The following is a 194,300-nucleotide window of genomic DNA, read 5'->3' on the forward strand; positions in this document are numbered from 1 at the left end:
CCTTTACCCCGATTCCCCTTTCTCGCGTGGGGTTCCAACTTTGCGCCTTGCCGGTCACCGGGTTGATCGCCCCGATGCCCTCGCGGCTGACCGAACCCGGCCCGGCGCTGTCGGCCCCCCGCGGGTTGTCGAGCCAGCGCTGGTGGCCGCCGACGTACACGGCGGATCCGCTGATCGCCACGGCGTAGAGGGAGTCGCCTCCGGTGAGGTTCACCCAGGTCGGGCGCACCTGATCACCCTTGGCGTACGTCTCGAACCGGGCGGCGGAGTCGCACAGTTTCGTGGTGCCGGGGAAGGGGCCGCCGGTCGTGACGACCACGAAATACTGCCCGTCGGGTGAGATGTCCAGCCCGCGGACGTAAGAGGGGAAGTTCGGCTTGCACGCCGCGGCGTACACCTCGGTGTGCCAGTCGGCGACGCGACCTGTCGTGAGATCTATCACCCCGAGCTGGGGCCGGCGCAGGCCGTCGAGGGCCGCGAACGACCCGTCGACCACGAGCCGGTCGTGGCCGGCCGCCATGGCGTAGACCCTTGGGCCGGCGCCGGGGCCGCCCGACGGGGTGACGGTGAAGGCCGGGTCGACGGCTCCGGTCTCCACGTCGACGCGGGCCAGCGCCGTCCGCATGCTCAGGCCGATCCTGACGAAGTCGCCGCCGACGTAGAGCTTCGAGCCCTGACGTACGAGGCTGGCGACGTCGCCTCCGTAGGCGGGCGCGTAGAAGGTCGGCACCGGCGAGCCGTCGTCCACCCGCAGCCGGACCAGCGCCCGCTGGGGGCCGTTGAAGGAGCCGCCGACGAAGACGCTGCCGTCGGGGCCGGTGGCCAGCGAGGTCACGGGCCCGTCGAGGTCGGGGGCGAAGGTGCGCGAGACCCGTCCGGAACCGAGGTCGAAGGCGAAGATGTTGGCCCGGGGGATCTCCGCCGTGCCCCTGGCCTCCTGGACGGCGCTGAAGCTGCCGCCGACGACCACGGTGTTCCCGACGAGGGCGAAGGCGTTGACGATGCCGTCGAGCACGTGCGGGGTCGAGTCGACGGGGTTCGCCGACACCACGCGGGGCTGTCTCATGCCGGCCTGGGCGGGGACGGCGGACAGGAGGACGAGGGCCGCCGCCGCGAGCAGTGTGGTTCTGGCGAACATTCCCAAAGTTCTAGCAGACGCAGCGTAATCAATGAACTACGTTCCGCTCATCGCGCAACGGTGGTGAGAGGCCTCCCGACGGGCCGCCTAGGCTTGCGTGCATGACGCGCGCATCGCTGGACAAGCAGCCGCACGAGGTCGCCGCGATGTTCGATCGCACGGCCCGGCGGTACGACCTGGTAAACGACGTTCTCTCGCTGGGCCAGGACCGCCTGTGGCGCAAGGCGACGGCGGACGCGATCGACGCCGGTCCCGGCGAGTTGGTGCTCGACCTCGCGGCGGGCACAGGCACGTCGACGGACGCCTTCACCTTGCTGGGCGCACGGGCGATCGCCTGCGACTTCTCGCTCGGCATGCTGAGGACCGGGGTGGCCAGGAGAGGCGGTTCCGGCCTGTACGGCGGAGGGGTCAGGGGGGTCAGCTTCGTCGCCGGAGACGCCCTGCACCTGCCCTTCGCGGCCGGCGCGTTCGACGCCGCGACCATTTCCTTCGGGCTGCGGAACGTCGCCGACACGACGCAGGCGCTGCGTGAGATGCTCAGGGTCGTCAAGCCGGGCGGGCGCCTCGTCATCTGCGAGTTCTCCCGGCCGCCGATGAAGGCGTTCGATCTCGTCTACTCGCAGTATCTGATGAAGCTGCTGCCGCCGGTGGCGAGGGCCGTCAGCTCGAATCCCGACTCCTACGAGTACCTCGCGGAGTCGATCCGGGCGTGGCCCGATCAGGCGGCGCTGGCGGCCATCATCCAGAAGGCGGGGTGGGAGAGAGTCGCCTGGCGCAACCTTTCCTTCGGCATCGTCGCGCTCCATCGTGCGGTCAAGCCGGGCGCCGTCAATCCTTAGCCTCACCCCCTCTGACATTGTCCGGCGGATAAGGGTTAGACTTCGGCGCGACAAGTTTGTGAAGAGGTTCACAAAGGCACGAAGGTCCAAAACCCTCGGACCTTCCTTCCTCGGACAGGACAGGTCCCCGTGAGCGAGCAGGTCCGCGCACAGCGGAGAGCAGCGGAAGCCGACGTCATCGTCGTCGGTGCCGGCCCCTCGGGGGCGACGGCCGCCTTCTTCCTCGCCAGAGCCGGGTTGAACGTCCTGCTGCTGGAGAAGACCCGGTTCCCCCGCGAGAAGGTGTGCGGGGACGGGCTCACGCCTCGGGCCGTCAAGGAACTCATCGGGATGGGCGTCGACATCGACGGCCCCGGCTGGATCAGGAACAAGGGCCTGCGGGTCGTCGGCGGCGGCCTGCGCCTCGAGCTCGACTGGCCCGACCTGCACAGCTACCCCGACTTCGGGCTCGTGCGCACGCGGATGGACTTCGACCAGATCCTCGCGGAACACGCGGAGCGCAACGGCGTCACGCTCATCCAGGGGATCACCGTCACCGGGCCGGTCCTCGACGAGCGCAGCGGCCACGTCGTCGGCGTGACGGCCCGCAAGGACGGCGAGGACGTCACCTACGGAGCCCGCCTGGTGGTCGCCGCCGACGGCAACTCGTCGCGGCTGTCCCTGGCCATGGGCCTGCACAAGCGCGAGGACCGCCCGATGGGCGTCGCGGTGCGGACCTACTACACGAGCCCCCGGCACGACGACGACTATCTCGAGACGTGGCTGGAACTCTGGGACGGCGACCGTCTCCTGCCGGGCTACGGCTGGATCTTCCCCGTCGGCGACGGCACGTCCAACGTGGGGCTGGGCCTGCTGAACACCAGCGCGGCCTTCAAGAACATCGACTACCGCGACCTGCTCAGGCGCTGGGTCAAGAACATGCCCGCCGAGTGGGGCTACACCGAAGAGAACATGGTCGGGCAGATCAGGGGCGCGGCACTGCCGATGGCCTTCAACCGGCAGCCCCACTACACCCGGGGTCTCATGCTCGTCGGCGACGCCGGCGGCTCGATCAACCCCTTCAACGGCGAGGGCATCGCGTACGCCATGGAGACCGGCAGGACGGCGGCCGACATCATCGTCCAGGCCCTGTCTCGGACGACTCCGGCGCAGCGTGAGCGTGTACTGCGCGAGTACCCGCGTATCCTCAAAGACGTCTATGGCGGATACTTCACTCTTGGGCGGCTGTTCGTCGAGGCGATCGGCAAGCCCGGGGTGATGAAGTTCGCCACGCGGCACGGGCTTCCACACCCGACCCTGATGAGATTCGCTCTGAAACTCCTCGCTAATCTCACAGACCGTCGGGGCGACGCCTCCGACCGCATCATCAACGCCCTTTCCAAGGTGGCTCCGCCCGCATGAACTCCGTCACAGCAGCAATCTCCGGCGATCTCGTGCCGACTCGTGAGACCGCTGCCACATCCGGCGTCCGTACGCCGGACCGGGGATCGCCTGTGCCGGGGCTCGCCGTGACTGTCCCATTCCACCGACCAAGCGAGGACATGTAGCCATGGAGCTGTATGTGCCGATTCTGGTGCTCGCGGTCCTCGCGGCGGGATTCGCCGTGTTCTCCGTGGGTATCGCGCCCTTCACCGGGCCGAAACGCTGGAACCGCGCCAAGCTGGACGCCTATGAGTGCGGCATCGAGCCCACTCCGCAGCCGGTCGGCGGTGGGCGTTTCCCCCTGAAGTACATGATCACGGCGATGCTGTTCATCGTGTTCGACATCGAGATCATCTTCCTCTATCCGTGGGCGGTGGCCTTCGACAGGCTCGGCGTGTTCGGGCTGGTCGAGATGGTGCTGTTCATCGTCACCGTCCTCGTGGCGTACGCCTACGTGTGGCGCCGTCGCGGCCTCGATTGGGATTAGCCATGGGTCTTGAAGAGAAACTTCCGAGCGGGTTCGTCCTGACCACCGTCGAACAGGTGGCGGGCTGGGCCCGGAAGAACTCCGTCTGGCCGGCGACCTTCGGCCTCGCGTGCTGCGCGATCGAGCTGATGGCGACGGGTGGGCCCACGCACGACCTGGCGCGGTTCGGCATGGAGCGCGCCTCGGCGTCGCCCCGCCAGGCCGACCTGATGATCGTGGCCGGCCGCCTGTCGCAGAAGATGGCGCCCGTGCTCCGCCAGATCTACGACCAGATGGCCGAGCCCAAGTGGGTCATCGCGATGGGCGTCTGCGCGTCCAGTGGCGGCATGTTCAACAACTACGCCATCGTGCAGGGCGTGGACCACGTCGTGCCCGTCGACATCTACCTGCCCGGCTGCCCGCCGCGGCCCGAGATGCTGATCGACGCCATCGTGAAGCTGCACGACAAGATCCAGAACATGAAGTTCGGCGCGCACCGGGCCAAGCAGATCGACGAGCTCGAGCTCCAGGCGCTGCGGACGCTGCCGCTGATCGACCAGGGAGCCGACAGATGAGCACCGACAACCTCCCTGAGGTTCCCGGGGCGACGGCGGAGGAGACGCCCATCGCCCGCACGGGCATGTTCGGCGCCGAGGGCAGCGGCGACACCTCCGGATACGGCCGCCTGGTCGTCCGGCGCCCCGCGAAGGCCTTCTCCCAGCGGCCGTACGGGTCGTACTTCGACGAGATGGCCGACGCCCTGGAGCCCGACTTCGGCGACGCGATCGAGCGCGTGGTCGTGGAGCGGGACGAGGTCACCTTCCACGTGGCCCGTGAGCGTCTGGTGGACGTGCTGCGGCACCTCCGCGACGACCCGGCGCTGCGGTTCGAGCTGTCGCTCGGCGTCTCCGGCGTCCACTACCCGGACGAGACCGGCAGCGAGCTTCACGCGGTCTACCACCTCTGCTCCATCACGCACAACCGGCGGATCAGGGTCGAGTCGTCCTGCCCCGACGACGACCGGCACATTCCCTCCACCGTTCCGGTCTACCCGACGCACGACTGGCACGAGCGCGAGACCTACGACTTCTTCGGAATCGTCTTCGACGGCCACCCGGCGCTGACCAGGATCGAGATGCCGGACGACTGGGAGGGCCACCCCCAGCGCAAGGACTACCCGCTGGGCGGCATCCCGGTCGAGTACCGCGGCGCAGAGATCCCCGCGCCGGACCAGAGGAGGTCGTACTCGTGAGGGAGCACATCAGTGCCGCCTGTCAGGAGTCGGCGAGCGCAGCGAGGAGAGCGTCGTGACGAGCACCACTGAGACCGAAGGCCGGGTCTACGACGTCGCCGGTCAGGACTGGGACGAGCTGGTCGAGACCGTCACGGACTCGGCCGAGGAGCGCCTGGTCATCAACATGGGGCCGCAGCACCCCTCGACCCACGGCGTGCTCCGCCTCGTGCTGACGCTCGACGGCGAGACGGTGACCGAGGCCCGCACGGTGATCGGTTACCTGCACACCGGCATCGAGAAGAACATGGAGTTCCGCACGTGGACCCAGGGGGTCACGTTCGTCACTCGCATGGACTACCTGTCGCCGATCTTCAACGAGACGGCGTACTGCATGGGCGTCGAGAAGCTCCTCGGGATCACCGACAGGATCCCGGAGCGGGCGCAGGCCATCCGGGTCATGATGATGGAGCTCAACCGGATCTCCTCGCACCTCGTCGCCATCGCGACGTTCGGCCTGGAGCTGGGCGCGACGACGCCGATGCTCTTCGGCTTCCGCGAGCGTGAGATGGTGCTCGACCTGTTCGAGTACATCACCGGTCTCCGGATGAACATGGCCTACGTACGGCCCGGCGGCGTGAGCGTCGACCTCCCCGCGGGGGCGGTGGACAAGATCGGCGAGTTCCTCAAGGTGATGCCTTCGAGGATCAAGGAGATGCGCAAGCTCCTCGACGCCAACCCGGTCTACACCCGCAGGACCAAGGACGTGGCCTACCTCGACCTGACCGGCTGCATGGCGCTCGGGATCACCGGGCCGATGCTGCGGGCGGCGGGCCTGCCCTGGGACCTGCGCAAGTCCCAGCCGTACCTGGGCTACGAGACCTACGAGTTCGACGTCCCGACGGAGAACACCTGCGACGTGTACGGCCGCTATCTCGTCCGCGTGGCCGAGATGGAGGAGTCCCTCAAGATCATCGAGCAGGCGCTCGACCGGCTCCAGGGCCCGCTGAAGAACGGCCCCGTGATGATCGAGGACAAGAAGATCGGCTGGCCCGCGCAGCTCGCGCTCGGCCCGGACGGCTTCGGCAACTCGCCCGACCACATCGCGCACATCATGGGCAGCTCGATGGAGGCCCTGATCCACCACTTCAAGCTGGTGACCGAAGGTTTCCGGGTCCCGGCCGGCCAGGCGTACGCGGCGGTCGAGTCGCCCCGCGGCGAACTCGGCGCTCACGTGGTGAGCGACGGCGGGACGCGCCCCTACCGGGTGCACTTCCGCGACCCGTCCTTCACGAACCTGCAGGCTGTGCCCGCGACCTGCGAGGGCGGCATGATCGCCGACGTCATCTCGGCTGTCGCCTCGATCGACCCAGTCATGGGAGGTGTGGACCGGTGAGCTACGCACCTGAGGTCCGCGAGCGTCTGGAGACGGACGCCAAGGAGATCATCGGCCGCTACCCCAAGCCGCGGTCGGCGCTGCTGCCGCTGCTGCACCTGGTGCAGAGCGAGGACGGTTACGTCTCCGACGACGGTCAGGAGTTCTGCGCGGAGATGCTCGGCCTGTCCAAGGCCGAGGTCGTCGGCGTGGCGACCTTCTACACGATGTACAAGCGCAAGCCGTCCGGTGAGTACAACGTCGGCGTCTGCATCAACGCGCTGTGCGCCGTCATGGGCGGCGACCAGATCTGGTCGGAGCTCAGCGAGCACGCGGGCGTCGGCCACGACGAGACGACCGAGGACGGCAAGATCACGCTGGAGCGGCTGGAGTGCAACGCCGCCTGCGACTTCGCGCCCGTGATGATGGTCAACTGGGAGTTCTTCGACAACCAGACGCCTGAGTCGGCCAAGCAGCTCGTCGACGACCTGCGCGCGGGCAAGGAGGTCGTCCCCACCCGCGGGCCCGGACGGCTCTGCTCGTTCAAGGAGGCGTCGCGGGTCCTCGCGGGGTTCCCCGACGGCCAGGCCGGCGACGGCCCGGCGGCGTCCGGCCCCTCGCTCGAGGGCCTGAAGATCGCCAAGGCCAACGGCTGGGAGGCGCCCGCCGCCGACGGAGGACCGGTGAACGACCGATGACACAGCTGACGCCGGTTCTGACGCGGAACTGGGACCTGCCCAACGCCTTCACGGTGGACGGCTACGGCGAGTACGCGGCCGCCAAGAAGGCGCTGAGCACCGACCCGGACGCCATCATCCAGATGGTCAAGGACTCGGGTCTGCGCGGCCGAGGGGGAGCGGGCTTCCCGACCGGAATGAAGTGGGGATTCATCCCGCAGAACGACGGCAAGCCGCACTACCTCGTGGTCAACGCGGACGAGTCCGAGCCCGGGACCTGCAAGGACATCCCGCTGATGATGGCCAACCCGCACTCGCTGGTCGAGGGCGTCATCATCACCGCCTACGCCATCAGGGCCAACTACGCGTTCATCTACGTCCGCGGCGAGGTCCTGCACGTGATCCGCCGGGTCCAGGCCGCGGTCCGCGAGGCGTACGAGAAGGGCTATCTCGGCAGCGACATCTTCGGCTCGGGATACGACCTCGAGGTCGTGGTCCACAGCGGCGCAGGGGCGTACATCTGCGGCGAGGAGACGGCACTGCTCGACTCGCTGGAGGGATACCGCGGCCAGCCGAGGCTCAAGCCGCCGTTCCCCGCGGTCGCCGGCCTGTACGCCTCCCCGACCGTGGTCAACAACGTCGAGTCGATCGCCAGCGTGCCCAGCATCGTGGCCAACGGCGCCGACTGGTTCGCCGGGATGGGCACGGAGAAGTCCAAGGGCTTCGGCATCTTCTCGCTGTCCGGCCACGTGACCAGGCCCGGCCAGTACGAGGCGCCCCTCGGCATCACGCTGCGCGAACTGCTCGACATGGCCGGCGGCATCCGCGAGGGTCACGAGCTGAAGTTCTGGACGCCGGGCGGGTCGTCCACCCCGATCTTCACCGCGGAGCACCTCGACGTGCCCCTCGACTTCGAGTCGGTCGGGGCGAAGGGCTCCATGCTCGGCACCCGGGCGCTGCAGATCTTCGACGACACCACGTGCGTGGTCCGCGCCGTCCTGCGCTGGACCGAGTTCTACGCTCACGAGTCGTGCGGTAAGTGCACTCCGTGCCGTGAGGGCACCTTCTGGCTCAAGCAGGTGCTCAAGCGGCTGGAGAAGGGTCAGGGCACCGAGGACGACCTGACCACGATCACCGACATCGCCGACAACATCCTGGGCCGCTCGTTCTGCGCCCTGGGCGACGGCGCGACGAGCCCGATCCACTCGTCGGTGAAGTACTTCCGCGAGGAGTACCTCAAGCACTTCGAGATCGGCGGTTGCCCGTTCGATCCCGCCGCGTCAACTGTGTGGGGTAAGGCATGACAGTACAGACAACCTCGGCGGGGGCGGTCGAGCAGCCGGTCGACCTGGTGACGCTCACCATCGACGGTTTCCAGATCAGCGTCCCGAAGGGGACCCTGATCATCCGGGCGGCCGAACTGCTGGGCATCCAGATCCCGCGGTTCTGCGACCACCCGCTGCTCGAGCCGGCGGCCAACTGCCGCCAGTGCCTGGTGGACATCACCGACGCGGGCAACGGCCGCGGCTTCCCGAAGCCTCAGCCGTCCTGCGCCATCGAGGTCGCCCAGGGCATGGTCATCCAGACCCAGCTCACCTCTCCGGTCGCGGAGAAGGCGCAGCGGGGCGTGATGGAGATGCTGCTGCTCAACCACCCGCTCGACTGCCCGGTCTGCGACAAGGGCGGCGAGTGCCCCCTGCAGAACCAGGCCATGTCGAACGGCCAGGGTGAGAGCCGCTTCGTCGAGGAGAAGCGCACCTTCGAAAAGCCGATCGCGCTGTCGACCGAGGTGCTGCTCGACCGCGAGCGCTGCATCCAGTGCGCCCGCTGCATCCGGTTCTCCGACCAGATCGCCGGCGACCCGCTGATCGACTTCTTCGACCGCGGGGCCAAGGAGCAGGTGGGCGTCGCCGACGGCGAGCCGTTCGAGTCCTACTTCTCCGGCAACACCGTGCAGATCTGCCCGGTCGGCGCGCTGACCGGCGCGGCGTACCGGTTCCGGTCCCGGCCGTTCGACCTGGTGTCGACGCCGAGCGCCTGCGAGCACTGCGCCTCCGGTTGCGCCCAGCGCACCGACCACCGGCGCGGCAAGGTCACCCGCCGCCTGGCCGGCGACGACCCGCAGGTCAACGAGGAGTGGAACTGCGACAAGGGCCGCTGGGCCTTCCAGTACGCCACGCAGTCCGACCGGCTCAGGACACCGCTGATCCGCGACGAGTCCGGCATGCTGGTCCCGGCCTCCTGGCCCGAGGCGCTGAGCGTCGCGGCCGAAGGTCTGGCCAGGGCACGCGGCAAGGCCGGCGTGCTGGTCGGCGGGCGGCTGACGGTCGAGGACGCCTACGCCTACAGCAAGTTCGCCAGGGTCGCCCTCGGCACCAACGACATCGACTTCCGCTCCCGCCCGCACTCCGAGGAGGAGGCCCGCTTCCTGGCGCACGCCATCGCGGGCAAGGGCATCGAGGTCTCCTACGCCGACCTGGAGAAGGCCCCGGCCGTGCTCCTGGCGGGGTTCGAGCCCGAGGAGGAGTCGCCCATCGTCTTCCTGCGCCTGCGCAAGGCCGCGCGGAAGAAGGGCCTCAAGGTCCACGCCCTCGCGCCGTTCGCGTCGCCCGGGCTGGCCAAGATGAAGGGGTCGCTCATCCGCACGGCCCCCGGCGCCGAGGCCGAGGTGCTCGGTGACCTGGTCGCCACCGCCGGCGACCTCCTGCCCGCCGGATCGATCATCCTCGCCGGTGAGCGGCTCGCCACCTCCCGCGGCGCCTTCTCCGCGCTCGTACGGCTGTCGCAGGCGGCCGGCGCGCGGATCGCGTGGGTGCCGAGGCGGGCCGGCGAGCGCGGCGCCCTCGAGGCGGGGGCCCTGCCGGGCCTGCTGCCGATCGGCCGCCCGGTCGACGACGAGACCGCCCGCACCGAGGTCGCCAGGGCCTGGGACGTCGCGTCCCTGCCCGGCACTCCCGGCCGTGACACGGCCGAGATCCTCGACGCGGCGCTGAACGACCAGATCGAGGCGCTGGTGGTCGCGGGCGTCGACCCGTACGACCTGCCCGACCCCGCCAAGGCGCTGGCCGCCCTGGAGAACACGCCCTTCATCGTCAGCCTGGAGATCCGGGCCAGCGCGGTCACCGACAGGGCCGACGTGGTCCTGCCCGTCGCCGCCGTGGCCGAGAAGGCCGGGACGTTCGTCGACTGGGAGGGCAGGGGCCGCTCGTTCGGTGTTGCCACGCCCGTCACCGGAGTCATGAGCGACCTGCGGGCCGTCGTCTCCATCGCCGACCAGATGGACGTCCACCTGGGCCTGCCGGACGCGGAGGCCGCCCGCCGCGAGCTCGCCGCGCTCGGCGCCTGGCGGGGCTCCCGCCCGGCCGCCCCGAGCGTCACCGGCGACCCGGCCGGCGAGCCCGAGGCCGGCCAGGCGCTGCTGGCCACCTGGCACCTGCTGCTCGACGAGGGACGGCTCCAGGACGGCGAGCCGTACCTGGCCGGGACCGCGCGCCGCGCTGAGGCGCTGATCTCCGAGACCACCGCCGCCGAGATCGGGGCGGTCGACGGCGGGAAGATCGTCGTCGGTGACGACGCGATCCTGCCGGTGCGCATCGCGGACCTGCCCGATCGCGTCGTGTGGGTGCCGTCGAACTCGGCCGGCCTGTCCGTGACACGCGACCTGCGTGCCGTGGCGGGCGACGTCGTAACCATCGGGAGCGTCTCGTGAACAACCCCGCGCCCAATCTGAGTGACTTCGGCCACGACCCACTGTGGCTGTCGATCATCAAGGCTCTCTTCATCTTCGTGTTCCTGATGGTGGGCGTGCTGCTCAGCGTGTGGACCGAGCGCAAGCTCATCTCGCGCATGCAGCACCGCTACGGCCCCAACAGGGCGGGCAAGTTCGGCCTGCTCCAGACGGTGGCCGACGGCCTGAAGATGGGCCTGAAGGAAGACCTCATGCCACGCACCGTGGACAAGGTCATCTACTTCCTGGCCCCGGTCATCATCGCCGTGCCGGCGTTCCTGGCCTTCTCCGTCGTGCCGTTCGGCCCGATGGTCTCGATCTTCGGCGTGCGGACTCCGCTGCAGCTGACCGACCTGCCGGTCGCGGTGCTGCTGGTGCTGGCCATGGCCTCGATCGGCGTGTACGGCATCGTGCTCGCCGGTTGGGGATCGCGCTCGCCGTACGCCATCCTGGGCGGTCTGCGCTCCAGCGCCCAGGTGGTCTCCTACGAGATCGCGATGGGCCTGTCGTTCGTGGCGGTCTTCCTGCAGGCGGGCACGCTGTCCACCTCGGAGATCGTCGCGAAGCAGGCGGGCGGCGGGACCTGGGACATCTTCGGGCTGCACATCCCGACGCCGTCCTGGTACGTCTTCTCGCTGCTCCCGTCGTTCCTGATCTACGCGATCACGATGCTGGGCGAGACCAACCGCGTGCCGTTCGACCTCCCCGAGGGTGAGGGCGAACTGGTCGGCGGCTTCCACACCGAGTACTCCTCGTCGCTGAAGTTCGCCATGTTCATGCTCGCCGAGTACGTGAACGTCTTCACGGTCTCCGCCGTGGCGATCACGCTGTTCCTCGGCGGCTGGCACGCGCCGTGGCCCATCTCGATCTGGGACGGGGCCAACACCGGCTGGTGGCCGATGCTCTGGTTCTTCGGCAAACTGGTGCTCGCCTTCTGCTTCTTCGTCTGGGTGCGCGCGTCACTGCCCCGCGTCCGGTACGACCAGCTCATGGCCTTCGGCTGGAAAGTGCTCATCCCCCTCAACCTCGCGTGGATCCTGCTCGCCGCCACCTTCAGGGCGCTGCGGCTGCCCGAGGCCGACCGGGCGACCATCCTGGCCATCGGCGCTGTGGTCGTCATCGGGGCGTTCGCCATATGGCTACGCTTCGACACGGCGAACCAGCGGCGTAGAGAGAGCCGGGCCGCCGAGATCGAGGAGGAGTTCGAGGAACTCCGCGAGGAGCCGACGGCCGGAGGGTTCCCCGTTCCGCCGCTCGACCTGCCGCACTACCACGGAGTCGTGCCGGCGGCGCGCCTTCACCAAGAGGCCAAGGAGGTGACCAGTGGGAGCAACTGATTGGCTGAACCCGATCAAGGGATTCGGCGTCACCTTCCACCACATGTTCAAGAAGCCGGTGACCGTCAACTATCCGGAGGAGAAGCGGCCCACCGCGCCGCGTTTCCACGGGCGGCACCAGTTGAACCGGTGGCCGGACGGCCTGGAGAAGTGCGTCGGCTGTGAGCTGTGCGCGTGGGCCTGCCCCGCGGACGCCATCTTCGTCGAGGGCGCGGACAACACCGACGAGGAGCGGTTCTCGCCCGGCGAGAGGTACGGCCGCACTTACCAGATCAACTATCTGCGGTGCATCCTGTGCGGCCTGTGCATCGAGGCGTGCCCGACCCGGGCGCTCACGATGACCAACGAGTACGAGTTGGCCGACTCGAGCCGCGAATCGCTGATCTTCACCAAGGAGATGCTCCTCGCTCCGCTCGGGCCGGGTATGGAGCAGCCGCCCCACCCCATGCGCCTCGGCGAGACCGAGGAGGACTACTACCGGTTGGGTCGTAGCAATGGGTGAATCCATCACGTTCTGGGTGCTGGCGGTCGTCTCGGTGACCGCCGCGCTCGGGCTCGTCTTCAGTCGCAGGGCCGTCTATTCGGCCCTGATGCTCGGCGTCGTCATGTTCTCGCTCGCGGTGCTTTACGCGGTGCAGGACGCGCCGTTCCTGGCCGCGGTGCAGATCATCGTCTACACCGGCGCGGTCATGATGCTGTTCCTGTTCGTGCTCATGCTCGTCGGCGTGGACTCGTCCGACTCGCTGGTCGAGACGATCAGGGGCCAGCGGTTCTGGGCCATCGTGGCCGGGCTCGCCTTCGCGGCCCTGCTCGGGCTCGGAATCGGGAACGCGGTGTTGTCGGCTCCCAAGGGCCTGGCCACCGCCAACCAGGCGGGCAACGTGCCGTCGCTGGCCGAGCTGATCTTCACGCGGCACGTGTTCGCCTTCGAGGTGACCTCGGCCCTGCTGATCACCGCCGCGCTCGGCGCGATGGTGCTGGCCCACCGGGAGCGCAGCGAGCCCAAGCCGACGCAGAAGGACCTCTCGCGGGCCCGCTTCGTCCGGTTCGGCCAGCTGGGCCGCAACCCCGGGCCGCTGCCCGGACCCGGCACCTACGCCCGGCACAACGCCATCGACATGCCGGCGCTGCTGCCTGACGGCTCGGTGTCGCCGCTGTCGGTCAACCGCGTCGTCGCCCGGTACGAGGCAGCCGAGGGCACGTTGCCTCCGGAGGTCGAGCGGATCCTCCAGGAGGAGGCCGTGAGCGAGCGGACCAACGGGCAGACAGCCCGGCCGCTCGGCGAGGAGGACGGCAAGTGACAACCCATTACCTGGTGCTCTCCGCGCTGCTGTTCTCGATCGGCGGCGTCGGCGTGCTCGTACGGCGCAACGCCATCGTCGTGTTCATGTGCGTCGAGCTCATGCTCAACGCCTGCAACCTGGCGTTCGTCACCTTCGCCCGGCAGAACGGCAACCTGGACGGCCAGATCATCGCGTTCTTCGTGATGATCGTCGCCGCCGCGGAGGTCGTGATCGGCCTGGCCATCATTGTGACGATCTTCCGAACCCGCAGGTCCGCGTCCGTCGACGACGCCAGCCTGCTGAAGTACTAAGAGGTGGCCGTGGAACCCGCTGAGATCATCCAGCACTCCGGCGGAGTGATCGGGGCCTCCTGGCTGATGATCGCTCTGCCCCTGTTGGGAGCGGCCGTTCTCCTGCTGGGCGGGCGGAGGACCGACAAGTTCGGTCATCTGCTCGGCGTCGCCATGTCCGTCGCGTCTTTCGTCGTGGCGGCACTGGCCTTCATCCAGCTGCTGGGCTTCGCGCCCGGCGAGCGCCGCAGGGGAGTCGAGCTCTACGACCTCATCCCCGGCATCGCCAAGGTGGGACTGCTGATCGACCCGCTGTCGATCTCGTTCTGCCTGCTGATCACCTTCGTCGGATCGCTGATCCACATCTACTCGATCGGCTACATGGCGCACGACCCGGCCCGGCGTAGGTTCTTCGCCTACCTGAACCTGTTCGTCGCGGCGATGCTCGTGCTCGTGCTGGCCGACAACTACCTCGGCCTGTACGTCGGGTGGGAGGGCGTGGGCCTCGCGTCGTACCTGCTCATCGGGTTCTGGCAGCACAAGCCCACCGCGGCGGCTGCGGCCAAGAAGGCCTTCATCGTCAACCGCGTCGGCGACTTCGGCCTGGCGATCGGCATCTTCACGATCTTCGCGACCTTCCACTCCCTGTCGTACCAGGGCGTGGCGGAAGGCATCGCGAAGGGCGGGTCGATCCCGTTCACGGCCATCGGGCTGCTGCTCCTGCTCGGCGCCTGCGGCAAGTCGGCACAGCTTCCGCTGCAGTCCTGGCTTCTGGACGCCATGGAGGGCCCGACCCCGGTCTCGGCCCTCATCCACGCGGCCACGATGGTGACCGCGGGCGTGTACCTGGTGGTGCGGTCCGGCCCGATCTTCCAGGCCACCGACACCGCGCAGCTCGTCGTCACGATCGTCGGCGTTGCCACGCTCCTCGCCGGTGCGATCATCGGTACCGCGAAGGACGACATCAAGAAGGCCCTGGCCGGTTCGACGATGTCGCAGATCGGCTACATGATGCTGGCCGCGGGCATCGGCCCGGCGGGCTACGCCTTCGCGATCGCCCACCTGATCACGCACGGCTTCTTCAAGGCCGACATGTTCCTCGGCGCCGGATCGGTCATGCACGCCATGAACGACGAGGTGAACATGAGGAAGTACGGCGGCCTGCGGAAGGTCATGCCGATCACCTTCGTGACCTTCCTCATCGGCTACCTGGCGATCATCGGGTTCCCGCTGCTGTCCGGTTACTTCACCAAGGACGGCATCATCGAGACCGCGATGGAGCACAACGCGATCCTGGGCTGGCTCGCCGTCCTGGGCGCGGGCATCACCGGCTTCTACATGTCGCGGCTGGTCTTCATGACCTTCTTCGGCAAGAAGCGCTGGGAGGCCGACGCCCACCCGCACGAGTCGCCGGCCGTCATGACCTGGCCGCTGATCATCCTGTCGATCGGCGCGGTCGTCCTGGGTGCCTTCCTGGTCCTGGGCAACCGGTTCATGATCTTCCTGTCGCCCGCCGTCGGACAGCCGGAGGAGCTGCCCTCCTTCCACCCGTTCAGCGTGACCGGACTCGCCACGCTGGCGCTGGTCGCCGTCGGCGCGGTGTTCGCCTGGATGAGGTACGGCTCCGCCGAGGTGCCCGTGGTGGCGCCCCGCGGTTCGTTCCTCACCACGTTCGCCCGTCGTGACCTGTACGGCGACGCGCTCAACGAGGCGCTGCTCATGCGTCCGGGCCAGTGGCTCACCCGCCTGGCGGTCTTCTTCGACAACCGTGGGGTCGACGGGCTGGTCAACAGCCTCGCCGCCCTCATCGGAGGGTCGTCGGGCCGCCTGCGCAGGATCCAGACCGGATTCGTGCGCTCGTACGCGCTGTCGATATTCGTCGGTGCCGCCGTCCTGGTCGGCGCCTGGTTCGTCGTAGGGAACCTGTGATGCCCTGGCTCTCAATTCTGATGGGCGTGTCCGTCCTGGGCGCGCTGGGCGTGACCCTTGTCCGAAACGACAAGCTCGCCAAGCAGTTCACGCTCGGGGTGTCGCTCATCGTGCTGGCCCTGGCCGTCGCGATGGCCGTCCAGTTCAGCCCGAACGGCGACAAGTTCCAGTTCACCGAGAAGTACGACTGGATCCCCGACTTCGGGGTCCACTACGCGGTGGGCGTCGACGGCATCGCCCTGGTGCTGATCCTGCTCTCGGTCGTCCTGGTGCCGATCGTGGTGCTCGCCTCCTGGCATGACGCGGAGGCCGGCAAGCGGTCGGTCCGGACGTACTTCTCGTTGATGCTCGTGCTCGAGGCGATGATGATCGGCGTCTTCGCGGCGACCGACGTCTTCCTCTTCTACGTCTTCTTCGAAGCCATGCTGATCCCGATGTACTTCATGATCGGGTCGTACGGCGGTGCCCAGCGGTCCTACGCGGCCGTGAAGTTCCTGCTGTACTCGCTGTTCGGCGGGCTCCTGATGCTGGTCGCGGTGATCGCGCTCTACTCGATCGCCGGGAAGAACACCTTCATGTTCCCCGACCTCGTCGGGACCATTCAGGACGTGACCACGCAGAAGTGGCTGTTCCTCGGCTTCTTCATCGCCTTCGCGATCAAGGCTCCGCTCTGGCCGTTCCACACCTGGCTGCCCGACGCGGCGGCCCAGGCCCCGGCCGGCGCCGCGGTTCTGCTGGTCGGCGTCCTGGACAAGGTCGGCACGTACGGCATGCTCCGCTTCTGCCTGGAGCTGTTCCCCGACGCGTCGAAGTACTTCACGCCGCTGGTGATCACGCTGTCGGTGATCGGCATCGTCTACGGCGCGATCGTGGCGATCGGGCAGACCGACATGAAGCGGCTCATCGCCTACACGTCGGTCTCGCACTTCGGCTTCATCGCGCTCGGCGTGTTCGCCATGACGACGAACGCCGGCGCGGGGGCGACCCTCTACATGGTCAACCACGGCTTCTCGACCGGTGCGCTCTTCCTGATCGCCGGCTTCCTGATCCAGCGCCGGGGTTCCCAGTTCATCGCCGACTACGGAGGCGTGCAGAAGGTCGCGCCCGTGCTCGCGGGGACGTTCCTCGTGGCCGGACTGTCCAGCCTGTCGCTGCCCGGCCTGAGCACCTTCGTGAGCGAGTTCATGGTGCTGGTCGGCACGTACCAGAAGTACCTCGTGCCCGCCGTGATCGCCACGACCGGCGTCATCCTGGCCGCGATCTACATCCTGTGGATGTACCAGCGGACGATGAACGGCCCGACGGCCGAGTCCGTCAAGCACCTGCCTGACCTCAACGCGCGCGAGAAGTGGGTCGTCGCGCCTCTGGTCGCGTTGCTGCTGGTGTTCGGGTTCTATCCCAAGCCCCTGCTCGACGTGATCCATCCCGCGGTCAAGAACACGCTGTCCAGTGTTCCGGCGACCGACCCGGCCCCTGCCGTACAAGTTGCCGAGGAGGCCAAGTGAACGGCACCATCCCGGCGCCGACCATCGAGTACGCCCAGCTCGCTCCGATGCTGGTCGTCTTCGGCGCGGCGATCGTGGGCGTTCTCGTGGAGGCGTTCGCTCCGCGCTACCTGCGCTCGGCGATCCACGTGCCGATCACCCTGCTGTCGCTGGCCGGCGCTTTCGCGCTGACCATCTGGCAGGTGGTCAAGGGGGTTCCGACCAAGCCCGCCGCCATGGGCGCGGTCGCCGTCGACGGCCCGTCGTTGTTCATCTGGGGCACCATCTTGGTGCTCGCCTTCGTGAGCGTCATGCTGATCAACGACGAGGGCCACTTCGTCGCAGCGGCCGCGGCCGTCCCGGGATCGGCGGAGGAGGAGCAGGCCCTGCACGAGGGGGCCGGCCACACCGAGGTCTACCCGCTGGCGCTCTTCGCGGTCGGCGGAATGCTGCTCTTCCCCGCGGCCAACGACCTGCTGGTCATGTTCGTGGCCCTGGAGGTCATGTCCCTGCCGCTGTACCTGCTCTGTGGCCTGGCGCGCCGCCGCCGGCTGCTCTCGCAGGAGGCCGCGGTCAAGTACTTCCTGCTGGGCGCGTTCTCGTCCGCCTTCTTCCTGTACGGCACGGCCCTGCTGTACGGCTACGCCGGTTCGATCGACCTCGCCAAGATCAGCACGTCGCTGAGCGTCATCGGCGGTCAGGAGACCCTGCTCTACATCGGCGTCGCCATGCTCGGCGTCGGCCTGCTGTTCAAGATCGGCGCCGCGCCGTTCCAGGCCTGGAAGCCGGACGTCTACCAGGGCGCGCCGACCCCGGTCACGGCCCTGATGGCCTCGGGCACCCTGGTGGCCGCCTTCGGCGCGCTGCTGCGGGTGTTCTGGGTCGCCCTCGGCGGTCTCGACTGGGACTGGAGCCCGGTCCTGTGGGCAGTGGCGATTCTCACGATGATCGTGGGCGCGATCCTCGCGATCACGCAGACCGACATCAAGCGGATGCTGGCCTACTCGTCGATCGCGCACGGCGGCTTCCTGCTGGTCGGCGTGGTCGCGACGGGTGCGGCCGCCGGGCAGAACTCCAAGGCCCTGTCGGCGATCCTCTTTTACCTCGTGGCCTACGGATTCACCACGGTGGGCGCCTTCGCGGTGGTCACCATGGTCCGTGACGCGGGTGGCGAGGCCTGGCACCTGTCCCGGTGGGCGGGGCTCGGCAAGCGGTCGCCGCTGCTGGCCGGCATCTTCGCCTTCTTCCTGCTCGCCTTCGCCGGAATTCCGCTGACCAGTGGTTTCTTCGGGAAGTACGCCGTCTTCCAGGCGGCCGTGTCAGGGGGCGCGCTGCCGCTGGTGATCGTCGGCGTGGTGGCGTCCGCGGTGGCGGCGTTCTTCTACGTCCGCGTCATCGTGCTGATGTTCTTCAGTGACCCCTCCGCCGACGGCCCGTCGGTCGTGCTGCCGTCGCGGGGTACCGCGGCTGTGGTCGGCGTGGCCGTATTGGCTACCGTATTCCTGGGGGTCTACCCGCAGCCTGTGCTCCACCTGGCGCAGAACGCTGCTCAGTCGCTGTTCATCCGTTAGGAGCCCAGTTCTATGGCCGCGCCGCCCGTTGTGGACATCCCTCAGATCGACGAGCAGCTGGCCGTGGACCTCGCTAACGGCCTGGCGGCAGTGGAGAAGATGCTCCGGTCGTCCGTGGAGAGCGAGGACGCCTTCGTCACGGAGGCGTCCAAGCATCTCATCGAGGCGGGCGGCAAGCGTTTCCGCGCCACGCTGATGCTCCTGGCCGCGCAGTTCGGCAATCCCGACGCCCCGGGCGTGGTGCCCGGGGCCGTCGTGATCGAACTGACCCACCTGGCCACCCTGTACCACGACGACGTCATGGACGAGGCGCCCGTACGGCGCGGCACTCCCTCGGCCAACGCCCGGTGGGACAACACCATCGCGATCCTGACCGGCGACTACCTCTTCGCGCAGGCGTCGGAGATCCTCGCCGACCTGGGCACCGAGCTCATCCGGATCCAGGCGCGCACCTTCTCCCGCCTGGTGCGGGGGCAGATCAGGGAGACCCTGGGCCCCGCGGAGGGCGCGGACGCCGTCGCGCACTACATCGACGTGCTGACCGACAAGACGGGGTCGCTGATCGCCACCTCGGGTCAGTTCGGCGCCCTGCTGTCCGGCGCCCCGGCGGAGGTGGTCGAGAGGCTGACCGACGCCTGTGAGGCCATCGGTGTGGCCTGGCAGCTCGGAGACGACCTCATCGACGTGGCGGCGACGACCACGGACTCGGGGAAGACCCCGGGAACCGATCTGCGCGAGGGCGTCCACACGCTTCCCGTCCTGTACGCACTGGCCTCCGAGGACCCGGCGGACGCCCGGCTCCGCACGCTGCTCGCCGGCCCCGTGCGGGAGGAGGACGTCGAGGAGACGCTCGCACTCCTGCGGAGCAATCCGGCCATGGAGCAGGCCCGCAAGGAGCTCATCCGGTGGACCGACCGCGCCAAGGCCGCCCTGGCCGGGCTGCCCGACATCCCGGCGCGGGCGGCTCTCCTGGCGCTGTGCGACTACGTGGTCGAGCGGTCCGGCTGACCATCGCGTAACGGTCAGCGGCCGGCGAGGAGCTCGACGACCGGGGCGAAAGCCTGGGCGAAGACGCCGTTGACGGTGACGTAGGAGATCCCCAGTTCGTCGCGGCGGCGCAGGAGCGTGTCGGCCATCTGGCGGGGCGTCCCGTCCAGCACGGCGAGCGACCCCGGTCCGGCCCCGTGGAGCAGCGGCCGCAGCCACGGCGGCGGATCCGAACCGACCAGGTGGACGTTGCTGCTGAGCTCGATCTCGCCGAATCGGGCACCCGCCTTCTCCTCGAGGACGGCGAGGGGCCGGTGAAGGGCGTGCGGAGCGCTCGCCGGATGGACGGCGAACGTCACGATGTCGGCCTCCTTCGCGGCGAGGGTGAGCATGCGTTCCCCGGCGGCCGCCAGCAATACGGGGGGCCCCTCCTTCTGCACCGCCCCGGTGAACCGCCCTGATCCGCCGAACGCCGCGCGGACCTCAGTGATCAGTTCCTCCACCTGTGAGAGGCGTTCCCCCGCGGAGCCGTACGGCATGCCGAGGAACTCGGCGTCCGCACGGGCGTCGGCGCGTCCGGTTCCTATCCCGAGATCGAGCCTTCCTCCCGAGAGGAAGTCGAGCCCGGCCAGTTCCCACGCCAGTTGCCGGGGGCGGCGGTAGGGCACGCTCAGCACGAACGTGCTCAGCCGCAGGGTCGTGGTCGCGCCGGCCGCAGCGGCGAGGGCGAGGAGCGGGGGCAGGGTGCCGAGCGTGTCGGGCACGAGGAGGGTCGAGTACCCCAGGTTCTCGGCCTGACGCGCGAGGCCCGTCCAGCTCTCGGCGTCCGGCGCGAAGCCCGCCACGACGCCGAAACGGAAATGCTTGGTCATGGGCCGATCCTCGCGGGACGCGGCCGTGGCGTCGTCGGTCCCGGGGAGACGCGATCCCTACTCCCCAGGGCGTACGCGTCAGACGGTCTCGAGTGCGGGGGCCGTGCGGGCCCGGCGGCGGACGGCCCGGGCGGCGCGGAAGCCGTCCCAGGTGAAGACGGCGAGTGCGAGCCACACGACGGTGAAGCCGATCCACCGGCTCGCGGGCATGGTCTCGTGCACGATCAGCACGCCGCAGAGGAACTGCAGGACGGGCGCGATGTACTGGAGAACTCCGATGACGGTGAGCGGGACCCGGATCGCCGAGGCGGTGAAGGCCAGCAGCGGGACGGCGGTGACGATGCCCGCGCCCACCAGGAGCGCCACGTGCCCGAGACCGTGGTGCCCGAACGTGGCGCCGCCGTTCACCTCGAGGACGGTGAGGTAGACGAGCGCGGGGACGAGGAGCACGAGCGTCTCGACGGCCAGGCTTTCCGCGCTGCCGACCTGTGCCGCCTTCTTGATCAGGCCGTACGTGCCGAAGCTCACCGCGAGGACGATGGCGATCCAGGGGAGACGGCCGTAGTCGAAGGCGAGGATGAGCACGGACGCCCCGCCGAGCCCCACGGCGACCCACTGCCACGGGCGCAGACGCTCGCGGAAGATGACGACGCCGAAGAGCACGCTGACGAGGGGGTTGATGAAATAGCCGAGGGCGCCTTCGACCACGTGCCCGCTGTTGACGGCGTAGATGTACGTGCCCCAGTTGACGGAGATGGTGATGGCGGCGAGGGTGAGCAGGATGAGCTGGCGGCGGGTCAGCGCGCGAAACCAGGACCAGTGCCGCCGCACGGCCAGCACCGCGACCACCGCGACGAGGGACCAGACCATCCGGTGAGCCAGGATCTCCACGGCGCCGGACGGCTTCAGCAGCGGCCAGTAGAGCGGGAAAAGGCCCCACATGACGTAGGCGGCGACGCCGTACAGGATCCCCCGACGCTCTTCATGCATGTCGCAATTTTTGCCGATACTAGGATTTAATACAAATAAGTATTGCTATGTCCGGTTATTAAGGGCTGCTTACGACAGGAACAACGCGACCCCCTGTCTGGTTGGGACAGTCAGAACGGATGGAGGTTCGACATGGGCTGGCTCTTCGGCCGGAACAAGACATCGATGGTGGACCCCTCGGAGGCGCTGCCGGGCCGTTCCGCGGCGATGCCGGTGGCCGGACGCCACGTGGTGTTGGACGCGCCGCTGGCGGCGCCGTACCCGGACGGCACGGAGATCGCGGAGTTCGGACTGGGCTGCTTCTGGGGAGCGGAGCGGAAGTTCTGGCAGACGCCGGGCGTCGTCTCCACGTCGGTCGGATACGAGGGCGGATACACCGCCAATCCCACCTACGAGGAGGTGTGTACCGGGATGACCGGGCACGCCGAGGTCGTCAGGGTGGTGTTCGACCCGGCCACGGTGTCCTACGAGGAGCTCCTCAAGGTCTTCTGGGAGGAGCACGACCCGACCCAGGGGATGCGGCAGGGGAACGACGTCGGCACGCAGTACCGGTCGGTCATCTACACCCACGGTCCCGAGCAGGCGAAGGCGGCTCAGGCGTCCAAGGACGCGTACCAGGACGTGCTGACCAAGGCCGGGTACGGCCAGATCACCACCGAGATCGCCCCAGCCGGCGAGTATTACTTCGCCGAGGACTATCACCAGCAGTACCTGTTCAAGGTCCCCAACGGCTACTGCGGGATCGGTGGAACGGGCGTCTCCTGCCCAGTCGGCCTGACCACCGGCGAGGCGTGACTCTCCCCGAATAATCGCTGGCCCTTGATCGCCCGGCTCGCCCGGCCTCGGTCGAGGGCCAGAGCCGTTTTCGGCGACGACTTTCTCTACAAGGTCAGGGCGTCGGCGCTCCGCGCCGCCGCCCCAATGCAGCCCTACGATCGCCATGGGGTGGCCAAGGTCTGCCATGGTCGGGGGCGACCGAAGATCCAGGGCTCGTTCCTCACCCCGGCTCACCGGGGAATGCGGCTAATCACTGCGTGCAGTGAGCTACCGAGGCGACCCCTGCACATCGCCGGCATCGACGAACGGCTGTGACCGCTCCCTAGTTTCTCACTTGTACCAGTCATCGCCGTCCGAGCCCGCCCGACGCTCCAGATAGTCCTCCAGTGACCTGGCAACCCACTTGCGTTCATCCGTTTCGTGATCCCACACGAACACATCGCCCGGCCTCGCGGGCACCCGGACATACGCGAACTGGTCCCCGCCGCCGTTGTCTCCCATGAACATGAGCTGGTCGAACGACATATAGAGCTCGGCGAAGTCGGCGCTCTGCCGGAATTCCGTGTTCCCCTTGATGATCTCCTGCGCCGACCACACCAGCCCGGATCCATACTCGGCCCGAACGCCGTTTGTTTGCCGCAGCAGTTCTCGCAGTTCGTCCGGCACGGCCTGGCCTAGCAGCCGCTCAATCTGATTGATCGCCTCATCGGAAGCAGGCTCGGCGAACTCCGCATCGTCGTACAGCCGGCCGATCATCTCTCTCCACACGGCGGATCCTCTCCTGTCTGCGGAAACGGCGATCATGGTAGACGAACCAGCCCCCCGGGGAAGTACGGGCTGTCGCCATGCTGACCAGGACTGATTATCCGGGCGACGGGACGACAACGCGGGTCGACGACCAGGTGCACCTTGGTGGTCAGCCTGCCGTGTGAGCGGCCCAGCGCCTCCCGGCCCTTCGACTCCGGTTTGTGATCTACGGGCTCCCTTGACCGGAATGGGCGTAGCTCGTTCTGAGGGAGTCTCAAGCGTCGGCGAGCAGGCCCAGGATCCGGGTCCGGGCGTCGTCTCGGGCCTTCTGGTTGAAGGCCGGCGTGCCGGGCCAGAAGAATGCGTGAGCGACGTCGGGGTAGGTGACCATTTCGTGCTCGACGTCGGCCTGCTCCAGTGCGGCGCGGATCTGGCCGCGCTGGCCCCTGTCGATCAGTGTGTCGTCCTGGCCGACCAGGTAGAGCAATCGCCCGCTGATCCCAGGGGTCAGGTCCAGCGTGGGCGTGGGTTGACTCATCGGGATATCGGTGGTGGTCAGCCAGCCGCCGTACAGCACGGCGGTGTGGCTGATCGGCAGCTGGCAGGCTGCGAGGTAGGCCAGGTGGCCGCCGGCGCTGAAGCCGATCATCGCGGTCTGCTGAATGTCTGGCTGCGCGCCCAGCCAACTCAGGCAGGTGTCCACATCGGCCAAGGCCTCGTTGCGGCGCAACTGGTGCAGGAGGGCGAATCCCTCTCGGCGCCCGGCGTCGGTGCGTTCGAGCCAGCGGCCGGGTTCGGCGTGCCGGTGGTAGAACTCCGGCACGAGGGCCAGATACCCGGCCAGCGCCAAGGCATCGGCCACGCCCCGGATGTCGGGGTTCACCGCGAATAGCTCGTGCGCCACGATCACCGCGACTGGGGCGGCGCGGCCAGCCGGGCGGGCCAGGTAGGCGGGCAAGGTGGTGCCGTCGGCCACGGGGATGGTGATGGTTTCCGGGGTGATCGTCATGGGCTCAGCTTGGGCGAGACTGAAACTGGTAACCAGAGCAGCTTGTTACTGGTATTGGCATGACTAGGCTGCGCTGTATGGCGGCAAGCGGTGATCTGCAGGCCCTGGGGCAGTTGCTCCGGTCCCGGCGCGAGCGCCTGCGTCCCAGCGATGTCGGCCTGCCCGCCGGAAGCCGCCGGCGCACGGCGGGACTGCGCCGCGAGGAGGTCGCGCTGCTGGCCAACATGTCCGTTACGTACTACACGTTCCTCGAGCAGGGCCGACCCGTGCGGCCCTCGGGCCAGGTGCTGGACGCCCTGGCCGACGCGCTGCGGATGTCCGGCGCAGAACGGCAGTACCTGCGGGTGCTCGCCCGTGGCGGCCAGGACGGCCCCGGCGCTGGTACCGCTGCGGCAGCGGCGGAGTGGATCGATCCCGAGGCGGTCGCCCTAGTGCAGCGGCTCGAGCCGTTCCCGACGATCGTCAAGGGACGCCGCTGGGACGTACTGGCCTCCAACCCCTCCGCGCGTGAGCTGTTCGCCGACTGGGACGCGCTGCCAGACGGCGAGTGCAACCTCGTGCGCTGGATGTTCACCGCGCCGCTCGCGCGAACGGTGTATCTCGAATGGGAACCGGAGGCCCGGGCCATGCTCGGCCGGTTCCGGCTCGCCGCGGCTGGGCACCCGGACGATCCCGGCTTCGAGGCCCTGATCGAAGAGTTGAAGGGGGACAGCGCGGAGGTCCGGCAGTGGTGGCCGCGGCATGACGTCATGTCGGTGGGCAGCGGATCGAAGAAGCTTCGCCATCCGAGGCTCGGTGCGCTCAACTACAGCCACGTCGTGCTGCAACTCGCGGACAACCCGGACCAGACCCTGGTCACCTACTCGGCGGCAGGCGCGGTCGGCTGAGGGGAACTGGCGTGGCACATGGCCGTCCCGGGCAGTGCTGCCCATTTGGCACGGCCCCGAACTATGAATCCCCAGCTCAGCCACTCCATCGGAACGAGCTACACCCAACCGGGATGTGACGGGCCGGTACATGGCGGGCTCGGGCCGCGTCCCGATGGGTCCGTACCACGGTGGATTCCACGGTCCCGTCCAATCGGCATGTGATCGACCCACCCACCTCCCAGGGCGGGATTGACCGGCAACAGCGGCAGCAGCCGTTGCCGCTCATCCTCGGACAAGTCCTGATGATTCCAGGCGATGATCAATCGGACTGATCTACACCAAATCACCATCAAAGATCCACAGGACGCGCCCCAGTAACGACGGCCGGTCGACCTGGCCGCAGGAAGATGCTGCCAACCGCATGTCGCAGACCGGCACGTTCTAGCTGCAGCGATAAAGGCGAGGGCACAGATCATCGTCGCGTCGAACCTCAGGACTTTCCTCCAGAGCACCTGGTGCCCTGGGACATTGAGGCGAAGTCTCCTGATGACTTCGTGCTGGACCAGATCGACCTTGACGGACGAGTCGTCTGGGCTTGTGTGCAGCAGATCGCGGACTCACGCATCAGCCCGCCGGAGACCGTAGACGATGTGCTCGACGCTTTGGAGAAAGCAGGCCTCGTAGAGTCGGTTGCTGCGCTTCGGGCTGGTTAGCAGCTCGGCGGCCGTGATCTATTGCCTTGTGGCCGCCTACAGCGAATTCGCTGCAGCGTTGACCGAACTGTCGCCGTATGGCTGAGCCACTCGGATGCGGCCGCACACAAGCGACTGCTCGCTGACGCTGATCGTCCGCCGTGTCCGCGTTCGTCACCGCTGCTTCGGAGCGTCTCCTGGGCGGAGAGTGGACACGCCGACGGGCCCGCCTGGGTGATGGCGAGCAATCAGGACTTCCAGCCCCAGCCCGTCAGCCCACGACCGTCCACACCGGACGTGGTCATCCCTGGGCGGAGACGTCCCGACGGCACGCGTCAGGACATCTCCGCCGAGAGGATGACCCGTGGGTGCCTCAGGGTCAGACCTCGGGGCGCACGGCGGCGAAGAAGCCGCTGCTCCAGTAACCACTGAGACTGTCGATCCTGACCACCGCGCCGGTATGGGGGGCGGCGATCACCTTGTCGTGTCCTATGTACATGCCCACGTGGCCGCCGCCGTCGGTGAAGATGAGGTCGCCAGGCTTGAGATGTGCCAGGGAGACCTTCTTCCTGACGGCGCTGATCATTGACCACGTCGTGCGCGGGAGCGTGATTCCGGCCTTGCGCCAGGCGAACTGGACCAGTCCCGAGCAGTCGAACGCCGCTGGGCCCGTGGCACCCCACACGTAGGGGTCGCCGAGGTGATCTGTCGCCACCTCGATGGCGCGTTTGGCCTTCGCCTGCTGGAGAGCGGACTTGGTGGCCTTCATGCTCGCGGAGGCTTCCGCCATTAACGCCACGAGAATCTCATGGGTGTACTGGGTGGCCCCCGCAACGGGTCGTGCGGCGGGCTCAGGTGGGAAGACCGTCGATGCCGGGGGCGTGACTGTCACTGTCCCCGAATCGGCGGACGCAGGGACTGCGCTGAAGGCCCCTATTGAGGCAGTGAGCGCGGCGCTGCTGAGCGTGACGCAGGCAATGCGGAACAGAGTGGTGGGGTTGGCAGGCAAGGGGGGCTCCTAGGGTCTTCCGCTTGCGCCTACCGGGTTAGCTGACGGATTCGGGCAGGGAAGTCGCCCTACGGCGCTTGGCGCGCCGATTCACCCCAGACCTTCATCGAAGGTCGACTGGTTCCCCGGCTCCGTACCTCCTTGTTGCACGGATTCGGCAGATCACCGGCGCCCTGGGGGGCGGAGAGGACATGGCGGCGGTGACGGTGGATGTTCGCTTCGAACACGGCCGGCCGTCCGTGTCCGCGACGGCGGCGCCACGCTGGGTGCCGCTGTAAGGCAAGGAACGTACCAATACGCGCATATTGCCGTAAAGGGCATGAAACGGTAAAGAGCACACAAAAAGGATCAAAACGCAAGAAACCGCAGATCAGAGCACCTATTGGCTGCCAATGTGATGCTCGTCACACATGTTCGGAGGGCAAGGTTCCTGACGGCTCCTGCGGGATCGGCGGAACGGGCGTCGCCTGCCGGCGCGTCGGCAGACACGGCTCTTCAATGGCTCGAGTCAGGCCACTGCCAGCAGCCGTCAGTGTCCAGGCCGCCTGTTCGGTTGATACCGCGTTCGGTGAACGAGGCGCGTGGCCAGGTCGAGGTGGCCGTCGTCCCGCATGGACCGCGGCGTGTGCAGCACGTCAGGATGGGCGGATGGTGGAGAGCGAAGCGGATCTGATGACGTTGCTGCGCCGGCTTGACGATCCTGAGTGACTGGAGTGGCCAAGGGGCTACAGCACCTGGTCCCCCAAGGTGATGGTGGCCGCGATGCCTGGAACGCCGCTGATCGACCTGCCGCGCTGGGCCAGCCAGGCATCTGATCATTGCGTTCGTGATGGTTGGCGATGCCAAGCCGCTGAGGCCGCCGCTAGCAACTCTCTTCGATCACCAGGAGACAACCGCCTCCCTGCTTGGACCACTCCGTCACGCTGATGAGCGAATTGGCGTCCTTCAACGACTCGAGCCATCGCTGGTGCTGACGTCCACGATCAGTCGGTGAATCCGCCCAGTTGACCGGACCTCCGAATCGCCAGTACCCGATTCGGACCTCACGGTCGGCGAAGAGATCAGCCGCACGCGCCGGATCAACCCGGTAGGTGTCGCCTGGCACACGTGCCCACTCCTGCCCGGTGTCGTCCCATAGGCGATCGTTCAGACGCCGATTGGAATTCAGGCCCTTCTTCTTCGCCATCATCCGGCCACCGTACGGTTGATCGAGCCGAGCCGAAACGCATTTAGATCCCGGCGCCGAGCTAGGGGTTCGGTGATCTCGCGGCGGCCATCGGAGAAGGAGACCGCCGCGATCGCCCGCGATACTGGGCCCGTGACACCAGCGGATGACGTGGTTCGACGCCAGGACGCCCTCCAAGGCGAGGCGGAGGCGGTGAGCCTCGATCTGGAACTGCAGGAGCGTTTGTCCACTCTGGGCGATCCGGTCCGGGTGGGCAGCGCCGCGCTCGGCCTGATGGTCCGCCGCGACCTGGACATGACGACCACATGTCCCGCTCTCGGCATGCCGGTCACCGAGGCCGTCGCGCAGCTCGGCGCCCGCCTGGCCGTCCACCCTCGCGTACGGCAGGTGCAGTTTCGCGACGACACCGGGCATTGGAACACCGACCCGGCCTATCCGGACGGGCTCTACCTCGGCGTCCGGTATCGCTCCCCTCAGGGGCACGACTGGACTCTCGACCTGTGGTTCGTGGACGAACCCGAGCGACAGCCCGACCTCGCCGATCTGCGAACGATGCCGCCGCGCCTCACCGGCGAAGCCCGCGTCGCGATATTGCGGATCAAGGACGCCTGGGCGGATCGGCCCGAGTACGGAGTGGCCGTACGCGGCGTCGACGTCTACCGATCAGTGCTGGACGACGGAGTCCGTACGCCAGAGCAGTTCACTCAGTGGTTGTCGGCCCGTAGCCACCGTTCGTGACCTGGTCGGGCATGGGTCGAGCTGCGCGCGTCATTGCGAGGTGAGGCCCGCTTCGTGGGCAAGGACGGCCGCCTGGACCCGGTTGCGCAGGTCGAGCCGGGTGAAGATGGCGCTGACGTGACCCTTGACGGTCCCCTCGACGAGGTTGAGCCTGCGGGCGATCTGGGCGTTGGACAACCCGGCGCCCAGCAGGGCCAGCACGTCGCGTTCCCGTTCGGTGAGCGCTGCCGTCCTGGTGCGTGCGGTCGTCGCGCGGCTGAGTCCGGTGGAGCGTAGTTCGCCGATGATCCGTGCGGCCACCCTCGGTGACAGGTACGCGCCGCCCGCGGCGACCGCGTGGACGCCGGCGATCAGCTCGCGGGGGTTGCCTGACTTGAGGAGGAAGCCGCGGGCGCCTTCGTCGAGCGCCCGGGCCACGTAGGCGTCGTCGCCGAAGGTGGTGAGGATGGCGACGGCGACCGCCGGGGCCGCGCGGGAGATCTCGGCGCCGGCGGCCAGACCGTCCAACCGGGGCATGCGGATGTCGAGCAGGGCGACGTCCGGGCGAAGCGCGAGGGCGAGCTCGATCGCCTCCCGCCCGTCGCCGGCTTCGGCGATCACTTCGATGTCGGGGTCGGTGGCGAGGATGGCGCGGACGCCGGCTCGGATCAGTTCGTCGTCGTCGGCCAGCAGGATCCTGATCATGCTTCTTCCCGTTGGGGCAGCGTGGCCACGAGCTGGAACTCGTGATCACATGGTCCGGCGTGGAGGGTACCGCCGAGGAGCCGGATGTGTTCCCGCAGCCCTGACAGTCCGGTCCGTGTGCCGCGGCCACGCCGCGCGTTCGGTGGCACGGCGTTGGTGACGGTCACCGTGGTGGTGCCGGCCGCGGTCGCCAGCCGTACCTGTACGGCCGCTCCGGCCGCGTGCTTCGCGGCGTTGGTCAGCGCCTCCTGGACGACGCGGCGTGCGGCGATGTCCACCGACGGCGGCAGGTGCCGTTCGCCCGGCCACTCCAGGGTCACGGGCAGACCGGCCTGGACGGCGCGTTCGACGATGTCCTCGACGCGGTCGGTGCCCGGCAGCAGGGGCGCGGGCTCGTCGGCCCGTAACACGGTGAGGATCTCGGCGAGTCGCTCGATCGCCTCCCCGGCTCCGGTCCGCAGGTCCGCCGCCGTCGCCCGGTGCCGTTCGTCGAGTTCGGGTGCGATCTCCAGTGCTCCGGCGCGCAACGCCAGCAGGCTCAGCTCATGTCCGAGCGTGTCGTGCATGTCGCGGGCGATGCGGTGGCGCTCATGCATCCGGGCCCGTTCGGCGGTGGCGGCGACCAGTTCGGCCTGCTGATGGAGGGAACGGCCCAGAGCCCAGGGCAGTACCACCGTCAGGCCCAGCAGCAGCAGGCCCGTGGCCCACGCGTCATCCGCGGCCAGGAGGAGCAGGAGGCTCAGCGTGCCCCCCGCCGCGACCACGCCCAGCGCGCGGACCGGCTGGGGCGTCCGCCGACCGGCGAGCAGACTGAACACGAAGATCGCCCCTGCGAAGGCGCTGCTCCACACCGGGACGGCGCCGGCCATGCCCACCGCCGTCGCGACGCTCGTCACGGCGCACACTCCCAGTGAGATGACCGGGTACGACGTGACGAGCGCGGCGGCCACGACGAGAGCCGGCAGGGCGCCCGCCCACGCCCACACGGGCATTTCTGCGGAGGACAGGACGACGACGACCAGCAGTGCCGCGAGCACGCTCAGCGCCCACGGTGATACGGGCCACCTGGCCGGCCATCCGCGGCCGTCGTTCATCACGCCGCCGACGCTATCCCGTGGCAAGTCGGGCGGATCCGTCCGGTACAGGCGGAGCTTCGACTGAGCGGCGCGCACGGATCAGAGCGACGACGCGGACGGTCAACACGCCGATGTTCATCACGGTCGCGACCGCGGACCAGGCGACCAGCGGCACCGAGTAGTAACACAACTGGAGGAAGGTCATGTCCCGTCCGCCTCCCACGATTCGACCGAGCAGGTCCGGCAGGGTGATCAGCAGGGCGAGGGGGACGACCCGGGGCGTCAGCCGCAGGGCGAGTCGCCACGACGGCCGGGGGGCGAGCCGGGCCGCCCAGTCCCGCGTGTGCCGCAGATTGCGGACGCCGAGGAACGCACTCAGCAGTGTGAGGGCGGCGAGCAACAGGTCGACGATGAGTCGCACCGGGGCGCCCGTTTGCGGCTCGCCGCCGGCCACGAGAGTGGCCAGCTCGTCCGTCAACGCGGCGACTCCCTCGTTGCCGAGGCCGATGCCGCTGTTGCCGATGACCGCGATGCCGTAGCCGCCGGGGAGCAGGAGCTCGTCGGAGGTGTAGGTGAACCAGATGCCGTTGTGGTGGACCCGCCCCTTCAGGTCGGTGTCCCAGCCCATGCCGTACGTCCACCGTGGGTCGGAAGAGGTGTGCATGGCCGCGACGCTCGCGGCCGAGACCAGGCGGGTCCCGTTCGCGGCCAGGCCCCCGCTGTTCTGCAGGATCAGCCATTGCGCCATGTCATCGGCGGTCGTGATCACGCCGTCCGAGCCGTTGACGAACCGGATCGGTTCGGTGGCGGGAATCGACATGCCATATGCGTAGATGTATCCCTTACGCAGGTTATCGGGGAGATCACGCGGAGTCTGGTTGATCGTGGTGGTCGCGCGCATGCCGATCGGCTCGAACACGTCACGCCGCATGTAGTCCGCGAACGGCTCACCGGTGACGACTTCCACCAGGCGGGCGGCGAGGTGGTAGTTCGTGTTCGTGTAGTAATGCTTCGTGCCGGGCTCGGCGGCCAGCGTCGCATCGCGCGCACGCGTCACCGCGGCCGCCGGCGAGGCCGGCTGCGGCAGGCTCTTCTCCGGGAAGGTGCCGTCGGTGATCCCGGAGGTCTGGTTCAGCAGCTCGCGTACCGTGATTCGCGCCCCGCGCGGGTCGGCGATCCGGAAATCCGGCAGGTAGTCGCGCACCGGCGCGTCCAGTGTCACCTTTCCCGCCTCGGCCAGCCGCATGACGGCGAGCGCCGTGAACGACTTGCTGACCGACGCCACCGGCATCGGCGTCGTCGCGGTCACGGCGGCACCCGCCGAGTCATGGCCGTACCCGCCCGTGTACAGCACCTGGTCGCCCTTGGTGATGGCGACCGCGATGCCTGGATAGCCGGCCTTGCCGGCGAAGCCGGACACGACCTGTTCCACGGCCGCCGCGTCCGGCGCCGTCGCCGCGAACCCCGTGTCCGCGGCGGACGACACCATCAGCCCGGCGGCGACCGCCGCCACCACACCGGACCACCGTTTCCTGCTGTTTCGCACAGCGCGCTCCCGTCGTCTCGTTGACGACGGTCACGCTAGGGATCGCGCCCTCTCGGTACAGGACCCGAAGGACACGGCCCGCCCCTGACTTTCGTCAGGCTGAGCTCCTGAGCTCACGCCGGGTACGGAGAGGTCTCGCGTGCCGATCGGAGCGCGCCCGCCCACCAGGCCAGTTGGTCGAGCAACGCCTTGGCGTACCCGGAGGCCTCGGGGTCGAGCGGACGACCGTCCTGCCAGGCCGTGAAGTAGTTCGGGAAGGCCAGACCGTCGCGGATCGTCACCGCGTGCAGTTCGGTCAGGACGTTCTCCAGGTGAAGTACGGCATGCCTGCCGCCTGCCGCCTGCCGCCCCGCCGTAGCTGACGAAGGCGACGGGCTTGGCCGTCCACTGGGTGAAGTGCCAGTCGATGGCCGCCTTCAGCGACGCGGGATAGCTGTGGTTGTACTCGGGAGTGACCACGATGAACGCGTCAGCGGCTTCCAGCGCCGAGGTCAGCGCCGCCATCCCGGCCGGGCGAGGGTAGCCGTCGCCCGCGAACTTCGGCGGCGCCGCGGGCAGGGCCAGCGGGATCTCGACCTGGGCCAGGTCGACGACGTTCACCTCGAATCCGCCGTGAGTGCGGGCCTGATCGGCGACCCAGGAGGCCACCGCTGGACCGAACCGTCCTTCCCGGACGCTTCCGACGATGATCACCAAGTTGTGCTTGTCATCCATGCCCACCACGATCAGGCCGTCGTGACGGTGACAACCAGACCGCACTCAGGCTGGCCCCCGGAGGGCCACGCTGAGCACGCCGCGGTCGAAGTGCGCCGCCATATGCTTCCGGCATGGGTACGCCGCTGGGGGATTTCATCCGGGCCAAGCGCGACAGCGTCCAGCCGGAGTCGTTCGGACTGCCGGAGCGAGGCCGCCGCCGGTCGCCTGGTCTGCGACGCTCGGATCTGGCTGCTCGAGCCGGCGTCAGCGTCGAGTACCTGACCCGTATCGAGCAGGGTCGTGACCGCAACCCCTCGGTGGCGGTGGTGAACGCGCTCGCCGATGCGCTCAGCCTCGACCCTTCTGAGCGAAACCACCTGCGCTACCTGGCCAAGATCGCCGGCGGTGAATGTTCCGGCCGTACCCGGCCCGCACCGCCGCAGCGCGACGTCCGGCCGTCCATCCTGGAGACGCTCCGCCTTCTTGAACCGGGGATCGCGGTGGTGACGAACCGGCTGGGCGACGTCCTCGCCCACACCAGCGGCTACGAGTTGGTGATGGGCGAGACCGGGTTGCTCGACGCAGACGCGCCGAACCTCACCCGGTACGTCTTCACCGACCCCGGCGCCCGGAAGGTCTTCGCCGACTGGGACGACGTCGCGGACGAGCAGGCCTTCGACCTGTGGCTCGCGCCATCCGTCGAGAACTCCGAGTGGCTCACCGCGGAGCTCGCGCCCGTCGCCGGGCCCGAATTCACGCGGCGCCTGAACCGTCCGTGGTTCCGCGACGTGGAGTGCTCCGGCTCAACCACTCATCCGGGCACGAACTCCGGCTGCTCCGCGAGACGCTCGACCTCTCCTCGGACGCGCAACAACTGGTGGTTCTGCTCCCCGCAGACGAGGAGACGGCCCAGAGCATCGATCGGCTCCGTCGTGGGCTCCCGGGCCGCCTCCGCGCGATCTCGTAGCGCACCAGGTCACGTTTTCGAGGCTGGTACGAGGCCGTCCTCCATCGAGCCCTGGCCCACATCGCCATCCCCCTCGGCACGGTCGACGGGGTCGTGGACGCGCTCTTTACGGGCATCGCCGCCGCAGCCCGCGGAGACTGATACGCCTGAGCAGTGCTCACCCCGCGGTGCGGGGCTGCAGGGCATCGGCGTGTCCGGCGCACCACTCGGCGAAGGTGCGGGGCCGTCGGCCGAGCAGGCGTCGCACGGTGTCGGTGCGGACTCCCGTCGTGTCCGCGCGCATGATCGCGGCGGCTTCGAGGATCGCGTCGGCCAGGGGCTTCGGGGCTCCGTCAGGGTAGCGAGACCGGACGATCTCCTCTGGGGAGACCGCCGGGCGCACTTCGATGTCGCGGCCGATGGTGGCGGCGATGATCTCGACCTGCTCGGCGGTGGTGAGTGACTCGTCGCCGGTGAGGACGTAGGTCTGTCCGGCATGGCCGTCCTCGGTCAGTACGAGGCCGGCGACGGCGGCGATGTCGGCAGGATCGATCGGTGCGGCCCGGCCCGGTCCGATCGCGTCCAGAACGAAGCCCTTCGTTTCGATGGACGGCACCCATTCCAGGGCGTTGGTCGTGAAGCCGCCGGGACGCAGGATCGTGGCCGGTATTCCGGACATGCGTAGGAGCTGCTCACGTTCGTGATGCCAGCGACCCATGGCGGGCACCGGATCGCCCGAGACCCAGATGGACGACAGCAGCACGATGTGGCGCACTCCAGTGGTGCGGGCGGCGGCGACGGCGTTGGCGGCCTGGTCGGTGCCGATGCCCGGGGTGAGCAGGAACAGCCGGTCGGCGCCGCGGAAGGCGGGAACCAGCGTCGAGGGTTCGTCCAGGTCGCCGACCACGCGTTCGGCGCTTGCGGGAAGGTCGGCCGCCCGGGCCGGGTCGCGGACGAGGATGCGGAGATTCGCGTTCCTCGCGTCGAGCTCCCGGACCAGCTCGCGGCCGATTCTGCCGGTTGCTCCGGTCACAAGTATCATCGGAACCCCTAGTCATTTGCCGTCTAACGATTGATGCTGGGGGAGATTAGCCGGTTAATGATTAGCCGTCAATCGATCTGCTGTCCGGAGGTCGCAGTGCCCGAGTTCCTTGACTTGCACAGCCGAACGACGAAGGTTCTGCGTGCGCTGGTCGAGACCGCGATGCGCCGCCATGGCCTGCACCAGGGGCAGGATCACCTGCTGGCGGCCTTGTGGAAGCGTGATGGCGGCACGCCCGGCGAGATCGCCGCCGCGTTGCATGTCACCACGCCCACCGTCGTCAAGATGGCCACCCGCATGAGCGCCGTCGGCCTGCTGACCCGTCGCCGCGACGAACATGACAGCAGGCTGGTCCGACTATGGCTGACCGACGCGGGCCGGGCGCTTCGGGAGCCGGTCGAGGCGGAGCGTCGAAACCTGGAGGAGAAGATCACCGCCGACCTGACCGAGGACGAGCGCCGCCTCCTGATGACCGCGCTGGGCAAGATCCACAAAGCGGGTGGTGATCTGCTGTGACCGGGGCCGCCGCCTGACCGGCTCGAGTGCGTCCTCGGGCACGATCTCAGGCTCGATCACTACCAAAAGTCCGAAATATGACTTTTGATCGTCGGGGACGATTCACCGATGGGTTCGGCAACATCGGAATGCTCGACGAGTCATTGTGATCGTCGAGAGGATCGGACATGACGTCCCCCACTGCACGCCGGACCGTGCGGTCGCTGGCCGCCGTCGCTGCGATAACGGCGGCCCTGGTCGCGGGCAACGCCACCGCCCATGCCGAGGACGACCCACGGGTCGAGCAAGTCAGGCAGGCGATCGCCGTGCTGAAGCCGCTGGTGAAGCAGCCGGTGTGCGACGAGGTGCCGGAGCCGGGTCGCTGGGTCGACGCCGGGACCCCGGACAAGGGCTCCGCCAACGTGTTGATCTCCGCACACCGGGGAGCCAACACCCTCGCTCCCGAGAACACCCTGAAGTCGTACGAGTACGCCTTCGCGTACGGGGTCGACATGGTCGAGGTCGACGTCCAGCAGACCAAGGACGGGCGTTTCGTCGCACTGCACGACTCCACGGTCGACCGTACGACCAACGGCACCGGCAACATCGCGGACCTGACCTACGGCGAGGTGCGCGCCCTCAACGCCGCCGACTACGAGCCCTGGAAGGGCGGCGAGTACGAGCCGGCGCAGATCGCTTCGCTGGACGAGATCCTGGCCCTCGCCAAGCGGGTCGGCCGCGGCGTCGAACTCGACGTCAAGGGGTCGGTGACCGAGGAGGGCAAGCTCGCCGAACTGGTGGGCGAGTACGGGCTCATCGAAGAGTCGATCTGGAACTCGGGCGACCCGCGGATCCTGGTCGCCGAGCCCGGCGCCCGGATCATCTACAACCGTGACTCGTGGGAGCCGGGCTTCTTGATCTACGAGATCGGCCAGGTCGCGAAGGTCTTCGGTTCCACGCTGGCCGAGTACACGCCTGAGTCCATCGCCGCGGCCCATGACGCGTGCGCGGTCGTCATGCCTCACGCGTACGACGCCGGCGCCGACCAGGAGGTGGCCCAGTTCCAGCTCGCCCGTTCGATGGGCGCCGACGGGGTCCAGACCAACCAGCCCGATCTCATCGTGGCGGCGGCCGGGGAGGCTGTGGACTCCAAGCTCGTCGTCCACCGTCAGCAGAAGGGACACGACGACCACAAGGAGGCCCACGGCGACTCCGTGTGCCTGGTCAACGCCGAGAACGGTCTGGGCTTCCCCGGCAAGACGGTGCACCTGGCCAAGGGCAAGGGCAAGAAGTCGATCGACCTGACCACCGGCTATGACGGTTGCGCGACGGTGCCGGACGTGAACTGGCGCGGCTCGTCTGTGTCGTTCGCCGGCGACGGTGCCGTACACGCGTCCAGCGGACGGCTTGTGCCCAGCAACCGCTGACCTGTGGCAGATCTGCCGCACGGTCTGCGGCAGATCTGCCGCACTGGCGGTGGCATACCTAGGACCGAAGGTTTGCGATCAGGTCACGTAGGCGGTCAAGTGGCCTCACGTTGACTAGCCTCACCGGCATGCCCCTTGCCTCGATTCCGAGCCCTTCCGAAGGGGTCTGGTATCTCGGATTCATCCCGATCCGGGCCTACGCATTGTGCTTCGTCCTCGCGATCGCCTTCGGCATCTGGCTCAGCGAGCGCCGCTGGCGCGCCCGCGGCGGCGAGAAGGGCATGATCAGTGACATCGCGTTCCCCGCAGTGATCTTCGGCCTGATCGGCGCGCGCCTCTACCACGTCATCACCGACTGGCAGACCTACTTCGGCCCGCGCGCGATCAAGGAGCCCTACCGGGCGCTGTTCATCTGGGAAGGCGGGCTCAGCATCTGGGGCGCGGTCGCCCTGGGAGGCGTGGGCGTGTGGCTGGCCTGCCGCCGCCGGGGGCTGTCTCTGGGCGCCGTGGCCGACACGATCGCGCCCAGCATCGCGTTCGGGCAAGCGATCGCCCGCTGGGGCAACTGGTTCAACCAGGAGCTTTACGGCAGTCCGACCACGTTGCCGTGGGGCCTGGAGATCGACCAGGCGCACGGCGGCGAGCCAGGCGTGCTCTACCACCCGACGTTCCTGTACGAGTCGCTGTGGGATGCGGCGCTCGGTTTCGGACTGATCCTGGCCGGCAGGCGGTTCACGCTGCGCCACGGCCGCCTGTTCGCCCTCTACGTCGCCGGCTACACGCTCGGGCGGTTCTGGATCGAGGGGCTGCGGATCGACCCGGTGGGCGGAGTGGACCACGCGGTGACGCTCCTGGGGCTGCGGATCAACCAGTGGACCTCGATCGTGCTGTTCGTCGGCGCGCTGGTCTATCTCTGGGTGACGCGTAACAAGGACGCCGAACAGATCGTGGTCCCAGCCTCACAACACAAGGCCTCGCACGAGGAGAACGGCGGGCAGGCCTCCGATGGGGAAGAAGAAGCGATGTGAGCGAGCAGGAGAGCTGGCGAGAGCTCAGGGATCGCCGCTTGGCCGAGCCGGGCGCGGCTGAGGCTTATGAGGCGACGCGTCTCGCCTACGAACTGGGCAAGACGGTTCGGGCGATGCGTGAAGGGCGAGGTTGGAGTCAGAACGACCTGGCACGCGAGGCCGGCATGACGCAGTCGGCGGTGGCACGGTTCGAGGCCGGCGGGACGATCCCCACGTTGCCTGTCCTGGAACGCCTCGCCCGCGCCTTGGACGCGGACGTCGAGGTCCGTCTGACACCACGGGCTCCTGCCGCTTGAGCTGAGCCAATTCTGGGGATGCTGCGGCCTCGGCGGCACCAGCGTCAAGCCAGGTGGCCCTTCGGCATGGTGCCCGACGGGAGTGATGAGCTCGTCTGAGGACGCCGGACGAGGGACCCCAGTATGAGTGGATGTACGTGTGTGGATCGCCAGGCGAGTTGTTCGGTTCCTTTCTTTTGGCTGAGACGAACAACCCAAATCGATTTTGTTCGGTACGGTTAATTCGACCCAGCCGAACAAAATCATTGGAGTGTCGGTGTCAGGACCGGGCAGGCCGTCCAGAGCGAGTGTGTATCAGCGCCTCGACGAGGCCGTTCGAGAGCTCCGTGATCGCTTGGGCGGATTGCCATCGCCCGCTGAGGCGGAGGACATCTGGTCTGACATCTGGCACCAGGAGGCCCACAACAGCACTGCGATCGAGGGCAACACGCTCGTGCTGCAAGAGGTGGAGAAGCTTCTTGAGGAGGGCCGGGCGGTCGGCGCGAAGCCACTGAGGGACTACATGGAGGTACGGGGCTACGGCGACGCCGCGAAGTGGGTGTACGGGCAGGCACTGAACCCGGGAGACTGGCAAAACGGAGATCTCATCACGCTCCAGGAGGTCCGTCAGATACACCATGCCGCCATGTCGCTCGTGTGGGCTGTAGACCCCCATCCGCATGCCACCCCCGCCGAGGGCCCGGGGAACTATCGGCAGCACGAGATCGCTAAGTTCCCGGGAGGTATGAAGCCGCCGCCATGGCCGGAAGTCGACCCCCAGATGCGGGACTGGGTAAAGGCGGTCGACGACCTTCGCGGCGCATCCGACGAAGCCCTACCCGAACGCTTGGCCGGCGTTCATAACCGATTCGAACAGATACACCCGTTCCTCGATGGAAACGGACGGACGGGCCGTTTGGTGCTCAACTTGATCCTTTGCCGAATCGGATATCCACCAGCGATCATCTATAAGCGCGACCGCGACAAGTACCTTCAGGCGATGCGTCGAGCCGACAACGACGAGTTCGGCCCATTGGGTGAACTCATCGCACGCAGCGTGACGACAAATCTGTACCGCTTCGTCATGCCAGCGGTGGCCGGCCCGGTAAAGCTTGTTCCTCTACCCGCTCTCGCGAGGCGCGACCTGACCGAAAACGCGCTCCGGGTCGCTGCCGCACGGGGACGACTCCGTGCGGTCAAGGGGGATGACGGTATGTGGCGGAGCAGCAAGAAGTGGGTGAACGACTACATCAAGTCGAGGCACCGCCGGTCGTGACGCCGCTGCCGCGGAGGAAAGATGTCCTAGCGGCAGGCCTGCTGCCAGCGGCATCTCTTCCATGACCCTACGGATATTGCGGTCCCGCTGGCGCCAGCGTCAAGCTAAGTGACCCTTCGGCATAGTGCCCGACAGGGGCGACGGGCTCGTCTGGGGACGCGTACGGGCGGCTCGACCCAAGAACGCGAGTTTCCGCAGTAGACCGTGCAACTTGCGTAAGCTGCAAGCTACGTTTCAGTTTATGAAACAGCCGCCTTCTGTCTTGCTGCCCCTGCTTGGCGACCCTTGATCGCCGTCATTTCACCGTCGTTCGCCCCCGCCACGTCGACGCGCTCACCCTGCTTCCTGGACAGCTCTGAAAGATCGAGTCGTTCGATGGGGGCATTGCGTACCGACGGGCACCAGCGTCAAGCTAAGTGGCCCTTCAGGCCGCTGCGTGCGAGCAGTCACATGGTCGTCTGTACATCTATCTATACAGTTCTCGTATGGCTGTTCTCCATGACGCGACCGAGCTCACGGTCACCGAGGCCGCGCAGCGTGGGGTGGCACGCCTGGTGGCTGACGCGGAGCAGGGTGCGGATCTGGTGGTAACCCGCCGGCACCAGCCGATCGCGGCAGTTGTGAGCATGCGACGTCTCAACGAGTTGGAAGAAGCCGCAGCAGATCTGCGGGATCTGGCCTTGGTTCTCGTCAGGGCCGCCACGGACACGGGGCGGCGGAAGTCGATGGACGAGGTCCTATCCGCCTTCGGGCATACCCGTGAGTCGCTGGCTGCGCTTCCGGATGACGACGAGTAGCAGTGTCCGACGTCGTATTCATCGACCTGGAAGAAGCCGTCGACCTTTGGGCAGAGTTCCGCTCCAAGTCCCGCTAGCCCTCGTCGGCGTTCACGCTGAAACACGTGCTGTTCGACGCCGGGCCACTGCGGCATCGTTGGCACCAGCGTCAAGCTATGTGACCCGTCAGAGGCGGCGAATGCTGCTACGGAAGCAGTTGGAGAACGGCGACGTGTAGGGGGCGCACGATACTGAAGTGGCGATGATCCAGAGTCGCAACCGCTGGGAACCCGAGCCGCTCAGCGATCGCGATCACGGATGCGTCGACTGCGCCCAGGGGAAGATCCTTATACAGTCGCACGAGCTCCGCGATGCGCGTAATGTCCTTCGGCTCCACAGCGATCAACTCCAGCTCGCCGCTGTCGATAGAGCTGAGGAAGGCGGCCTCCGCGAGCGCGCCTCGGTACTTCTCGATGAGCCAGCACACTTCCACCATTACGGTCACGGGAACCAGCAGCGGTCCTGAAGCGGTTTGCAGGAGCTCAGAGCAACGCACATAGTCCTTGTCGTCGGCATCCAGAGCCGCGACCAGCGGGCCCGTATCGAGAAGGATCGTCACACCGGACGATTCAACCCCTCGCGGAGGATCTCTTCATGGCGTTCGGCCAGATCGCCGACTCCGGAGCTCATGGTGCCGATGAATGACAACCGCCGCCGGCTGCTTCGCTCGGTGTCTGGCTGATCCAGGCTCTCATTGGCCTCCACCAGCCGGAGAGCGACGGCACGTAGATCGCGCGCCTGGTCAGGGCTCAGCCTGTCCACCAAGGCGTGCAGATCCTCGTAATCATGCGCCGCGGTCATGCTCACAGTGTACGTCGCCATGGTTTCCGAACCAGGAGACCTTGTCGGCTCCTAGCATGATCGCCGCCTGTATCGATTGATCGTTGAGGTCTCGGCGGCACCGGCGTCAAGCTATGTGACCCTTCGGCACGGTGCCCGAGAGGTGATGAGCTCGCCCGAGGAAGCTGGACGATGGACCTCACTCACCGGAGGTACGGATCTTCGAGTGATGATCCAGGCAGGGCATTCAAGGTTCGGCGAGATGGAATTTTGGAAGCCAGGCTTGCCGCGGCCGCCGTGGATCTCAGTTGCCCCCGGCAAGTGTCGGAGGGATCCTCTAGCCTGGCAAAGGGAGGTGACCGAGACGATGACCGCAGAACCACATGGGCCCAGCACCGTGGCGCCGTTCCTGGCCGTGCCGGACAAGACGCCACGTGCGATCCGGGCTGCTCTGCTTCCCGAAGAGGTCGGCGACTTCGACCGGGAGTTCCGGGCGGTCATGGCCGAGGCGACGGAGACGCTCGATCTGACCGTCGTGACTTCGTTCATCGAACGGTGGTGGCGAGTCGCATGGTCGTCAGCCGACGCTGCGGTTCACCGGGCGATGCTGGATCAAGCGGATCGATTGACCCGCGGGGAGGAAGTTCCCACCCGATCGTGGGCTGAGACCAAGGCTCGACTGGGGTTGTGAATGTACTCGGTGGAGACGGGTGACGACGCGTCGGAGCAGATCGCCGTTCTCCCCAAGGAGGGACTGCTTTCATTCGCATCGCTTGTCGACTTGCTTGAGATCCACCCGTGGAGTGGCGACTCCTATAACAGGAAGCGTCCATACGCGAACATGCGCACTCATGCCTTCGGGGATCATCGGCAAGGGCTGGCCATCTACCTCATTCTCGAAGATCAGTTGCGCGTGGTCGTCCTGCAGGTCCTCTGGCACGGTTGACCGATAAAGACGGGTCTGCGCTCATCTTTCGTTGTTGTTCTCGGGCATTTCGGCCTTGATGGAACGGGCGTCGCCTGCCCGGTCCCAACCGGCGAGGCGCGGCCTTTCGACCATGACGGGCCGTGGTGTTCGTCGGGACCGGTGACCGACCCCTCGTCGTGCCGCCTGGCGGGTTCGAGGGGTCGCATGGGCGCGATCGTTCGGCGGTGGCTTCGGGCTACTGGGGACGTACGCGCACATCCTTGAGCGCGCTTCGTACGAACTCCTCGTCGCCCGAGGCCGCCAGGTAGAAGCCGCCACGGCAGACGCTCCCCGAGATGGGGTGGCGTGAGTCGAGGACGACGCGTGCCTTGCTCGCCCTTTCGCAGTCGGGGATCGGAGCCAGCACCAGCATCCGGCGGCTCAGCCCGCCGAGCCACAACTGCGGCCCGACGAGCACGCCCTCACGGGTCTGACCCGGTCGCGAGAGCCGTACGGGGCCGTCGGCCGAGAGGGTGAGGAAACCGTCCGGGGTGAGGCTGCCGTGCAGGTGCTCCGCCCAGGCCAGCCGTTGTTCGAAGGTCATTCCGGCGGAGGTGTCCTGCAGGGCGATCCGCCAGTCGCCGAAGGCGAAGAGCAGGACGGAACCGGCGGAGTCCACTCCCAGCGGCCCGGGCCACACCGTGACATTGCCGGTGAGGCGCCGGATCATCGGGCGCCCGGCGGCGGTCTCGGCCTCGCCGTACAGCGGGGCGGTCAGGGAGCGGAACTCGCTCGCGTCCCCGTCCGCGTCCCCGGCGAGAGTCCCGCTCACGTACGGCCGCACGCCCAGGGAGGACAGGTTCAGATCGGCGGGGTAGGTGATCGCCGCCTTCGACCCGTCGGGGAAGGCGACCCGCATCGTCCTCATGTCGCCTTGATCGCTCGCCGTCGGGTAGACGGCGTTGGGTGTCACGCTGATCGCGTTGCGCAGGGGGACGGGAGTGACGATCGGGACGGGGCGGCTCGTTTCCCGGTCGGCGAGGATCCCGATGAGCGGCAATGCCAGGAGAGCGACCAGCACCAACGTTCCAACCCAGCGGGGCCCGCGCGGGTTCTGCTCGACGATGTCGACACGGCCGGTGGCCATTGGCCTTCCTTTGTCGTACGGCTGTCGCACCAAGTTCAGACCAACAGCCGCCCACCGCGCAAGCCCGCATGGGCACGGGCGAACCGTCCCCGCCGCTCATGTCGGCGCCGGCCGCCATCGATACCCTGCGGAAGTGACCCTGATCGGCCGTCGCGGCGTTCTGGCTGCGGTGGAACAGCTGCTCGACCGGGCCGCGGCCGGGCTCGGCGGACATCTCATCGTCACGGGACCGCCGGGAGCCGGTAAGACGGCGCTGATCGGCGTCGCGGCGGATCTGGCGCAGGCGCGGGGGATCACGGTCGTCCGCGTGACGGGCCTCAACTCAGGTTCGCCGATCTCGGTGCCGTCGCCGGGCGAAATCGAAGGTCGGCCGCGCGACGAGCCCCCGCGTGTCGAGCTGCGGCTGCTCCTGATCGACGACGTCGACCGCGCAGGCACGGAGGCCGTCGACTTCGTCTCCCAGCTCGCCGCCCGTCTCTCCTCAGGCGCGACCGTGCTGCTCGCGACGGCCGAGGATCCCCTCGGACTGACGCCGGAGATCCGGCTGCGCGGCCTGACCGAGCCGGAACTCGCCCTGCTGACATCGGACCTGCCCGCCGACGCGACCCATGCGATCTGGCTGGCATCGGGCGGGCTGCCAGGAGCCGCCATCGGACTCGCCCGTGAGCTGGCCGGCCTCGACGCCACGGCCGATGCGGTGACCCACCTGGCGCTGACGGCACCGTCGCGGGCGGAGTTCCTCGACCTCGACGCCGGCCTGATCCGCCTGTTGGAGGCGGCTGCCGAGCGTCCGTCGCCGCCGGCCACCCGGGCCCGGGTGCTGGCCAGGCTCGCCCGTGAGTCACTGGGCGACCCGTCGGGCGGGGCACGCAGACGCGAGTTGGTCGACGAAGCGGTCGCCTTGGCCCGGACGGCCGGCGATCCCGGCACGATCGCCGAGGTCCTCGACTCCCGGCTGCACGCGTTGTGGGATCCGGCGGCCGCGCATGAACGCCTGACCACCGCGACGGAGATCGTCGAGCAGGCGCGGCAGGCCTGCGACGCCCTGGCCGAACGGCGGGGCCTTTTCTGGCGCTTCGTCGCCCTGGCCGAGCTGGGTGAGCTGGGACCGGCCGAGGCGGCGCTCACCGCGTACGCCCGGGCGGCCGAACTGGCCGGGGACGCCGAGGCGGCGGTGGTGGTCCTGGCGCGCCAGGCGATGCTGGCGACGGTCCGCGGCAGGTTCGACCTGGCCGCGGGGCTCGCAGCCGAGGTCGCCGTGCGTGGACGGCGGGCGGGGCTGAGCGACACCGAGCGCCTTGCTGGGTCGTTGCGCGCCGCCCTCGCCGCGGTCCGGGGCGAGTTCGAGACGCTCGTCGATCCCTGGCAGGAGCTCGCCCGGCGGCTGCCCGGCCATTTCTTCGAGGCGACAGCGGCCAGGTCACTGGCCGAGTCGGGGCGTGAAGTCGAGGCGGGACTCGAACTGGAGAGGTTGCTGCCCTCCGTGCTCGCCGGGTCCGGACCACGCTGGCTGGGGGTCGTGGCCGACCTGGCGATCGTGGCGTCACGGACCGGGGATGCGGCGGCCGCGCAGGCCCTGTACGACGCGCTGCTGCCGTACCAGGGACGTCTGGTCGTCTGGGGCGGGGCCAACACGATCACCGGGCCGGTGGACGACTACCTGGGACGGCTGGCCCTGCGACTGGGCAGGCTCGACCAGGCCGTCTCCCATCTGGACGGCGCGGCGGCGCTGGCGCAGCGGATCGGAGCGCTGCCCTGGCTCGCGTGGACCCTGGCGGCCCGGGCCCGGGCACTGTCCATGCGCGACGGAGAGGGAGACGGGTCGCGCGCCGGTTCGGACCTCGATCGGGCCCGGTCGATGGCGGAGCGTCTCGGCATGACGGGACTCCTCGCCAGGCTCGCCCCCGCACCCGGCGAGTGGCGGCTGGCCCGCGACGGCGACGACTGGCGTCTCGACGCCGGAACCGAGAGCGTGCGACTGCGGGACCACCGCGGCATGCGGTACCTGCGTGCGCTGCTGGCCGCGCCCGGCCAGGAGATCGCGGCGCTGGACCTCGTGGCGGGAGGCGCGGGCCTGCGGGTCCCCGAAGGCGACCCGATGCTCGATGAGGCCGCCCGCACCGCCTATCGGCGTCGGTTGCGAGTGCTCGACGAGCAGTTCGACGCGGCCGACCGGGCCGGTGACGTCGAACGGGCGTCGGCCGCCCAGGCGGAGCGGACCGCGCTGCTGGCCGAGTTGCGGCGGGCCACCGGGCTTGGCGGCCGGTCGAGGGCACAGGACGCAGAGGCCGAACGTGCCCGGGTCAACGCCACCCGTGCGTTGTGGGCGACCGTCAAACGAGTGGAGTCGGCCGCGCCACTGGCGGGGGCCCATCTGCGCGCATCGCTGCACACCGGCCGGTTCTTCCGGTACCAACCCGCGCCGGGCGGCCCGGCCCGCTGGGACGTGTGACCCCCGCCACGTACAGGTTGTGCACGCCGGAGTCACGCCTCCCCTGTGCAAACCATCGGGGATGGGAGTGGAACATGCGATTCGGTGGTCTTTCCGCCGACAGCCGCGGCACGGCCGACGATCGGCCGCCGCTGGTCTTCCTGCACGGTCTCTCGTATGACCGGCGGCAGTGGGGCCCGGTACTGGACGAACTGGCCGCCGTCGACGGGGACCGGCGGGCACTGGCCCTCGACCTGCCCGGGCACGGAGGCTCGCCGCGACGTGATTCCTACCGGCTCGACGAGGTCGTCGCGGTCCTGCACCAGGCGGTGACCGAGGCCGGGCTCGACGCGCCGATCGTCGTCGGGCACTCGCTCGGCGGCGTGCTGGCGACGATCTACGCCGCGACGTATCCGGCGAGGGGCGTCGTCAACGTGGATCAACCTCTGCTGGTGGGCGGCTTCGGAGACGTGTTGCGCAGGGCCGAGCCGGTCCTGCGCAGCCCGGCGTACGGAGAGGTCTGGGAGTCCATGCTCGCCGGCATGCACATCGACCTGCTGCCGCCGCAGGCGCGGGAACTCGTCCGTACGGCCACGACCCCGCGGCAGGACCTCCTCCTCGGGTACTGGGACGAGGTCATGACCGTGCCCGCCGCCGACCTCGGTGCACGGCGGGTGCGCGACCTGGAGGTCATCCGCTCACGCGGCATCGCGTACGACTACGTGACGGGCGGCGAACCGGATCCCGCCTACCGTCATTGGCTGGAGTCGGCCCTGCCCGGCGTCGCCGTCACCGTCCTCCCGGGCAGCGGTCACTTCCCGCACCTGGCTCATCCGGCCGCCTTCGCCAGGATCCTCACCGGGTGACCGAGGTCCCCCGCCGGCGAGGCCGCCGGGAACTTCGGCGGCCTCGTGTCACCTCGGCCCTGTTCGCTACGTCATAGTCATGAACGCACGTGACGGGTGAGGGTGGATCATGGCGGAGCAGGACTGGCTGGCCGAGCGGTTCGACGAGCACCGGGCGCATCTGCGCTCGGTCGCGTATCGGATGCTCGGCTCGCTCCACGAGGCGGACGACGCGGTGCAGGAGTCCTGGCTTCGGCTCAGCCGCTCCGACACCGGCGACGTGGCGAACCTGCGCGCCTGGCTGACCACGGTGACCGGCCGGATCTGCCTGGACATGCTGCGGGCGCGTGGCTCGCGGCGTGAGCAGCCGCTGGACGTCCACGTGCCGGATCCGATCGTGAGCCCGGCGGGCGGCGTCGACCCGGAGCAGGAGGCGTTGCTCGCCGAGTCGGTCGGGCTCGCCCTGTATGTGGTCCTGGAGACCCTCAACCCCGCCGAGCGGCTGGCCTTCGTGCTGCACGACATGTTCGCCGTGCCGTTCAACGACATCGCGGCGATGCTCGGCCGGTCGACGGACGCGACCAAGCAGCTGGCGAGCCGCGCCCGAGGCCGGGTCCGGGCGGGCGGGCCGCAGCCCGACGCCGATCTGACACGGCAGCAGGAAGCGGTCCGTGCGTTCTACGAGGCGGCTCACCGCGGTGACTTCGACGCCCTCGTCGCGCTGCTGGACCCGGAAGCCGAGATGCACTCGGACGGCGGCGCCACGCGTCCGCAGGTCACCGGGGTGACCCGGGGGGCGGCGGCGATCGCGGGCCGGGCGCTGATGTTCGCCCACCCGGACGCGACGGTGCGCCCGGCCCTGGTCAACGGCGCCGCGGGCGCGGTCGTCGTCGTGAGCGGACGCCCCGTGTCGGTCATGGGATTCACCGTCAGGGACGGCGTGATCGTCGCGATCGACGTGCTGGCCGACCTCGACCGACTGGGACGGCTCGACCTGTCCGGGCTCGAGAGCGCCTGACCGGGGGCTCCACATCCTGCTCGCCGGCAGCATAGGGTTTCGGCCGGCGGCGGAGATCGCATCCCCCTTGGAGGCGTGGAATGGCTCAGATCAGGGACCTCTACCTCACGGCGGCCGCGTCGGCGGCCGACCTGCTCGCCTCTCCCCAGGTGGCGAGCGCATGGCACGAGCCGAGCTCATTGCCCAAGCTCAGCGTCCAGGGCCTCGCCGGCCATCTGGCCGGGCAGATCTTCTTCATCCCCAAGATGCTCGCCGAGCCGGTGCCCACCGAGGAGGTCATCCCGCTCCACGAGTACTACGCGCGGGTGAGCTGGATCGGATCGGATCTCGACGATCCGTTCAACGTGCTCATCCGCACCAGCGGGGAACAGGCCGCGAAGGACGGCCCCGCCGCGCTGGCGGCCCAGGTGGAGGCGACCGTCCAGGAGTTGCGCACGGTGCTGCCCGCCGCACCGTCGCGGCCGGTACGGCGCCCCTCGTGGGGGGCGTGGTCGATCAGCCTGGACGACTTCGTGGCCAGCCGGATGCTGGAGGTGGTCGTCCACAGCGACGACCTGGCTCACAGCGTGGGAGTGCCGACGCCCGAACTGCCCGCCGAGGTCGTGGAGACGGTGGTCGACATCCTGACCCGCATCGCCCTGCGCCGCCATGGCGCGACCAGTGTGCTGCGTGCGCTCAGCCGCGCCGAGCGCGCGCCCGCCTCGATCTCCGCGCTGTAGGCCCCGGTCCTCGTGCGGGACGTGTTGTCCCGCACTGAGGTCGGGACGGCGGACTCAGGCGCCCGGGACTCCTCCGGGCGCATGCTCCTCCGCGAAGGCCGCCGCACCGGGCGGCCCGCACCGAGGAGGAAGCCATGTCCGTCAGCGATTCCGCACGTCTAGAGGAATCCCAGTCCTCGACTTTCCGGCCGCAGCAGCGCTGGAGCATGCCGCTGCGGATCGGCGCCGCCGCCGCGCTCGTGCTCGGCCCGGCTCTTCAGGTCGCCGAGGAGCTTCTGGAACCTGCCAGCGCCGACGACGCCGAACGCTTCACCTGGATCTCCGCCAACCTCGACGCCTTCACCCTCACCAAGATCGTCGGCTTTCTCGCCGTGCCCGCGCTGATCGGGATGCTGGTGGTCTTCGCGGTTCTGGCCCGCGGCCGCGCTCCGCGACTGAGCATGATCGGTGCGGCCGTGGGCGTGCTCGCGGTGACCGCGGTGGCGGCCATCCAAGGCACGGAGTACGCCGTCTTCGGCGGCGTCGCGGCCTCCGGCGGCGACGTGGCGCAGGTGGAGGCGCTGTTCACGGCGCTGGACGAGAGCGGGTTCGCCACCATGGTGTTCCTGTGCATGCTGATCGGCATGTTCCTCGGGCTGGTGCTGCTCATGGTCGCCCTGTGGATGTCGAAGGCCGTCCCCCGCTGGGCGCCGGCGCTCATCGTGGTCTTCCTCGTCGTGGACTTCCTCGGCCTCGTGCCGATGTCGCACGCGATCCTGCTGGTCGGCACCGTGGGCGTCGCTTATGGCGTGATTTCCGCACGATCGACGGTCACGGGACACTGAGTCGCCGTTAGAGAGAGGAGGGCCCGTGCCGACCGTTTCCCGGGCCGCACGCATCGCCACCGTGGTAACCGCCGCCTGCACACTCGCCGTCGTGCTGGGCCTCCTCCTCGCCGTACGGGCGGGACACCCGTTCGCGGAGCTCGCCACCGGATCCGAGCTACGGCAGAGCGTGCTGGCGCCGGCCTTCGGCGTGGCGGCGATCCTGGTGTTGCGCGGCCAGCCGGCCAACCGGTTCGGCTGGCTGCTGCTCACGGAGGCCGTGCTGAACGCCGTCACCGTGTCACTCGTCGGCGTGGTCGACGAGCTGCTGCCCTTCCCTGGACTCGTCGGCACCATTGGCGAGGTGCTCGCGCCGGTGGCCGCCTCGATCTGGTTGCCCGCGGTCGGCTTCGGGTTGGGATGGATCGCCCTGCTCTACCCGACCGGGAAGCTGCCGTCGCGGCGGTGGCGACCCGTGTTGTGGCTGGCCGCGCTCGGGCTGGCGGCGTTGTCGCTCGGTGGCCTGTTCAGCCGCGAGTTCCTGGTCGACGTCTTCCCCGGGCTGGCACACCCGTACGCCCCGGGGTGGGAGACCGCGCCGGTCGCTTTCGTCGGCCTGATCGCCATCGTCGGCGCCGGCGTGGCTTCGGTGGTCGGCCTTGTCGTGCGCTGGTGGCGGGCGGAGCCACCGCAGCGGGGCCAGCTCGGCTGGTTCCTGGTCGCGCTGTTCGGCCTGTTCGTCACCGGCCTGTTCAGCGTCGGCTGGCTGTTGTCGCTCGCGATGACGGTGGCGTTCCCGTTGTGCCTGGCCGCCGCCGTCCTGAGGCACGGCTGGTTCGACGGCGACCTCCTGCTGTCGCGCACCGTCGGGTACGCCCTGGTGTCGCTGCTCATCGTCGGCGTTTTCGCGTTCGGAGTCGGCGTCCTGGGGCGGACCCTGGGCGGCGCCGGGGTCGGTGCCGTCGTGGCGGCCGTCGCCGTCGCCGTCTTCCTCGCCCCGGTACGGGAGGCGGTGCAGCGGATCACCGACCGGGCGGTGTACGGAGAACGGCGTGATCCGTACACGGCCATGACCCGCCTCGGCGAGCGACTCGCCACCGCACCCCATCCCGACGAGGTGCCCGCGACGGTCGTCGAGACCGTCCGGAGGAGCCTGCGCGTGCCGTACGCGGCGGTGTCCTTTCCCGGGGACTCCGCGCCCGCCGCGGACGCGGGTGAGCGGCCCGAGATCTGCCACGAGGTGCCGCTGCACTCTGCGGGCTCGCTGGTCGCGACCCTGGTCGTCGGCCTGCGGCCGGGGCAGCGCGCGCTCGACGTGGCCGACGCGACGCTGCTGTCCGCCTTCTCGGCCCAGGTCGGCCCGGCGGTCGCCGCCGTACAGCTCACCCATGACCTGCGGCGCTCCCGGGAGCGGATCGTGCTGGCCCGCGAGGAGGAGCGCCGGCGCCTGCGCCGTGATCTCCATGACGGGCTCGGGCCCGCGCTGGCCGGAATGGCGCTGGGCATCGGGGCGGCCGCCCGGACCGCGCAACGGGAGGGATCGTCGCTGACGGACCTTCTCGGCGGACTGGAGGGAGAGGCCCGGTCGGGGCTCAACGAGGTGCGCCGTATCGTGCACGACCTGCGCCCCGCGGCGCTGGACGAGTTGGGACTCATGGCGGCGCTGCGGCAACACGCCGAGACGGTGACGGTGCGTGACGGAGGGCTGAAGGTCACGGTGACCGGACCGGCGGAGCTGGACACGCTGCCGGCGGCGGTCGAGGTCGCCGCCTACCGGATCGTGATGGAGGCCGTGACCAACACCGTCCGGCATGCCCACGCCGGCAACTGCAGGATCAGCATCGACCTGGAGGATCGGCTGACGATCCGGGTCGCGGACGACGGGGTGGGCCTCACGCGGAAGGCCGGCCAGGGAGGCGGAGTAGGTCTCGCCTCGATGGCCGAGAGGGCGGCGGAGCTCGGGGGCGCCTTCGACGCGGCGACGGCCCCGGAGGGCGGTACGGTGATCACCGCGGTCCTGCACGTGTCGGCTCAGGAAGGACCCACACCTCGAGAAGAGACGGCGGAGCCGTCGACGGCGGGAGGTGCCGCATGATCCGCGTCCTCATCGTCGACGACCATCCGGTCTTCCGCGCGGGGCTGCGGGCCGTACTGGGCGGAGAGGACTCCCTCGAGATGGCCGGCGAGGCCGCGGACGCCGCGCAGGCCCTCGCGGCGGCCCGCGAATGCGCGCCCGACGTCGTCCTGATGGACCTGCATCTTCCGGACGGCAGCGGCATCGACGCCACCCGGGCACTGCTCGCGGACCACCCCGGCGTCGCCGTGCTGGTGCTGACCATGCACGAGGACGAGGAGCGGCTGTTCGCCGCCATGCGCGCCGGCGCCCGCGGCTACCTGGTCAAGGGCGCGGATCAGGAACGGATCGTCGCGGCGATCCACGCCGTCGCCGCCGGAGAGGTGGTCTTCGGCAGGGCGGTCGCGGACCAGGCGCTGGCCTTCCTGACAGGAGCGGGGACCCGCCGGCGGGTGGAGGGCCCGTTCCCGCAGCTCACCGAGCGGGAGGTGGAGGTGCTCGCCCTCGTGGGCCGGGGGCTTTCCAACGCCGACATCGCCCGGCGGCTGGTGCTCAGTGAGAAGACCGTGCGCAATCACGTGTCCAACGTGTTCGCGAAGATCCACGTCGCGGATCGGGTCCAGGCCGCGGTGAAGGCGCGCGAGGCCGGCTTGGTCGCCGACGGGTGAGGCCGGCGAGCGTCTTACAGGGGGACGCCGGCGCGTCCGCGCCTTCAGGCCATGGCCAGCGCCTCGAAGTAGTCCTTCATCGAGGGGTAGTAGTCGGCGAAGTCGGGCAGGGGTGAGTCTTCGCGGGCGGCCACCAGCATGTCCAGGTAGTACTCCCAGCCCGGGCCCACCTCACCGACGCCGTCCTCGCCGGTCAGGTGGTGCACGAGCCGCAGTTCCGTCGAGCCGTCCGTCTCGGCCAGCGACAGTTCCAGCCGCCAGGCACCGAACTCGTCGGTCGTCGACAACGCCAGCCGTCTCGGCGGCTCGCACGCGTCGATCCGCATCTCGCACCACGGTGCCTGCTCCTCGTACGCCATCTGCACCTTGATGACCCGGCCTGGAGCGGCCTCGCCCTCCCACGGCCCGAACCAGCGGGCGGTCCGGTCGGATTCGGTGACACTGGCCCACACGTCCTCGGCGGACGCGCGGAACCTGCGGCTGACGACCAGATCGCTGCCGGTGGCGGTGCGAAGCAGCCGGCCGGTTGGCGTGAGAGTCATGCGGTGTCCTTCCTTACTCGGTCACTTTCCTGGGACGCCGTGCGGCGCTCGCGCCGGGTCCGGTGGACCTCCGTCTCGAGTGCGTCGAGGCGGTGCTCCCACCCGGACGGCCGGGTGAACCGGCTGATCCACTCGGCGAGTTCGGTGAGAGGTCCGGCGTCGAGCGTGTAGAACCGCTGCCTGCCGACCAGTTCGTCGTGGACCAGCCCGCTCTCCCTGAGCACGCGAAGGTGCCGGCTCACGGCGGGCCTGCTGACGGAGAAACGCCCGGCGATCTGCCCCGCGGACAGCGGCCCGTTCCTGAGCATCAGCAGGATTTCGCGCCGTACGGGATCCATGATCGCCGCCGCCACCTCGTCCATGCAGAAAGCGTAACCCCTTGGTTACGCTTTCGCGAGAGCCCGTACGCGCGTCTTTCGCGAGCCTGGGAAGTTTCGGCACAGTAAGAGAGAGCCGATCGATCGGCACCGTTCGAGAGGGTTTGATGAGCATCGACATCATCGACATACGGCCGCTCGCGGGACGCGTCTGGCTCGTTCCCGGCGACCCGGATCCGGACAACATCCGGGGCAGCGTCGCCGTCGTCGCCGACGACGCGGGGAGCGTGGTCGTCGACGCAGGGCAGAGCCCCACGCACGCCCGGGAGATCCGGCACGCCATGGACGCGGCGGGGTTGCCACCGGCCAGATGGCTGGTCTACACGCATCATCATTGGGATCACGTCTGGGGCGCGTGCGCCTGGCCCGACGTGGAGATCATCGGGCACGTCGCCGGACAGGAGATCCTCCGGCGTGAGGCGGCCCGGGCGTGGAGCCACCGCTACCTGCGTGACGAGGTCCGCGCGAATCCGCTCCTGGGCCCGAGCTTCCGCGCACGCGCGCTCGCGATGGACACCTGGGACGGCTTCACCGTCCTGCCGCCGCGACGCGTCTTCACCGACGAACTGACCCTTCCCACCGGCGTACGGCTGCGCCATGTCGGCGGCGCGCACGCACCCGACTCGACGATCGTGCTCGTCCCCGACTCGTCCGTCGCGCTGCTCGGCGACTGCTACTACCCGCCGCCCGCGCATCTGCGTTCCCCCGACGACGCACCCGACCTGACGATGGTGGCGGGCCTCGTCCGCGACGAGTACGACTGGTACGTCGACAGCCACAGCGAGCCCTGGACCCTGGAGCAGGCGCGGTCGTTCAAGGCCTGACGCCTGCACGCTCCGCTGCACGCGCGGACGCCTCACGCCACCGCCCCCATGGAGGTGGCGCGAGGCGTCACGCGCACAATGCGGTCAGAACGGCCAGCCGGCCGACCTGCCCGCCTCGAGCAGCGGGATCAGCCGGAACGACGCGTCGGAGAACCCGCCGAACTCGTGCCGGTTCGCCTGGCCGGTCGGCATCGCCGCCGCTCGGTACCCCTGCAGGTTGAAGCCGTACAGCGGGATGTCCGCCGGCACCGCCGTGGTGACCCCGCTCGCGTAGTGGCCGGTCATGGTCTGCATGTCCGACAGGATCACCGCCCGATCGTGACCCTTCCACGAGCGCCGCAGCGAGTCGGCGATCTGGGTGCCGTGACCCACCTCGCCTATCCGTCCGCAGAACCGCTCGACCTCACGCAACACGGAAGCGCCGCGCCGGACCTCGTGCCGGAACGTCCCGTCGGCGAACCCGACGAGGTCGACCTGGTCGCCGCGGGCCGCGAGCGTCACGCCGAACAGCGCGGCGGCCTGGACCGGCGTGACCGTCGACCGTGCCGAGATCGCCCCGGACGTCATCGACGCCGAGGTGTCCACCAGGACCAGAGTCCGGCCCGTGAAGGACGGAACGTTCCGGGTGGCGAGCGTCAGCGCCCTGTCCAGCGCGTGGCCCCACCGCAGCGACGGCGCGTTGCGGTACGCCGAGTAGAACCGGAACGGCAGCTGCCGTGACCTGGCGACCTCCTCCGGGGCGGACAGCTTGGCCGCGATCTGCCCGGCCAGGTCGTCGTCGATGCCCGTCTCGTCGAAGTTCCTGAGGTTGCGAATGAGGGCCATGTACCCCATGGACGGGATGATCGCCTCCCACGCCGCAGCGTCCATCGGACCCTGCAGCCAGCCCGCCAGCGCCTCCCACGTCATGCCCGCGGACCGAAGCCGTCCGGGGTCCGCGGCCATGACCGTGCGACGCTCGTCCACCGGCAGCGAGAGAAGCTCCGCGCGCCGGCGCAACATCCCGAGCGACTCCGGGATCGGCTTGTCCCGCTTGTGCCGGCGGTCGAGCGCGTGCACGAACAGGTCGCCCTGCGTGTGCTTGTCGTCGGCCGGCGCAGGGTGGACGAGATCGATCACATCGCCGAAGCGGAAGCCTCGCGCGTCGCCGTCGTACTTCGCCAGCGACCGCTCGGTGTACAGCCGCTGTACGGCGTCGGCGACGCCCCGCTTGACGGGCTTCGGGATCGCCCGGCCGTACCGGGAGGTCCAGTAGGCGAGGGCCTCGCCGGGCTCGTCGGCACGCTGGAGCACGGACGCGACCAGCTCGCGGTTTCCTCCGTGTAGGCCGGCCGCGAGCCGGGCCCTGACCGCCTCGAGCGCGGCGACGACGGGCGCGGACCGCAGGTTGGCCTCGCCGCGCAGCCACGGCAGGAAGCGGCTCATCCAGTCGAGGTCCTCGACGGCGACCTGGTGCACGAGTGCGCGGAACCGTGCGTCGCGGTCGGCGGCGTTCTCATAGAAGGTGCTCTCGCCGACCATGTTGGAGACGGCGAGGAGGAAGAGCTCACCCTTCGCGTCGCGGACGTAGCCGGGGGCGCCCTCGTGCGTGGTGGTGGTCGGCGTGCGCCCGGTCGTGACCGGGCTGGTGACGGCCGGGCGGGCGGCGGTCGTGTTGAACTTCGACATGGAGGGGCTCCTTCCTGCATATGGGAGGAGCCCGCGCTCAGAATCGTGCCCGAGATCGAGATCGGCGACGGATGCCAAGTGCTCTGGCCGCCTGAGCTACAGGGCCGAAACCCCGGCAGGACTCGAACCTGCGACCACTCGATCCCGAATCGAAGTAACCGTCGCCTGCGCACCGGGCACATTCTGAATTCGTTTTCCTCCCGAGATCAAAGGCGGCGGCAGTGTGCGGGTGTCGAAACCCGCCACCCGAAGGTGTTCAACCAAGAAGTAACTGCCGCCATCGCACCGGGAGATGCGTATGAAGTTGTGCCTCCCCGAGATCGGAGGTGGTACCGGCTGGATTTCTTTTGGGGAGAAGTAGCCGGGACCTTCGCACCGGGGAGGTGCCTGCCAAGTTGTGTCCCACCCGAGGTCGGAGCGGCGACGGCGACCAAGTGTCCTGGGCCGCTGGACGACGCCGGCGTGAACCGGCGGCGGGATTCGAACCCGCGTTTCTCCTTTTGCAGAGGAAGTAACCGTTGCCTTCGCACCGGGAGGTACAAGATCAGACGATATCCGGCGCGATATTCGGCGCGCATTCTGTTTTTTCCGTGACCGGCGAATTACGGGGGGCGGCCGAACCGGGAGTGCCATGGCTTCGACGGGCGCCGGGAGAATCCGGCGATTCGCGTTTCCGTCGTTTCCCGGGGGCCGGGCCGTCAGGCTCTGCCGTACCAGGTCACGGCGGCTCCGTTGGAGAAGGACCGTGTGCGTGACGGGGTGAAGAGCGTGGGCCGGAAGGCTCCGGAGAAGGCGGAGACGCCGCCCCCCGCGACGACGGGGTAGCTCTTGACGATCAACTCGTCGATCTCCGGGAGCAGTGAGCCGGCCAGCTTCCCGCCTCCGCACAGCCAGATGTCCAGGCCGTCCTCCTTCTTCAGCCGTCGGACGAGCGAGACGGGGTCGCCGCCGACCAGTTCGACCTCGGGATCCGCGATCTCCGGTGTCGTCGTGGAGACGACGTACTGCCTCAGGTGCGCGTAGGGGCTGGTGACACCGACGTCGAGCCCCGGCTGGTACGTGCCCCTTCCCATCACCACGGTGTCGAAATGCCCGTTGGGCGCGTCGAGACCGATCTGGGATCGGATGTGGCTGGGAACGATCTCCGGATACTCAGCGGTCATCCACGCGGTCATGTCGTCCGACAGTGGATAGAAGTCGAACTCCCCGCCGGGTCCGGCGATGTAGCCGTCGATGCTCACGCCGACGTAATAAACGAGCTTTCGCATTGATGCGGTCCATTCGTAGTACTCTGTCTGTAGTGGTTTGAACGTAGTACTACAAATGGAGTGGTGTCAATGCGGCAGAACCAGGCGAGGCGGATGGCGTTGCTCGATGCGGCCATCGACGTGCTGGCGCGTGAGGGGGCGCGCGGCCTGACCTTCCGTGCCGTCGACGCCCAGGCGGGGGTGCCCGGCGGCACCACGTCCAATTACTTCGCCAACAGGGACGATCTGCTCACCCAGGCGGGCACGCGCATCTACGAGCACATGCAGCCGGACGTCGCGACCATGGCCAAAAGCCTGGAGGGCCCGCGCGACCGCGAACGGGTGACCGGGCTCATGCACGATCTGGTCGAGCGGATCGGCGCCTACAGCGTCGGTTATCTCGCCCTGCTGGAGTTGCGTCTGGAGGCGACGCGCAGGCCTGCCCTTCGGGCCGTCCTCACGGAGCAGGTCAAGGCGAACGTCGACGCGAACGTCGAGTACCACCTCGGGACGGGGCTGCCCGGAGACGCCACGACGGTCGAGCTGCTCTACCTGGCCATGAACTGGCTGATCGTGGAGCGGCTCACGTTGCCCGGCGTGTTCACCGAGGCACGGCTGCGTGAGCTGGTCGACGGCGCGGTCGAACGCATCGTCCCCGCGGGCTGACCGCTCCCCGGGCGGCTTCGTGCGGAGCGAGGTGGGGCGCGTTCACTTGCCTTCTGTGAGTTTTCTGAAGACCTCGTACGCGTTGCGCTCGACCCGGTTGGACAGGAGCCTGCCGTCCTCGCCGACGGCCCAGACCGCAGTGCCGGTCATCTCGATGGGTTCGCCGGAGGGTTCGGTACCGAAGACGCCGTTGTTCCTGCCGGTGATCCGCCACATCGAGGCCACGCGCGAGCCGTCGTGGTTCTCGAAGGATTCGACCACCTCGAAGTCCATGTCGTCGATCTTGGAGCCGAACTCGCGCGCCCACTGCTTGAAGGCCTCGCGGGACTCGATTCGTGTACCGCCGGTGATGAGGACGAAATCCTCGACGGCGAGATCGTCGATGGCGTCGTAGTTCTGGGGAGGCTGCCAGACCTGCGCCCAGAACTCGTGGACCAGGTCGACACTCGAGCGCTTCCTCATTCGCGGCTCCCCGTTGTCAGATGCTGCGGTGGGTGCTGACGGCGGCCCTGCGTTCGGCGAGCGTCGGTGCGATGGCGGCGTCGACGGCGAGCGGGTCCTGGTTATTGAGTTCCCGCAGTGCGCGCCGGTCAGGCGATTGCGTGTCGATGTCGACGTGGCGGGCCTCCAGGCCGGCCATGATCTCCGCGGCCACCTCGCCGACGGGGCGGAGCCCGTACCCCAGGTCCGGCCCGGCCTGGGAGGAGGCCATCATCGGCGTGTCCACGGGGCCGGGGTAGACCGTGGCCACATGGACGCCTGTTCCGATGAGTTCGCGGCGCAGCGCTTCGTCGAATCGGGTGAGCCCGGCCTTGGTGGCCGCGTAGGCGGCGTAGTAGGGCAGGCCGACCAGGGCGGAGGCCGAGGCGATGCCGACCAGGGCGGCGTGTCCGTGCCGGGCTCCCGCGGCGCGCAGGTGCGGCAGCGCCGCCTTGGCCGCGAGTATCGGCGCGACGAGGTTGAGCCTGATCATGGCGTTGATGTCGGCCGCGTCGATGTCCTCGAGCGCACCGGCCCGCACGTTGCCCGCGTTGTTGACGAGGACGTCGAGGCCGCCGAGCGCGGCGACGGTCTCCGCGATGACGCGTTCGGGCTCCCCGTCGTCGGCGAGGTCGGCGATGATCGTGTGTGCGGTGCCACCACACCGGGCGACCAGCTCCGCGGTCTCGGCCAGCGGGCCGGGCCGCCTGCCCGCCAAGGCGAGCACACCCCGGCGGGAGGCCAGTTCCAGGGCCAGGGCACGGCCGATTCCGCTGCCCGCACCGGTGATGAGGGTACGGCGAGCTTGCAGATCAAGGTGAGAGCCGCTCATGGAAGTGACCTTTCGAGATCGATGCGGAGCGCGAAGACCGCCGGCGGGTGCGGAATCGCCCGATGGCCGTTGGGCCGAAGGGCGCCGGAACCAGTCATCTTTGACACCCCTGTCATATTTGACAGGCTTGCATACATTGACAGTGCTGTCAAAGATGATTAAGGTCGCCACATGGTCGGACAACGTCAGTTCGATGAGAAGCAGGCTCTGGAGAGCGTCCGGGACGTGTTCTGGCACAAGGGCTACGGCGCGACCTCGATGCAGGACCTCGCGGCGGCTTCAGGAGTTCTGCGCGGGTCTCTCTACAACGCCTACGGCGACAAGGAGGCGCTGTTCCTGCGGGTCTACGCGGACTACGCCGACCAGTTCCTCGCCGATGCCGCGGCGGCGCTCACCCATCCGAGGGTCGACCAGGCGCTCCGCGACTTCTTCGACTTCACGATCACGTCCATGACGACGGGGGTCCCCACCCGCGGATGCCTGACCACGAAGACGGCGATCGACACGAAGGCCGACGGGGAGCGGATCCGCGCCGCGGTCCGTGGTCTGCTCGACGACATGGAGCGGTTGCTCGAACGGCGTCTGTCCGCCGACGACGCCCGCCCACGCCTCGCCGTCCCGCCGGCGGAGGCGGCCCGGGTCCTGATCACCATGACTCGGGGGATCGTCGTCATGGAGCGCGTCTACCAGGACGCCGAGCGTCTCAGGGCCACGGCCGCCGCACTGATCGACGCGCTGGTCCCCGACATGGGGTGATCATGCACAGGTTCAGGGAAGCGAGCCCCCCACCCCATGTCGTGATCATGCACATACTCGCGGGCATGCCGTACGACCTGCGTCTTTCCTGTTCGTGATCATGTACGGATTCGGAGACCTGCGGCCTGAGCTGCTCCTTTGCCGCTCGTGATCATGCGCGTGGTCCCGAACTTCCATGGGCGCGCATGATCACAAACGGTGTTTCCGCTCGTCAGGGGCTTGATCGCCGAATCTGCGCATGATCACGGTGAGGAAACGCGCAGGTCGCGCGGCCCGAGAGCGAAGGCGTGCATGATCACGGCGAGGGGGTGCGCAGGTCGCGCGGCATGCCCCCGAGCGTGTGCATGATCACGCCCTCCTTGTGATCATGCTCTTTGCGGTCACGCCTCCCTTGTGATCACTCAGGGGGTGAGCAGGGTGGGGAGGTCTGCCACGCCGGGGAGCAGATGGGTGTGCCGCTCGGCGCCCAGGCCGGTGGCGTCCAGCTTCCCGGTGAGAACGCCGACGACGAAGCCGGCGCCCGCGTTGGTCCCCGCCTGCAGGTCGCGGATGGTGTCGCCGGCGACGAGCACCCGCGCGACGTCGTGAACCCCGGTGGCCTCCATCGCGCGGAAGATCATGTAAGGGGCGGGACGGCCGGCCGGGACGTCGTCCACGCACACCACGGCGTCGACCACGTCGTGTTCCCAGCCGAGGGTGTGCAGGATGGACTCGGTGACCTCGCGGTCGAACCCGGTCGTCAGCGCCACCTTGGTCCCGGCCGCGCGGATGCGGCCGAGCGCCTCGGGCACACCGGGCAGCGGAACGGGCGGCCGGTCGCGGTAGGCCTTGTCGAGCCGGGAGCGGAAGTCGGCGAACGCGGCGTCGACCGTCTCCGGCGCGACTTCGTGGCCGAAGTGCTCCTCGAGCAGGTGCTGGATCGCCTCGCGCTTGCCCGCGCCCATCCAGCGCTGGATGTCCGCCTCCGAGGGCTTCCCGCCCGCCGCGGTCACGGCTTCGGCCAGCGCGTCGTAGACGGCGCCGTATTCCTCGATCGTCGTACCGGCCATGTCCAGGACCATCAGTTCGATGGGCATGAGTTCCTCACTTGGGGTGTGTCTGGTTGTCGTCGGCGGGGATAGGCCGCCAGGCTCGTGCCACCGAGGGATGCGCCTGTTCGGCGTTCTCGATGGTGAAAGTGACGATGTCCGGTCGGTAGCGGTCGTCGGAGTATTCGTACGGCTCGCCGGACGCACTGCCGGCGCGCCGCCGTTCCCGCAGCAGGGGTGCGCCCTCGGGGACCTCCAGAAGGGAGGCGTCCGCCGGGTCGGCGGCGACCGCGTCGAACACGTGCCGGGCGACGCTGAGATCGACTCCCCGCTCCGCCAGGTACGCGTAGATCGAGCTGGAGTCCGGATCGAAGGCGACGTCCAAGAGGAGGCGGCCCACGGATTCCACGAAGGTCGTCCGCTCGATCATGGTGGGCCGCCCGTCCAGTAGGCGTAGCCGTACCAGGTCGACGACGGGGTCGCCCTCGTCGATCGCCAGTGCGTCGGCCACCTCCTGGCGTGCGGGCCTGCGCGCGATCTCCAGAGTTCGCTGACCGGGTGTGCGGCCCAGGCTGTGGGCCCAGTGGGAGAAGGACAGCAGGGTCTCGAACGGCTGCGGGACCCGGCTCGTCCGCACGACCGGCGGACGGCCGCGGCCGCCGCCGATGAGCCCCTCGGCGCGCAGTGCGATGAGCGCCTGGCGCACCGGACCGCGCGAGGCCGACCACTGCCGGCACAGCTGCGACTCGGACGGCAGCGCGGCTCCGACGGGAAGGTCGCCACGGGCGATGCGGCGACGCAGATCGTCGGCGATGCGCTGGTAGAGAGGCTCGTCCACGAACTTGACTATACAGATGATCCATGTCGACACAAGGGGCGGGAGAGGCAGCTCTGCCTCTCTGATAAGGCCAAATGAATCCAGGGAGAACATATCTCGACGATCGAGGGCATCCGGTTGACTCCCGTTCAATCCTGAGCGAGGCTACTTGTCATGACAAGTGCTCCCTTGCTCGCCGGCTCCACCGACAGGGCCGACGTGGTCATCGTCGGAGCCGGGATCGTCGGTCTCGCACATGCCGTCGAGGCGGTCCGCAGAGGTTGCTCCGTGGTGGTGGTCGAGCGTGACGACCGGGCCGTCGGAGCGTCGGTGCGGAACTTCGGGCACGGGTGCTTCACCGCGCAGGGAGGCCGGGCGCTCGAGTACGCCACGGCCGCCCGCACGGCCTGGATCAGGCTGGCGAAGGAAGCGGGCTTCTGGCTGCGCGAGAGCGGAACCGTCGTGGTGGCCCGCGCCGAGGACGAGCGGGCCGTGCTGGAGGAGCTCCGCGAGTCCCGCGGCGACCAGGTGGAGATGCTCGACCGGGCCGACGTCGAGGCCCGCCTGCCCGTCGGCGCGGACGTCATCGGCGGCGCCTGGCTCCCGTTGGACATCCGGGTCGATCCCCGCGAGGCCGTCCACATGATTGCCGCCTGGCTGCGCACCCAGGGGGTCCGGTTCCGGTGGGCCACGACCGCCCTGGCGATCGAGCCGGGTCTCGTCCGCACCAGCCGCGGCGACGTCGCCGCGGATCACATCGTCGTGGCCGTCGGACACGACGTGGACCGCCACTTCCCCGGCCTCGCCGAGCAGGCCGGTGTCGTCAGGTGCGCCCTGCAGATGTTGCGCGTGGCGGCTCCCGGCGACCGGGTCATCGACCCGGCCGTCCTCACCGGTTTCTCCCTGCTGCGATACGGAGGGTTCGCGGAGTGCACGTCGCTGCCGGCCGTACGGACGCGGCTCGCCGCCGACCACCCCGATCTGGTGGCCGCCGGGCTGAACCTCATGTTCACCCAGCGCCCCGATGGCGACCTGACCATCGGGGACACGCACACCTACGGCCGCACGGTCGAGCCCTTCTCCATGGAGTCCCTCGACGAGGCCATCCTCGGGCAGATCGCGTCCCTGCTCGGGAGCGGGCGGCTGACCGTCCGCGAGCGGTGGCAGGGGGTGTACGCCTCGTCGCCTGATCGCGACTTCCTCATCGAGGCGCCCGGTTCCGGTATCCGGGTCGTCTCCGTCACCTCCGGCGTCGGCATGACCACCGCTCTCGGACTCGCGCAGGACGTCCTCGGCGGGTTGCTCGGCTGATCCCGTGAGAGGGCGCCGCACCGGCCTGCCGCGTGAACGCCGCGGTCAGCGAGGTACGGCCGCCTGCAGGAGCCGGACGGGCAGGTACGGCGAGACGACCTGGACGTTCCAGCCCCGGCGCCGGGCATGGCAGGCCAGGGCCAGGATGTCGAGGTTGATCGCGGCGTCGGAGTCGTCCGCACGGTCGGCGACGGCGTAGTGGTCGCGGTGAGCCGTGAGCGCGTCGAGGAGGGCCAGGTTGAAGCTCTCCTCGTCGCCCTCGACCAGTTGGGAGAACAGGACGGCGGGCGGGGGGAAGAACCCCCAGTTCTTCGCCTTTTCGCAGTCGGCCAGCGCCCGGTCCGTTGCGGGTTCGGGGTCGACCCCACGCAGGTAGTCGTGGAGGGCCCGGCGGTAGGAGGCGAAGGCGGAGCCGTCCTTCTGCAGAGCGGCGGAGCCGGCGAGCACAAGCGGGGCGAGGTCCTCGCGGACACCCGTGATCAGGGCGAGGTTCGTGGCCGTGTGCCAGTGGCCGGGCCCGGCGTAATCTCCCCGATAGGCGGGGAAGGTGAGTGAGCGGCCGTCGATCGTCACCTCGACGTCGGTGCCGGGCTCGGCCAGGGTGGTGCGGAACAACGCGGCGCCCATCTGGGACCACAAGTGCAGGTTCCGCATCTGTGGGTCCGTGACGTCGTCGGACTTCGATGCCCCGATTTTGAAGAGCATCTCCTGCTTGCCCATGACCCACGGCAGGTCCCTGGCGTCCAGCGGCTCCCCGGCCACCGGCGTGAGGGCCTCTTTGGTCCGCTCCTCCAACTGGGCCGCGCTCTCCGGGTGCAGGAAGAGGGGGGCGCCCGGCCGCTCGAACACCACGGGTCCGGCGGCCAGTGCGGCGACCGCGTCCTGCCGCCTGGCGCGGCCGTACTCCTGGACCCGCGGCCCCGAGGCCTCGAACCCGGTCACCAACGCGAGCGGGAGATAACCGGTGTCGATCGGCGGCCGCCAGCCCTTACGGCGGTAGGCGAGCGCGGCCAGGGTGAGCGGGAGGAGGGGAAGCAGGGACGCGGGTGCGGAAGGCGAGCCGTGGAGGGCGGTGTGCCGTAGCAGCGCGGCCAGATCGGTGCGGAAGGCCTCCTGGTCGCCGGCCGTCAGCGCGCGCAGGGCGTGGAGCGCGACGCCCTGTGGGTGGTCGAGAAGGCCTTCGCCGATCTCGTCACCCAGGGTGCGGATCCGGGCGAGCGCGGCGTCGAGCGCCGCGAGCTTCTGCTCCCGGGACGGCGGGTAGTCCGCGTCGTCTCCCGTGTCCCCGACGACGTACGCCATCAGGCCGTTGATGAGCTCGACGGCGGGACGCCCGGCCCCGGCCTGCTGGGGCTCGGCGCGGGCGAAGTGGAACGCCTCCCCGTGCCATTCGGCCTTGCCGGCCAGGACGGCCAGGCAGAAGGCGTCGATCCACTGGTACGCGCTGACGGAGTCCCTCTCACCCTCGGACCCGCGCTCGTAGGTGACCCCGAAGTTCACGTAGTTGAGGAAGACCGAGAACTGGTTGTACGGGTAGTACACGGCGTACTGCACGGCACCCGCTGCGGCCTCGGCGGCGTCCTCGAGGACCGCCTTGGCCTCGGGGGTGCCGAGGTCGGGTGTCTCGACGGAGAGCGCGCCCAGATAGGCCAGGAACTCCTCCGAGATTTGCCACCACTCGTAGGCGGTCATCGGGCCGGCCTTCGACATCGAGTGGACCTGCGAACCGATCCTGTTGGGGAAGTCCTCGCGGGCCACCGTGACCGCGGCCTCGCTCACCCGATGCCGCTCTATCCGCATTGCACCGCTCCCCGCGTACGCGCCGTTTCCCCGGCCGCGAAGTCCAGATGCGGATGGTGTGCCGGGGAGTGAGAAATGCCTACGTTAGCGCTCTTTCCGTCGTGAAGATCGGCCTGCTTTTCACGATGGAGGCTCAGTCCTCGTCTGCGGGGAAGGCGAAGAGCCGGACGTACAGGGGGCGGGCGTCCGGAGCCGCGTCCTCGGCCCGCCGGCTGTACTTCATGAGCAGGGCCATGTAGGCCTCGAAGAACTCCTCGAACTCCGCCAGGGTCATCCGGCCGAGACCGCGGGACGCCTTGACCCAGCGGGGGTCGCGTTCCCAGATCTCGGGCAGGCGGTCGAACAGCCGGAGATCCTCGTCCATGCCGATCCGGTGGAACTCGGTGAGCACGGGACGGTCTTCCGGGGCCAGTTGGTCCGGGGTGGGAAGCCGCATGTCTCGCGGCGCATCGGTCCTGCGCCACCAGCGTTCGCGTCCGCGGGAGCGCTCCGGGATCTCCTCGATGAAGCCGGACTTCTCGAGTTGCCGCAGGTGATAGCTCGTCGTGCCCGTCTTGGCGCCGAGCAGGTCGCCGAGCGTCGTCGACGTCGCGGGGCCGTGCACGCTGAGGTGGCGCAACATGAGCCGCCGCATGGGGTGCGCCAGCGCCTTGAGCCGCGCCGGGTCGTCGAGCATGAACGGCTCGTCATCCTTCATGACGAACACCCTAGTCCTGCAGAACGATATCTGCAGATAAATCTATGCCGAGGTTTCTCTGCAGAATAGATTCGGCATATGAGACCGATTCGACACGTCCTGATCGCGGCCGCCCTCGCGCTGGGCCTGACCGCCGTCCCCGCCGCCGCGAGTCCCGTCGCGGCCGCCACGGTCACGAGCGCCGCCGTAGCCACGAGCGCCGCCACGGTCACGAGCGCCGCCGTAGCCCCGAGTGCCGCCGCGGCCGCCGCGGTCGTCGATGCGGCGGACCCCACCCCCTCCGTGCCACCCGACCTGCGGTCGGTGGAGGTGACCTTCTCCGGAGGGGGAGGCCTTACCTTTCACGGCTCGGTCCTGTCGCCCGGCGACGCGAAGCCCGGGCGGCCCGGCGTCGTTCTGATCCACGGAGCCGGAACGGGCACGCCCCGGACGAAGCTGATGGTCGAGGCCGTCGAGTTCGCCCGCCGGGGCATGTCCGTGCTGATCTATGACAAGCGATCCGTGGACTATTCGCTCTTCCGGCGGTCGTACTCGCTGCTCGCCGACGACGCGCTCGGAGCGGTGGCCGCGCTGCGTTCCCAGCCGGGCGTCGACCCGGCGAAGGTCGGCATCTGGGGGCTCAGCGAGGGCGGCTGGGTGGCGCCGATCGCGGCGGCGCGGTCGGCGGACGTCGCCTTCGTCGTCCTCGTCGGGGCCAACGGCCTGCCGCCGCTCCGGCAGCAGACCTGGGCCGTGGCCGCGGGGCTGCGCAAGGCCGGGGTGTCAGGCTCGCTCGTCGACCGGACGGAGCTCAACCTCTACCGGGCGATCGCCGACGGCGGCATGTTCCCCGAGCCCTACTACGACCCCGAGCCGACGATCGCCGCGGTGAAACAGCCGGTGCTCGCCATCTGGGGTACGCACGACCTGCTGACTCCGCCTGTGGAGAGCCCGCCGATATTCGCCAGAGCGCTCGAAGGAGGAGGCAACGAGAACTACACGTTCCGCTTCTTCCCCGACGCCGATCACGCCGCCCATTGGACCCCCGACGGCGGAGTCACCCGCCTGCCCGAACTCGCCCCCGGTTACGCCGACCAGGTCGGCACCTGGGTGGACGCCGTCACCAGCGGCAGGCCTCCCGCGACGGGCACGGCGGGGCCCGCGCCCGTGCAGGACTCCCTCACCGTTCCGGTGAGCCCTCCGGCCTGGTGGGAGTCGGCGCCGGTCCAGCTCGGGGCACTGCTCCTTTTCGTGGTCGCGTTCACCGCCTACCCGCTGGTCGCCCTGGTGCGGCGGATTCGCGGCGGGTCGCGGGAGCCGGTGACGAGGGCCGCCAGGCTCGTCAGCGCCACCGGGATCGCGGTGGTGCTCGGATCGTTCGCCTACCTCCTCTTCCTGGTGATGACCGGCGGCAAGCTGGCCGTCACCGGGCCCGTCCTGGCGGGGCGGCCGGTCATCTGGCTCGTACTGCAGGCGCTGGCGGTGGTGTCGGCGGCGGCCACGGTCCGCACCGCGGTGGCGTGGCGGCGTGCGCGCGGATCCACCTCGCGAGGGGAACGGGTACGGCTCGGCCTCCTGCTCGCCGGCGGGCTGGCGTTCATCCCCTGGGCCGTCTACTGGGGCCTGCTCCTTCCCTGAAGATCCGCGACCCGAAGGGCGTGGCAGATGGATCCATAGAGGATCGTCTATTACGGATCTATCTGCTACGGTCCTTCTTGTCGCCTATCGAAACAGGAGCAGCAGACATGTCCCCCACATTCGCCTCCGCGCCCGGATCTCCCCGGTCCGCCTGGTCACGCAGGCTCGCCCTCGTCGCGCTCTGTGCCGGGATGCTCATGGTCGTCCTGGACGGCAGCATCGTCACCGTGGCGCTGCCGGCCATCCAGCAGGACCTGCGCTTCTCACCGTCCGGCCTGACCTGGACCGTCAACGCGTACCTGATCCCCTTCGGCGGCCTGCTGCTTCTGTCCGGACGGCTCGGCGACCTGATCGGCCGCAAGCGCGTGCTCCTGGCCGGCCTCGCCGTCTTCACCGTCGCCTCGCTGCTGTGCGGGCTGGCGGGCAGCGCCGAGATGCTGATCGCCACCCGGTTCCTGCAGGGAGTCGGGGGCGCGATGTTCTCCGCGGTCAGCCTCGGCATGATCGTCACGCTGTTCACCGACCCGCGCGAGCGGGCTTCGGCGATCGGCGCCTTCGCCTTCACCGGCGCCGTCGGCGCCTCGATCGGCCAGGTCCTCGGCGGCGTCCTCACCGACGCACTCGGCTGGCACTGGGTGTTCCTCATCAACCTGCCGATCGGCGTCGTCGCCGCTCTGCTCGCCGTACCTCTTCTCGAGAACGAGCGCGGGCTCGGGCTCCGTGACGGGGCGGACGCTCTCGGCGCCGTCCTGGTCACCGGGGGCTCGATGCTCGGCGTCTACGCCATCGTCCAGGCCGAGCAGTACGGCTGGGCGTCGGGGCGCACCCTCGGCCTGGCCGCCGTCGCGCTCGCCCTGATCGCGGGATTCGTCGTCCGTCAGGCCGTCGCGGCCCGTCCGCTGCTTCCGCTGCGCGTGTTCCGTTCCCGGAACGTCTGGGGGGCGAATGTGATCCAGATGCTGGTGCTGGCCGCCATGTTCAGTTTCCAGATCCACGTCGCCCTCTACATGCAGAGCGTGCTCGAGTACGGCGCGACCGCGACCGGCCTCGCGATGCTTCCCGCGGCTCTGACCATCGGGGCGGTGTCGCTCGGCTCGTCCGCCCGTCTGATCGCGCGTTTCGGTGATCGGGCGGTCCTGCTGGCCGGTCTGTTGTTGTTGCTGGCGGCCCGCCTGCTGCTCCTGCGTCTGCCGGTCGACGGCGCGTACGCCGCGGACCTGTTGCCGGTGATGCTGCTCACCGGTGGCGCCGGTCTCGTGCTGCCCGCGCTGACCGGGCTCGGCATGTCGGGCGCCAGGCCCGAGGACGCGGGAGTGACCTCCGGTCTGTTCAACGCCACCCAGCAGATCGGCGCCGCGCTCGGCGTCGCCGCCCTGTCCACCCTGGCCGCGTCCCGCACGCAGGACCTGGCGGCCGAGGGGGTGCGGACGGCGTCGGCGCTGACCGGCGGCTACCACCTGGCGTTCGTCGTCGGGGGCGTGCTGCTGGCCGTCGCGGTCGTGCTCACCGTCCTGGTGCTGAGGAAGCCGGCCACCGAGACTCCGGAGGCCGCGGGGCAGGACGCGGCAGCGCCGGCGACGGTCGCCTGATCGGCGGCGGACGACTGGCCGGCCGGGCGGTCCAGGCCGCCCGGCTTCGGGAGGCGGCAGTGGTCAGATTGCTACTTCAAGTAGTAAACTCGTCGCATGGGTGAGCCTGAGGAAGAGTTCGCTCCGGGGGAGGGCCCGGCTGCCAAGGTCAGCGTCTCTCTGCGGGCCGGCAACATCCGTGCCATCAAGGAACGCGTCGGAGCTCGCGGATTCTCCGCCTACGTGGATGCCGCCGTAGAGCGTCAGATTGAGCGGGATCTGCTGGAAGAGGCTCTTCAGGCCAACGAGGCCCAGAGCGGTCCGATTGCCCAGGTCTTCCGTGACGAGGCGGCGGAGTTGTTCCGCCAGGTGAAGTCCGCACCCGAGCTGCAGGGAGACGACGGATGGCACGCACACGAAGCAAGCTGAGTGCGGGCACCGTCGTCCTCGATTGCGAAGGCCTTTCCCGTTGGTGTGCGGCTGACCAGCGTGTTACGGCGGTCGTGCGTGAGGCTCAGAGTAATGATTTCCGGGTCGTCGTCAGCGCCGTGACACCCATCGAGGCATTCGACACTCGGGTGAAGAGCGATCGGCTGCGCTGGCACCTGTCCAGACTCCGGGTAGAGCCGGTGACGGAAGAGGTCTCTCTCCGTGCGCTCGAACTGCTCCGCGCCAGTGGCCTTCATGGCCATAAGTACGCCATCGACGCGATCGTGGCGGCCACGGCTCTCCACTCCGTCCGGCCGGTGATCGTGCTGACGTCCGACGAGGACGATATGAGGAAACTCTGCGGGAAAGCGGTCCGCCTCGTCAGGGTCTGACGGCCTGAGGGCGGGTGCTCATCCCATCCGGTCTCGGCGTGCTGGCAGTGCGAAGCGCCGAACGCCGGCTGACCGTGAACGTGGCATCTCCTCGGTTCGGCGCTGATCTGGCCTGACAGTCGTCGCGCATTCCTGTTGGCGCGCGATCGGTGCCGCATGCACCACCGAAGGCCGCCGATGCCGATCGGCGTCGTGTCGTCGTAAAGGTCCATCGGACCAAGCATGGTGATTTCGCACCGCATTCCCACGGGCTCCGGCCGTGCGAACCCGCGTCGGGGTGTTTTCCCGGGGGGCCTTGACATGGGAGTGGTGTCATCGCATATTTAACCTACTCGTTTTGAAACAAGGTGGTTATGAATGGCGACCGACCCGCTCAGTCTGGTGTTCCAGGCGCTCGCGGACCCCATCCGCCGCGCGATCCTGACGCGACTGACGACCGGCGACGCGACCGTCGCCGAGCTCGCCGAGCCGTTCGACGTCACACAGCCCGCGATCTCGCGGCACCTCAAGGTGCTGGAGACCGCGGGGCTCATCTCACGGACCCGTCGCGCGACGGCCCGGCTCAGCCATCTGGAGGCCGAGCCGCTCCGCGAGGTGACCACCTGGCTGGCTCGATACCAGCAGTTCTGGGACGAGAGTCACGAGCGGCTCGACGAGCTGCTGGCGGCGCTGCAAAGCAAGCGGCAGGACGACCCCGACCGCACCGACGCGGTCGCAGAGAAGGGAAACGGACATGGTTGACACGAAGATCACCGCCGAGCCGGGTACGTCGCAGATCGTCATCGAGCGGGAGTTCGACGCACCCCGCGACCTGGTCTTCCGCGCCTACACCGAGCCGGAGCTGATCGTCCAGTGGCTGGGTCCGCGCGACCTGGCCATGAAGATCGAGGAGTACGACGTGCGCGACGGCGGGAAGTGGCGCTACATCAGCACGGACGCCGAGGGCAACGAGTACGGCTTCCACGGGGTCTTCCACGGAACCCCGACGCCGGACCTCACCGTGCAGACCTTCGAGTTCGAGGGTGTCCCCGGCCACGTCGCCCTGGAGAGGATCACCCTCGAGGAGCGGAACGGCAGGACGCTGGTGCGCACGTTGTCGAGCTTCCAGTCGGTCGAGGACCGGGACGGCATGGTCGCCTCCGGCATGGAGCACGGCGTCCGCGACAGCGACGAGAGGCTGGCGGAGCTGCTGAAGAGGCTGCAGAACGACTGAGGCGGCGACGGGATGCCTCCGTACAGGGCGGGCGGACCGCCTTCCCTGCACGGAGGACCCACCCCCCACCGCACGGGACGGTTACGCGGACAGGCGGCATGACGTGTTGCTCGAGGGCCCGGGCGCGCCGGCGACCTACATGCGGTAGTCCCACGTGATCTCCTCCGTACGGAGATCCTCCACGAGCTCCCTGACGTACTCGAGCTCGGTCCCGAGCACGGCGAGCTGGTATTCGGACTCGACGAGGAAGATGCGGGGCAGGAACCTCTCCCCGTCGGCCAGCTCGGTCCGCAGGGCGACGATCCGAGTCTCGAGCGCGATCACCCGCGCCTCCAGCGCCGCCCGGGCGTCCTCCGGCTCCAGCACGGGGAGGAACGCCAGCGCGGCGGGGAACTCCGGGAACTCGCGGGACGGAGTGGAGAGCATCGTCCGCATCCACTGCCGCAACGTCTCGCGGCCCTCGTCGGTGAGCTCGTAGACGGTCCTCTCCGGCCGGTTCTCCTCGCGCGAGGTCTCCAGCACCGCGATGAGCCCGTCACGCAGCAGCCGTTCGATCGTCTGGTACACGCTGTTGCGCTGCGCGACGTTGACCACGTCGTCCTTGTGCCGCTCCTTGATCAGCTGCTGCATCCGGTACGCGTGCATCGGCGCCTCGCCGACCAGGGAGAGCAGGGCCATGGCCAGGGGAGATCGCCGGGTCGACATGGCCCCCAGCATAGGGGGCTGTCAGATTCTAGTCATATTATGTATAGTAAGTTTATGACTAAACGAGCTCTTGTCATCGGCGGAGGCATCGCCGGGCCGGTCACCGCAATGGCGCTGCAGCGCGCCGGAATCGACAGCGAGGTCTTCGAGGCCTACGAGCGCGGTTCGGAGGGCGTGGGCGCCTTCCTCACACTCGCGGTCAACGGCCTGGAGGCCCTGCGCGTCCTCGACCTGCACGATCTCGTATGCGACCTGGGCATGGACTCGTCGCTGATGCGCATGAGCAACGGGCGGGGAAAGCACCTGGGGGAGCTCGCGCAGCCGTCCCGGACGCTGAAGCGCGCCGACCTCTACCAGGTGCTGCGCGACGAGGCCGTACGGCGAGGCGTGCGCGTCCACCACGGCAGACGCCTCGTCGACGCCTCGATCGCGGACGGACGGGTGCGGGCCGACTTCGCGGACGGCACGCACGCGGAAGGGGATCTGCTGATCGGAGCCGACGGGCTGCGCTCCCGCACGCGCACGATCATCGACCCCGGCGCGCCGCGCGCCCGTCACGTCGGCCTGCTCAACACGGGTGGGTTCGCCCGCGGCGTCACGGTGCCCGGCGACCCCGGCACGAGCTACTTCATCTTCGGGAAGAGGTGCTTCTTCGGATACCTGATCCACCCGGACGGCGAGGTCTGGTGGTTCGCCAACCCGCCGAGCCCCGAGGAGCCGACCCGGGAGGAACTCGCGGCGATCACGCCGGCCGTGTGGAGGGCGAAACTGGTGGAGCTCTTCCGAGACGACATCGGGCCGATGCTCGACATCATCGGGGCGACCGACGACATCATCGCCGGTTGGAACACCTACGACTTCCCGAGCGTCCCGAAGTGGTTCAACGAGCGGATGGTGATCGTGGGCGACGCCGCGCACGCGACCTCGCCGTCGGCGGGACAGGGCGCGTCCATGGCGATCGAGGACGCGGTCGTGCTCGCCATGTGCCTGCGCGACGTCCCCGGCACCCGAGACGCCTTCGCCGCCTACGAACGGCTGCGGCGAAGGAGAGTGGAGCGGGTCGTCAAGCAGGGCCGGCGCAACGGGAGCGGCAAGGCCCCGGGCGCCTTCGGGGCCTTCGTCCGGGACCTGGGCATGCCGCCGGCCATGCGCCAGATTGCGAAGAGGGACCTGATGGCGTGGATCCACGACTACCGGATCTCCTGGGAGGACCCGGTGGCGGCGCCGCTCGGCTGAGCCGTCCCGCAGGGGGACGGTCAGCTCGGGCGCATGTCCTCCACGTGGACGACGGCGGGCTCACGCCCGTCGCGATCACGCTTGCGCCGGCCGAACAGGCCGACGTGCAAGTGCTCGTGCTCCTCCAGTTCGTCGGGCGAGACGTAGGTGAGGACGTCAGGATGATGGCCGGTCACCGCCCAGCCGGGGACGTCGTCGAGCGCGATGACGTTGAAGTCGCCGGCCGGACTGCCCACGTGGACGGGGCCGTACTCCCGGAGGATGGGTCGCTTGCTGGGCCAGGTTTTCGGTGGGCTCCATGAGGATCACGCAGGTTCCGTGTGTGAACAGGACCCACGACTTGGCGGGATCCAGCAGCCTGCGCCAAATCTCGATCATGGTCTCGTGGTTCATGCCGGGCAGGCTACCGACCGGCTACGACAGGAGCCGTGGGACCGAGGGGCGGCGCGCGTCGCCCGGCCGCCCCTCGTCTCCCGGGCCGCGTCAGGCCGGTTTGCGTGCTTCGATGAGGAACCGCGTCGCGTGGGCGACGAACGGCCCGTCCGCCTGGATCCGTTCGTGGAGGGCCTTCAGCTCCGCGCGGTAACGGCCGACGGTGAAGCCGGGGACGATCCAGACGACCTTCCGCAGGAAGTAGATCACCGCCCCGATGTCGTGGAACTCGGTGCGCAGGCGCTCCATCCGCAGATCGACGACCTCGAGGCCTGCCGCCTCGGCCTCCTGTCTGGCCGCCTCGGGGTCACGATGGGAGTTCGGCGCCTGGGGCCCGAGGAAGACCTCCGTGAGCTCCACGACGCTGCGGGGACCCACCTGCTGTGACAGGTAGGCCCCTCCGGGCCGGAGCACACGGGAGATCTCGTTCCACCAGGTGACCACCGGATGCCGGCTGATCACCAGGTCGAAGACGCCGTCGGCGAACGGGAGGCGGGGCTCGTCGTCGTCGGCGATGACGGCGACGCCGCGCGGGCGCAGCCGCTGGCTGGCGCGCACGATGTTCGGCGGCCACGATTCGGTCGCCACCGTCAGGGCGGGCAGCCACGGCACACCCGCGAGCACCTCACCGCCCCCTGTCTGGATGTCGAGTGCGGCCGAGGCATGGGGCATCCGCTCCGCGATCAGCCGCGAGTAACGCCACGACGGGCGCTCCTCCGTCGCACGGCCGTGCAGCCAGGAGAAGTCCCAGCCTTCGACCGGGACGGACTCGGCGTCGGCCACGAGTTCGTCAAATGTCCATGTATTCGTCACGTCCCCAGGCTGACAGTGGCCCTCATGCGCCGTCCAAGGGATTTCCCGTGCCCGGGGACCTGCCCGTCACCAGCAGGGTCTTGCCCACAGTCGCCCGGGACTGGATGGCGGCGTGGGCGTCGGCCGCCCGCTCAAGCGGGAAGCGCTGCCCGATCGACGGCCGCAGCCGGCCCGCGGCCGCCTCCGCCAGCGCGTCCGCGGTGAACGCCCGCGACGCCTCGGGCGTCAGTTGGGCGCCGCGGAGGAGGAGAACGTCGCGATCAGCCGCCTCCTCCTCCGAGACGCCGGTCCACCGGCCGCTCGCCATGCCGAAACTCAGCATCCGGCCGCGGCGTTCGAGCAGGTCGAACGCCGACCGGCCGATCTCGCCGCCGACTCCGTCGAAGGCGACGTCGACGCCGCCTCCGTTTTCGCGGACCCGGTCCGTCCAGTCCGCCTGCAGGTAGTCGACCGCCACGTCGGCGCCCAGGTCACGGGCCACCCGGCCCTTGTCGGCGCCGCCGGCGGCCGCGATGACGGTCGCCCCGGCCGCACGGGCCAGCTGCACCAGCAGGCCGCCGACGCCTCCGGCCGCCGCCTCGACCAGGACGCGTTCTCCGGGGCGTGGCGCCGCCGTCTGGAGGAGCCACATCGCCGTGCGACCGTCGGCCAGCAGGGCCACCGCGCTGTCGAGCGCCAGGCCGTCGGGCACCTCGATCAGCCCGGCGGCGTCCACAGCGGCGAGTTCGGCGTAGCCGCCCGAGCCGCCGGTGCCGCAGACCACCCTCGTGCCGACCAGGCGGTCGTCCGCACCCTCACCCACGGCGACCACCACGCCGCCGACGCCGTTGCCGGGGATCATCGGGAGCTCCGCCTTGAACGGCCCGAAGCCGCCCGCGCGGAACTGGGTCTCGACGAAGGTGATGTTCGCGAACGCCACCTCGACGAGCGCCTGGCCCGGGCCCGCCACCGGGTCGGGGGTGTCGGAGGCGACGAGCACCTCGGGACCCCCGAACTCCTTCAACCACACCGCACGCACGTGATCCCCCTCCGGCCGATCGGATACCGCGATGGGAGTGTGCAACTTCAACCTAAGTTGAAGTCAAGCGGCGGCCGCGGAGCGTGGACGATCTCCCCGCTGTGTCGTACCGCTCGCGAACCCTTGCCCATTCGCATGGACTAAAGCCGGATATATCCGGAAAGTGACAAAGGGTCGGGATTTCCCAGTGGAGGGTACGTCTCCTCGTGGGGGGGACGCCATGAAGAAGATCGTCGCTGTGGCCGTGCTCGCTGCGATGACCATGCTCGGTGCGGTCACCACCGCGTACGCGGACGGCCGGCATCGAGCGGACGGCAGACAACAGGAAGAGGTCAGCAGGGGGCAGTACGCCATCCTGCTCGGACAGTGCCGCTTCGGGGACACGTCCGGCGCCCGGACGCAGTGCCGGAAGGACGTCAGGCTGAACTACCGCATCGGCGCACTGAACCCCAATCTCGACTGCCGCACCTACTCCAGCGTTTCGGTCTGCGGCGAACTGACCCTCAGCCCGCGAGAGCAGGCCTGCGTGAGCGAGTCCGTCGGGGCGGGGCTGACCTTCCGCCGGGCCGAGGTGGAATGTTTCGCCTTCGGGTGACGCACGACGGGAGGAGACCGCCCGCGGCGTCCATGATTCGTCCGACCGCCACCACAAAGTGATCTAACCTGCCGGGGTGGACGCCAACAGTCAGGGCGCCGTCCGACTTCTGCGAGCTCTGCTGCGTACGGCGGCGTTATTCACGGAGACGGGCCGATCCGTCTACCAGGACCACTTCCCCCACGTCCGCTGGATGCCCGTCTCGGATCTGGGCGGCCATGCCGTACGGCTCGGCCTGGAACTGGCGGTGCTCGGCCACGAACTCGTCTTCGAGATCCGCGCCGGGCTGGAGGAGGACCGGTTCACGATCGAGGGAGACATGGTGCTGGACGGCGAGGTGGTCCAGCTGGCGCTTCCCCCCGCTGCGACCGCCGACGTGGAGCGGTTCGTCGCCGTGCTCGACCGGTATGCCGAGGAGCTGACGGAGCCGGCCCGGGCGCACGTCGGCGCACTGATCGAGTCGTTCGCCCAGGAGGTGTGACGACCGCCCGGACGCCTAGAGCGCCCGGAGGCCCTGGATGACCTCGCGGAGGATGCGCTCCTCCGGGAGCTGGGCGACCGTCGCCTGCGGCCGCGCCGTGACGAGGCCCTGGTCGCGCAGGTCGCTGAGCAGGATGCGGATGACGTTGAGCGACACCCCCATGTCGGATGCGATGTCGGCGACCGAGGCGGGGGCGAGGCACAACTGGAGGATCCGCAGGTGCTCCGGAGGCAGCCCCGCCGCCCGCGTGTGGGCGGACGGCACCGTTCTGATCATGGTCATCAGGTCGAGGTCCGGCCCGCTCGGCCGGGTGCGGCCCCGCGTGAGCGTGTAGGGGCGAAGGAGCGGGCCGAACTCCTGCTCTGTCATGACGACTCCTCCTGGGCGCGCTGCCACCCTGCCTGGAAGGAGCCGAAGACGTCACGGGGTTCCTCGCGCAGCTGCGGCGCCAGATTGGCCTGCCGTACGCGCCTGGGCAGCGAATCCCCGTCGCCGTCCACGGCGGTGGATACGGACACGGAGACGTCGGCGGCGGGCGGGGTGAGCGCGAGAACCGGCGGAGCCGGCGGCCGCGGCGGGATCAGCCGCTCGACGGAGTGTTCGTCGCCGGCGTTCTCCACCACGATCTCCTTGGGCAGGAGCACGACCGCGCTGGTCCCGCCGTACGGCGAGGCCCGGAGGGACACGCGCACGCCGTGGCGCCTGGCGAGCAGTCCAACGACGAACAGGCCCAGGCGGTCGCTGTCGGCCAGGTCGAACTCGGGCGGATCGGCCAGCCGGTCGTTGAGCTGCGCCAGCTCCTCCGGGCTGATGCCGAGACCGCGGTCCTCGATCTCCACCGCGAACCCGCGCGCCACCACTTCACCGCGCACGATGACCTGGGTGTGCGGCGGCGAGAAGATCGTGGCGTTCTCCACCAGTTCGGCGAGGAGGTGGACGAGGTCGGTGACGCTTCCGCCGATGACCGCCGGGCCGTGCGGCACGACCACGCTCACGCGGAGGTAGTCCTCGACCTCCTCGACGGCCGCGCGGGCCACGTCGTAGAGGCTGACGGGGTTGCGCCATCCGCGGCCGGGGTGCGCGCCGGACAAGATGATCAGGCCCTCGGCGTGGCGGCGCATGCGGGTGGTCAGGTGGTCGACCGCGAAGAGCTTGTCCATCGTGTCGGGATCGGCGACCTGCTGTTCGAGCTCGTCGAGCAGGGCGAGCTGGCGCTGCAGGAGCGACTGGCTGCGACGGGCGAGGTTGAGGAACGCCTTCCCGACGCCCTTGCGGAGCTCCGCCTGGCCGACGGCGGCCTCCACTGCGGTGTGCTGCACCGAGGTGAAGGCGTTGCCGACCTCGACGACCTCGGCCGTGTCCCCCCGGGTGACGATCGGCGGCGTCTCGGCGACGACGTCGACGTCCTCACCCCGGCGCAGGCGCTGGACGATGCCGGGAAGGCGCCGGTCGGCGAGTTCGTGCGCGGCCCGCCGGAGCCCGACGAGCTCGGTGGTGAGTCCGCGGGCGAACCTGACGGAGATGAACAGGGTGGCGATCACCGCGATCAGGCCGAGGGCGCCGGCGACGCCGATGCGGTAGAGCACGCGCTTGGCCAGGGGAAGGGCGCGGTCGGCGATCGCCTTGCTGCCGTCTCCGCTGATCTGCGAGAAGGTGCCGACCAGTCCCTCGGTGGTGGTGTGCCAGGCGTCCGCGTCGCGGGGCAGCCTCGTGTTGGGCTGCACGCCGACCATGATCTCGTTCTCCATGGACACGAACGTGGCGTAGGCGGGCGAGGCGTTCACCGCCGCGAACCCCTTGATCAGCTCGGAGTCGAGCTGGCTGGTGCCGAGCTGGTAGAGGAGGCGGCGCTGGCCGACCATCTTGCCGAAGGCGTCGCGTTCGTCTGGGGAGATCCTGCCGATCGCGAGCACGCCCGTGATCAGCGCGGACTCCTGGCTCATCACCTCGCGGCTGCGGCCGATCAGGATGATGGCCTTGGTCTGCTCGATGAGGTCCATGTCGGGGGAGATCATCAGGCGGTCGTACGCCTGGAAGCCGACCTCGGCGACGGCGCTGTAGTCCTCGATCGCCTCCAGGCGGGACAGGCTGTGGCCGTCGACGCGGGCGCGCAGGGCGTCGAACCTGCGGACCTGGCCGATGAGCTCCTGGATGCGCTGCCACATGGCCGCCGGCGTCTCGTCCTGCGCGTTCTGTGCGACGCGGGCCAGTTCCTCGAGAGAGGCGTCCGTGCGCTTGCGCTGGGCGTCGAGATCGTCGCGGACGGAGGACTTCCTGCCGAGGTAGGCGGCGGACAGGAGCCGTTCCTGCTGGATTTCGCCGAGCAGCGAGCGCGTGGGCACCACGACGTTGTCGTACACCGTCTGGATCTTGAGCAGTTCGAGTCCGCTCTGGACGGTGAGAGTGGCGGCGAATCCCCAGATCACCGCGAGGGCGGTCAGCGGAACCAGCAGGATCGCGAAAATCTTGAAACGAATGGAACGTTTCCGTCCAGCCATGAGCCCCGCCCGTTCCGAAGACACATGTGTCAATAGTGGCGAAACCCTAGCAATGGGTGAGGAGGGATACCAAGGATTTGTACTGGCAAGTTCTGACATTTCACGATGGCGTGTCTGCCTCTGTGATCATGGTCAGAAGGTGCGTGGGGTAAGGGCGATGTGGCCGACCCTTGTGTACGGCCCGGCGAAATCCGTTTACCGGCTTTTATGGCGGCGCAGATCATCCCTTTCCGGGGTATTTCCCCTATTTCCTGGCGGGGTTTTGGACCGCTCCCTAGGCTTGCTCATTTTGTCTGATTGTCAGACAATCTGCGCATGGCTCTGCGATCCGGTCCACTCGTCGTCATGGCCGCCGCGGCCCTGTGGGGCACGGCGGGCACGGCGGGCGTCGTGGCCGCGGCGGACCCCGTGCCGCTCGCCGCCGCACGTCTGGTGCTCGGCGGAGCGGTGCTCGCCGCCGTGGCCGTCCTGTCCCGGCCGCGGGGCGCGAAGTCCCGGGTCGCCCCCGTTCGCTCGCGAGACGTGGCGCCCCGGCACACCGGCGACGGACGCCGGATGGGATGGGGGCCCGTGCTGGCGGCCGGCGCCGTCGCGGGCTACCAACTGTGCTTCTTCGCCGCCGTCCAGCGCACCGGCGTGGCCATCGGCACCGTGGTGGCGATCGGCAGCGGACCGGTGTTCACCGGGCTTCTGTCCTGGCTCGTCGGCCGTGAACCCCCGGCCCGCCGCTGGGCGTTCGCCACCGCCGCGGCCGTCGCCGGCTGCGCGGTCCTGGTCGGCGGAGGCGGCGTGACGGGCGGGGCGGATCCGTGGGGCATCGCCCTCGCGCTGCTCGGAGGCCTGCTCTACGCCTCCTACGCGGTCGTCGCTGCACGGGCGATCGGGCGCGGCACGGACTCGGGCGTCGTCATGGGCGTCATGTTCGGCGGAGCGGCCGTCATCATGCTGCCCGTCCTGCTCGTGACCGGCGCGGGCTGGCTCGCGCACCCGCGTGGCCTGCTCGCGACGCTGTATCTCGGTTGTGCGACGACGGCCCTGGCCTATCTCCTCTACGGAAGGGGCCTGCGGACCACCCCGGTCGCGACCGCGGCGACGCTGGCGCTCGCCGAGCCCGCGGTCGCGGCGTTGCTCGGCCTGGTCGTGCTGGGAGAGCAGCTGTCCCCGGTCTCATGGGGAGGTCTCGCGCTGCTCGGCCTGAGCCTCGCCGTCGTCGCACTTCCCGGCGGAACCGTCTCCGGCCCGGTGGACAGGGCGCCCGCGCGTCTAGGCTCGGTGCCGTGACCACGCTCAGGCCCGTCTCCACCGTCGAGGCGCTCGCCGCGGCACTGCGCGAGCGCGTGCTGTCCGGAGACATCGGGCCGGGGGAGGCGGTGACCGAGCAGGAGTCGTCCGCCCGGTACGGCGTCGCCCGTCCGACCGTGCGTGAGGCTCTCGCCGTCCTCGTCCACGAAGGGCTGCTGCGACGCGAGCGCAACCGCAGCGCGTACGTCCCGGAGGTCACGCCGGACGACCTCGCGGACCTGATGTACGTCCGGCTGCCGCTCGAGGAGTTGATGGCGGGGGCGCTGGCAGGCCGTCGCGTGTCCGAGGCGGAGGCGGCGCTGGACCGGATGGGCGGCCTGTCCGCCGACGCTCCGTGGGCCGCGGTGGTGGCCGAGCACATGGCACTGCACGAGGCGTTGATCGCCGCCGTCGGCAGCCCGCGCCTGGACCGTCTCTACGGCACGCTCGCGGCGGAGACGCGGCTCGGCCTGGTGCGCCTGCGCGACCTCTACGGAGACCGTCACGAGCTGGTGGCCGAGCACAGGGAACTGCTTCGGACGATCGCCCGGGGCCCCGAGGACGAGGCACGCCGGGCGGTGCGGGACCATCTGCGGTGGCGCGAATCGTGACCTCTCTTGCACGGAGCGCCCACAAGTCGTCACAATCGCGCCCATGCACGGCAACGCAGTGCCGGATTCCTATGTCTATGTCACCGAAGAGGGCGTCGCCCGTCACTACTCCGACGGCAGCGTCGAGGCCCTCGCGTGGGAGGACGTCGCGGAGGTCCGGGTCGGCGGGCTGGCACCGGCAGAGGACCGGCCCGACGTGCTCATCGTCCTTCTCGACCGCGACGGGGAGGGCTGCGTCGTCCCCCGGTCGGCGACCGACGCCGGCTTCCTCGCCCGGCTGAGATACCTGCCCGACTTCGACCTCGAACGGCTGCGCACGGCACTGGATTCGGCCGGCGACGCTTACGTGGTCGTCTGGCGCAGTCCCGATCCGCCTTCCCCGTTACCCGACCTCGAATACGACTGAGCCCTCCCGCTCTCAGGCGCCGTGCCGCCCGCCACCGGCACGGAACCTCTCCACCCCGGCCAGGCCTTCGGCCCGCATGGCGTCCAGCGACGCGAGGCCGTGCCGGAACTCGCCGGCCATGGCCTCGTCCTCCGGCAACCCCTCCTGCTCGAGCGCGGCCAGGCGGTCCTGACGCAGGCACACCTGGGGAAGCTCCGCGAGTTGCGCGGCGAGCGCCTCGGCGGCCTCGCGTGCCGTGCCGGCCGGGACCAGCCGGTTGACCAGGCCGATGTCCAGCGCCTCCCGCGCGGGCACGGCCCGGCCCGTGAGGATCAGATCCAGCGCACGTCCCGTGCCGATGAGGCGCGGCAGCCGCACGGTGCCGCCGTCGATGAGCGGCACGCCCCACCTGCGGCAGAAGACGCCGAACGTCGCGTCCTCGGCGGCGACGCGCAGGTCGCACCACAGGGCCAGCTCCAGACCTCCCGCGACGGCGTAACCCTCGACCGCGGCGACGACCGGCTTGGACAGGCGCATCCTGGTGGGACCCATGGGCCCGTCGCCGTCCGGTTCGACCCGGTTGCCGCGGTCGGTGCCCACCGCATGGAGGTCGGCGCCCGAACAGAACGTGCCCCCCTCGCCCCACAACACGGCGACGGACGCGCTCTCGTCGTCCTCGAACGCGTGGAACGCGTCCGCGAGCGCCGTCGCGGTGGCCAGGTCGACCGCGTTGCGGACGTCGGGCCTACTCAGGACTACGGTCGTCACCGGGCCGCGCCGGTCGATGCGTACGGACATATCGAAAATGTAGTTCCGCGCGCCTTCGGTCCCAAGTCTCCCTACGCTTGTGCGTCGGCGAGGGAGACGGCCACGTCGAACCGGCCTGAGCACAGGTTTCGGCCGACGGGGCCGCATCGAACCATCTTCCACGCCATTTCCGGACGGGTGAACCGCGGCGGTATTTCATGCTAATGGGGCACTGTTGGACCGTTCCGTCAAGCCATATCGGCCGCTTCACCGCGGCCGATTGTGGACAGTGATCACCGTTCCATCCCGTCCGGTCGCTCTTTAGTATCGATCTGGGTGCCCGGCCCTGGAACGCCTGAGTTCCCTGTGAACCGTTGGGATGCTTTATGCGTCAATCTCCTGCACACTCCAGCGACTAAGGGCGTGGTGAGATGGAAGCTCGTGCGGGGCTGCCCGAACCTCCGGTGGTTCCCCTTGACGTCGTTGTGCGGTCGTCGCCCAGCATGTGGACCGCCTCCTACCGCAAGGTTCTGGTAGCGGGCGACCTGCTCTCCGCGGTTATCGCCTTCTCCGTCGTCGAGCTCACCCGGTTGTGGGTAGGGGCGTTCATCCCGCTCTACGACATCTACTTCGGGCTCGCCCTCACGGCCATCTGGCCCTTGACCATGGGGATGGCCGGCGGATATCGCAAGCGCGCCCACGGAGAGGGCACCGCCGAGTTCCGCGCCGTCACCGAGGGCGGCGTGGGCCTGATCGCCGTCGTCGCCATCGGCGCGTACGCCACGCAGACGATGATCGCCAGAAGCTACGTCATGGCGATGTTGCCGCTCGCCATCTTTCTGACGCTGTTGTTCCGGCACCAGATGCGCAAGCGCCTGCACCGCGCCCGCACCAACGGTGAGTACATGCGGCGGGTGGTGGCCGTCGGCCACCGGGCCTCCGTCATCGACCTCGTGATGCAGTTCAGGCGTCAGCCGTACCACGGCATGCGGGTGGTGGCCGCGTGCCTGCCGTACGGAGCGGACGGAGAGCAGATGCTCGACGTCGACGGCGTGCCGGTGCTCGGCGACTTCGGCGACGTGCCCGCGATCGTCGACATGGTCGCGGCCGACACGGTCGCCGTGCTCGCGTGCCCGGAACTGGACGGCACCGCCCTGCGCCGTCTCGCCTGGGGAATCGAGTCCAGGGGCGCCGACCTGTTCGTCGCGCCCGCCCTCATGGACGTCGCCGGCCCCCGCATCAGCGTGCGGCCCGTCGCGGGCATGCCGCTGCTGCACGTGGAGCATCCCGACATCAACGGCATCCGCCAGGCCGTCAAGAGCGCGTTCGACAAGGTCGTCGCCTCGCTGGCGCTGTTCATCCTGGCCGTGCCCATGCTGGTCATCGCCGTCATGATCCGGGCGACGTCCCCCGGCAAGGCGCTGTTCCGGCAGACCAGAGTGGGACGCCACGGTCGTGAGTTCCAGGTCCTGAAGTTCCGGACGATGGTCGCCGACGCCGAGCGTCTCAAGCATGTTCTTCTTCAAGAGAACGAGTCGGACGGCGTGCTCTTCAAAATGAGGAACGATCCACGGATCACCGGGGTCGGCGGTCTGCTCCGACGCTACTCCCTGGACGAGCTGCCCCAGCTTCTCAACGTCCTGCGCGGGGAGATGTCGCTCGTCGGCCCCCGGCCGCCGCTCCCCGCCGAGGTCGCCCAGTACGGCACCGACGTCCGCCGCCGCCTCGTGGTCAAGCCGGGGATGACGGGATTGTGGCAGGTGAGCGGCAGGTCCGACCTGTCATGGGAAGAATCGGTCCGCCTCGACCTGCGTTATGTGGAGAATTGGTCCCTTATGTTGGATCTCCAGGTCTTATGGAAGACCTGGTCGGCGGTCACCCGTGGAGAAGGGGCTTACTGAGTTGAAGGCGCTCGTCCTGGCCGGCGGATCAGGTACCCGGCTCAGGCCCATCACTCACACCCAGGCGAAGCAGTTGGTGCCGGTCGCCAACAAGCCTGTCCTGTTCTACGGCCTCGAGGCCATCGCCTCGGCCGGCATCAAGGACGTCGGCATCGTGGTGGGGGACACGCAGGCCGAGATCGAGGCCGCGGTCGGGGACGGCTCGGCCTTCGGTCTCCAGGTGACCTACCTCCGGCAGGCGGCGCCGCTGGGGCTGGCGCACGCCGTCCTCATCGCACGTGACTACCTGGCCGACGACGACTTCGTGATGTACCTCGGGGACAACTTCATCGTCGGAGGGATCGACGGCCTGGTCGAGCGCTTCCGCGCCGAGCGCCCGAGCGCCCAGATCATGCTGACCAAGGTCCCGGACCCGCGGCAGTTCGGAGTCGCCGAACTCGACGCAACCGGCAGGGTCGTGGGCCTCGAGGAGAAGCCCCGTGAGCCCAGGAGCGACCTGGCCCTGGTGGGCGTCTACCTGTTCACCCCCGCGGTCCACGAGGCCGTCGCCACGCTGAAGCCGTCCGGGCGGGGGGAACTGGAGATCACCGACGCCATCCAGTCGCTGATCGACGCCGGGCACGACGTGCAGCCGGCGCTGATCTCCGGTTACTGGAAGGACACGGGCAACGTCGCCGACATGCTGGAGGTCAACCGGCTCGTGCTGGAGTCGCTCGAGCCGCGCCTGGACGGAGACGTCGAGGACTCCGAACTCATCGGCCGGGTGGTCGTCGAGGCGGGCGCCTCCGTGCGCGGCTCCCGGATCGTCGGCCCGGTCGTCATCGGCGCCGGAACCGTCATCACGGACTCCTACGTCGGGCCGTTCACATCGGTGGCCAAGGACTGCCGCATCAGCCACAGCGAGATCGAGTACTCGATCCTGCTCGCCCGTTCGTCGATCGACGGCGTCCACAGGATCGAGGCCTCACTGATCGGCCACGACGTGGAGGTCACCCCAGCGCCCAGAACGCCCAAGGCGCATCGTCTGGTGCTGGGGGACCACAGCAAGGTGCAGATCAGCTCCTGAGGGCCGACGCGCCTCAGTTCGTGCGGGCGTGCTCCTCGGCCTCGGCCTCGTACTCGAGCGCCAGGTCCTCCGGCATCTCCGCGAGGTCGGTCGAGCGCTTGAAGTCACGCAGGGTCGTGCCCGTGCACCGGGCGTCCACGTTGGGCGCCGCACGACGCGCCCGCACGTCGTCGACGTTGACCGTGCGGAAGTCGATGCTGAAGCGGGTGCGGCCCGAGGTGTTCGGGACCGTCGAGTGGAGCTGCGCACCGGAGAACAGCATCATGCCGCCGGCGTCGGGCACCACGCGAACCTGCGGGTCGAGCTCGATCTCCTCTTCCGGCTTGGGCTGCTCGCGGGTGTCCGAGTGGATGTGCTGCGAGGCCGTGACCCGGGACGAGCGGTTCCACTCGGCGTAGTCGTACCGCGCGCTGCCGTTGGCGACAGGACGGTCGAAGTACTTCGGGTGGAAGGCCATCACGTTGTCCGCGACGACCGGGTAGATCGGGATCCACCAGTTGACCTGGTTGAACGGGGCGGAGTACCAGCAGTCGCGGTGCGGGTGGAAGGCGTAGGAGATGCCCGAGGTGAGGTAGTCGTTGGAGGTCGAGGTGCGCAGGCGGGGCACGTCGAAATAGGTGCGGTCCAGCTCGCAGCCGAGCTCCTCCATGACCAGGGGCAGCAGCTTCTTGCACTGGGGATGGTGGATGAACCGGGGCTTGAGCTGCGAGAGCAGGGCCGCGAACTCCTCCACGGGCATTTCGAACTGTGCCGTCTCCGGGTCGCGGCCGCCGAACGCCTCCTCGATCAGTTCGCGCGCGAAACCGATCAGCTCCGTCGAGGACGCCGAAGCCGGGTAGACGAACACGTCGCCCTTGTAGAGGAGCGACCGCCGCGTCTCCTCGTCGACGCCACTGTTCGAGTGCACTGTGGTCATGGTGAAAGTTCTCCCTCGTCTCGCATGCCGCGTCGCATGCTAGTCACCGACAGTCGATAGGACGCGCCCGCGGGATCACCGGATTACGCGCCCGGGTCAGCCTTCGCAGGGCAGCGAACCGATTGTGGACGTGACCCGGTACCGGCTGTCGATGGTGACCAGCTTGTTACCGGACCACGTGGTGTTTCCGCAGTCGGAGTCGCTCGGCCCGTAGTCCCATGACTTGTTGACCACCAGGTTGTTCTTCGCGACGGTCCCGTCCGAGGCGCGCAACCGGATCGTGTAGGTGCCGCCGATCAGCAGGTTGTTCGTGACGGAGACGCCCGTGCTCGAGTCCACCAGGAAGACCGGCGCCGTGTGGTCGGGGGCGTCGCTCTGGTCGACGGTGTTGTGGTCGAAGATCAGGCCGTCACCGCGTCCGACCGTCTGGATGCCGTCGGAGTGGTCGCCGGAATGCGAGCACAGCTTGAGGAAGGAGTCGCTGATCTTGACGTTGTCGCCGGCGACGCTGACGCCGTCCACGTGGTTGCGGATGTGCAGGCCGGTGGCCGTGAACTGGGCGTTCCAGAGGCCCGGTGTGCTGTCACAGCCGCTCTCCGGGCCGATCGTGGAGTCCGAGATGGTGAACGGATAGATCTTCCGGTCGTACTCGTTCTTCACGTCGCCGTCGATCAGGCTGTTCCTGACGACGACGTCGGCCGCGGTGATGAGCAGGGTGCCGGTGACGTGGACGCCGTCGAGGACGGTCCCGCGCCTGGTGACCCGGTAGGTGTCGCCGGTCATGTTCGAGGCGAGCGTCTTCAGCTTCTTGCCTGCCGGCACACCCGTGCAGGTCGGCGTCGGGAAGGCCGGGCAGTTCCCGGTCGAGCCCTGTGCCTCGAGAGGCGGCTTCGGCGAGGGAGACGGCGACTTGGAGGGCGACTTGCGCGGAGTGGGCTTCGGCTTGACCGGCGTCGGAGTGGGCTCGGGGCCGCCGTCGAGCCACCGGTAGATGACGTCGACGTAGTAGTTGTAGTTCTTCGGGTTCCACTGCGTCGGGAAGCCGCCGCCCTTGCCGTAGCGGTAGACGCCGGTCTTGTCGGCCTCGGACGACAGCGGGCCGGACCGCAGCGAGGTGGCACGCGGCCGGCCCACGTAGACGCCGTTCTCCGTGTGGTACGAGACGGTGTACACGTTGCCCTTGGCCACCATGGCGGGTTCGTCGAACGTGGCCTCCTGCCACCCCGTGGCCGTCTCGTCGGTGAAGGTGACCTTGGCCAGACGGTTGCCGTCCGCGTCCCAGAGGCTGCCGGTGTGCCGGCCCTCCTCGCCGGACGCCTTGTAGAAGCGGATGCCCGCCACCCAGCCGTTGCGCGAGACGGTGAAACGCGTGCCGAGTTCGAGGGGCACGTCGTCCGCGTGCCGCGGCACGTTCATCTTGGCGGCCGGCTTCCAGAAGCTGACCTCTTTCATCTTGGGCGTCACCACCGGCGCCGCGACGACGGATCCGTCCGCGACAGCGGGCCCGTTCGCCTTCGTGGGCTCCGTGCCGCCCGTCGCCGTCTGCCACACCGCGTACGACGCCGCGCCTGCGAGGACGACGGCGAGCACGGACGCCGTGATCACTCTGGCGCGGCGCCGCGGTGAGCGGTCCTCCCCGAAATCGTGACGGGAAGAGTGCGAGTGGGCCATGTCTGGAGACCTCCGCGCCTGTGCGCCCGGTTCGATGTCGCTCTGCCGGACCGTTTTCCAACCGACCGCAGGGCCATTGGCCATTGTGACGGTAGTGATAACAGTCGCGCATCAATCTTGCCGACATTTCCCGTCCTGTCCACTTAAGACCGAAAGGGGAGCCAACCGATTCCGCGGATAAGGAGTCGCTATATCCGTTGGGCATGTCCGGAGCCGACATGCGGCAGAATCACGTCCGAGGTCTCAGTCGACAGGTTGGATCCCCAGTGAAGCTTCTCGTCACCGGTGGTGCCGGATTCATCGGTTCCCACTACGTCCGTACGGTTCTCACCGGCGGCTACCCCGCGTTCGCCGGGGCGTCGGTCACGGTCCTCGACCGTCTGACCTACGCAGGCAACCTGAGCAACCTCGCTCCCGTCGAGGGCGGCTACGACTTCGTCCAGGGCGACGTCTGCGACGCCGACCTGCTCGCCGAGGTCGTCCCCGGGCACGACGTGGTCGTGCACTTCGCCGCGGAATCGCACGTGGACCGCTCGATCGACGGTGGGGCGGACTTCGTCCGTACGAACGTCCTCGGGACGCAGGCGCTCATGGAGGCCTGCCTGGCGGCCAAGGTGAGCCGGGTGGTCCAGGTCTCGACCGACGAGGTCTACGGCTCGATCGAGACCGGGTCCTGGGACGAGAGCGCGCCGCTGGCCCCGCGCTCGCCGTACTCGGCCTCCAAGGCGGGCGCCGACCTCATCGCCCGCGCGTACGCGGTGACCCACGGCCTGCCGGTCTCGATCACCCGGTGCGGCAACAACTACGGGCCGTACCAGTTCCCCGAGAAGGTCATCCCGCTGTTCATCACCAACCTGCTCACCGGAGGCTCCGTCCCGCTCTACGGCGACGGCGGCAACATCCGGGACTGGGTGCACGTGGACGACCACTGCCGGGGCATCCAGCTCGTGGCCGAAGTGGGCGAGCCCGGCGAGATCTACCACATCGCGGGCACGGCCGAGCTGACCAACCTGGAGCTCACCAAGCGCCTGCTCGCCGAGCTCGACGCCTCCTTCGACCGGGTCGAGCGCGTCGCCGACCGGAAGGGGCACGACCGGCGTTACTCGCTGGACGACGCCAAGCTGCGCGCCCTCGGGTACGCCCCCCGGGTCGGCTTCGACGAGGGCATCTCGGAGACCGTCCAGTGGTACGTCGACAACCCGTCGTGGTGGAAGCCGCTGCGGTCGGACGCCGTCTGACCGGCGTGCCCTGACCGACGCGACTGATCGACACCCACTGACCACGGAGGCGTCAATGACCAGATGGCTGGTGACGGGAGCGGGCGGGATGCTCGGCACCGACCTCGTCGCCCTTCTCGCGCGCGAGGGCGAGGAGGCGGTCGCGTTGTCCCATGGCGACCTCGACCTGCTCGACGCGGACGCGGTCGTGACGACGGTGCGGGACGTCAAACCCGACGTCGTGGTCAACTGCGCGGCGTGGACGGCGGTGGACGCCGCCGAGGAGCGGGAGGACGAGGCGCTGGCCCTCAACGGCCACGCCGTGCGGACGCTCGCGGAGGCATGCGGGGAACGGCTCATCCAGATCTCGACGGATTACGTGTTCGACGGCTCCTCGCCGGAGCCGTACGCGGAGGATGCTCCGACGAGCCCGATCAACGCGTACGGGCGGACCAAGCTGGCAGGGGAGCAGGCCGCGCTGGCGCACGGCGGCCAGGTGGTCCGCACGGCCTGGCTGTACGGCGCGCACGGCCCCAACTTCGTCGCGACGATGAAGCGGCTGGCGGCGGAACGGGACACCGTCTCCGTCGTGGACGACCAGATCGGGCAGCCGACGTGGACCGCCGACCTGGCGGCCCAGATCGTGCGGCTCGCCCGTTCGGACGCCGCGCCCGGCGTCTACCACGGCACCAGCGCGGGCCGGACGAGCTGGCACGGCTTCGCCCGCGAGGTCTTCACCCTGCTCGGCGCCGAGCCCGAAAGGGTGCTGCCCATTCCCGCGGCGCAGTTCCCGCGTCCGGCCGCACGGCCCGCCAACAGCGTCCTGGGCCACGGCCGGTGGGCCTCCGCAGGGGTGGCCCCCCTCCGGGACTGGAGAGAGGCTCTGCGGGCCGCGTGGCCTCATCTGAGCGCCGGCTGACCCCCGGGCGAGGCCCGCGCCCGAGCCTCGCCCGGAGGCCTATCGGAGCGATTCGTAGTACGCCTGGCAGGCGGCGTAGTCGGGGAGTAACCCGGCGTCCTGGACCTCCTTGACCGACGGCGCGGCGGCGTCCTTGTCCGACAGCAGCGGCTCGGTGTCGAGCGGCCACTCGACGCCGATCGTCGGGTCGAGCGGATGCACGCCGTGCTCCCGGCCCGGCGCGTACGGCGTCGAGCACAGATAGACGACGGTCGCCTCCTCGCTGAGCGCGAGGAAGGCATGACCGAGGCCCTCGGCCAGGTAGAGCCCGCGCCGTGACTCGTCGTCCAGGCGCACCGCCTCCCACCGCAGGAACGTGGGCGAGCCGACCCGCAGGTCCACCGCCACGTCGAGGATGGCGCCGGAGACGCACGTCACGTACTTGGCCTGACCAGGCGGAACGTCGGCGAAGTGGATGCCGCGAAGGACGCCCCGCTTCGACACCGAGCAGTTGACCTGGGCGAGGTCCAGGCGGTGCCCCACCGCCTCGTGGAGGTCCGCCGCGCGGAACGACTCGAGGAAGGCGCCGCGGGTGTCGCCGTGGATACGCGGCGTGTACGTCCACAGTCCATCGATGCTCAGTGGGTCCATGCGGGAAGCATGCCACGTGATCAGCAACTTGTTACGCTTGCGGAGATGCTCCGGAAATGCCGTCGGTGGTGTTCAATTCTGGGCGGGGGGAATGTCGCATCGTCAGCGTCAACCAATCCAGCCCCAGCCGCGTCTTGGAATGCGGCAAGTAACTTGGACCTCCGAATCGGGGAGCTTGATGACGCAGTGCCGACTGTGCGGTTCGACGGACCTCGCCGGTGTCGTCGATCTCGGAGCCACGCCGCCTTGTGAGCGCTTCCTCACCGCTGACCAGCTAGAAGAGCCAGAGGTCACCTACCCGCTGCACTTACAGGTCTGCACCAGTTGCTGGCTTGCGCAGATCCCCCCGCTGATCACCCCCGAGGACACGTTCACGGAGTACGCCTACTTCTCGTCGTTCTCGACGTCGTGGGTGGAGCACGCCAGGACGTTCGTGTCCGACGCCGTCGAGCGGCTGGAGCCCTCGTTCGTCGTCGAGGTGGCGAGCAACGACGGGTACCTCCTCCAGCACGTGGTCGAGCGGGGCATCCGCTGCCTGGGGATCGAGCCCTCCGCGAACGTCGGCCGGGCCGCCGTGGAGAAGGGCGTGCCGACCCGCACCGACTTCCTCTCCCCTGAGACGGGCGCCTCCGTACGGGCCGAGCACGGCCCGGCGGACCTGGTGGTGGCCAACAACGTCTACGCGCACATCCCCGACGTCATCGGGTTCACCCAGGGTCTGCGCAACCTGGTCGCCGACGACGGCTGGGTCTCGATCGAGGTGCAGCACCTGCTCACGCTCATCGAGCTGAACCAGTACGACACCATCTACCATGAGCACTTCCAGTACTACACGGTCGCCTCCGCGCAGCGCGCGCTCGAGAGCGGCGGGCTCACCCTCGTGGACGTCGAACTGGTGCCCACCCACGGCGGCTCGATCCGGCTCTGGGCCCGGCCCGCCGAGGTCGCGGGGGAACCCAGCCGGCGCGTGCTCGACGTGCTCGACCGCGAGAAGGCCGCGGGCCTCCACGAACTGTCGGGATACACCGAGTTCGCCCAGCGGGTGGCGCGCGTCCGCCGGGACCTGCTCAGGTTCCTGATCGACGCGGCCGCCGAAGGCAAGACCGTGGCCGGCTACGGCGCTCCGGGTAAGGGCAACACGCTGCTCAACCACTGCGGCATCCGGCCCGACCTGCTCGCCTACACCGTGGATCGCAACCCCTACAAGCACGGCAGGTACACCCCCGGGATGCGCATCCCGATCCTGCCGCCGGAACAGATCGCCGCGGACCGGCCCGACTACGTTCTGGTCCTCCCGTGGAACCTGCGCGACGAACTCGTGGACCAGCTCTCCTACATCCGTGAATGGGGAGGCCGGTTGGTCTTCCCGATCCCCACTCTGGAGATTGTCTCGTGAAAGTTGTCCTCTTCTGCGGGGGCTATGGCATGCGGATGCGGGAGGGCACTCCAGGTGACGTCCCCAAGCCCATGGCCCTGGTCGGACCCCGGCCGCTGATCTGGCATGTGATGAGGTACTACGCCCACTTCGGGCACACCGACTTCATCCTCTGCCTCGGGTACGGCGCGCACCACATCAAGGACTTCTTCCTCAACTACGAGGAGACGACGTCCAACGACTTCATCCTGCGCAACGGCGAGGTCGAGCTGCTGTCGACGGACATCTCCGACTGGTCGATCTCGTTCGTGAACACCGGGATCAACTCGCCCATCGGAGAGCGGCTGCGCCGTGTGCGCGACTACCTCGACGGTGACGAGATGTTCCTGGCCAACTACGCCGACGTGCTCACGGACGCGCCGCTGCCGGAGATCATCGAGCGCTTCGAGAAGAGCGACGCCGGCGCCTCCATGATGGTCGTGCCGCCCGCGGAGAGCTTCCACTGCGTCGAGCTCGGCGAGTCCGGCATGGTCGACGGGATCACGCCCGTCAGCGACATGCCGCTGTGGGTCAACGGCGGCTACTTCGTGCTCAGGCAGGAAGTCTTCGACCACATCCCGGAGAACGGCGACCTCGTCGTCGACGGCTGCGGCGAGCTGGCCAAGCGCGGCCGGATGCTGGCCTACCCGTACCGCGGCTACTGGCGGCCGACCGACACGGTCAAGGAGCGCGTGGCACTGGACGAGGCCTACTCGCGCGGCGAGCGCCCCTGGGCGTTGTGGGAGCACGAGTGATAGGTCTGCGCCCCGCGGCCGGCGTCACGCGGATCGCGGCGCTCGCCGCGCACTGCGACGATCTGGCGATCGGAGCGGGCGGCAGCCTGTTGACCGTCTGCTCCGCGCGGCCGGGCGTCCAGGTGGACGCCCTGGTGTTGTCCGGGGGCGGCACCGAGCGCGAGGACGAGGAGCGGGCGGCGCTCGCGGCCTTCTGCCCCGGCGCCGACCTGCGCGTCACCGTGCTCAAGCTGCGCGACGGACGGCTGCCCGCGCACTGGGAAGAGGCCAAGGCCGCGGTCGAGGAGTTGCGCGCGCGGACGGAGCCCGACCTGCTGTTCGCCCCCTTCCGGGGCGACGCCCACCAGGATCACCGCGGGCTCGCGAAGCTGGTGCCGACGGCGTTCCGCGACCATCTCGCCCTCGGGTACGAGATCGTCAAGTGGGACGGTGACCTCGCGGCGCCTTCGGTCTACCAGCCGCTCACCCCCGAGATCGCCGAGGCCAAGGTGGAGCTGCTGCAGCAGCACTACGCGTCGCAGCGGCATCGCCCCTGGTACGACCGTGAAGCGTTTCTCGGGCTCGCGCGCATCCGGGGAATCGAATGTCATGCGCGCTACGCCGAGGCGTTCCACGTGAACAAGCTCACTTTGGATCTGGAGAACTGAATGCGGGTATTGCTGACCGGGCATCAGGGCTACCTGGGCAGCGTCATGGCCCCGGTGCTCACCGCGGCGGGCCACGACGTGGTCGGCCTGGACTCGGGACTGTTCGCCACCTGCCTGCTGGGGCCCGCCCCGGCCGATCCTGAGACCATCGCCGTGGACCTGCGCGACGTGGGTCCCGAGCATCTCGCCGGGTTCGACGCCGTCGTGCACCTCGCCGCGCTGTCCAACGACCCGCTCGGCGCCCTGGCTCCGGAGCTGACCTACGACATCAACTACCACGCCTCGACGCGTCTCGCGCGGCTGGCCAAGGACGCCGGGGTCAAGCGGTTCCTGTACGCGTCGACCTGCTCGGTGTACGGCGCCTCCGGCGGGGACGACCTCCTCACTGAGGACGCGCCGCTGCGGCCGGTCACGCCGTACGCCGAGTCGAAGGTGCGGGTCGAGGACGACCTGGTCGAACTGGCCGACGACGACTTCACGCCGGTCTTCCTGCGCAACGCGACCGCGTTCGGGTTCTCGCCGCGGCTTCGCGCCGACATCGTGCTGAACAACCTCGTGGGTCACGCGCTCCTGACCGGTGAGGTGCGGGTGCTGTCCGACGGCACCCCGTGGCGGCCTCTGGTGCACGCCGAGGACATCGCGACCGCCTTCGTCGAGGCGCTGGCCGCGCCGCGTGAGGCCGTCCACACCCAGGCGTTCAACGTCGGGACCGAGCAGAACAACCTCACGGTCGCCGAGATCGCGGCCGAGGTGATCGAGGCGGTCCCCGGCTCCACGCTGGCGATCACCGGCGAGGCGGGGGCCGACCCCCGGTCGTACCGGGTGGACTTCAGCAGGATCAGGGCGGCGATGCCGGGCTACGAGGCCCGCTGGACGGTCAAGGCCGGCGCGGTCGAGCTGATCGACGCCTACCGCAGGTTCGAGCTGACGGCGGACGCGTTCACCGACAGGTTCACCCGTCTCGCGTGGCTGTCCCACCGCCGGGAGGCCGGCTCCATCGACGCCACCCTGCGCCCATGACTCCACAGGAGATGCACGCTCTGGTCGAGCGTCTCTACCCGCTGTGCCGGAGCATCACCGGCGACGGCGTGCGGAGCACGCTCGACATCGTGGGCGAGTCGATCCCGCTCGAGGTGACGGAGGTTCCCACCGGAACCGACGTGCTCGACTGGACGATCCCCCGGGAGTGGAACATCCGTGACGCCTATATAAAGGACGCCACGGGCAGGCGGGTGGTCGACTTCGCGGAGTCCAACCTCCACGTGGTCGGCTACAGCGTCCCGGTCTCGGCCACGATGTCGCTGGCGGAGCTGCGGCCGCACCTGCACACGCTGCCGGACCAGCCCGACCTCATCCCGTACCGGACCAGCTACTACTCCGAGACGTGGGGCTTCTGCCTGGCGGAGAACACGCTGAAGGAGCTGCCCGAGGGGCAGTACGAGGTGCGGATCGACTCGACCCTGGCCCCCGGCCACCTCACGTACGGCGAGCACGTGATCCCCGGGCAGGTCGCGGACGAGGTGCTCATCTCCTGCCATGTGTGCCACCCCTCGCTGGCCAACGACAACCTCGCCGGCATCGCGGTGGCGACCGCGCTGGCCCAGCGCATCGAGAACCCCTACTACACCTACCGGTTCCTGATCGCGCCCGGCACCATCGGCGCGATCACCTGGCTCGCGCTCAACCGGGAGCGGGTCGACCGGGTCAAGCACGGCATCGTGCTGGCCTGCGCGGGCGACCGCGGCTCGCTCACCTACAAGCGCAGCAGGCGGGGAGACGCCGAGATCGACCGCGTCTTCCGGCATGTGCTCGCCGGGCGTGACCACACCATCGTGGACTTCACGCCGTACGGCTACGACGAGCGGCAGTACTGCTCACCCGGGTTCAACCTCGGCGTGGGCTCGTTGACGAGGACTCCGTACGCGGGCTACCCCGAGTACCACACCTCGGCCGACAACCCGGACTTCGTCTCCCCTGAGGCGATGGCCGACACCCTCGAGACCTTGTGGGACGCGGTCGGAATCCTCGAGCGCAACCGCAAGTACCACAACACCAGCCCCTACGGAGAGCCCCAGCTGGGCAGGCGCGGCCTCTACGGATCTCTGGGCGGGCGTAGTGACACACAACAAATCCAAATGGCCATGCTCTGGGTGTTGAACCTCTCCGACGGCTCACACAGCCTGTTGGACATCGCAGAACGATCCACACTCCCCTTCACTGTGGTGGCGGACGCGGCTAAGGCTCTACACGGTGCCGGCTTGGTGAAGGAATAGGTGAGATGACGCAGTCCGACACAGACGTGAAGCCCCGGTTAGGCTTACGCGTCGGCGACACGGTCGAGGTGCTCAGCGAGGACGAGATCCTCGCCACGCTCGACGAGAAGGGCGAGCTGGACGGCCTGCCGTTCATGCCGGAGATGGCCAGGTTCTGCGGGCAGCGGCTGACGGTGCACAAGGTCGCGTTCAAGCTCTGCGACACGATCTCCGGAACCGGCATGCGGCGGATGGACAACGCGGTCCACCTGACCGCCCGCTGCGACGGCGCCGCGCACGGCGGATGCCAGACCTCCTGCCTGATGTACTGGAAAGAGGAGTGGATCAAGCGCGTCGACGACGCGGCCCCCGCTCCGGCCCCCGCTCCGGCCCCTGCCGTGCCTTCGGGCCGGCTGCTGCCCCTCCTCGAGGTGAACACCCGCAAGGAGCCCGCTGAGGACGGCGAGGAGCGCTACTCCTGCCAGGCGACGGAACTGCTGCGCGCCGCTCCGGAGCGCCTGCCGTTCCGGGACCTCGGGCAGTACGTCACGGACATCCGCGTGGGCAACGCGGGCCCGTCCCTGACCTTCCGCACCCTCTTCTTCGGGCTGTTCGCCCGCTTCCAGAAGCTCAGCAAGAGCAAGCTTCCCAAGGCGCTGTGGATCAAGAACGGGATGACGTGGGGATTCGTCCCCCCGGGCCCGAACACGAAGACCCCGACTGGAACTCTCGACCTGCAGCCGGGAGAGCTGGTCCGCATCAAGTCCAAGGAAGAAATCGTCGCCACGCTCGACGCCGACCGGCTGAACCGCGGCATGGGTTTCGAGGAGGAGATGGCCCGCTACTGCGGCCGTACCGCCCGGGTCCGTGCGCGGGTAGACCGCCTCCTGGACGAGAAGACGGGGCGGATGTTGCAGATGAAGAACCCTTGTATCGTTCTGGATGACATCGTCTGCTCAGGTGTGTACAAATCGAACTGCCCCCGCCAGTTCGTCCCCTTCTGGCGAGAAATCTGGCTCGAACGGGTCACCGAGCCGAAGTAGTCGGGAAGGGCACGAATGGAACAGGAGCAGGGCGCCGGCAATCTCGTACGGCCTTCCGAGGCCGCCGGGAACGGGCAGCGCCCCAAGAACGAGGCCCGGGCGATCGGCAAGCAGGCCGGGCGCGGCTTCGGATGGAGTCTGCTCGGCAACCTCGTGATGAAGGCGGGCTCCTTCGTCATGGGTTTGATCCTGGCGCGCCTGCTCTCGCCCTCTGACTTCGGCATCTACGCCGTCGCGCTCGCCGCGACGTCGTTCGTGATGGTGGTCAAGGACCTCGGCATCATGGCGGCGACCATCCAGTGGCGCGGCTCGCTCGAGGAGATGGCTCCCACCGCCACCGTGCTCAACCTCGTGTCCGCCACCACTCTCTACGGCATCTTCTGGGTGGGGGCGCCCTACTTCGCGGCCGCGGCCGGCAGCGCGGAGGCCGCACCGGTCGTGCGGCTGCTCACCGCGGTCATCCTGGTCGAGGCCGTGACGGCGGTGCGCAGCGCCGCGCTGCTGCGCAGGTTCCAGCAGGACAAGAGCAGCATCGCCATCCTCGCCGGGTTCGTGGTGAACGCGGCGCTCGCCATCACGCTCGCCGCCAACGGCGCGGGGCCGTACAGCTTCGCGTGGGGTCAGGTCGCGGCTGCGGTGGTCACCGGCGTGATCGTGCTCCGGCTGGCCAAGCTTCCCTTCCGGTTCGGGCTGGACCGCGAGATCGCAAGGAAGCTGCTGCGCTTCGGCATCCCGTCGGCGGTCGGCATCGGCCTCGAGGCGGTGTTGCTGAACGTCGGCTACATCATCGTCGGCTACATCCTCGGCCCGGCCTGGCTCGGGTTCTACCTGCTGGCGTTCAACGTGTCGAGCTGGGTTCCCGGTCTGATCGGCACCGCCATCCGCACGGTCTCGATCGCCGGGTTCTCGCGCCTCGCCGAGGACAAGCCGGAGTCGCTGTCGAAGGGCGTCCAGCGGTCGGTCCCGCTGCTGTTCGCCGGGGTGCTCCCGCTCGCCATCGTCATGGGCGTGCTCGCGCACCCGCTCATCATGTTCCTGTACGGCGGCAAGTGGGACCAGGCGGCCGGCGTTCTGCGCTTCCTCGCCGTCCTGATGGTCGTGCGGATGCTGACCTCGCTGGCTCTGGACATCCTCAACGGGCAGGGCGCGACCAAGGCCACCGTCTGGATGAACGTCGGCTACGGCCTCGCGATGATTCCCGCGGTGGTCGTCGGGACCCACCTGGACGGCATCCGGGGCGCCGCCATGGGGCAGGCCGCCGCGGCACTGCTGGTCGCCCTTCCGCTCGCGATCCTGGGCGTGCACCGGGCCGGTGTGAAGCTCGCGCCGATCCCGCGCACGCTCGTCCGCCCGGCGCTGGGCGGGCTGGTGTCCTGCGCGGTCACGGCGCTGCTGGCGGCGATGCTCGACGGCCACTACATGCTGGAGCTCGTCGTCGCCGGCGGCGCAGGCCTGGTGGTCTACGGCCTGATCGTCGTCCCGCTCGAGTCGCTCAGACACGTCCGCTCGCGGGTAGCCCGCTTCGTCTGATTCAAGTCGCCACTAGGGGAGAACGTGATGCGGACGACCGACATGCTGGTGTCCATCGGCCTTCCTGTCCGCAACGGCGCGGACACGATGAGGGATGCCGTCAAGTCGGTGCTGGAGCAGGACCACGAGCGGCTGGAGCTCGTGATCTCCGACAACGCCTCCACGGACGACACCGAGGAGTTCTGCCGGGAGCTCGCGCGCTCGGACAACCGGGTCGTCTACCACCGTCACCCGCACGACGTGGGGATCATCAAGAACTTCAGGTACGTCCAGACCCTCGCCAAGGGAACCTTCCTGCGCTGGATGGGCGACGACGACGCGCTCGAGCCCGGTTGCGTCTCCAAGTCCCTGGAGGTGTTCGCGGAGGACCCGCGCCTCATCCTCGTGACCGCGGGAATGAGCTACAACGAGCCCGACGGCACCGTGATGACGCCCCCGGCCTACCGCGAGACGGGCCTGCTGTCCGACGACCCCGTCGACCGCCTCGCCGAGATACTGCGCGTGCTCACCGCGGAGCACCTGCTGCTCGACCCGCTGTACGCGCTGGTGCGCCGGGAACAGGTCGCAGCTCTTCCCCGTCCCGTGATGATCCGCGAGGACGAGGTCTTCGCGATGATCCTCGCGCTCGCCGCTCCCTGGGGTCATGTCCCCGAGGTGTTGTCGAGTCGGAACCTGCGCCGCCGCCGGCTTCCGGACGTGGCCCATACCCTTGGAGTCCCCGGATGGACGGCGCACTTCGCGAACACGCTTCAGTTCCGTGCCGTTCTCCAGCATCTGAACACCCTCGACCTCACGCCGGAACAGATCCGCCGGGCACGGGCGGAGGTGGCGAAGACCTACCTTCGCCGGCAGAAGCAGACGCTGAGTCGCCGGAGCCGCAAGGTCGTCCGCCTAGCAACAGGTGGTGGCCGACGTTAGTGGTGTCGACCCGGCGGTTCCGCACTGCTCGGCCGCCGTACGGCCGGCTCGCGGAACGGATCGAGTTCATTTCGATGCGCTGGGCAAAGGATCCGTGCTGTACCAGGCGATCTCTTCTGAGGTGTAATGGACATGTCCAAACGAGGGAGTAACGATCAGTATGGCTCGTACGATGCTTCCGTGTATGGTCGGGGCCGCCCGAGGCACTCCGTGCACTTGGGAAAGGCGGGGGTAGCAGTGGATTTCTGGAAGATCGTTTTCAGCCTGATTCGACGGAAATTCGTGGGGCCGCCGATCATCCTGCTGGCCGTCGCAGCGGCCTCGGTGGCGTTCTTCCTGATGCCGGTCCACTACACCTCCGGCGTGTTGATGGTGCTGACCACGTCGACCAAGGGGCCGACGCTGTCGCTCGACCCCGCCCGTCCTGACGGGCTGAGCAATCCGTTGCTCACCTTCGGCGACGGACTGAAGACCACCTCGGCGATCCTGATCCAGGCGATGAACGACCCGGACGTCAAGGCGGAACTCGGCGCGCCGGAGAACGGCCCGACGCAGATCACCGTCGACGACGGCAGGACCAACCCGAACCTGTTGGACACCACCGGTCCGTTCGTCTACATCGCGGTGGACGCCAGGACGGGCTCCGAGGCGTCCGGGATCGTCGGGAAGGCACAGCAGCGTGTCCGCGCCGAACTCGACGCGCGGCAGAAGGAACTCGGCGCGCCCAAGGGCACGTTCATCACTGCCGCGGACGTGTCTCCGGCGACCGTGCCGGAACAGGTGCTCAGCGGCAAGATCCAGGCCGCGCTCGCGGCGTTCCTGCTCTTCGCCATCGCGGGCTTCGGCGTCGCCTACGCCCGAGCGCGCTCCAAGCTGTCCAAGGGCCCGGTCGCGACCTCGACGAAGTCCGACCCGGGGATCTACTGGGCGGCGGACGACACGCAGCGCCTGAGCCTGCCGCGGGGGGAGAGCCGGACGCCTTCCTACCGGCCGATCATCCAGTCCGGACCCGGAACCGTCGAGCAGAAGCAGGGGGATTACGAGCCGGCTCGTGGGTCGGCCGAGCTCAACGACGACGACACTCAGGTGGTGATCGTGCTGTCCGACATGGCCGGGGGGGACTCGGGCATCGGCGCACGTCCGTCCATCAACGGAAAGGCACGTGACCGGCGGGGCGAGGCTCGCGACTGAGCCCCGCCCGCTCGTTCCACTATCGGCCGACCTGCTCGCACATCTCGACGGTGGCCAGACGGACGTCGCTGGGGGTCCCCGAATGCGACGAGATCATGATGCCCGTCTGGTCAGGCCGCAGGGTGTCGGCGAAGCCGGCCATCGTCTCGCGGGTCAGCGGCGTCCTGTCGTAGTAGTTGAGACACGCAGGCGGGCTCTCCGGCGGGCGCCTCTTCTCCCCGAGGGCCTCGTCGGCGAACACGCCGTAGACGATGAACTCCGAGATGTGCAACTGCGAGGTGAAGGCGTCCACCCAGTGCCGGCCGGTCACCTGGCTGATGCGCTCCTGCATGGCGCGCACGACGGCGGGATCCCAGAAGATCATGGCGCCCACGTAGTCCGTCAAGGGGGGCGGCGGGCCGGGCGGCAGGCCCAGGAGGTTCCTGGCGACCTGGTGCCACAGCACGTGCCGCTCCATCTCCGGGCTGATCGCGTCCTTCTCCCTGAAGAGGCTCAGCCTGCCGTCCACGACGTACTTGGCGGCGGTGGTGGGGCGCACGAGGATGACGTCGGAGTCGGCCATGAGAACCGCGTCGGCCTCGATGGTCGCCGCGGCGGCTATCTTCGCCGCCTGCTGCATGACCCATCCCCGTACCGGGGGCCAGGGGGCCGCGGCGTTGCCCCACACGCCGCCGGGGAGCCGCCAGTATCTGCGGGGCAGCAGTTCGGGATGCGTCCACAGACGGCAGCGCGGCCCTTCGAAACGGGCGAAGTGGGATCGATGCGCGGCCGGCACGATCACGTGGTGAACCGTGTCTTCAGACGTGTATTTCAGAACCGACGCGTGCAGGTCGGCGAAGAATTCGGCATCGGGCCGCCAGGTCGGAGTGATGACAGCCAGCTCGGGCATGGGCGAAGGTCTCCATTTCCGGGACGTCGATGCCGGTACAGGCTAGCGGTTCCGGATGATCGGGGACACGGTCATGCCAATTCCTCTAACATGACCCTAAAGGGAACGTAACGCGGTGCATTGGTTGTCCCGATGCTCCAGTAGGTGACGTGCGGTTCGGTCGCCTCCGTCTACTTGGGAGGGAATGCGCATGGACTTCTGGGGGGCGGTCCTGGTCGTGCTCCGCAGGTGGTATGTGGTGGTGCCGACCTTCCTGCTGTGCATCGGCGCGGCGGTGGGCATGTACGCGGCGGTCCCCGTTACTTACACCTCCTCCGCCGGGATCGTGCTGACCATCCCGAAGACGGGAAGCAGCCTGCCGGTCAACTCCAAACAGCCGGATCCGGTCACCAACCCGCTGCTGAACTTCGACGACGGCCTGAGCATGTCCGCCTCGATCCTCATTCAGGCGCTCAGCGCACCGGAGGTCGGTACGGAGCTCGGGGTCGTCCCCGGCGGCAAGACCGGCTTCACGGTCAGCAACGGAGCCACCAACCCCGAGTGGATGATGAGCGGTCCCTTCGTCTTCATCGAGGCGGAGAGTGACACCGCGGAAGGCGCGGAGGGCATCGTCACCAAGCTGGTCGCGCGGGCCAAGGAGGAGATGGCCAAGAGGCAGACCGCCGTGGGCGCTCCGCAGCAGACCTTCCTGAACGTCACGGTGGTCGTGCCGCCCACCACGCCGATCGCGGAATCTGGCAGCAAGAGCCGCGCCGCCGCCGCGGCGGGAGCTGCCGGTCTCATCCTCAGCTTCTTCGCCGCCTTCGCGGTGGAGAGTTTCCTGGACGCTCGCCGGGCCAGGCGGGCCAAGGAGGCCGCGGCCGTCGCCGACTGGGGTGCGGTCAAGCCCGCGCAGGATTCCGGCAGGCCGGGTGTCAGCCCCGTGCTGCACGGCTGAGCGCGATGTCACCGAGTCCCACCGTGTTGCGTCAGCGTGCCGACGGCGCGACCCTGGTCAGCCTCTTCGCGCTGGCTCTGCTCGTCATCCCCGCGCGCATGGTCCTGCGCGGGCTCCCGATGTCCCTCACGCTGTCCGACGTGCTGAGCCTGGGCATCGGCATCGTCTGGTTCTTCAGCCACTTCACCAGGAAGCTGGGGGCGGCCAAGGGCCACAACCTCGTCCGTACGGCGATCTTCGGTTACGCCATCGCCATGTTGGCGGTGTACGGCCACGGGACCTACTCGTACCTGCCGTCCGACGAGCTCAACATCGCCGACCACGCACTGGTGCTGATCGTCGGAAACCTGGGCCTGGCGCTCGCCGTGTGCGACGGCGTCAAGGGCAGGGATCGGCTGGACTTCGTCCTGAAGACGGTCTGCGTCGCCGGGGCGATCATCTCGTTCATCGGCGGCCTGCAGTTCCTGTTCGAGTTCGACCTGACCCGGTACCTGGAAATCCCCATCCTGCGCGCCAACTCGGTCGAGGGCGTGGAAACGGTCATCGACCGGTCGTCGTTCCTGAGGGTCGCCTCGACCACGGGACATCCCATCGAGTTCGCCGTCATCACCGCGATGATTTTGCCCATCGCGGCGCACTACGGCTTCCACTCGCGCGACCGCGGCCTGCCGGCCAAACGGTGGTGGGTGTGCACGGCGCTGGTGGCGACGGGCCTGATCTTCTCCCTCTCGCGCTCCGGCATCCTCGCGGCCACCGTCGTGGGGCTGGTCATGTTCCTGGGCTGGCCGGGGAAACGACGGCTGCAGTCGCTCGCCGCCGTGGGCGTCTTCGCGGTGGGCGTCCAGATCTTCATCCCGGGGATGATCTACACCTTCTACCAGCTGTTCGCCGGGGTCGGAAACGACGAGAGCATCCAGTTCCGCGTGCACGACTACCCGAACGCGTTGAAGGAGTTCCTGAGCAGCCCGTGGTTCGGGCGCGGCGTCGGCACCTGGTACGCGCCGAAGCACCAGATCTTCGACAACCAGTACCTCCTGACGATGGTGGAGGCGGGGGTCGTCGGACTGGCGGCGTTCGTGCTGGTCATCTTCTTCGGCGTCGGAGCGGCGCTGCGGGCGCGCTACCTGAGCACCGATCCGGCCATCCGCGACCTCGGGCTGGTCCTCACCGCCTGTCTGCTCGTGCCCCTGGTCGGGTCGCTGACGTTCGACATGATGGCCTTCCCGCAGGTCACCGGCTTGTTCTTCCTGCTACTCGGAGCCGCGGGCGCGTTGTTGCGCATAGCGGAGGCCGAGCGAAAGCAGAAGGCGGCCGAGGATTCGCCCGCTCCGCGACAGGAAGCGCTCTCGCCCACTCCCTGAACGTGAGAAAGGCGCCCGCCCCGGGTGGGGCGGGCGCCTTCTTTTCGTGTCCAGTCGTGGCGCTGCGGCGCTCTAGTCGTGGCGCTGCGGCGCCGGGATCGGCTTGCCGGTGTCGTCGAACACGTTGCCGCGGTTCTCCGCCAGGAAGGACTTCGTGCTCAGCAGGATCGGGCAGTCGAAGAACGAGTTGCGGCCGAACCGGTTGCCCACCAGGCGGATCCCCGTGAGCGATCCGTTCAGTACCTGATGGCTGAAGTTCAGCGTGCACCCTCCGCCGTCGAACAGGTTGCCCTCGGCGAGGGAGTCGCGTGCGGAACTCTGCCAGGCCGCGTTGGCGTCCTTGAGCCCCGACATGTCGATCCTGTTGTGCCGCAGGGTCACCCTGGCCTCGCCGCCGAACGACTGGACGCCGTCGTTGTGCGTCGGGCCGCCGCCCTGGTTGGGGTCGTGGGCGAACCACTTCATGTCGTGGATGTAGGAGTCCTGGACCAGGGTGTCGCTGTCGGCCTTGATGCCGTCCACGCTGCCGTGCACGTCTACCCGGTAGATGCGGGTGTCCTCGGCCCAGATGCCGTCGATGGTCGCCGACGGATTCGAGGGGACGAACTCGGAGTCCTCGACGACGGTGCCGACGCCGGCCTCGGTGTTGAGCAGCGCGGCGTTGTCGCTGGTCGCGCGTCCTCTGAAGATGCAGTTCCGGAACGTGATGTTCTTCCCGCGCACCTTCACGAACCCGCGGAAGTCCTTGCCTTCGATGATCTGCCCGCTGGCGGAGAACACCTGGTCGCCGGTGACGACGGTCAGGCGGGTCCCGCTGGGCACTCCCGTGGTGGCCTCGGTCGGGAAACCCGATCGCGAGGCCATGCGGGTGACGGAGGCGGTCGGTGTGGGCTTCGGTTCCGGCTTGAGCTTGGGCTTCACCTTGCGGACGGCCTTGGGCGTGGGACTCGCCGCCGTAGGGGAGGCGGGCGCGACGGCCACCTCGGCCGCCCCGGCGGCTGCCGCCTGCCCCTGGACGGGGTCGGAGGTCTGGCAGCCGGCGAGTAAGAAGGCGGTCGCCGCGAACATCAACCGACGCATGGCAGTGGTCCGATCGTCGAGGTGATCTTGTACTTCGCGTTGATCCGGACGAGTGTGTTGCCCGACCACTGGGTGGACGCGCAGTCCACGTCGGTCGGGCCGTAGTCCCACGTTCCGTCGACGACCGCGTTGTTCTTCGCGATCGTGCCGGGGGCCGCCCGCAGCCTGATCGTGTACGTGCCGCCCATGAGCAGGTTGTCGGTGACGGACACGCCCGTGTTCGGATCGACGAGGAAGAGCGGTGCGGTGTGGTCCGGCGCCATGCGCTGGTCGACGGTGTTGTGGTGGAAGATGAGCCCGTGCCCGGATCCGACGGTCTGGATCCCGTCGGAGTGGTCGCCGGGACGGGAGCAGAGCGTCACGAACGAGTTCGTGATCTTGACGTTGTCGCCGGAGACGCTGAAGCCGTCGACGTGGTTGCGCACGTGCAGGCGGTCGGCCGTGAAGCGCGCGTCCTGCACGCCGGGGTTGGGGTCGCAGCCCGTGGCCGGGCCGACCGTCGAGTCGCTGATGGTGAAGGAGTACGTCCGCCGCTCGTAATGGTCCTGCACCTGGCCGTCGATCATGCTGTTGCGGATCGTCACGTTCTCGGCCGTGATCAGCAGGTCCCCGGGGACGTGGACGCCGTCGAGTACGGTGCCGTCCTTGGTGACGCGGTAGGCGTCGTAGAAGTTCGGCTGCAACGTCTTCAGCGCCGTGCCTTCGGGGACGCCCGTGCATTCGGGCGTCGGATGTCCTTCGCACTTGCGTCCGCCGGGTGTCCTGGTCGGGCCTGGCGAACCGGCGCTCGGGGACTGCGCGCTCGGGGACTGGGCGCTCGGCGACGCCGCGCTGGGCGAGGCCGTGCCCGGGGACGCGGGCGTACACAGGGCAAGGCTGGCCATCGCCCCGGCGAGGGGCAGGATGAGTCGTCTCACCTCGACAGGCGTTCCCGGAGTTCCGCCCAACTAGGCGCGAAGCGGTCACGATCGCTGATCGTGGACACCGGCAGCGGCCACACGATCTTCAAGTCTGGATCGTCGAAGCGCACGGAGACGTCCTCGGCCGGGTCGTGCTCCCGGTCGATGCGGTAGCAGACGTCCGTCTGCTCAGTGAGGGCCTGGAAGCCGTGCAGGAGGCCCGGAGGGACGTACAGGGTCAGGAAGGACTCGTCGTCGAGGACCACGGAGATGTGCTCGCCGAACGTGGGGGAGTCCGGTCGCGCGTCGACCAGCACGTCGTGGACGGCACCTCGCGCGCACCGCACCAGCTTCGCCTCGCCCCGCCCCGACCTGCCGTGCATGCCGCGAAGCGTCCCCTGCCGGGATCGTGACTGGCTGTCCTGGATGAACGCGTTCGGGTCCAGACCGTGCTCCGCCGCGATGGCGGAGTCGAAGGTCCTGGTGAACAGGCCTCGGTCGTCGCGGTGGGGCGTCGGAACGAAAAGGAGCACCCCGTCCAGCGCCGTGTGCTCAACTCGCATCTGAGAATCCCTTCACCTGCTGCTTGAGTCCGTCGTCCACACGATCTGCGGTGCGCCTGTCGTCGCATTGCGGGACATCGAACGATCGGCGAGAAGGACGGCGAGGTACGTGGCCGCGTCCAGGGGACTCACCGATCGTGTGGTCACCAGTCCCACGATCGAGCCTAGCCCCAGCCGCCCGCCGTGGGCCGGCAAGCCCATCGCCTCGAGTTGCCGGTTTCCGAGCCGGACGCGCACACGCCGGCGCAGGTGCGCCCGTATCGTCCGGGCGGGTCGCACCACCGAGCGGGCCTCCGGCACCACCACGCGCTCGTCCGGGGCGAAACTGCGGTTCACCAACTCGTCGTCGGCCACCACGTCGGGGATGGGGAACACCCGTGCGTGACCCGCCTCGGTGAGGGCGTACACGCCCACGCCCGCCAGGGCCCTGCGCGGGCCGATGAGCCGCTCGTGCACGCGATGCACCCGCCGTGCCGTACGGCTCGCGCCGTCGACGTCCCACTCCGGGACGGGGGAGCCCGCGAGGACGCCGGGCCGGGCCAGGGCAGCAACCAGAGCCCGGACCGACGCGGCGGTCAACTCGACGTCGGCGTCCAGGTAGACGCGGGGGAAGGTGAGGCACTCGGCGTCGCCGAGGCGCAGCGCGTTGGCCTTGCCTGGCGTGGCGGTCTCGACCACGCGCGCGCCCGACTCGCGGGCCACGCGCGCGGTGCCGTCCGTGCAGCCGTTCGCGACGACGACGACGTCCAGTTCCCCCGGCTCGGTCCCGGCGAGCAACAGACCGAGGCAGCGGGACAGCACGGCCTCCTCGTTGTGCGCCGGGATCACGACACTGGCGACGGGGGTCATGGGCGGGCGGCGTCGTAGGCGGCGAGCAGCGCCTTCCTGGAGTTCTCCCAGGACAGCGGTCCGTGGACGCGGGCCTGGCCCAACTCGCCCATGCGGCGGCGCTCCTGCGGGTCGTCGAGCAGGAGCGCGATCAGCTTCGCGAACTCGGACTCGTCGTTGGGCGGCGCGTACACCGCTGCCTCGCCCGCGGAGACCTTGGCCTCCCGCAGGTCGAACGAGACGATCGGGCGGGCCATCGCCATGTACTCCATGACCTTGTTCATCGTGGAGACGTCGTTGAGCGGGTTGAGCGGGTCCGGCGACAGGCACACGTCCGCGGTGGACAGGTACCGCAGCAGGTCCTCGTCCGGGATGCGTCCGGTGAAGTCGACGAAGTCGGCCAGGCCGAGTTCCTTCGAGAGGGCGACCATGGCGTCGAAGGTGTCGCCGCCGCCCACGAACGCGGCGTGCCAGTCCGTACGGCCCTGCTCGTCGCGGAGGCGGGCCAGCGAGCGTAACGCGTAGTCGACGCCGTCCTGCGGGCCCATCACGCCGAGGTAGCACAACATGTGGGGCTTGCCGCGCTTGAGCGACTCGTCCGGCGGCACCTCGTGGAACCGCTCGATCGCCGGCGCGCTGCGCACGACGAACACCTCGTCCGGCTTCTTGCCGCCGCGCGACTGCGCCACCTCGCGGTAGCTCTCGTTGGTCGCGATGACCACGTCGGCGGTCTGGTAGGTCTTACGCTCCAGTCGGCACACGAGCCGGTAGAGGAAGTCCTTGCCGCGGTCGAACCGGGACAGGTAGAGCTCGGGCACGAGGTCGTGCTGGTCGAAGACGAAGCTCGCTCCGCGCCGCTTGAGCGCCTTGCCGATGAGGTAGAACAGGTCGGGCGGGTTGCAGGCGTGTACGACGTCGACCGGCCCGATCCGCCTCGCCAGGCGGTAGGTGTGCCACAGGGCCGAGCCGTACTCCGACAGGTAGCCGAGCGGGCCTCCGGTCGCGGCGCGCAGCGGGTACCGGTGGATCTTCACCCCGTCGATCTCGACTTCCCGCTCGGTGTCCCGCTTGGTGCCCTGCGGGCAGATGACGTGCACCTCCCATCCGGCATCGCGCAGTGTTGTGCTCTCCTGCCAGACACGCCGGTCGAACGGTACGGAGAGGTTCTCGACGAGGATCAGTGCTTTACCAGGCAAGGCCAACGTATCCAGGGTTCAGACGACGCGACTCGGCGTCGGGCAGGCGGACGAGGTCGATGATCGTGCGGTCTTCTGCGTTCTCGAGGGCGGTCAGGACGGCCGGGTCCTTGCAGCCGATGATGCAGACGTCGGCATGGGCCATCACATCGTCCACCGAGTTGGTCAGCAACTCGCCCAGGTGGGGCAGCCTGCCCTCGATGTAGTCCCGGTTGGCGCCGATGAGGCGAGACAACGACACGTTCGCGTCGTAGATCCGCAGGTCGTATCCCTTGCCGAGAAGGCGCTCCGCGAGCTCGACCAGCGGGCTCTCGCGCAGGTCGTCCGTACCGGGCTTGAAGGACAGCCCGAACAGTCCGACGCGGCGCTTGCCCGTGGCGGCGACCAGGTCGAACGCGCGGCGCAGGTGCTCCTCGTTGGAGGGCAGGACGTGCGAGAGGAGCGGGACGGAGACGTCGGCCCTTCTGGCGGCGTACACGAGCCCGCGAAGGTCCTTGGGCAGGCACGAGCCGCCGAAGGCGAAGCCGGGCCGCAGATACGCCGGGCTGACGTTGAGCTTCGTGTCGGCGAGGAAGACGTCCATGACCGCGTGCGAATCCAGGCCGAGCGCGGCGCAGACGGCGCCGAGTTCGTTCGCGAAGGCGATCTTCAGTCCGTGGAAGGAGTTGTCGGCGTACTTCGTCATCTCGGCCACCGCGATGGGCACGCGGAACACCTCGCCGGGCAGGCCGTCGTACAGCTTGGCCACCATGTCGCCGCTGGTCTCGTCGAACTGGCCGATGACGGTCTTCGGCGGCTCGAAGAAGTCGCGCACGCTCGTGCCCTCGCGGAGGAACTCCGGGTTCACGGCGACGCCGAAGTCGACTCCCGCCGTCTTGCCCGAGGACTTCTCCAGGATCGGGATGAGCAGCGAGGAGCACGTACCGGGGAGCATGGTGCTGCGGAAGACGACGGTGTGCCAGCCGTCCCGCTCGGCGAGCGCGGCGCCGATCTCCTCGGCCACCCGCTCCAGGTATTCGGTGGAGAGGCTGCCGTTCGGCGCCGACGGGGTGCCGACGCAGACGAGCGAGACGTCGCTCGTGTGGATCGCCTCGGCCACGTCGGTCGTCGCGCGCAGGGCGCCGCTGCGGACGACGTCCGCGGTCAGCTCACCGATGCGTTCCTCGACGACGGGAGCCAGCCCGCGTGTGATGAGATCGACCTTCACGGGATTCACATCCACACCGACGACCTCGTGTCCGCGGGCCGCCAGACAGGCTGCGGAGACGCAACCTACGTAGCCGAGCCCGAACACGCTGATTCTCACTGGGACGTGCCCCCCTCTGTCGCTGCATGAATTTCATCAGTAGTCGGAGGATACGCGTCGATCGTTACGAGTATGGGCGTATTGAGAGTTGACGTGGATCGTTCCTTCCGCATTTGGTTGGATGGCGTCTGCGTGACTCCCGGAATCGCCTACGACAGGGAATCCATGACCGAATCCCGGACTCTTCCGACGTCGTCGGGAGTGCCGACTTCCCCGCTGCGACTTCCATCTCTGACCGGTTTAAGGTGGTTTGCCGCATTTGTGGTATTTGGCTTTCATGTCCATACGGGCGACATGGTCGCCGATCCGGGAGCGCGCCGCGTGCTCGAGGTGCTCTTCGCTTCCGGCTCGGTGGGGGTGCCCTTCTTCTTCATCCTGTCGGGGATGGTCCTCACCTGGTCGTCCCGTCCCGGCGACCGCCCCGGCGCGTTCTTCCGCAGGCGGGTGGCCAGAGTCGCCCCCAACCACGTCGTCACGTGGCTCGTGGTGCTCGCCATGCTCGCGGCGGTCGGGCGGGCGGCGGCGCCCGGCCCCTCGGTCACCGGGCTGTTCCTCGTCCAGGCATGGATTCCCAACGAGGCGTACTACTTCGGCGGCAACACCCCCGCATGGTCGCTCTCCTGCGAGATGGCCTTCTACGCGGCCTTCCCCCTGCTGCTGAGGCTGGGGCGCCGCATCCCGTCGAACAGGCTCTGGCTGGTGGCTCTGGGCCTGCTCGGCGGAATCTGGCTGGTTCCGCTCGCGTCCCAGGCGTTGTCGCCCGGACTCGCCTACTGGTTCGTCTGGGTGTTCCCGGTCACCCGCGCCCTGGAGTTCGCGCTCGGCATGACGCTGGCCCTCCTGATCAGGGACGGCCGGTGGCGCGGGCCCGGCGTGCTCGTGTCCTCCGTGCTCGTCCTCGCGGCGTACGCGACGGTGCCCCTCGTCTGGGAGCGCTGGGGCTGGGTCGCCTGGATGGCGGGCCCCTTCGCGCTTCTGGTGGGCGCCGCGGCCACCTCGGATCTGCGCGGCACCAGGTCCGTCCTGAGGACGCCCGTCCTCGTCTGGCTGGGCGAGGTGTCGTTCGCCTTCTATCTCGTCCACCAGCCCGTCATCGGCCTGGTCGAACGCGTCTCCGGGCACGAGGCGCCGCCGGCAAGGGCGGCCGTCGCGATACTCGTCTCCCTCGCGCTGGCGATCGCGGTGGCCTGGGCCCTCTACCGGTTCGTCGAACGGCCCATGGCCCGGAGGCTGTCAGCCGCCGGGAAGCGCGCGGATGCGGCGTGACGGCATGACCAGCCACAGGACCGCGGCCCGGGCCGTGCTCCGGCCCGCCACGGCCCGCACGCCTTCGCCGAGGAGCACGGCCAGGTAGTACGCGAACCCCGCCAGCGGTCCCCGGCGGCGGCGGAACAGCCGCACCTTGTTGACCGTGAGCAGTGCGGCCAGCATCGGGTTGACCTTCGCGTCGCCCCCGATGTGCTCGACCACGGCCGCGGGTTCGTACCAGAGGGTCCAGCCGAGGTCGGCGGCGCGCAGCGCGAACTCCGTCTCCTCGCTGTAGAGCAGGAACGACTCGTCCCACGGGCCGATCTCGCGCAAGGCCGGCACGGAGATCAGCATGGCCGCGCCGGTCGCCCAAGCCGCGGGTCCCGGCTGGTCGTAGCGCTCAGGGTCGGTGATCACCTCGCCGAGCGAGCCGAGCCTCCCGGCGAGCGTGCCGCCGATCACCGCCTCCGCCCACGCGCCGCGCACGGTCGGCGCCCGGCGCAGTGAGGGGTGGACGTGTCCGTCCGGGCTCGTCAGCCGGGGCGCCGTGATCCCCGTCCGGGGCCGGCGCAGAGGTTCCGCGAGGCGCGCGAGGCTTCCCTCGCCGAGCCGGCAGTCGGGGTTGAGGACGAGGACCGCGTCGAGGCCGTCGAGGTCCAGCGACGCGATCCCGGCGTTGATCGCCGCGGCGTAGCCCGCGTTCCTGCCGAGTTGCACGACGGTGGCGCCGGCCTTGTCCGCCATGAGGACGGAGTCGTCCTTCGACGCGTTGTCCGCCACGACGACCTCGGCGAGATCGACTCCCCGCGCACCCGGCAGGAGAGAGCTCAGGCAGCCCTCCAGGACCCGCGCGCTGTTGTACGTCACGATCACGATCGCGATCCGGGGGGTGCCGGACATCAGCCGCTCCAAGGGGATGGAAACGTTCCGTCCATGCGCATGTTAGCGTCGTATACGAGTAACGCCGGTATCGTTCCACTCCGACGTGAAGTGGTTTCCCGAGAGTGCACGTGAACGTCATCCGGCACTCGGGATCAATCTCGGCCTGAGCCCCCCACGTAAGTGAAGATCGACTGGGAAGAGGGGCGCGGGTGACCACCCGTCACATGGATCGGGACATGAGTACCGCTATGCACGAGATTTCTCCTGCCTTCGATTCGCTCTCGCCGTCCGTCTCCGACAACCCCAAGGACCGTTCCAGCAGTGCGGCGCGACGCTTCGGCCGGCGGCGCAAGGGCGTATGAGACCGGTGGCGGTCGGCCTGGCCGGGTCGGGGGCGTGGGCCACCGACTTCCACGCCCCCATGCTCGCCGCCGGGCCTGAGACGCGTCTGGCGGGCGTCTGGGCCCGTCGGCCGGAGGCCGCGCGGACACTGGCCGAGCGGTTCTCCGTGCCCGCCTTCACCGACTACGCCGAGTTCCTGAAGGCGTGCGAGGCCGTGGCCTTCGCCCTCGCCCCCGGCGCCCAGCCGGCCCTCGCCGCGGAGGCCGCGAGGGCGGGCCGTGCCGTACTGCTGGACAAGCCGCTGGCCCGCACGCTTGCCGACGCCGAGGCGCTGGCCGGCACCATCGACGCCGCCGGCGTTCCCAGCCAGTTGTTGCTCACCCGGCGCTTCCGGCCGCAGGTGCGGGAGTTCCTGCGCCGCGCCGAACGTTTCCCCGTGTCCGGCGCGCAGGCCAGCCATCTGACGGGGGAACTGCTCGCCGGAGCCCGCCCGGCCGCCTGGCGCCGGCGCGATGGAGCGCTCCCGGATTTCGCCCCGCACGCGCTGGACCTGCTCGACGCGACGGCCGGCTGGATCAAGGACATCGGCGCGGTCGGCGACCTGCACGGCTACATGGCGCTGACGTGCCTGCACGAGGGCGGAGCCGTGAGCCAGTTGGCCCTGTCCGGCTCGATCCCCACCCCGCAGGGGCACAGGAAGACGCTGGACCTCTACGGCCCGAAGGGCAGCCTGACGCTGGACGTGCGCGAACTGGCCGAGGACTCGGCGCAGACGCGGTCCAACGTGCGATCGGAGTTCGCGGCCGCGGTCCGGAGTGGAAGATCCCACCCCATCGCCGTCCACCGGGGCCTCTACCTGCAGCGACTGATCGACCAGGTGCGCGCCCAGCTCATCGGGGCATGAGAAGGGGGCCGCCTCGTCGAGAAACGGCCCCCTGCCCGGTGACGGCTCAGCCGATGCGCCAGGTGTCTCCACCGTGGAGCAGCGCGTCCAGCGATCCCGTGCCGCCCGCGGAGGCGGCCTCCAACTGCTCGGCCATCAACTGGTCGTAGGACGGCCGGTCGACCGAGCGGAAGATCCCGATCGGCACGTGCTCGAAGGACGGGTCGTCCAGCCGCGACAGCGCGAAGGCGACCGAGGGGTCGGGCCTGTGCATGTCGTGGACGAGGATCTCGCTCTCGGCGACCTCCGAGCGGCGCACGACCTCCACACCGCCGTCCGGTGAGAGACGGACGGCCCGCTCGTTCTCGCCGGTGCCGAAGACGATCGGCCGGCCGTGCTCCAGCTTGACCGTGATCTCGTCACGCGTGCTCGGGTCCTTCAGTGCGTCGAAGGCGCCGTCGTTGAAGATGTTGCAGTTCTGGTAGATCTCGATCAGCGACGTGCCCCGGTGCGCGGCGGCCTCCCGCAGCACGCCCTGCAGGTGCTTGCGGTCGGAGTCGATGGTCCGGGCGACGAAGCCGGCCTCCGCGCCGAGCGCGAGCGAGATCGGGTTGAACGGGCGGTCCAGCGATCCCATCGGAGTCGACTTGGTGATCTTGCCGAGCTCCGACGTGGGGGAGTACTGGCCCTTGGTGAGGCCGTAGATCCTGTTGTTGAACAACAGGATGTTCAGGTTCACGTTGCGGCGCAGCGCGTGGATCAGGTGGTTTCCGCCGATCGACAGCCCGTCGCCGTCACCCGTGATCACCCACACGGACAGGTCGGGCCGCGAGGCGGCCAGCCCGGTCGCGATGGCCGGGGCGCGGCCGTGGATCGAGTGGAAGCCGTAGGTGTTCAGGTAGTACGGGAACCGCGACGAGCAGCCGATGCCTGAGACGAACACGATGTTCTCCCGGCGCAGGCCGAGCTCGGGCAGGAAGCTCTGGACGGCGGCCAGGATGGCGTAGTCGCCGCAGCCCGGGCACCAGCGGACCTCCTGGTCGGACTTGAAGTCCTTCAGGGTCTGCACGGCCTCCGTCTTCGGGACCAGGGCGAGCCCCTTGCCGTTGAGTGACTCGGTGCTACTCACTGTCGATCACGTCCTGAATCACGGCGGCCAGTTCCTCGGCCTTGAACGGAAGCCCTCGTACGCGGTTGTAGCTGATCACGTCGATCAGGAAGCGGGCCCGGAGCAGCAGCGCCAGCTGACCGAGGTTGATCTCGGGGAGCAGCACCTTGTCGTAGGACCGCAACACGTCGCCGGTGTTGGCGGGCAGCGGGTTGAGGTGGCGCAGGTGCACCTGGGCGACCTTGCCCCCGGTCTTGCGGACCCGTCGTACGGCCGCCGCGATGGGGCCGAAGGTGGAGCCCCAGCCGAGCACGAGGACCCGGGCGTCGCCGTCGGGGTCGTCCACGGTCAGGTCGGGGACGTCGATCCCCTCGATCTTGGCCTGACGCAGCCGGACCATCTTGTCGTGGTTGTCGGGATCGTAGGAGATGTTGCCCGTGCCGTCGGCCTTCTCGATGCCGCCGATGCGGTGTTCGAGGCCGGGCGTGCCGGGGACGGCCCAGGGGCGGGCGAGCGTCTCCGTGTCCCGCTTGAACGGCAGGTAGGAGCCGTCCTCCCCGTTGGGCTCGGTCGCGAACTCGACCGAGAGGTCCGGCAGGTCGGCGGTCTCGGGGACCCGCCACGGCTCGGAGCCGTTGGCCAGGTAGCCGTCCGACAGCAGGATGACCGGCGTGCGGTAGCGCAGCGCGATCCGCGCGGCCTCGATGGCGGCGTCGAAGCAGTCCGACGGCGTGGAGGCCGCGATGACCGGGACCGGCGACTCGCCGTTGCGGCCGTACAGCGCCATGAGCAGGTCGGTCTGCTCCGTCTTGGTCGGCATGCCGGTGGACGGCCCGGCCCGCTGCACGTCCACGACGATCAGCGGAAGCTCGGTCGTCACGGCGAGACCGACGGTCTCCGCCTTGAGCGTCACGCCGGGGCCCGAGGTGGTCGTCACGCCGAGGGCACCGCCGAACGCGGCTCCCAGCGCGGCGGCGACTCCCGCGATCTCGTCCTCGGCCTGGAACGTCCGGATCCCGAACCGCTTGTGCTTGGACAGCTCGTGCAGGATGTCCGAGGCCGGGGTGATCGGATAGGACCCGAGGAACAGAGGCAGCTTCGACTGGACGGAGGCCGCGATCAGGCCGTAGGCCAGCGCCTGATTGCCCGAGATGTTCCGGTAGACGCCCGATGCGAGCTTGGCCGGCCGGATCTCGTAGGAGACGGAGAACGACTCGGTGGTCTCGCCGTAGTTCCAGCCCGCGCGGAACGCAGCGACGTTCGCCTTGGCGATCTCGGGCTTCTTGGCGAACTTCGTCTCGAGGAACTTGACGGTCGCCTCGGTGGGGCGGTGGTACAGCCAGGACAGGAGACCGAGCGCGAACATGTTCTTGGCCCGCTCGGCGTCCTTCTTGGAGATCTCGAGCTCCTCGAGGGCCTTCAGGGTCAGCGAGGTCAGCGGCACCGAGTGGACCCGCCACTCGCTGAGGGACTCGTCCTCGAGCGGGCTCACCGCGTAGCCGACCTTCTGCAGGTTCCGCTTGGTGAACTCGTCGGTGTTCGCGATGATGTCGGCGCCACGAGGCAGGTCGCCCAGGTTCGCCTTCAGCGCGGCCGGGTTCATCGCGACCAGTACGTTGGGCGCGTCGCCTGGCGTGAGAATGTCATGATCGGCGAAGTGCAGTTGGAAACTGGACACTCCGGGGAGCGTTCCCGCGGGGGCGCGGATCTCCGCCGGGAAGTTGGGGAGCGTCGACAGGTCGTTGCCGAACTGCGCCGTCTCCGCCGTGAACCGGTCGCCGGTGAGCTGCATACCGTCGCCGGAGTCGCCGGCGAAGCGGATGATCACGCGATCGAGTTGCTGCACCTGCTTGGTCACAGCTGCTCAGTCCTCCTTGACGGCCCCGGGTATCTGCCCGAAACGCGTTCTTATATCCATGCTAGATCCATCGAGACCGCGTTGTGTTCGCGGTGCGAATAATTGACACATGCGGACTACCGGTCCTCGTCGCATGAACCAAGGAGGGGCGGGGTCCCACCGAGGGATCGATGGCTGCGGGAGGCTAGGGAGTAGTCACTGAGGTGAACGTTCCGAATGACACAGTCCCCCGGCGAGCCGACACAGGTCCACGTGTAGGCGGGCGAAGAGGAAGGTAAGGCTCACGATGCCCAACTATACGTGCACCCCCGGCAGGGCGCGGGCACCCGGGCCTCGGCGCGGGTGTCACGGCGAGCGCGCTCGCCGCACGGTAGAAGGGCCTCGTCGACGCCCCGGCCTGACGTCGGATCCCCGTGGGCGGCCGTGCGCGGACCGGGGACGGCGCGGGCGGTGGCGTCCGTCACATGGCCGCATCCGACTTGACTCGGGTGTGACGGACCGACAGGGTGTGCGGGTCAGGTCTCCGCATGCCGGTCCGGCTCCGCGGCGCAGGCGACCGGCCCGACCCTCTCCCAGTCACGCTAGCGAATGCCGCTCCGCCGTCGCGCATTTTATGATGAATGCCGCGATAATGGCGATTTACTTTTCTTAAGCGGTAATGTACTGCAGTGGTTTTGTGACATATCTTGTGTGGCGCTTCGCGGGGTCAATATCTATTCTGGGTTAGGTGGTTGATCAGACTAGTTGGCCCGGTTTCGCGCGATCCGAACAGCTGCAGCGTCGGCTGCACGACCTGGTGCCCGGTGGGGCGCACACGTACGCCCGCGGCTCTGATCAGTACCCAGAGAACATGGCCCCCGTGCTGGTGCGCGGCGAGGGAGCCCGGGTCTGGGACGCCGACGGCAACTGCTTCGTCGAATACAACATGGGGCTGCGCTCCGTCACCCTCGGCCACGCCTATCCGCCGGTCCTCGACGCGGTGCGCGCCGTCCTGGCCGACGGGCTCAGCTTCACCCGCCCGACCGAGCTGGAGCTCCTGGCGGCGGAGGAGTTCCTGGCCCAGGTGCCGGGCGCGGACATGGTGAAGTTCGGCAAGGGCGGCTCGGACGCCACCTCGGCCGCCATCCGGCTGGCGAGGGCGGTGACCGGCCGTGATCTCGTCGCCATGTGTGAGCAGCCCTTCTTCTCGGTTCACGACTGGTTCATCGGCGGCCTGGAGATGAACGCCGGGATCCCCGAGGCGGTACGAGAGCTCAGCGTCCGCTTCCGCTACAACGACCTCGACTCGCTGCGGGAGCTGTTCGAGCGGAACGAGGGCCGGATCGCCTGCGTGATCATGGAGGCGGCCACGGCCGCGGTCGAACCGGATCCGGGCTTCCTGGAGGGCGTCCGCGAGCTGTGCGACCGGCAGGGAGCGGTACTCATCTTCGACGAGATGATCACCGGGTTGCGCTGGGCGGCCGGCGGGGCCCAGGCGGTGTACGGGGTCCGGCCGGACCTGTCGTGCTGGGGCAAGGCGATCGGCAACGGCTTCCCGATCTCCGCCCTGGCCGGGCGCAGGGAGATCATGGAGCTCGGCGGTCTGCGCACCGATGAGCCGAGGGTCTTCCTGATGTCCACCACGCACGGTCCGGAGAGCGTGTCGCTGGCGGCGCTGCGCGCGGTCCTGCGGGCCTACGCAGAAGGCGACCCGATCGGGACCATGGAGCAGCGCGGCCGGGAGCTCGCCGACGGGGTCAACGCGGCAGCGAAGGACCTCGGCGTCCACGCCCACGTGGCGGCCATCGGGAGACCGTCCTGCCTGCTGTTCACCACCAAGGACGGATCGGGCGCGCCGTCCCAGCCCTTCCGCACGCTCTTCATGCAGGAGTTGCTGAGGCGAGGCGTGCTCGCTCAGAACTTCGTCGTGTCGGCGGCGCACACCCCCGAGGACGTCGAGCAGACCGTTTCCGCGGCGCGTGAGGCGATGCTGATCTATCGCAAGGCGCTGGAGGCCGGCGGCGTGGAGGGATTGCTCCACGGGCGCCCGGTCGCACCCGCTCTCCGGCGATACGCGGAGCCGCGACGACTTCATTGACGCGACGCCTTCACTAATCGGAGCACCGGACTACCATGGCAATCATGGACGGATATTTCGGCTCATATGTCGTCGTTGTCGTCCTTTTACTCATAGGTGTGGGGATTTTCGCGGGCGGCCTGTTCGCCAACCGGATGTTGCGGCCCGACCGCCCCACGCCCGACAAGCTCACGACCTATGAGTGCGGCGTCGACCCCGTCGGCGAGGGCTGGGCGCAGTCGCAGGTCCGCTACTACGTCTTCACGTATCTCTATGTGGTCTTCGCCGTGGACGCGGTCTTCCTCTTCCCGTGGGCGACCGTCTTCGCGGCGCCGGGCTTCGGGATGACCACGCTCGTCGAGATGTTCGTCTTCCTCGCCTTCATCGCCCTCGGCATCCTCTATGCCTGGCGCAAGCGGGTGCTCGCCTGGACGTGACCGGCAGGGAGAGGAGAATGGCCCCATGGCGGTGAGCGATCTTCCGATGCCCACGGTTGGGCCGGCGTCCAGGCTGGCGCCCAAGCCGATGAAGTTCGTCCTGAACTGGGGCAGGCGCTACTCGCTCTGGGTCTTCAACTTCGGGCTGGCGTGCTGCGCGATCGAGTTCATCGCGACGTCGATGAGCAGGCATGACTTCATCCGGTTCGGGGTGATCCCGTTCGCGAACGGGCCGCGGCAGGCCGATCTGATGATCGTCAGCGGCACGGTGACCGACAAGATGGCCCCCGCGGTGAAGCGGCTGTACGAGCAGATGCCCGACCCGAAGTACGTCATCTCGTTCGGGGCCTGCTCCAACTCCGGCGGCCCCTACTGGGACTCCTACTGCGTGACCAAGGGGGTCGACCAGATCATCCCCGTCGACGTCTACGTCCCCGGCTGCCCGCCGCGGCCCGAGGCGCTGCTCCACGGCATCATGAAGCTTCAGGAGAAGATCGCAGGCGAGACGCTCAGCGACCGTTACCTGCCGGGCGGCGGCGCATGAGCATCGGCGCCGCGATCGAGGCGCGGTACGGCTCGCGCGTCCGGATCTCCGACTCGTTCGGTGAGGTCGTGGCCGACGTGGAGCCGGACGACTGGCTCGACGCGCTGGACTTCGCCCGGTCGGAGGGCTTCGAGTTCTTCGACTGGCTCACCGGGGTCGACGAGCCGCCGGACGAGTTCGCGATCGTCGCCCACGTCGTCGACACCGTCGCCGTCGCGCACCTGCTGATCAGGACCCGGGTGCCGCGCGCCGACCCCAGGCTGCCCAGTGCGACGGGTGTGTTCCGCGGAGCCGACTGGCACGAGCGCGAGACCTTCGAGATGTTCGGTGTGATCTTCGAGGGGCACCCGGCCCTGCGGCCGTTGCTGCTGCCCGAGGGTTTCGAGGGCCACCCCCTGCGCAAGGACTTCGTGCTGGCCGCCCGGGTGGCCAAGGCGTGGCCCGGCGCCAAGGAGCCGGGCGAGTCCGACCACGGGTCGCCGAGCCGCCGCAAGGTTCTTCCTCCCGGCGTCCCCGCCGACTGGGCCAGATCCCCGGGAGCGCCGGCCGTACCGGAGGGAGAGGAGGGCGATGGCTGAGGTGCTCGACGTCGCGGTCCGGCTGATCGTGATCGTGGTGGCCTTCCTCCTGCTGCCCCTGATCGTCGGGCAGATGGAGCACAAGGCCATGGCGCACATGCAGTCGCGCCTGGGACCGATGTACGCGGGCGGGTTCCACGGGTGGGCGCAGCTCATCGCCGACGGCGTCAAGTTCGCCCAGAAGGAGGACGTGATCCCGGCGGCCGCCGACCGTCGCGTCTTCGCCATCGCCCCGGCCGTCGCGCTCGTGCCATACCTCGTGGTGCTGGTCGTGATCCCCGTCGGGCCCGGCCTGGTGGGGGCGGACGTCGACGCGGGCCTGTTCTTCGTGCTCGCCGTGATGGGCGTCGGTGTGCTCGGCGCGATCATGGCCGGCTGGGCGTCGGCCAACAAGTACAGCGTGCTCGGCGGCATGCGGGCGGCGGCCCAGCTCATGTCCTACGAGCTGCCGCTGGTCCTGGCCGCCTCGAGCGTGGCGATGGCCGCGGGCACCCTGTCGCTCGAGGGCATCGCCGAGCAGTGGCGGTGGTGGTGGCTCCCGTGGCAGGCGATCGGGGCCGTGGTCTTCTTCGTCGCGGGGCTCGCGGAGTTGCGCAGGCCGCCGTTCGACATGCCGATCGCCGACTCCGAGATCATCATGGGCACGATGACGGAGTACACGGGGATCCGGTTCGCGCTGTTCATGCTGGCGGAGTACGCCGGCATCGTGGTGCTCTCGGCGCTGACGGCCGTGTTGTTCCTCGGCGGCTGGCAGGGCCCGCTCCTGCCCGGCCCCGTGTGGACGCTCATCAAGGTCTTCGTCCTGGCGTTCGTGGTGATCTGGGTCCGTGTGAGCTTCCCCCGGCTCCGTGAGGACCAGCTCCAGAAGCTCGCCTGGATCGGCCTCGTGCCGCTCGCGCTGCTCCAACTCGCGCTCACGGGGGTCGTCAAGGTCCTCATGGCATGACAGGCGACCTGCGGCCCCTGGGCCCCGCGAACCCGGGAGATCGGCGCCTGCCCGCGACCGTCCTGTCGTGGGACGAGGACCGGCTGGTCGCGGCCGACGAGGCCTCCGGCAGGTCGGTACGGCTGCCGCCCGGCGCGCCCCGGACGCTGGCCTGCTACTCGTTCACCCGGGAACGGGGGGAGAACGAGAAGAAGAAGAAGGACCAGGACCTGATGGTCTTCGGGCTCGCCGTTCTCGACGCCGACAGGCTGGTCCTGCTCGATCTGCCCGGTCGGTGGGGGACGGACGCCGTGTCCGCCTTCGCCCCCGCGCACGGCCTGGAGTTTCAGGCATTGGGTCTCACCCCGGCCCGGGCGCGGACGTTCCTGTCGTGCCGCGCCCCCGGCTGGGGAGTCCTGCGGGGACTTCCCGAACCGGCGCCCGCATCGCGCGGGCGGCGCTTCGCCTGGTGGACCGCGGCGCTGTCCGGGCTCGTGGCCATGGTTTGCACGCTCTACTTCCTGCCGCCGCACATGTGGCGCTTCTTCCGCCTCGCGGTGACGAACTTCGCCGACGTGCTGGAACTCAAGTGGCTGGCCCTGGCGGCCAGCCCGCTCGGCGTGCTGATCGCACCGCTCTTCCGGCGGCTCGACCGGGTTCTGCTCCGCCGGAGGGTCTCGCGTGGCCGCGGCCTCGCCGCGGCGGACCGGCCCTCGGCGGCGCGACTGGGAGTGCGGGGGACGAAGCTCGCGATCAGCGGCATGGGGCCGGGGCCGCGGTCCAAGGGGGTCAAGAAGCACCCGCTGGACGGGCTCCGGATGCTGATCTATCGCTGTGAGGGGCTGAACGGCCTGTTCGTGCTCGACGGGACGGGGCGGCCGGTCTACCACTTCCCCGGCAGGTGGCACCCGGAGGACGTGAACCGCTTCGCCGCACGGCACGGCGTCACCTGCGAGATCCGCGAACTGCCCCGTAGCGAGTACGCCGCGCTCGCCACGGCCGCCCAGGACGCCTACCCCTGAGCACCTGGATCGCTCCATCCGGCCGGCGGGTTCGATCCTCCTGCACATTCTGTGGATAACTCAGCCCGATGGCTGTGGAAATTGTGGATAACCGATAGGGTCGCGCCACCGGATTCACCTGTCGGCGCTTGTGCGTCATGATGTTGAATATGGCGCGCATACCAGGAGAAGGGCTGGCCAAGGGGCTGGCGGTGACTCTCAGGCACATGCTGCGCAAATCCGATACGCAGCAGTACCCCGAGGTCAAGCCCGACCTGCCACCTCGCAGCCGGGGTGTGATCGCACTGGTCGAGGAGAACTGCACGGTCTGCATGCTGTGCGCTCGCGAGTGCCCCGACTGGTGCATCTACATCGACTCGCACAAGGAGACGCTCCCCGCTCCCGAGGGTGGCAGGCCCCGGGCACGGAACATGCTCGACCGGTTCGCCATCGACTTCTCCCTGTGCATGTACTGCGGCATCTGCATCGAGGTCTGCCCCTTCGACGCGCTGTTCTGGTCGCCCGAGTTCGAGTACTCGGAGCACGACATCCGCGATCTTCTCCACGAGAAGGACCGGCTGGGCGAGTGGGCGGCGACCGTGCCTCCGCCGCCGGCCCACGAGATCGGCGCCGAGCCGCCCAAGGAGATCGCCGCCGGCTCGCGCCCGGCACGGTCGGCCGAGACGGCGCGACGGCCCGCGGGCGACAGGCCCGTACGGCCGGCGGGCGACAGGCCCGCCCGGCCCGCGACCGCCGCACCGGACGATTCCGGAACCGGAGCCCGGCCGACGGGAACGCCGGCCGAGCAGACCACGCCGCCCGGCGGGAACGGACCGTCAGAGGAGAGCGCGCCCGCGGAGGGCAGGACACCGCCCGCTGAGAGCGCGCCGCGCCGGGAGCCGCCGAGGCCCATGCGGGACATCCGCTCCATCAGGCCGCCGGGCGCGCTGCCGAAGAAGCCGAGCACCCCGGACGCCCCCGAGAGCCCGGGCGACCCCGCGAAGGACGGGCCGGGGGAGGACGCGTGACATCCGAGACGCCGGGGTTCTGGCCGCCCAGCGGCCCGGAGGTGGTGTTCCTGCTGCTCGGCGTCGTCGCGCTCGGATCCGCGCTGCTGGTGGTCACGACGAGGCAACTCGTCCACGCGGCGCTGTGGCTCGTCCTCTGCTTCGGCGCGCTGGCCGGGTGTTACCTCGTGCTGACTGCGGAGTTCGTCGCCTGGGTCCAGGTGCTCATCTACGTGGGCGCTGTCGTCGTGCTGCTGCTGTTCGGGATCATGCTGACGCGGGCGCCCATCGGACGCTCGGCCGATCTCGACTCCGGCAACCGGTGGGCGGCGGTGCTCGTCGCCCTCGCCACGGCCGGGGTGCTCTTGAGCGTCGTCGTCGCGGGGTTCGGCGCGGCCTACGCCCCGCTTGATCCCGGCCAGGGGGCGGCCAAGCCGCTCGGGTCGAGCATCTTCAGGACCTGGGTGCTGCCGTTCGAGGCCCTGTCGGTGCTGCTGCTGGCCGCGCTGATCGGGGCCATCGTCATCTCCCGCACCGACATCAGGGGGCGGGAATGACTTCTGCCGCGTGCGACGGGACGGTGGGCTGAGGTGCACATCGTCTACCCCGTCGTCGTCTCCGCCCTGCTCTTCTCGATCGGCGTGTACGGCGTGCTGGCCCGGCGCAACGCGATCCTCGTGCTGATGTCGGTCGAGCTCATGCTGAACGCCGTCAACCTCAACCTCGTGGCCTTCGACGTGTGGCTGAGGGACCGGCTGCACGGCGGCCAGGTGCTCACGCTGTTCGTCATCGTGATCGCGGCCGCCGAGATCGGCCTGGGGCTGGCCATCGTGCTGGCCGTCTACCGCAACAGGCGGAGCATCGACGTCGACCGCCTCCGTGATCTCGCGGAGGGCGACGCGCCCGAGGTCTCCCCGCAGTCCGAGGTCTCCCCCGGCCGGGTGGCCGTGGGCGAGGACGCCGACAGGGAGGCCGGATCGTGATCCCCGTGGTGGCCCTGATCGTCCTGTTACCGTTCGCGGCCGCCGCGGCGGGGCTGCTGGGCTCGCGCTGGCCGCGCGGCGGGAGCCGTACGGAGGCGAACGACCGCGCCGCCGCACGCCGGGCGGCATGGTTCGCGATCGCGCCCGGCACGGCGTCGTTACTCCTGACGCTCTGGCTGGCGGTGTGGTCGGCCCGGGCCTCCGGATCCGGCGGCACGGCGTTCTGGGCCGGGCTTCTCCCGGGGAGCACCGAGGGCACGCTCACGGTGGTCGACACGGGGTCGGTGCCCATCTCGGTCACGTTGCGGGCCGACGGGCTGTCGATCCTGATCGGCGTCCTCGTGGTCGTCGTGGCGCTCGCCGTCCAGGTGTACTCCGTCGGGTACATGCGCGACGATCCGCGTTACGCCTCCTACAGCGCCTTCATCAGCCTGTTCACCAGCGCGATGCTCCTGGTGGTCTACGCGGGGGACCTGATCGTCCTCTACGCCGGCTGGGAGATCATGGGCCTGTGCTCGTACCTCCTGATCGGGCACTGGTGGGAGGATCGCGCGAACTCCAGGGCGGCGGTCAAGGCGTTCCTCGTCACCCGTCTCGGCGACGTCGGCTTCCTGTTCGGGATCTTCACGCTGGGGATGGCCGCGGGCAGCTTCAGGATCGACGCCGTGCTGAGCGCCGACATCCCGACAGGAACCCTGATCACCGCGACGATGCTGCTGCTCGCCGGCGTCGCGGGCAAGAGCGCCCAGGTGCCGCTGCAGACCTGGCTGCCGGACGCCATGGCCGGTCCCACTCCGATCAGCGCGCTCATCCACGCCGCCACGATGGTCGCGGCCGGAATCTTCATCGTCGCGCGCCTTTATCCCGCCTTCCTCGGCGCCCAGCCGACCCTCGACGTCCTGGGCGTCGTCGCCGCCGTCGGCATGCTGGGCGCCGCGCTGGCCGCCCTCGCGCAGAACGACCTCAAACGGGTCCTCGCCTACTCGACGATCAGCCAGCTGGCGTACATGGCGGGGGGTCTCGCGGCGGGGTCGGACAAGGCGGCGATCTTCCATCTGCTGACGCACGGCGCGTTCAAGGCGCTGCTGTTCCTCGGCGCCGGGGCGGTGATCCACCACGTCGGGTCCAACCTGATGAGCCACATGGGCGGGCTGCGCACCTCGATCCCGTTCACGTTCGCGGGGATGACGATCGGCTTCGCCGCCCTGATGGGCCTGCCTCCGGCGAGCGGCTTCTTCAGCAAGGATGCGGTGATCGCCGCCATCGAGCACTCCCACTCCCCGGCCCAGCCCTTCCTGTACGCCGCGGCGTTGCTGACCGTCGGAGTGACCGGCGCGTACGCGATGCGCGCCTGGCTGCGGACGTTCTTCGGGCCGTCGCGGGTCGAGGCGCTGCCCGAGCCCGAGCCGGGCACGGCCCACGTGTTCGACGGCCGCGAGGCGCCGAGGTCGATGCTCTGGCCGATCGGCGTGCTCGCCGTGCCCGCCCTGCTGCTGGGATTCGCCGACGTCGCCGAGGTCGACTGGGGGTCCGCGCTGGTGAGCCTGATCGTCGGCCTGCTGGGCGCGGGCGTCGTCTACACCTTCTGGCGCGGGGCGCCGCACCAGGACCCGGCCCGGATGCTCGGCCCGTTCCGGACGGCGTGCGAGCGGGCCTTCTACGTGGACGAGGCCTACCGGGCGGTGTTCGCCCGGCCGATCCTCCGCCTGGCTCACGGGGTCGTCAGGACCGACCGGCAGGTGGTCGACGGCGCCGTCCGAGGGTCGGGCCGGCTGACGATGGGCCTGTCCGGGGTCGTGCGCCTGGCCCAGAACGGCAACGCCCAGCTCTACGTGACGGGCCTGCTGGCAGGACTCCTGCTGATCACGGTGGCGGCGGTGGTGCTGGGATGAACTGGCTTCTGCTCGCGCTGCTCGCGGTGCCTCTGGCCGGCGCCGCGGCCCTGACCGCCCCCGCGTTCGCCGGGCGGGCAGCCGGCCGGTTCGGGATCGCCGTGTCGGCGCTGACCTTCCTGCTCGCGGTCGTCGTCGCCGTGGTCTTCGACTACGGCGACGCGGGCCGCATGCAACTCGAAACGGACTGGTCCTGGATCCCCGGCCTCGACCTGCGGTTCCACCTCGGGGTGGACGGCATCTCGCTGCCGCTGGTCGTGCTGACCGCGCTGCTGAGCCTGTTGTGCTTCGTCCACCTCGCCGGGCGTCCCCCGGACGGCGGGCGCGTCCGGGCGCTGGTGTTCACGCTGCTCGTGCTCGAAGTCGGGATGATCGGCACCTTCCTCGCCCTCGATCTGCTGCTCTTCTTCGTGTTCTTCGAGGTCGTGCTGGTCCCGATGTACTTCGTGATCGCCATCTGGGGCGGCCGCGACCGGCGTGCGGCGGCGGTGAAGTTCATCCTCTACACGCTGCTCGGCTCGGCCGTCCTCCTGCTCGGCCTGCTGGTGATCTGGGCCCAGGCGGGCACCCTCGACATGGTCGAGCTGACCGCCAGGCACGGGTCGGGCATCGCGAGGTCCGTGCAGATCGTCGCGTTCCTGGCCGTCGGGATCGGCCTCGCGGTCAAGACGCCGATGTGGCCGCTCCACACCTGGCTGCCCGACGCGCACACCGAGGCGCCGACGGTCGGTTCGGTCCTGCTGGCGGGCGTCCTGCTCAAGATGGGCTCGTACGGCTTCGCCAGGATCGCGATCCCGATCCTGCCCGAGGGCGCGGCCGCCCTGGCCCCCTGGCTCGGGGCGCTCGCCGTGGTCGGGATCATCTACGGATCGCTGGCCTGTCTCGCCCAGCGCGACCTCAAGCGCATGATCGCCTACTCCTCGGTCGGCCACATGGGCTTCGTGCTGCTCGGCTTCGCGACGCTCACGCCCGTGGGCGTGAACGCCGCGCTGTTCGGCAACATCGCCCACGGCCTGATCACCGGGCTGCTGTTCTTCCTCGCCGGCGGGATCAAGGAGCGGTACGGCACGGCGGACCTGGTCAGGCTCGGCGGCGGCATGCTGCGGCGGCTGCCGTACATCGGGTCGCTGCTCACCTTCGCCTGCGTCGCCTCGCTCGGACTGCCGGGGCTGGCCGGGTTCTGGGGGGAGATGCTCGCCCTCTTCGGGGCGTTCCGGCCCGCCGCAGGTCTGTCCCGGCCGCTCTTCCTCGTGTTCATGACCGTCGGCGGCGTCGGCACGGTCCTCACGGCGGCGTACTTCCTGGTGATGTTGTCGCGGGTGACCCACGGCCGGTCGCGGGAGACGGTCCCCGTCGGGCCGCCACTGGCCTCGGCGGAGGAGGTCCGCGTCGTGCTGGGACCCGGCGAGCCGGTCGAGCCCGTCGCCACCGGGACGGCCGTCGCCGAGGTCGAGGGCTCCCATCCGCCTGCCGGCCGCCTGGCCGACGTGACGTCACGTGAACTGGTCGCCTGGGTGCCTCTCGTGGCGCTGACCATCCTGTTCGGCGTATGGCCCAAGGCGCTGCTCGACCTCACGGGTCCCGCCGTGCAGGCGATCCTCGGTCTCGGAGGCGGCGCCGGATGATCCAGTCGATCGACTACACCGCCATCGCCGTTCCGCTGATCCTCGCGCTGACGGCGGGCCTGGTCCTGGTGCTCGACGTCTTCCTCCCCGCACGTCCCGGCGGCGGGCGGTTGCTGGGCGTCGTCGCGCTCGGCGGCGTCGCCGCGGCGATCGCCGTCCTGGTGGCCCAGGCCGTACAGGGAGGGGAGCGGCGCACCTTCTGCGTGCCGCCCTCGCTCGGGGGCGGGTCGTGCTCGTTCGTCCTCGACCGGTTCACGCTCGTGTTCACGGCGCTCGTGCTCGCTGCCGGGGTCGTCGTCGTCCTGCTGTCCATGGCGGAGCCGGCGAGCGGGCGGATTCCGGTCGGCGAGTGGTACTTCCTGCTGCTCGCCACGCTGACCGGGGCGGTGCTGCTGGCGGCCTCGCGCGACCTGGTCATGCTGGTCGTGTCGCTGGAGCTGGTCTCCCTGCCGGTCTTCGCGCTGACGGCGCTGCGCCGCTACGACGGCCGGGCGTCCGAGGCGGCGCTCAAGCTGTTCCTCGTGTCCGTGGTCTCCACCGCGATCATGCTGTTCGGCGTCTCGTTGTTGTACGGCGTGACCGGCTCGGTGTACCTGGATCGCATCGCCGCCTTCTACGCGTCCGGGCAGGGCGGGCCGATCGGAGTCGCCCCGGGCGTCACGACCGTCGCGATCCTGCTCGTGCTGGCCGGATTCGGGTTCAAGGTCGCCGCCGTGCCGTTCCACTTCTGGGCGGCCGACGTCTACCAGGGCGCGCCGATCCCGGTGGCGGCGCTGTTGTCGGTCATCTCCAAGGCCGCGGGATTCGCCGGGCTGGTCCTGGTCCTGACGATCGCGCTGGCGAACCAGGCCGCCGTGTGGGCACCCGTCGTCGCCGTCATCGCCGCGCTGACCATGACCGCCGGCAACGTGCTGGCGATGCGGCAACGCCAGGCCGTACGACTGCTGGCCTGGTCGTCGGTCGCCCAGTCGGGGTACATCCTCGCTCCGCTCGCCGCCTTCGCCGCGGTCCCTCGGGACGCGGCCGGCGCCTCGGTGGCCTACCTGGTGTTCTACGCGGCGATGAACCTGGTGGCGTTCGGCGTCGTCATGCTGGTGTCCCGGGTGCGGGAACGGGGCGACCTGGACGACTACCAGGGGCTGGCCTTCCACAGCCCGGTCGCGGCGCTGTCCCTCGCCTTCTCGCTGGTCTGCCTGGCGGGGCTTCCTCCCGGGCTCGCGGGCCTGTTCGCCAAGGTGGTCGTCTTCCGCGCGATCGTCGACGGAGGGCTCGGCTGGCTCGCCGTCGTGATGGCGGCCAACACGGTCGTCGGGCTGTACTACTACATCGCCTGGACGGCCCGGCTCTTCACCCCGCTCTCCACGGGGGCGAGCCGCCCCAGGTCCGGCCCCGTCGCGGTCGCGGTGGGGCTGGCGGTGGCCGTCACGCTGGTCTTCTCCGTCGCCCCGCAGGTGGTTCTGTCGGCGGTCGGCTGAGATCACAGCGCCTGCCCAACGGGGAACGTTCAGCCAGGCCGTAGGCGTTAGTAAGGCTGAACGCACCTGACCGTGAGGAGGAGGCGTGCACCACAACGGCCTGCGGACCGCGGTCCTTCTTGGAGCGCTGTCCGCGTTGATCCTGGTGGTGGGGGCCTGGATCGGAGGCGGCGGGGGCCTGCGGCTCGCGCTGGTGCTCGTGCTCGTCACCAACGGTCTCGCGTACTTCTTCTCCGACAAGATCGCGCTGTCCGCCATGCGGGCCCGGCCGGTCGCCGAGGTCGAGCAGCCGGTGCTGTACCGGATCGTGCGGGAGCTGTCCTACGACGCCCGCCAGCCGATGCCCCGGCTCTACGTGTCCCCGACCATGCAGCCCAACGCGTTCGCCACGGGCCGCAATCCGCGCAACGCGGCCGTCTGCGTGACCCACGGCATCCTCGGCATGCTCAACGAGCGCGAGCTCAAGGGAGTCATCGGGCATGAGCTGTCGCACGTCTACAACCGCGACATCCTCATCAGCTCGATCGCCGGCGCGCTGGCCACGATGATCACCTATTTCGGTTACATCGGCCTGTTCTTCGGCTCCGACGACGACGAGGGCCCGGGCGTCCTGGGCGCGCTGCTCGTCATGATCCTCGGCCCGGTGGCCGCGTCGATGATCCAGATGGCGATCTCCCGGTCGCGCGAGTTCGCGGCCGACGAGTCCGGGGCCCGCCTGACGGGCGACCCGCTCGCGCTGGCGTCCGCCCTGCGGAAGATCGAGATGGGCATCCGCCAGTTGCCGCTCCCCGAGAACGCGCGGCTGGCGTCGGCGAGCCACATGATGATCGCGAACCCGTTCCGCCAGGCCGGGATCGGCAGGCTGTTCTCCACCCACCCGCCGATCGCCGAGCGGATCTCCCGCCTGGAGCGGATGGCCGGCTACCGGCGCTGACGCGGTCGGGAACGCAGGGTCGCCGGGTCGGTCTCCTCGGGCCGCAGCGCCGGCAGGCCGTCGATGCTCTCCCGGTTGTTCCTGGCCCGGTAGTCCCGCTTCTGCTGCACGTCCTTGCGCTCGGCCCACTCGTCGAGCAGCGTCCGGTCCTGGTCGTACGTCATGAAGGGCACGGAGTAGCCGCACGAGTCGGAGATCCGGTCGCAGTCGACCACGATGATCGACCTGACCCCCGGGTGCGGGCCGAAGAGCGTGAGCAGGTCGTCGAAGGCCGCGTCGTGCGGTGTGACGACGCGGCCCGTGCCGTACAGACGGACGATTTTCGGGGGACCGGTGAAGGCGCAGAACATCACGGTCACGCGGCCGTTGTCACGGAGGTGGGCGATCGTCTCGACGCCGCTTCCGTCGAGATCCAGATAGGCGACGGTGGTGTCGTCGATCACCGCGAAGGTGTCCGCGTACCCCTTGGGGGACACGTTCACGTGGCCGCCGCTCTGCGGTGCCGTCGCGACGAAGTAGACCGGCTGGGTGGAGACGAAGTCGCGCAACCGGTCGGTGAGCCGCTCGTAGATCTTCCCCATGCCGCGACGATAACCCGGCGATCGCGGGCCGTTAATCCCCGATCCTGGTGGCGTCGGCCACAGGCGGCCGGGCGTCCTTCGCCGCCGCCAGACGGTCCATGAGCTCACCGGCCAGGTAGAGCAGGTGGCGTTCCGCGGGCGACAGGTGCCGGGCGATCGCCGCCGCGAGCCACTCGTCCCGGTACGACATGTCCTCGACCAGCGCCGCCTCGCCGGAGGGCGTGAGGGTCAGCAGCGACCGCCGTCCGTCGGAGGCGTCGCGGTCACGCCGCACGAGCCCGTGTCCTTCCAGGTCGGCCAGCACGCGGGTCATCGTCTGCGCCTGCACGTGGTCCGCCGCGGCGATCTCCTTCGGCGTCATCCCCCCGTTCCGGTAGAGATGGGCGAGCACGCTCAGCTTGGCGCCGCTGAGGCTCTCCGCCGGTCTCTCCGCGCGCAGCCGTCTGGCGAGCCGCATCGCGCCCCGCCGTACGGCGGCCGTTCCCTCACGCTCTTCCACTCGTGAAATCCTACGCTTTCTCTTGCTAATACGGCCTTCAGACGGCAAAAATCGTACGCATATGCGTATGAAAATTCCCCGCTCTTTCGTCGCCGCGGCGGGCACCGCCGTGACCCTGGGCGTGCTGGCCTCAGGCGAACGGCAGTCGCTGGGCGTCGTCATCCTCGGCGTCGTCCTGGCGATCTCACTGGAGCGCGCGGGGACGGGCCGCCGTTCGCTGCTGGTCGTGCCCGTCGCCGTCGTCACCGGCCTGATCGGCGCCCTGATGCACTGGTCGCCGTTGCCGGGAGAGGCCGTCTTCGTGGCCGCGGTCTTCGTGTCGATCCACCTGCGCCGGTACGGCCCCCGCGCCGCCGCGATCGGGCGGATGATGTTGCTGCCGCTGGTGGGGCTCTTCATCGCGCCGGTGCCCGTGGGCCACGATCCGTGGAGCGCGCTCGTGTGGGCGGCGGTGGCGAGCGCCGTCGCGGCCGGATGGACCGCCCTCACCTCGATCCGCGCACCCGCCGGTGAGCCGGTCCCGGAGAGGACCACAGGATCGGTTCACACGAGGTTCGCCGCGCAGTCGGCCACCGCGCTCGCCCTGGCGTTCGGCCTCGGCCATCTGATCTTCCCCGGCCACTGGCCCTGGGTGGTGATCAGCGCGTTCACCGTGTCGGTGGGGGCGCGCTCCCGGGGTCACGTCCTGCACCGGAGCATCCAGCGCACCGGTGGAGCCCTTCTCGGCACGGCCACCTCCACCCTCGTCGGCGTCCTCGTCCTCGGTCACGGGTGGCTCGTGGCCGTGATGATCTTCGCCTACCTCCTGGCCGGGCTGATCCTGCGCGACCGGAACTACGCGTACTGGTCCTTCTGCGTCACCAGCATTCTCGCCCTGCTGTACGGCCTCGCCGCTCCGGCCGGGGTCTCCGGCGTGGAGGTCCTGGGGGAACGGCTGGCCGCGGTCGTCGTCGGCTGCCTGTGCGCGGTCCTGCCGGCCTGGGTCCTGGTGCCGGTCAGGACCGAGGCGGTCATGCGGAAGAACCTGGCGCGGACGCTGGCCGCGCTGGGGAAGCTGCTCGAGGAGCCGGGCGAGGACGGCCGGCGCGAGTTCGACAGGAGCGTGGCGGCGCTCCGCGTGGCCGCAGAGCCCGGCCTGGCCTGGCGCCGCGTCGTCCGGCGCCCCGGCCTGGCGGACTGCGTCGAGCCGCTCGCGTCCTGCGGAGCCCTGGTCGTGGATCCGGGCGCCGACGGCGGACCGGCCGGGCGGGCGGCCCGAGGCGCGCTGCGGCGCAACATCGGAGCCACCCGGCTGGCTCTCGCCCGCAGGCCCGTGCCCGAACTGGTACCGGTGGCCGTGCTCCACCCGGGGTCGCCCCTCGCGACGCTCGACCGGACGCTTCGGCAGGTCCACTCGACCGTCTCAGCGGCGTGCGTCCCGGCACCGAGCCGGCCGGGTTCGGCCACACCCAGCGCCGGAACGGCGTTCGGCTAGACCCCCGGATGGAGGACGCGGTGGAGGAACTCGCGTGTCCTGTTGTGCCGAGGCGCGGAGATGACCTGCTCGGGCGGTCCGTCCTCGACGATGACGCCCTGGTCCATGAAGACCACCCGGTCGGCCACCTCGCGGGCGAAGCCCATCTCGTGGGTGACCACCAGCATGGTCATGCCGTCCTCTGCGAGGCGTCGCATGACCTGGAGGACGTCGCCGACGAGCTCCGGGTCGAGCGCCGAGGTCGGCTCGTCGAACAACATCAGCGACGGGTTCATCGCCAGCGCCCGGGCGATGGCCACCCGCTGCTGCTGTCCGCCGGACAGCTGAGCCGGGTAGGAGTCCGCCTTCTCGCTGAGCCCGACCTTCTCCAGGTTCTCCCGCGCGATTCGTACGGCCTCGGCCCGCGGGCGCTTGAGCACCCGCTCCTGGGCGATCGTGACGTTGCGCAGGACGGTGAGGTGCGCGAAGAGGTTGAACTGCTGGAACACCATGCCGAGTTGCCGACGAGCGGCGTCGATGTTCACATCCGGGTGGGTGAGCTCGACCCCGTCGACGAACACCTGGCCGGAGGTGGGCTGCTCCAGCAGGTTGACGCAGCGCAGCAGCGTCGACTTACCCGAGCCCGACGGTCCGATGACGCAGACGACCTGGCCGCTCTCGACGCTGAAGTCGATGCCCTTGAGCACCTCGAGCCTGCCGAAGGACTTGTGCAGCTTCCTGATCTCTACGGTGCTCATCGGTGCCCTCCCTGGCGGGCCTCCAGGCGGCGGGCCACATACCCCAGCGGAATGGTGATCAACAGGTAGGTCAGGCCGGTGACCAGCAGCGGTGTCGGATTGGCGAAGGTCGAGGACTGGTCGTTGCCGAACTTGGCCAGCTCGACCTGTGTCGCCGTCACACCGAGGATCAGTACCAGCGAAGAGTCCTTCAGGAGGGCGACGAGCTGGTTGGTGAGCGGCGGCACGACGATCCGGATGGCCTGCGGGATGATGATCGACACCATCGCGCGTCCGTGCGGCATGCCCAGCGAGCGCGCCGCCTCCATCTGCCCCTTGGGCACCGCCTGGATGCCGGCCCGGAAGTTCTCCGCCATGTAGGCCGCGGAGACCATGCCGAGCCCCAGCGCCGCTTGACCGTACACGCCACCGGGCAGTTCGAAGCCGGGGAAGGCGAGCGGCACACTGATGATCATCAGGAAGACGACCAGGATCGGCAGGCCCCGGAAGACCTCGATGTAGAAGGCGGAAAGCCATCGGTACGGCGCCACCCGGGACAACCGCATCAGGGCCAGGACCAGGCCGAAGGCGAAGCCGAGGACGAAGCCCGACAGGGTGTAGATCACGGTGTTCCGCAGAGCCACCGTGAACAGCTCGGGCAGGCCCTCCTTAGCGACATCGAGGTTAAGGAACGACTGCCGGATGGCCGACCAGTCGGCCAGCGCAGCGAGCAGGACGGCGACCGCGATCAGCACGGCGTACTGCATGCCCCGGCTGGCTCGCTGTCGCTGCCGGAGGGTGAGCCGCCTCCCGGAGGAGGCGGGCGTCTGTTGGTCGGCCATCACGTCACGAAGTCGGGGTCGCGGACGGGGTGGCGCCGGGCTCGGTGCCGAACCACTTCTTGTAGATGGCGTTGTAGGTGCCGTCGGCCTTGGCGGCCGTGATGGCGTCGTTGATGACCGTGGCCAGGGCGGTGTTGCCCTTCTTCATGCCGATGCCGTACTGCTCACCGGTGTCGAGGCTGGCCACCTGCGCGAACTTGGCGCCGATCTCCGGCTTCTTCAGCCACGTCTGCACGACGGGGAGGTCCTGGACGATCACGTCGGCCTGACCGGTCTGCAGGGCGAGGAGTTCCTTGGGCGAGTCGGCGTACTCGACCGGGTTGAAGCCCTGCTTCTTGACGTAGTCGAGACCCGTCGTGGACGCCTGGGCGCCCAGCTTGAGGTTCTTGGCCTTGACGTCGGCGAGCGAGGTGATCCCGCTGTCCTTCTTCGCCATCAGCGACTGGGTCGCGTCGAAGTACGGCACGGAGAAGAGGATGTTCTGCTTGCGCTCGTCGGTGATCGTCATGCCGGCGGCGGCGACGTCGCACTTGCCGGAGTTCATGGCCGCGCCGCTCTTGATGGCGGCGAAGTCGATGTCGACGATGTCCTGCGTCACGCCGAGCTTCTTGGCCGCCAGGTTGACGATGTCCACGTCGAAGCCGACGACGTCACTGCCCTGGTTGAACTCGAAGGGCTCGTAGGGGATGTTGGTGCAGGTTGTGATCTTGCCTGCGTTGACGAGCTTGACTCCCCCCGCTGCCGGGGCGGCGGTGGACGTGCCGTCCGAGTCACTGCTGCCGCAGGCCGAAGCGGCCAGCGTGATCGCCAGTGCCGTCGTGCCGATCGCGGCCGCTCGGGGGATGGTGGACCAGAGAGCCACGCAGGCCTCCTCATTGTGGAACAAACCGAACTTCCTGCATGCGCAGTTTAGGGGCACATTGCACCGGCCCGTCTTCGGGCTGAACTTTAGGGTCGAATCCCCATATAGAACAACAGACCCACAGAAAACGACAGTTGTTTAGAGACCGTCGCGTTACAAGACCGAGCATGCGCCGGAGAGATCCGTGATGGCGGCGACCGCTGTTCCGCCGCCGCCGATGAGCGAGCCTAGCGTCGATCATGCCTCCGACCTGTGGTCCGGGCATCCCGGCGCTTCTCGCCCTTTCCGTACGCGCCCGCGTCGTCGTGCGCCGGAAATGCGGGCTCGCCGACTCTCTTCTCGCCGGACCGCAACCGGGGAGCGGCCATCGGGATAGAGGACGGTGTCAGCACCTTGGACAGGGAGGACGCACCCATGAAGGAACACACCGGCCCATGGCTACGGCGAGAGTGGTGAGTCCGCCCGCGGAGAAGCTCGACGATTCGGGAATCGTCGCGGCCTCCCTGGCGGATCCCGAGGCGTTCGGCGAGTTGTTCCGACGCCACGCCTCACGACTCCACGCCTACATCAAGCGGCGCCTCGGGCCTTCCCTCGCAGATGACGTCGTGGCCGAGACGTTCGCCACCGCGTTCCGGCAACGAGGCAGATTCGACGGGCGAGCGGAGTTCGCGGCGTGGCTGTGGGGCATCGCGAGCAACGTGATCGCCCGGCACCATCGGCAGGAGACCCGCATGTACCGGGCGTTCGCCCGGACGGGCGTCGACCCCGCCGAGGAGGGCGTCGCCGAACTCGCCGGCGACCGCGTCGACGCCCAGGCATGCGGTCCTCAGCTGGCGAAGGCACTCGCCTCACTGAGCGCTCAGGACCGCAGCGCCGTGTTGTTGCTCGCCTGGGGCGAGCTGTCTTACGCCGAGATAGCGGCGACGTTGAATCTGCCGCTCGGCACCGTCAAAGCCAAGATCCACCGGGCTCGGACCAAGCTCCGTAAGGCCCTCCCCGAGGAGAAGAACGATGGATGAGATCGACGAGCTGCGGCGGATGCGGACGGCGCTGGCCCGAGAGGAGAGCCCGGACCGGCTCGCCCTGCGCACCGACTGGCGGCGGTCCGGCGTGGCGCCACGCCCCCGCCGCGGCTTCAAGGTTCCGGTCGTGAGCATGATCTCGGCGGCCGCTCTGGTCGCCGGGGCCGTCGTCGTCATCTCCGTGAACTCCTCTCCGGCGCCGGACGGGAGCCGGCCGGTCCGTCCGGAGAAGAGCAGGGGCCCTCTCGAGCCGGGCAACGCGCTGCTGGTCGCCGCCACGAACGTGGAGAAGGGGGCGACGGGAAAGTACTGGCACACCACCCGCATCACCGGGGAGATCTACGCGGTCGGCAAGACCGCGGCGGACCACTACAAGCTCGAATCGAGGATGCAGTACGACGAGTGGACCGACTCGAGCGGCAAGCAGTGCATCAACCCCGACGACCTGCCCGCCCGCCCGTGGACCGCACTCGACGAACAGAAGTGGGAGAAGGCGGGAGCTCCCACCACGGTGGAGTTCCCCATCCCGGAAGGGACCGGCGTTCTGTTCCTGAAACCCACGAGAACGGGAGGACCCTGCCGCGTGGTCGGTGAGCGGCGATTCCTCGGTATGACGGTGAAGCAACTGGCCGCGTTGCCCACCCGGCCCGAGCAATTGGAGAAGGCCCTGCTGAACATCAAGGGCAACTGGGAGGCGGTCAGCTCGAAGCCCGGAGAGCGGCCGATCCGGGCACTGAAGGGGGACAAGCGGGTCCGGGCGCTGAGCGATGCGGCCGGCACCCTGCTGGGCGTCGCGCCCGCCCCTCCTGAGGTGCGGGCGGCGGCGTTCCGCATGCTCGCCACCCTCCCAGGCGTCAAGGCCGAGGGTGAGACGACCGACCCCCTGGGCCGCCGCGGAACGGTGATCTCTCTGCCGGTCGAGACGACCGTTCCTCTCGGCCTCTACACCGCGCCCAAGCAACTCGGCACCTACCGGCGGCAGTGGATCATCGACCCGGGCAAGGGGACGCTGCTGGCTGTACGGGATCTCGTGGCGACGCCGCCGCACGGCTCACGGGAGCTCCCCCCGGGAGACGACGGAAAGCCTCGCCGCCTGACCGTCGACACACAGCCTGACCGGTTCCACAAGCCTGGCGAAGTGGCCGACTACGAGGTGTACGCGAAGGCGGAGTGGAGCGACGCGGCGCCGAACTGAACGCGTGCCCCCTGAGCATCACTGACCGCGTGCTCTTGAGCGTTCACCGTGGCGTGAGATCGCTCAGTTGAGGATGTCGACGACGGGGATGTCGGGATGGCGCGCCCGGAGGACCTCGGGGCGCGCGTCAGGACGGGCCAGCCGCGCAGGTCATAGAAGGCGGCCGCATGAGCCAGAGACAGGTCGCTGACGGCGGTGCCCTTCAGCAGCCGGTAGCTGACCAGGAGCGCCTGCTGGGAGGTGAGCGCCGACTCCTCCCCTCCCAGGGTGAAGTCCGCCCCGAGTATCTGTGTGATCAGCCGGCGTTCCTCGTCGGTTCCGGCCCGGGAGAAGGCCTCCGCCACGCAGACGGAGGGGATCAGCAGGGAGGCCGACATCTCCTTGATCTCCCCGCGTCGCATGAAGGCCGCCGGTTCCTGGCGCGCCCATGCCTCCAGGGCGCTGGTGTCCATGATCAGTCCGGAGACGGCGTTCACCGGGCGTCGCCCTCCGCGCCGCGGTCACGTGCCGCCTTCCCCGCGGCGAGGGCGGCACGGAAGCCGGCGCCGTTGTCGTGGATCCGGCGGTAATCGCCCTTCATGCCGTCGCGGCGGGACGGCTAGAGCCTGCCCGCCTCGGCGAGGGCGAGGACGTCGGTCGCCGCGCGGAGTGCCTGGGCGTCGATCTCGTCCGCTTCCGGGGTCGCCCCGCCGAGCAGAGCCCTCTCGAAGAGACCCTCACGGAGCAGCGCCCCGAACCGGCGTGCGGCGTGAACGGGATCGTTGACCCTTCCACGCAGATCGGCCGGCCAGCGTGCGACATAGCGCGCCACCAGTTCGATGTCGTGCCCGACCACCTTCTGCCGGTAGCGCTGCCCCAGCTCCGGAAACCGTTGCGACTCCCTGATGACCACGCGATAGAGCCCCAGCTGTTCGTCCGACAGCACGCGTCGCAGGTATTCCGCTCCGGCCTCGGTCAGCCCGGTCAGGGGCGGCGCATCGAACCAGGACGGATCCGTCGTGTCCGTGTCCAGGGTGCACGCGGACTGGATCACCGCGACGAACAGGTCGTCCTTGTCGTCGAAATGCCGGTAGAGGGTCTTGATGGAGACGCCCGCGCTCGCCGCGATCCGGTTGACCGAGCTTCCCGCGTACCCCTCGTCGAGGAAGGCGCGCAACGCGGCGTCGACGAGCGCGTCGCGCTTGCGCTCCATCAGCCTCGCCTTCGGATCATCCGCAGCCCACGTCCGCACATGCCCTCCCCTCGTCTTGACAGAAGCATACGACAGCGAACACTATCGTTTGATTCGACAGTGATCGCTGTCGAATGACGAAGGGGGGCAACGATGCAGGACAACGAGGGTGCACGTGTGCTGGTGCTCGGCGCGAGCGGAAGGACCGGAGGGATGATCGCGGCCGCGCTTGAGGCGTTCCCGACCGGGGTCGCCGTGGTTCGCGCCTCACGCGACCACGAGACGGTCGAACGCTGGCGAGCGGAGGGACGCGCGGCGGTGCACCTCGACCTCGACGACGCTCGAACCTTCCCCACGGCACTCGAGGGCATCGACCGGCTGTTCCTCATGGCCGGCTACACGGTGGCGATGACGCACCAGGCCAAGACGATCGTGGACGCCGCCGTCGACGCCGGCGTCGGGTTCATCGTCCATCTGGGCATCTTCGGGAACGGACGCTCCACCGATCCGCATTTCGCGTGGCACGAGCTGGTCGAGCGGTACATCGAGGGAAGCGGGATCCCCTGGACCCACCTGCACCCGCACATGTTCATGGAGAATCTGCTGACAAGCCTGAGGCTCCGCGATGGACGCCTGCCCTGGCCCATGGGCGACAAGCCGACAGGATGGATCGCCGTCGACGACATGGCGGCCGTCGCGGCGAAGGTCCTCGCCGAGGGGCCGGAGATCCACGCGGGCAAGGGGTACTGGATGTCGACCGACCTCCTCAACGGAGTCCAGGCGGCGGACATCCTCCGGCAGGCCCTCGATCACCCCGTCACGGCCCAGGTGATGACTCCGGACGACCTGCTGCGCAGGGGCTCGGACGCCGCGCCGTCCTTCATGGAGGTGACGTATGCGGCCAGCGTCATGGAGTGGTTGCGGCAGACGTACGACGGCCGGATGGACTACGCCGCGGTGACCACCTCGACGGTTGAGGAGCTTCTCGGCCGGCCACCGTTGCACCTCGCGGACTGGGCGACCCGCAACCGGCAGGCTCTCCTCAACGGGTCTGATCATCAGCCGGTGTGACCGATCGTTTCGGCTTGGGAACGGTGGTCCTCTCCCGGGATCTCACCCAGGCGGTGAAGGCCTCGATCGCATCGACGACCGCCTCGAAGCGGAAGGAGTGGTACAGGTCGAAGGCGTGGTGCCCGCCCTTCAGCTCGGCGTAGACAACGGGGGAGGCCGAGGTCTGGCGTAGCCGGTCGGCGAAGTGTCGGGCATCCGCCGCGGGCACCAGCGTGTCCTTGTCGCCGTGTGCCAGGAAGAAGGGCGGTGCGTCCGCGGTGATGTGGGCGAGCGGCGAGGACTCGGGCCCCTGGCCGAAATAGGTGCCGTACCAGCCGTTCAGGTAGATGGCGCCGGTCACGGAGGTGTCGGCGTTCTCGAAGCCCGGCTGGAAGGCGGGGTCGTTCTGGGTGAGCGCGGCCAGCCCCGCCATGTGCCCGCCCGCCGAACTGCCCGCGACGAACAGCGTCGTCGGATCGGCGCCGTACTCGTGGGCGTGCTCCCGTACCCAGGCGATGACCCTCTTGAGGTCGATCAGGTGGTCCGGATGCTGGAACTTGGGCCGTAGCCGGTAGTTGGCGCTGATGCACACCCAGCCCTGACTGGCGAGCCGGTAGAGCAGCGGCAGCGACTGGCTGTTCTTGTGGCCCCCGGAGTAGTGGCCGCCGTGCAGGTGGATCATGACGGGCGCGCCTTGCGGGCGCGAGCGGTGGTGGTAGAGGTCGAGCAGGTTGCGGCGGCCCGCGTCGCCGTAGGCGAGGTTGGCCACGCGCCGGACATCCGGGCGGCGCTTGAGGATGGGCAGGAACAGGATGCGGGCCAGCGGGGGCCGGCGCCGCAGCCCGCCGGCCAGGTCGGCGTCGAGGGTAGCGCGCCATCCTGCGCCCAGCCCTTCGTCCATGGCGCGCTTGATCCTGTCCCGCTCGCCCAGCGCGCGATAGGCGATGACCGCGAGCCCGGGCGTGGTCACGGCGGCCAGGGCGACGGTCGCCCAACCGCCCGCCGAGTCGATGTCACCTTCGGCGAACGCCAGCGCCGTCGGGAGCAGCAGCATCCAGAAGAAGGCCGCGAACGGCAGTTCGTTGGCGGCCAGGCCGAAGTAGTAGCTCGGGCGGCCGAGCGGGCGCGACCACGGCACCGGCCGTAGCGCGAACAACGTGCCGACCGCGACGAGCGCCACAGTGATCAGATAGCCGACGGGCACGGAACCTCCAAAGACGGCAGCTGTCTCTCCACTGCCTCCGCGCGCACCCCCTCATCTGGGAGGTCTTGCGGGCCCCAGCCTTCCCGCCCCACAGGCATCACATCAACGACGGATCAGATAACGGTCTTTCACTCTGAGCTAATGAATCCGAGCCGCACGCATGGAGATGCGAGAGGTCGAGATCTTTCTGACGCCGGCATTCCCGAGGGAACGGGCCTGCACTCCTTCCGCCACATTTGTGATTCACAATGGCGCAAGTGTGGGTGGCGAGGACGGCGTCAGGCCATGCCACTCCCACGATCACGCTGAATACCTGCGTGGGGGAGTGGCCTGAGCCTCACGAGCAGCCCCGGCGCATCGTCGACGACGCTCCGGGGCCGTGTGCCCGGCATGTGCCCTGACACGGCCACTCGTCGATGAAACGCCTGATCAGCGCCCTTGCTTCAGCGGTAGTTCGTGAACTGCAGGGCGATGTCGAGGTCCTTGCCCTTCAGCAGGGCGATGACCTCCTGGAGGTCGTCCTTCTTCTTGCTGCTGACGCGGAGCTCGTCGCCCTGGATCTGCGCCTTGATGCCCTTGGGCCCCTCGTCGCGGATGAGCTTTGAGATCTTCTTCGCGTTGTCCTGGTCGATGCCCTCCTTGAGGGCGACCGCCAGCCGGTACTCCTTGCCGGACAGCCTCGGTTCGTCCGCGTCCAGGACCTTGAGGGAAAGGCCTCGCTTGACGATCTTCTCCTTGAACACGTCGAGGACCGCGTTGGCGCGCTCCTCGCTGTTCGCCTTGATCTCGATGCTCTCGCCCGACCAGGAGATGTCGGCCCCGGTGCCCTTGAAGTCGAATCGGTGCCCGACCTCCTTGGCCGTCTGATTCAGGGCGTTGTCGACCTCCTGCCGGTCGATCTTGCTGACCACGTCGAAACTGCTGTCGGCCATCGGTGTCCGTGTCCTCTCCTCGTTGCCCTCTGAGATTAGTGGCCCAGGCATGATCAGAGGTCTTTGCGCATCACAACACGGGGCTCCATGTCGATGCCCAGTGTGTGCTCATGCCGTACGAGTGCGGTCAGCTCCGGTCCCCACCTCTCCGCGGGAACTACGGCGAAGCCGCGGCCCGCGTACCAGGGGGCGTTCCACGGGACGTCGCGAAACGTCGTCAACGTCATCGCCGCGGCGCCGGCCGCCACTGCCGCGTCACAGGCGGCGTCGAGCAGGCTCGTGCCGATGCCGCGCCTCCCGTGATCAGGGTGTACGGCGAGCTGTTCGAGATGCGCGAGCCCGTCGACGGTCCCGAGCATGGCGAACCCCACGGGTGGCCGGCCCGCGACGATCACGGTCTCCGGGTCGTCACAGTCCTCGATCATCGTGGTCCCGGGAGGGAAGTGGATGCCGAGGGGCGCGAACATGCCGTCGGCGGCGAGTTCCACCTCCACCAGCGTCGGGAGGTCGTCGGCCTCGGCCCATCTGATCACGGTTCTACTATGGCGCGATCCGGCGGCTGGGTGGCGAAATATCCTCTTCACCCGAGTCGTTCCCCGGCAAAACCGACGTCACGTGCACCCTCGAAGTCCGCTATCCTTCTTGCTGTCGCTGCGGTCAGCAGCTGACACGGCAGGTTGCCCGAGTGGCCAAAGGGAGCGGTCTGTAAAACCGTCGGCTCAGCCTACGCAAGTTCGAACCTTGCACCTGCCACACCAGCCTAAAGAGGCCCCTGATCAGCAGAGATGCCGGTCAGGGGCCTCTTTGCTCATGATCCATGAGTGACCGTGATTCCCTGCTGTTTCCCGTGGGATATGGCACGCCTGTGGCACGCGATCAAGCCCAGATGCCCCCGCACGGACGCGCACCGTCCCCCCTGACTGATGCCCTTATGGGCAGGGGGCTTGGTTGGGCGATGTCTCTCGTTGGTCTGCGGCGCGCTGGGGGGTGTCGTCACGGTTTTCCTGGTCCGGCGACAGAACCTGGAGAGCGGTGTGGGCTGAGTGCAGGACGCTGATCCATGCGGGATGGTCGAGATAGGCATCGTCTGGGGCGGTGGGTCCAAGGTCATCGAGAACGCGGAGGAGGGCGTCAACCACGATCTGCACGAGGTCGGCTTCTCGCTCATCCCGGAATAGCTGAGGGATCAATGCGCGCGCGCCGGTTTGGTCGATGAAAGTGTCATCGATTAACCAGTGGACGGCATTGGTAAGGTCTGGCCACCCGTGTCCTGATCGCCAGTGTTGCTCTTGATAGTCGCGGTCGCCGAGGACTTGTAATGCGTTCAGAACATCTTCACGTCGCTCTGGCCACTGAACCCGCTGTGTCGCGGAAGGCTCTGCACTCATGAAGCCACGCTACTGAGCTGAGAGCGGAATCGAAGCGGTGAGTCGATCTATAGGCCCGGGGTTGCGTGGATAACGAGGCTCTCCAGCGGATGCTGGATGATGTCTTTGACCAGGCATTGGTGTTCCACGGGTTCGTCGACTACATGCGCGACTACGAGGTCGTCGTGTACCGGACGGCCGATCAGAGAAGCGGTGTTCAACCTGCCTACATGCGATACCTGTTCCGGTATTGCGTTGAAGCCCGATGCCAGACGACGGTTCCTTCGAAGGTCTGGCAGGAGTCGTTGGATGACCGTCTCATCGACTACGAGACCGGCGTAGCCCTTGATGGGTTCATCTGGGGTGTGAAGTGGCAGAACCTCTATCCCGGGGCGACGGTCGTGGCCGAGTCGACGTCGGCTGACGCGTGAGCCGCGGCCGTCGGCATTGAGTTCCATGAGGTACGTATTGAGACAAACACACATGACCTGACGCTGGTATTTTCCGGCTTGGACATGAGCGAACTGCCGTCCGGCCACACCCCCTTCTCGGTGCCGGGCTCGGCCCAGGCCGTAGGCGACTCAGCTGGAAACGACGTGCAGTAGCGCCCACACCAGAAGCGGCTCCCTCTGATGAACCGCCCGAGATCAGTGGAGGCTCCATCGAACTCGGAGTCCCTGTGATTCCCCTGCGGTCGCCGACCGGACGGGTACGCAAGGGGCACGCACTCAAGAAAGACCTGGATTGAGCAAGGGGTTGGGGTAGCCCTCATCTGTCTCCTCGATGACATGGCGAGAATCACGTCCGATGCGATCAAGGATCTCCGATCGACGGCCATGCATCCACGACGGGGTCACCTGATCCCAGATCTCTTGGGTGGGGACGTAAACGACAGGAGGATGTACCCCCCACCCGCAGTCGAAGTTGAACTTGCGCGAGCCCTCCGTGTACACGAGGAGTTCCTTCCACCGATAAGCGATCTCGTAGGTCATAACACGATGCGCCTTTCCGCAGATGTACCCCAGACATGGATTAGTCGATTGTTCTCTACGTATCGACCATCGGGAAAGACGGCAGGTGCTGGAAACCCGAACCCGCGCTGTTAGCTTGGGAAGCGTATGGATCACGGCCGTTAGGGGTGCGGTCGTTCAGACCCGTACGTCTCGATCTGGCGTCGTCCGTTCCGGTGGCTCCCAGGCATGGTTTGACAGCCTTATGGCTAGCCGGCGGAGGATCAGCCGTCGTAGTCCTCGAATTCCCACGCACCGATGCGACCGATCTTCTCGGCAAGTTCACGCCACGTCGGCGCCTCTAGCACGGAAATTCGAATATTCAACCATCGGGTTACCTCAGCGGGGTGCAACTCGGGAACGAAAAGCCAGTGCCGGCCAATGAGAAACGGATGGTGCTGTAGCTGCTCCGCAAGGGCTGATGGGGTGCAGACGGTGATCTGAAACCGCTCCTCCCCTGGCTCTCCTTGCGGACCGACGTACACCTCTAGCAGCTCACATGCGTGGGCCGGGTCGTCGATGCTCCGCCCGAATTCAAGATCGGGCCACCGGAAACTGATCACTCGCGCCATCACCGTCCCATGATCGCTCAGCACGCTAGCCCGTGGGTGCGCTGCGCACTGTTGCCGTGGCTACCTTGGGACTGTGCTTCTGGTGAGGGGCGGTCGTAGGTTGACGTTCGTGCACATAAGGACGGATCGATTGGTATCGCCTCACCTCCGTCGCTTCCTGGACGAGCTCGCACGTTGGTCGGATCCGATGCCCGTGGATTGGATCAAGCGGAATGCTCGTGCTGTCGATCGGGCGGGTGTCGAGACAGACGCTTCCGATGAAGCCATCGACGCGATGATCGCGTTTGAGCAGAGGTACGGCGGGCTCTGGTTCCCTGCGCTCGGCCCCAACGGCATGGAGTATGGACTCGATGGCGAGGCAACGGTCTACTGCACAGCCGAGGGGTGGGCCTTTCCTGGGATCTTGGACGGGGATTGGACCTGGGCAGTCGAGATTCTGTCGGATGGGCGTGCCGGGATGACTCTCGCGGACAAGCCTCTCAGGGTCCTCAATCGGAGCATTGACCAGCGGCTGGAGGCACACGCGTTGGCCGTGGCCGTGCGCCACTGGCCGCATCTGATCCTGGAACTGGCTACCCCACGAGGGATGGTTCCGGTCCTGGCAGATGCCAGCCTCCCGTCACCAGCCGACGAGGCCTCAGGCCCGGCGGACCTGTGGTGGTTCGACGACGTGTCCGCTATCCACCTTCAGCTCGACAACTGGTGGACACATGATCACGACATCTGGATCGCACGTTGCTTGAGCAAGGAAGCTACCGGCCTGGGTCGGTTGAAAGAACTGCTGCTCAGCGGGATGACCGGATTCCTGGAGCCGGGTGAGGTTTGGTGTTCGCTGTGCAATCGGCTCGCGCCGTCGGCAGGTAGAGGGCGGCATAATCCCGACCCAGACAGCAAGGCTCCCTGACCAGGGCTTTTGCGTGGAGCGGGTGACGGGAATCGAACCCGCGCTGTCAGCTTGGGAAGCGTATGGATCACGCCTCATACGGGCGCTGAGCTGGGCTTCGGGCCGGTCGTGAGTGACCGTGGTTGACCCCTCGTCACCTTGGCTAATGGCCCGACGGGCGAGGGCGACTGGGGCCGAAACCATTCGGAGCTCGGGTTCGATGTCTGGGCTGACCGCGTGGTGTTGCTGGTGGACCCATCGTGTCTATTCTTCGTGCGTGCTGATCACAGACGAGGAATTGGCTCTCACGGCAGCGCAAGCAGGAGCTGCTGTCGTGCACGCCATGTACGGTGCATCGCTGACGCGCTTCCAGAAGGCTGTGGGTGACTTCGCTACGGCTGCTGACATTGAGGCGGAGAACACCATCCTTGACGTTATTCGCACCGCCCGACCAGACGATGCCGTGACGGCCGAGGAGAGCGGATGTACGGGCCCGGGCGGCGCGGAGCGCATGTGGCTGGTCGACCCACTGTGCGGCACGCTGAACTATGCCGCGCGCAGCATGCTGGTCGCGGTGAACGTCGCCCTGCGCGTGGGCTCGGACATCACGGTGGCGGCCTCAGCCGACCCGTTCGCCAAAGAGGTGTTCTGGACGGACGGCGATCACGCGTACGTTCGTCGCGACGGTGTGGACGAGGGACTCACGCCGTCGCCCGATACCCGGCTGGTGGATGTCAACCTCGATCCACCGTTCCCGAACGAACCGAGCTTCCGGGCGGTCCGGTTGCTTGCCGACCCAGGGTTCATCGCGCAGTTTCGCCCGCGCGTCGTCTCCACCACTCTGGCAGTGGCCTGGGTCGCCGCCGGTCGGCGAGCCGCATACGTCACTGACGGCCACCTGCGGGATAGCGTGCACTTCGCCAGCGGCATCGCGTTGTGCCAGGTCGCCGGATGCGTGGTGACCGGCATACACGGTCAGCCACTGCACACCGGCGCGGGTGGGCTCGTCGTGGCGGCCGACCAGGAGACGCATGCCGCAGTGCTAGAACTCATCGGCAAGCAGTGTCCGTCTGATCGTTAATCTGTAAAACCGTCGGCTCAGCCTACGCAAGTTCGAACCTTGCACCTGCCACCAGGGATTTTCCCAGCTCAGAGGCCCTACGGGGCCTCTTTTGCTTTCCACGGACATGCAGCCGTAGGCCACCCGGAGCCCTCGTCTGTCGCTGGTCCACCAATATGCGTGCAATGATCTTGGCCGCATTCTCACAGGTGGCTCGATGTTGGTCGGCCGCTGGAGCGGCTCATTCGCGATGGTCAAATCCCTACGTGCGACCCAGGCCGGCCTGCCCGAGCACCAGGACGGAATGGAGAACACTTAAGGAGTTGACTGTTAAGGACTTAACAATTACCGTCGGGGTATGGATCAGTCGAAAGACCTTCCCGCCAGTCCCCTTGAAAGCCTCAGGGTCATCAATTGGGCCCAGGTGCAGGCAGCGCAGGAGTGGATCCATGTGCGAGGACTCAGCTTGCAGCAGGCGTTTGTCCTGAGCCATCTCGCCGCCAACCCCGGCGCCATCCAGCGCGACATCGCGCGAGCGACTCGTACGACCGCGGCGAATGTCTCCGGCGTCCTGCGCGGGCTCGAAGCGCGACAACTCGTTGAGCGCCGCTTCGAGGGCGGCGACGAACGCAGCAAGCGCGTCTTCGCGACCGACGCCGGGATCGCGCTCGTAGCCGGGCGCGACGAGGCGATGGCCGCGGCGGACGAGTCGATCCTCGCGCCGCTGACCGAGTCGGAGCGGACCACCTTCCAGGTGCTGCTCGACAAGATCACCGCCGGTCTGTCGAACCCGGGTGACTCGTAACGCGTCCGACCCGGGCCCGTCGGAGCGCATTCCTCATTCCTCGCCGTGGCGGCATCCGCCGCCGCGCGCTCGAACCTGCCCGGACGCACGCGTCCAGCAGCGAAGGAGCACCCATCATGACGCAGGAAAATCCGCTGCTGACAATGATCCGTGAGGTGTGCGCCCTTGGGCGCGCCGAGTTCGAGCGGCCATCCACCGCCGAGGGCGACCCCGACGCCGGGCGTGCGCTCGTCCAAGGGTTGCAGGCGATCGATCCGGGCGGCGAGCCCAGCGCCATCTCCTTGTCCCTCGCACTCCTGGCACCCCGCGCTCCGTACTTCGACCAGCTCGTGCTGGACGCCATCGCGGCGGGGGTCCCCCAGGTCGTCAATCTCGGCGCCGGCTACGACGACCGCGCCCTGCGATTCCGGCACTCCGGCGTGACGTTCTTCGACCTCGATCTGCCCGACATCGTCGCGGACAAGGCCCGCCGCCTCCACGTGATGGGCACCGACACCGCGCACCTCGCCCTGGCCGCCATGGACTTCCACACCGACGATGTCGCCGAGGTCCTGGCGCGCGCCGGGCACGACGCCCACCGACCGACCCTCTTCCTCGCCGAACACCTCGCTCTGTTCCTCGAACCCGGCGACGTCGCATCACTCCTGGCCAGGCTCTCCGGCCGCGCGACGGCAGGGAGCACCCTGGCCATCACCGCCGAAGTGCATCCCGCCGACCTCGACTCCGACCTCGTCGTCTCCACCGTGGACGACGTCATGTTCGGCGGCGCCGGACCGCTGCACACGATCCAGTCCCGCGACGCCTGGCTGGCACTCTTCGAAAAGACCGGTTGGCGGATCGACAACCCGGACGAGGTGACAGCGGTCAACCACTTCGAAGTGACCGTGGCCGATCGCCCCACTCAGATCCAGACGCAATTCCTCACCGCGACGGCGTGAGGAACCGGTCCCTCCCCAGCGGTAGCGCTCGGGGAGGACGGTGAGGATGGCGTCGGGGTCGTGCTCGACGCCCTACCACCTGCCCGCTAGCCACCTTTTGGGAGGCCGCCACCGGCCACGCCGTCACACGGCGACCACCGCGCTCTTGCCCAAGCGGCATTAGCCCGCGCCCGATACCGCCACGCCTTCGCCCTGTACCGCATCACCGCCGACGCCGGCGACACCTCCGCGCTGGCGGATCGGGCCGAGATGCGGGAACGAGAGGGAGTAACTGACCGGTTGGGTGATCTGTGGCGGTTCGGGCTGCAAGGCGGGCAATGAGTGACGAGCCCTATCCGTGCCCGTGCTGTGGGTTCCTCACACTGAGCGAGCGAGGAGGCTACGAGATCTGTCCGGTTTGTTTCTGGGAGGACGACGGGCAAGACGACCACGATGCCGACCAGGTTCGCGGTGGCCCCAACTATGAGCTGAGCTTCACGCAGGGATGGCGGAACTTCACGGAGTTCGGCGCGAGCCGTAAAAAAGATCGTGGCCACGTTCGAGCACCCCGCCCGGAGGAGCATCCTTCTACGCGATCGTGCTAACGCTGCTAACAGCAGCCCTGGACAACCATGGACAAGCGTGGAATATCGACGCCCAGAGACGCCCCCTGAGCAGGCGCTTATGACAGCTCTGGACGACTGTGGACAGCCCTGACCTTGCTACGGATCAGAAGGTTGGGGTTTCGAGTACCTCCGGCCGCACAGCGCCAAGGCCCTGGTCCTCTAGCCGATGACCAGGGCCTTGCTATGTTCGCTGTTGCCTGCCCACGGCTACCTGTTTGGGCGGGACTCTGGCGTTGAGCCAGGTGGACAGGCGGGCGTGCCGCAGGTCGTAGGGCCGCCGGGCCAGCGGCGAAACTCGTTCCTCTGCTGACAGGGAGTCTTCGCGAGCAAGATCCCAGACGCGTGCCGTCGTACGGGACCATGGGGCACATGAACGACGATCTCTACTCGGATCACCACTGGCGGTCCCTGTGCGAGCGCCTCTTTGACCGCGAGAGCGATGGGCTGGGCGACATGCTGCTGCGGTGGCTGGAAGAGCATCCGGCGCACGTGGCGGAGGTGCGGGAGGCGGGCCGGCCCGAAAGTCACCTGATCCCTCTGGGGAGCCCTCCCAACAGGGGATTCAGCCCGCTGGTGCGCTTGTATGCCATGAACCGTATACTCGACGTGCTCATCCTGAACTACCAGGATCCCCCGGACGATCCGACGGCGAGCCCGAACGAGGCCTACCCGCCGGTCGGTGTCTATCCCGCCTTCTGTGAGGCGCTGGGCGCGGACCGGATCGGCAGGCGGGGCTTTCACCCGTTCTTTCACGAGGTCGTCGAGGTGCGGCCGGTCGACGATCCCGACGAGCCGCCCTCGATAGTCGAGGAGCGCTGGCCCGGTTACATGATGGGGTCGATGCTGCTGATGCGGGCCGGAGTGGTCGTCACCGCCGGGGCACGGCATCTGGTCGCTGGGGTCGCCGATCGCTCCACCCTGTATTGGACCTTCTGGCGCCGGTCACGATCCACCCGTGACCTCTCGGACGGTTGGGGGAGCAACTCGCAGTGGAGAACCGACTTCCGCCGCGACTACCTGGTCGACGGCCGACTGCACTACAACGTGGACGCGATCCTGGATCCGTGGGTAGACGAGAAGAGCCTTGATCCCGCGTCGGTGATCGAGATCGTCCGGTATCGGTGCAGCACCATCGTCGATCATGGTGATGACGTCTTCCCTTACAACGATCACCACGTCGAGCCGGCCCCTGCGGACTGACCCGCGTATGGGTACCCGTCCCTGCCCAGAAGGAATCGATGAAGAAGAGGATCTCATCCGGGGTATCAGCCGAATCACTCGGCGTTGTTCAGCCCTTGGAGCACATGGGCACCTAGCGCGTCGGTTGTCGGAGCTATGAATGGCTCTAACTCGTCGAGCGGGGAGAAGCCCTGTCTGGCGCCTTCGTTCTTGTAGGGCTGGATGATCACGGTCCCGTCCGGATCCTGGTGGACGCCGATGCAGCGTGTGCCTTGGACGAACGCGCGCCAGGACCTGACTCCAGCGAGTTTCTGCAACGGCTTGTTCGGCAGGTCGTCCGCTTTCCAGTCGGGGTGTGGCATGTCGAGCTTGAAGGCGGCCAGGGCAGCGGTGACCGATAGCCCTAGATCATTTGTGATCACCGGCTCATCGAAGCGGCTGCGCGGGTCTGTTTCGATGAGGAGTCCTGTCACGGTTCGGGCCAGGGCGGATACGAGAACGACTGATCCCCGCTGATAGACGGTCGCGTCTCTTCCGCTGTAGACCGATGCCGCGCGTTTACGCCGTAAGAGCTTCATCGATCCTCCGATTGGAGATGGACTGATGCCCATCGATGCACTTCGCGTAGACCCGCAACAGTACGTCAACGCTGTGTCCGGCACGCTCGGCCACCTCGGGGGCTGAGACGCCCGCATTCAGCCAGAGCGAGACCGCCGCATGCCGAAGGTCGAACGGCCTGCGCGCCAGTGGAGAGGCGACCTGGGCAGGGGTGAAGGCGAGTGTTCGAGCTTCCTGCCACACCTCCGTGTAGGCCGTCGAGGCGATCACTCCGCCCCGTTCACTGTGGACGATTCGGCCATCCGACCCGATGCCGAACTCTTTGATGTGTGGCCGAAGAATCTTGACCAGGGCGGGCGGGATCGGCACCGGCCGTACGTCATCGCGGCCCCGGTGCTTGAGACCGCGTTGCTCGTGGGCATCACCGCTGTCTGTCCACCTGGTGTTGACGTTTCTGTCCCACCACATGCTTGACGGGCACCCTAGGAAACATGATCGGCTTGCGGGGCCGGGCCGCTTTGATGCTGCGGACGGGCTGGGTGGTGGTGCGGCGGACCACGCGGGTGTGGTCGCAGGCGGTCGCACTCACCCTCACGTAGACACCACACCCACCCCGCTAACGGTGAACCCCCTGCGCAGGGGGCTCACCGTCAAAGATCAAACAACTTCGGCTTAGTGTCTGGGCCGCGCCGTAACCCTGATCAATGCGACGGCGATGCCGATCCACACTGCCCCATCGATGAGTGGGCCCGCCTCACCGACGACCATGGTCAGGGGTAAGTTCACACCGATAGCGACGGCGATCGTTTTGGGCAGTAGGCCCGCGCGGAAGACCGCGATCGCGAGCAGGACGCCACCGGCCAGCCACAGCGGCAGAGCGAGCAGGAAGAGGATGTCGAGCGAGTTCCGGCCGCGTACGGCGGTGGCGAGGGCCGCGGTACCGAGCAGGGCATACTGGGCCGCGAACGTGATGGTGGCGGCGAGGCCGATCTTGCCCCAGCGCGCTTGAACTCGGTGCACCGCATGTAGCCCGATGATGGCCAGCACGCCGATCCACAGGCCAAGAGCGTAGCTGTACTCGATGAGGTAGTCGGTTGTGGCGTGGAACGGATCGGCCTGCTCCGGAGACGCCAGCTGGAGCACGCCTAGGGCGAGGGACGCCAGACCGGTCAGCGCCGACATGGTCACGGCCGTCCCGGCGCGAACCGGTGCGGCGGTTTCCCGGGCGATGGGGGTGGACATTGCTGTGGCTTCCTTTCTGCACTTGGTGGCGGCGCCACCGAAAAAATGGGTCGATGGCGCCGACGCTAGGCCGCCCACGGCCTGCGATCGTCCATCGCCGGGTGGGTGGATGCGGCGGCTGGTTGGAGCAACGGTGGTGCGGCGTCCACCCGAGGGTGGACGCCCGGCGACTGTCGCCGGCCGTATCATGCGCCCATGCTCGACGGTGCCGCCCCCGCCGAGCTCGGTCGGCGCCGGGCCTGGCTTTTCGACGTCTCCATCGCCGCGGCGTTCGTCGCGGTTGGCCAGATCGATGTATGGGCACCGTGGAATGCAGTGTGGGGCGACGATCCTGTGGCGGGACCCGACCGAAGCCGCAGTGTCAAGCGTCAGCCGAGGTAGGACAGAACCACAGCAGGGTTCCCACGAGGTGCTTGACGTTTCTGTCCCAGGACATGCGCGACAGGTGATCTAGGAAACCTGGTCCAGCTTGTACAGCACGAGCGGCACGAGCAGGAACGCGAAACCCGCCGTCAGGAACGCGCCGGCTCCTGCGGCGCCTACGAAGGTGCCTGCCAGTACAGCCAGCGGGGGGACAGTCGGCTGGGCCAGGCCCCACGACGACCCCTGGAAAGCGAACCAACGTGGCCGATCGAGCTCAGGGGCGGCGTCGGCGACACTCGACTGCCAGCGCCCCAGCAACACGCCGTTGACCGCAGTGCAGGCCAGATACGCGACGATGGTCAGCAACAGGCTGCTGGTCAGCGCCATGACCAGCGCCAGCCCCGCCAGTAGTAGCGTGCCCAGGCCAAGGATCAACCCATGCTGACGGCCCTCCAGTGGACGCCTGACCGCCCTAAGCGCCAGCGGCGCCACAATGGCTGCGCTCGCAAGAGTCAGGCCGGGCAGCCACGCCGGTGCCCCCCGCTCCAGCAGGGCCAGCGGCAGATACATCATCACCGCCAGATAGCCGACCGCGAACGCGATGCCCGCCATGGTCAGGCGCAGCAGCGCCGCCGGCGGCCGCCAGCGCTCATCACTGCTCTCACGGTACGCACCGCGTGCATGGTCGTCGCGTGGCAGCAACGCCACCGCCACACCGGCCGCCACCAGGCAGGTCAGCGCGTCTGCAACCACCAGCCATCGCACCCCCAACGGCAGCAGCACCGCCGCCAGCAGTCCCGCGACCGCCCCGGCGGCCGAGATCGCCACTCCCATTACCGCAAAGGTCGTATGCCGCTGCTCACCGATGCTCGCCCGCGCAAGCAGTTCCTGCGAGGCAGGCTCATACACCTCAAACGCCAGCCCGACCAGGGCGATCGCGACCAGCACGGGCACCGGCCCGTCCGCCAGCGCCAGCGCGACCAGAGCCAGGCCGGTTCCGGCCAATCCGGCGACGAGCACGCCCCGAGGCGAGAAGCGATCCAGCAGGAACGCCCCAGCCCAGCGCGAAGCCAGTGCCGAGACCCCGAACACCACCAACGCCAGCGGGGCGAGTTCCGGTCCAGCGAGAACCGCCAGAAACGACAGCGCATACGCGCCGAGGGCGTTGAGAACACGCACCCACACCAGCGCCCTGGCCGTCGCCGGCAACGATCTGAGCACGTCATCCCCCGCATACGGCAACGAAAGGCGCCAGCCTCGCACACGCCGCTGACAATGTCCTCTGACCTGGCAGTTCGTCCGGCCGGCGGCGGGTGGCCGGTGAATCTACTGCGGCGCCATGGCCTGCCCGGGACGGCGGTAGCGGCGGAGTTCCCAGGGGTCGTGGGCGCTGAAGATCGATACCTGGTCGCCGTGGCGGCGGAGGAGTTCGCGTAGCCGAGCCTGAGTGCCGAGTCTGAGATCGCGGTGAACTTCTGAGCTGGTTTGCACCAGGTCCAGGAGGGGGTGAGGGTGGGGGTCGTCACCGAGTTCCCGATGGTAGTAGTAGGCGTCACCGCAGTGCAGGAGCCAGCGGTCGCCGTCGTGGACCGCCACTCCGGTGTGGCCGGCGGTGTGGCCGCCGAGCGGGACCAGGCGGATCTGCGGCGGCAGGCCCTGGAGCTGCAGGGAGGCGAAGCCGAACCAGTCCTCGCCGGAGCCGATGGGATAGGTCACCCAGTTCGGGTGGTGTGCCCAGTGGGCCGGGCGGTAGCGGAAGCTGGGCGCCTGACTGGTCGCGGCTTCGAGTTCGGCGGCCAGGACGTGGACCTGGGCGGCGGGGAAGTCCGGCAGGCCACCGCAGTGGTCCACATCGAGGTGCGTCACGATGATGTGGCGTACATCGCCGGGGTCGTACCCGAGCCGGGCGATCTGGCGTATGGCGGTCTCCTGCTCGTCCAGCACGGGCTGGGCCATCTCGACCCAGTCGGCGCCGAGGGCCTGGCTGGGGTTGCGTACATCGTCCAGGCCGAGGCCGGTTTCGATGAGGACCAGTCCGTCGGAGTCGGTCTCGACCAGCAGGCAGTGGTTGACGGCGTGCGCGGGGGCCGGGCCCGGGTAAGTGGCTTCGATCTGCCGTACGGACCCGCAGTTGAGGTGATGGATCTGCATGGCGGCTAGCCTGCTGGTTGAAGCGCGGTTCAAGTCAAGGAGGCACGGTGGGCGAGCTGCTGGACATCGCAGAGGTAGCCGAGCGCTCCGGATTGGCGGCGTCGGCGCTGCGGTTCTATGAGAAGCGGGGCCTCGTCGCCTCGGCGGGCCGCAACGGGTTGCGCCGGACCTACCACCCCGAGGCCCTCGATCGCCTCGCGTTCATCACCTGCGCACGCGGCGCCGGGTTCACCATCGCCGAGATCGCCAGATTCCTGCGAGCAACCCCCGACGACCTGGAGCTGCGCACCCGCATGATGCGCAAGGCCGAGGAACTGGAGGAGGACGTCGCCCGCTTGATCCGCATGCGCGACGGCCTCCGCCACGCCTCGACCTGCACGCACGAGCCGCTCGTGGAGTGCCCCGACTTCAAGAACACCTTCCGACCCGGCGCCTCCCCGGCCCCCTGGGACCAGTCCCTTTAGATCAGGCTGATCCCGACGCCCTGCCAAACGGACCAAGCCGGAGTGGATGCTTAGAACCCGCGTTCAGCGACCGAACGCAGCACACAGAACTCGTTGCCCTCGGGATCGGCCAGCACCACCCACCCGGATCCGTCCGCATTGCGATGATCCGCTACGAGCGTCGCACCGAGACTTGTGATTCGTTCCGTCTCGACGTCGCGTGGCGAATCCGCTTGCAGGCATATGTGCATGCGATTTTTGACCGCCTTCGGTTCCGGCACGCGTTGGAAGTACACGGTTTGGCCGTCGGGGAGGTCGAGGGCTGCTTCGTCAGCGTCGGGCTGGTGTCCGTCGGGCAGCGGCCGGCCGAGAACACGAGACCACCAGCGCGCCAGGGCTACCGGGTCGGCGGCGTCGAAGGCGATATTGCGAATACGCGTCGTCACGACGGAATCGTGCAGGCGCAGCTTGATGACGGTCAACTGGGTTATCCGGCCCGCGGCTCCCTCGTCTCAGCCGGGTCGGTGTGGGGCACCGGTTGGTGTTGACCCGCAGAGGGAGTGACTGAAGGATGGAACAGAGCCCTTAACGGAAGGGGTGGACAAGGGATGCGGTTGTGGCCGGAACGCTGGCGACGACGTGCGGCCGCATCTGATTCCTTCTCCGACTCCTTGCTGGCGGCGGCGCGGGAACGGGGTATCCCCGCTGAGCGGGTGAGCGGTTCCGACGTCGAGGACCTCGCCATCGCGGTGGCGAGGAACACCTACGAGAAAGGCGACGTCGCCGCGGCGGAGGAAATGCTGCGCCTGATCACGGTTGAGGGCAGGCCATCGGCCGCCGGGATGGCAGCCTTCGATCTGGGCTTGGTGTTGGAATCCCGCGGTGATGCGCGCGGTGCCCAGCACGCGTACCGGATGGCCATGAATTCTCCCAATTCCGACGCATCGGCGATGGCCGCGTTGAACCTGGGGACCATCGTGTTCCACGAAGGCGACACCGAGCAGGCCCGAGTCCTCCTGACCATCGCCATGGAGTCGGGGCATCCGCAGGCCGCGCCGAAAGGGGCTTTCAATCTGGGTGGCCTGCTCGCCAGGCAGGGCCATACCGAAGAGGCGATGCGTGCGTTGCAGCGCGCGGTGGATTCAGGTCATCCCGACGAGTCGCCGGGAGCACTGACCCAGCTCGGTGCCCTCTGGTTCGCCACGGGTCGGGTCGCAGACGCCGAAGCCGCATTCGAGCGGGTCATCGCGACACGACACCCGGAGTTCGCGGCCATGGCACACGCATGCCTGATCGACTTGCGCCGCCGACGGCGCTGATCGGAACCGTACGGAACAACCACGCGGCGGACACGCGGGGAGCGTCGTCGCACGAGTTTGCGACGACATCTGATTCTCGGCACCCACCAGGCAAGGGTGTCTTCAGCGGGGCGGGGTGACCCCGTTGAACCAGTTCTGCGTGGCGACGGCGGTGTCGTGTTCGCGGTCCCCGGTCACGGTGATGCCTTCGAGGGCGGCGATGTGGTCTTCGGTGAGCGTGATGTCGGCGGCGAGGCTGTTCTCCTCGAAGAACGCCGGCCGGCGGGTGCCGGGGATCGGGACGACGTCGGGCGCCTTGGCGAGCAGCCAGGCGAGGGCGACCTGGCCGGGGGTGGCGCCGAGGTCGGCGGCGATGTCGCGGACGATGTCGACGGTCGACAGGTTGCGGTCGAAGTTCTCCTCGGAGTACCAGGGCATGCCGCTGCGGTGGTCCTCGTTCTTCAGGTCGTCCCGGGAGGTGATGGCGCCGGTGAGGGCACCGCGGCCAAGCGGGCTGTAAGGCACGATTCCGATGCCGAGTTCGCGGGTGAGCGGGAGGATCTCGTCCTCGATGCCTCGCTCCCACAGCGACCACTCGGTCTGGAGTGCAGTGATCGGATGCACGGCCGCGGCCCGGCGGATGGTGTCGGGCGCGGCCTCGGACAGGCCGATGTGGCGCACCTTTCCCTCGGTGACGAACTCGGCCATGGCGCCGACGGTGTCCTCGATCGGGACCGTCGGGTCGACACGGTGCTGGTAGTACAGATCGATGTGGTCGGTGCCCAGGCGCCGCAGTGACCGTTCCAGCTGCCGGCGCGCGTAGGCGGGGCTGCCGTCGATGCGTGCTTCTGCTCCGCCGAACGGGGCCGAGACGATGCCGAACTTCGTCGCGACGACGAACTCGTCGCGGCGTCCGGCGATCGCACGGCCGACGATCTCCTCGCTTGCCCCGTAGCCGTCGGCAGTGTCGATCATGGTGACGCCGAGCTTGGCGGCGCGGTCGATGATCTCCCGGGCCATCATGTCCGGGTCGTACTCGCCGTTCTGTCCGTAGGGGTTGGCGAAGCTCATCGCGCCGTAGCCGATCGCGCCGACCTCGAGATGGTCGGGTCCGAGGAATCGGGTGGTGATGCTCATGACTGGGTCCTTCCAGGCAGGCGGACATGACCTCGCTGGGGATTCACCTGCGAGCAGGCATGTCCTCACGTGGGGACAACAATAGTCCTCAAGTGAGGACAACGGTCAAGGGGGCCTAGGATGAGGGTGTGTCCACTGGTGCGTCTGCTCCCGCCCCTCGGCGTACACGCGACGCCGAGGCCACACAGCGCGCCATCCTCGGTGCCGCGGTCGACGCGTTCGCCCGCAGCGGCTATGACGGCGCGAGCACCCGCGACATCGCCCGTGACGCCGGAATCGACCCTCGGTTGATCACCCGCTACTTCGGGTCGAAGGAGGCGCTGTTCGCGCGAGCGGTGGAGGAGACCTACCGCCACCCCCTCATGATGGTCCCGGGGCGCAACCGTGACGTGGCCGAGGCGCTGCTCAGCGACGCGCCGCTGGAGCAGGCCAAGGGGCTTCTGCTCACCATCCGCTCGGCCGGGAACGAGCGGGCCGTCGAGATCATGCGCGACCACCTCGAGCAGCACTATCAGCGTGACCTCTCCGACGCGCTCGCCGGCCCCGATCCGGGGACGCGAGCCGCGCTGTTGATCGCCATCTGCACCGGCGTGCAGATGCAACGCAATGTCCTGCGCAACCGGGCGCTGCAGGCCGCGGATTCGGCCACGATCATCGATCTGCTCGCCGCCGCACTCGACCTCATCGGTGCGAGAGGCGTGCCCACTTCCGCGGACGGCCCTCCGAGCGCCTGAGACTCGCCCATATTGTCCGCTGTCGGCGCATCGGGTCCGCTGTGAGTGAATCAGCCTGGGTCTTCAGCGTTCGCGGTGCTTGGGTGTCGGAATGGAGCTCTTGATACTTGGCGGAACAGCGTGGGTGGGCCGGGAGTTGTCGCGGCAGGCCATCGGGCTCGGTCATCGGGTGACGTGCCTCGCTCGCGGCGAAAGCGGGGCGGTCGCGGAGGGGGCGACGCTGGTGGCCGCCGACCGGCGCGATCCTTCGGCGTACGAACCATTGCTCGACCGCGAATGGGATGCGGTCATCGAGGTGTCATGGCAGCCGGGCTTCGTCCGTGAGGCGCTCGGCATGCTGGGCGGCAGGGCCAGGCACTGGGTCTATGTCTCATCCGTCAGTGCCTACGCTTCCCATGCCGTGCCGGACGCTGACGAATCCACGGCCCTGCTTGCTCCGACCGATCGAAGCGAGGTCGACCGCGAGCGGTACGGCGAGGCGAAGGTCGCCTGCGAGCAGGCGTCGGAGGCCGTGGTGGGCGACCGCCTTCTCATCGCGCGTGCCGGTCTCATCGGCGGCCCGGGTGATCACAGCGGACGTTCCGGCTACTGGGTGGCTCGGGCCGCGCGCGATCCGTACGGGCCGATGCTGGTTCCCGACGCACCGGCGGCGGCGACACAGGCGGTCGACGTGCGGGACCTCGCCGCCTGGCTGCTCGCCGCCGCGGAGGCGGGGACGGTGGGCACATACGACGCCGTTGGTCCGGTCGTTCCGTTCGGAGAGTGGATCGAGTTGTCGCGCGCCATCGGTGGGCACGCCGGTCCGGTGGTCACCGCCGACACGGCCTGGCTGCTCGCGAACGGCGTGGCCGAGTACATGGGGGCCGAGTCGCTGCCGATGTGGCTGGTCGAGCCGGGGTGGGAGGGGTGGTCGGCCCGGAACGGGTCTGCGGCTCGCGCCGCGGGGCTCCGTCATCGGCCCCGGGCGGAGATGCTGGCCGACACGCTGCTCTGGGAACGCGAGCAGGGTCTGGACCGGGCAAGACGTGCCGGCCTCAGTGTCCAGCGCGAGCGCGAGTTGCTCGACGCTCTCGGCTGACAGGGATCATCCAAGCTCACAGGTCCCTACGGGGGCCTCTTCTGTGCGGCGTGGTCACCGCGTCGGCTGGTCCGTGGAGAGTTTCCGGGCGAGGTCGGTGCGCTGGAGGTCGGTGATCTGGCGGAACGCCTGCTTGAAGGCGGCGTAGACCTCCTCGCCCAGGGCCTGCGCGTGCCTGCGCTCGATGTCCGCCACGATGGCGTCCGACCGCGCCATCTCGTCGAGCCCGAGCGGGGTGGGCACGATGAGCTTCGCCCGCCGGTCCTGCGGATCGGGCTCGCGGCGCACGTAGCCCAGCTCGACCAGTTCGTCGACCAGCGTGCCGATCACCTGCTTGTGCTGGCCTGACTGCTGGGAAAGATCCGTCGCACGGCTGCCCTCCTCGTCGAGGTAGGCCAGCACTGCTCCGTGCCGGGGCCTGAGGTGGGGATGCCCCTGCCGGCCGAGGGTCGTGAACAGCTCCTTCTGGAGGGCGAACAGCGTCTGGCCGGCCATGATGCCGAGGTCGGGGTCGATCTGCTTGCGTTCGCTGCGCCGCATCGGGGGTCACCTGTCTGCTCGATTAGTCACTAAACTTGATAGTCACTAACTCTTACTATATTCTCGTATCGCCTGCTCACACATGGAGGAGACGCATGACCACCGTAGAACTGACCCGGTTCCATGTGGTGCCCGAGCACGTGGAACGACTACTCGCCGCCCGACCGGCGATGCTCGCCGACTTCCGGGCCGACCGTTCCGGCTTCCTGGGCGCCCGCCTGGTCCGCCTGCCCGGCGACGAATGGCTGGACATCGTGTACTGGCGGACGCCCGAGGACTTCGCGGACTCACGGGCGAAGGGCGCGAACCTTCCCGGAATCACAGCCTTCTTCGAGGCCATCGACCACGTGGTGTCCGCCGAGGAAGGCACCACCATTGAAGACGAGGACGAACGATGACCATCTTGATCACTGGTGCGACCGGCAACGTTTCCGGTGCACTCCTGCGTTCCCTGCCCACCACCGACGACGTCCGGGTGCTCGTGCGTGACGCCGCCAAGGCGGGCGACGTCGCCGGGGCCGAGGTCGTCGTCGGCGACCTCGAACAGCCCCGCACGCTCGGCCCTGCCTTCGAGGGGGTCGACACCCTGTGGCTGCTCACGGCGATGGGCCCGCAGGCGCCGCACGCCTCCATGAACGCCGTCTGGGCCGCTCGCCGGGCGGGGGTGCGCCACATCGTGCGCATGTCCGCCGTCGGCGCGGGCCATGAGGCTCCCACCCGCAACGGGCGTCTCCACGCTCTGTCGGACGCCGAGCTCATGGCCTCCGGCCTGGGCTGGACCATCATCAGGCCGCACTTCTTCATGCAGAACCTGCTCGGCTCGGTGAACGGCGACACGCTGTTCGGAAATCTGGGGGAGGGCCGCCTCGGCATGATCGACGTGCGGGACATCGCCGACTTCGCCGCACGCGTGCTGACCGAGCCCGAGATGCACGAGGGCAGGATCTACACGCTGACCGGCCCGGCCGTCATCTCCTTGAAGGAGGCCGCCGAGCAGTTCGGAACAGTGCTCGGCACGCCGATCCGCTATCACTCGCTGAGCGAGCCGGAGGCCTACCAGGCCATGCTCGGGGCCGGGTTGCCCGACTGGATCGCCGCCGTCAACGCCGAGTACGGCACCGCCTACGCAGGCGGTTGGGGGGACTTCACGACGCCGGACTACCTCGACGTCATGGGTCGCCCCGCCCGGTCGTTCGCCGACTTCGCCCGCAACTTCGCCGACCGCATCCGGGGTGCCTGAGTACCGCCACGCGTGCCTGAGCCCCGGCATCGGCATAGGGGGCTCGCCCTCAGGAGTCGAGCGCGTGCCCTGTCGTCGCGTCGATGTGGTCGGGGATCTCGGCGTGGCGGTCGCCGACCGTCGGTGTCCCGGTGGGCTCGAACATGAGGATCGAGGCTCCGGCGGGAACTGACGGCTTGTGCTCCGTGCCGCGGGGGACGGTGAACACCGCGCCCTGCGGGAGCCGGACCGTGCGCTCCCCGCCGGGCTCGCGCAAGGAGATGTGCAACTCCCCGTCGAGCACCAGGAAGAACTCGTCGGTGTCGTCGTGGACGTGCCAGATGTGCTCACCCTCGACCTTCGCGACGCGTACGTCGTAGTCGTTGACGCGCGTGACGATGCGAGGGCTCCACAGGGCGTCGAAGGAGGCCAGGGCCTTGCCGAGGGCGATGGGTTCGTTGCTCACGAGGGCATCCTGACCCAGTGGGCACGAGCGGCGTGAGTGCTAGGAATAGCACATGGCGCAAGAATCCTCGCACGTCGCTCACACGGTGGATCCGCACCGGGTCGTCGTGATCGTGGACCAGAACTCCAACCCCTTCGAGCTGGGCTGCGCGACCGAGGTCTTCGGCCTGCGCAGGCCCGAGCTCGGGCGCGATCTCTACGACTTCCGCCTGTGTTCCCCCGAGCCGCGCACGCTGATGCGGGACGGGTTCTTCACGCTCACGGGCGTCGCCGGCCTGGAGGCCGCCGAATCGGCGAACACGTTGATCGTCCCCAACCGTCCCGACGTCGAGGTGCCCCGCCGCCCCGCCGTACTCGATGCCATCAGGCGGGCACATGCGCGCGGCGCCCGCCTGGTCGGCTTCTGCAGCGGTGCTTTCACCCTGGCCGAGGCCGGGGTGCTCGACGGGCGCCGGGCCACCGCCCACTGGCAGTGGGCGGAGTCATTCCGGGCCCGCTTCCCTTCCGTCCGGCTCGAGACAGACGTGCTGTTCGTGGACGACGGTGACATCCTCACGGCCGCGGGGAGCGCCGCGGCGCTCGACCTCGGCCTGTACATCGTCGGGCGCGACCACGGCGCGGAGGTCGCCAACTCCGTGAGCCGGCGGCTCGTCTTCGCCGCGCACCGCGACGGCGGGCAGCGTCAGTTCGTGGAGCGGCCCGTGCCCGACGTGCCGGATGAGTCCCTGGCCCCGCTCCTGGCCTGGGCCCAGGAGCGGCTGGACGCCCCGATCACGGTGTCCGACCTCGCAGCGCGCGCCTCGGTCAGCCCGGCCACCCTGCATCGCCGCTTCCGGGCGCAGCTGGGCACCACGCCGCTGGCGTGGCTCACCGGGGAACGGCTTGCCCTGGCGTGCCGGTTGATCGAGCGGGGCGAGCCGCGGTTCGAGATGGTCGCACGGCACAGCGGGCTGGGCACCGCCGCCAATTTGCGTGCGCTGATGCGCCGCAAGATCGGGCTGACCCCGTTGGAGTACCGCCACCGATTCGGCCTGGGTATCGGCCAGGGACCGGTCTCGTCCTCCTAGCAGGCCTGCCGGGGGGTCAGGCCAGACGGGTGGCGGAGATCCCGCCGTCCACGTAGAGCGTGATGCCGTGCACCATGGCCGCGTCGTCGCTGACGACGTACAGGACGCCCTTGGCGATGTCGTCCGGCCGGACGACGACGCCCGCAGGGGTGGCGGCGGTCATCGCGTCGAGCTGCGCGCGGCCCGCCTCGTTGCCCGGCGTGAGGGTCGCCCCCGGCGCGACGGTGTTCACCCGTACTCCGCGCGGCCCGTACTCCGCCGCCCAGCTGCGGGTGAGTTGCTCGTCAGCCGCCTTGGTCGCGGTGTACATCGCCGCGAAGGGGCTGCCGACCCGGGCCATCCAGGAGCCGATGGTGACGATGGCGCCGCTGCCCCGCTCGGCCATGGCCGGCGCCATCGCGGCCACCAGGACGTGGGGGGCGCGGACGTTGACCGCGAGCATGGCGTCGAGGTCCGCGTCCGGCAGATCCTCGGTCAGCGTCGCCGGGTAGATGCCCGCGTTGTTGACCAGGATGTCGACGCGTCCGCCGAGCGCGTCCGTGGCCCGCGCGGCGAAGGCGCGCAGCTGCTCGTAGCCGCCTGCCAGGTCCGCCGCGACGAAGTCGGCGCGCCCGCCGGACCGCCTGATCTCCTCGACGACCCGCTCGCCGCGTGTCGCCTGGCGACCGCTGACGACGACGTGTGCGCCCTCGCCGGCCAGTACGCGGGCGATCGCCGCGCCGATCCCGCTGGTCGAGCCGGTGACCACGGCGGTGCGGCCGGACAGACGGGAACCGGAGGCGGCGGGTGTGATGTCGGTTGTGTGAAGGGAAGTCATGGATCCCTTTGTAGGGGCGGGCCCGGGCACCGGGCCAGGACAGGTCGAGCCTGGGCACGGCAGGACCACCCAGAGCGCCGGCAGGCCGCCTAACCTGGAGGAATGCCACGCGACCGCGCCGCGCTCGGCGCGTTCCTACGCTCCCGCCGGGACCGGCTCACCCCCTCCCAGGCGGGCATCGAAGCCTTCCCCGGGGCCCGGCGGGTGCCGGGGCTGCGGCGGGAGGAACTGGCCGTGCTGGCCGGCCTGAGCCCGGACTACTACAGCCGGCTCGAACAGGGACGCCAGGCCAACATCTCCGCCGAGGTGCTCGACGCGTTGGCCCGGGCGCTGCGCCTGGACGAGGTCGAGCACGCTCATCTCCGCGACCTCGCCGCGCCCACCGCGCGGCGCCGCACCGCGACCTCGCACGCGGTTCAACGGCCCGATCCCGGGCTGCTCAGGCTGATGCGGACACTCGATCACGTCCCGGTGCTGCTGCTCGGCCATCGCGGCGTGGTCCTGGCACGCAACGCCCTGCTGGCGGAGGTGCTGGGCCGTCCGCTGGAGCCGGGGGCGTCGTTCGTCCGCTTCATGTTCCAGGACCCGGTGGCCCGTGAGCGGATCGTGAACTGGGCGGACTTCGCCTCGGCCACCGTCGCGACGATGCGCAGGGAGATCGCCCGACGCCCGTACGACAAGCGTCTCGCGGCGCTCATGGACGAGTTGCGCGCGACCGACGGCGACGTCGCCCGGTGGTGGGACGATCACGCCGTCCGCGACTACGCGTCGGTGACCAAGCGCGTCCAGCATCCCGCCGCCGGCCCGATGTCCTTCGACATCGAGATCGTCTGCGCTCCGCACGAGCCGGACCAGCGGCTCGTCGTCTACACCACCGAGCCCGACTCACCCACCGCTCGCGTCCTGCCGATCCTGGCCAGTTGGAACCCCGCGCCCCATCCCTGACCAGGCCTGCACCCGGCGGCGCCGATTACCAGTGGCCCACCCAGTAGTTCTGGTGGATGTGGCAGTTGTTCTTCCACTTACAGGATGCGGCCTGAACGGCGGTGACGCCGCTGTTGCTGTTCAGCTGCTGTGTTCCACGCTGGAAGACGGGGCTGCGCCTCAACCGCACGTACGCCATGCTTCTCTTGTTGTGGTGAGTCTTGTTCTGGTTTTCGTTGCCCTGTGCGCCGCGGATGTTCTTGTCTTTCTGCGAGCCGGCTCCGCTGTTATTTGAACCGTTTCCTCCGGGGCCGTCGCCTGTCGACGTCGCGACCGCCGGCGACGCGATGACGACCGTTCCCAGCACGATGACAGCCGGCAGAAGTGCCAGCCGGCGCCGGGTGAGCGCTCTTCGGGCAAGCGGATTCGCCGTACGTTGTCGACTCATTTTCGGCGCACCTTCAGGGTGACTAGTGCTGGTCACTTCGGATCGGTCGGATATGTACCCGCGATCCGGAGACCGTCCTTATCTGAACGATGCTCGGTGGAGAACATTGCCGGCCCTTTGCGTGGTGGGGCGCCGCCTGGCGACGCCCCACCACGCGGGCTCCAAGAAATCCCTGTCCCTGACCGAAACGCCGAAACGCCGAAACGCTACGGCGTTCCGGCGACGGGTTGGGGCGTTCCGAGAGGGATGTCGCGCATTCCGCGCAGCGGTGAGAAGAACAACCACAGCCCCGCGCAGCAGCCGCCGACGACGGCGATCCACAGGGTGGTCCGGACGCCGAGGGTGGTGGCGAGCGCGCCGCCGGCCAGACCGCCCAGCGGCAGCGTGCCCCAGTTGATCCAGCGTGCGGCGGCGCTGACCCGGCCCAGCATGTCCGGAGGACAGGCGGCCTGACGATAACTGGTCAGCGAGATACCCGCGACGGTCGAGGCGAAGGTCCACGAGATCCAGCCGAAGCCGAACAGCAGCACCCACCAGCCGTGCCCGGCCAGCGGGATCAGCAGGCCGGGCAGCGACAGCACCGTCATCGCGATCCAGGCGATCCGCGCCGAGCCGACCTTCCGGGCGAGGAACCGTGCCGCCACGCCGCCGGCCACTCCGCCGACGGCTCCCAGCGCCAGCAGCAGCCCGACCAGGCCCGGACGCAGTTGCAGCGTACGGATCAGGAAAAGCGGGCCGAGGGTCTCCACGATGATGACGAAGAAGTTGGCGGTGCCGTTGAACGCCACCGAGTTCCGCAGGATGGGATCGTGCGCGACGTAGGCGAGCCCCGCGCCGATCTGCGACCGCAGCGTCGGCCGCCGGCCGGCCTCGGCCCGGGGCCGGCGCGGCTCGCGGGTGCGGATCGTCGTCAGCGAACCCGCCGACAACGCGAAGGAGAGCGCGTCGGCGACCATCGCTCCCGCGGCGCCGATGAGTGTCACCAGTCCCGCGCCGACACTGGGTCCGGCGATCTGCGCGACCGACTGTGAGGCGGCGAGCCTGCCGTTGCCGTCCATGAGCTGGTCGCGGTCGAGCAGCACCGGCAGATAACTCTGGTACGCCACCGAGAAGAACACGGAGAACACGCTGGAGACCAGGGCCACGGTGTACAGCTGGGCGAGAGTCAGCGCGTCGAAGGCGTAGGCCAGCGGCACCGAGCCGATCACCAGGCAGAGGGCGAGGTCGCACCCGATCATCAACCGGCGCTTTGCGACTCGGTCCACGATGGCCCCGGCGGGCAGGGCCACCAGCAGATACGCACACGTCTGCGCCGCCGACAACAGCCCGACCTGGAACGCGGAGGCGTCCAACACCACGACGGCGACCAGCGGCAGGGCGAGAACGGAGATCTGCGAACCCATCTCGCTGACCGTCTGGCCACCCCATAACAGCATGAATTCGCGGTTATGCCAGATTGGGGGGCGTCGTCCACTACCGGCAGACATTCGGCCAATGGTGCCATCGGTCCCACTTTCGTGGGCGGACGAACACGCCGGTGCCGCCGATCAAACGATCAACCGCGGTCGACCGGCGGCCGGCCGTGCGCATCACGTCACGAGATCATGTCCAGTGCCTTCTCCAGATCGGCGATGCCGCCGTACAGGACGCCGGTCATCCCGAGTGCCTCGGCGGCCTCGACGTTCTCCCTGCGGTCGTCGACGAACAGGCACTGACGCGGTGCGACGCCCGCGCGTTCGGCGGCGATCTCGTAGATCCGCCTGTCCGGCTTGACGACGCCGACGCGGGCGCTGCTGACGACGTCGTCCGCGAAATGGGTCAGCCCGAGCGAGGCGAGGTCGGCCTCCAGGGACAGCGTCGCGTTGGTGACGAGCACGACGGGCACGTGAGCCTGTACGCGTCGGAGCAGCCCGAGCACGTCTTCGTCGACCCGGAACTCGGCGGAGGCGAACTCCTCGCCCAGTCGTCGAGCCTGCTCCTCCGGGACCAGCTCGGACAGCCCGGTCACGATCGACTCCACCCACTGCTCGGTCGTGATCTTTCCCAGCAACGCCGGCAGGTCGCGCTCACGAGCGAAGGCGATCTCACTCGTGATGCCTTCCGGCAACCCCGCCGCCCGCTCCAGGCGAGCCGTCTCGGCCGTGTCGTAGAACCGGATCACACCGTCGAAGTCGCATAACACCGCGGCGAAGGGCAACGTCATCGGATCTCCCTGTCCAGCAACCCCGGGTCGGGTGCGAGGCTCGTACGGTCTGCGCGGCCGCGACTTCTGAGACGCGGTCAAGCGTGATCAGGGTAGTCAGAGATCTCGTGGCCGGTGCGATCCGCCGTCCCGAGCCTGTGCACCGGCAGTCGATCCGCTCGATCGAGGCGGCGCGTAAGGCGTGCGTACGCTGTCCGCCATGATTCTCAACACACTCGAGTGGGGTGCAGGCGACCGTACGGCGGTGCTGATCCACGGGATGATGGGCGACTCGCGCTCCTGGTGGGAGATCGGTCCCGTCCTGGCGGAGCGGGGTTATCGCGTGATCGCCGTCGATCTTCCCGGCCACGGGCGTTCGCCGCGCCACCCGGACGGTGATCTGGAGTCGTTCGCCGCGGCGGTGCTGCAGTCGGTGACGGCGGGCCCGGCGCTCGCGATGGGCCACTCGCTCGGGGGATCGGTTCTCGCCGCAGCGGTGTCGCGGCTGCGCCCCGAGCGTGCGGTCTACGTGGAGACGCCCTTCGGCCCCGGCCGTGTCCATCTCGACGCCGCCGCGTTCGCCGCGGAGCTCGAGGAGGCCAGGGCGGCCCGTACGGTGGAGAACCTGCGGCGAGACCGGTCGTGGTGGAGCGAGCAGGACGTCGCGGTCGAGGCGGAGGCGGCGAAGCTGTTCGACGTCGCCACGACCGTGAGCCTGCACGCCGGTCGGGTGGGCGGCCCGGACAACACGCCGCCGCTCGTGGCGCCCTCACTCGTGATCCGCGCGGATCCCAGCCGGTACATCTCGCAGGAGGCCGGTGAGACCATGCGCGCCCGCGGATTCGAGGTGCGTTCCGTCGCCGGCGCGGGTCACAGCGTTTGGTACGGCATGCACACGGAGTTCATGGCCGCCCTGGACGGGTGGGCCTGAACCGAAGCCGGCGACCGGTCCCGTCGGGCCCGCGATTCGACCCCTGGAACGAGAACGCGCCCGCCGCGGGAGGGATCCCGCGACGGGCGCGCCGCCTGGCTGAGTATCAGCCGAAGAGGTTGTAGGGCTTGAGGCCGGTCCTGACCCGCAAGGCGCCGGCGAAGTTGCCCTTGCCGTCGCCCTTGTACAGGTACATGTAACCGTTGCCGAGGACGGTCACGATGTCGGACTTGCCGTCGCCGTCCACGTCGCCTGGGCTGAGGAAGTACTTCGCGGTCTTGAACTTGGTGCTGCTCACCAGCTTGCGGGTGCCCATGAAGAAGGTCCCCTTGGAGTTGCCCGGGTGCACGTAGACGGCACCCTTGCTGGTGCGGCCGATGAGGTCGGGCCGTCCGTCGCCGGTGTAGTCGCCGTGCCCGATCACCTGGGCGTACGCGAGCCAGCCGGTGCTGAGCCTCTTGGCGCCGACGAAGGTGCCGTTCCCCTTGCCGCCGTAGACGTACAGGTAGCCCTTGGAGGTCACCGACATCAGGTCGGGCTTGAGGTCGCCGGTCACGTCGCCCGGCGTGATGATCTGCTTGACCGTCTTGTAGCTCGACGAGATCTTGGTGTTGACCGTCTTCGACCCGGACTTGTGCCGCCAGTAGAGGTTGCCCGCGGTCGTCCGCACGATGTAGTCGTTGAGGCCGTCCCGGTTGAGGTCCGTCTGCAGCATCTTGTTCCAGCTGCCGTAGCCGCTGCCGACCGACGAGTACGTGGCGAGCGTCTTGCCCTTGTAGACCCGCGCGGTGCCGCCCTTGGTGGCGCGGGCGAACACGTCCGCGTTGCCGTCACCCGTGTAGTCGGTGTCGTAGGTCCGCGCCCTGGCGATGCCGGCGTACGTGTTCACCCTGGTGAAGACGGGGTAGGTGCCCTTCACGCCGCAGTTCTTGATCCACTCCCCTGTGGCGGGGTCCTTGATGCCGACGCCCCAGGAGACGATGCCCACGACCTTGCCGCTGACCAGCAGCGGGCCACCGGAGTCGCCGGGGCAGGTGGAGGTGGTCGTGGAGTCGGTGCCGGTTCCGGGCGGGCCGGCGCAGATCATGTGACCGTTGACGAACTGGTCGCCCGCCTCCGGGTCGCGGAGCGCCGCGTCGCAGGTGGAGTCCGCCTGGATCGGCAGCGTGGCCTTCTTCAGCACGTTCGACGGACCCGCCGGGGCGGAGGTGGTGGTGCCCCAGCCGAAGACGGTCGCCTTGGTGCCCGCCTTGTACAGCGCGGCGTCCGAGCCCATCGCGATCGGGGCGACGCTCAGCGGCATCGGCCGGTCGAGCGTGAGGATGGCGATGTCGTTGTCGAGCGTGTTCTTGTTGTAGGACGGGTTGACCCACTGGCGCTTGACGAGCGCCCACTTGTAGTTGGTGGCGCTCAGGGTGCTGACGCCGCCGTCGACCTCGCCCTTGTGCACCCAGTCGAGACCGGAGACGCAGTGAGCGGCCGTCAGCACCTTGTTCGGCGCGATCAGCGTTCCGGCGCAGTAGAAGAGCACGTAGTCAGGGCGGTTCGCGTCCTGGTACCACAGCTGGACGACGTAGGGCGCCGCGCTGATGGTGGTGGCGGAGCCGCCGACGATCTGCGGCCTGGGCGCGGGCGTCCCGAGTGCGGACGACTCCTGGGTGGAACTCGTCGCCGTCCCTTGCCTGACCGACTTCCTGGTGATGCCGCGCTTCTCGGCTTCGGCGCGGACTTGCTGGGTACGGGCTTTGGCTTCCTTGGGGGTGTCGGTCACGGGTGCCGACGCGTTCGCGGAGGTAGCAGTGACGGTGGTGGCCACGCCAGTGCCGACCAGCCCCAGCGCGAGGATGGCAGCGGAGAGGGCACGGCTGATGCCAGTCCTTCTCCCGCCGGGCTGAGCAGGATTCAAGGGGTCCCCTGTGAGAAAGAAGGCGCACTCCCCGAGTGCGCCTGACGCCTGACGTCAGAGGGGCCTCACACGCCTGAGGATCGCGTGTTGGCGCACATCCGACGATGGAGATGCTAGCGGGACGTATCAAGCCAAGGTAGATCGCGAGATCTCTTTGTAACTCATCAAAGACATTGGCCACACAGGCGGACAGTTTCGGACTATTTCTCGAGTTCTCGCTTCGAAAAGGACGACAGGAATTCCGAGTTCGGGTCCCTGGACACCGCAGGCGTGCCGTGCCGCCTCTCCTGCCGGGGGGAGGATCCCTCGCGGGGCGAATCACGATATTTCGTGGTAGAAGATCTCTGTTATCGTCAGTTTGACGATTAAGGAGATGTTCGTGACGCTCGCCGATCTGCTGGGGCCCTTACTGGAGCCCGCGTTCACCTTCCGGGGCGTGTCCACGAGTTGGGCGGAGGTGCTCGGCTTCGCGTCGGGCGTGCTCACCGTCTGGCTCGTGGTCCGCCAGCACATCTCGAACTGGCCGATCGGCATCGCCAACGTCGTTCTGCTGGGCCTGGTGTTCCTGTCCGCCGGCCTGTACGCCGACGCGGCCCTGCAGATCGTCTACATCCTGCTCGGGCTGTACGGCTGGTGGCAGTGGTTGTACGGCGGAGCCGGACGGGGCAGGCTCTCCGTCACCCGGACCGGCCCGACCGAGTGGATCGGGCTCGTACTGGCGGGTGCCGCGGCCACCGCCGTGCTCACGGCCGTCCTGGCCGCGTGGACGGACTCCGCGGTGCCGTTCTGGGACGCACTGACCACCGCGCTGTCACTCATGGCGACCTACGGCCAGTGCAGGAAGCTGGTGGAGTCGTGGTGGTTGTGGATCGCCGTCGACGTGATCTACATCCCGCTCTACGCCTACAAGGACCTCTACCTGACGGGCGCCCTCTACGTGATCTTCCTCGTCCTCTGCGTTTCGGGGCTGCTGTCCTGGCGCAGGGCCATGGCCGTGCGGCCGGAGCCGGTGACCGCATGAGCCTGCGCTTCGACCACGGCCTCGTGATCGGCAAGTTCTATCCGCCCCACGCCGGCCACCACCATCTGATCGACACCGCCGCCGGACGCTGCGGCACGGTCACCGTCGTCGTGGCGGCGTCGAGCGTGGAGAGCATTCCGCTGGCCGCCCGTACGGCATGGCTCAGAGAGGCGCACCCGCAACCGAACGTTGTGATCGCCCCCGTCGTCGACGACGTCGACATCGACTACGACGACCCCGAGATCTGGACGGCCCACGTCGCCGTCTTCAGGCAGGCGCTGGCGGCGGCCCACGGCACGGTTCCGGAGATCGACGCGGTCTTCTCCTCCGAGCCCTACGGCGCCGAGTTGGCGCGCAGATTCGACGCCGTCCACGTCGGCGTCGATCCGGCTCGTGAGCGGCATCCGATCAGCGGCACGGCTGTCCGGGCCGACCCGGTCTCGGCCTGGCACCTTCTCCACCCCGCCGTGCGCGCCTCCTTCGCGCGCCGTGTCGTGGTCGTGGGCGCCGAGTCGAGCGGCACCACGACCCTCGCCAGGGCTCTGGCGGCGAGTTACGCCGCCCGCGGCGGAGCCTGGGCGTCCACGCGCTGGGTTCCCGAGTACGGCAGGACCTACTGCGAGGAGAAGCTCGCGACTGCACGCCGTACGGCGAAGGACGACGGCGAACCCGAGCCGTGGCTGGACGATCTCACCTGGGAGTCGGCCGAGTTCACCCTGATCGCGGAGCGGCAGCTCGCCTGGGAGGACGCCGCGGCCCGGGTGGGCTCCCCGCTGCTCGTCTGCGACACCGACGCCCTGGCCACATCCATCTGGCACGAGCGTTATCTCGGCTCGCGATCGCCCGAGGTCGTGCGGATCCACGAACGTGCGCGACACGATCTGTGGATTCACACGTCCGTCGACGGCGTGCCGTTCGAGCAGGACGGCTGGCGGGACGGCGAGCTCATCCGGGATCACATGGATCAGCGCATCCGGCACGAGCTGAGGGAAAGGCGCCTGCCGCACGTGACCGTCACAGGCTCTCCCGGCGAGCGGCTCGCGAGAGCCGTACAGGCGGTCGACGCGCTGCTGGACGAAGGGTGGACGTTCACGCGGCCGCTCACGGCGGAGCGGTGAGCGGCCGCCTTCCGCCCGCGGAACAGCGGGGCCCGAACAGGGGTGCCGAACCGGGTCGCAGAAGATCCCGCGATGAACTCACGTGGTCTCCGGATGCGCGTGTCATTTCGAGAAATGGGTGGGAAAAGCGGCTAGCTTGTGCACCTATGGGCAGGCGATGGGTGGGACCTGACGGTTACGAGATCGTGCCCGCGAAGCGCTGCGGGCGCCAGGTCCTCCGCATCAGGCGCAAGGGCTGGGTCGTCGCCGACTGTCTGTCCGTCGAGGAGGTGGCCCGATTCGTCGATCTGGCCGACCTCTGCGAAGTGATCCCTCATCCGCGTGCGGGAGGCGACCTGCGGACCGCTGTCCGCTAGTCGCCGGTGCGCTAGGCGTAACCCTCTAGCGTCAGGGAAACAGAGACGCGAGGGGGAACCAATGCGCCTGACTGCCGCACCCACGACGAGGCCGATCTCCAAGACGCGCCGTCTCGCGGCGCTGTGCCTGCTGACCGCCGCTCTGGTCGTGCCGGCTGCGACGTCCTGCGGTTCACCGGGCTCGGCGACGGGCGCGCAGGACGGCACGGAGATCCCCGTGTACGTCCTGAACTTCCACGGCGCGGAGGAGGGCCGGAGCGACCAGCGGCCCGGCGACCTGACGTTGTCGGAGTTCAGCACGCTCAGCCAGGTGGTCTGGCAGAGCTGGGGGCCCACCCGGGCCACCGGTGCGGGGAAGCTGAGCGGGACCTGGTGCCTGCCCGGGTGCATGGACAGGCCGTACGAGGCGACGGTGACGCTCAGCAACGTGTCTCCGGTCAAGGGCAAGGGCTACTTCACGAAGTACGAGATCGTGGCGCTGGTGCCGGAGGACCAGCGGGACAAGGCCGACCTGACCGGTGCCCTGCCCACCCCCTGAGGCCTCCCGGACCCGCCCGGAAAGGACTCGGAGCTTGATTTCGCATCGGTCGTCGCGGACGTGTAAGGTTGCACCTGTCCGCAGCGCGAAAGCCCATGCGGGCGTGCCCCTATAGCTCAGTCGGCAGAGCGTCTCCATGGTAAGGAGAAGGTCAACGGTTCGATTCCGTTTGGGGGCTCAAGGCTCGACCAGTTGAAGCGCCTCATCCAGAAATCGTCTGGATGAGGCGTTCGCGTTTCCGCCGCGATTTCCGTCCTAGCTCGGCGGATCATCGACCTTGATTTCATCTCCCGTGTCGGAGATGAAGACGACCAGCAGTTTCGCCGGTTTCGTCCGGCTGGTGTTCTCCGTGAGCACGTGGTGGGCGCCCGGCGGCTCGACCCAGTTCTCGCCCTGGTGATAGGTGCGCACCGGCTCGCCGCTGATCTGGCTGCGCATGGTGCCCTCGAGCACGTAGGCGTACACGAAGGCGTCGCCGTGCCGATGCGGTACGGCGCGCGCGGCGGGCGGGAAGTCCACGATCGCCGAGGTGAACGTCTTGCCCTTGACGTTCGGCAGCGCCTGTTCCAACTTGGGCGACAGCGTCTCGGACGGCGGCTGCGTGATCACCGCCGCGACCGGCACCTTGCCGCTCGCGTGGTCTGCCGCGACACCGCATGCCGCGGTCGCGGCCACCATGCCGGCGGCCAGAAGGCCGCGGGCGAACCGTATTCGGATCATGACGACTCTCCCATCCTGGGACACGGCCGCATGCGGCTCACGCCGATGCGGTTGTCCCTTTCGGGTGAGGTGAAGTTCGTTTGAGTACCATGCCCAGGCATTTCGAATACCTGCCGTGCGCGAATCCAAGCCTTGGTGATGGTGCGCTCAGGTCCAGGTCGACCTCGCTCAAGTGCGAACCGCGATGACGTGCGTGACGGTCCGCGCGGCCGGGGCGGCAGGTCCCCTCCGTAGACTGGCAGCGTGGCTGATCAGCGACGTGTCAACATCGGCAAGCAGCATCCGGAGGGCTACAAGGCACTCCTCGCCTTGTCGGCGGTGGCGGAGGAGGGCGCCGCGGCGGCGGGTCTCGACCCGCTCCTGGTCGAACTGGTGAAGATCCGCACGTCCCAGATCAACGGCTGCGCGTTCTGCCTGCGCATGCACACCCGCGACGCGCTCAAGAAAGGCGAGAGCACCGACCGCCTCGCGGTACTCGACGCGTGGGCGGAGGCCGGCTACTTCTCCGAGACCGAGCGCGCGGCCCTGCGCCTGGCCGAGGCGATCACGCGGGTGTCCAAGGGCCATGTGAGCGACGCGGACTACGCGGCGGCCGCCGCGGTGCTCTCCGAGGATCAGATCTCGGCGGTCGCCTGGCTGACGACGGTGATGAACGCCTTCAACCGCGTGGCGATCACGAGCCGGTACCCCGTCGGAGGCGACTGAGCCGACCGGCCCGGCTATTCGTCGGCCACGACCCGGACGATCGTCCTGCCGGGAACGCGCTCGGCGAACGCGGCGGGAGCCTCGGCGAGGGTCCGCACGGCCCCGACGATCGGGCGGAGGCGTCCGTCCCGGAGCCGCCAGGCCAGATCGGTGAGCCGGGCGCGATCGGGTTCGACCACGAAGAAGATCGCCTGCCCGTCTCGAGGCCGGACGGCGGGTGGCGAGACGATGCTCACGAGTGTGCCTCCGGGGCGCACCAACGCGGCCGAGCGGTCCAGGACGTCGCCGCCGATCACGTCCAGCACGAGGTCGACCTGGCCGGCATCCTCCAGGGAGTCGGCCTGCAGATCCAGGAAGGCGTCCACGCCGAGCCCGAGCGCCGTGTCCCTGTCGCGCGCCCTGCCTGTGCCGATCACCCGGGCTCCTGCCGCGCGCGAGAGCTGCGCCGCGACGGCCCCGACACTGCCGGCCACGCCGTGGACAAGGACGGTCTGACCGGCGGTGAGGCGACCGTGGTCGAACAGTCCCTGCCACGCGGTCAGCCCCGGGACCGGCAGTGCGGCGGCCATGGTGTGGTCGACACCGGCCGGCAGCGGCGCCAGGTTGCGGGCCTCCACCGCCACGTACTCCGCCAGAGAGCCGTTGCGGGTCCAGTCGGCGAGTCCGAACACTCGCTGGCCGACGGTCAGGCCGGTGGTCCCGTAGCCCAGCTCGGCGACCACACCCGACAACTCATGCCCGAGCACACTCGGCGTGCGGTCGCGACCCGCGCGGTCGGACCACGTTCCCGGCCAGTCCAGCTCACCACGGGTGAACCCCGCGGCATGCACCCGCACGATGACGTCGTTCTCTGCGGCGTGGGGATATGGCTGTTCCGTCAGGGAGACCCCGGCCATCCCGGCGGCACGGTCTCGGACGGTGACGGCTAGCACGACGGGTCCTCACCAGCTGTGGAGATATCGAGCAGGACGAACGTAACCCGCCAGGGCCCGATTCGATCCGTTCGAACCGGCGGCGGCGAGTCGCCGAAGCCGTCACCAGCCGGTCCGGGGGCCTGTCCGGTGATCGGCTGCCCCAGGAACAGCAGGGCGCGGCGATGCGAAGCAGGCGTGTACGATGACCGACGTGCTGTGGCCCGCTGCGGCGGTCCGTTCGGGGGCTCCGGCGCAGAAGTCCTATCCGATCTCGGGTGGGGCTTTCGGCATGGTGGGGGTAACCTCATCTTCGGTACCCGATCATGGTCGCCCGCGCGTACGCGGGTGCCCTACAGGTCGGGTATCCTTGCGTGGCCGGTCCCTGTTTTTCCGGTCAAGGCGGAGTAGCTCAGTCAGGCAGAGCAAGCGGCTCATAATCGCTGTGTCGCCGGTTCAAGTCCGGCCTCCGCTACTACCTCAGCCAGATCCCCCGCAAAGGTGATCAGGCAGGGGTTCGTCCATTAGTCCCGAACGCAGAAAGGCACTCCCACGTGGCTGCCACCGACGTTAGGCCTAAGATCACGCTGGCCTGCCAGGAGTGCAAGCACCGCAACTACATCACGCGGAAGAACCGGCGTAACGACCCGGATCGGCTTGAGCTGAAGAAGTACTGCCCCAACTGCAAGTGCCACCAGGCGCACCGCGAGACCCGCTAGTCACTCTGCGGTCACCCGGGGGAAGTACTGCCCCACTGTGTCCCTAGGACTGGGCAAGTGCCACCAGGAGCACCGCGAGACTTGTCGGCGCGCGACGTCCGCCGGGCATTCGCGACGGTCGGCCGGACCGGGGTTGAGGCGTCACCGTGCCCTCGGGGTCAGGGTGGACGCCACCGGCCGCACCGAGACTCGCTGAGGCGTACAGCCGATCGAGTCGACGGGGACCTTCAGCGACACTTCAGGACATCTCCATACACACGACCGGCGGTCCCTCGCGGGATCGCCGGTTCGTCGTGTCCACTCGCAGGCGTACGCCGAGGCCTGCGTCGGCCGCCGGGCCCCCTGCCGTGTCCCCTCGCTAGGGTTGACTCGGCCGACGGGGGTGGCCGGCCGCTCCCGCGACAGCCGAACCTTGTTCTGTTAGCGTCGGCCACGACAGCTCTTCAGCCGCGAAGGAGCCCCACCTCATGGCTTTGAACCGCGATTTCGTCGGGCGGACATTCGAGGCGTCCGCTCCCTACGAGGTCAGTCGCACGAAGATCAGGGAGTTCGCCGCCGCCATCGGCGACGACAACCCGATCTACCGGGACAAGGACGCCGCGGCCGCGGCCGGTCACCCCGACGTGATCGCTCCGCCGACCTTCCCCATCGTGTTCAGCCTCTCCGGCGCCGGCGAGGGGATCTCCGACCCCGGTCTCGGGCTCAACTACGCGATGGTCGTCCACGGCGAGCAGCGCTTCGAGTATCGCCGCCCGATCTACGCCGGCGACGAGTTGGTCTGCACCTCGACCATCACGGAGATCCGCAGCGTCGGCCGCAACGAGTTCCTGACCATCCGCAGCGACGTCACCAGCACCTCGGGCGAGCTCGTGTGCCAGGCCTACAACACCATCGTGGAGCGGGGAGGGGCGGCGTAACCATGGCTGCGACGATCAAGTACGACGAGGTCCAGGTGGGCCAGGAGATTCCGGCCGCCGACTACCAGGTCCGGCGGGTCAACCTCGTCATGTACGCGGGCGCCTCCGGCGACTTCAACCCCATCCACTGGAACGAGCGGCACGCGAAGTCGGTCGGGCTGCCCGACGTCATCGCGCACGGCATGTTCACCATGGCCGAGGGCGGCCGCTTCGTCACCGACTGGGCGGGCGACCCCGGGGCGGTCGTCGAGTACGGCGTGCGCTTCTCCTCGATGGTGGTCGTGCCCGACGACGACCAGGGGGCCACGATCACGATCACCGGGGTCATCGAGGACAAGCTCGAGGACAAGCGCGTCGTGGTCGCGCTCAACGCGCGATCGGGCGACGCCAGGGTCCTGTCCAAGGCGCGGGCGGTCGTCCAGCTGTCCTGAAGTCGATCTTTCGTCCGCCACGGGCGTTCCCGGGACGAGGCGGCCCCGCGAGATCGTAAGCTGGCAGAGCCGTGGATCGCCTCGGCGCCTCCGCCCGGTCATCACGGCCGGGCGGTTTCCGATATTCCTGAGGGAACCCATGGCTGACCGGCTGACAGAGGTACGGCTCGGGCCGTACACCACATTGCGGGTGGGCGGCCCCGCGCGTGCCTTCATCGAGGCCCGCACGCAGGACGAGCTGGTCGCCGTCGTGTCCGAGGCCGACAGGGAGGGCGAGCCGGTCCTGATCCTCGGCGGCGGCAGCAATCTGGTCGTGTCCGACGAGGGGTTCGACGGCCTGGTGGTTCACGTGTCCAGCAGGGGAGTGGACGTCGCGGACCACGGTGGCCGGGTCGTGATCACCGTCCAGGCCGGCGAGGACTGGGACGATCTCGTCGCCCGGTGCGTCGCCGAGGGCTGGTCGGGGCTCGAGTGCCTGTCCGGCGTGCCCGGGCTGGTGGGTTCGACGCCGATCCAGAACGTCGGAGCCTACGGGCAGGACGTCTCGCAGACGATCACCGGGGTGCGGGTCTACGACCGGATGACCGGCGAGATCAACGATCTCACCGCCGCGGAGTGCGGGTTCGCCTACCGGAACAGCGCGTTCAAGGACGATCCCGGCCGCCACGTCGTGCTCGCGGTGACGTACGCGCTGGAGCGGTCGGACCTGTCGGGCCCCGTCGCGTACAAGGAGCTCGCCGACCGGCTGGGGGTGGAGGCCGGGGCCCGGATGCCGCTGGCCGACGTGCGGGAGGCCGTCCTCGGCCTGCGCCGCGGCAAGGGCATGGTCCTCGACCCGGCCGACCCCGACACCCGCAGCGCCGGGTCGTTCTTCACCAACCCGGTCCTGAGCGCCGCACAGGCGGCCGAGCTCGAGTTGCGGGCTCCGGGACACCCCCGGTGGGACATGCCCGACGGATCCGTCAAGGTGCCCGCGGCCTGGCTGATCGAGCACGCCGGCTTCCCCAAGGGCTACGAGCGGGGCGCCGTGCGGATCTCGACCAAGCACACGCTGGCGCTGACCAATCCGTCCGGCCAGGCGAGCGCCCAGGACCTGCTGGCTCTGGCACGCGAGGTCCGCGAAGGCGTCGTGGAGAAGTTCGGCGTGACGCTCGTGAACGAGCCCGTCCTGGTCGGGATCGCCATCTGACCGGCACCCGGAGCAGGGCATTTGACTCCTGCCGCTAGACTCTGACAGAACCATCCGAAGGGGAGTAGTCCACAATCCACTGATCGACACAATGGCCCGAGCCGCCCTGGCTCGAACGGCCCGGTCGTGGAGCCCATGCGGCGGACGAGACTTTCGGCCCGACAGCCATGCTGCCGGGCCGAAGCCATGCCCGGACTCCCCCGGGTGAGGATCGCCGGCCCGGTCGCGCGTGAAGAAAGGCGACCTGTGCAGGCGTTCTGGATCTCTCTTCTTGTGATCTTCGTGGCGGAGCTCGGCGACAAGAGCCAGCTCATGGCCATGACCTTCGCGACCCGGTTCAAGCTCTTACCGGTGCTGACGGGCATCACGATCGCCACGGCGCTGGTCCACCTCGTGAGTGTGGGTCTCGGCGGGTTGATCGGCGACAACATCCCCACTACCGCGATCTCCATCGCGGCGGGAATCGCGTTCCTGGGCTTCGCCGTGTGGACGCTGCGCGGCGACGAACTGACCGAGGAAGAGCGGAACAAGGCCGCCAGGGCGCGGCGGACCGCGATCATCGCCGTCGGGATCGCGTTCTTCCTCAGCGAACTCGGCGACAAGACCATGCTGGCGACCATCACGCTGGCGACGCAGCACGGCTGGTTCGGCACCTGGATCGGCTCCACGGTCGGCATGGTCGCCGCCGACGCCCTCGCGATCGGCGTGGGCCGCGTGCTCGGCAAGCATCTGCCGGAGAAGTGGATCCGGTACGGCGCGGCCGCGGCGTTCGCCGTCTTCGGCGTGATCCTGCTGGCCGAGCCGCTGTTCGTCTGAGCCGCTGTTCGCCTGAGCCTGGGGCTCAGCCCAGCAGGGAGAGGCGGTGCGCGGCAGCCGCCGCCTCGCCCCGCCTGGAGACGCCGAGCTTGGGCAGGATGTTCGACACGTGCACGCTGGCGGTCTTGGCCGAGATGAACAGCTCGGCCGCGATCTCCCGGTTGCTCCGACCCGCGGCCACGAGCCGCAGGACCTCCAGCTCACGTGGCGTCAGGAGGATCTGCTCGTCGGCGGCCTGCCGTACGGGCTCGGTGAGCAGGCCCCCGACGCGGCGTCCCAGGGACTCGATCTGGGTCACCAGGGGAGCGGCACGGAGGGAGACGGCGAGCGGAAGGGCCGCGCGCAGCCGCTCACAGGCGCCGTCACGGTCGCCGCCGGCGGCGGCCTCGCCCGCGGCGAGGAAGAGCGCCTTGCTCAGGGCGTAGGGCCGCCCGAGCCGCTTCCACACCCCTGCGGCGCCGTCGAAGTCGCCCTCGTAGATCATGCGGAAGGCGTCGACGACGGGACCGCTGCTCCTCATGCGGCTCGCCAGCACGTCGCCCCCGGCACGTACAGCGGACGCCCGGCCGCGGTCGACGGGCGCGGCGGCGTCACAGACGAGCCGGATGGAGGCGAGCAGCCGCCAGCCCAGCGCGGCCTTCTGCGACAGAGGCGGGTTCGTCAGCGCCATCTCGGCCGTCTCGAGGGCCTTCAGCGGGTCGCCCTGGAGCAGGTGCCAGGCAAGACGCAGGCGGGTGTTGTAGACCCACTCCTGCGTCCACTGGGCGGGCAGGGGCGCCAGCGCGCCGACTTCGGCGAGGATGCTCTGGGCGACGTCCTCCTCGCCCCGGGAGACCGCGATGTCCGCCCTGATCCGCAGCAGATGCCAGCGGTTGCGCAGCGACGGGCCCATCTTCATGGCGAGGTCGACGAGCTCGATCGCCTCGTCCCAACGGCCGAGGGACTCCAGCGCCTCCGCGCGGTTGTTGGCGATGAACACGCCCTGCTGGCGATACCTGCCGCATTCCCGGGCGAGCTTCTCGCCCTCGATCGCCAGCGCGACGGCGTCCTCCGAACGGCCCAGGTTGTCGAGCGCGTCCACGTTGTTGCCGAGCGCGCGGAGTATGACCCGGACCGACTTCAACCGGGTGCCGATGGTCAGCGCGCGCTCGTTGGTCGCGAACGTCGTCTCGAGGTCTCCCGAGAGCGAGTGGCCGAGGGCCAGGTTCATCAGCAGGTCGGCCTCCTGGACCTCGTGCCCCCTCTCGCGCGCGACCGTCAGTGCCTCCTCGGTGAGCGCGGTCCCCTCGGCGACCTCGTTGATCAGCATCAGCTCCGCACCCAGCCGGGCGAGCACGAAGGTGCGCATGTCGCCGGGACGGGGGACGAGGCGCTCGGCGTGCCGCAGGTCCTCGAGGGCGCCCGGCCGGCCCTTCTGCTGCTTGATGTTGGCCATCCGGACCAGGAGTTCGGCGACCCGCTCGGGCGACTCCTGCTCGTCGAGCTCGCCCAGGGCGCCCCTGACGAACTTCATGCTGCGTTCCATGTCCCCCGAGACGTACGCCGCCCCGGAGGCACGTTCCAGCACGGTCACGTGGTCGGCGGAGATCCGCTCCGCGGCGTCGGGGACCTTGTTCCACAGGGTCAGCACCCGTTCGAGCAGCTGGATCTGCTCGGTGTAGGCGAACGACTTGGCCGCCTTCTTGGCCGCCTCCCACGCGGAGATCAGAGCCCACAGGTCGTCGCCCGCGGAGTACCAGTGGTGGGCGATCTCGATGGCCGCCCGGCCGTGCGGGACGAGCCCGCGGTCCTTGTCGATCTCCTCGGCGTAGCGTGCGTGCATCCGTACGTGCTCACCGGGCAGGAGTTCGTCGTGGACGGCCTCGCGGATCAGTGCGTGCCGGAACGCGTAGGCGCCGCCGTCCGCCACCTGGAGCACGTTGGCCGCGATGGCGGGCCGCAGCGCGTTCTCGAGATCGACGTCCGACAGGCCGCTGACGAGGGCGAGCAGCGGATGGCCCACGCGGATTCCGCCGGCGGCCGCCGTACGCAGGACTCGTTGCGTCTCCTCGGGGAGCCGCTCGACCGACACGATGATCAGGTCGTGGAGGGAGTCGGGGAACGAGCAGTCGTCGGCGTGCTCGAGAAGCGCCTCGACGAAAAGCGGGATGCCGCCGCTGCGCTCGAAGACCGTGTCCACCCGCGCGAACTCGGGCGCGTCGCCGAGGATGCCGGCCATCTGGGCGGCGACCTCGTCCTGGGTGAAGCGGGGCAGGTCGACGCGGATGACGCCGTCGACGCGGGCGAGCTCGGCCAGCACGGGACGCAGCGGATGGGTCCGGTGCAGCTCGTCGGACCGGTACGTCATGACCATGAGGACGGGAGAGGTTCTGAGGTTGCGGCTCAGGAACGCGATGAGGTCACGGCTCGACCGGTCGGCCCAGTGGATGTCCTCGATGAGGAGGACCAGCGGCCGGCGTTCCGCCAGCCGTTCCAGCAGGGTCAGGATCAGCTCGAAGAGCCGGGCCCTCGCCGAGTCGCTCTCCTCGTCGCCGCTCGGCTCGCCGAACTCGGGAAGCAGCCTGGCCAGCTCGCGGGCCGCCCCCTCAGGAAGGAGGGCGGCCACCTCGCCCGCGCTGGACTCGCGGACGAGCTGCCGCAGGACCGCGGTGAAGGGGGCGTAGGCCAGACCCTCAGTGGACAGCTCCACGCAGCCCCCGACGAGCACGTGGGCGCCGTCCTGAGCGGCCTGTTCGGCGAATCGGACGGTCAGCCGGGTCTTCCCCACACCGGCCTCGCCGCCGACCAGCACGGCTGACGTCGCCTGCTTACGTGCCTGCTCGAATGCCTCGTTCAGGGTCCCCAGTTCCGCACCCCGCCCGACGAAGACAGGGCTTACCGCACGGCGCGTCATGTCATTCAGCATTTCATGCCCTCTGGGTTGCTTCCCCTGATTTATCCGGGGGGCGGATCGCTGCTCACGGGGGTAGGAAAGCCCGGCCGAGAGGGAGGTTTCGGCCGGGCTTCTTGACGGTTCTCATGAGGTGGTCTTGCCGAACACGCCGCGCCGGCGGGTGCCGCCGCTCTCGTGCGCCTTCTTGGCGGCCTTCGCCTGACGGGCGCGGCGGTGGTCGGCGGCCTCCTCCTGGAGGTCGGCCACTCGGTTGATGATGAGCTGGTAGTGAAGCTCGGGACCCATTTGGGTGTCTCCTTGTGTTGCCGTCTTTCCCTGACAACTCAAGGTTCGTCCTAAGGCCCCCACCCCCACATCGGGCGGATGCCCTATCTCGGGCAGTACCTGAGGCGTAGGACGTCTAAGGCGGGGCGTACGGCCGCCTTAGACGGGCAGGAGAGATCGCTTCAGGCCAGATTTGCCAAAAAACCCAGGGGAGCCTCGGCTGTGGTCAGTTTGGAATCATTCGGACTGGTCGGCGATGCTGGTGCAGTGTCAACTACGACTGCTCCGCTCGCGGAGGTCGCCGCTTCCAACTCGACGCTGCGGGCGTTCCTGCACGGCCTACCCGGTGTGGACCGGGTAGGCGCGGACGCCCGGGCCGCGATGCTGGGTACGCGATCCATCAAGACCACGGCCAAGAAGCAGGCCATCGACCTCGCCATCAGAATGGTGGACCTCACGACGCTCGAGGGCGCGGACACCCCGGGCAAGGTGAAGGCGATGTGCGCCAAGGCGGTTCACCCCGACCCGACCGACTCCTCCGTCCCCTCGGTGGCGGCGGTCTGCGTGTACCCCGACCTGGTCGCGACAGCCGTACAGGCTCTGGGGAGTTCGGGGGTGAAGGTCGCCTCGGTCGCCACGGCGTTCCCCTCCGGCCGGTCGTCGCTGGAGGTCAAGGTCGCCGACACCGTGCTCGCGGTCGCCGCCGGCGCGGCCGAGATCGACATGGTGATCGACCGCGGCGCGTTCCTCGCGGGGGACTACCTCACGGTGTTCGAGCAGATCGCGGCGGTCAAGGCCGCCTGCGGCAGCGCGCACCTGAAGGTCATCCTGGAGACGGGCGAGCTGTCGACGTACGACAACGTGCGCAGGGCGTCCTGGCTCGCGATGATCGCGGGCGCCGACTTCATCAAGACCTCGACGGGCAAGGTGTCGCCGGCCGCGACCCTGCCCGTCACGCTCGTCATGCTGGAGGCCGTCCGCGACTACCTCCGTACGGCGGGCAGGAAGGTGGGTGTGAAGCCCGCGGGCGGCATCCGGACCACCAAGGACGCGATCAAGTATCTGGTGCTGGTCAACGAGACCGCCGGTCCGGACTGGCTCGACCCCGACTGGTTCAGGCTCGGCGCCTCGTCGCTCCTCAACGACCTGCTCATGCAGCGTCAGAAGATGGCCACCGGCCGGTACGCCGGGCCCGACTACTTCACCCTGGACTAAGGCGGCCATCCCATGTTCGAGTACGCCCCCGCGCCCGAGTCGCGGGACATCGTCGACATCAAGCCGTCGTACGGCCTGTTCATCAACGGCGAGTGGGTCGAGCCCCTCGGCGAGGGACGGGACAAGACGATCAACCCGGCCAGCGAGGAGGTGCTCGCGGAGGTCGCCGTGGCGGGGGAGGCCGACGTCGACCGCGCTGTCCAGGCCGCACGCAAGGCGTTCACCGTGTGGTCGGCCATGCCGGGCTCCGAGCGGGCCAAGTACATCTTCCGCATCGCCAGGATCATCCAGGAGCGGGCCCGTGAGCTCGCCGTCCTGGAGTCCCTCGACAACGGCAAGCCGATCCGCGAGGCACGCGACGTGGACCTGCCGCTGGTCGCTGCCCACTTCTTCTACTACGCCGGATGGGCGGACAAGCTCTCCCACGCCGGGTTCGGCCCCTCGCCTCAGCCGCTCGGCGTGGCGGGGCAGGTCATCCCGTGGAACTTCCCGCTGCTCATGCTGGCGTGGAAGATCGCGCCCGCGCTCGCGTGCGGCAACACGGTCGTCCTCAAGCCCGCAGAGACAACGCCCCTGACGGCGCTGGCCTTCGCGGAGATCTGCCGGCAGGCCGACCTGCCTCCCGGCGTGGTGAACATCGTGACGGGAGCCGGGGAGACGGGCGCCGCCCTCGTCCGGCACCCCGACGTCGACAAGGTGGCCTTCACCGGCTCGACCGAGGTCGGCCGTATGATCGCGCGCTCGGTCGCCGGGTCGCGCAAGAAGGTCACGCTGGAGCTCGGCGGCAAGGCCGCCAACATCGTCTTCGAGGACGCGGCCCTGGACCAGGCGGTCGAGGGCATCGTCAACGGGATCTTTTTCAACCAGGGTCACGTGTGCTGCGCGGGCTCGCGCCTGCTCGTTCAGGAGTCGGTAGCCGAGGAACTGCTCGACGCGCTCAAGCGGCGGCTGTCCACGCTCAGGCTCGGCGACCCGCTGGACAAGAACACCGACATCGGTGCGATCAACTCCGCCGCCCAACTCGCCAAGATCCGGGAGCTGTCGGAGGCGGGAGAGGCCGAGGGAGCCGAGCGGTGGTCGCCCACGTGCCCGATCCCCGACAAGGGCTTCTGGTTCCCGCCGACCGTCTTCACCGGGGTCGCCCAGTCGCACCGCATCGCCCGGGAGGAGATCTTCGGCCCGGTGTTGTCCGTGCTGACGTTCCGTACGCCGGCTGAGGCGGTCGAGAAGGCCAACAACACGCCGTACGGGCTGTCGGCCGGCGTCTGGACCGAGAAGGGGTCGCTGATGTTGTGGATGGCGTCCCGGCTCCGGGCCGGCGTCGTCTGGTCCAACACGTTCAACAAGTTCGACCCCACATCGCCGTTCGGCGGCTACAAGGAGTCCGGCTACGGCCGCGAGGGCGGACGTCACGGTCTGGAGGCCTACCTTGCGGTGTGACGACCTGTGTGACGACCGCAGGCGGCGCCGTCTCGTGCGCCGCATGAACGCGGGCGCGGGTGAAGGCTATTCTCGTGCGCTCCGTTCGTCCCGCTTCGCCGTACGGCACGGCTGGTTCGCCCACCGGGGCGGCGTCTGCCGGTGCGGCCAGACCTACCAGCCGGCCCGTCCACTCCAGATTGGATCCTTCGATGAGTGAGCGCCTGGCCGTGCGCAAGACGTACAAGTTGTTCATCGGTGGCGCTTTCCCCCGGTCGGAAAGCGGAAGGTCGTATGTCGTGAGCTCCTCGAAGGGCGAGTTCCTGGCGAACGCGTCCAAGGCATCTCGCAAGGACGCCAGGGAGGCGGTGGCCGCCGCGCGCAAGGCCTTCCCCGGCTGGTCGGCCGCGACCGCCTACAACCGCGGCCAGATCCTCTACCGCGTCGCGGAGATGCTGGAGGGACGTCGCGGCCAGTTCGTGTCCGAGCTCGTCGACGCCGACGGCGTGGGCGTACGCAAGGCGGGCGAGCTGGTGGACGCGGCCGTGGACCGGCTCGTGTGGTACGCGGGCTGGTCGGACAAGATCGGCGCGATCCGCGGATCGGCCAATCCGGTCGCCGGGCCGTATTTCAACCTGTCCAGCACCGAGCCGACCGGTGTGGTCGCGGTCGTGGCCCCGCAGGAGGCGCCGCTGCTGGGTCTGGTCAGCGTGATCGCCCCGGTGATCGTCACGGGCAACACCTGTGTGGTGGTCGCGTCGGAGCGGGCGCCGCTGCCGTCGATCACGCTGGCCGAGGTGCTGGCCACGTCGGACCTGCCCGGAGGGGTGGTCAACATCCTCACGGGGTCGGCCGCCGAGGTCGCGCCCTGGCTGGCGGGCCACATGGACGTCAACGCCGTCGACCTGACCGGCGCCGACGCGGAGCTCGCGGTCACGTGTGAGGAGGCGGCGGCGGAGAACCTCAAGCGCGTCCTGCGTCCGCCGTCCGTCAAGGCCGACTGGCTGGCCGACCCCGGCACCGAGCGCATGACGGCCTTCCTGGAGACGAAGACCGTCTGGCATCCGATCGGCACCTGACGTTTCTTTGTTGGGCGTGATCATGCACGGGTTCGTGGGAATGGCTGGTGACCAGCCCCAACCCTGGGTGTGATCATGCACGGGTTCGTGGGGATGAGTGGTGACCTGCGGAAACGCGATCCGTGATCATGCACGGTTTCGGAGAAGTGTGGTCTGACCTGGCGTGACGGAGTTCGTGATCATGCAATGCGCGCTGATTGCATGATCACGAACCAGGTTTGCGCAGGTAGGCGTAGCTGTACACGAATCTGTGCATGATCACGATCGGGGTGTGCCCAGGTCGGACGGCATGATCTCGAAATCGTGCATGATCACGGATGGGGAACGGCCAGGTCGGCGCGTACTCTCTCGAACCTGTGCATGATCACGGCCAGGGGGGCGCGGGGGTCAGCCGCGGAAGATCAGCTCGGCTACGGTGACGCGGTAGTGGTACCTGGTTCTGACGCCCATGACCAGCGTCAGCCATGTGTCCTCGTTGATCCGGTAGACGGCCCGCTCCTGCGGAAGCGCCGGGTGTTTGGGCGAGTGCGCCATCGCGAGCTCGTGGGCGATCGCCCGGGCCTCTTCGCGCTCGCCGTCGACCTCGTAGATGTCGGAGATCCGCCACTCCTTGTGGTCGGCGCCGCCGATGTTCTCCTCGATGAGGACACGCCACTGACTCATGCGTGTGATCATGCCTGGTTCGTACGGTTCTCACACGCGGACGCCCTGGGCGTCACGCGTTCCGGAGGGACAGCAGCAACTCCGCGTTCGATCCGGTTCCCTTCAGTGTCGCGAGGAACGGCTCGAGCGCGCCCTGGTCGTGCAGCGCCTTGCGCAGCTTCCACAGGAGAGGCAGCTCGGCCGGGTCGACCAGGAGCTCCTCGCGCCGGGTGCCCGACCCGGTGACGTCGACGGCGGGGAAGATCCGCTTCTCGGACAGGCTCCGGTTGAGCCGCAGCTCCATGTTGCCGGTGCTCTTGAACTCCTCGAAGAGGTTGTCGTCCATCTTCGACCCGGTCTCGACCAGGGCGGCCGCCAGGATGGTGAGTGAGCCGGCGCCCTGAAGATTGCGGGCGGCGCCCAGCACGCGCTTGGGCGGATGGACGGCCCGGACGTCGATGCCTCCGGTCAGGATTCGACCGCCGCTCGGCGCCGTCATGTTGTACGCCCGGCCGAGCCGGGTGATCGAGTCGATGAGCATGACCACGTCGTGCCCCAGCTCGACGAGCCGCTTGGCCCGCTCGACCGCCAGCTCGGTGACGGCGATGTGGTCCGTCGCGGGACGGTCGAAGGTGGAGGCGATGACCTCCGCCTGGACGGACTCCCGCATGTCCGTGACCTCCTCGGGCCGCTCGTCGACGAGGACGATCATGAGGTGGCACTCGGGGTGGTTGGTGGTGATCGCGTTCGCGACCGCCTGGAGCAGCATGGTCTTGCCGGCCTTCGGCGGGGCCACGATCAGGCCGCGCTGGCCCTTGCCGATCGGTGCCAGCAGGTCGATGACGCGGGTGGTGAGGACGGCGGGCCCGGTTTCGAGGCGGAGCCGCTCGGTGGGGTGGATGGGGACCAGGTCGGCGAAATCCGGCCGTGGTGCGCCGGGCGGCAGGCCGTTCACCGTGTCGACGCTGATCAGCCTGCCGTTCTGGGCGGTGCCGTGGACGACGTCGCCGGTGCGGAGTCCGTGGTCGCGGACCAGCGCGGGCGGTACGGAGACGTCCTTCGGCCCGGGGAGGTAGCCGCCGCCGCGGATGAAGGCGTTCCTGGCCGCGTTATTGGCCGTGTTATTGCCCACGCCGTCGAGCAGGCCGCTGACGGTCGTGGTTTCGGCGGTGGGTCTCGGCGAACGGCCCGCCCTGGTCGCGCCGTTCACACTGGTCGCGCTGGATGTCTTGGCCGCGGTCCTGGAGCTGTTCCTGGATCTGGTCCTCGGCCCGGTCCGCGGGATGGTGTCTGTGGTCGTCATGGTGGATTCCTTGTCTCGGGGGGTTCGTGCGGATGGCGGTGCTCGGGTCGGTCCGGTGCTCGGATCGGTCCGGATCCGTCCGGCGGTCGACGCTCGCCTGTGCGGGCGACTGCATCCGCGGCTTTGGGTTGTGATCGGCATCGCCGTACGGCGGAGAGCGCCGGCGGGCATGCCGCGTCCGCCTCTCGCATGATCACGCAAGGAGAAACGGCAGGTCACGCTGGGAACGGAAGAACGTGCGCATGATCACGACGCGGGAAAGCGCAGGTAGACCCGCATGATCGCGAACCTGTGCATGATCACGCCCCATGGGCGGGGGCGGGGTGGGTGGTGCATGATCGCGCCCGAGTGGGCGGTGGAGAAAGAAGCAGGTGCATGTGCCTGATATCAGGCCAGAACCATGCGGACCTGTCGTCACCATAACACGGCACGCGGCCCGGAGATTCCCGAGCCGCGCCGGCGATTTCGGGTCAGCGCGCCTGGAGGGCGTCGAGGGCGACGGCCATCGCGATGACCAGACGCCGGTCGATGCGCGGGTCGTGGATCTCGATGAGGTACCGGTCGCGCAGGCCCCACTGGCGGTTCACGGAGAAGACGATCGAGGCGCCCACGCTGAAGTCGAAGTGGTACGGCAGCCACGACAGGGAGTCGGCGAACCGGCGCAGCAGGGCCACGACGAGGCGACGCTCCTGGCCGGTCATCGTCGGCAGCCCGTGCTGCTGGACGTGCCACGTCGAGCGCAGCAGCGACTTGGCGAAGTCCTTGCGGAACGAGCCGATCTCGGCTCCGGTCTCGTCGGTGACGTCGTACTCGCCGGCGAGGTCCATGACCTTGCGGGCCTTGAATCCGGCGAGCATCCGCTGCCGCGACTCGTCAGTGAACAGGGTGACCTGCTCCTTGAGCGTCATCCGCTTCTGCTCGGCGAACGCCACGATCGGTCCTTCTGAACCGTCGGGCTCGGCGATGTGGACGACGTACCTGTTCACCATCATGGTGATCTTCTGACGCAGGATGAGCCGACTCTGCGCCTGGAGGTGTGAAATATCCATGTGATCTCCAAAGACGGTGTGAGCACACCCTATACGCGCTATGCCAAAGGGAGATCGCCCGTGAGATAGCGCTGGACGGCCGGGGCCACGCAGGCGACGAGTTGCTCCTTTTCGAGCGAGGCGACCGGTCCGATGTTCAGTACATAACGGGTGAAAGCGATTCCGATCAGATGGGATCCGGCGATGATGCCGCGCGTCTCCGCCTGGTCCACTCCGAGTTGTCCGGCGAGCGGCTGAAGCACCTCGTTGGTGATGAACTCCTTGAGCATCGCGGCCGCGGCCGGAGAGGACGCCGCCGAGCTCACGACGGCTCGCAGCTTGGGGCCGTGCTCCGGGCTCTCCCAGAGTGAGAGATAGCGGCGCACCAGTCGCTCGCCGACTCCCTCGATGTCGCCCTCCATGACCTCGCCCAGTTCGCGCAGAGGCAGGCCGCTCGCCCGGATGGCGGCGTCGAAGAGGCCGTCCTTGTTGCCGAAGAAGTGCATGACCAGCGCCGGGTCGACGCCGGCCGTGCGTGCGACCGCACGGATCGTCGTCCCGGCGTAGCCGCCTTCGGTGAAGGCCTCGACCGCCGCCTCGAGGATCGCCTCCCGCGTCTGGGGCGATCCGGGACGCCGTCCGCTCTTGCTGTCCATGGGGGCTATTCAACCACGTTGAATTCATCTATGTTGAACTCAACGCTGTTGAAGTCAACACATGGAGAATTAAGATGCGCAAGCTGATCGCGATCATCGGAGCGGTCACGGTCCTGGGGATGGTCTTCGCAGCCTCGTTCCTGGGCGCGCTCCACCGGCCCGAACCCCATGACGTGCCCGTCGCGGTCGTCGGGCCGTCCCAGACGACGGCCCAGCTCGGCGCCGCCCTCGACGCCAAGGCACCCGGAGCCTTCTCTCTCACGCCGTACGCCGACGAGGGGTCCGCGAGGAACGCCCTCGGGAACCGGGAGGTCGACGCCGTACTGATCCCGGAGGCGGGCAGGCTCGTGGTCGCAAGCGCCGGCGGCCGTACCGGTTCCACCGTCATCACGCAGGTCTTCCAGGCCGCCGCGCAGGCCCAGGGCAGGCCGCTCGCCGTGGAGGATGCCATTCCCCTCCCTCCCGGCGACGCGGGCGGCATCTCGGGGATGTTCTACGTACTCGCCCTGGTGCTCCCCGGCATCGCCGTCGCCGTGCTGACGGCCCGGGCCGCCCCCGGGCTCGGCCTCGCCGGCCGCCTCGGTCTGCTCGCCGCGGCCTCGCTCGTCGTCGGTACGGCGAACGCATGGTTGTCCGATGTGGTGTTCGGGGCGCTCCCAGGCCGGTTCTGGGGCCTGGTGGTGGTGTCGGCAGGGGTCACGCTGGCCATCGGCCTGGTGTCGTCGGGGCTCATGCGGGTCGCCGGCGCCCTCGGAGTCGGGCTCGCGGCGCTGCTGTTCATCCCGATCGGCCTGCCCGCGAGCGGCGGCCCGCTCGGTGCCCGCTTCATCCCGGAGTGGTACGCCGCCGTGGGCCAGGTACTGCCGGTCGGCCAGGCCGCGGAAGCCGTCAAGAACGTCGTGCACTTCGACGGCGCGGCGCTCGCGACACCGCTGCTCGTGCTCGGGGGCTGGGCCCTGCTCGGCCTCGTGCTGCTGGTCGTGCCGCGGCGGCGTGCGCGGATCGCCGCGCAGCCGGTCCTGGTGGGTTGACGATCATCGGGACCAGGGCATTTGGGAGAGCTGCGTCACCTTGTGGCTTCACCAGGAATACAGCAGGGACCCGGATGGCTCATCGCTGGTGAGGGGTCCATTCCGGCTTGCCGGAACTCGGAAATCTCGGGCGGGGCAACTGCCGCTGATCCGGCATCGCCCCGCCGTCGTGTGAGAGCGACGATGCATCGGTGAGCACACGATGCGGCCGCCGCCCACGCGGGCCGTACAGGAAAGAAGAAGTGGTGAACATGCCTCGTTGGGTGAGATGGGCACTGGGCGGCGTCGCAGCCGGCCTGGTGGTGTCCGTCGTCAGGAGCGGGCTACCCGACCCCGATGAGGTCTGGCATGCGATGGGGGGACTGAACGTCGGCTGGCTGAGCGTGGCCGTGCTGGCGCAGATCCTGTCGATGGGCACGTTCGCCCGGCTGATCCGCCGCCTGCTCATACTCGGCGGAGCTCATCTGACGGTTCCGCGGGCCGTCGCGCTGACCTACGCGCGCAACGCCGTGACCAACTCGTTCCCGGCCGGCCAGGTCGTCGGCATCGCGTACACCACCCGTCAGTTCGCCCGGCTGGGCGCGGCCAAGCCGCTGATCGCCGCCACGCTGGTGCTCAGCGGCGTCTACTCGACTGCGACGTTCGTCATGCTCGGGGCGGTGGCCGTGCTGGGTGAGCCGTCCATCCGGCCGGCGGGCGTGACCGTGCTCGCACTCGTGCTCGTACTCGTCGGTGCGCTCTCGCTGGTGCGGCCCCGCGCGTTCGGCGAATGGCTCGGACGGCGTTTCCCCCGGGCGATGGACCAGATGCGCGCCGCACGGCGCGCGGTCACGATGGCCAGGCGCGACCGGCTGATGCTGGCGTGGCTCGCGCTGGCCAACTGGCTGCTCGACGTGGCGTGTCTGGCCGCCGTGTGCGAGGCCGCCGGCGTGCACATCGGTCCGCACACGGTGTTGCTCGGGTACGTCGCCGCCAAGGCGGCCGCGGTGCTCCTGCTGATCCCCGGGGGCCTGGGAATCGCTGAGATCGGGCTGGCGGCCACGCTGATCGGCGGAGGTGTCGCGGGCGGCACGGCGGCGGCCGTCGTGCTGCTGTACCGGCTGATCTCCTACTGGGGTGTCCTCGTGGCCGGCTGGGCCGCGTGGCTGCTGCTCCTCGACGGTCTTCGTCCCCGGCTCAGGGCCGGGGGGCACTGGTTCTGGGACGCCTTCGTCCGCTGGGCGGTGGCGCTGAGCCCGTGCACGCCGTACCCCTATCGGGATCTCCCGCGTTGAGCCCGCGGGCCGGGCGACGCGGATGAGCGCGGGTCAGGGTTTTATCAGGGTTCTCGGTGGAACAGGTGTCCTTCGCCGGTTCGTTGAACGGGCGACGAAAGGGGACACCGATGTACCGGTCCAGAGAACACAAGATCATCGCGGGCGTCTGTGGTGGCATCGCGGAGCGCTTCGGGATGCCGCCCACCCTGGTGAGGCTGCTCTTCCTGCTGTCCTGCGTGCTGCCCGGTCCGCAGTTCGTCATCTACCTCATCATGTGGGTGGCCGTTCCCAAGGCGCCAGAAAAGCACTATCAGTACTGAGCGTAGCGCCGGTTCCCCAGAGGCACGGGGCCACGCCGCGGCATGGCGTACCGCCGCTTATGCTCGCAGGTGGAAAGGTGACGTGACGATGCGCGAACGACCTCTGGTGCTGATCAAGGACGATCTCGTCGACTACGAGAAGGCCATGGAACGCATGGACGCCCTGGTCGAGGAGCGGCAGAACGACGAGCGGCCGGACACGATCTGGCTGCTCAGCCACCCCGCGGTCTTCACAGTCACCAAACGAACCCTCCAGACGCATCTCCCCGATCCGTCGTTCGGCATCCCCGTCGTCCAGACGGGCAGGGGCGGCCAGCTCACCTATCACGGTCCCGGCCAGCTCGTCGGGTACCTGATCGTCAAGCTGCGTGCGGGCGAGGGCGTCGTCGACTACATCCGCGAGGTGGAACTGCGGCTGGTCGAGGCGCTCGGAACCCTCGGCGTCCCGGCGGAGCGCCGAGACACCCCGCCCGGATCGGAACTGCTCACCGGTGTCTGGACGAAGGACACCGTACGGAAGATCGTTTCGGTGGGGATGCGGGCGAGCCGTTCGGTCACCAGCCACGGCTTCGCCCTCAACGTCGACGGCGATCTGAGCCCATGGCAGCTTGCGATCCCCTGCGGGATGCCCGACGTGGACATGACGTCCGTCGCCCGGGAGGTCGGGGAGACGTCCATGGACGAGGCCCGTCTCGCCGTCGCCCGGGCGTTCGAAGCCTCCTGAGCCTTCAGCGGGGGCTTTCCGCGTCCGTGATCGCTGTGCATCATGGGTCCGTGGATCTGAATTACTACGACACGCTCATCGCGGTCGCCGATGACTGCCCCGTCAACGGCGCCGTGGTGCCCGCCTTGAGGGGCGGCAAGAAGACGGTCGCCGTGGTCCAGTTCGACATGATCTCCGCTGACCCCGGCGGCCTCACGCAGGAGGACGTCCTGTTCGAGACGTGGCTGCGGCGGCGGGAATCGGATGGGCTCTCGGAGTCCGAGCGCGCGGAGTTGCGTGCGCAGTTCTTCTCCAGGTCGCAGGCCTGCCTGCGGGCCTCGCCGCTGCCCAAGAAGTACGGCTGGGGCCTGCGCTTCGACGCCGCCGGCCGGGTCACGCTGTGCCCGATGGGTTCGGACGAATATGAGGAGATCATCGCCGGTGAGGTGCCGGGCGTGAATGTCCTCAAGGCGATGCGGTCCAAGCGCGCTTAGAGCGTGTTCGAGAAGACCGGCAAACGTCGTTACGCCTCTGATCTGACAGACGCCCAGTGTGCGCTGATCGAACCTGTGCGCCGATCGAACCTGTGCGCTGATCGAACCGCTGCTGTCGGCACCCACGACGAGGAGCACCCGGGTTGAGCACACCCATTGACGTTGTGCCTTATGACCCGGAGTGGCCCCAGATCTTCGAACGACTGCACCGACGTCTGAAAGCACACCTCGGAGATCTCGCCCTGCGGATCGAACATGTCGGCAGTACCGCGGTACCCGGTCTGTCCGCCAAGTCGATCATCGACCTCGATGTGGTGATCCGTGGTGGTGCTGATCTCACCGAGGCGATCACAGCTCTTCGCCGCCTCGGCTACGCCCACGAAGGGGATGGCGGAATTCAAGGGCGAGAGATGTTCACGACCCCTGCTGATGCGCCTCCCCACCACCTCTACGTCTGCGCGGCCGGCAACCGCGAATTGGCTCGGCACCTCGCATTTCGTGACTTACTACGCGCGGAGCCGATGACTGCGAGGGCCTACGCCGATCTCAAGGCGGATCTCGCCGTCCGGTTTCGTGATGATCGTCGCGGCTACAGCGAGGCAAAGGGCGCCTTTATCGAGCAGGCGCTCAGCTCGATCATCAGCCGCGTGCTCCGTTGATTTTAGTCGGTGCGATTGGCATTCAATTTTCCGTTTTTCCCGCATTGGCGATTTCGCGGCCTTCGGTGTCGTGGTGTGCTCTAGTACTCCAGTCGCACATCGGAATGTGCGCTGAGCTCGGGGATCACTTCGAGTGCTGCAGCATGCTGCTGTATGCATGACCGTGCTTGTCCATGCTCGTTCATGGACGTCCCCGCGTGAGAAGCAGACGGCCACCGCTGTGATCATTCAGGTGTGATGGAACTGAAGATCATGCGGTGGCCGCGATGGCCAGATTAGAGCACCTCGGCGCCACCCGCTTCAAAGCCGGGTTGGATGATGCGTTCGCCCTGGTCGCGGGCCGATTCAGAAGGCGTGAGGTCCGGCTGCGCGCCCGAGCCTGCATCGAGGGCTTGCTGTCCGGGCTGGAGCGAAAGAACGGCTGGTCGCTGGCCGAATACGCCGGGGAGCACACCCCTGATGGGATGCAGCGGCTGTTCAACGCCGCCAAATGGGACGTCGACGGCGTGCGTGGCAATCCCCTGAAACCGTGGAGACGTTTCTATGCGGCGATGGCCTCGTGAGCTCTCGCCCGGGCGGCTGCTCGGGCGGCCTTGATCCGTTGCTCGTACTCGATCGGGGATAGCCCGTCGGCGGCGCTATGGCGCCGGCGCGCGTTGTAGAAGTCGGCGATCCAGGTGGCGATTTTCACGCGTGCCTGGTCGCGGGTGGCGAAGCGGTGCCGATGCACGAACTCGACTTTGAGGGTGGAGTTGAACGACTCGGCCGCGGCGTTGTCCAGCGCGCAACCGACACGGCCCATGGACTGCACCACGCCCTAGTGCCGGCAGGCACCCTGGAAGCGAGCAGCGGTGTATTCGCTGCCGCGGTCGCTATGAAAGATCACTCCGTCGACGGTGCCGCCGCGGGTGACGGCCGCCATCTGCAACGCAGCGATGGTCAGGGCCGCGTCGTGGTGGGCGGACATGGCGTAGCCGAGCATCCGGCGGGAGAACAGGTCCTCCACCGTGGCCAGATACAGCTTGCCTTCGCCGGTGGGGATTTCGGTGACGTCGCCGCACCACAGCACGTCCGGCGCTATCGCGGTGAACTGCCGCCGCACCAGATCCGGCGACGCGGCCCGTTTCCCCGACCTGGTCAGCCCTCGGGGTTTGCGGCGTTCGCGGGCGACCAGACCAAGTTCGGCCATCCGCGCCGCCACGGTGTTGACCGAGACCCGCCAGCCGTCCTGGTGCAGGTCCCGGGCGATCCGCGGGGACCCGTAAGTTCCGGTGGAGGCGGTGAACCGTGCCGCGATCGCCTCATCCAACCGGTCTTGCCGCTGCCGGCGGGCGGTCGGCGCCCGATCACGCCACTTGTAGAACCAGGCCTGCGAGACACCCAAGACCCGGCAGGTCAGCGCGTGGGGGACGTCATGCTCGGTCTTCTGGGAAGCGATGAAGGCCGCCACGCTCACCGGCCCGTCGCTTCCTTGACCCAGAGGACCACCGAGCGCTTGAGGACATCACGCTCCATCTCCAGCTCAGCGCGTTCCTTGGCCCACTCGGCCTTCTGCCTGCGCAACCGCGCGAGTTCCTCACGCTCGGACTCGGCCAACTCCCCGCCGGAACCGCTGTCCTGCTCGCGGGCCAGCCGGTCCATCTGCACCCAGTTGGCCAGCGTGCCCGCGTTGATTCCCAGGTCCCTTGCGACCTGGGCGATCGATTTTCCCGTCTCCCGGACGATGCGCACCGCACCCGCCCGGAACTCCGGATCGAACCTGCGTCTGGTCTCTCCCACGACCCAACCTTCTCTTTAGGTCAGGTCTCCACGCTACGAGGGGAGAGCCATGCGTGACGATGTCCGCGACTACGTGATCGACCATCTGGGCGAGGCCGACGGTGTTCTGGTCGGTGACGACACGGGGTTTGAGAAGAAGGGCGTCTGCTCGGCTGGCGTGCAGCGGCAGTACACGGGCACCGCCGGAAAGATCACCAACTGTCAGATCGGGGTGTTCCTCGGCTACGCCAGCAGCCGCGGCCGGGCGCTGGTGGACCGGGACCTGTATGTCCCACACGGGACGTGGATCGACGATCCCGGGCGGTGCGCGGCCGCACGGATCCCCGACCACGTCGGCTTCGCTACCAAGCCGCAACTGCTGCGAGCCATGATCGAGCGGGCGATCATCGCCGGAGTTCCGTTCGGTTGGGTGACCGCCGATGAGGCATACGGCGACAACGGGCCACTGCGCCGATTCCTCGAAGACGAGCAGGTCAGCTATGTGCTGGCGGTCTCCTGCTCCCATCAGATCGCCAGCGGTGCGGGGAAGATCCGCGCCGACACCCTCGTCAGGCAGATTCCCGCGAGCGGGTGGCAGCGCCTGTCGTGCGGGGACGGCGCCAAGGGCGAGCGGCGCTATGACTGGGCTCTGGTCGCCACCGCCAAGCCCACCCACCACCTGCTGATCCGCCGATCGGTCAGCAAGCCGACTGAGCTGGCCTACTACTTATGCCACACCCCTGCCCCCGTGCCGCTGAGCCGGCTTGTCACGGTGGCCGGCGCCCGCTGGACGATCGAGGAATGCTTCCAGGCCGGGAAGAACGAGGCCGCCGTCGACCACTATCAGGTCCGGCTCTACCCGGCGTGGTATCGGTACATGACGTTGGCCATGCTCGCCCTGGCCTTCCTCGCCGTCACACGGGCCACCCTCATCCGTGAACCTGACCCAGACGAGATCGCCTCACCCAAGGGCCCAACACCGATCACTCGCAGCGATCGCCTGATCGCGATCTCCGCCAATGAGATCCGTCGCCTGTTCGCCCTACTGACCCGACCATCGATCAACGAAGGCCACGTTCACCGCTGGTCCCTGTGGCGGCGACGCCACCAGACCCACGCTCAACAGTCCCACTACCAGCGGCAACAACTCAAAGATCAATAAGTGCGGCTGCAGTACTAGGGCGTCTCTGCGGGTCGTGTGCGAGTCTCGGGTTTGTCGGTGTTGATTGCATTTCTGCTGAAATCTCCATTTTCTGAGATCGGTGAATTCGAGCAACGTCGAAAGTCCTTGCTGATTACGCACCGGTATCGGTTGTCACCGAGCGCGTTCCC

204 protein-coding genes, 5 tRNA genes, 6 pseudogenes and 1 riboswitch (1 of these 216 only partly in view) are annotated in these 194,300 nt (G+C 68.8%); of the genes and pseudogenes, 128 read left to right on the top strand and 87 right to left on the bottom strand.

Going from position 1 to position 194,300, the window contains the following annotated elements:
* On the bottom strand, positions 1-1,138 hold the 5' portion of the coding sequence (locus Pka01_RS07240; RefSeq protein WP_203881818.1) for an NHL repeat-containing protein. The gene continues 98 nt to the left of window position 1, outside the view; 1,138 of the gene's 1,236 nt are visible here — the first part of the coding sequence; the start codon lies at positions 1,136-1,138; the stop codon falls past the left edge of the window.
* A 101-nt stretch (positions 1,139-1,239) separates the two neighbouring features.
* Here Pka01_RS07240 and Pka01_RS07245 point away from each other — a divergent pair, with 101 nt between their 5' ends.
* The 17 genes from Pka01_RS07245 to Pka01_RS07325 all read left to right on the top strand — a co-directional run bounded on the left by Pka01_RS07245 (position 1,240) and on the right by Pka01_RS07325 (position 19,777).
* Positions 1,240-1,977, top strand: a complete 738-nt coding sequence (locus tag Pka01_RS07245; RefSeq protein ID WP_203881819.1) for a demethylmenaquinone methyltransferase — start codon at positions 1,240-1,242, stop codon at positions 1,975-1,977.
* A 129-nt stretch (positions 1,978-2,106) separates the two neighbouring features.
* Positions 2,107-3,378: a geranylgeranyl reductase family protein gene (locus Pka01_RS07250; RefSeq protein ID WP_203881820.1), complete on the top strand. Its 1,272-nt coding sequence runs from the start codon at positions 2,107-2,109 to the stop codon at positions 3,376-3,378.
* A gap of 148 nt (positions 3,379-3,526) precedes the next feature.
* Entirely contained in the window at positions 3,527-3,886 is a 360-nt protein-coding gene (locus Pka01_RS07255) for an NADH-quinone oxidoreductase subunit A (protein ID WP_111699579.1), read from the top strand.
* 2 nt (positions 3,887-3,888) lie between these two features.
* Positions 3,889-4,440: a NuoB/complex I 20 kDa subunit family protein gene (locus Pka01_RS07260; protein ID WP_203881821.1), complete on the top strand. Its 552-nt coding sequence runs from the start codon at positions 3,889-3,891 to the stop codon at positions 4,438-4,440.
* The gene (locus Pka01_RS07265; RefSeq protein ID WP_203881822.1) at positions 4,437-5,117 is read left to right on the top strand and encodes an NADH-quinone oxidoreductase subunit C; all 681 of its coding nucleotides are present in this window, start codon (positions 4,437-4,439) and stop codon (positions 5,115-5,117) included. Before Pka01_RS07260 ends, Pka01_RS07265 begins: the two co-directional genes overlap by 4 nt.
* Before the next feature lie 55 nt (positions 5,118-5,172).
* A complete protein-coding gene (locus Pka01_RS07270; protein ID WP_203881823.1) occupies positions 5,173-6,492 on the top strand; it encodes an NADH-quinone oxidoreductase subunit D in 1,320 nt (439 codons plus the stop codon).
* Entirely contained in the window at positions 6,489-7,169 is a 681-nt protein-coding gene (gene nuoE / locus Pka01_RS07275; RefSeq protein WP_203881824.1) for an NADH-quinone oxidoreductase subunit NuoE, read from the top strand. The genes Pka01_RS07270 and nuoE overlap by 4 nt, the downstream gene beginning before the upstream one ends.
* Positions 7,166-8,452, top strand: coding sequence for an NADH-quinone oxidoreductase subunit NuoF (gene nuoF / locus Pka01_RS07280; RefSeq protein ID WP_203881825.1), 1,287 nt, complete (start codon positions 7,166-7,168; stop codon positions 8,450-8,452). The genes nuoE and nuoF overlap by 4 nt, the downstream gene beginning before the upstream one ends.
* A complete protein-coding gene (locus Pka01_RS07285) occupies positions 8,449-10,857 on the top strand; it encodes an NADH-quinone oxidoreductase subunit G (protein WP_203881826.1) in 2,409 nt (802 codons plus the stop codon). Before nuoF ends, Pka01_RS07285 begins: the two co-directional genes overlap by 4 nt.
* On the top strand, positions 10,854-12,212 hold the full coding sequence (gene nuoH / locus Pka01_RS07290; RefSeq protein ID WP_203881827.1) for an NADH-quinone oxidoreductase subunit NuoH: 1,359 nt from the start codon (positions 10,854-10,856) through the stop codon (positions 12,210-12,212). Before Pka01_RS07285 ends, nuoH (Pka01_RS07290) begins: the two co-directional genes overlap by 4 nt.
* Positions 12,199-12,714: an NADH-quinone oxidoreductase subunit NuoI gene (gene nuoI, locus Pka01_RS07295; RefSeq protein WP_203881828.1), complete on the top strand. Its 516-nt coding sequence runs from the start codon at positions 12,199-12,201 to the stop codon at positions 12,712-12,714. The genes nuoH (Pka01_RS07290) and nuoI overlap by 14 nt, the downstream gene beginning before the upstream one ends.
* A complete protein-coding gene (locus Pka01_RS07300) occupies positions 12,707-13,513 on the top strand; it encodes an NADH-quinone oxidoreductase subunit J (protein WP_203881829.1) in 807 nt (268 codons plus the stop codon). Before nuoI ends, Pka01_RS07300 begins: the two co-directional genes overlap by 8 nt.
* A complete protein-coding gene (nuoK, locus tag Pka01_RS07305) occupies positions 13,510-13,806 on the top strand; it encodes an NADH-quinone oxidoreductase subunit NuoK (protein WP_203881830.1) in 297 nt (98 codons plus the stop codon). The genes Pka01_RS07300 and nuoK (Pka01_RS07305) overlap by 4 nt, the downstream gene beginning before the upstream one ends.
* A gap of 66 nt (positions 13,807-13,872) precedes the next feature.
* Positions 13,873-15,714 (top strand): NADH-quinone oxidoreductase subunit L, encoded by a 1,842-nt coding sequence (gene nuoL / locus Pka01_RS07310; protein ID WP_203882026.1) that lies wholly within the window; start codon positions 13,873-13,875, stop codon positions 15,712-15,714.
* Complete coding sequence (locus tag Pka01_RS07315) at positions 15,714-17,219, top strand: NADH-quinone oxidoreductase subunit M (protein ID WP_203881831.1); 1,506 nt, start codon at positions 15,714-15,716, stop codon at positions 17,217-17,219. The genes nuoL and Pka01_RS07315 overlap by 1 nt, the downstream gene beginning before the upstream one ends.
* Positions 17,216-18,769: an NADH-quinone oxidoreductase subunit NuoN gene (gene nuoN, locus Pka01_RS07320; protein ID WP_203881832.1), complete on the top strand. Its 1,554-nt coding sequence runs from the start codon at positions 17,216-17,218 to the stop codon at positions 18,767-18,769. Before Pka01_RS07315 ends, nuoN begins: the two co-directional genes overlap by 4 nt.
* A 12-nt stretch (positions 18,770-18,781) precedes the next feature.
* A complete protein-coding gene (locus Pka01_RS07325) occupies positions 18,782-19,777 on the top strand; it encodes a polyprenyl synthetase family protein (RefSeq protein WP_203881833.1) in 996 nt (331 codons plus the stop codon).
* Between the two features lie 14 nt (positions 19,778-19,791).
* Here the strand turns inward: Pka01_RS07325 and Pka01_RS07330 are convergent, their stop codons facing one another.
* A complete protein-coding gene (locus Pka01_RS07330) occupies positions 19,792-20,628 on the bottom strand; it encodes an LLM class flavin-dependent oxidoreductase (RefSeq protein ID WP_203881834.1) in 837 nt (278 codons plus the stop codon).
* A 78-nt stretch (positions 20,629-20,706) separates the two neighbouring features.
* Complete coding sequence (gene rarD, locus Pka01_RS07335) at positions 20,707-21,618, bottom strand: EamA family transporter RarD (RefSeq protein WP_239114805.1); 912 nt, start codon at positions 21,616-21,618, stop codon at positions 20,707-20,709.
* A 132-nt stretch (positions 21,619-21,750) separates the two neighbouring features.
* Between rarD and msrA the strand changes: the two genes are divergently transcribed.
* The gene (gene msrA / locus Pka01_RS07340; protein WP_203881835.1) at positions 21,751-22,413 is read left to right on the top strand and encodes a peptide-methionine (S)-S-oxide reductase MsrA; all 663 of its coding nucleotides are present in this window, start codon (positions 21,751-21,753) and stop codon (positions 22,411-22,413) included.
* A gap of 312 nt (positions 22,414-22,725) precedes the next feature.
* On the opposite strand, the gene Pka01_RS07345 is transcribed toward msrA, so the two are convergent.
* The gene (locus Pka01_RS07345) at positions 22,726-23,151 is read right to left on the bottom strand and encodes an SMI1/KNR4 family protein (protein WP_239114806.1); all 426 of its coding nucleotides are present in this window, start codon (positions 23,149-23,151) and stop codon (positions 22,726-22,728) included.
* A gap of 265 nt (positions 23,152-23,416) precedes the next feature.
* Positions 23,417-24,151 carry a dienelactone hydrolase family protein gene (locus Pka01_RS07350; RefSeq protein ID WP_203881836.1) on the bottom strand — a complete coding sequence of 245 codons (735 nt, stop codon included), beginning with the start codon at positions 24,149-24,151 and terminating at the stop codon, positions 23,417-23,419.
* Positions 24,152-24,228: 77 nt separating this feature from the next.
* Here Pka01_RS07350 and Pka01_RS07355 point away from each other — a divergent pair, with 77 nt between their 5' ends.
* Positions 24,229-25,038, top strand: coding sequence for a helix-turn-helix transcriptional regulator (locus tag Pka01_RS07355; protein ID WP_203881837.1), 810 nt, complete (start codon positions 24,229-24,231; stop codon positions 25,036-25,038).
* A gap of 389 nt (positions 25,039-25,427) precedes the next feature.
* The gene (locus tag Pka01_RS41770) at positions 25,428-25,733 is read left to right on the top strand and encodes a VapC50 family PIN domain-containing toxin (RefSeq protein WP_486357943.1); all 306 of its coding nucleotides are present in this window, start codon (positions 25,428-25,430) and stop codon (positions 25,731-25,733) included.
* Between the two features lie 358 nt (positions 25,734-26,091).
* Here Pka01_RS41770 and Pka01_RS07360 read toward each other — a convergent pair whose 3' ends face one another.
* Together Pka01_RS07360 and Pka01_RS07365 are read right to left on the bottom strand one after the other, a co-directional pair.
* A complete protein-coding gene (locus tag Pka01_RS07360) occupies positions 26,092-26,481 on the bottom strand; it encodes a C40 family peptidase (RefSeq protein ID WP_239114807.1) in 390 nt (129 codons plus the stop codon).
* A 251-nt stretch (positions 26,482-26,732) separates the two neighbouring features.
* Positions 26,733-26,891, bottom strand: a riboswitch (cyclic di-AMP (ydaO/yuaA leader).
* 692 nt (positions 26,892-27,583) lie between these two features.
* The gene (locus tag Pka01_RS07365; RefSeq protein WP_203881839.1) at positions 27,584-27,910 is read right to left on the bottom strand and encodes a hypothetical protein; all 327 of its coding nucleotides are present in this window, start codon (positions 27,908-27,910) and stop codon (positions 27,584-27,586) included.
* A gap of 129 nt (positions 27,911-28,039) precedes the next feature.
* Between Pka01_RS07365 and Pka01_RS07370 the strand changes: the two genes are divergently transcribed.
* Positions 28,040-28,645: a hypothetical protein gene (locus Pka01_RS07370; protein WP_203881840.1), complete on the top strand. Its 606-nt coding sequence runs from the start codon at positions 28,040-28,042 to the stop codon at positions 28,643-28,645.
* A gap of 30 nt (positions 28,646-28,675) precedes the next feature.
* On the opposite strand, the gene Pka01_RS07375 is transcribed toward Pka01_RS07370, so the two are convergent.
* The 5 genes and pseudogenes from Pka01_RS07375 to Pka01_RS40655 all read right to left on the bottom strand — a co-directional run.
* Entirely contained in the window at positions 28,676-29,329 is a 654-nt protein-coding gene (locus Pka01_RS07375) for a response regulator (protein ID WP_203881841.1), read from the bottom strand.
* Complete coding sequence (locus Pka01_RS07380) at positions 29,326-30,423, bottom strand: sensor histidine kinase (protein WP_239114828.1); 1,098 nt, start codon at positions 30,421-30,423, stop codon at positions 29,326-29,328. The genes Pka01_RS07375 and Pka01_RS07380 overlap by 4 nt, the downstream gene beginning before the upstream one ends.
* 13 nt (positions 30,424-30,436) lie before the next feature.
* Positions 30,437-31,951, bottom strand: a complete 1,515-nt coding sequence (locus Pka01_RS07385; RefSeq protein ID WP_203881843.1) for a serine hydrolase domain-containing protein — start codon at positions 31,949-31,951, stop codon at positions 30,437-30,439.
* A gap of 113 nt (positions 31,952-32,064) precedes the next feature.
* Complete coding sequence (locus Pka01_RS40650) at positions 32,065-32,232, bottom strand: hypothetical protein (RefSeq protein ID WP_239114834.1); 168 nt, start codon at positions 32,230-32,232, stop codon at positions 32,065-32,067.
* Between the two features lie 103 nt (positions 32,233-32,335).
* Positions 32,336-32,665: pseudogene (locus tag Pka01_RS40655) on the bottom strand (NADPH-dependent FMN reductase); the annotation flags it as partial.
* A gap of 113 nt (positions 32,666-32,778) precedes the next feature.
* On the opposite strand from Pka01_RS40655, the pseudogene Pka01_RS07395 reads away from it, so the two are divergent.
* Together Pka01_RS07395 and Pka01_RS40660 are read left to right on the top strand one after the other, a co-directional pair.
* Positions 32,779-33,357, top strand: a pseudogene (locus Pka01_RS07395) (helix-turn-helix domain-containing protein); the annotation flags it as partial.
* Between the two features lie 65 nt (positions 33,358-33,422).
* Positions 33,423-33,614, top strand: a complete 192-nt coding sequence (locus tag Pka01_RS40660; RefSeq protein WP_239114835.1) for a hypothetical protein — start codon at positions 33,423-33,425, stop codon at positions 33,612-33,614.
* 157 nt (positions 33,615-33,771) lie between these two features.
* Here Pka01_RS40660 and Pka01_RS07400 read toward each other — a convergent pair whose 3' ends face one another.
* On the bottom strand, positions 33,772-34,626 hold the full coding sequence (locus tag Pka01_RS07400; protein ID WP_203881844.1) for an NAD(P)H-binding protein: 855 nt from the start codon (positions 34,624-34,626) through the stop codon (positions 33,772-33,774).
* Positions 34,627-34,731: 105 nt separating this feature from the next.
* Here Pka01_RS07400 and Pka01_RS07405 point away from each other — a divergent pair, with 105 nt between their 5' ends.
* The 6 genes from Pka01_RS07405 to Pka01_RS07430 all read left to right on the top strand — a co-directional run bounded on the left by Pka01_RS07405 (position 34,732) and on the right by Pka01_RS07430 (position 39,933).
* Positions 34,732-35,151, top strand: coding sequence for a MarR family winged helix-turn-helix transcriptional regulator (locus Pka01_RS07405; protein WP_203881845.1), 420 nt, complete (start codon positions 34,732-34,734; stop codon positions 35,149-35,151).
* Positions 35,152-35,318: 167 nt separating this feature from the next.
* Positions 35,319-36,557 carry a glycerophosphodiester phosphodiesterase gene (locus Pka01_RS07410; RefSeq protein ID WP_203881846.1) on the top strand — a complete coding sequence of 413 codons (1,239 nt, stop codon included), beginning with the start codon at positions 35,319-35,321 and terminating at the stop codon, positions 36,555-36,557.
* Between the two features lie 128 nt (positions 36,558-36,685).
* Complete coding sequence (lgt, locus tag Pka01_RS07415) at positions 36,686-37,585, top strand: prolipoprotein diacylglyceryl transferase (protein WP_203881847.1); 900 nt, start codon at positions 36,686-36,688, stop codon at positions 37,583-37,585.
* Positions 37,582-37,881, top strand: a complete 300-nt coding sequence (locus Pka01_RS07420) for a helix-turn-helix domain-containing protein (RefSeq protein ID WP_203881848.1) — start codon at positions 37,582-37,584, stop codon at positions 37,879-37,881. The genes lgt and Pka01_RS07420 overlap by 4 nt, the downstream gene beginning before the upstream one ends.
* Before the next feature lie 289 nt (positions 37,882-38,170).
* Positions 38,171-39,136, top strand: coding sequence for a Fic family protein (locus tag Pka01_RS07425; protein WP_203881849.1), 966 nt, complete (start codon positions 38,171-38,173; stop codon positions 39,134-39,136).
* Positions 39,137-39,621: 485 nt separating this feature from the next.
* A complete protein-coding gene (locus Pka01_RS07430) occupies positions 39,622-39,933 on the top strand; it encodes a type II toxin-antitoxin system Phd/YefM family antitoxin (protein WP_203881850.1) in 312 nt (103 codons plus the stop codon).
* 184 nt (positions 39,934-40,117) lie between these two features.
* On the opposite strand, the gene Pka01_RS07435 is transcribed toward Pka01_RS07430, so the two are convergent.
* Together Pka01_RS07435 and Pka01_RS07440 are read right to left on the bottom strand one after the other, a co-directional pair.
* Positions 40,118-40,531 carry a type II toxin-antitoxin system VapC family toxin gene (locus tag Pka01_RS07435; protein ID WP_239114808.1) on the bottom strand — a complete coding sequence of 138 codons (414 nt, stop codon included), beginning with the start codon at positions 40,529-40,531 and terminating at the stop codon, positions 40,118-40,120.
* The gene (locus Pka01_RS07440) at positions 40,528-40,773 is read right to left on the bottom strand and encodes a hypothetical protein (protein ID WP_203881851.1); all 246 of its coding nucleotides are present in this window, start codon (positions 40,771-40,773) and stop codon (positions 40,528-40,530) included. The genes Pka01_RS07435 and Pka01_RS07440 overlap by 4 nt, the downstream gene beginning before the upstream one ends.
* Positions 40,774-41,107: 334 nt before the next feature.
* On the opposite strand from Pka01_RS07440, the gene Pka01_RS07445 reads away from it, so the two are divergent.
* Positions 41,108-41,443 carry a DUF6247 family protein gene (locus Pka01_RS07445; RefSeq protein ID WP_239114809.1) on the top strand — a complete coding sequence of 112 codons (336 nt, stop codon included), beginning with the start codon at positions 41,108-41,110 and terminating at the stop codon, positions 41,441-41,443.
* Positions 41,444-41,698 (top strand): hypothetical protein, encoded by a 255-nt coding sequence (locus Pka01_RS07450; protein WP_203881852.1) that lies wholly within the window; start codon positions 41,444-41,446, stop codon positions 41,696-41,698.
* 217 nt (positions 41,699-41,915) lie between these two features.
* Here Pka01_RS07450 and Pka01_RS07455 read toward each other — a convergent pair whose 3' ends face one another.
* Complete coding sequence (locus Pka01_RS07455; protein WP_203881853.1) at positions 41,916-42,806, bottom strand: hypothetical protein; 891 nt, start codon at positions 42,804-42,806, stop codon at positions 41,916-41,918.
* A 133-nt stretch (positions 42,807-42,939) separates the two neighbouring features.
* Between Pka01_RS07455 and Pka01_RS07460 the strand changes: the two genes are divergently transcribed.
* The 7 genes from Pka01_RS07460 (at position 42,940) to Pka01_RS07490 (ending at position 51,364) form a co-directional block, all read left to right on the top strand.
* Entirely contained in the window at positions 42,940-45,258 is a 2,319-nt protein-coding gene (locus Pka01_RS07460) for an AAA family ATPase (protein ID WP_203881854.1), read from the top strand.
* A gap of 74 nt (positions 45,259-45,332) precedes the next feature.
* Complete coding sequence (locus Pka01_RS07465) at positions 45,333-46,103, top strand: alpha/beta fold hydrolase (protein ID WP_203881855.1); 771 nt, start codon at positions 45,333-45,335, stop codon at positions 46,101-46,103.
* Positions 46,104-46,212: 109 nt separating this feature from the next.
* On the top strand, positions 46,213-47,100 hold the full coding sequence (locus tag Pka01_RS07470) for a sigma-70 family RNA polymerase sigma factor (RefSeq protein ID WP_203881856.1): 888 nt from the start codon (positions 46,213-46,215) through the stop codon (positions 47,098-47,100).
* 80 nt (positions 47,101-47,180) lie between these two features.
* The gene (locus Pka01_RS07475) at positions 47,181-47,819 is read left to right on the top strand and encodes a maleylpyruvate isomerase N-terminal domain-containing protein (protein WP_203881857.1); all 639 of its coding nucleotides are present in this window, start codon (positions 47,181-47,183) and stop codon (positions 47,817-47,819) included.
* 134 nt (positions 47,820-47,953) lie between these two features.
* Complete coding sequence (locus tag Pka01_RS07480; RefSeq protein WP_203881858.1) at positions 47,954-48,643, top strand: hypothetical protein; 690 nt, start codon at positions 47,954-47,956, stop codon at positions 48,641-48,643.
* 25 nt (positions 48,644-48,668) lie between these two features.
* Complete coding sequence (locus Pka01_RS07485; protein ID WP_203881859.1) at positions 48,669-50,717, top strand: sensor histidine kinase; 2,049 nt, start codon at positions 48,669-48,671, stop codon at positions 50,715-50,717.
* A complete protein-coding gene (locus Pka01_RS07490) occupies positions 50,714-51,364 on the top strand; it encodes a response regulator transcription factor (protein ID WP_203881860.1) in 651 nt (216 codons plus the stop codon). Before Pka01_RS07485 ends, Pka01_RS07490 begins: the two co-directional genes overlap by 4 nt.
* 44 nt (positions 51,365-51,408) lie before the next feature.
* Here the strand turns inward: Pka01_RS07490 and Pka01_RS07495 are convergent, their stop codons facing one another.
* Together Pka01_RS07495 and Pka01_RS07500 are read right to left on the bottom strand one after the other, a co-directional pair.
* Complete coding sequence (locus Pka01_RS07495; RefSeq protein ID WP_203881861.1) at positions 51,409-51,906, bottom strand: SRPBCC family protein; 498 nt, start codon at positions 51,904-51,906, stop codon at positions 51,409-51,411.
* Positions 51,903-52,268 (bottom strand): metalloregulator ArsR/SmtB family transcription factor, encoded by a 366-nt coding sequence (locus tag Pka01_RS07500; RefSeq protein ID WP_203881862.1) that lies wholly within the window; start codon positions 52,266-52,268, stop codon positions 51,903-51,905. The genes Pka01_RS07495 and Pka01_RS07500 overlap by 4 nt, the downstream gene beginning before the upstream one ends.
* Before the next feature lie 122 nt (positions 52,269-52,390).
* Between Pka01_RS07500 and Pka01_RS07505 the strand changes: the two genes are divergently transcribed.
* A complete protein-coding gene (locus Pka01_RS07505; protein ID WP_203881863.1) occupies positions 52,391-53,107 on the top strand; it encodes an MBL fold metallo-hydrolase in 717 nt (238 codons plus the stop codon).
* A gap of 84 nt (positions 53,108-53,191) precedes the next feature.
* On the opposite strand, the gene Pka01_RS07510 is transcribed toward Pka01_RS07505, so the two are convergent.
* The 4 genes from Pka01_RS07510 to Pka01_RS07525 all read right to left on the bottom strand — a co-directional run bounded on the left by Pka01_RS07510 (position 53,192) and on the right by Pka01_RS07525 (position 56,043).
* Positions 53,192-54,775 carry a TROVE domain-containing protein gene (locus Pka01_RS07510; RefSeq protein WP_203881864.1) on the bottom strand — a complete coding sequence of 528 codons (1,584 nt, stop codon included), beginning with the start codon at positions 54,773-54,775 and terminating at the stop codon, positions 53,192-53,194.
* A 107-nt stretch (positions 54,776-54,882) separates the two neighbouring features.
* Positions 54,883-54,941, bottom strand: a tRNA-Ser gene (locus Pka01_RS07515).
* A gap of 299 nt (positions 54,942-55,240) precedes the next feature.
* Positions 55,241-55,309, bottom strand: a tRNA-OTHER gene (locus Pka01_RS07520).
* 164 nt (positions 55,310-55,473) lie between these two features.
* On the bottom strand, positions 55,474-56,043 hold the full coding sequence (locus tag Pka01_RS07525; protein WP_203881865.1) for a dihydrofolate reductase family protein: 570 nt from the start codon (positions 56,041-56,043) through the stop codon (positions 55,474-55,476).
* 69 nt (positions 56,044-56,112) lie between these two features.
* Between Pka01_RS07525 and Pka01_RS07530 the strand changes: the two genes are divergently transcribed.
* A complete protein-coding gene (locus Pka01_RS07530; RefSeq protein WP_203881866.1) occupies positions 56,113-56,688 on the top strand; it encodes a TetR/AcrR family transcriptional regulator in 576 nt (191 codons plus the stop codon).
* A 42-nt stretch (positions 56,689-56,730) separates the two neighbouring features.
* On the opposite strand, the gene Pka01_RS07535 is transcribed toward Pka01_RS07530, so the two are convergent.
* Together Pka01_RS07535 and Pka01_RS07540 are read right to left on the bottom strand one after the other, a co-directional pair.
* A complete protein-coding gene (locus Pka01_RS07535; protein WP_203881867.1) occupies positions 56,731-57,150 on the bottom strand; it encodes an ester cyclase in 420 nt (139 codons plus the stop codon).
* Between the two features lie 16 nt (positions 57,151-57,166).
* Positions 57,167-58,000 (bottom strand): SDR family NAD(P)-dependent oxidoreductase, encoded by an 834-nt coding sequence (locus Pka01_RS07540; RefSeq protein WP_203881868.1) that lies wholly within the window; start codon positions 57,998-58,000, stop codon positions 57,167-57,169.
* Positions 58,001-58,171: 171 nt separating this feature from the next.
* Here Pka01_RS07540 and Pka01_RS07545 point away from each other — a divergent pair, with 171 nt between their 5' ends.
* On the top strand, positions 58,172-58,756 hold the full coding sequence (locus Pka01_RS07545; protein ID WP_203881869.1) for a TetR/AcrR family transcriptional regulator: 585 nt from the start codon (positions 58,172-58,174) through the stop codon (positions 58,754-58,756).
* Between the two features lie 401 nt (positions 58,757-59,157).
* On the opposite strand, the gene Pka01_RS07550 is transcribed toward Pka01_RS07545, so the two are convergent.
* Together Pka01_RS07550 and Pka01_RS07555 are read right to left on the bottom strand one after the other, a co-directional pair.
* Entirely contained in the window at positions 59,158-59,832 is a 675-nt protein-coding gene (locus Pka01_RS07550) for a phosphonatase-like hydrolase (RefSeq protein ID WP_203881870.1), read from the bottom strand.
* Between the two features lie 7 nt (positions 59,833-59,839).
* Positions 59,840-60,622 (bottom strand): GntR family transcriptional regulator, encoded by a 783-nt coding sequence (locus tag Pka01_RS07555; RefSeq protein ID WP_203881871.1) that lies wholly within the window; start codon positions 60,620-60,622, stop codon positions 59,840-59,842.
* Positions 60,623-60,775: 153 nt separating this feature from the next.
* Here Pka01_RS07555 and Pka01_RS07560 point away from each other — a divergent pair, with 153 nt between their 5' ends.
* Positions 60,776-61,912 (top strand): TIGR03364 family FAD-dependent oxidoreductase, encoded by a 1,137-nt coding sequence (locus tag Pka01_RS07560; RefSeq protein WP_203881872.1) that lies wholly within the window; start codon positions 60,776-60,778, stop codon positions 61,910-61,912.
* Between the two features lie 45 nt (positions 61,913-61,957).
* Here the strand turns inward: Pka01_RS07560 and Pka01_RS07565 are convergent, their stop codons facing one another.
* Complete coding sequence (locus Pka01_RS07565; protein ID WP_203881873.1) at positions 61,958-63,712, bottom strand: immunity 49 family protein; 1,755 nt, start codon at positions 63,710-63,712, stop codon at positions 61,958-61,960.
* Positions 63,713-63,845: 133 nt separating this feature from the next.
* Complete coding sequence (locus Pka01_RS07570; RefSeq protein WP_203881874.1) at positions 63,846-64,409, bottom strand: ArsR/SmtB family transcription factor; 564 nt, start codon at positions 64,407-64,409, stop codon at positions 63,846-63,848.
* Positions 64,410-64,487: 78 nt separating this feature from the next.
* Here Pka01_RS07570 and Pka01_RS07575 point away from each other — a divergent pair, with 78 nt between their 5' ends.
* From Pka01_RS07575 to Pka01_RS07600, 6 genes are all read left to right on the top strand, one after another.
* The gene (locus Pka01_RS07575) at positions 64,488-66,026 is read left to right on the top strand and encodes an alpha/beta hydrolase family protein (RefSeq protein WP_203881875.1); all 1,539 of its coding nucleotides are present in this window, start codon (positions 64,488-64,490) and stop codon (positions 66,024-66,026) included.
* A gap of 107 nt (positions 66,027-66,133) precedes the next feature.
* Positions 66,134-67,615 carry an MFS transporter gene (locus Pka01_RS07580; protein ID WP_203881876.1) on the top strand — a complete coding sequence of 494 codons (1,482 nt, stop codon included), beginning with the start codon at positions 66,134-66,136 and terminating at the stop codon, positions 67,613-67,615.
* A gap of 96 nt (positions 67,616-67,711) precedes the next feature.
* Entirely contained in the window at positions 67,712-68,023 is a 312-nt protein-coding gene (locus tag Pka01_RS07585; protein ID WP_203881877.1) for a hypothetical protein, read from the top strand.
* Positions 67,999-68,415 (top strand): PIN domain-containing protein, encoded by a 417-nt coding sequence (locus tag Pka01_RS07590; RefSeq protein WP_203881878.1) that lies wholly within the window; start codon positions 67,999-68,001, stop codon positions 68,413-68,415. Before Pka01_RS07585 ends, Pka01_RS07590 begins: the two co-directional genes overlap by 25 nt.
* Positions 68,416-68,772: 357 nt before the next feature.
* Entirely contained in the window at positions 68,773-69,156 is a 384-nt protein-coding gene (locus Pka01_RS07595; protein ID WP_203881879.1) for an ArsR/SmtB family transcription factor, read from the top strand.
* The gene (locus Pka01_RS07600) at positions 69,149-69,628 is read left to right on the top strand and encodes an SRPBCC family protein (protein WP_203881880.1); all 480 of its coding nucleotides are present in this window, start codon (positions 69,149-69,151) and stop codon (positions 69,626-69,628) included. The genes Pka01_RS07595 and Pka01_RS07600 overlap by 8 nt, the downstream gene beginning before the upstream one ends.
* Before the next feature lie 135 nt (positions 69,629-69,763).
* On the opposite strand, the gene Pka01_RS07605 is transcribed toward Pka01_RS07600, so the two are convergent.
* Entirely contained in the window at positions 69,764-70,333 is a 570-nt protein-coding gene (locus Pka01_RS07605; RefSeq protein ID WP_203881881.1) for a PadR family transcriptional regulator, read from the bottom strand.
* Between the two features lie 54 nt (positions 70,334-70,387).
* Between Pka01_RS07605 and Pka01_RS07610 the strand changes: the two genes are divergently transcribed.
* Positions 70,388-71,569, top strand: a complete 1,182-nt coding sequence (locus Pka01_RS07610; protein ID WP_203881882.1) for an FAD-dependent oxidoreductase — start codon at positions 70,388-70,390, stop codon at positions 71,567-71,569.
* Between the two features lie 20 nt (positions 71,570-71,589).
* On the opposite strand, the gene Pka01_RS40665 is transcribed toward Pka01_RS07610, so the two are convergent.
* The 3 genes from Pka01_RS40665 to Pka01_RS07625 all read right to left on the bottom strand — a co-directional run bounded on the left by Pka01_RS40665 (position 71,590) and on the right by Pka01_RS07625 (position 73,832).
* Positions 71,590-71,805: a hypothetical protein gene (locus Pka01_RS40665; RefSeq protein WP_239114810.1), complete on the bottom strand. Its 216-nt coding sequence runs from the start codon at positions 71,803-71,805 to the stop codon at positions 71,590-71,592.
* Positions 71,806-72,052: 247 nt separating this feature from the next.
* Positions 72,053-72,814: a class I SAM-dependent methyltransferase gene (locus Pka01_RS07620; RefSeq protein ID WP_203881883.1), complete on the bottom strand. Its 762-nt coding sequence runs from the start codon at positions 72,812-72,814 to the stop codon at positions 72,053-72,055.
* A gap of 22 nt (positions 72,815-72,836) precedes the next feature.
* A complete protein-coding gene (locus Pka01_RS07625; RefSeq protein ID WP_203881884.1) occupies positions 72,837-73,832 on the bottom strand; it encodes a zinc-binding dehydrogenase in 996 nt (331 codons plus the stop codon).
* A 220-nt stretch (positions 73,833-74,052) separates the two neighbouring features.
* Here Pka01_RS07625 and Pka01_RS07630 point away from each other — a divergent pair, with 220 nt between their 5' ends.
* Together Pka01_RS07630 and Pka01_RS07635 are read left to right on the top strand one after the other, a co-directional pair.
* Positions 74,053-74,427, top strand: a complete 375-nt coding sequence (locus Pka01_RS07630; protein WP_239114811.1) for a hypothetical protein — start codon at positions 74,053-74,055, stop codon at positions 74,425-74,427.
* Between the two features lie 76 nt (positions 74,428-74,503).
* Positions 74,504-74,908, top strand: coding sequence for a hypothetical protein (locus Pka01_RS07635; protein ID WP_203881885.1), 405 nt, complete (start codon positions 74,504-74,506; stop codon positions 74,906-74,908).
* A 15-nt stretch (positions 74,909-74,923) separates the two neighbouring features.
* Here the strand turns inward: Pka01_RS07635 and Pka01_RS07640 are convergent, their stop codons facing one another.
* Both Pka01_RS07640 and Pka01_RS07645 read right to left on the bottom strand, forming a co-directional pair.
* Complete coding sequence (locus Pka01_RS07640; protein ID WP_203881886.1) at positions 74,924-75,277, bottom strand: DUF742 domain-containing protein; 354 nt, start codon at positions 75,275-75,277, stop codon at positions 74,924-74,926.
* Complete coding sequence (locus Pka01_RS07645) at positions 75,274-77,406, bottom strand: sensor histidine kinase (RefSeq protein WP_203881887.1); 2,133 nt, start codon at positions 77,404-77,406, stop codon at positions 75,274-75,276. Before Pka01_RS07645 ends, Pka01_RS07640 begins: the two co-directional genes overlap by 4 nt.
* Positions 77,407-77,721: 315 nt before the next feature.
* Here Pka01_RS07645 and Pka01_RS07650 point away from each other — a divergent pair, with 315 nt between their 5' ends.
* The 3 genes from Pka01_RS07650 to Pka01_RS07660 are packed head-to-tail and all read left to right on the top strand — an operon-like array spanning position 77,722 to position 79,704.
* Entirely contained in the window at positions 77,722-78,687 is a 966-nt protein-coding gene (locus Pka01_RS07650; protein ID WP_203881888.1) for a DMT family transporter, read from the top strand.
* Entirely contained in the window at positions 78,684-79,298 is a 615-nt protein-coding gene (locus Pka01_RS07655; RefSeq protein WP_239114812.1) for a GntR family transcriptional regulator, read from the top strand. Before Pka01_RS07650 ends, Pka01_RS07655 begins: the two co-directional genes overlap by 4 nt.
* 43 nt (positions 79,299-79,341) lie before the next feature.
* Positions 79,342-79,704: a hypothetical protein gene (locus Pka01_RS07660; RefSeq protein WP_203881890.1), complete on the top strand. Its 363-nt coding sequence runs from the start codon at positions 79,342-79,344 to the stop codon at positions 79,702-79,704.
* A gap of 12 nt (positions 79,705-79,716) precedes the next feature.
* On the opposite strand, the gene Pka01_RS07665 is transcribed toward Pka01_RS07660, so the two are convergent.
* Positions 79,717-80,481: a crotonase/enoyl-CoA hydratase family protein gene (locus tag Pka01_RS07665; protein WP_203881891.1), complete on the bottom strand. Its 765-nt coding sequence runs from the start codon at positions 80,479-80,481 to the stop codon at positions 79,717-79,719.
* Between the two features lie 380 nt (positions 80,482-80,861).
* Between Pka01_RS07665 and Pka01_RS07670 the strand changes: the two genes are divergently transcribed.
* On the top strand, positions 80,862-82,331 hold the full coding sequence (locus tag Pka01_RS07670; RefSeq protein ID WP_203881892.1) for a sugar transferase: 1,470 nt from the start codon (positions 80,862-80,864) through the stop codon (positions 82,329-82,331).
* A 1-nt stretch (position 82,332) separates the two neighbouring features.
* Complete coding sequence (locus Pka01_RS07675; RefSeq protein WP_203881893.1) at positions 82,333-83,397, top strand: glucose-1-phosphate thymidylyltransferase; 1,065 nt, start codon at positions 82,333-82,335, stop codon at positions 83,395-83,397.
* Between the two features lie 13 nt (positions 83,398-83,410).
* On the opposite strand, the gene Pka01_RS07680 is transcribed toward Pka01_RS07675, so the two are convergent.
* Positions 83,411-84,313, bottom strand: coding sequence for a phytanoyl-CoA dioxygenase family protein (locus Pka01_RS07680; protein ID WP_203881894.1), 903 nt, complete (start codon positions 84,311-84,313; stop codon positions 83,411-83,413).
* A gap of 96 nt (positions 84,314-84,409) precedes the next feature.
* Positions 84,410-85,984 carry a DUF4082 domain-containing protein gene (locus Pka01_RS07685; protein ID WP_203881895.1) on the bottom strand — a complete coding sequence of 525 codons (1,575 nt, stop codon included), beginning with the start codon at positions 85,982-85,984 and terminating at the stop codon, positions 84,410-84,412.
* A gap of 266 nt (positions 85,985-86,250) precedes the next feature.
* On the opposite strand from Pka01_RS07685, the gene rfbB reads away from it, so the two are divergent.
* Both rfbB and rfbD read left to right on the top strand, forming a co-directional pair.
* Entirely contained in the window at positions 86,251-87,222 is a 972-nt protein-coding gene (gene rfbB / locus Pka01_RS07690; protein WP_203881896.1) for a dTDP-glucose 4,6-dehydratase, read from the top strand.
* A 55-nt stretch (positions 87,223-87,277) separates the two neighbouring features.
* Positions 87,278-88,120, top strand: a complete 843-nt coding sequence (rfbD, locus tag Pka01_RS07695; RefSeq protein ID WP_203881897.1) for a dTDP-4-dehydrorhamnose reductase — start codon at positions 87,278-87,280, stop codon at positions 88,118-88,120.
* A 39-nt stretch (positions 88,121-88,159) separates the two neighbouring features.
* On the opposite strand, the gene rfbC is transcribed toward rfbD, so the two are convergent.
* Positions 88,160-88,750 (bottom strand): dTDP-4-dehydrorhamnose 3,5-epimerase, encoded by a 591-nt coding sequence (gene rfbC / locus Pka01_RS07700; RefSeq protein ID WP_203881898.1) that lies wholly within the window; start codon positions 88,748-88,750, stop codon positions 88,160-88,162.
* Between the two features lie 178 nt (positions 88,751-88,928).
* Between rfbC and Pka01_RS07705 the strand changes: the two genes are divergently transcribed.
* From Pka01_RS07705 to Pka01_RS07745, 9 genes are all read left to right on the top strand, one after another.
* Complete coding sequence (locus Pka01_RS07705) at positions 88,929-90,146, top strand: class I SAM-dependent methyltransferase (protein WP_203881899.1); 1,218 nt, start codon at positions 88,929-88,931, stop codon at positions 90,144-90,146.
* A complete protein-coding gene (locus tag Pka01_RS07710; protein ID WP_203881900.1) occupies positions 90,143-90,919 on the top strand; it encodes a sugar phosphate nucleotidyltransferase in 777 nt (258 codons plus the stop codon). The genes Pka01_RS07705 and Pka01_RS07710 overlap by 4 nt, the downstream gene beginning before the upstream one ends.
* Complete coding sequence (locus tag Pka01_RS07715) at positions 90,916-91,566, top strand: PIG-L deacetylase family protein (protein WP_203881901.1); 651 nt, start codon at positions 90,916-90,918, stop codon at positions 91,564-91,566. The genes Pka01_RS07710 and Pka01_RS07715 overlap by 4 nt, the downstream gene beginning before the upstream one ends.
* Complete coding sequence (locus Pka01_RS07720; protein WP_203881902.1) at positions 91,567-92,586, top strand: NAD-dependent epimerase/dehydratase family protein; 1,020 nt, start codon at positions 91,567-91,569, stop codon at positions 92,584-92,586. It abuts the gene before it with no gap.
* Positions 92,583-93,839 carry a DUF4910 domain-containing protein gene (locus tag Pka01_RS07725; RefSeq protein ID WP_203881903.1) on the top strand — a complete coding sequence of 419 codons (1,257 nt, stop codon included), beginning with the start codon at positions 92,583-92,585 and terminating at the stop codon, positions 93,837-93,839. Before Pka01_RS07720 ends, Pka01_RS07725 begins: the two co-directional genes overlap by 4 nt.
* Positions 93,840-93,844: 5 nt before the next feature.
* On the top strand, positions 93,845-94,861 hold the full coding sequence (locus Pka01_RS07730) for a hypothetical protein (RefSeq protein WP_203881904.1): 1,017 nt from the start codon (positions 93,845-93,847) through the stop codon (positions 94,859-94,861).
* Between the two features lie 15 nt (positions 94,862-94,876).
* Positions 94,877-96,391 carry an oligosaccharide flippase family protein gene (locus Pka01_RS07735; protein WP_203881905.1) on the top strand — a complete coding sequence of 505 codons (1,515 nt, stop codon included), beginning with the start codon at positions 94,877-94,879 and terminating at the stop codon, positions 96,389-96,391.
* Between the two features lie 27 nt (positions 96,392-96,418).
* Complete coding sequence (locus Pka01_RS07740) at positions 96,419-97,309, top strand: glycosyltransferase family 2 protein (protein WP_203881906.1); 891 nt, start codon at positions 96,419-96,421, stop codon at positions 97,307-97,309.
* Between the two features lie 282 nt (positions 97,310-97,591).
* Positions 97,592-98,500 carry a hypothetical protein gene (locus Pka01_RS07745; protein ID WP_203881907.1) on the top strand — a complete coding sequence of 303 codons (909 nt, stop codon included), beginning with the start codon at positions 97,592-97,594 and terminating at the stop codon, positions 98,498-98,500.
* A gap of 19 nt (positions 98,501-98,519) precedes the next feature.
* Here Pka01_RS07745 and Pka01_RS07750 read toward each other — a convergent pair whose 3' ends face one another.
* A complete protein-coding gene (locus tag Pka01_RS07750; RefSeq protein WP_203881908.1) occupies positions 98,520-99,389 on the bottom strand; it encodes a DUF6492 family protein in 870 nt (289 codons plus the stop codon).
* 190 nt (positions 99,390-99,579) lie between these two features.
* Here Pka01_RS07750 and Pka01_RS07755 point away from each other — a divergent pair, with 190 nt between their 5' ends.
* The gene (locus Pka01_RS07755) at positions 99,580-100,326 is read left to right on the top strand and encodes a hypothetical protein (protein WP_203881909.1); all 747 of its coding nucleotides are present in this window, start codon (positions 99,580-99,582) and stop codon (positions 100,324-100,326) included.
* 23 nt (positions 100,327-100,349) lie between these two features.
* The gene (locus Pka01_RS07760) at positions 100,350-101,687 is read left to right on the top strand and encodes an O-antigen ligase family protein (RefSeq protein WP_203881910.1); all 1,338 of its coding nucleotides are present in this window, start codon (positions 100,350-100,352) and stop codon (positions 101,685-101,687) included.
* Positions 101,688-101,759: 72 nt separating this feature from the next.
* Here Pka01_RS07760 and Pka01_RS07765 read toward each other — a convergent pair whose 3' ends face one another.
* The 6 genes from Pka01_RS07765 to Pka01_RS07790 are packed head-to-tail and all read right to left on the bottom strand — an operon-like array spanning position 101,760 to position 107,559.
* Positions 101,760-102,767, bottom strand: coding sequence for a hypothetical protein (locus Pka01_RS07765; protein ID WP_203881911.1), 1,008 nt, complete (start codon positions 102,765-102,767; stop codon positions 101,760-101,762).
* Positions 102,755-103,684: a hypothetical protein gene (locus Pka01_RS07770; RefSeq protein ID WP_203881912.1), complete on the bottom strand. Its 930-nt coding sequence runs from the start codon at positions 103,682-103,684 to the stop codon at positions 102,755-102,757. Before Pka01_RS07770 ends, Pka01_RS07765 begins: the two co-directional genes overlap by 13 nt.
* On the bottom strand, positions 103,681-104,229 hold the full coding sequence (locus tag Pka01_RS07775; protein WP_203881913.1) for a dTDP-4-dehydrorhamnose 3,5-epimerase family protein: 549 nt from the start codon (positions 104,227-104,229) through the stop codon (positions 103,681-103,683). Before Pka01_RS07775 ends, Pka01_RS07770 begins: the two co-directional genes overlap by 4 nt.
* Positions 104,230-104,241: 12 nt before the next feature.
* Positions 104,242-105,078 (bottom strand): glycosyltransferase family 2 protein, encoded by an 837-nt coding sequence (locus Pka01_RS07780; RefSeq protein ID WP_203881914.1) that lies wholly within the window; start codon positions 105,076-105,078, stop codon positions 104,242-104,244.
* On the bottom strand, positions 105,075-106,253 hold the full coding sequence (locus tag Pka01_RS07785; RefSeq protein ID WP_203881915.1) for a glycosyltransferase family 4 protein: 1,179 nt from the start codon (positions 106,251-106,253) through the stop codon (positions 105,075-105,077). Before Pka01_RS07785 ends, Pka01_RS07780 begins: the two co-directional genes overlap by 4 nt.
* Positions 106,243-107,559, bottom strand: a complete 1,317-nt coding sequence (locus Pka01_RS07790) for a nucleotide sugar dehydrogenase (RefSeq protein ID WP_203881916.1) — start codon at positions 107,557-107,559, stop codon at positions 106,243-106,245. The genes Pka01_RS07785 and Pka01_RS07790 overlap by 11 nt, the downstream gene beginning before the upstream one ends.
* A gap of 165 nt (positions 107,560-107,724) precedes the next feature.
* Between Pka01_RS07790 and Pka01_RS07795 the strand changes: the two genes are divergently transcribed.
* Positions 107,725-108,825 carry an acyltransferase family protein gene (locus Pka01_RS07795; RefSeq protein WP_239114829.1) on the top strand — a complete coding sequence of 367 codons (1,101 nt, stop codon included), beginning with the start codon at positions 107,725-107,727 and terminating at the stop codon, positions 108,823-108,825.
* On the opposite strand, the gene Pka01_RS07800 is transcribed toward Pka01_RS07795, so the two are convergent.
* On the bottom strand, positions 108,793-109,707 hold the full coding sequence (locus Pka01_RS07800; protein WP_239114813.1) for a glycosyltransferase family 2 protein: 915 nt from the start codon (positions 109,705-109,707) through the stop codon (positions 108,793-108,795). The two genes, Pka01_RS07795 and Pka01_RS07800, sit on opposite strands and share 33 nt — an antisense overlap.
* 340 nt (positions 109,708-110,047) lie before the next feature.
* On the opposite strand from Pka01_RS07800, the gene Pka01_RS07805 reads away from it, so the two are divergent.
* Positions 110,048-110,935, top strand: coding sequence for a Gfo/Idh/MocA family protein (locus Pka01_RS07805; protein ID WP_203881918.1), 888 nt, complete (start codon positions 110,048-110,050; stop codon positions 110,933-110,935).
* A 46-nt stretch (positions 110,936-110,981) separates the two neighbouring features.
* On the opposite strand, the gene Pka01_RS07810 is transcribed toward Pka01_RS07805, so the two are convergent.
* From Pka01_RS07810 to Pka01_RS41545, 3 genes are all read right to left on the bottom strand, one after another.
* On the bottom strand, positions 110,982-112,043 hold the full coding sequence (locus Pka01_RS07810) for a 2-oxoacid:ferredoxin oxidoreductase subunit beta (protein WP_203881919.1): 1,062 nt from the start codon (positions 112,041-112,043) through the stop codon (positions 110,982-110,984).
* Positions 112,036-113,880 carry a 2-oxoacid:acceptor oxidoreductase subunit alpha gene (locus Pka01_RS07815; protein WP_203881920.1) on the bottom strand — a complete coding sequence of 615 codons (1,845 nt, stop codon included), beginning with the start codon at positions 113,878-113,880 and terminating at the stop codon, positions 112,036-112,038. The genes Pka01_RS07810 and Pka01_RS07815 overlap by 8 nt, the downstream gene beginning before the upstream one ends.
* 195 nt (positions 113,881-114,075) lie before the next feature.
* Positions 114,076-114,165 (bottom strand): putative leader peptide, encoded by a 90-nt coding sequence (locus Pka01_RS41545; RefSeq protein WP_373318111.1) that lies wholly within the window; start codon positions 114,163-114,165, stop codon positions 114,076-114,078.
* Positions 114,166-114,607: 442 nt separating this feature from the next.
* Here Pka01_RS41545 and Pka01_RS07820 point away from each other — a divergent pair, with 442 nt between their 5' ends.
* From Pka01_RS07820 to htpX, 13 genes are all read left to right on the top strand, one after another.
* Entirely contained in the window at positions 114,608-115,957 is a 1,350-nt protein-coding gene (locus Pka01_RS07820) for a glutamate-1-semialdehyde 2,1-aminomutase (RefSeq protein ID WP_203881921.1), read from the top strand.
* 44 nt (positions 115,958-116,001) lie between these two features.
* Complete coding sequence (locus Pka01_RS07825; RefSeq protein WP_203881922.1) at positions 116,002-116,373, top strand: NADH-quinone oxidoreductase subunit A; 372 nt, start codon at positions 116,002-116,004, stop codon at positions 116,371-116,373.
* Between the two features lie 25 nt (positions 116,374-116,398).
* Positions 116,399-116,917: an NADH-quinone oxidoreductase subunit B gene (locus Pka01_RS07830; RefSeq protein ID WP_203881923.1), complete on the top strand. Its 519-nt coding sequence runs from the start codon at positions 116,399-116,401 to the stop codon at positions 116,915-116,917.
* On the top strand, positions 116,914-117,495 hold the full coding sequence (locus Pka01_RS07835; RefSeq protein ID WP_203881924.1) for an NADH-quinone oxidoreductase subunit C: 582 nt from the start codon (positions 116,914-116,916) through the stop codon (positions 117,493-117,495). The genes Pka01_RS07830 and Pka01_RS07835 overlap by 4 nt, the downstream gene beginning before the upstream one ends.
* On the top strand, positions 117,488-118,441 hold the full coding sequence (gene nuoH, locus Pka01_RS07840) for an NADH-quinone oxidoreductase subunit NuoH (protein WP_203881925.1): 954 nt from the start codon (positions 117,488-117,490) through the stop codon (positions 118,439-118,441). Before Pka01_RS07835 ends, nuoH (Pka01_RS07840) begins: the two co-directional genes overlap by 8 nt.
* Positions 118,438-119,442, top strand: a complete 1,005-nt coding sequence (locus Pka01_RS07845; protein ID WP_203881926.1) for a hypothetical protein — start codon at positions 118,438-118,440, stop codon at positions 119,440-119,442. Before nuoH (Pka01_RS07840) ends, Pka01_RS07845 begins: the two co-directional genes overlap by 4 nt.
* A gap of 149 nt (positions 119,443-119,591) precedes the next feature.
* Entirely contained in the window at positions 119,592-120,449 is an 858-nt protein-coding gene (locus tag Pka01_RS40670; protein ID WP_239114814.1) for a NuoI/complex I 23 kDa subunit family protein, read from the top strand.
* The gene (locus Pka01_RS07855; protein WP_203881927.1) at positions 120,446-120,985 is read left to right on the top strand and encodes an NADH-quinone oxidoreductase subunit J family protein; all 540 of its coding nucleotides are present in this window, start codon (positions 120,446-120,448) and stop codon (positions 120,983-120,985) included. Before Pka01_RS40670 ends, Pka01_RS07855 begins: the two co-directional genes overlap by 4 nt.
* Positions 120,986-121,018: 33 nt before the next feature.
* Complete coding sequence (gene nuoK, locus Pka01_RS07860; RefSeq protein WP_239114815.1) at positions 121,019-121,411, top strand: NADH-quinone oxidoreductase subunit NuoK; 393 nt, start codon at positions 121,019-121,021, stop codon at positions 121,409-121,411.
* Positions 121,408-123,303, top strand: coding sequence for an NADH-quinone oxidoreductase subunit 5 family protein (locus Pka01_RS07865; RefSeq protein ID WP_203881928.1), 1,896 nt, complete (start codon positions 121,408-121,410; stop codon positions 123,301-123,303). The genes nuoK (Pka01_RS07860) and Pka01_RS07865 overlap by 4 nt, the downstream gene beginning before the upstream one ends.
* Complete coding sequence (locus tag Pka01_RS07870; protein WP_203881929.1) at positions 123,300-124,928, top strand: complex I subunit 4 family protein; 1,629 nt, start codon at positions 123,300-123,302, stop codon at positions 124,926-124,928. The genes Pka01_RS07865 and Pka01_RS07870 overlap by 4 nt, the downstream gene beginning before the upstream one ends.
* The gene (locus tag Pka01_RS07875) at positions 124,925-126,403 is read left to right on the top strand and encodes an NADH-quinone oxidoreductase subunit N (RefSeq protein WP_203881930.1); all 1,479 of its coding nucleotides are present in this window, start codon (positions 124,925-124,927) and stop codon (positions 126,401-126,403) included. The genes Pka01_RS07870 and Pka01_RS07875 overlap by 4 nt, the downstream gene beginning before the upstream one ends.
* Positions 126,404-126,488: 85 nt before the next feature.
* Entirely contained in the window at positions 126,489-127,337 is an 849-nt protein-coding gene (gene htpX / locus Pka01_RS07880) for a zinc metalloprotease HtpX (RefSeq protein ID WP_203881931.1), read from the top strand.
* On the opposite strand, the gene Pka01_RS07885 is transcribed toward htpX, so the two are convergent.
* Both Pka01_RS07885 and Pka01_RS07890 read right to left on the bottom strand, forming a co-directional pair.
* Positions 127,325-127,918: a pyridoxamine 5'-phosphate oxidase family protein gene (locus Pka01_RS07885; protein WP_203881932.1), complete on the bottom strand. Its 594-nt coding sequence runs from the start codon at positions 127,916-127,918 to the stop codon at positions 127,325-127,327. The two genes, htpX and Pka01_RS07885, sit on opposite strands and share 13 nt — an antisense overlap.
* A 31-nt stretch (positions 127,919-127,949) precedes the next feature.
* Positions 127,950-128,417 (bottom strand): MarR family winged helix-turn-helix transcriptional regulator, encoded by a 468-nt coding sequence (locus Pka01_RS07890; protein ID WP_203881933.1) that lies wholly within the window; start codon positions 128,415-128,417, stop codon positions 127,950-127,952.
* Between the two features lie 67 nt (positions 128,418-128,484).
* Here Pka01_RS07890 and Pka01_RS07895 point away from each other — a divergent pair, with 67 nt between their 5' ends.
* Positions 128,485-129,891 (top strand): FUSC family protein, encoded by a 1,407-nt coding sequence (locus tag Pka01_RS07895; protein ID WP_203881934.1) that lies wholly within the window; start codon positions 128,485-128,487, stop codon positions 129,889-129,891.
* Here Pka01_RS07895 and Pka01_RS07900 read toward each other — a convergent pair.
* From Pka01_RS07900 to Pka01_RS07910, 3 genes are read right to left on the bottom strand one after another with little or no spacing between them, the layout of a single operon-like run.
* Complete coding sequence (locus Pka01_RS07900; protein ID WP_203881935.1) at positions 129,888-130,628, bottom strand: amino acid ABC transporter ATP-binding protein; 741 nt, start codon at positions 130,626-130,628, stop codon at positions 129,888-129,890. The two genes, Pka01_RS07895 and Pka01_RS07900, sit on opposite strands and share 4 nt — an antisense overlap.
* Complete coding sequence (locus Pka01_RS07905) at positions 130,625-131,449, bottom strand: amino acid ABC transporter permease (protein ID WP_203881936.1); 825 nt, start codon at positions 131,447-131,449, stop codon at positions 130,625-130,627. Before Pka01_RS07905 ends, Pka01_RS07900 begins: the two co-directional genes overlap by 4 nt.
* Before the next feature lie 4 nt (positions 131,450-131,453).
* Entirely contained in the window at positions 131,454-132,311 is an 858-nt protein-coding gene (locus Pka01_RS07910; RefSeq protein WP_203881937.1) for a transporter substrate-binding domain-containing protein, read from the bottom strand.
* 434 nt (positions 132,312-132,745) lie between these two features.
* Here Pka01_RS07910 and Pka01_RS07915 point away from each other — a divergent pair, with 434 nt between their 5' ends.
* On the top strand, positions 132,746-133,330 hold the full coding sequence (locus Pka01_RS07915) for an RNA polymerase sigma factor (RefSeq protein WP_203881938.1): 585 nt from the start codon (positions 132,746-132,748) through the stop codon (positions 133,328-133,330).
* Positions 133,323-134,528, top strand: coding sequence for a CU044_5270 family protein (locus Pka01_RS07920; protein WP_203881939.1), 1,206 nt, complete (start codon positions 133,323-133,325; stop codon positions 134,526-134,528). Before Pka01_RS07915 ends, Pka01_RS07920 begins: the two co-directional genes overlap by 8 nt.
* Here the strand turns inward: Pka01_RS07920 and Pka01_RS07925 are convergent.
* Both Pka01_RS07925 and Pka01_RS07930 read right to left on the bottom strand, forming a co-directional pair.
* A complete protein-coding gene (locus Pka01_RS07925) occupies positions 134,480-135,004 on the bottom strand; it encodes a hypothetical protein (RefSeq protein ID WP_203881940.1) in 525 nt (174 codons plus the stop codon). The two genes, Pka01_RS07920 and Pka01_RS07925, sit on opposite strands and share 49 nt — an antisense overlap.
* Positions 135,005-135,126: 122 nt before the next feature.
* Positions 135,127-135,720, bottom strand: coding sequence for a TetR/AcrR family transcriptional regulator (locus tag Pka01_RS07930; protein ID WP_203881941.1), 594 nt, complete (start codon positions 135,718-135,720; stop codon positions 135,127-135,129).
* A 132-nt stretch (positions 135,721-135,852) separates the two neighbouring features.
* Between Pka01_RS07930 and Pka01_RS07935 the strand changes: the two genes are divergently transcribed.
* A complete protein-coding gene (locus Pka01_RS07935) occupies positions 135,853-136,770 on the top strand; it encodes an NmrA family NAD(P)-binding protein (protein WP_203881942.1) in 918 nt (305 codons plus the stop codon).
* On the opposite strand, the gene Pka01_RS07940 is transcribed toward Pka01_RS07935, so the two are convergent.
* From Pka01_RS07940 to Pka01_RS07950, 3 genes are all read right to left on the bottom strand, one after another.
* The gene (locus Pka01_RS07940) at positions 136,742-137,953 is read right to left on the bottom strand and encodes an alpha/beta hydrolase (RefSeq protein ID WP_203881943.1); all 1,212 of its coding nucleotides are present in this window, start codon (positions 137,951-137,953) and stop codon (positions 136,742-136,744) included. The genes Pka01_RS07935 and Pka01_RS07940 overlap by 29 nt on opposite strands.
* 443 nt (positions 137,954-138,396) lie before the next feature.
* Positions 138,397-138,885, bottom strand: a complete 489-nt coding sequence (locus Pka01_RS07945; RefSeq protein WP_203881944.1) for a YajQ family cyclic di-GMP-binding protein — start codon at positions 138,883-138,885, stop codon at positions 138,397-138,399.
* A 53-nt stretch (positions 138,886-138,938) separates the two neighbouring features.
* A complete protein-coding gene (locus Pka01_RS07950; protein ID WP_239114816.1) occupies positions 138,939-139,418 on the bottom strand; it encodes a GNAT family N-acetyltransferase in 480 nt (159 codons plus the stop codon).
* 138 nt (positions 139,419-139,556) lie between these two features.
* Between Pka01_RS07950 and Pka01_RS07955 the strand changes: the two genes are divergently transcribed.
* Positions 139,557-139,638: transfer RNA gene (locus Pka01_RS07955), tRNA-Tyr, on the top strand.
* Positions 139,639-139,814: 176 nt separating this feature from the next.
* Here Pka01_RS07955 and Pka01_RS41725 read toward each other — a convergent pair.
* Positions 139,815-140,273 carry an SCO4402 family protein gene (locus Pka01_RS41725; RefSeq protein WP_425571052.1) on the bottom strand — a complete coding sequence of 153 codons (459 nt, stop codon included), beginning with the start codon at positions 140,271-140,273 and terminating at the stop codon, positions 139,815-139,817.
* Between the two features lie 65 nt (positions 140,274-140,338).
* Here Pka01_RS41725 and Pka01_RS07960 point away from each other — a divergent pair.
* Positions 140,339-140,857 (top strand): annotated as a pseudogene (locus Pka01_RS07960) (YxiG-like protein).
* A gap of 123 nt (positions 140,858-140,980) precedes the next feature.
* On the opposite strand, the gene Pka01_RS07965 reads toward Pka01_RS07960, so the two are convergent.
* Together Pka01_RS07965 and Pka01_RS07970 are read right to left on the bottom strand one after the other, a co-directional pair.
* Positions 140,981-141,244 carry a hypothetical protein gene (locus Pka01_RS07965; RefSeq protein ID WP_203881946.1) on the bottom strand — a complete coding sequence of 88 codons (264 nt, stop codon included), beginning with the start codon at positions 141,242-141,244 and terminating at the stop codon, positions 140,981-140,983.
* Between the two features lie 242 nt (positions 141,245-141,486).
* Positions 141,487-141,834 carry an Imm8 family immunity protein gene (locus tag Pka01_RS07970; RefSeq protein WP_239114832.1) on the bottom strand — a complete coding sequence of 116 codons (348 nt, stop codon included), beginning with the start codon at positions 141,832-141,834 and terminating at the stop codon, positions 141,487-141,489.
* A 193-nt stretch (positions 141,835-142,027) separates the two neighbouring features.
* On the opposite strand from Pka01_RS07970, the gene Pka01_RS07975 reads away from it, so the two are divergent.
* From Pka01_RS07975 to Pka01_RS08000, 6 genes are all read left to right on the top strand, one after another.
* On the top strand, positions 142,028-142,738 hold the full coding sequence (locus Pka01_RS07975) for a hypothetical protein (protein WP_203881947.1): 711 nt from the start codon (positions 142,028-142,030) through the stop codon (positions 142,736-142,738).
* Between the two features lie 256 nt (positions 142,739-142,994).
* Entirely contained in the window at positions 142,995-143,798 is an 804-nt protein-coding gene (locus tag Pka01_RS07980; protein WP_203881948.1) for an inositol monophosphatase family protein, read from the top strand.
* A 337-nt stretch (positions 143,799-144,135) separates the two neighbouring features.
* Positions 144,136-144,582 carry a MarR family winged helix-turn-helix transcriptional regulator gene (locus tag Pka01_RS07985; RefSeq protein ID WP_203881949.1) on the top strand — a complete coding sequence of 149 codons (447 nt, stop codon included), beginning with the start codon at positions 144,136-144,138 and terminating at the stop codon, positions 144,580-144,582.
* Positions 144,583-144,698: 116 nt separating this feature from the next.
* Entirely contained in the window at positions 144,699-145,520 is an 822-nt protein-coding gene (locus Pka01_RS07990; protein WP_203881950.1) for a class I SAM-dependent methyltransferase, read from the top strand.
* Positions 145,521-145,837: 317 nt separating this feature from the next.
* A complete protein-coding gene (locus tag Pka01_RS41550; protein ID WP_203881951.1) occupies positions 145,838-146,104 on the top strand; it encodes a CPCC family cysteine-rich protein in 267 nt (88 codons plus the stop codon).
* 390 nt (positions 146,105-146,494) lie between these two features.
* Positions 146,495-147,325: a nucleotide exchange factor GrpE gene (locus Pka01_RS08000; protein ID WP_203881952.1), complete on the top strand. Its 831-nt coding sequence runs from the start codon at positions 146,495-146,497 to the stop codon at positions 147,323-147,325.
* Positions 147,326-147,399: 74 nt separating this feature from the next.
* Here Pka01_RS08000 and Pka01_RS08005 read toward each other — a convergent pair whose 3' ends face one another.
* The 5 genes from Pka01_RS08005 to Pka01_RS08025 all read right to left on the bottom strand — a co-directional run bounded on the left by Pka01_RS08005 (position 147,400) and on the right by Pka01_RS08025 (position 151,618).
* The gene (locus Pka01_RS08005) at positions 147,400-147,882 is read right to left on the bottom strand and encodes a hypothetical protein (RefSeq protein ID WP_203881953.1); all 483 of its coding nucleotides are present in this window, start codon (positions 147,880-147,882) and stop codon (positions 147,400-147,402) included.
* On the bottom strand, positions 147,863-148,330 hold the full coding sequence (locus Pka01_RS08010; protein WP_308442213.1) for a site-specific integrase: 468 nt from the start codon (positions 148,328-148,330) through the stop codon (positions 147,863-147,865). The genes Pka01_RS08005 and Pka01_RS08010 overlap by 20 nt, the downstream gene beginning before the upstream one ends.
* Before the next feature lie 204 nt (positions 148,331-148,534).
* Positions 148,535-149,104 (bottom strand): hypothetical protein, encoded by a 570-nt coding sequence (locus tag Pka01_RS08015; RefSeq protein WP_203881954.1) that lies wholly within the window; start codon positions 149,102-149,104, stop codon positions 148,535-148,537.
* 450 nt (positions 149,105-149,554) lie between these two features.
* Positions 149,555-150,688: an MFS transporter gene (locus tag Pka01_RS08020; RefSeq protein WP_203881955.1), complete on the bottom strand. Its 1,134-nt coding sequence runs from the start codon at positions 150,686-150,688 to the stop codon at positions 149,555-149,557.
* Between the two features lie 105 nt (positions 150,689-150,793).
* Positions 150,794-151,618 (bottom strand): MBL fold metallo-hydrolase, encoded by an 825-nt coding sequence (locus tag Pka01_RS08025; RefSeq protein WP_203881956.1) that lies wholly within the window; start codon positions 151,616-151,618, stop codon positions 150,794-150,796.
* Between the two features lie 47 nt (positions 151,619-151,665).
* Between Pka01_RS08025 and Pka01_RS08030 the strand changes: the two genes are divergently transcribed.
* Entirely contained in the window at positions 151,666-152,082 is a 417-nt protein-coding gene (locus tag Pka01_RS08030) for a MerR family transcriptional regulator (RefSeq protein WP_239114817.1), read from the top strand.
* Positions 152,083-152,132: 50 nt separating this feature from the next.
* On the opposite strand, the gene Pka01_RS08035 is transcribed toward Pka01_RS08030, so the two are convergent.
* Positions 152,133-152,543, bottom strand: coding sequence for a VOC family protein (locus Pka01_RS08035; RefSeq protein ID WP_239114818.1), 411 nt, complete (start codon positions 152,541-152,543; stop codon positions 152,133-152,135).
* A 231-nt stretch (positions 152,544-152,774) separates the two neighbouring features.
* Here Pka01_RS08035 and Pka01_RS08040 point away from each other — a divergent pair, with 231 nt between their 5' ends.
* Positions 152,775-153,380, top strand: coding sequence for a tetratricopeptide repeat protein (locus Pka01_RS08040; RefSeq protein ID WP_203881958.1), 606 nt, complete (start codon positions 152,775-152,777; stop codon positions 153,378-153,380).
* A gap of 102 nt (positions 153,381-153,482) precedes the next feature.
* Here the strand turns inward: Pka01_RS08040 and Pka01_RS08045 are convergent, their stop codons facing one another.
* On the bottom strand, positions 153,483-154,496 hold the full coding sequence (locus Pka01_RS08045; RefSeq protein ID WP_239114819.1) for an aldo/keto reductase: 1,014 nt from the start codon (positions 154,494-154,496) through the stop codon (positions 153,483-153,485).
* 128 nt (positions 154,497-154,624) lie between these two features.
* On the opposite strand from Pka01_RS08045, the gene Pka01_RS08050 reads away from it, so the two are divergent.
* On the top strand, positions 154,625-155,230 hold the full coding sequence (locus tag Pka01_RS08050) for a TetR/AcrR family transcriptional regulator (protein WP_203881959.1): 606 nt from the start codon (positions 154,625-154,627) through the stop codon (positions 155,228-155,230).
* Positions 155,231-155,321: 91 nt separating this feature from the next.
* On the top strand, positions 155,322-156,308 hold the full coding sequence (locus Pka01_RS08055) for an NAD-dependent epimerase/dehydratase family protein (RefSeq protein ID WP_203881960.1): 987 nt from the start codon (positions 155,322-155,324) through the stop codon (positions 156,306-156,308).
* 54 nt (positions 156,309-156,362) lie between these two features.
* Here the strand turns inward: Pka01_RS08055 and Pka01_RS08060 are convergent, their stop codons facing one another.
* Positions 156,363-156,848 carry a MarR family winged helix-turn-helix transcriptional regulator gene (locus Pka01_RS08060; RefSeq protein WP_203881961.1) on the bottom strand — a complete coding sequence of 162 codons (486 nt, stop codon included), beginning with the start codon at positions 156,846-156,848 and terminating at the stop codon, positions 156,363-156,365.
* Positions 156,849-156,943: 95 nt separating this feature from the next.
* On the opposite strand from Pka01_RS08060, the gene Pka01_RS08065 reads away from it, so the two are divergent.
* Positions 156,944-157,246, top strand: coding sequence for an antibiotic biosynthesis monooxygenase (locus Pka01_RS08065; protein ID WP_203881962.1), 303 nt, complete (start codon positions 156,944-156,946; stop codon positions 157,244-157,246).
* Positions 157,243-158,088 (top strand): SDR family oxidoreductase, encoded by an 846-nt coding sequence (locus Pka01_RS08070; RefSeq protein ID WP_203881963.1) that lies wholly within the window; start codon positions 157,243-157,245, stop codon positions 158,086-158,088. The genes Pka01_RS08065 and Pka01_RS08070 overlap by 4 nt, the downstream gene beginning before the upstream one ends.
* Positions 158,089-158,137: 49 nt before the next feature.
* Here Pka01_RS08070 and Pka01_RS08075 read toward each other — a convergent pair whose 3' ends face one another.
* Positions 158,138-158,533 carry a cupin domain-containing protein gene (locus Pka01_RS08075; protein ID WP_203881964.1) on the bottom strand — a complete coding sequence of 132 codons (396 nt, stop codon included), beginning with the start codon at positions 158,531-158,533 and terminating at the stop codon, positions 158,138-158,140.
* A gap of 52 nt (positions 158,534-158,585) precedes the next feature.
* Here Pka01_RS08075 and Pka01_RS08080 point away from each other — a divergent pair, with 52 nt between their 5' ends.
* Positions 158,586-159,599, top strand: coding sequence for a GlxA family transcriptional regulator (locus Pka01_RS08080; RefSeq protein ID WP_203881965.1), 1,014 nt, complete (start codon positions 158,586-158,588; stop codon positions 159,597-159,599).
* 16 nt (positions 159,600-159,615) lie between these two features.
* On the opposite strand, the gene Pka01_RS08085 is transcribed toward Pka01_RS08080, so the two are convergent.
* Positions 159,616-160,416 (bottom strand): SDR family NAD(P)-dependent oxidoreductase, encoded by an 801-nt coding sequence (locus Pka01_RS08085; protein ID WP_203881966.1) that lies wholly within the window; start codon positions 160,414-160,416, stop codon positions 159,616-159,618.
* 102 nt (positions 160,417-160,518) lie between these two features.
* Here Pka01_RS08085 and Pka01_RS08090 point away from each other — a divergent pair, with 102 nt between their 5' ends.
* Positions 160,519-161,361, top strand: coding sequence for a helix-turn-helix domain-containing protein (locus Pka01_RS08090; RefSeq protein WP_203881967.1), 843 nt, complete (start codon positions 160,519-160,521; stop codon positions 161,359-161,361).
* Positions 161,362-161,386: 25 nt separating this feature from the next.
* On the opposite strand, the gene Pka01_RS08095 is transcribed toward Pka01_RS08090, so the two are convergent.
* The 3 genes from Pka01_RS08095 to Pka01_RS08105 all read right to left on the bottom strand — a co-directional run bounded on the left by Pka01_RS08095 (position 161,387) and on the right by Pka01_RS08105 (position 163,991).
* On the bottom strand, positions 161,387-161,788 hold the full coding sequence (locus tag Pka01_RS08095) for a hypothetical protein (RefSeq protein ID WP_203881968.1): 402 nt from the start codon (positions 161,786-161,788) through the stop codon (positions 161,387-161,389).
* A gap of 206 nt (positions 161,789-161,994) precedes the next feature.
* Entirely contained in the window at positions 161,995-163,224 is a 1,230-nt protein-coding gene (locus Pka01_RS08100) for an MFS transporter (protein ID WP_203881969.1), read from the bottom strand.
* Positions 163,225-163,382: 158 nt separating this feature from the next.
* Positions 163,383-163,991, bottom strand: coding sequence for an HAD family hydrolase (locus Pka01_RS08105; protein ID WP_203881970.1), 609 nt, complete (start codon positions 163,989-163,991; stop codon positions 163,383-163,385).
* 199 nt (positions 163,992-164,190) lie between these two features.
* Here Pka01_RS08105 and Pka01_RS08110 point away from each other — a divergent pair, with 199 nt between their 5' ends.
* Entirely contained in the window at positions 164,191-164,901 is a 711-nt protein-coding gene (locus Pka01_RS08110; RefSeq protein ID WP_203881971.1) for an alpha/beta fold hydrolase, read from the top strand.
* Between the two features lie 106 nt (positions 164,902-165,007).
* Here Pka01_RS08110 and Pka01_RS08115 read toward each other — a convergent pair whose 3' ends face one another.
* A complete protein-coding gene (locus Pka01_RS08115; RefSeq protein WP_203881972.1) occupies positions 165,008-166,672 on the bottom strand; it encodes a trypsin-like serine protease in 1,665 nt (554 codons plus the stop codon).
* A gap of 514 nt (positions 166,673-167,186) precedes the next feature.
* Between Pka01_RS08115 and pnuC the strand changes: the two genes are divergently transcribed.
* The 5 genes from pnuC (at position 167,187) to Pka01_RS08140 (ending at position 170,018) form a co-directional block, all read left to right on the top strand.
* Positions 167,187-167,828 carry a nicotinamide riboside transporter PnuC gene (gene pnuC / locus Pka01_RS08120; RefSeq protein ID WP_203881973.1) on the top strand — a complete coding sequence of 214 codons (642 nt, stop codon included), beginning with the start codon at positions 167,187-167,189 and terminating at the stop codon, positions 167,826-167,828.
* Complete coding sequence (locus Pka01_RS08125) at positions 167,825-168,946, top strand: AAA family ATPase (protein WP_239114820.1); 1,122 nt, start codon at positions 167,825-167,827, stop codon at positions 168,944-168,946. Before pnuC ends, Pka01_RS08125 begins: the two co-directional genes overlap by 4 nt.
* A 146-nt stretch (positions 168,947-169,092) precedes the next feature.
* Entirely contained in the window at positions 169,093-169,302 is a 210-nt protein-coding gene (locus Pka01_RS08130; protein WP_203881974.1) for a transposase, read from the top strand.
* Between the two features lie 61 nt (positions 169,303-169,363).
* Positions 169,364-169,840, top strand: coding sequence for a hypothetical protein (locus Pka01_RS08135; protein WP_203881975.1), 477 nt, complete (start codon positions 169,364-169,366; stop codon positions 169,838-169,840).
* Between the two features lie 105 nt (positions 169,841-169,945).
* Positions 169,946-170,018, top strand: a tRNA-Thr gene (locus Pka01_RS08140).
* 77 nt (positions 170,019-170,095) lie between these two features.
* On the opposite strand, the gene Pka01_RS08145 is transcribed toward Pka01_RS08140, so the two are convergent.
* Positions 170,096-170,560 carry a cupin domain-containing protein gene (locus Pka01_RS08145; RefSeq protein ID WP_203881976.1) on the bottom strand — a complete coding sequence of 155 codons (465 nt, stop codon included), beginning with the start codon at positions 170,558-170,560 and terminating at the stop codon, positions 170,096-170,098.
* A gap of 243 nt (positions 170,561-170,803) precedes the next feature.
* On the opposite strand from Pka01_RS08145, the gene Pka01_RS08150 reads away from it, so the two are divergent.
* Positions 170,804-171,265: a carboxymuconolactone decarboxylase family protein gene (locus Pka01_RS08150; protein WP_203881977.1), complete on the top strand. Its 462-nt coding sequence runs from the start codon at positions 170,804-170,806 to the stop codon at positions 171,263-171,265.
* 14 nt (positions 171,266-171,279) lie between these two features.
* On the opposite strand, the gene Pka01_RS08155 is transcribed toward Pka01_RS08150, so the two are convergent.
* Entirely contained in the window at positions 171,280-172,197 is a 918-nt protein-coding gene (locus Pka01_RS08155; protein ID WP_203881978.1) for an NADP-dependent oxidoreductase, read from the bottom strand.
* A 380-nt stretch (positions 172,198-172,577) separates the two neighbouring features.
* Between Pka01_RS08155 and Pka01_RS08160 the strand changes: the two genes are divergently transcribed.
* The 6 genes from Pka01_RS08160 to Pka01_RS08185 all read left to right on the top strand — a co-directional run bounded on the left by Pka01_RS08160 (position 172,578) and on the right by Pka01_RS08185 (position 176,248).
* Positions 172,578-172,651: transfer RNA gene (locus Pka01_RS08160), tRNA-Met, on the top strand.
* Between the two features lie 79 nt (positions 172,652-172,730).
* The gene (gene rpmG / locus Pka01_RS08165) at positions 172,731-172,895 is read left to right on the top strand and encodes a 50S ribosomal protein L33 (protein ID WP_203881979.1); all 165 of its coding nucleotides are present in this window, start codon (positions 172,731-172,733) and stop codon (positions 172,893-172,895) included.
* Positions 172,896-173,362: 467 nt separating this feature from the next.
* Entirely contained in the window at positions 173,363-173,812 is a 450-nt protein-coding gene (locus tag Pka01_RS08170; RefSeq protein WP_203881980.1) for a MaoC family dehydratase N-terminal domain-containing protein, read from the top strand.
* Between the two features lie 2 nt (positions 173,813-173,814).
* Complete coding sequence (locus tag Pka01_RS08175) at positions 173,815-174,243, top strand: MaoC family dehydratase (RefSeq protein ID WP_203881981.1); 429 nt, start codon at positions 173,815-173,817, stop codon at positions 174,241-174,243.
* A 139-nt stretch (positions 174,244-174,382) separates the two neighbouring features.
* Complete coding sequence (locus tag Pka01_RS08180) at positions 174,383-175,432, top strand: UDP-N-acetylmuramate dehydrogenase (RefSeq protein WP_203881982.1); 1,050 nt, start codon at positions 174,383-174,385, stop codon at positions 175,430-175,432.
* 246 nt (positions 175,433-175,678) lie between these two features.
* A complete protein-coding gene (locus tag Pka01_RS08185; RefSeq protein ID WP_203881983.1) occupies positions 175,679-176,248 on the top strand; it encodes a TMEM165/GDT1 family protein in 570 nt (189 codons plus the stop codon).
* A 25-nt stretch (positions 176,249-176,273) separates the two neighbouring features.
* Here the strand turns inward: Pka01_RS08185 and Pka01_RS41180 are convergent, their stop codons facing one another.
* Both Pka01_RS41180 and Pka01_RS08195 read right to left on the bottom strand, forming a co-directional pair.
* Complete coding sequence (locus Pka01_RS41180) at positions 176,274-179,141, bottom strand: ATP-binding protein (protein ID WP_275414437.1); 2,868 nt, start codon at positions 179,139-179,141, stop codon at positions 176,274-176,276.
* A 123-nt stretch (positions 179,142-179,264) separates the two neighbouring features.
* Positions 179,265-179,426: a hypothetical protein gene (locus Pka01_RS08195; protein ID WP_203881985.1), complete on the bottom strand. Its 162-nt coding sequence runs from the start codon at positions 179,424-179,426 to the stop codon at positions 179,265-179,267.
* 246 nt (positions 179,427-179,672) lie between these two features.
* On the opposite strand from Pka01_RS08195, the gene deoC reads away from it, so the two are divergent.
* The 3 genes from deoC to Pka01_RS08210 all read left to right on the top strand — a co-directional run bounded on the left by deoC (position 179,673) and on the right by Pka01_RS08210 (position 183,118).
* Positions 179,673-180,620 carry a deoxyribose-phosphate aldolase gene (deoC, locus tag Pka01_RS08200; protein WP_203881986.1) on the top strand — a complete coding sequence of 316 codons (948 nt, stop codon included), beginning with the start codon at positions 179,673-179,675 and terminating at the stop codon, positions 180,618-180,620.
* 12 nt (positions 180,621-180,632) lie between these two features.
* Positions 180,633-182,060: an aldehyde dehydrogenase family protein gene (locus tag Pka01_RS08205; RefSeq protein WP_203881987.1), complete on the top strand. Its 1,428-nt coding sequence runs from the start codon at positions 180,633-180,635 to the stop codon at positions 182,058-182,060.
* Between the two features lie 191 nt (positions 182,061-182,251).
* Positions 182,252-183,118: an aldehyde dehydrogenase family protein gene (locus Pka01_RS08210; RefSeq protein ID WP_203881988.1), complete on the top strand. Its 867-nt coding sequence runs from the start codon at positions 182,252-182,254 to the stop codon at positions 183,116-183,118.
* A 387-nt stretch (positions 183,119-183,505) separates the two neighbouring features.
* Here Pka01_RS08210 and Pka01_RS08215 read toward each other — a convergent pair whose 3' ends face one another.
* The 4 genes and pseudogenes from Pka01_RS08215 to Pka01_RS08230 all read right to left on the bottom strand — a co-directional run bounded on the left by Pka01_RS08215 (position 183,506) and on the right by Pka01_RS08230 (position 186,747).
* Entirely contained in the window at positions 183,506-183,781 is a 276-nt protein-coding gene (locus Pka01_RS08215) for a hypothetical protein (RefSeq protein WP_203881989.1), read from the bottom strand.
* Between the two features lie 52 nt (positions 183,782-183,833).
* Positions 183,834-184,913: pseudogene (gene rho, locus Pka01_RS08220) on the bottom strand (transcription termination factor Rho); the annotation flags it as partial.
* 620 nt (positions 184,914-185,533) lie between these two features.
* Positions 185,534-186,112, bottom strand: a complete 579-nt coding sequence (locus Pka01_RS08225) for an LURP-one-related family protein (RefSeq protein WP_203881991.1) — start codon at positions 186,110-186,112, stop codon at positions 185,534-185,536.
* Between the two features lie 38 nt (positions 186,113-186,150).
* Positions 186,151-186,747, bottom strand: a complete 597-nt coding sequence (locus Pka01_RS08230) for a TetR/AcrR family transcriptional regulator (protein ID WP_203881992.1) — start codon at positions 186,745-186,747, stop codon at positions 186,151-186,153.
* Between the two features lie 74 nt (positions 186,748-186,821).
* Here Pka01_RS08230 and Pka01_RS08235 point away from each other — a divergent pair, with 74 nt between their 5' ends.
* From Pka01_RS08235 to Pka01_RS08265, 7 genes and pseudogenes are all read left to right on the top strand, one after another.
* On the top strand, positions 186,822-187,778 hold the full coding sequence (locus Pka01_RS08235) for a hypothetical protein (protein WP_203881993.1): 957 nt from the start codon (positions 186,822-186,824) through the stop codon (positions 187,776-187,778).
* Between the two features lie 251 nt (positions 187,779-188,029).
* A complete protein-coding gene (locus Pka01_RS08240) occupies positions 188,030-189,052 on the top strand; it encodes a lysylphosphatidylglycerol synthase transmembrane domain-containing protein (RefSeq protein ID WP_203881994.1) in 1,023 nt (340 codons plus the stop codon).
* Positions 189,053-189,162: 110 nt separating this feature from the next.
* Positions 189,163-189,354, top strand: a complete 192-nt coding sequence (locus Pka01_RS08245) for a PspC domain-containing protein (RefSeq protein ID WP_203881995.1) — start codon at positions 189,163-189,165, stop codon at positions 189,352-189,354.
* A gap of 88 nt (positions 189,355-189,442) precedes the next feature.
* Positions 189,443-190,078: a lipoyl(octanoyl) transferase LipB gene (gene lipB, locus Pka01_RS08250; protein ID WP_203881996.1), complete on the top strand. Its 636-nt coding sequence runs from the start codon at positions 189,443-189,445 to the stop codon at positions 190,076-190,078.
* Positions 190,079-190,128: 50 nt separating this feature from the next.
* Positions 190,129-190,551, top strand: coding sequence for a DUF6157 family protein (locus Pka01_RS08255; protein WP_203881997.1), 423 nt, complete (start codon positions 190,129-190,131; stop codon positions 190,549-190,551).
* Between the two features lie 143 nt (positions 190,552-190,694).
* Entirely contained in the window at positions 190,695-191,210 is a 516-nt protein-coding gene (locus Pka01_RS08260) for a GrpB family protein (RefSeq protein WP_203881998.1), read from the top strand.
* A gap of 266 nt (positions 191,211-191,476) precedes the next feature.
* Positions 191,477-191,722: pseudogene (locus Pka01_RS08265) on the top strand (IS701 family transposase); the annotation flags it as partial.
* A 29-nt stretch (positions 191,723-191,751) separates the two neighbouring features.
* Here the strand turns inward: Pka01_RS08265 and Pka01_RS08270 are convergent.
* From Pka01_RS08270 to Pka01_RS40685, 3 genes are read right to left on the bottom strand one after another with little or no spacing between them, the layout of a single operon-like run.
* Positions 191,752-192,024, bottom strand: a complete 273-nt coding sequence (locus Pka01_RS08270) for an integrase core domain-containing protein (RefSeq protein ID WP_308442215.1) — start codon at positions 192,022-192,024, stop codon at positions 191,752-191,754.
* 3 nt (positions 192,025-192,027) lie between these two features.
* Entirely contained in the window at positions 192,028-192,666 is a 639-nt protein-coding gene (locus tag Pka01_RS08275; protein WP_203882001.1) for an IS3 family transposase, read from the bottom strand.
* Positions 192,663-192,989 carry a transposase gene (locus tag Pka01_RS40685; RefSeq protein WP_239114821.1) on the bottom strand — a complete coding sequence of 109 codons (327 nt, stop codon included), beginning with the start codon at positions 192,987-192,989 and terminating at the stop codon, positions 192,663-192,665. The genes Pka01_RS08275 and Pka01_RS40685 overlap by 4 nt, the downstream gene beginning before the upstream one ends.
* Before the next feature lie 49 nt (positions 192,990-193,038).
* On the opposite strand from Pka01_RS40685, the pseudogene Pka01_RS08285 reads away from it, so the two are divergent.
* A pseudogene (locus Pka01_RS08285) lies at positions 193,039-194,130 on the top strand (IS701 family transposase); the annotation flags it as partial.
* Between the last annotated feature and the right edge of the window lie 170 nt (positions 194,131-194,300).

This window comes from Planotetraspora kaengkrachanensis, assembly GCF_016862895.1.
GTDB lineage: Bacteria > Actinomycetota > Actinomycetes > Streptosporangiales > Streptosporangiaceae > Planotetraspora > Planotetraspora kaengkrachanensis.

Coding starts and splice junctions, on each gene's coding strand:
- Pka01_RS07245 (WP_203881819.1), top strand. CDS start 1,240: ATGACGCGCGCATCGCTGGACAAGCAGCCGCACGAGGTCGCCGCGATG.
- Pka01_RS07255 (WP_111699579.1), top strand. CDS start 3,527: ATGGAGCTGTATGTGCCGATTCTGGTGCTCGCGGTCCTCGCGGCGGGA.
- Pka01_RS07260 (WP_203881821.1), top strand. CDS start 3,889: ATGGGTCTTGAAGAGAAACTTCCGAGCGGGTTCGTCCTGACCACCGTC.
- Pka01_RS07265 (WP_203881822.1), top strand. CDS start 4,437: ATGAGCACCGACAACCTCCCTGAGGTTCCCGGGGCGACGGCGGAGGAG.
- nuoF (WP_203881825.1), top strand. CDS start 7,166: ATGACACAGCTGACGCCGGTTCTGACGCGGAACTGGGACCTGCCCAAC.
- Pka01_RS07285 (WP_203881826.1), top strand. CDS start 8,449: ATGACAGTACAGACAACCTCGGCGGGGGCGGTCGAGCAGCCGGTCGAC.
- Pka01_RS07300 (WP_203881829.1), top strand. CDS start 12,707: ATGGGTGAATCCATCACGTTCTGGGTGCTGGCGGTCGTCTCGGTGACC.
- nuoL (WP_203882026.1), top strand. CDS start 13,873: ATGATCGCTCTGCCCCTGTTGGGAGCGGCCGTTCTCCTGCTGGGCGGG.
- Pka01_RS07315 (WP_203881831.1), top strand. CDS start 15,714: ATGCCCTGGCTCTCAATTCTGATGGGCGTGTCCGTCCTGGGCGCGCTG.
- Pka01_RS07325 (WP_203881833.1), top strand. CDS start 18,782: ATGGCCGCGCCGCCCGTTGTGGACATCCCTCAGATCGACGAGCAGCTG.
- Pka01_RS07330 (WP_203881834.1), bottom strand. CDS start 20,628: ATGACCAAGCATTTCCGTTTCGGCGTCGTGGCGGGCTTCGCGCCGGAC.
- rarD (WP_239114805.1), bottom strand. CDS start 21,618: ATGCATGAAGAGCGTCGGGGGATCCTGTACGGCGTCGCCGCCTACGTC.
- msrA (WP_203881835.1), top strand. CDS start 21,751: ATGGGCTGGCTCTTCGGCCGGAACAAGACATCGATGGTGGACCCCTCG.
- Pka01_RS07345 (WP_239114806.1), bottom strand. CDS start 23,151: ATGATCGGCCGGCTGTACGACGATGCGGAGTTCGCCGAGCCTGCTTCC.
- Pka01_RS07350 (WP_203881836.1), bottom strand. CDS start 24,151: ATGACGATCACCCCGGAAACCATCACCATCCCCGTGGCCGACGGCACC.
- Pka01_RS07355 (WP_203881837.1), top strand. CDS start 24,229: ATGGCGGCAAGCGGTGATCTGCAGGCCCTGGGGCAGTTGCTCCGGTCC.
- Pka01_RS41770 (WP_486357943.1), top strand. CDS start 25,428: ATGCTGCCAACCGCATGTCGCAGACCGGCACGTTCTAGCTGCAGCGAT.
- Pka01_RS07360 (WP_239114807.1), bottom strand. CDS start 26,481: ATGAAGGCCACCAAGTCCGCTCTCCAGCAGGCGAAGGCCAAACGCGCC.
- Pka01_RS07365 (WP_203881839.1), bottom strand. CDS start 27,910: ATGATGGCGAAGAAGAAGGGCCTGAATTCCAATCGGCGTCTGAACGAT.
- Pka01_RS07375 (WP_203881841.1), bottom strand. CDS start 29,329: ATGATCAGGATCCTGCTGGCCGACGACGACGAACTGATCCGAGCCGGC.
- Pka01_RS07380 (WP_239114828.1), bottom strand. CDS start 30,423: ATGAACGACGGCCGCGGATGGCCGGCCAGGTGGCCCGTATCACCGTGG.
- Pka01_RS07410 (WP_203881846.1), top strand. CDS start 35,319: ATGACGTCCCCCACTGCACGCCGGACCGTGCGGTCGCTGGCCGCCGTC.
- lgt (WP_203881847.1), top strand. CDS start 36,686: ATGCCCCTTGCCTCGATTCCGAGCCCTTCCGAAGGGGTCTGGTATCTC.
- Pka01_RS07430 (WP_203881850.1), top strand. CDS start 39,622: ATGGCTGTTCTCCATGACGCGACCGAGCTCACGGTCACCGAGGCCGCG.
- Pka01_RS07440 (WP_203881851.1), bottom strand. CDS start 40,773: ATGACCGCGGCGCATGATTACGAGGATCTGCACGCCTTGGTGGACAGG.
- Pka01_RS07450 (WP_203881852.1), top strand. CDS start 41,444: ATGTACTCGGTGGAGACGGGTGACGACGCGTCGGAGCAGATCGCCGTT.
- Pka01_RS07455 (WP_203881853.1), bottom strand. CDS start 42,806: ATGGCCACCGGCCGTGTCGACATCGTCGAGCAGAACCCGCGCGGGCCC.
- Pka01_RS07465 (WP_203881855.1), top strand. CDS start 45,333: ATGCGATTCGGTGGTCTTTCCGCCGACAGCCGCGGCACGGCCGACGAT.
- Pka01_RS07470 (WP_203881856.1), top strand. CDS start 46,213: ATGGCGGAGCAGGACTGGCTGGCCGAGCGGTTCGACGAGCACCGGGCG.
- Pka01_RS07475 (WP_203881857.1), top strand. CDS start 47,181: ATGGCTCAGATCAGGGACCTCTACCTCACGGCGGCCGCGTCGGCGGCC.
- Pka01_RS07480 (WP_203881858.1), top strand. CDS start 47,954: ATGTCCGTCAGCGATTCCGCACGTCTAGAGGAATCCCAGTCCTCGACT.
- Pka01_RS07490 (WP_203881860.1), top strand. CDS start 50,714: ATGATCCGCGTCCTCATCGTCGACGACCATCCGGTCTTCCGCGCGGGG.
- Pka01_RS07495 (WP_203881861.1), bottom strand. CDS start 51,906: ATGACTCTCACGCCAACCGGCCGGCTGCTTCGCACCGCCACCGGCAGC.
- Pka01_RS07500 (WP_203881862.1), bottom strand. CDS start 52,268: ATGGACGAGGTGGCGGCGGCGATCATGGATCCCGTACGGCGCGAAATC.
- Pka01_RS07505 (WP_203881863.1), top strand. CDS start 52,391: ATGAGCATCGACATCATCGACATACGGCCGCTCGCGGGACGCGTCTGG.
- Pka01_RS07510 (WP_203881864.1), bottom strand. CDS start 54,775: ATGTCGAAGTTCAACACGACCGCCGCCCGCCCGGCCGTCACCAGCCCG.
- Pka01_RS07525 (WP_203881865.1), bottom strand. CDS start 56,043: ATGCGAAAGCTCGTTTATTACGTCGGCGTGAGCATCGACGGCTACATC.
- Pka01_RS07530 (WP_203881866.1), top strand. CDS start 56,113: ATGCGGCAGAACCAGGCGAGGCGGATGGCGTTGCTCGATGCGGCCATC.
- Pka01_RS07535 (WP_203881867.1), bottom strand. CDS start 57,150: ATGAGGAAGCGCTCGAGTGTCGACCTGGTCCACGAGTTCTGGGCGCAG.
- Pka01_RS07540 (WP_203881868.1), bottom strand. CDS start 58,000: ATGAGCGGCTCTCACCTTGATCTGCAAGCTCGCCGTACCCTCATCACC.
- Pka01_RS07545 (WP_203881869.1), top strand. CDS start 58,172: ATGGTCGGACAACGTCAGTTCGATGAGAAGCAGGCTCTGGAGAGCGTC.
- Pka01_RS07550 (WP_203881870.1), bottom strand. CDS start 59,832: ATGCCCATCGAACTGATGGTCCTGGACATGGCCGGTACGACGATCGAG.
- Pka01_RS07560 (WP_203881872.1), top strand. CDS start 60,776: ATGACAAGTGCTCCCTTGCTCGCCGGCTCCACCGACAGGGCCGACGTG.
- Pka01_RS07565 (WP_203881873.1), bottom strand. CDS start 63,712: ATGCGGATAGAGCGGCATCGGGTGAGCGAGGCCGCGGTCACGGTGGCC.
- Pka01_RS07570 (WP_203881874.1), bottom strand. CDS start 64,409: ATGAAGGATGACGAGCCGTTCATGCTCGACGACCCGGCGCGGCTCAAG.
- Pka01_RS07575 (WP_203881875.1), top strand. CDS start 64,488: ATGAGACCGATTCGACACGTCCTGATCGCGGCCGCCCTCGCGCTGGGC.
- Pka01_RS07580 (WP_203881876.1), top strand. CDS start 66,134: ATGTCCCCCACATTCGCCTCCGCGCCCGGATCTCCCCGGTCCGCCTGG.
- Pka01_RS07585 (WP_203881877.1), top strand. CDS start 67,712: ATGGGTGAGCCTGAGGAAGAGTTCGCTCCGGGGGAGGGCCCGGCTGCC.
- Pka01_RS07590 (WP_203881878.1), top strand. CDS start 67,999: ATGGCACGCACACGAAGCAAGCTGAGTGCGGGCACCGTCGTCCTCGAT.
- Pka01_RS07595 (WP_203881879.1), top strand. CDS start 68,773: ATGGCGACCGACCCGCTCAGTCTGGTGTTCCAGGCGCTCGCGGACCCC.
- Pka01_RS07600 (WP_203881880.1), top strand. CDS start 69,149: ATGGTTGACACGAAGATCACCGCCGAGCCGGGTACGTCGCAGATCGTC.
- Pka01_RS07605 (WP_203881881.1), bottom strand. CDS start 70,333: ATGTCGACCCGGCGATCTCCCCTGGCCATGGCCCTGCTCTCCCTGGTC.
- Pka01_RS07610 (WP_203881882.1), top strand. CDS start 70,388: ATGACTAAACGAGCTCTTGTCATCGGCGGAGGCATCGCCGGGCCGGTC.
- Pka01_RS07630 (WP_239114811.1), top strand. CDS start 74,053: ATGAAGAAGATCGTCGCTGTGGCCGTGCTCGCTGCGATGACCATGCTC.
- Pka01_RS07640 (WP_203881886.1), bottom strand. CDS start 75,277: ATGACAGAGCAGGAGTTCGGCCCGCTCCTTCGCCCCTACACGCTCACG.
- Pka01_RS07645 (WP_203881887.1), bottom strand. CDS start 77,406: ATGGCTGGACGGAAACGTTCCATTCGTTTCAAGATTTTCGCGATCCTG.
- Pka01_RS07650 (WP_203881888.1), top strand. CDS start 77,722: ATGGCTCTGCGATCCGGTCCACTCGTCGTCATGGCCGCCGCGGCCCTG.
- Pka01_RS07660 (WP_203881890.1), top strand. CDS start 79,342: ATGCACGGCAACGCAGTGCCGGATTCCTATGTCTATGTCACCGAAGAG.
- Pka01_RS07665 (WP_203881891.1), bottom strand. CDS start 80,481: ATGTCCGTACGCATCGACCGGCGCGGCCCGGTGACGACCGTAGTCCTG.
- Pka01_RS07670 (WP_203881892.1), top strand. CDS start 80,862: ATGGAAGCTCGTGCGGGGCTGCCCGAACCTCCGGTGGTTCCCCTTGAC.
- Pka01_RS07680 (WP_203881894.1), bottom strand. CDS start 84,313: ATGACCACAGTGCACTCGAACAGTGGCGTCGACGAGGAGACGCGGCGG.
- Pka01_RS07685 (WP_203881895.1), bottom strand. CDS start 85,984: ATGGCCCACTCGCACTCTTCCCGTCACGATTTCGGGGAGGACCGCTCA.
- rfbD (WP_203881897.1), top strand. CDS start 87,278: ATGACCAGATGGCTGGTGACGGGAGCGGGCGGGATGCTCGGCACCGAC.
- rfbC (WP_203881898.1), bottom strand. CDS start 88,750: ATGGACCCACTGAGCATCGATGGACTGTGGACGTACACGCCGCGTATC.
- Pka01_RS07705 (WP_203881899.1), top strand. CDS start 88,929: ATGACGCAGTGCCGACTGTGCGGTTCGACGGACCTCGCCGGTGTCGTC.
- Pka01_RS07720 (WP_203881902.1), top strand. CDS start 91,567: ATGCGGGTATTGCTGACCGGGCATCAGGGCTACCTGGGCAGCGTCATG.
- Pka01_RS07725 (WP_203881903.1), top strand. CDS start 92,583: ATGACTCCACAGGAGATGCACGCTCTGGTCGAGCGTCTCTACCCGCTG.
- Pka01_RS07730 (WP_203881904.1), top strand. CDS start 93,845: ATGACGCAGTCCGACACAGACGTGAAGCCCCGGTTAGGCTTACGCGTC.
- Pka01_RS07735 (WP_203881905.1), top strand. CDS start 94,877: ATGGAACAGGAGCAGGGCGCCGGCAATCTCGTACGGCCTTCCGAGGCC.
- Pka01_RS07740 (WP_203881906.1), top strand. CDS start 96,419: ATGCGGACGACCGACATGCTGGTGTCCATCGGCCTTCCTGTCCGCAAC.
- Pka01_RS07750 (WP_203881908.1), bottom strand. CDS start 99,389: ATGCCCGAGCTGGCTGTCATCACTCCGACCTGGCGGCCCGATGCCGAA.
- Pka01_RS07755 (WP_203881909.1), top strand. CDS start 99,580: ATGGACTTCTGGGGGGCGGTCCTGGTCGTGCTCCGCAGGTGGTATGTG.
- Pka01_RS07765 (WP_203881911.1), bottom strand. CDS start 102,767: ATGCGTCGGTTGATGTTCGCGGCGACCGCCTTCTTACTCGCCGGCTGC.
- Pka01_RS07775 (WP_203881913.1), bottom strand. CDS start 104,229: ATGCGAGTTGAGCACACGGCGCTGGACGGGGTGCTCCTTTTCGTTCCG.
- Pka01_RS07780 (WP_203881914.1), bottom strand. CDS start 105,078: ATGACCCCCGTCGCCAGTGTCGTGATCCCGGCGCACAACGAGGAGGCC.
- Pka01_RS07795 (WP_239114829.1), top strand. CDS start 107,725: ATGACCGAATCCCGGACTCTTCCGACGTCGTCGGGAGTGCCGACTTCC.
- Pka01_RS07800 (WP_239114813.1), bottom strand. CDS start 109,707: ATGTCCGGCACCCCCCGGATCGCGATCGTGATCGTGACGTACAACAGC.
- Pka01_RS07805 (WP_203881918.1), top strand. CDS start 110,048: ATGAGACCGGTGGCGGTCGGCCTGGCCGGGTCGGGGGCGTGGGCCACC.
- Pka01_RS07825 (WP_203881922.1), top strand. CDS start 116,002: ATGGACGGATATTTCGGCTCATATGTCGTCGTTGTCGTCCTTTTACTC.
- Pka01_RS07830 (WP_203881923.1), top strand. CDS start 116,399: ATGGCGGTGAGCGATCTTCCGATGCCCACGGTTGGGCCGGCGTCCAGG.
- Pka01_RS07835 (WP_203881924.1), top strand. CDS start 116,914: ATGAGCATCGGCGCCGCGATCGAGGCGCGGTACGGCTCGCGCGTCCGG.
- nuoH (WP_203881925.1), top strand. CDS start 117,488: ATGGCTGAGGTGCTCGACGTCGCGGTCCGGCTGATCGTGATCGTGGTG.
- Pka01_RS07845 (WP_203881926.1), top strand. CDS start 118,438: ATGACAGGCGACCTGCGGCCCCTGGGCCCCGCGAACCCGGGAGATCGG.
- Pka01_RS40670 (WP_239114814.1), top strand. CDS start 119,592: ATGGCGCGCATACCAGGAGAAGGGCTGGCCAAGGGGCTGGCGGTGACT.
- Pka01_RS07870 (WP_203881929.1), top strand. CDS start 123,300: ATGAACTGGCTTCTGCTCGCGCTGCTCGCGGTGCCTCTGGCCGGCGCC.
- Pka01_RS07875 (WP_203881930.1), top strand. CDS start 124,925: ATGATCCAGTCGATCGACTACACCGCCATCGCCGTTCCGCTGATCCTC.
- Pka01_RS07885 (WP_203881932.1), bottom strand. CDS start 127,918: ATGGGGAAGATCTACGAGCGGCTCACCGACCGGTTGCGCGACTTCGTC.
- Pka01_RS07895 (WP_203881934.1), top strand. CDS start 128,485: ATGAAAATTCCCCGCTCTTTCGTCGCCGCGGCGGGCACCGCCGTGACC.
- Pka01_RS07900 (WP_203881935.1), bottom strand. CDS start 130,628: ATGAGCACCGTAGAGATCAGGAAGCTGCACAAGTCCTTCGGCAGGCTC.
- Pka01_RS07905 (WP_203881936.1), bottom strand. CDS start 131,449: ATGGCCGACCAACAGACGCCCGCCTCCTCCGGGAGGCGGCTCACCCTC.
- Pka01_RS07915 (WP_203881938.1), top strand. CDS start 132,746: ATGGCTACGGCGAGAGTGGTGAGTCCGCCCGCGGAGAAGCTCGACGAT.
- Pka01_RS07920 (WP_203881939.1), top strand. CDS start 133,323: ATGGATGAGATCGACGAGCTGCGGCGGATGCGGACGGCGCTGGCCCGA.
- Pka01_RS07930 (WP_203881941.1), bottom strand. CDS start 135,720: ATGGAGCGCAAGCGCGACGCGCTCGTCGACGCCGCGTTGCGCGCCTTC.
- Pka01_RS07935 (WP_203881942.1), top strand. CDS start 135,853: ATGCAGGACAACGAGGGTGCACGTGTGCTGGTGCTCGGCGCGAGCGGA.
- Pka01_RS07945 (WP_203881944.1), bottom strand. CDS start 138,885: ATGGCCGACAGCAGTTTCGACGTGGTCAGCAAGATCGACCGGCAGGAG.
- Pka01_RS41725 (WP_425571052.1), bottom strand. CDS start 140,273: ATGAGTGCAGAGCCTTCCGCGACACAGCGGGTTCAGTGGCCAGAGCGA.
- Pka01_RS07965 (WP_203881946.1), bottom strand. CDS start 141,244: ATGACCTACGAGATCGCTTATCGGTGGAAGGAACTCCTCGTGTACACG.
- Pka01_RS07970 (WP_239114832.1), bottom strand. CDS start 141,834: ATGGCGCGAGTGATCAGTTTCCGGTGGCCCGATCTTGAATTCGGGCGG.
- Pka01_RS07985 (WP_203881949.1), top strand. CDS start 144,136: ATGGATCAGTCGAAAGACCTTCCCGCCAGTCCCCTTGAAAGCCTCAGG.
- Pka01_RS07990 (WP_203881950.1), top strand. CDS start 144,699: ATGACGCAGGAAAATCCGCTGCTGACAATGATCCGTGAGGTGTGCGCC.
- Pka01_RS41550 (WP_203881951.1), top strand. CDS start 145,838: ATGAGTGACGAGCCCTATCCGTGCCCGTGCTGTGGGTTCCTCACACTG.
- Pka01_RS08000 (WP_203881952.1), top strand. CDS start 146,495: ATGAACGACGATCTCTACTCGGATCACCACTGGCGGTCCCTGTGCGAG.
- Pka01_RS08005 (WP_203881953.1), bottom strand. CDS start 147,882: ATGAAGCTCTTACGGCGTAAACGCGCGGCATCGGTCTACAGCGGAAGA.
- Pka01_RS08010 (WP_308442213.1), bottom strand. CDS start 148,330: ATGTGGTGGGACAGAAACGTCAACACCAGGTGGACAGACAGCGGTGAT.
- Pka01_RS08015 (WP_203881954.1), bottom strand. CDS start 149,104: ATGTCCACCCCCATCGCCCGGGAAACCGCCGCACCGGTTCGCGCCGGG.
- Pka01_RS08025 (WP_203881956.1), bottom strand. CDS start 151,618: ATGCAGATCCATCACCTCAACTGCGGGTCCGTACGGCAGATCGAAGCC.
- Pka01_RS08045 (WP_239114819.1), bottom strand. CDS start 154,496: ATGAGCATCACCACCCGATTCCTCGGACCCGACCATCTCGAGGTCGGC.
- Pka01_RS08055 (WP_203881960.1), top strand. CDS start 155,322: ATGGAGCTCTTGATACTTGGCGGAACAGCGTGGGTGGGCCGGGAGTTG.
- Pka01_RS08060 (WP_203881961.1), bottom strand. CDS start 156,848: ATGCGGCGCAGCGAACGCAAGCAGATCGACCCCGACCTCGGCATCATG.
- Pka01_RS08065 (WP_203881962.1), top strand. CDS start 156,944: ATGACCACCGTAGAACTGACCCGGTTCCATGTGGTGCCCGAGCACGTG.
- Pka01_RS08070 (WP_203881963.1), top strand. CDS start 157,243: ATGACCATCTTGATCACTGGTGCGACCGGCAACGTTTCCGGTGCACTC.
- Pka01_RS08080 (WP_203881965.1), top strand. CDS start 158,586: ATGGCGCAAGAATCCTCGCACGTCGCTCACACGGTGGATCCGCACCGG.
- Pka01_RS08085 (WP_203881966.1), bottom strand. CDS start 160,416: ATGACTTCCCTTCACACAACCGACATCACACCCGCCGCCTCCGGTTCC.
- Pka01_RS08090 (WP_203881967.1), top strand. CDS start 160,519: ATGCCACGCGACCGCGCCGCGCTCGGCGCGTTCCTACGCTCCCGCCGG.
- Pka01_RS08095 (WP_203881968.1), bottom strand. CDS start 161,788: ATGAGTCGACAACGTACGGCGAATCCGCTTGCCCGAAGAGCGCTCACC.
- Pka01_RS08100 (WP_203881969.1), bottom strand. CDS start 163,224: ATGCTGTTATGGGGTGGCCAGACGGTCAGCGAGATGGGTTCGCAGATC.
- Pka01_RS08105 (WP_203881970.1), bottom strand. CDS start 163,991: ATGACGTTGCCCTTCGCCGCGGTGTTATGCGACTTCGACGGTGTGATC.
- Pka01_RS08110 (WP_203881971.1), top strand. CDS start 164,191: ATGATTCTCAACACACTCGAGTGGGGTGCAGGCGACCGTACGGCGGTG.
- Pka01_RS08125 (WP_239114820.1), top strand. CDS start 167,825: ATGAGCCTGCGCTTCGACCACGGCCTCGTGATCGGCAAGTTCTATCCG.
- Pka01_RS08130 (WP_203881974.1), top strand. CDS start 169,093: ATGGGCAGGCGATGGGTGGGACCTGACGGTTACGAGATCGTGCCCGCG.
- Pka01_RS08135 (WP_203881975.1), top strand. CDS start 169,364: ATGCGCCTGACTGCCGCACCCACGACGAGGCCGATCTCCAAGACGCGC.
- Pka01_RS08145 (WP_203881976.1), bottom strand. CDS start 170,560: ATGATCCGAATACGGTTCGCCCGCGGCCTTCTGGCCGCCGGCATGGTG.
- Pka01_RS08170 (WP_203881980.1), top strand. CDS start 173,363: ATGGCTTTGAACCGCGATTTCGTCGGGCGGACATTCGAGGCGTCCGCT.
- Pka01_RS08175 (WP_203881981.1), top strand. CDS start 173,815: ATGGCTGCGACGATCAAGTACGACGAGGTCCAGGTGGGCCAGGAGATT.
- Pka01_RS08180 (WP_203881982.1), top strand. CDS start 174,383: ATGGCTGACCGGCTGACAGAGGTACGGCTCGGGCCGTACACCACATTG.
- Pka01_RS41180 (WP_275414437.1), bottom strand. CDS start 179,141: ATGACGCGCCGTGCGGTAAGCCCTGTCTTCGTCGGGCGGGGTGCGGAA.
- Pka01_RS08195 (WP_203881985.1), bottom strand. CDS start 179,426: ATGGGTCCCGAGCTTCACTACCAGCTCATCATCAACCGAGTGGCCGAC.
- Pka01_RS08205 (WP_203881987.1), top strand. CDS start 180,633: ATGTTCGAGTACGCCCCCGCGCCCGAGTCGCGGGACATCGTCGACATC.
- Pka01_RS08210 (WP_203881988.1), top strand. CDS start 182,252: ATGAGTGAGCGCCTGGCCGTGCGCAAGACGTACAAGTTGTTCATCGGT.
- Pka01_RS08215 (WP_203881989.1), bottom strand. CDS start 183,781: ATGAGTCAGTGGCGTGTCCTCATCGAGGAGAACATCGGCGGCGCCGAC.
- Pka01_RS08225 (WP_203881991.1), bottom strand. CDS start 186,112: ATGGATATTTCACACCTCCAGGCGCAGAGTCGGCTCATCCTGCGTCAG.
- Pka01_RS08230 (WP_203881992.1), bottom strand. CDS start 186,747: ATGGACAGCAAGAGCGGACGGCGTCCCGGATCGCCCCAGACGCGGGAG.
- Pka01_RS08235 (WP_203881993.1), top strand. CDS start 186,822: ATGCGCAAGCTGATCGCGATCATCGGAGCGGTCACGGTCCTGGGGATG.
- Pka01_RS08240 (WP_203881994.1), top strand. CDS start 188,030: ATGCCTCGTTGGGTGAGATGGGCACTGGGCGGCGTCGCAGCCGGCCTG.
- Pka01_RS08245 (WP_203881995.1), top strand. CDS start 189,163: ATGTACCGGTCCAGAGAACACAAGATCATCGCGGGCGTCTGTGGTGGC.
- lipB (WP_203881996.1), top strand. CDS start 189,443: ATGCGCGAACGACCTCTGGTGCTGATCAAGGACGATCTCGTCGACTAC.